Source organism: Kribbella sp. NPDC049584 (assembly GCF_040675555.1).
Lineage (GTDB): Bacteria > Actinomycetota > Actinomycetes > Propionibacteriales > Kribbellaceae > Kribbella.
The window spans coordinates 1-225679 of the sequence record NZ_JBFAPF010000003.1 but is presented as its reverse complement, the minus strand read 5'-3'; the positions used below and the strand labels follow the sequence as shown (position 1 = coordinate 225679).

Annotated in this window: 227 protein-coding genes and 1 pseudogene; 124 read left to right on the top strand and 104 right to left on the bottom strand. The window is 68.2% G+C overall.

All coding sequences use genetic code 11. The features are described from left to right. Positions 1 to 31 precede the first annotated feature (31 nt). Positions 32 to 604, top strand: a complete 573-nt coding sequence (locus AB0J62_RS12860; protein ID WP_363868450.1) for a Rieske (2Fe-2S) protein — start codon at positions 32 to 34, stop codon at positions 602 to 604. A gap of 44 nt (positions 605 to 648) precedes the next feature. On the opposite strand, the gene AB0J62_RS12855 is transcribed toward AB0J62_RS12860, so the two are convergent. Continuing rightward, a complete protein-coding gene (locus tag AB0J62_RS12855; RefSeq protein WP_363868447.1) occupies positions 649 to 1875 on the bottom strand; it encodes a S8 family peptidase in 1227 nt (408 codons plus the stop codon). 149 nt (positions 1876 to 2024) lie between these two features. After that, complete coding sequence (locus AB0J62_RS12850; protein WP_363868444.1) at positions 2025 to 2480, bottom strand: DUF6194 family protein; 456 nt, start codon at positions 2478 to 2480, stop codon at positions 2025 to 2027. A gap of 81 nt (positions 2481 to 2561) precedes the next feature. Here AB0J62_RS12850 and uvrC point away from each other — a divergent pair, with 81 nt between their 5' ends. Genes uvrC through yvcK form a run of 3 tightly spaced genes read left to right on the top strand, consistent with a single transcriptional unit; the run spans position 2562 to position 6411 of the window. After that, complete coding sequence (gene uvrC, locus AB0J62_RS12845) at positions 2562 to 4607, top strand: excinuclease ABC subunit UvrC (protein WP_363868441.1); 2046 nt, start codon at positions 2562 to 2564, stop codon at positions 4605 to 4607. Then, entirely contained in the window at positions 4607 to 5473 is an 867-nt protein-coding gene (rapZ, locus tag AB0J62_RS12840) for an RNase adapter RapZ (RefSeq protein WP_130448361.1), read from the top strand. The genes uvrC and rapZ overlap by 1 nt, the downstream gene beginning before the upstream one ends. Then, positions 5470 to 6411: a uridine diphosphate-N-acetylglucosamine-binding protein YvcK gene (gene yvcK, locus AB0J62_RS12835; RefSeq protein ID WP_363868436.1), complete on the top strand. Its 942-nt coding sequence runs from the start codon at positions 5470 to 5472 to the stop codon at positions 6409 to 6411. Before rapZ ends, yvcK begins: the two co-directional genes overlap by 4 nt. Here the strand turns inward: yvcK and AB0J62_RS12830 are convergent. Further along, positions 6408 to 7847 carry a hypothetical protein gene (locus AB0J62_RS12830; protein WP_363868433.1) on the bottom strand — a complete coding sequence of 480 codons (1440 nt, stop codon included), beginning with the start codon at positions 7845 to 7847 and terminating at the stop codon, positions 6408 to 6410. The two genes, yvcK and AB0J62_RS12830, sit on opposite strands and share 4 nt — an antisense overlap. Then, positions 7844 to 8350 carry a SigE family RNA polymerase sigma factor gene (locus AB0J62_RS12825; RefSeq protein ID WP_363868430.1) on the bottom strand — a complete coding sequence of 169 codons (507 nt, stop codon included), beginning with the start codon at positions 8348 to 8350 and terminating at the stop codon, positions 7844 to 7846. The genes AB0J62_RS12830 and AB0J62_RS12825 overlap by 4 nt, the downstream gene beginning before the upstream one ends. Positions 8351 to 8488: 138 nt before the next feature. On the opposite strand from AB0J62_RS12825, the gene whiA reads away from it, so the two are divergent. The 9 genes from whiA (at position 8489) to AB0J62_RS12780 (ending at position 15849) form a co-directional block, all read left to right on the top strand. After that, on the top strand, positions 8489 to 9472 hold the full coding sequence (whiA, locus tag AB0J62_RS12820) for a DNA-binding protein WhiA (RefSeq protein WP_134100772.1): 984 nt from the start codon (positions 8489 to 8491) through the stop codon (positions 9470 to 9472). A gap of 77 nt (positions 9473 to 9549) precedes the next feature. After that, complete coding sequence (locus AB0J62_RS12815; RefSeq protein WP_363868426.1) at positions 9550 to 9939, top strand: hypothetical protein; 390 nt, start codon at positions 9550 to 9552, stop codon at positions 9937 to 9939. Positions 9940 to 10143: 204 nt separating this feature from the next. Beyond that, entirely contained in the window at positions 10144 to 11151 is a 1008-nt protein-coding gene (gap, locus tag AB0J62_RS12810) for a type I glyceraldehyde-3-phosphate dehydrogenase (protein ID WP_134100766.1), read from the top strand. 94 nt (positions 11152 to 11245) lie between these two features. After that, positions 11246 to 12439, top strand: coding sequence for a phosphoglycerate kinase (locus AB0J62_RS12805; RefSeq protein ID WP_363868421.1), 1194 nt, complete (start codon positions 11246 to 11248; stop codon positions 12437 to 12439). A gap of 6 nt (positions 12440 to 12445) precedes the next feature. Continuing rightward, the gene (gene tpiA / locus AB0J62_RS12800; RefSeq protein ID WP_363868417.1) at positions 12446 to 13252 is read left to right on the top strand and encodes a triose-phosphate isomerase; all 807 of its coding nucleotides are present in this window, start codon (positions 12446 to 12448) and stop codon (positions 13250 to 13252) included. Then, positions 13249 to 13482, top strand: coding sequence for a preprotein translocase subunit SecG (gene secG / locus AB0J62_RS12795; protein WP_130448352.1), 234 nt, complete (start codon positions 13249 to 13251; stop codon positions 13480 to 13482). Before tpiA ends, secG begins: the two co-directional genes overlap by 4 nt. A 13-nt stretch (positions 13483 to 13495) precedes the next feature. Beyond that, entirely contained in the window at positions 13496 to 13855 is a 360-nt protein-coding gene (locus AB0J62_RS12790; protein ID WP_130385522.1) for an RNA polymerase-binding protein RbpA, read from the top strand. A 157-nt stretch (positions 13856 to 14012) separates the two neighbouring features. Further along, entirely contained in the window at positions 14013 to 14984 is a 972-nt protein-coding gene (locus AB0J62_RS12785) for an SMP-30/gluconolactonase/LRE family protein (RefSeq protein ID WP_363868412.1), read from the top strand. 10 nt (positions 14985 to 14994) lie between these two features. Further along, complete coding sequence (locus tag AB0J62_RS12780) at positions 14995 to 15849, top strand: LLM class flavin-dependent oxidoreductase (RefSeq protein WP_363868409.1); 855 nt, start codon at positions 14995 to 14997, stop codon at positions 15847 to 15849. On the opposite strand, the gene AB0J62_RS12775 is transcribed toward AB0J62_RS12780, so the two are convergent. Next, a complete protein-coding gene (locus AB0J62_RS12775; protein ID WP_363868406.1) occupies positions 15830 to 16339 on the bottom strand; it encodes a DUF6328 family protein in 510 nt (169 codons plus the stop codon). The two genes, AB0J62_RS12780 and AB0J62_RS12775, sit on opposite strands and share 20 nt — an antisense overlap. 88 nt (positions 16340 to 16427) lie before the next feature. Next, positions 16428 to 16631, bottom strand: a complete 204-nt coding sequence (locus AB0J62_RS12770; protein WP_134100749.1) for a cold-shock protein — start codon at positions 16629 to 16631, stop codon at positions 16428 to 16430. A gap of 412 nt (positions 16632 to 17043) precedes the next feature. On the opposite strand from AB0J62_RS12770, the gene AB0J62_RS12765 reads away from it, so the two are divergent. Continuing rightward, positions 17044 to 17328: a protealysin inhibitor emfourin gene (locus tag AB0J62_RS12765; RefSeq protein WP_363868403.1), complete on the top strand. Its 285-nt coding sequence runs from the start codon at positions 17044 to 17046 to the stop codon at positions 17326 to 17328. Here the strand turns inward: AB0J62_RS12765 and AB0J62_RS12760 are convergent. From AB0J62_RS12760 to AB0J62_RS12750, 3 genes are read right to left on the bottom strand one after another with little or no spacing between them, the layout of a single operon-like run. Then, positions 17325 to 18779, bottom strand: coding sequence for a beta-N-acetylhexosaminidase (locus tag AB0J62_RS12760; protein WP_363868400.1), 1455 nt, complete (start codon positions 18777 to 18779; stop codon positions 17325 to 17327). The two genes, AB0J62_RS12765 and AB0J62_RS12760, sit on opposite strands and share 4 nt — an antisense overlap. A 42-nt stretch (positions 18780 to 18821) precedes the next feature. Beyond that, positions 18822 to 19562: a fructosamine kinase family protein gene (locus tag AB0J62_RS12755; protein ID WP_363868397.1), complete on the bottom strand. Its 741-nt coding sequence runs from the start codon at positions 19560 to 19562 to the stop codon at positions 18822 to 18824. Beyond that, positions 19531 to 20739, bottom strand: coding sequence for an MFS transporter (locus AB0J62_RS12750; RefSeq protein WP_363868394.1), 1209 nt, complete (start codon positions 20737 to 20739; stop codon positions 19531 to 19533). Before AB0J62_RS12750 ends, AB0J62_RS12755 begins: the two co-directional genes overlap by 32 nt. Before the next feature lie 49 nt (positions 20740 to 20788). Between AB0J62_RS12750 and AB0J62_RS12745 the strand changes: the two genes are divergently transcribed. Continuing rightward, the gene (locus tag AB0J62_RS12745) at positions 20789 to 21463 is read left to right on the top strand and encodes a CGNR zinc finger domain-containing protein (RefSeq protein ID WP_363868391.1); all 675 of its coding nucleotides are present in this window, start codon (positions 20789 to 20791) and stop codon (positions 21461 to 21463) included. Between the two features lie 181 nt (positions 21464 to 21644). Then, entirely contained in the window at positions 21645 to 22061 is a 417-nt protein-coding gene (locus AB0J62_RS12740) for a VOC family protein (protein ID WP_134100734.1), read from the top strand. Between the two features lie 42 nt (positions 22062 to 22103). On the opposite strand, the gene AB0J62_RS12735 is transcribed toward AB0J62_RS12740, so the two are convergent. Next, entirely contained in the window at positions 22104 to 22850 is a 747-nt protein-coding gene (locus tag AB0J62_RS12735; RefSeq protein ID WP_363868387.1) for a phytanoyl-CoA dioxygenase family protein, read from the bottom strand. Positions 22851 to 22919: 69 nt separating this feature from the next. Between AB0J62_RS12735 and AB0J62_RS12730 the strand changes: the two genes are divergently transcribed. After that, positions 22920 to 23738, top strand: coding sequence for an AraC family transcriptional regulator (locus tag AB0J62_RS12730; protein WP_363868384.1), 819 nt, complete (start codon positions 22920 to 22922; stop codon positions 23736 to 23738). Here the strand turns inward: AB0J62_RS12730 and AB0J62_RS12725 are convergent. Then, complete coding sequence (locus AB0J62_RS12725) at positions 23735 to 24580, bottom strand: DinB family protein (protein ID WP_363868381.1); 846 nt, start codon at positions 24578 to 24580, stop codon at positions 23735 to 23737. The two genes, AB0J62_RS12730 and AB0J62_RS12725, sit on opposite strands and share 4 nt — an antisense overlap. A gap of 58 nt (positions 24581 to 24638) precedes the next feature. Here AB0J62_RS12725 and AB0J62_RS12720 point away from each other — a divergent pair, with 58 nt between their 5' ends. Next, positions 24639 to 25586 carry a WYL domain-containing protein gene (locus AB0J62_RS12720; protein WP_363868378.1) on the top strand — a complete coding sequence of 316 codons (948 nt, stop codon included), beginning with the start codon at positions 24639 to 24641 and terminating at the stop codon, positions 25584 to 25586. On the opposite strand, the gene hrpA is transcribed toward AB0J62_RS12720, so the two are convergent. From hrpA to AB0J62_RS12690, 6 genes are all read right to left on the bottom strand, one after another. Continuing rightward, positions 25583 to 29467 (bottom strand): ATP-dependent RNA helicase HrpA, encoded by a 3885-nt coding sequence (hrpA, locus tag AB0J62_RS12715; RefSeq protein WP_363868375.1) that lies wholly within the window; start codon positions 29465 to 29467, stop codon positions 25583 to 25585. The two genes, AB0J62_RS12720 and hrpA, sit on opposite strands and share 4 nt — an antisense overlap. Before the next feature lie 220 nt (positions 29468 to 29687). After that, positions 29688 to 30554, bottom strand: a complete 867-nt coding sequence (locus tag AB0J62_RS12710) for a TIGR03619 family F420-dependent LLM class oxidoreductase (protein ID WP_363868372.1) — start codon at positions 30552 to 30554, stop codon at positions 29688 to 29690. 78 nt (positions 30555 to 30632) lie between these two features. Next, complete coding sequence (locus tag AB0J62_RS12705) at positions 30633 to 31037, bottom strand: universal stress protein (protein ID WP_363868369.1); 405 nt, start codon at positions 31035 to 31037, stop codon at positions 30633 to 30635. Between the two features lie 85 nt (positions 31038 to 31122). Continuing rightward, on the bottom strand, positions 31123 to 32736 hold the full coding sequence (locus tag AB0J62_RS12700) for an AMP-binding protein (RefSeq protein ID WP_363868365.1): 1614 nt from the start codon (positions 32734 to 32736) through the stop codon (positions 31123 to 31125). After that, positions 32733 to 33611, bottom strand: a complete 879-nt coding sequence (locus AB0J62_RS12695; RefSeq protein ID WP_363868362.1) for an SDR family NAD(P)-dependent oxidoreductase — start codon at positions 33609 to 33611, stop codon at positions 32733 to 32735. The genes AB0J62_RS12700 and AB0J62_RS12695 overlap by 4 nt, the downstream gene beginning before the upstream one ends. 39 nt (positions 33612 to 33650) lie before the next feature. Then, positions 33651 to 34427 (bottom strand): alpha/beta hydrolase, encoded by a 777-nt coding sequence (locus tag AB0J62_RS12690; RefSeq protein WP_363868359.1) that lies wholly within the window; start codon positions 34425 to 34427, stop codon positions 33651 to 33653. 46 nt (positions 34428 to 34473) lie between these two features. Between AB0J62_RS12690 and AB0J62_RS12685 the strand changes: the two genes are divergently transcribed. After that, entirely contained in the window at positions 34474 to 35595 is a 1122-nt protein-coding gene (locus tag AB0J62_RS12685; protein WP_363868355.1) for a Xaa-Pro peptidase family protein, read from the top strand. Positions 35596 to 35598: 3 nt separating this feature from the next. Here AB0J62_RS12685 and AB0J62_RS12680 read toward each other — a convergent pair whose 3' ends face one another. After that, entirely contained in the window at positions 35599 to 36591 is a 993-nt protein-coding gene (locus tag AB0J62_RS12680) for a helix-turn-helix domain-containing protein (RefSeq protein WP_363868352.1), read from the bottom strand. Positions 36592 to 36662: 71 nt separating this feature from the next. Between AB0J62_RS12680 and AB0J62_RS12675 the strand changes: the two genes are divergently transcribed. The 3 genes from AB0J62_RS12675 (at position 36663) to AB0J62_RS12665 (ending at position 40680) form a co-directional block, all read left to right on the top strand. After that, on the top strand, positions 36663 to 37937 hold the full coding sequence (locus tag AB0J62_RS12675) for an MFS transporter (protein WP_363868349.1): 1275 nt from the start codon (positions 36663 to 36665) through the stop codon (positions 37935 to 37937). A gap of 45 nt (positions 37938 to 37982) precedes the next feature. Continuing rightward, the gene (gene soxR, locus AB0J62_RS12670) at positions 37983 to 38477 is read left to right on the top strand and encodes a redox-sensitive transcriptional activator SoxR (RefSeq protein WP_363868346.1); all 495 of its coding nucleotides are present in this window, start codon (positions 37983 to 37985) and stop codon (positions 38475 to 38477) included. A gap of 64 nt (positions 38478 to 38541) precedes the next feature. Further along, positions 38542 to 40680 (top strand): DEAD/DEAH box helicase, encoded by a 2139-nt coding sequence (locus AB0J62_RS12665; RefSeq protein ID WP_363868343.1) that lies wholly within the window; start codon positions 38542 to 38544, stop codon positions 40678 to 40680. Positions 40681 to 40685: 5 nt separating this feature from the next. Here AB0J62_RS12665 and AB0J62_RS12660 read toward each other — a convergent pair whose 3' ends face one another. Beyond that, positions 40686 to 41489, bottom strand: coding sequence for a metalloregulator ArsR/SmtB family transcription factor (locus AB0J62_RS12660; protein ID WP_363868340.1), 804 nt, complete (start codon positions 41487 to 41489; stop codon positions 40686 to 40688). Positions 41490 to 41577: 88 nt separating this feature from the next. Here AB0J62_RS12660 and AB0J62_RS12655 point away from each other — a divergent pair, with 88 nt between their 5' ends. The 3 genes from AB0J62_RS12655 to AB0J62_RS12645 are packed head-to-tail and all read left to right on the top strand — an operon-like array spanning position 41578 to position 43868. Continuing rightward, positions 41578 to 42369, top strand: coding sequence for a GNAT family N-acetyltransferase (locus AB0J62_RS12655; protein ID WP_363868337.1), 792 nt, complete (start codon positions 41578 to 41580; stop codon positions 42367 to 42369). A gap of 23 nt (positions 42370 to 42392) precedes the next feature. Continuing rightward, positions 42393 to 43136 carry an SDR family oxidoreductase gene (locus tag AB0J62_RS12650; protein WP_363868334.1) on the top strand — a complete coding sequence of 248 codons (744 nt, stop codon included), beginning with the start codon at positions 42393 to 42395 and terminating at the stop codon, positions 43134 to 43136. 3 nt (positions 43137 to 43139) lie between these two features. Further along, positions 43140 to 43868, top strand: a complete 729-nt coding sequence (locus AB0J62_RS12645; protein WP_363868331.1) for a MerR family transcriptional regulator — start codon at positions 43140 to 43142, stop codon at positions 43866 to 43868. On the opposite strand, the gene AB0J62_RS12640 is transcribed toward AB0J62_RS12645, so the two are convergent. Beyond that, the gene (locus AB0J62_RS12640; RefSeq protein WP_363868328.1) at positions 43819 to 45375 is read right to left on the bottom strand and encodes an adenylate/guanylate cyclase domain-containing protein; all 1557 of its coding nucleotides are present in this window, start codon (positions 45373 to 45375) and stop codon (positions 43819 to 43821) included. The genes AB0J62_RS12645 and AB0J62_RS12640 overlap by 50 nt on opposite strands. Positions 45376 to 45528: 153 nt before the next feature. Between AB0J62_RS12640 and AB0J62_RS12635 the strand changes: the two genes are divergently transcribed. After that, a complete protein-coding gene (locus AB0J62_RS12635) occupies positions 45529 to 47319 on the top strand; it encodes a M1 family metallopeptidase (RefSeq protein ID WP_363868325.1) in 1791 nt (596 codons plus the stop codon). On the opposite strand, the gene AB0J62_RS12630 is transcribed toward AB0J62_RS12635, so the two are convergent. After that, positions 47320 to 48180 (bottom strand): GNAT family N-acetyltransferase, encoded by an 861-nt coding sequence (locus AB0J62_RS12630; RefSeq protein ID WP_363868322.1) that lies wholly within the window; start codon positions 48178 to 48180, stop codon positions 47320 to 47322. It lies immediately after the preceding gene. 106 nt (positions 48181 to 48286) lie between these two features. Between AB0J62_RS12630 and AB0J62_RS12625 the strand changes: the two genes are divergently transcribed. Beyond that, the gene (locus AB0J62_RS12625) at positions 48287 to 48979 is read left to right on the top strand and encodes a GntR family transcriptional regulator (protein WP_363868319.1); all 693 of its coding nucleotides are present in this window, start codon (positions 48287 to 48289) and stop codon (positions 48977 to 48979) included. Here the strand turns inward: AB0J62_RS12625 and AB0J62_RS12620 are convergent. From AB0J62_RS12620 to AB0J62_RS12575, 10 genes are all read right to left on the bottom strand, one after another. Continuing rightward, complete coding sequence (locus AB0J62_RS12620; RefSeq protein WP_363868316.1) at positions 48961 to 50730, bottom strand: gamma-glutamyltransferase; 1770 nt, start codon at positions 50728 to 50730, stop codon at positions 48961 to 48963. The two genes, AB0J62_RS12625 and AB0J62_RS12620, sit on opposite strands and share 19 nt — an antisense overlap. After that, the gene (locus AB0J62_RS12615) at positions 50727 to 51710 is read right to left on the bottom strand and encodes an oligopeptide/dipeptide ABC transporter ATP-binding protein (RefSeq protein ID WP_363868313.1); all 984 of its coding nucleotides are present in this window, start codon (positions 51708 to 51710) and stop codon (positions 50727 to 50729) included. Before AB0J62_RS12615 ends, AB0J62_RS12620 begins: the two co-directional genes overlap by 4 nt. Beyond that, positions 51710 to 52702: an ABC transporter ATP-binding protein gene (locus AB0J62_RS12610; RefSeq protein ID WP_363868310.1), complete on the bottom strand. Its 993-nt coding sequence runs from the start codon at positions 52700 to 52702 to the stop codon at positions 51710 to 51712. Before AB0J62_RS12610 ends, AB0J62_RS12615 begins: the two co-directional genes overlap by 1 nt. Beyond that, the gene (locus AB0J62_RS12605) at positions 52699 to 53571 is read right to left on the bottom strand and encodes an ABC transporter permease (RefSeq protein ID WP_363868307.1); all 873 of its coding nucleotides are present in this window, start codon (positions 53569 to 53571) and stop codon (positions 52699 to 52701) included. The genes AB0J62_RS12610 and AB0J62_RS12605 overlap by 4 nt, the downstream gene beginning before the upstream one ends. Next, positions 53571 to 54524: an ABC transporter permease gene (locus AB0J62_RS12600; protein ID WP_363868304.1), complete on the bottom strand. Its 954-nt coding sequence runs from the start codon at positions 54522 to 54524 to the stop codon at positions 53571 to 53573. The genes AB0J62_RS12605 and AB0J62_RS12600 overlap by 1 nt, the downstream gene beginning before the upstream one ends. Then, the gene (locus AB0J62_RS12595) at positions 54521 to 56212 is read right to left on the bottom strand and encodes an ABC transporter substrate-binding protein (RefSeq protein ID WP_363868301.1); all 1692 of its coding nucleotides are present in this window, start codon (positions 56210 to 56212) and stop codon (positions 54521 to 54523) included. The genes AB0J62_RS12600 and AB0J62_RS12595 overlap by 4 nt, the downstream gene beginning before the upstream one ends. A gap of 180 nt (positions 56213 to 56392) precedes the next feature. Beyond that, positions 56393 to 56893, bottom strand: a complete 501-nt coding sequence (locus AB0J62_RS12590) for an N-acetyltransferase (RefSeq protein ID WP_363868297.1) — start codon at positions 56891 to 56893, stop codon at positions 56393 to 56395. A gap of 139 nt (positions 56894 to 57032) precedes the next feature. Continuing rightward, the gene (locus AB0J62_RS12585; protein WP_363868294.1) at positions 57033 to 58187 is read right to left on the bottom strand and encodes an SWIM zinc finger family protein; all 1155 of its coding nucleotides are present in this window, start codon (positions 58185 to 58187) and stop codon (positions 57033 to 57035) included. Next, positions 58184 to 61171, bottom strand: a complete 2988-nt coding sequence (locus AB0J62_RS12580) for an SNF2-related protein (RefSeq protein ID WP_363868290.1) — start codon at positions 61169 to 61171, stop codon at positions 58184 to 58186. Before AB0J62_RS12580 ends, AB0J62_RS12585 begins: the two co-directional genes overlap by 4 nt. Positions 61172 to 61303: 132 nt before the next feature. Continuing rightward, positions 61304 to 63181 (bottom strand): ABC transporter ATP-binding protein, encoded by a 1878-nt coding sequence (locus AB0J62_RS12575; RefSeq protein WP_363870436.1) that lies wholly within the window; start codon positions 63179 to 63181, stop codon positions 61304 to 61306. 163 nt (positions 63182 to 63344) lie between these two features. Here AB0J62_RS12575 and AB0J62_RS12570 point away from each other — a divergent pair, with 163 nt between their 5' ends. The 5 genes from AB0J62_RS12570 to AB0J62_RS12550 all read left to right on the top strand — a co-directional run bounded on the left by AB0J62_RS12570 (position 63345) and on the right by AB0J62_RS12550 (position 69716). Beyond that, positions 63345 to 64115, top strand: coding sequence for a TetR/AcrR family transcriptional regulator (locus AB0J62_RS12570; protein ID WP_363868287.1), 771 nt, complete (start codon positions 63345 to 63347; stop codon positions 64113 to 64115). Between the two features lie 41 nt (positions 64116 to 64156). Then, positions 64157 to 64828, top strand: a complete 672-nt coding sequence (locus AB0J62_RS12565) for a TetR/AcrR family transcriptional regulator (protein WP_363868284.1) — start codon at positions 64157 to 64159, stop codon at positions 64826 to 64828. Then, positions 64828 to 66561 carry an ABC transporter ATP-binding protein gene (locus AB0J62_RS12560; protein WP_363868281.1) on the top strand — a complete coding sequence of 578 codons (1734 nt, stop codon included), beginning with the start codon at positions 64828 to 64830 and terminating at the stop codon, positions 66559 to 66561. Before AB0J62_RS12565 ends, AB0J62_RS12560 begins: the two co-directional genes overlap by 1 nt. 152 nt (positions 66562 to 66713) lie before the next feature. Then, a complete protein-coding gene (locus tag AB0J62_RS12555; protein WP_363870433.1) occupies positions 66714 to 68645 on the top strand; it encodes an ABC transporter ATP-binding protein in 1932 nt (643 codons plus the stop codon). 81 nt (positions 68646 to 68726) lie between these two features. Beyond that, a complete protein-coding gene (locus AB0J62_RS12550; RefSeq protein ID WP_363868278.1) occupies positions 68727 to 69716 on the top strand; it encodes a nucleoside hydrolase in 990 nt (329 codons plus the stop codon). Here AB0J62_RS12550 and AB0J62_RS12545 read toward each other — a convergent pair. Genes AB0J62_RS12545 through AB0J62_RS12530 form a run of 4 tightly spaced genes read right to left on the bottom strand, consistent with a single transcriptional unit; the run spans position 69685 to position 73208 of the window. Continuing rightward, the gene (locus AB0J62_RS12545; protein WP_363868275.1) at positions 69685 to 70512 is read right to left on the bottom strand and encodes an alpha/beta hydrolase; all 828 of its coding nucleotides are present in this window, start codon (positions 70510 to 70512) and stop codon (positions 69685 to 69687) included. The genes AB0J62_RS12550 and AB0J62_RS12545 overlap by 32 nt on opposite strands. 49 nt (positions 70513 to 70561) lie before the next feature. Beyond that, positions 70562 to 71095 (bottom strand): HEAT repeat domain-containing protein, encoded by a 534-nt coding sequence (locus AB0J62_RS12540; protein ID WP_363868271.1) that lies wholly within the window; start codon positions 71093 to 71095, stop codon positions 70562 to 70564. Beyond that, on the bottom strand, positions 71092 to 72291 hold the full coding sequence (locus AB0J62_RS12535) for a M20 family metallopeptidase (protein ID WP_363868268.1): 1200 nt from the start codon (positions 72289 to 72291) through the stop codon (positions 71092 to 71094). Before AB0J62_RS12535 ends, AB0J62_RS12540 begins: the two co-directional genes overlap by 4 nt. Next, a complete protein-coding gene (locus tag AB0J62_RS12530; protein ID WP_363870430.1) occupies positions 72288 to 73208 on the bottom strand; it encodes a 5'-3' exonuclease in 921 nt (306 codons plus the stop codon). Before AB0J62_RS12530 ends, AB0J62_RS12535 begins: the two co-directional genes overlap by 4 nt. Before the next feature lie 88 nt (positions 73209 to 73296). On the opposite strand from AB0J62_RS12530, the gene AB0J62_RS12525 reads away from it, so the two are divergent. After that, on the top strand, positions 73297 to 74709 hold the full coding sequence (locus AB0J62_RS12525; RefSeq protein ID WP_363868265.1) for an ATP-binding protein: 1413 nt from the start codon (positions 73297 to 73299) through the stop codon (positions 74707 to 74709). Here AB0J62_RS12525 and AB0J62_RS12520 read toward each other — a convergent pair. Beyond that, entirely contained in the window at positions 74706 to 76247 is a 1542-nt protein-coding gene (locus tag AB0J62_RS12520) for a hypothetical protein (protein ID WP_363868262.1), read from the bottom strand. The genes AB0J62_RS12525 and AB0J62_RS12520 overlap by 4 nt on opposite strands. Before the next feature lie 162 nt (positions 76248 to 76409). Between AB0J62_RS12520 and AB0J62_RS12515 the strand changes: the two genes are divergently transcribed. The 4 genes from AB0J62_RS12515 (at position 76410) to AB0J62_RS12500 (ending at position 79930) form a co-directional block, all read left to right on the top strand. Further along, positions 76410 to 78134: a histidine kinase gene (locus AB0J62_RS12515; RefSeq protein ID WP_363868259.1), complete on the top strand. Its 1725-nt coding sequence runs from the start codon at positions 76410 to 76412 to the stop codon at positions 78132 to 78134. Beyond that, positions 78119 to 78763 carry a response regulator transcription factor gene (locus AB0J62_RS12510; RefSeq protein ID WP_363868256.1) on the top strand — a complete coding sequence of 215 codons (645 nt, stop codon included), beginning with the start codon at positions 78119 to 78121 and terminating at the stop codon, positions 78761 to 78763. The genes AB0J62_RS12515 and AB0J62_RS12510 overlap by 16 nt, the downstream gene beginning before the upstream one ends. 64 nt (positions 78764 to 78827) lie before the next feature. Beyond that, positions 78828 to 79268 (top strand): Lrp/AsnC family transcriptional regulator, encoded by a 441-nt coding sequence (locus AB0J62_RS12505; RefSeq protein ID WP_363868253.1) that lies wholly within the window; start codon positions 78828 to 78830, stop codon positions 79266 to 79268. Beyond that, positions 79265 to 79930, top strand: a complete 666-nt coding sequence (locus tag AB0J62_RS12500; protein WP_363868250.1) for an HAD family hydrolase — start codon at positions 79265 to 79267, stop codon at positions 79928 to 79930. The genes AB0J62_RS12505 and AB0J62_RS12500 overlap by 4 nt, the downstream gene beginning before the upstream one ends. A gap of 64 nt (positions 79931 to 79994) precedes the next feature. Here the strand turns inward: AB0J62_RS12500 and AB0J62_RS12495 are convergent, their stop codons facing one another. After that, positions 79995 to 81458 carry a lysine 2,3-aminomutase gene (locus AB0J62_RS12495; RefSeq protein ID WP_363868247.1) on the bottom strand — a complete coding sequence of 488 codons (1464 nt, stop codon included), beginning with the start codon at positions 81456 to 81458 and terminating at the stop codon, positions 79995 to 79997. Between the two features lie 145 nt (positions 81459 to 81603). On the opposite strand from AB0J62_RS12495, the gene AB0J62_RS12490 reads away from it, so the two are divergent. From AB0J62_RS12490 to AB0J62_RS12455, 8 genes are all read left to right on the top strand, one after another. Next, a complete protein-coding gene (locus AB0J62_RS12490; protein ID WP_363868244.1) occupies positions 81604 to 82647 on the top strand; it encodes an L-erythro-3,5-diaminohexanoate dehydrogenase in 1044 nt (347 codons plus the stop codon). Between the two features lie 3 nt (positions 82648 to 82650). Next, positions 82651 to 84234: an amidohydrolase family protein gene (locus tag AB0J62_RS12485; RefSeq protein WP_363868241.1), complete on the top strand. Its 1584-nt coding sequence runs from the start codon at positions 82651 to 82653 to the stop codon at positions 84232 to 84234. Next, complete coding sequence (locus AB0J62_RS12480) at positions 84231 to 85790, top strand: lysine 5,6-aminomutase subunit alpha (protein ID WP_363868238.1); 1560 nt, start codon at positions 84231 to 84233, stop codon at positions 85788 to 85790. Before AB0J62_RS12485 ends, AB0J62_RS12480 begins: the two co-directional genes overlap by 4 nt. Beyond that, positions 85787 to 86539 (top strand): OAM dimerization domain-containing protein, encoded by a 753-nt coding sequence (locus AB0J62_RS12475; protein ID WP_134100610.1) that lies wholly within the window; start codon positions 85787 to 85789, stop codon positions 86537 to 86539. The genes AB0J62_RS12480 and AB0J62_RS12475 overlap by 4 nt, the downstream gene beginning before the upstream one ends. Next, on the top strand, positions 86540 to 86929 hold the full coding sequence (locus tag AB0J62_RS12470) for a hotdog domain-containing protein (protein WP_363868233.1): 390 nt from the start codon (positions 86540 to 86542) through the stop codon (positions 86927 to 86929). Between the two features lie 582 nt (positions 86930 to 87511). Then, on the top strand, positions 87512 to 89083 hold the full coding sequence (lnt, locus tag AB0J62_RS12465; RefSeq protein WP_363868230.1) for an apolipoprotein N-acyltransferase: 1572 nt from the start codon (positions 87512 to 87514) through the stop codon (positions 89081 to 89083). 93 nt (positions 89084 to 89176) lie between these two features. Beyond that, positions 89177 to 89665 (top strand): FxsA family protein, encoded by a 489-nt coding sequence (locus AB0J62_RS12460; RefSeq protein ID WP_363868226.1) that lies wholly within the window; start codon positions 89177 to 89179, stop codon positions 89663 to 89665. A 79-nt stretch (positions 89666 to 89744) separates the two neighbouring features. Next, positions 89745 to 91994 (top strand): FUSC family protein, encoded by a 2250-nt coding sequence (locus tag AB0J62_RS12455; RefSeq protein WP_363868223.1) that lies wholly within the window; start codon positions 89745 to 89747, stop codon positions 91992 to 91994. Here the strand turns inward: AB0J62_RS12455 and AB0J62_RS12450 are convergent. After that, positions 91984 to 92628 (bottom strand): TetR/AcrR family transcriptional regulator, encoded by a 645-nt coding sequence (locus AB0J62_RS12450; RefSeq protein ID WP_363868220.1) that lies wholly within the window; start codon positions 92626 to 92628, stop codon positions 91984 to 91986. The genes AB0J62_RS12455 and AB0J62_RS12450 overlap by 11 nt on opposite strands. A 77-nt stretch (positions 92629 to 92705) precedes the next feature. Between AB0J62_RS12450 and AB0J62_RS12445 the strand changes: the two genes are divergently transcribed. Continuing rightward, positions 92706 to 93770, top strand: coding sequence for an alpha/beta hydrolase (locus AB0J62_RS12445; protein WP_363868217.1), 1065 nt, complete (start codon positions 92706 to 92708; stop codon positions 93768 to 93770). A 54-nt stretch (positions 93771 to 93824) separates the two neighbouring features. Then, positions 93825 to 94637 carry a class I SAM-dependent methyltransferase gene (locus tag AB0J62_RS12440; protein WP_363868214.1) on the top strand — a complete coding sequence of 271 codons (813 nt, stop codon included), beginning with the start codon at positions 93825 to 93827 and terminating at the stop codon, positions 94635 to 94637. Positions 94638 to 94643: 6 nt separating this feature from the next. Here AB0J62_RS12440 and AB0J62_RS12435 read toward each other — a convergent pair whose 3' ends face one another. The 3 genes from AB0J62_RS12435 to AB0J62_RS12425 all read right to left on the bottom strand — a co-directional run bounded on the left by AB0J62_RS12435 (position 94644) and on the right by AB0J62_RS12425 (position 96824). After that, entirely contained in the window at positions 94644 to 95792 is a 1149-nt protein-coding gene (locus AB0J62_RS12435; protein ID WP_363868211.1) for a GDSL-type esterase/lipase family protein, read from the bottom strand. Positions 95793 to 95794: 2 nt separating this feature from the next. After that, complete coding sequence (locus AB0J62_RS12430) at positions 95795 to 96361, bottom strand: WHG domain-containing protein (RefSeq protein WP_363868208.1); 567 nt, start codon at positions 96359 to 96361, stop codon at positions 95795 to 95797. A gap of 91 nt (positions 96362 to 96452) precedes the next feature. Then, entirely contained in the window at positions 96453 to 96824 is a 372-nt protein-coding gene (locus tag AB0J62_RS12425) for an RNA polymerase-binding protein RbpA (RefSeq protein ID WP_130448290.1), read from the bottom strand. 256 nt (positions 96825 to 97080) lie between these two features. Between AB0J62_RS12425 and AB0J62_RS12420 the strand changes: the two genes are divergently transcribed. Genes AB0J62_RS12420 through AB0J62_RS12405 form a run of 4 tightly spaced genes read left to right on the top strand, consistent with a single transcriptional unit; the run spans position 97081 to position 100966 of the window. Further along, a complete protein-coding gene (locus tag AB0J62_RS12420) occupies positions 97081 to 98466 on the top strand; it encodes an HlyD family efflux transporter periplasmic adaptor subunit (RefSeq protein ID WP_363868205.1) in 1386 nt (461 codons plus the stop codon). After that, the gene (locus AB0J62_RS12415; RefSeq protein ID WP_134100589.1) at positions 98456 to 99148 is read left to right on the top strand and encodes an ABC transporter ATP-binding protein; all 693 of its coding nucleotides are present in this window, start codon (positions 98456 to 98458) and stop codon (positions 99146 to 99148) included. Before AB0J62_RS12420 ends, AB0J62_RS12415 begins: the two co-directional genes overlap by 11 nt. Then, entirely contained in the window at positions 99148 to 100380 is a 1233-nt protein-coding gene (locus AB0J62_RS12410; protein WP_363868201.1) for an ABC transporter permease, read from the top strand. Before AB0J62_RS12415 ends, AB0J62_RS12410 begins: the two co-directional genes overlap by 1 nt. Positions 100381 to 100390: 10 nt before the next feature. Next, positions 100391 to 100966, top strand: coding sequence for a hypothetical protein (locus tag AB0J62_RS12405; RefSeq protein ID WP_363868198.1), 576 nt, complete (start codon positions 100391 to 100393; stop codon positions 100964 to 100966). Between the two features lie 52 nt (positions 100967 to 101018). Here the strand turns inward: AB0J62_RS12405 and AB0J62_RS12400 are convergent, their stop codons facing one another. Then, positions 101019 to 101876 (bottom strand): class I SAM-dependent methyltransferase, encoded by an 858-nt coding sequence (locus AB0J62_RS12400; protein ID WP_363868195.1) that lies wholly within the window; start codon positions 101874 to 101876, stop codon positions 101019 to 101021. A gap of 20 nt (positions 101877 to 101896) precedes the next feature. Here AB0J62_RS12400 and AB0J62_RS12395 point away from each other — a divergent pair, with 20 nt between their 5' ends. Further along, positions 101897 to 102496: a TetR family transcriptional regulator gene (locus AB0J62_RS12395; protein ID WP_363868192.1), complete on the top strand. Its 600-nt coding sequence runs from the start codon at positions 101897 to 101899 to the stop codon at positions 102494 to 102496. Here the strand turns inward: AB0J62_RS12395 and AB0J62_RS12390 are convergent. Then, on the bottom strand, positions 102493 to 103866 hold the full coding sequence (locus AB0J62_RS12390) for an MFS transporter (protein WP_363868189.1): 1374 nt from the start codon (positions 103864 to 103866) through the stop codon (positions 102493 to 102495). The genes AB0J62_RS12395 and AB0J62_RS12390 overlap by 4 nt on opposite strands. Before the next feature lie 64 nt (positions 103867 to 103930). Further along, positions 103931 to 104683, bottom strand: a complete 753-nt coding sequence (locus AB0J62_RS12385) for a glycerophosphodiester phosphodiesterase (RefSeq protein ID WP_363868185.1) — start codon at positions 104681 to 104683, stop codon at positions 103931 to 103933. Positions 104684 to 104709: 26 nt separating this feature from the next. Here AB0J62_RS12385 and AB0J62_RS12380 point away from each other — a divergent pair, with 26 nt between their 5' ends. Further along, a complete protein-coding gene (locus AB0J62_RS12380) occupies positions 104710 to 105843 on the top strand; it encodes an aminotransferase class V-fold PLP-dependent enzyme (RefSeq protein ID WP_363868182.1) in 1134 nt (377 codons plus the stop codon). Then, positions 105840 to 106469 (top strand): class I SAM-dependent methyltransferase, encoded by a 630-nt coding sequence (locus AB0J62_RS12375; protein WP_363868179.1) that lies wholly within the window; start codon positions 105840 to 105842, stop codon positions 106467 to 106469. The genes AB0J62_RS12380 and AB0J62_RS12375 overlap by 4 nt, the downstream gene beginning before the upstream one ends. Here AB0J62_RS12375 and AB0J62_RS12370 read toward each other — a convergent pair. From AB0J62_RS12370 to AB0J62_RS12355, 4 genes are all read right to left on the bottom strand, one after another. After that, positions 106459 to 107310, bottom strand: coding sequence for a carbohydrate ABC transporter permease (locus tag AB0J62_RS12370; RefSeq protein ID WP_363868176.1), 852 nt, complete (start codon positions 107308 to 107310; stop codon positions 106459 to 106461). The genes AB0J62_RS12375 and AB0J62_RS12370 overlap by 11 nt on opposite strands. Next, positions 107307 to 108221 (bottom strand): sugar ABC transporter permease, encoded by a 915-nt coding sequence (locus AB0J62_RS12365; RefSeq protein ID WP_363868173.1) that lies wholly within the window; start codon positions 108219 to 108221, stop codon positions 107307 to 107309. Before AB0J62_RS12365 ends, AB0J62_RS12370 begins: the two co-directional genes overlap by 4 nt. An 11-nt stretch (positions 108222 to 108232) precedes the next feature. Beyond that, positions 108233 to 109564 carry an extracellular solute-binding protein gene (locus tag AB0J62_RS12360; RefSeq protein WP_363868170.1) on the bottom strand — a complete coding sequence of 444 codons (1332 nt, stop codon included), beginning with the start codon at positions 109562 to 109564 and terminating at the stop codon, positions 108233 to 108235. A gap of 67 nt (positions 109565 to 109631) precedes the next feature. After that, positions 109632 to 112415, bottom strand: a complete 2784-nt coding sequence (locus tag AB0J62_RS12355) for a family 78 glycoside hydrolase catalytic domain (RefSeq protein ID WP_363868167.1) — start codon at positions 112413 to 112415, stop codon at positions 109632 to 109634. A 181-nt stretch (positions 112416 to 112596) separates the two neighbouring features. On the opposite strand from AB0J62_RS12355, the gene AB0J62_RS12350 reads away from it, so the two are divergent. Beyond that, the gene (locus AB0J62_RS12350) at positions 112597 to 113502 is read left to right on the top strand and encodes an AraC family transcriptional regulator (protein ID WP_363868164.1); all 906 of its coding nucleotides are present in this window, start codon (positions 112597 to 112599) and stop codon (positions 113500 to 113502) included. Here AB0J62_RS12350 and AB0J62_RS12345 read toward each other — a convergent pair. Next, positions 113468 to 114172: a TetR/AcrR family transcriptional regulator gene (locus tag AB0J62_RS12345; RefSeq protein WP_363868161.1), complete on the bottom strand. Its 705-nt coding sequence runs from the start codon at positions 114170 to 114172 to the stop codon at positions 113468 to 113470. The two genes, AB0J62_RS12350 and AB0J62_RS12345, sit on opposite strands and share 35 nt — an antisense overlap. A gap of 105 nt (positions 114173 to 114277) precedes the next feature. On the opposite strand from AB0J62_RS12345, the gene AB0J62_RS12340 reads away from it, so the two are divergent. Next, entirely contained in the window at positions 114278 to 115480 is a 1203-nt protein-coding gene (locus tag AB0J62_RS12340; RefSeq protein WP_363868158.1) for an FAD-dependent monooxygenase, read from the top strand. Here the strand turns inward: AB0J62_RS12340 and AB0J62_RS12335 are convergent. Continuing rightward, complete coding sequence (locus tag AB0J62_RS12335) at positions 115448 to 115906, bottom strand: PGPGW domain-containing protein (RefSeq protein ID WP_363868155.1); 459 nt, start codon at positions 115904 to 115906, stop codon at positions 115448 to 115450. The two genes, AB0J62_RS12340 and AB0J62_RS12335, sit on opposite strands and share 33 nt — an antisense overlap. Positions 115907 to 115926: 20 nt before the next feature. Further along, on the bottom strand, positions 115927 to 118050 hold the full coding sequence (locus AB0J62_RS12330; RefSeq protein ID WP_363868152.1) for a peptidoglycan DD-metalloendopeptidase family protein: 2124 nt from the start codon (positions 118048 to 118050) through the stop codon (positions 115927 to 115929). Between the two features lie 151 nt (positions 118051 to 118201). Between AB0J62_RS12330 and lpdA the strand changes: the two genes are divergently transcribed. Then, entirely contained in the window at positions 118202 to 119599 is a 1398-nt protein-coding gene (gene lpdA / locus AB0J62_RS12325; RefSeq protein WP_363868149.1) for a dihydrolipoyl dehydrogenase, read from the top strand. 55 nt (positions 119600 to 119654) lie between these two features. Here lpdA and AB0J62_RS12320 read toward each other — a convergent pair whose 3' ends face one another. The 5 genes from AB0J62_RS12320 to AB0J62_RS12300 all read right to left on the bottom strand — a co-directional run bounded on the left by AB0J62_RS12320 (position 119655) and on the right by AB0J62_RS12300 (position 123546). After that, positions 119655 to 119996 carry a cupin domain-containing protein gene (locus tag AB0J62_RS12320; RefSeq protein WP_363868146.1) on the bottom strand — a complete coding sequence of 114 codons (342 nt, stop codon included), beginning with the start codon at positions 119994 to 119996 and terminating at the stop codon, positions 119655 to 119657. A gap of 61 nt (positions 119997 to 120057) precedes the next feature. Then, a complete protein-coding gene (gene tsaA, locus AB0J62_RS12315; protein WP_363868143.1) occupies positions 120058 to 120465 on the bottom strand; it encodes a tRNA (N6-threonylcarbamoyladenosine(37)-N6)-methyltransferase TrmO in 408 nt (135 codons plus the stop codon). Further along, positions 120462 to 121214: a metallophosphoesterase gene (locus AB0J62_RS12310; protein WP_363868140.1), complete on the bottom strand. Its 753-nt coding sequence runs from the start codon at positions 121212 to 121214 to the stop codon at positions 120462 to 120464. Before AB0J62_RS12310 ends, tsaA begins: the two co-directional genes overlap by 4 nt. 16 nt (positions 121215 to 121230) lie before the next feature. Beyond that, positions 121231 to 121989 (bottom strand): metallophosphoesterase, encoded by a 759-nt coding sequence (locus AB0J62_RS12305; RefSeq protein WP_363868137.1) that lies wholly within the window; start codon positions 121987 to 121989, stop codon positions 121231 to 121233. Positions 121990 to 122028: 39 nt separating this feature from the next. Then, positions 122029 to 123546: a substrate-binding domain-containing protein gene (locus AB0J62_RS12300; protein ID WP_363868134.1), complete on the bottom strand. Its 1518-nt coding sequence runs from the start codon at positions 123544 to 123546 to the stop codon at positions 122029 to 122031. Positions 123547 to 123654: 108 nt separating this feature from the next. On the opposite strand from AB0J62_RS12300, the gene AB0J62_RS12295 reads away from it, so the two are divergent. From AB0J62_RS12295 to AB0J62_RS12280, 4 genes are all read left to right on the top strand, one after another. Beyond that, positions 123655 to 125013 carry an NAD(P)/FAD-dependent oxidoreductase gene (locus AB0J62_RS12295; RefSeq protein WP_363868131.1) on the top strand — a complete coding sequence of 453 codons (1359 nt, stop codon included), beginning with the start codon at positions 123655 to 123657 and terminating at the stop codon, positions 125011 to 125013. 45 nt (positions 125014 to 125058) lie between these two features. Continuing rightward, positions 125059 to 126078, top strand: coding sequence for an energy-coupling factor ABC transporter permease (locus tag AB0J62_RS12290; protein WP_363868128.1), 1020 nt, complete (start codon positions 125059 to 125061; stop codon positions 126076 to 126078). Positions 126079 to 126175: 97 nt separating this feature from the next. Beyond that, complete coding sequence (gene cbiQ / locus AB0J62_RS12285) at positions 126176 to 126934, top strand: cobalt ECF transporter T component CbiQ (RefSeq protein WP_363868125.1); 759 nt, start codon at positions 126176 to 126178, stop codon at positions 126932 to 126934. Next, the gene (locus AB0J62_RS12280) at positions 126931 to 127707 is read left to right on the top strand and encodes an ABC transporter ATP-binding protein (RefSeq protein ID WP_363868122.1); all 777 of its coding nucleotides are present in this window, start codon (positions 126931 to 126933) and stop codon (positions 127705 to 127707) included. The genes cbiQ and AB0J62_RS12280 overlap by 4 nt, the downstream gene beginning before the upstream one ends. 95 nt (positions 127708 to 127802) lie before the next feature. On the opposite strand, the gene AB0J62_RS12275 is transcribed toward AB0J62_RS12280, so the two are convergent. Next, positions 127803 to 128513 carry a GntR family transcriptional regulator gene (locus tag AB0J62_RS12275; RefSeq protein ID WP_363868119.1) on the bottom strand — a complete coding sequence of 237 codons (711 nt, stop codon included), beginning with the start codon at positions 128511 to 128513 and terminating at the stop codon, positions 127803 to 127805. Between the two features lie 134 nt (positions 128514 to 128647). On the opposite strand from AB0J62_RS12275, the gene AB0J62_RS12270 reads away from it, so the two are divergent. From AB0J62_RS12270 to AB0J62_RS12220, 11 genes are all read left to right on the top strand, one after another. Further along, complete coding sequence (locus tag AB0J62_RS12270) at positions 128648 to 129676, top strand: Ldh family oxidoreductase (RefSeq protein ID WP_363868116.1); 1029 nt, start codon at positions 128648 to 128650, stop codon at positions 129674 to 129676. A 31-nt stretch (positions 129677 to 129707) separates the two neighbouring features. Continuing rightward, positions 129708 to 130937 (top strand): iron-containing alcohol dehydrogenase, encoded by a 1230-nt coding sequence (locus AB0J62_RS12265; protein WP_363868113.1) that lies wholly within the window; start codon positions 129708 to 129710, stop codon positions 130935 to 130937. Between the two features lie 26 nt (positions 130938 to 130963). Continuing rightward, the gene (locus AB0J62_RS12260; protein WP_363868110.1) at positions 130964 to 132391 is read left to right on the top strand and encodes an NAD-dependent succinate-semialdehyde dehydrogenase; all 1428 of its coding nucleotides are present in this window, start codon (positions 130964 to 130966) and stop codon (positions 132389 to 132391) included. Between the two features lie 4 nt (positions 132392 to 132395). Continuing rightward, entirely contained in the window at positions 132396 to 133349 is a 954-nt protein-coding gene (locus AB0J62_RS12255; RefSeq protein ID WP_363868106.1) for a sugar ABC transporter permease, read from the top strand. Then, positions 133339 to 134217, top strand: coding sequence for a carbohydrate ABC transporter permease (locus AB0J62_RS12250; RefSeq protein WP_363868103.1), 879 nt, complete (start codon positions 133339 to 133341; stop codon positions 134215 to 134217). The genes AB0J62_RS12255 and AB0J62_RS12250 overlap by 11 nt, the downstream gene beginning before the upstream one ends. A 2-nt stretch (positions 134218 to 134219) precedes the next feature. Next, positions 134220 to 135302, top strand: coding sequence for a mandelate racemase/muconate lactonizing enzyme family protein (locus AB0J62_RS12245; protein ID WP_130448255.1), 1083 nt, complete (start codon positions 134220 to 134222; stop codon positions 135300 to 135302). Between the two features lie 21 nt (positions 135303 to 135323). Further along, positions 135324 to 136646, top strand: coding sequence for a sugar ABC transporter substrate-binding protein (locus AB0J62_RS12240; RefSeq protein WP_363868099.1), 1323 nt, complete (start codon positions 135324 to 135326; stop codon positions 136644 to 136646). A gap of 4 nt (positions 136647 to 136650) precedes the next feature. Then, the gene (locus AB0J62_RS12235) at positions 136651 to 137691 is read left to right on the top strand and encodes a mandelate racemase/muconate lactonizing enzyme family protein (RefSeq protein WP_363868096.1); all 1041 of its coding nucleotides are present in this window, start codon (positions 136651 to 136653) and stop codon (positions 137689 to 137691) included. A 125-nt stretch (positions 137692 to 137816) separates the two neighbouring features. Beyond that, positions 137817 to 138602 carry an SGNH/GDSL hydrolase family protein gene (locus tag AB0J62_RS12230; protein WP_363868093.1) on the top strand — a complete coding sequence of 262 codons (786 nt, stop codon included), beginning with the start codon at positions 137817 to 137819 and terminating at the stop codon, positions 138600 to 138602. A 105-nt stretch (positions 138603 to 138707) separates the two neighbouring features. Next, complete coding sequence (locus AB0J62_RS12225; protein WP_363868090.1) at positions 138708 to 139697, top strand: winged helix DNA-binding domain-containing protein; 990 nt, start codon at positions 138708 to 138710, stop codon at positions 139695 to 139697. A gap of 32 nt (positions 139698 to 139729) precedes the next feature. Further along, entirely contained in the window at positions 139730 to 140545 is an 816-nt protein-coding gene (locus AB0J62_RS12220; protein WP_363868087.1) for an SRPBCC family protein, read from the top strand. 14 nt (positions 140546 to 140559) lie between these two features. Here AB0J62_RS12220 and AB0J62_RS12215 read toward each other — a convergent pair whose 3' ends face one another. Next, positions 140560 to 141096, bottom strand: coding sequence for a MarR family transcriptional regulator (locus AB0J62_RS12215; protein WP_363868084.1), 537 nt, complete (start codon positions 141094 to 141096; stop codon positions 140560 to 140562). A gap of 45 nt (positions 141097 to 141141) precedes the next feature. Here AB0J62_RS12215 and AB0J62_RS12210 point away from each other — a divergent pair, with 45 nt between their 5' ends. The 5 genes from AB0J62_RS12210 to AB0J62_RS12190 all read left to right on the top strand — a co-directional run bounded on the left by AB0J62_RS12210 (position 141142) and on the right by AB0J62_RS12190 (position 146159). Next, complete coding sequence (locus AB0J62_RS12210; protein WP_363868081.1) at positions 141142 to 141849, top strand: SDR family oxidoreductase; 708 nt, start codon at positions 141142 to 141144, stop codon at positions 141847 to 141849. Positions 141850 to 141886: 37 nt separating this feature from the next. Then, the gene (locus tag AB0J62_RS12205) at positions 141887 to 142936 is read left to right on the top strand and encodes a LacI family DNA-binding transcriptional regulator (protein WP_363868078.1); all 1050 of its coding nucleotides are present in this window, start codon (positions 141887 to 141889) and stop codon (positions 142934 to 142936) included. 91 nt (positions 142937 to 143027) lie between these two features. Continuing rightward, entirely contained in the window at positions 143028 to 144317 is a 1290-nt protein-coding gene (locus AB0J62_RS12200; protein ID WP_363868075.1) for an extracellular solute-binding protein, read from the top strand. A gap of 13 nt (positions 144318 to 144330) precedes the next feature. Beyond that, positions 144331 to 145269, top strand: a complete 939-nt coding sequence (locus AB0J62_RS12195; RefSeq protein WP_363868072.1) for a sugar ABC transporter permease — start codon at positions 144331 to 144333, stop codon at positions 145267 to 145269. Beyond that, positions 145266 to 146159, top strand: a complete 894-nt coding sequence (locus tag AB0J62_RS12190; protein WP_363868069.1) for a carbohydrate ABC transporter permease — start codon at positions 145266 to 145268, stop codon at positions 146157 to 146159. The genes AB0J62_RS12195 and AB0J62_RS12190 overlap by 4 nt, the downstream gene beginning before the upstream one ends. A gap of 259 nt (positions 146160 to 146418) precedes the next feature. Here AB0J62_RS12190 and AB0J62_RS12185 read toward each other — a convergent pair whose 3' ends face one another. The 9 genes from AB0J62_RS12185 to AB0J62_RS12145 all read right to left on the bottom strand — a co-directional run bounded on the left by AB0J62_RS12185 (position 146419) and on the right by AB0J62_RS12145 (position 153822). Next, positions 146419 to 146556, bottom strand: coding sequence for a hypothetical protein (locus AB0J62_RS12185; protein WP_166679329.1), 138 nt, complete (start codon positions 146554 to 146556; stop codon positions 146419 to 146421). A gap of 246 nt (positions 146557 to 146802) precedes the next feature. Further along, positions 146803 to 147156: a YciI family protein gene (locus AB0J62_RS12180; RefSeq protein ID WP_363868065.1), complete on the bottom strand. Its 354-nt coding sequence runs from the start codon at positions 147154 to 147156 to the stop codon at positions 146803 to 146805. A gap of 70 nt (positions 147157 to 147226) precedes the next feature. Continuing rightward, a complete protein-coding gene (locus tag AB0J62_RS12175; RefSeq protein ID WP_363868062.1) occupies positions 147227 to 147682 on the bottom strand; it encodes a carboxymuconolactone decarboxylase family protein in 456 nt (151 codons plus the stop codon). 34 nt (positions 147683 to 147716) lie between these two features. Further along, entirely contained in the window at positions 147717 to 148499 is a 783-nt protein-coding gene (locus tag AB0J62_RS12170; protein WP_363868059.1) for a sugar phosphate isomerase/epimerase family protein, read from the bottom strand. Between the two features lie 3 nt (positions 148500 to 148502). Then, positions 148503 to 149366 carry a carbohydrate ABC transporter permease gene (locus AB0J62_RS12165; RefSeq protein WP_363868056.1) on the bottom strand — a complete coding sequence of 288 codons (864 nt, stop codon included), beginning with the start codon at positions 149364 to 149366 and terminating at the stop codon, positions 148503 to 148505. Continuing rightward, complete coding sequence (locus AB0J62_RS12160) at positions 149356 to 150306, bottom strand: sugar ABC transporter permease (RefSeq protein ID WP_363868053.1); 951 nt, start codon at positions 150304 to 150306, stop codon at positions 149356 to 149358. Before AB0J62_RS12160 ends, AB0J62_RS12165 begins: the two co-directional genes overlap by 11 nt. Before the next feature lie 5 nt (positions 150307 to 150311). Further along, positions 150312 to 151634, bottom strand: a complete 1323-nt coding sequence (locus AB0J62_RS12155; RefSeq protein ID WP_363868050.1) for a sugar ABC transporter substrate-binding protein — start codon at positions 151632 to 151634, stop codon at positions 150312 to 150314. Between the two features lie 8 nt (positions 151635 to 151642). After that, positions 151643 to 152785, bottom strand: a complete 1143-nt coding sequence (locus AB0J62_RS12150; protein ID WP_363868047.1) for an enolase C-terminal domain-like protein — start codon at positions 152783 to 152785, stop codon at positions 151643 to 151645. An 11-nt stretch (positions 152786 to 152796) separates the two neighbouring features. Continuing rightward, positions 152797 to 153822 carry a hydroxyacid dehydrogenase gene (locus AB0J62_RS12145; protein ID WP_363868044.1) on the bottom strand — a complete coding sequence of 342 codons (1026 nt, stop codon included), beginning with the start codon at positions 153820 to 153822 and terminating at the stop codon, positions 152797 to 152799. Between the two features lie 70 nt (positions 153823 to 153892). Here AB0J62_RS12145 and AB0J62_RS12140 point away from each other — a divergent pair, with 70 nt between their 5' ends. Genes AB0J62_RS12140 through AB0J62_RS12130 form a run of 3 tightly spaced genes read left to right on the top strand, consistent with a single transcriptional unit; the run spans position 153893 to position 156538 of the window. Next, a complete protein-coding gene (locus tag AB0J62_RS12140) occupies positions 153893 to 154783 on the top strand; it encodes a LysR substrate-binding domain-containing protein (protein WP_363868039.1) in 891 nt (296 codons plus the stop codon). Between the two features lie 34 nt (positions 154784 to 154817). Further along, positions 154818 to 155765 (top strand): SDR family NAD(P)-dependent oxidoreductase, encoded by a 948-nt coding sequence (locus AB0J62_RS12135; protein WP_363868036.1) that lies wholly within the window; start codon positions 154818 to 154820, stop codon positions 155763 to 155765. Positions 155766 to 155773: 8 nt separating this feature from the next. Continuing rightward, entirely contained in the window at positions 155774 to 156538 is a 765-nt protein-coding gene (locus AB0J62_RS12130; protein ID WP_363868033.1) for a putative protein N(5)-glutamine methyltransferase, read from the top strand. Here AB0J62_RS12130 and AB0J62_RS12125 read toward each other — a convergent pair. Both AB0J62_RS12125 and pyrH read right to left on the bottom strand, forming a co-directional pair. Continuing rightward, positions 156523 to 158475 (bottom strand): translation factor GTPase family protein, encoded by a 1953-nt coding sequence (locus AB0J62_RS12125; RefSeq protein ID WP_363868030.1) that lies wholly within the window; start codon positions 158473 to 158475, stop codon positions 156523 to 156525. The two genes, AB0J62_RS12130 and AB0J62_RS12125, sit on opposite strands and share 16 nt — an antisense overlap. A 162-nt stretch (positions 158476 to 158637) precedes the next feature. Next, positions 158638 to 159345: a UMP kinase gene (pyrH, locus tag AB0J62_RS12120; RefSeq protein ID WP_363868027.1), complete on the bottom strand. Its 708-nt coding sequence runs from the start codon at positions 159343 to 159345 to the stop codon at positions 158638 to 158640. Between the two features lie 117 nt (positions 159346 to 159462). On the opposite strand from pyrH, the gene AB0J62_RS12115 reads away from it, so the two are divergent. The 3 genes from AB0J62_RS12115 to AB0J62_RS12105 all read left to right on the top strand — a co-directional run bounded on the left by AB0J62_RS12115 (position 159463) and on the right by AB0J62_RS12105 (position 161903). Next, the gene (locus AB0J62_RS12115) at positions 159463 to 160038 is read left to right on the top strand and encodes a DinB family protein (protein ID WP_363868024.1); all 576 of its coding nucleotides are present in this window, start codon (positions 159463 to 159465) and stop codon (positions 160036 to 160038) included. A 67-nt stretch (positions 160039 to 160105) separates the two neighbouring features. Further along, complete coding sequence (locus AB0J62_RS12110) at positions 160106 to 160690, top strand: VOC family protein (RefSeq protein ID WP_363868021.1); 585 nt, start codon at positions 160106 to 160108, stop codon at positions 160688 to 160690. A gap of 244 nt (positions 160691 to 160934) precedes the next feature. Then, positions 160935 to 161903, top strand: coding sequence for a small ribosomal subunit Rsm22 family protein (locus AB0J62_RS12105; protein WP_363868018.1), 969 nt, complete (start codon positions 160935 to 160937; stop codon positions 161901 to 161903). On the opposite strand, the gene AB0J62_RS12100 is transcribed toward AB0J62_RS12105, so the two are convergent. The 4 genes from AB0J62_RS12100 to AB0J62_RS12085 form a co-directional block, all read right to left on the bottom strand. Next, positions 161891 to 162652 carry an SDR family oxidoreductase gene (locus tag AB0J62_RS12100; protein WP_363868015.1) on the bottom strand — a complete coding sequence of 254 codons (762 nt, stop codon included), beginning with the start codon at positions 162650 to 162652 and terminating at the stop codon, positions 161891 to 161893. The genes AB0J62_RS12105 and AB0J62_RS12100 overlap by 13 nt on opposite strands. 70 nt (positions 162653 to 162722) lie before the next feature. Beyond that, the gene (locus AB0J62_RS12095) at positions 162723 to 163601 is read right to left on the bottom strand and encodes an AraC family transcriptional regulator (protein WP_363868012.1); all 879 of its coding nucleotides are present in this window, start codon (positions 163599 to 163601) and stop codon (positions 162723 to 162725) included. 6 nt (positions 163602 to 163607) lie between these two features. After that, complete coding sequence (locus AB0J62_RS12090) at positions 163608 to 164027, bottom strand: VOC family protein (RefSeq protein ID WP_363868009.1); 420 nt, start codon at positions 164025 to 164027, stop codon at positions 163608 to 163610. A 10-nt stretch (positions 164028 to 164037) separates the two neighbouring features. Then, positions 164038 to 164973, bottom strand: a complete 936-nt coding sequence (locus tag AB0J62_RS12085) for a helix-turn-helix domain-containing protein (protein WP_363868006.1) — start codon at positions 164971 to 164973, stop codon at positions 164038 to 164040. A gap of 71 nt (positions 164974 to 165044) precedes the next feature. Here AB0J62_RS12085 and AB0J62_RS12080 point away from each other — a divergent pair, with 71 nt between their 5' ends. From AB0J62_RS12080 to AB0J62_RS12035, 10 genes are all read left to right on the top strand, one after another. Continuing rightward, positions 165045 to 166028: an NAD(P)H-binding protein gene (locus tag AB0J62_RS12080; protein WP_363868002.1), complete on the top strand. Its 984-nt coding sequence runs from the start codon at positions 165045 to 165047 to the stop codon at positions 166026 to 166028. A 128-nt stretch (positions 166029 to 166156) separates the two neighbouring features. Continuing rightward, complete coding sequence (locus AB0J62_RS12075) at positions 166157 to 167071, top strand: endonuclease/exonuclease/phosphatase family protein (protein ID WP_363867999.1); 915 nt, start codon at positions 166157 to 166159, stop codon at positions 167069 to 167071. Further along, on the top strand, positions 167068 to 167514 hold the full coding sequence (locus AB0J62_RS12070) for a DinB family protein (protein ID WP_363867996.1): 447 nt from the start codon (positions 167068 to 167070) through the stop codon (positions 167512 to 167514). Before AB0J62_RS12075 ends, AB0J62_RS12070 begins: the two co-directional genes overlap by 4 nt. A 55-nt stretch (positions 167515 to 167569) precedes the next feature. Beyond that, complete coding sequence (locus AB0J62_RS12065) at positions 167570 to 168013, top strand: AraC family transcriptional regulator (protein ID WP_363867993.1); 444 nt, start codon at positions 167570 to 167572, stop codon at positions 168011 to 168013. Positions 168014 to 168022: 9 nt separating this feature from the next. Then, positions 168023 to 168433, top strand: a complete 411-nt coding sequence (locus tag AB0J62_RS12060) for a VOC family protein (protein ID WP_363867990.1) — start codon at positions 168023 to 168025, stop codon at positions 168431 to 168433. 24 nt (positions 168434 to 168457) lie between these two features. Beyond that, positions 168458 to 170818, top strand: a complete 2361-nt coding sequence (locus AB0J62_RS12055) for an excinuclease ABC subunit UvrA (RefSeq protein WP_363867987.1) — start codon at positions 168458 to 168460, stop codon at positions 170816 to 170818. A gap of 85 nt (positions 170819 to 170903) precedes the next feature. Continuing rightward, a complete protein-coding gene (locus tag AB0J62_RS12050) occupies positions 170904 to 171248 on the top strand; it encodes a VOC family protein (protein ID WP_363867984.1) in 345 nt (114 codons plus the stop codon). Continuing rightward, a complete protein-coding gene (locus AB0J62_RS12045) occupies positions 171248 to 171391 on the top strand; it encodes a hypothetical protein (RefSeq protein ID WP_363867981.1) in 144 nt (47 codons plus the stop codon). The genes AB0J62_RS12050 and AB0J62_RS12045 overlap by 1 nt, the downstream gene beginning before the upstream one ends. After that, positions 171388 to 171783 (top strand): VOC family protein, encoded by a 396-nt coding sequence (locus AB0J62_RS12040; protein WP_363867978.1) that lies wholly within the window; start codon positions 171388 to 171390, stop codon positions 171781 to 171783. The genes AB0J62_RS12045 and AB0J62_RS12040 overlap by 4 nt, the downstream gene beginning before the upstream one ends. Further along, entirely contained in the window at positions 171776 to 172393 is a 618-nt protein-coding gene (locus AB0J62_RS12035) for an HAD-IA family hydrolase (RefSeq protein ID WP_363867975.1), read from the top strand. Before AB0J62_RS12040 ends, AB0J62_RS12035 begins: the two co-directional genes overlap by 8 nt. On the opposite strand, the gene AB0J62_RS12030 is transcribed toward AB0J62_RS12035, so the two are convergent. Further along, entirely contained in the window at positions 172383 to 172793 is a 411-nt protein-coding gene (locus AB0J62_RS12030) for an Ohr family peroxiredoxin (protein WP_363867972.1), read from the bottom strand. The two genes, AB0J62_RS12035 and AB0J62_RS12030, sit on opposite strands and share 11 nt — an antisense overlap. A 108-nt stretch (positions 172794 to 172901) precedes the next feature. Here AB0J62_RS12030 and AB0J62_RS12025 point away from each other — a divergent pair, with 108 nt between their 5' ends. The 5 genes and pseudogenes from AB0J62_RS12025 (at position 172902) to AB0J62_RS12005 (ending at position 175803) form a co-directional block, all read left to right on the top strand. After that, complete coding sequence (locus AB0J62_RS12025) at positions 172902 to 173687, top strand: helix-turn-helix domain-containing protein (protein WP_363867969.1); 786 nt, start codon at positions 172902 to 172904, stop codon at positions 173685 to 173687. Between the two features lie 79 nt (positions 173688 to 173766). Next, positions 173767 to 174192 (top strand): GNAT family N-acetyltransferase, encoded by a 426-nt coding sequence (locus tag AB0J62_RS12020; RefSeq protein WP_363867966.1) that lies wholly within the window; start codon positions 173767 to 173769, stop codon positions 174190 to 174192. Between the two features lie 122 nt (positions 174193 to 174314). Then, a pseudogene (locus AB0J62_RS12015) lies at positions 174315 to 174818 on the top strand (DinB family protein). 44 nt (positions 174819 to 174862) lie between these two features. Continuing rightward, positions 174863 to 175309, top strand: a complete 447-nt coding sequence (locus AB0J62_RS12010; RefSeq protein WP_363867963.1) for a hypothetical protein — start codon at positions 174863 to 174865, stop codon at positions 175307 to 175309. After that, complete coding sequence (locus AB0J62_RS12005; protein WP_363867960.1) at positions 175306 to 175803, top strand: GNAT family N-acetyltransferase; 498 nt, start codon at positions 175306 to 175308, stop codon at positions 175801 to 175803. The genes AB0J62_RS12010 and AB0J62_RS12005 overlap by 4 nt, the downstream gene beginning before the upstream one ends. A 72-nt stretch (positions 175804 to 175875) precedes the next feature. Here AB0J62_RS12005 and AB0J62_RS12000 read toward each other — a convergent pair whose 3' ends face one another. From AB0J62_RS12000 to AB0J62_RS11990, 3 genes are all read right to left on the bottom strand, one after another. Then, on the bottom strand, positions 175876 to 176118 hold the full coding sequence (locus AB0J62_RS12000) for a hypothetical protein (protein WP_363867957.1): 243 nt from the start codon (positions 176116 to 176118) through the stop codon (positions 175876 to 175878). Between the two features lie 54 nt (positions 176119 to 176172). Beyond that, entirely contained in the window at positions 176173 to 176562 is a 390-nt protein-coding gene (locus AB0J62_RS11995) for an ankyrin repeat domain-containing protein (RefSeq protein ID WP_363867954.1), read from the bottom strand. A gap of 74 nt (positions 176563 to 176636) precedes the next feature. After that, on the bottom strand, positions 176637 to 177131 hold the full coding sequence (locus tag AB0J62_RS11990) for a GNAT family N-acetyltransferase (protein ID WP_363867951.1): 495 nt from the start codon (positions 177129 to 177131) through the stop codon (positions 176637 to 176639). Positions 177132 to 177457: 326 nt separating this feature from the next. Here AB0J62_RS11990 and AB0J62_RS11985 point away from each other — a divergent pair, with 326 nt between their 5' ends. Beyond that, positions 177458 to 178246 (top strand): phosphotransferase, encoded by a 789-nt coding sequence (locus AB0J62_RS11985; RefSeq protein ID WP_363867948.1) that lies wholly within the window; start codon positions 177458 to 177460, stop codon positions 178244 to 178246. A gap of 415 nt (positions 178247 to 178661) precedes the next feature. Continuing rightward, positions 178662 to 179402, top strand: coding sequence for a class I SAM-dependent methyltransferase (locus tag AB0J62_RS11980; protein ID WP_363867945.1), 741 nt, complete (start codon positions 178662 to 178664; stop codon positions 179400 to 179402). A gap of 200 nt (positions 179403 to 179602) precedes the next feature. On the opposite strand, the gene AB0J62_RS11975 is transcribed toward AB0J62_RS11980, so the two are convergent. The 4 genes from AB0J62_RS11975 to AB0J62_RS11960 form a co-directional block, all read right to left on the bottom strand. Next, a complete protein-coding gene (locus tag AB0J62_RS11975) occupies positions 179603 to 180337 on the bottom strand; it encodes a class I SAM-dependent methyltransferase (protein ID WP_363867942.1) in 735 nt (244 codons plus the stop codon). A gap of 94 nt (positions 180338 to 180431) precedes the next feature. Then, a complete protein-coding gene (locus AB0J62_RS11970) occupies positions 180432 to 181385 on the bottom strand; it encodes a phosphotransferase (protein WP_363867939.1) in 954 nt (317 codons plus the stop codon). A 149-nt stretch (positions 181386 to 181534) separates the two neighbouring features. Beyond that, a complete protein-coding gene (locus AB0J62_RS11965; RefSeq protein ID WP_363867936.1) occupies positions 181535 to 182329 on the bottom strand; it encodes a GNAT family N-acetyltransferase in 795 nt (264 codons plus the stop codon). A 41-nt stretch (positions 182330 to 182370) separates the two neighbouring features. Then, complete coding sequence (locus AB0J62_RS11960) at positions 182371 to 183195, bottom strand: GNAT family N-acetyltransferase (protein WP_363867933.1); 825 nt, start codon at positions 183193 to 183195, stop codon at positions 182371 to 182373. Positions 183196 to 183335: 140 nt separating this feature from the next. On the opposite strand from AB0J62_RS11960, the gene AB0J62_RS11955 reads away from it, so the two are divergent. Genes AB0J62_RS11955 through AB0J62_RS11945 form a run of 3 tightly spaced genes read left to right on the top strand, consistent with a single transcriptional unit; the run spans position 183336 to position 185282 of the window. Further along, complete coding sequence (locus tag AB0J62_RS11955) at positions 183336 to 183665, top strand: YciI family protein (protein ID WP_363867930.1); 330 nt, start codon at positions 183336 to 183338, stop codon at positions 183663 to 183665. Between the two features lie 52 nt (positions 183666 to 183717). Beyond that, a complete protein-coding gene (locus AB0J62_RS11950) occupies positions 183718 to 184041 on the top strand; it encodes a YciI family protein (protein ID WP_363867927.1) in 324 nt (107 codons plus the stop codon). Beyond that, a complete protein-coding gene (locus tag AB0J62_RS11945) occupies positions 184038 to 185282 on the top strand; it encodes an RNA polymerase sigma factor (RefSeq protein ID WP_363867924.1) in 1245 nt (414 codons plus the stop codon). Before AB0J62_RS11950 ends, AB0J62_RS11945 begins: the two co-directional genes overlap by 4 nt. On the opposite strand, the gene AB0J62_RS11940 is transcribed toward AB0J62_RS11945, so the two are convergent. From AB0J62_RS11940 to AB0J62_RS11930, 3 genes are read right to left on the bottom strand one after another with little or no spacing between them, the layout of a single operon-like run. Next, positions 185253 to 185987, bottom strand: coding sequence for a DUF3626 domain-containing protein (locus AB0J62_RS11940; RefSeq protein WP_363867921.1), 735 nt, complete (start codon positions 185985 to 185987; stop codon positions 185253 to 185255). The two genes, AB0J62_RS11945 and AB0J62_RS11940, sit on opposite strands and share 30 nt — an antisense overlap. After that, entirely contained in the window at positions 185987 to 186472 is a 486-nt protein-coding gene (locus AB0J62_RS11935) for an NUDIX domain-containing protein (RefSeq protein ID WP_363867918.1), read from the bottom strand. Before AB0J62_RS11935 ends, AB0J62_RS11940 begins: the two co-directional genes overlap by 1 nt. Before the next feature lie 5 nt (positions 186473 to 186477). Further along, positions 186478 to 186873 carry a tautomerase family protein gene (locus AB0J62_RS11930; RefSeq protein WP_363867915.1) on the bottom strand — a complete coding sequence of 132 codons (396 nt, stop codon included), beginning with the start codon at positions 186871 to 186873 and terminating at the stop codon, positions 186478 to 186480. Between the two features lie 58 nt (positions 186874 to 186931). On the opposite strand from AB0J62_RS11930, the gene AB0J62_RS11925 reads away from it, so the two are divergent. Beyond that, positions 186932 to 187411 (top strand): NUDIX domain-containing protein, encoded by a 480-nt coding sequence (locus AB0J62_RS11925; RefSeq protein WP_363867912.1) that lies wholly within the window; start codon positions 186932 to 186934, stop codon positions 187409 to 187411. Here the strand turns inward: AB0J62_RS11925 and AB0J62_RS11920 are convergent. Then, positions 187373 to 188119 carry a methyltransferase domain-containing protein gene (locus tag AB0J62_RS11920; protein WP_363867909.1) on the bottom strand — a complete coding sequence of 249 codons (747 nt, stop codon included), beginning with the start codon at positions 188117 to 188119 and terminating at the stop codon, positions 187373 to 187375. The genes AB0J62_RS11925 and AB0J62_RS11920 overlap by 39 nt on opposite strands. 90 nt (positions 188120 to 188209) lie before the next feature. On the opposite strand from AB0J62_RS11920, the gene AB0J62_RS11915 reads away from it, so the two are divergent. Next, the gene (locus AB0J62_RS11915) at positions 188210 to 188641 is read left to right on the top strand and encodes a MarR family transcriptional regulator (protein WP_363867904.1); all 432 of its coding nucleotides are present in this window, start codon (positions 188210 to 188212) and stop codon (positions 188639 to 188641) included. 85 nt (positions 188642 to 188726) lie between these two features. Then, the gene (locus AB0J62_RS11910) at positions 188727 to 189287 is read left to right on the top strand and encodes an isochorismatase family cysteine hydrolase (protein ID WP_363867901.1); all 561 of its coding nucleotides are present in this window, start codon (positions 188727 to 188729) and stop codon (positions 189285 to 189287) included. On the opposite strand, the gene AB0J62_RS11905 is transcribed toward AB0J62_RS11910, so the two are convergent. Continuing rightward, positions 189280 to 190107 (bottom strand): phosphotransferase, encoded by an 828-nt coding sequence (locus tag AB0J62_RS11905; RefSeq protein WP_363867898.1) that lies wholly within the window; start codon positions 190105 to 190107, stop codon positions 189280 to 189282. The two genes, AB0J62_RS11910 and AB0J62_RS11905, sit on opposite strands and share 8 nt — an antisense overlap. Positions 190108 to 190177: 70 nt before the next feature. On the opposite strand from AB0J62_RS11905, the gene AB0J62_RS11900 reads away from it, so the two are divergent. Next, positions 190178 to 191110 carry an aldo/keto reductase gene (locus AB0J62_RS11900; protein ID WP_363867895.1) on the top strand — a complete coding sequence of 311 codons (933 nt, stop codon included), beginning with the start codon at positions 190178 to 190180 and terminating at the stop codon, positions 191108 to 191110. Positions 191111 to 191151: 41 nt separating this feature from the next. On the opposite strand, the gene AB0J62_RS11895 is transcribed toward AB0J62_RS11900, so the two are convergent. From AB0J62_RS11895 to AB0J62_RS11880, 4 genes are read right to left on the bottom strand one after another with little or no spacing between them, the layout of a single operon-like run. Further along, positions 191152 to 191700: an isochorismatase family protein gene (locus AB0J62_RS11895; protein WP_363867892.1), complete on the bottom strand. Its 549-nt coding sequence runs from the start codon at positions 191698 to 191700 to the stop codon at positions 191152 to 191154. Positions 191701 to 191760: 60 nt separating this feature from the next. After that, positions 191761 to 192051, bottom strand: a complete 291-nt coding sequence (locus AB0J62_RS11890) for a DUF1905 domain-containing protein (protein ID WP_134100295.1) — start codon at positions 192049 to 192051, stop codon at positions 191761 to 191763. Then, the gene (locus tag AB0J62_RS11885) at positions 192051 to 192596 is read right to left on the bottom strand and encodes an alpha/beta fold hydrolase (RefSeq protein WP_363867887.1); all 546 of its coding nucleotides are present in this window, start codon (positions 192594 to 192596) and stop codon (positions 192051 to 192053) included. The genes AB0J62_RS11890 and AB0J62_RS11885 overlap by 1 nt, the downstream gene beginning before the upstream one ends. Then, on the bottom strand, positions 192596 to 193546 hold the full coding sequence (locus AB0J62_RS11880) for a WYL domain-containing protein (protein WP_363867884.1): 951 nt from the start codon (positions 193544 to 193546) through the stop codon (positions 192596 to 192598). The genes AB0J62_RS11885 and AB0J62_RS11880 overlap by 1 nt, the downstream gene beginning before the upstream one ends. Before the next feature lie 108 nt (positions 193547 to 193654). Between AB0J62_RS11880 and AB0J62_RS11875 the strand changes: the two genes are divergently transcribed. Then, entirely contained in the window at positions 193655 to 194602 is a 948-nt protein-coding gene (locus AB0J62_RS11875) for a WYL domain-containing protein (protein WP_363867881.1), read from the top strand. Here the strand turns inward: AB0J62_RS11875 and AB0J62_RS11870 are convergent. Further along, positions 194584 to 195018: a GNAT family N-acetyltransferase gene (locus AB0J62_RS11870; protein ID WP_363867878.1), complete on the bottom strand. Its 435-nt coding sequence runs from the start codon at positions 195016 to 195018 to the stop codon at positions 194584 to 194586. The two genes, AB0J62_RS11875 and AB0J62_RS11870, sit on opposite strands and share 19 nt — an antisense overlap. A 95-nt stretch (positions 195019 to 195113) precedes the next feature. Between AB0J62_RS11870 and AB0J62_RS11865 the strand changes: the two genes are divergently transcribed. Then, a complete protein-coding gene (locus tag AB0J62_RS11865) occupies positions 195114 to 196019 on the top strand; it encodes a toxin-antitoxin system, toxin component (protein ID WP_363867875.1) in 906 nt (301 codons plus the stop codon). A 4-nt stretch (positions 196020 to 196023) separates the two neighbouring features. Here AB0J62_RS11865 and AB0J62_RS11860 read toward each other — a convergent pair whose 3' ends face one another. Next, the gene (locus AB0J62_RS11860; RefSeq protein WP_363867872.1) at positions 196024 to 196449 is read right to left on the bottom strand and encodes a nucleoside deaminase; all 426 of its coding nucleotides are present in this window, start codon (positions 196447 to 196449) and stop codon (positions 196024 to 196026) included. Then, the gene (locus AB0J62_RS11855) at positions 196439 to 197287 is read right to left on the bottom strand and encodes a TIGR03619 family F420-dependent LLM class oxidoreductase (RefSeq protein ID WP_363867869.1); all 849 of its coding nucleotides are present in this window, start codon (positions 197285 to 197287) and stop codon (positions 196439 to 196441) included. Before AB0J62_RS11855 ends, AB0J62_RS11860 begins: the two co-directional genes overlap by 11 nt. 93 nt (positions 197288 to 197380) lie before the next feature. Between AB0J62_RS11855 and AB0J62_RS11850 the strand changes: the two genes are divergently transcribed. The 3 genes from AB0J62_RS11850 to AB0J62_RS11840 are packed head-to-tail and all read left to right on the top strand — an operon-like array spanning position 197381 to position 199482. Further along, the gene (locus AB0J62_RS11850) at positions 197381 to 197848 is read left to right on the top strand and encodes an Lrp/AsnC family transcriptional regulator (protein WP_363867866.1); all 468 of its coding nucleotides are present in this window, start codon (positions 197381 to 197383) and stop codon (positions 197846 to 197848) included. Between the two features lie 12 nt (positions 197849 to 197860). Next, positions 197861 to 198700: a hypothetical protein gene (locus tag AB0J62_RS11845; RefSeq protein ID WP_363867863.1), complete on the top strand. Its 840-nt coding sequence runs from the start codon at positions 197861 to 197863 to the stop codon at positions 198698 to 198700. Continuing rightward, a complete protein-coding gene (locus AB0J62_RS11840) occupies positions 198697 to 199482 on the top strand; it encodes a sugar nucleotide-binding protein (RefSeq protein WP_363867860.1) in 786 nt (261 codons plus the stop codon). Before AB0J62_RS11845 ends, AB0J62_RS11840 begins: the two co-directional genes overlap by 4 nt. Here the strand turns inward: AB0J62_RS11840 and AB0J62_RS11835 are convergent. The 3 genes from AB0J62_RS11835 to AB0J62_RS11825 all read right to left on the bottom strand — a co-directional run bounded on the left by AB0J62_RS11835 (position 199471) and on the right by AB0J62_RS11825 (position 201119). Continuing rightward, positions 199471 to 199920: a helix-turn-helix domain-containing protein gene (locus AB0J62_RS11835; RefSeq protein WP_363867857.1), complete on the bottom strand. Its 450-nt coding sequence runs from the start codon at positions 199918 to 199920 to the stop codon at positions 199471 to 199473. The genes AB0J62_RS11840 and AB0J62_RS11835 overlap by 12 nt on opposite strands. A gap of 81 nt (positions 199921 to 200001) precedes the next feature. Then, positions 200002 to 200430: an OsmC family protein gene (locus AB0J62_RS11830; RefSeq protein WP_363867854.1), complete on the bottom strand. Its 429-nt coding sequence runs from the start codon at positions 200428 to 200430 to the stop codon at positions 200002 to 200004. A gap of 38 nt (positions 200431 to 200468) precedes the next feature. Then, entirely contained in the window at positions 200469 to 201119 is a 651-nt protein-coding gene (locus tag AB0J62_RS11825) for an SDR family oxidoreductase (protein WP_363867851.1), read from the bottom strand. Positions 201120 to 201136: 17 nt separating this feature from the next. Here AB0J62_RS11825 and AB0J62_RS11820 point away from each other — a divergent pair, with 17 nt between their 5' ends. After that, a complete protein-coding gene (locus AB0J62_RS11820; RefSeq protein WP_363867848.1) occupies positions 201137 to 201928 on the top strand; it encodes an alpha/beta fold hydrolase in 792 nt (263 codons plus the stop codon). Here AB0J62_RS11820 and AB0J62_RS11815 read toward each other — a convergent pair. After that, on the bottom strand, positions 201884 to 203779 hold the full coding sequence (locus tag AB0J62_RS11815; protein ID WP_363867845.1) for a propionyl-CoA synthetase: 1896 nt from the start codon (positions 203777 to 203779) through the stop codon (positions 201884 to 201886). The two genes, AB0J62_RS11820 and AB0J62_RS11815, sit on opposite strands and share 45 nt — an antisense overlap. Positions 203780 to 203828: 49 nt before the next feature. On the opposite strand from AB0J62_RS11815, the gene AB0J62_RS11810 reads away from it, so the two are divergent. After that, the gene (locus AB0J62_RS11810) at positions 203829 to 204749 is read left to right on the top strand and encodes a threonine/serine dehydratase (protein WP_363867842.1); all 921 of its coding nucleotides are present in this window, start codon (positions 203829 to 203831) and stop codon (positions 204747 to 204749) included. On the opposite strand, the gene AB0J62_RS11805 is transcribed toward AB0J62_RS11810, so the two are convergent. Further along, entirely contained in the window at positions 204742 to 205347 is a 606-nt protein-coding gene (locus AB0J62_RS11805) for a rhomboid family intramembrane serine protease (protein ID WP_363867839.1), read from the bottom strand. The two genes, AB0J62_RS11810 and AB0J62_RS11805, sit on opposite strands and share 8 nt — an antisense overlap. Before the next feature lie 109 nt (positions 205348 to 205456). Here AB0J62_RS11805 and AB0J62_RS11800 point away from each other — a divergent pair, with 109 nt between their 5' ends. Beyond that, the gene (locus AB0J62_RS11800) at positions 205457 to 206656 is read left to right on the top strand and encodes a Cmx/CmrA family chloramphenicol efflux MFS transporter (RefSeq protein WP_363867836.1); all 1200 of its coding nucleotides are present in this window, start codon (positions 205457 to 205459) and stop codon (positions 206654 to 206656) included. Here AB0J62_RS11800 and AB0J62_RS11795 read toward each other — a convergent pair. Then, positions 206598 to 208013 (bottom strand): APC family permease, encoded by a 1416-nt coding sequence (locus AB0J62_RS11795; RefSeq protein WP_363867833.1) that lies wholly within the window; start codon positions 208011 to 208013, stop codon positions 206598 to 206600. The genes AB0J62_RS11800 and AB0J62_RS11795 overlap by 59 nt on opposite strands. A 121-nt stretch (positions 208014 to 208134) precedes the next feature. On the opposite strand from AB0J62_RS11795, the gene AB0J62_RS11790 reads away from it, so the two are divergent. Together AB0J62_RS11790 and AB0J62_RS11785 are read left to right on the top strand one after the other, a co-directional pair. Continuing rightward, the gene (locus AB0J62_RS11790) at positions 208135 to 209088 is read left to right on the top strand and encodes a DUF389 domain-containing protein (protein ID WP_363870427.1); all 954 of its coding nucleotides are present in this window, start codon (positions 208135 to 208137) and stop codon (positions 209086 to 209088) included. A gap of 155 nt (positions 209089 to 209243) precedes the next feature. Beyond that, positions 209244 to 210191 carry a LuxR C-terminal-related transcriptional regulator gene (locus tag AB0J62_RS11785; protein ID WP_363867830.1) on the top strand — a complete coding sequence of 316 codons (948 nt, stop codon included), beginning with the start codon at positions 209244 to 209246 and terminating at the stop codon, positions 210189 to 210191. Here the strand turns inward: AB0J62_RS11785 and AB0J62_RS11780 are convergent. From AB0J62_RS11780 to AB0J62_RS11770, 3 genes are all read right to left on the bottom strand, one after another. Then, positions 210188 to 210817 carry an HNH endonuclease family protein gene (locus tag AB0J62_RS11780; protein WP_363867827.1) on the bottom strand — a complete coding sequence of 210 codons (630 nt, stop codon included), beginning with the start codon at positions 210815 to 210817 and terminating at the stop codon, positions 210188 to 210190. The two genes, AB0J62_RS11785 and AB0J62_RS11780, sit on opposite strands and share 4 nt — an antisense overlap. A gap of 105 nt (positions 210818 to 210922) precedes the next feature. Next, the gene (locus tag AB0J62_RS11775) at positions 210923 to 211687 is read right to left on the bottom strand and encodes a peroxide stress protein YaaA (protein ID WP_363867824.1); all 765 of its coding nucleotides are present in this window, start codon (positions 211685 to 211687) and stop codon (positions 210923 to 210925) included. Further along, complete coding sequence (locus tag AB0J62_RS11770; RefSeq protein WP_363867821.1) at positions 211684 to 212628, bottom strand: aldo/keto reductase; 945 nt, start codon at positions 212626 to 212628, stop codon at positions 211684 to 211686. The genes AB0J62_RS11775 and AB0J62_RS11770 overlap by 4 nt, the downstream gene beginning before the upstream one ends. Positions 212629 to 212741: 113 nt before the next feature. Between AB0J62_RS11770 and pepN the strand changes: the two genes are divergently transcribed. From pepN to AB0J62_RS11755, 3 genes are all read left to right on the top strand, one after another. Next, on the top strand, positions 212742 to 215198 hold the full coding sequence (gene pepN / locus AB0J62_RS11765) for an aminopeptidase N (protein ID WP_363867818.1): 2457 nt from the start codon (positions 212742 to 212744) through the stop codon (positions 215196 to 215198). Between the two features lie 187 nt (positions 215199 to 215385). Further along, a complete protein-coding gene (sepH, locus tag AB0J62_RS11760; protein WP_363867815.1) occupies positions 215386 to 216741 on the top strand; it encodes a septation protein SepH in 1356 nt (451 codons plus the stop codon). Positions 216742 to 216935: 194 nt separating this feature from the next. Beyond that, entirely contained in the window at positions 216936 to 217343 is a 408-nt protein-coding gene (locus AB0J62_RS11755) for a hypothetical protein (RefSeq protein ID WP_363867812.1), read from the top strand. A 3-nt stretch (positions 217344 to 217346) separates the two neighbouring features. Here the strand turns inward: AB0J62_RS11755 and AB0J62_RS11750 are convergent, their stop codons facing one another. Continuing rightward, a complete protein-coding gene (locus AB0J62_RS11750; protein ID WP_363867809.1) occupies positions 217347 to 217730 on the bottom strand; it encodes a helix-turn-helix domain-containing protein in 384 nt (127 codons plus the stop codon). Positions 217731 to 217797: 67 nt separating this feature from the next. Here AB0J62_RS11750 and AB0J62_RS11745 point away from each other — a divergent pair, with 67 nt between their 5' ends. Beyond that, positions 217798 to 218595 carry an NAD(P)H-binding protein gene (locus tag AB0J62_RS11745; RefSeq protein ID WP_363867806.1) on the top strand — a complete coding sequence of 266 codons (798 nt, stop codon included), beginning with the start codon at positions 217798 to 217800 and terminating at the stop codon, positions 218593 to 218595. On the opposite strand, the gene AB0J62_RS11740 is transcribed toward AB0J62_RS11745, so the two are convergent. Further along, a complete protein-coding gene (locus AB0J62_RS11740; protein ID WP_363867803.1) occupies positions 218567 to 219133 on the bottom strand; it encodes a TetR/AcrR family transcriptional regulator in 567 nt (188 codons plus the stop codon). The two genes, AB0J62_RS11745 and AB0J62_RS11740, sit on opposite strands and share 29 nt — an antisense overlap. A 95-nt stretch (positions 219134 to 219228) precedes the next feature. On the opposite strand from AB0J62_RS11740, the gene AB0J62_RS11735 reads away from it, so the two are divergent. The 3 genes from AB0J62_RS11735 (at position 219229) to AB0J62_RS11725 (ending at position 225576) form a co-directional block, all read left to right on the top strand. Continuing rightward, positions 219229 to 220602, top strand: a complete 1374-nt coding sequence (locus AB0J62_RS11735; protein WP_363867800.1) for an MDR family MFS transporter — start codon at positions 219229 to 219231, stop codon at positions 220600 to 220602. A gap of 71 nt (positions 220603 to 220673) precedes the next feature. Next, positions 220674 to 224480 (top strand): glycosyl hydrolase family 28-related protein, encoded by a 3807-nt coding sequence (locus AB0J62_RS11730; RefSeq protein WP_363867797.1) that lies wholly within the window; start codon positions 220674 to 220676, stop codon positions 224478 to 224480. Between the two features lie 7 nt (positions 224481 to 224487). Next, a complete protein-coding gene (locus AB0J62_RS11725; RefSeq protein WP_363867794.1) occupies positions 224488 to 225576 on the top strand; it encodes a Gfo/Idh/MocA family oxidoreductase in 1089 nt (362 codons plus the stop codon). Positions 225577 to 225679 lie beyond the last annotated feature (103 nt).

The window sequence follows — 225679 nt, the reverse complement described above, 5'->3', positions numbered from 1 at the left end:
TCGACCAGCAGGCTCCTGGAGGTCCAGATTCATGAGCGATGACACGATGGCACCAGCCACCCCGCAGCAGACCGAGGCCGTGCCCAGCGCAGCGGCGGACGGTCGGCGCGACCGGAGGACGGTGCTCCGCTGCGCGGCCATGGCCGCGCTGGTGGGTGCCAGCGCCCCGATCCTCGCGGCCTGCGGCGGCAGCGACAACGCCTCCGGCGGTGGCGCCTCGACGCCGTCGGCCACCGGCTCGAGTTCCGCGCCCACGGCGAGCACCCCTAGCGCGTCGTCGAGTGCACCGTCGTCGAGCGCCCCGGCCGGCGGCGGGACGGTCCTCGGCCCGGTGTCCGACGTACCGGTCGGCGGCGGGAAGGTGTTCACCGACGCCAAGGTCGTGGTGACCCAGCCGACCGCGGGTCAGTACAAGGGCTTCTCCGCGGTCTGCACGCACCAGGGCAACATCGTCGGCTCGGTCGAAGACGGACAGATCGTCTGCCCGTTCCACAACAGCCACTTCAAGATCACCGACGGCAGCGTGGCCAGCGGTCCGGCGCAGTCGCCGCTGCCCGCGGTGAACGTCGCCGTCGAGGGCATCAACATCGTTCAGTCCGCCTGACCTGCGAAAGGGCCCGGCCGACCGGCCGGGCCCTTTGCGTCAGGTCAGGACGGGTCGGCCTTCCCGACGTACAGCAGCTTGTTCGGCGAGGCGTCGCCCGGGTCGCCGACCTTGTCCGGCGTCGAGTTGCCGACCAGCGCCGTCGCGACGTCGGCCGGTGTGGCGTCCGGGTGACCGGCCAGGTAGAGCGCGATCCCGCCGGTCACGTGTGGCGTCGCCATCGACGTACCGCTCATCTTCGCGGTCGCGTCCGGGTCGGTGATGCCGACCGAGGTGATGTCGACCCCCGGCGCGAACAGGTCGACGCACTTGCCGAAGTTCGAGAACGACGCGCGCTTGTCCTGGTCGTCGGTCGCGCCGACGGTGATCGCCGAAGGCTCCCGGGCCGGCGAGCTCAGGCAGGCGTCCGCGCTGTCGTTGCCAGCGGCAACGGCATAGGTGATGCCGGCGCCGACCGAGGCCTTGACCGCCGCGTCCAGCGCATCGTCCGCGCCACCGCCCAGGCTCATGTTCGCGACCGCGGGCTTCTTGGCGTTCTTGGTCACCCAGTCGATCCCGGCCACCACGGACTCGGTCGAGCCGGATCCCTTGCAGTCCAGAACGCGGACCGCGATCACCTTCGCGCCCTTGGCCAGGCCGTACGTCGTACCCGCGATCGTGCCTGCCACATGGCTGCCGTGGCCCATGCAGTCGACGCCGTTCTGGCCGTCGCCGACGGTGTCGGTGCCGACCGACGCGCGGTCACCGAAGTCCTTGTGCTTGGCGTAGATTCCGGTGTCGATCACGTAGACGTTCACGTTGTCGGCGGTGGTCGAGGCCTCGTACTTCTTGTCCAGCGGCAGGTCGCGCTGGTCGACCCTGTCCAGGCCCCACGGCGGGTCGTCCTGGCTGACGGTGATCTTCTGGTTCTGCTGCACGAACGCGACCCGCGAATCACCGGCGAGCTTCTTCGCCTGGTCCGCACTCATATTCGCGGAGAAGCCCTTGATCGAGGCGTCGTACTGGTCCTTGACCTCGACGTCGTAGCTCGTCGCCAGGCTCTGCGTGGTGACCCGGGTCTGCGCCTGCGACCGCTGACCGCTGAGGACGACGATGTAGCTGCCGGGGATCGCGTTCGAACTGCCGGCGCCGCGGACGGTCACCGGCGCCTGTCCGGACGCGTTGCTGTCGGCCGCCGACGCGACGATGCCGGTCACCGCGAGCGCTGACGCCGCGAGTGTCGCGAAGAAACGACGCAGTGGGACGCGCGGCCTGCTCAGGGATGGGGACATGGGCGGAACTCCCTCGAGTCAGCGCAAGGCCTTGTTGCCTCACGCAAAGGTCCTGCACATCTACCCTGGGTCACACGCTAGAGACGTCGCTCATCCCAACCGGGGGTCAAACCGGGCTTATGGGCCAAGCCGCAACACGACTGCAAAGTTCACTGGGTTTGGCGGGATTGATGGTTGGCGTACTTACGAGCCGCGAACTCGTACGCCTCCTGCACCAACGGGACGAGCGGCGCCGCCTCGACCGGACTCACCACGGCAACCCAGTACTGAGCGGCGTAGAACGGGTGCGGCATCAGCGTGTTGCGTGCGGTGTAGTCATGCCCCGAGTCGAGCACCCAGTCCGCGTCCCGCTCGGTCGGCACCGGACCGAAGAGCGAGGTGTACGTCGCCTTGGTGAGGCCGAGGTTCAGCCGCCAGGCGCCGGGCTCGTCCAGCCGGGACACCTTCTCGTAGTGGTCGCCGGTGACAATGGTGGCGAACGGCTGCTGTCGCTCCGGCGGGAGGTCGGCGGCCGGGTCGTAGAGGTAGAAGAGGTCGTCCTGGGCCTCGAGCACCCGGACACCGTCGTACGCGCGGATCATCCGATCCAGTTCGTCGATCGTCATACCTTCAAGTCTGTCATTGAACCAGCAGTGGAGACTTTGCCGGAATTCCGGATTGTCGGCGACCCGAACTAGGGTGGTTGGGTGGCTGATCCGTCCTCGTACCGTCCCGCTCCGGGATCGATCCCCGACTCACCCGGCGTCTACCGTTTCAGCGACTCCGCCGGGCGGGTCATCTACGTCGGCAAGGCGAAGAACCTGCGGGCCCGGTTGTCGTCGTACTTCCAGGATCTGGTGAACCTGCACCCGCGGACGCAGGCGATGGTGACGACGGCCTCGAAGGTCGAGTGGACCGTGGTCGCCAGCGAGGTCGAATCGCTGCAGCTGGAGTACTCCTGGATCAAGGAGTACGACCCGCGCTTCAACGTGAAGTACCGCGACGACAAGTCGTACCCGTGGCTCGCCATCACCCTCAACGAGGACTACCCGCGGGTGATGGTCGGCCGGGGTCAGAAGAAGAAGGGCGTGAAGTACTTCGGTCCGTACAGCCACGCCTGGGCCATCCGCGAGACCGTCGACCTGCTGCTGCGGGTGTTCCCGATGCGCTCGTGCAGCAAGGGCGTCTTCAACCGGCACCGCCAGATCGGCCGGCCCTGCCTGCTCGGGTACATCGGCAAGTGTGCCGCGCCCTGCACCGGACAGGTGAGCCAGGAGGAGCACCGCCAGATCGTCGACGACTTCGCCGCGTTCCTGTCCGGCCAGACCGCGACGTACGTGCGCCGGCTGGAGAAGGAGATGAAAGCCGCGGCGGCCGAGCTGGAGTACGAGCGGGCCGCGAAGATCCGCGACGACCTAGCGGCGCTGGAGAAGGCGCTGGCCAAGAACGCAGTGGTTCTCGGCGACGGCACCGACACCGATGTGATCGCGCTGAGCGAGGACCCGCTCGAGGTCGCCGTGCAGATCTTCTATGTCCGCGGCGGCCGGATCCGCGGTGAGCGCGGCTGGATCGCCGACAAGGCCGACGGCACGGCAACCGCCGGCGACCTCGTCTCGCGCTTCATCCAGCAGATGTACGCCGACGACTCGGTCGATGCGATCCCGCGCGAGATCCTGGTCCCGACGATGCCGGAGGACGCCGACGCGCTGACCGAGTGGCTGGAGGGGATCCGCGGTGCGCGGGTGTCGATCCGGGTCCCGCAGCGCGGCGACAAGAAGGCGCTGATGGAGACCGTCGAGCGGAACGCGCTGCAGACGCTGACCATGCACAAGACCAAGCGGGCCAGCGATCTGACCACCCGCAACCAGGCGCTCGAGGAGATCCAGGCCGGGCTCGACCTGCCCGAGGCGCCGCTGCGGCTGGAGTGCTACGACGTGTCGAACCTGCAAGGCACCGAGGTGGTCGCCTCGATGGTCGTCTTCGAGGACGGCCTGCCCCGCAAGAGCGAGTACCGGCGGTTCGTGATCAAGGGCGTCGACGGCCAGAACGACGTCGCCTCGATCGCCGAGGTCCTGACCCGCCGCTTCAAGCGCCTCCTCGACGAGCGCGCCACGATGACCGCGGACGAAGACCCGAGCGGCGCGCTGATCGATCCCGAGACCGGGCGGGCGAAGAAGTTCTCCTATGCGCCAGGGCTCGTCGTGGTCGACGGTGGTCCGCCTCAGGTTGCCGCGGCCCGCCAGGCGATGGACGAGCTGGGGCTCGGCGACATCCCGGTCTGCGGTCTCGCCAAGCGGCTGGAGGAGGTCTGGCTCCCCGACGAGGAGGATCCGGTCATCTTCTCCCGTACGTCGGAAGGCCTGTACCTCCTGCAGCGACTGCGGGACGAGGCGCACCGGTTCGCGATCACGCACCACCGCAGCCGGCGATCGAAGTCGATGGTCGAGAGCACGCTCGACGACGTCCCCGGTCTGGGCGAGGTGCGGCGCAAGACGCTGCTTCGCCATTTCGGCTCGCTGAAGAAGTTGCGTCAGGCCACCGTCGACGAAGTGGCGAATCTCCCCGGATTCGGGCCCCGGCTGGCCGAGTCCGTCGTACTTGCGGTGAACGCTGCCGCAACGAAGGCGGAAACCGGCCGGGCACCGTCGGTCAACACGGCCACGGGCGAGATACTGGGCGACGACGTGCCGGCGCCGGCCGGACTGCAGTCGACGGACGTGGCTGACGGGGACCCAGGGAGAACTGAGAACTGATGGACGACACGGGCGGCAACCTCATCATCGTGTCCGGCATGTCCGGCGCGGGACGAAGCTCCGTCGCCGACGTACTGGAGGACCTCGGCTGGTTCGTCGTGGACAACCTGCCGCCGATGTTCCTCACCACGCTCGTCGAGCAGGTCATCGGCACCGGTGCGGCACCGCGGCTCGCGGTCGTGGTCGACGTCCGGACCGGCCTGTTCTTCGAGGAGCTGAGCTCGGCCATCCACGACTTGCGGCTGAAGGGCTACCGCCCGCTGACGCTGTTCCTGGAGGCGTCCGACGATGTGATCGTGCGCCGGCAGGAGAGTGTCCGGCGGCCGCATCCCTTGCAGGGCGAGGGCCGGCTGCTCGACGGCATCCAGCGCGAGCGCGAGCTGCTCGGCGACATCCGGGCCGGCGCGGATCTGGTCATCGACACGTCGAGCCTCAACATCCACCAGCTCGCCGCGAAGATCGTGAACGCGTTCGGCGACGAGGAGAACGCCGAGCTGCGCGCGACCGTGGTGTCGTTCGGGTTCAAGTACGGCATCCCGGTCGACGCCGACGTGGTCGCGGACATGCGCTTCATCCCGAACCCGTACTGGCAGCCGGACCTGCGCCCGATGACCGGGCAGGACAAGCCTGTGTCAGACTTCGTGCTCGGCCATCCGCTGGCCCAGCAGTTCCTGCAGAACTATGTGGACGTGCTGGACACCTTGCGGAGCGGCTACCTGAACGAGGGCAAGCGCTTCGTCACCGTCGCGATCGGCTGCACCGGGGGAAAGCACCGCAGCGTCGCGATGGCCGAGGAGATCGCCCGCAGGCTGCGCGAGAAGGGCTCACCGACGTTGGTGGTACATCGTGATCTGGGGCGTGAGTGACGAGGTCCCCAAAGGTCGTAGCACTAGGTGGGGGACACGGCTTGGCTGCCTCTCTCTCCGCGCTTCGTCACGTCACCGACCAGCTGACCGCGGTCGTCACGGTCGCCGACAACGGCGGCTCGTCCGGGCGGTTGCGCCAGGAGCTCGGCGTACTGCCTCCGGGTGATCTGCGGATGGCGCTGGCCGCGTTGTGCCGCGACGACGAGTGGGGGCGCACGTGGGCCGACGTACTGCAGCATCGCTTCCGCAGCAACGGTGAGCTGCACGACCATGCCGTCGGCAACCTGCTGATCGTTGCGTTGTGGGAGCTGCTCGGCGAGGCTGTCGACGGACTCGACTGGGTCGCGCGACTGCTCGGTGCCCAAGGGCGGGTCCTGCCGATGTCCTCGGTCCCGCTGGATATCACCGCGCGGGTGCTCGGGCTCGATCCGGCCCATCCCGAGGCGATCACCGAGATCCGCGGTCAGGCCGAGGTGGCGACGACTGACGGACACGTGGTCGACGTCGCGCTCGACCCGGCCGACCCGCCCGCGTGTCCGGAGGCACTCGTCGCCATCGCGGAGGCCGACTGGGTCGTGGTCGGCCCGGGCTCGTGGTTCACGTCCGTCATCCCGAATCTGCTGGTCCCCGAGCTCTGCCGCGGTCTCGAGCTGACCAGTGCCCGCCGCCTTCTCACGCTCAACCTGGGAGAGCAGAAGGGGGAGACCGACGGCTTCTCACCCGAGACTCACCTCGAGGTGCTGGCCGCCCACGCCCCGGACCTGCGGATCGACGTCGTCCTCGCCGACACCGGCCACGTGCCCGACCCCGAGTCACTCCGCCGTACGGCGGAATCCCTCGGGGCCGAGCTGGTGATCGCCGATATCGCCGACGACGATCAGGAGCTGCACCACGCCCCGGACAAGCTGGCGAAGGTCTACCGCGAGATCTTCAGCTAGTCGAAGTCGACGTCCAGGTCCATCGGCTGGTTGTAGATCTGCTTGCCCTGGGCGTCGTACCCACGCACCTGGACACTCTTGACGTCGGAGTTCCCGCCGGTCAGGCCCCAGATGAAGAAGCCGTTCGACATCAGTGCCCGCGTCGGGCCCGTCGGCAGGTCGACGACGATCTGCGCGACCCCGTCGGGCACCATCGCGAAGTCGGGCGACTTCGCGAACTTCCCGTCGGCCTGGACCGCGCCGCGGGTGTAGTCGTACGCACCCTTGGCCGTCGGCGTCAGCATGTGGCACCACGCGAACACGCGCTTGTCCGGCGAGATCAGCAAGGCCGTCAGCTTGTCCCCGGTGCCGGTCTTGAGCGCCACCTGCCACGCCCGCGAGATGGGTCCGGCGGCCTTGATCACTGCGTCGTCGGTGTTCACGCCGCCCTTGTCGAGATCCTTGAAGTAGATCTCGTCGACGCCTTCGCATCGAGTGGTGACCTGTTCGTCGGTGAGCGGACTGACGGGCGGCGCGGCGATGAGCGGCCTCCCGGTCCCGGGCTCCTTGGTGAGCACGACCACCGGCGTGATCGCTTGCGCGGTCTTGACGGTCACCGCCGGATCGACGGTCCGGGCCGGGGCAGCGAACGGCTTGGGCGTCTCGTCGTACACCTTCTTGCCGGTGGCGTCGTAGCCGCGGATCCGATCCAGCGTGATCAGCGTGTGCTCCTTGGCGGGACGGCCGAGGGTGACGAATCCGTCGGTACCGACGAGGGCCTCACGCGGGTTGCTTTCTCCGGCGACGTCCAGCAGCACCCGCGCCACCCCGGGCACCGGGATCCGGAACCCATCCTGCCCGGACAGCGGTGCCCGGTATTGACTCCTTGCAGCGACATCCGCTGTGGCGGAGCGCGCCATGCTGTCCGGCTTGGTCGGCGAGCTCATGGTGCACGTCGCAACGATCGACTCGTCCGGTGACAGGAGCAGGGCGTTCAGCACGGACTGATCGCCGCTCTTCACGACGACCTTCCACCGTGCGTTGATCGGACCGGCCTTGTCGGCGGTCTTGCGCCCGCTCTGGGCGAGACGTCGGTAGGCCAGGTCGTACTGCGAGCAGCGACCAAGCACCTCGGCATCGGACAGCGGGCTGACGGGCGGTGCCGGTACGACCGTCTTGCCGGTCTCGTTGTCGATGATGCGGCCGGTCTTGACGTCGATCGTGATGGTCTGACCCGGCGTACCGGCCGGGCCGGCGCTCTCGTCGCGGGTCGCGGACCAGGTGGCGATGCCGCCGATGATCGCCGCCGTCGTGAGGACCGCGGTGGAGGCGGTCGCAATCCTGGTACGGCGGACCGAACGCCGGGCCCGGATCAGCAGGTCGTCGATGTCGGTGTTCAGCGGCCGGTCGGTGTCGTCGGCGGCGGTCGCCAGCAGGTGTTCGATCTCGTTGTTCACGGGGCGCTCCTTTCGGTCTGGTCGAGAAGTTCGCGGAGGCGGGTGAGGGCCCGGGAGGTCTGGCTCTTCACGCCGCCGACGCCGATCCCGAGGACGGCGGCGGTCTGTTCGATGCTGAGATCGCCGTAGTGACGCAGTACGACGCACGCGCGTTGGCTCGGCGGCAGCGCGGCCAGGGCCTCGACGACGAGCATCCGGTCGTCGACGGCGCCGGCCGCGTCGGGCAGGATCCGGTCCAGGTCGTCCGCGTCGACGAACCGCTCGCGCCGCCACGGCTTGCGGGACTGGTCGAAGACCGACGTGACCAAGCACTGGTGGGCGTAGCTGTTGATGCCGTGCGTGCGGTCGATCCGGTTCCAGCGGCGGTACACCTTGACCAGGGCGTCCTGCGCGGCGTCCTCGGCGCGGTGCCAGTCGCCGCACATCAGGTACGCCGTACGCCGCAGCCGCCGGATCATGGCGGCCGCGAAATCGGTGAACTCGGCTTCATCCGATGCCTTCATGCGCCTCCTCTCACACTGTCGCCGGGGTAACGCGATCACGGTGCCGGAAGGTTGCAGCGCCCCGGATGCCCGTAACCGCAACGGCTCGGGGCCGTTGGTGGTCCAAGGGTCTTTGACATGGGTGGGAGGATGGCCTTCATGGCGATGACAGCACAGGTGAAGTCCGAGCTGACCAGTATTCAGGTGACGAAACCGTGTTGCCGCAAGGCCGAGGTCTCGTCGATCCTGCGGTTCGCGGGCGGGCTGCACCTGGTGTCCGGACGGATCGTCGTGGAGGCCGAGCTCGACAGCGGCGCCGCGGCCCGGCGGCTGCGCAAGGACATCGCGGAGATCTTCGGTCACCCGTCGGACGTCGTGGTCATTTCCCCGTCCGGCATCCGCAAGCAGACGAAGTACGTCGTCCGGGTGGTCCGCGACGGCGACGCGCTCGCGCGGCAGACCGGGCTGGTGGACAACCGTGGCCGGCCGGTGCGGGGTCTTCCGCCGGCAGTCGTGTCCGGCGCTTCGTGTGATGCCGTCGCGGCTTGGCGGGGTGCGTTCCTCGCGCATGGCTCGCTGACCGAGCCCGGCCGGTCGTCGTCGCTCGAGGTGACGTGCCCCGGTCCGGAGGCGGCGCTGGCTCTGGTCGGTGCGGCGCGGCGGCTCGGCATCGGCTCGAAGGCCCGCGAGGTGCGGAACGTCGACCGCGTCGTGATCCGCGACGGTGACGCGATCGGTGCCCTGCTGACCCGGCTGGGTGCGCACGAGTCGGTGCTGGCGTGGGAGGAGCGTCGGATGCGGCGCGAGGTCCGCGCGACGGCGAACCGGCTGGCGAACTTCGACGACGCGAACCTGCGTCGCTCCGCCCGGGCTGCGGTCGCGGCCGGAGCGCGGGTCGAGCGGGCGCTGGAGATCCTCGGCGACGACGTACCCGATCACCTGCAGATCGCGGGCAAGCTGCGCCTGGAGCACAAGCAGGCGAGCCTCGAGGAGCTCGGCCAGCTGCACGAGCCGGCTCTCACCAAGGACGCGGTCGCCGGCCGCATCCGCCGCCTGCTCGCCATGGCCGACAAGCGCGCCGCCGACCTCGGCATCCCCAACACCGAGGCCAACCTGACGCCGGAAATGCTCGACCCGGCCTGACCGGATCGTTATCTGAAACGGCTCATCCGGCTCCCACACGTCTGGTTGCATCGTCGCACCACGACGATCGGAGACCGATGGGTACGGCAGAGGACGAGGCAAGGGCGCGCGACGAGTTGGAGCGCGTCCGGACCGAGAACGCCATCAAGGAGATGGAACGGCAGCGGGCTCTGGAGGAGTACCGCAAGCAGCAAGAGCAACAGAACAAGATGGTCGCCGATCCGGAGCCGGTCGTCGCGAGCTGGCCGGATGACGGGTTCCAGGCCGACCAGCCCGGTCGGCTGGATGCGGTCAAAGGCGCGCTCGGCATCGGGGCGCCCGGTGATGCGGCGTTGGCCGCGAAGCTGCTGAACACCGGGCACGCACCGGCCGGGAGCGCGGCGCCGGCAGCGAGCGCGGACGGTGCGAAGGAACAGACCGGCGGTGCCTCGCCGGCGCGCGCGACGGGTGCTGCGCTCGGGTATTGAGGTCACCAGCTGGTCAACTGGTATTCAACCGGCTGCCCCGGGAGGTTTCCGGGGCAGTTGTGCGTCCGGGTGGTCTGCTCGGACGGCTACCCGCGGGTCATGGTGGTCTGATGTGGACGCTACCAGTTGGCCAGGTGGGCTGTTGGGCTAGTGTTCGGACTGTAGGGCAGTGCTCGAACGCCAGATCTGAGGAGACGCAGTCCCGTGACCGTACGCGTAGGTATCAACGGCTTCGGCCGGATCGGCCGTAACTTCTTCCGCGCCGTGCAGGCGTCCGGTGCCGACATCGAGGTCGTCGCCGTCAACGACTTGACCGACAATCAGACCCTCGCTCACCTGCTGAAGTACGACTCGATCCTGGGCCGCTTCCCGGGCGAGGTCTCCGCGACCGACGACGACATCACCGTCGGCGGCAAGAGCTTCAAGGCGTTCGCCGAGCGCGACCCGGCCAACCTGAAGTGGTCCGACGTCGGCGCCGACGTGGTGATCGAGTCGACCGGCTTCTTCACCGACGCCACCAAGGCGAAGACCCACGCCGACAACGGCGCCAAGAAGGTCATCATCTCCGCCCCGGCGAAGAACGAGGACCTGACCGTGGTGATGGGCGTGAACCACGAGCTGTACGACGCCGAGAAGCACACCGTGATCTCGAACGCGTCCTGCACCACGAACTGCATCGCCCCGCTGGCCAAGGTCCTCAACGACGCGTTCACGATCGAGAAGGGTCTGATGACCACGATCCACGCGTACACCCAGGACCAGAACCTGCAGGACGGCCCGCACAAGGACCTGCGTCGCGCCCGCGCCGCCGCGCTGAACATCGTGCCGACCTCGACCGGCGCCGCGAAGGCGATCGGCCTGGTGCTGCCGGAGCTCAAGGGCAAGCTGGACGGCTACGCGCTGCGCGTGCCGGTGCCGACCGGCTCGGCCACCGACCTGACCGTCACCGTCGGCCGTGAGGTCACCGTCGACGAGGTCAAGGAGGCCTACAAGGCCGCCGCGGCCGAGGGCTCGCTGAAGGGCTACCTGACCTACACCGAGGACGAGATCGTCTCCACCGACATCGTCACCGACCCGGCCTCCTGCATCTTCGACGCCGGTCTGACCAAGGTGATCGGCAACCAGGTCAAGGTCGTCGGCTGGTACGACAACGAGTGGGGCTACTCCAACCGCCTCGTCGACCTGGTGAAGCACGTCGGGGCCTCGCTCTGACCCAGCTGAGACAGCTCTGATGTTCCCCCGCTTGCGTCCGGAGAGCCCTGGTGCTTCTTCGGGCGCAAGCTCGTTCACCCGAGAAAGCTGAACTGTGAAGACCATCGAAGATCTCGGCGACCTGGCGGGCCAGCGGGTACTGGTCCGGTCCGACCTGAACGTGCCGATCAAGGACGAGGTGATCGGCGACGACGGCCGCATCCGGGCCTCGCTGCCGACCCTGATCAAGCTCGCCAAGGCCGGCGCGAAGGTGATCGTCACCGCGCACCTCGGCCGTCCGAAGGGCGAGCCGAACCCGGCGTACACGCTGGCGCCGGTGGCCAAGCGGCTCGGCGAGCTGCTGCAGCCCGAGGGCATCACCGTGCACTTCGCGACCGACGTCACCGGCGAGAGCGCCCAGGAGGCGGTCCAGGAGCTCGACGAGGGCGAGGTCCTGCTGCTCGAGAACGTGCGGTACGACCCGCGCGAGGAGAGCAAGGACGAGGCCGAGCGCGGCGCGCTGGCCGATGAGCTCGCGGCGCTGGCCGACGTCTTCGTCAGCGACGGCTTCGGCGTCGTGCACCGCAAGCAGGCCAGCGTGTACGACGTGGCCCGCAAGCTCCCGCACGCGGCCGGCGGCCTGGTGCTCGCCGAGGTCGAGGTGCTGAAGAAGCTGACCGAGGACCCCGCCCGTCCGTATGTCGTCGTGCTCGGCGGCGCGAAGGTGTCGGACAAGCTCGCGGTGATCGACAACCTGCTGGCCAAGGCCGACAGGCTGCTGATCGGCGGCGGCATGGTCTTCACGTTCCTGAAGGCACAGGGCCACGAGGTCGGCAAGAGCCTGCTCGAGGAAGACCAGCTGGACGTCGTCCGCGGGTACCTGAAGGACGCCGGCGACAAGATCGTGCTGCCGACCGACATCGTGGTCGCGCCCGAGTTCAAGGGTGACTCGCCGGCCACCGTCGTCGCGGCCGACGCGATCCCGGCCGACCAGCTCGGCCTCGACATCGGTCCGGACTCCGGCAAGGCGTTCGCGGCCGAGATCGCCGGCGCGAAGACCGTGTTCTGGAACGGCCCGATGGGTGTCTTCGAGATGGCCGCGTTCGCCGGCGGAACCAAGGCCGTCGCGCAGGCGTTGACCGAGGTGGACGGGCTGAGTGTCGTCGGTGGCGGTGACTCCGCGGCCGCCGTACGGCAGCTAGGCTTCGCGGACGACGCGTTCGGGCACATCTCCACCGGCGGTGGCGCCTCGCTCGAATACCTGGAGGGCAAGGAGCTCCCGGGTCTCGCCGTACTGGAAGAGGACTGAGCAACCATGGCAGACGCTGCCCGTACGCCACTCATGGCGGGCAACTGGAAGATGAACCTCAACCACGTCGAGGCCGTGCACCTGCTGCAGAAGCTGTCGTGGACGCTGCAGGACAAGAAGCACGACTTCGAGCGGGTCGAGGTGGCCGTGCTGCCGCCGTTCACCGACCTCCGCAGCGTGCAGACGCTGGTCGACGGTGACCGGATGAAGATCAAGTACGGCGCCCAGGACGTGTCCACGCACGACCCCGGCGCGTACACCGGCGAGATCGCCGCGTCGATGCTCTCCAAGCTCGGCTGCACGTACGTGCTGACCGGCCACTCCGAGCGCCGGCAGTACCACCACGAGACCAACGAGGTGGTCAACGCCAAGACCGCGAAGGCGCTCGAGTCCGGACTGATCCCGATCGTGTGCGTCGGCGAGGGCCTGGAGGTCCGCCAGGCCGACGGCCACGTGGCGCACTGCGTGGAGCAGATCGACGCCGCGCTCGCCGGGATCAAGGCGGACGACGTCCGCAAGCTCGTCATCGCCTACGAGCCGGTCTGGGCGATCGGCACCGGCGAGGTGGCGACCCCGGAGGACGCGCAGGAGGTCATCGCCGCGATCCGTGGCCGGCTGGAGGAGACGATCTCACCCTCGGTCGCCGACTCGGTACGGATTCTTTACGGTGGATCGGTGAAGATGGCCAGTGCAGGTGGCATCATGGCCCAACCGGATGTCGACGGCTGCCTGGTCGGAGGCGCGAGCCTTCAGGTGGACGAGTTCGCCGGCATCTGCCGTTACCTGGACCTTCAGTTAGGCTACTCCTCGTGATTCTCGCTTTCTCGATCGTCGTGATCGTCTGCAGCCTGTTCCTGACGCTGCTCGTACTGCTGCACAAAGGCCGCGGTGGCGGCCTCTCGGACCTGTTCGGTGGCGGTGTGTCGTCCAGCCTGGGCGGCTCGTCGGTCGCGGAGCGGAACCTGGACCGGATCACGATCGGTGTCGGTCTGATCTGGTTCGCCAGCATCGTCGCGGTCGGCCTGCTCTACAAGCTCGGCTGAGGGGTCGGTTCCCGTGGCTGGTGGAGGCAGTGCGATTCGTGGCAGCCGGGTCGGTGCCGGGCCGATGGGCGAGGCGGAGCGCGGCGACACCGCGCCCCGGCAGCGCATCGTGTTCTTCTGTGCGAACGGGCACGAGACCGCGACCTGGTTCGCGGTCGAGGCGTCGATCCCGGAGGAGTGGGACTGTCCGCGGTGCGGTCTTCCGACCAGCACCGATGTGAACAACCCGCCCCCGCCGCCGAAGATCGAGCCGTACAAGACGCACCTGGCCTATGTGAAGGAGCGCCGCTCCGAGCAGGAGGCCCAGGAGATCCTCGACGAAGCGCTCGAGAAGCTCCGCGCCCGCCGCGCCCGCGGCGAAGTCATCTTCTGAGCTGTACCTCGAGCACCGCGAGCACCGCGCCCAGCCCGGATCGACCTGGTCGGTCCGGGCTGCGGCGTTGGGCGGCGTTGGGCGGCGTTGGGTCGCGTTGGGTGGCGTTGGGTGGCGCAGTGTGAGTGCACCGGCGCAGCGCGCTAGGGTCTGCGGCATGACGTCGATCGCGCCCGTTCGCTGGACCCCGCCGCCCGCTCCGCCGGTGCGGCACCCGAAGAACGTCGACGTGGACGTGGTCGCGCTGCCCGGCGCGGGTCCCGAGGACACGCTGATCGACGACGACGGCAGCGTCCTCACCGGCCTGTACGACGGCCGCATCCTGCGCGTCAGCGCGGACGGCAAGACCATCAGCACGCTCGCCGACACCGGCGGCCGGCCGCTCGGCCTGGAGTGGCTGCCCGACGGCAAGGTGTTGATCTGCGACGCGAACCGCGGCCTGCTGACCCTCGACAAGAACAACCGGATCGCGACGCTGCTGTCCGAGATAGACGGCCGTCCGATGCGGTTCTGCAACAACGCCGACGTCACCGAGGACGGCACGATCTACTTCACCGACTCGTCGACCCGGTTCGGCATCGACGAGTGGATGGCCGACCTGCTCGAACACTCCACCACCGGCAGCATCTACCGCCGTACGCCGGACGGCGAGGTCACCCGGCTGGCGACCGGACGCGCGTTCCCGAACGGCGTGGCGCTCAGCCACGATCGCCGTACGCTCTTCTGGGCCGAGACGGCGACGTACGGGCTGTACAAGCTGGACCTGACGACCGAGGGCGCCGAGCCGGTGCAGATCGCGTCGATCCCGGGGCTGCCGGACAACATCGCGCGGGGGTCGGACGGGCTGATCTGGGTCGCGGTCGGTTCGCCGCGCAACGCCGTACTCGACTTCCTGCTGCCCAAGTCGCCGGTTTTCCGCAAGATCGTCTGGGCGCTCCCGGACGCCCTGAAGCCGAAGGCCGCCGACATCATCGAGATCCAGGCGTACGACGAGGACGGCGAGCTGGTGCACGACCTGCGCGCGCAGCACCCGGGGTTCCACATGCCGACCGGCGTCCGCGAACGTGACGGCAAGGTCTGGCTGGGCAGCATCGGCACCAGTTCTCTGGCGACGTTCCCGACGCCTTAGTGTGGCGGTCATGCGTTTCGGGATTGCGATCCTGCCGGAGTACCGCTGGCAGGACGCCGCACGGCGGTGGCGGCAGGCGGAAGAGTACGGGTTCGACCATGCGTGGACCTATGACCACCTGACCTGGAGCGGTCTGCAGGACTCACCGTGGTTCGGGACCACGCCGACCCTGACGGCGGCCGCGACGGTCACCTCGAGGATCAAGCTCGGCACGTTCGTCACGTCGCCGAACTTCCGGCACCCGTTGGCGTTGACCCGCGACATCCTCGCCATCGACGACGTCTCCGGCGGCCGCTTCCTGTGCGGGATCGGGGCCGGCGGCAGCCTGGATGCGACCATCCAGGGCGGCCCGGACCTCACCCCGCGGCAGCGGCAGGACCGGTACGAGGAGTTCGTGACGCTGCTGGACACCCTGCTGACAACCGATCGCGTCGACTTCAAGGGCGAGTACTACGAGACCCGCAACGGCCGCACGCTGCCCGGCTGCGTCCAGCAACCGAGAGTCCCGCTCATCCTGGCCGGAAACGGCCCGCGCTCGGTCCGCTTCGCCGCCGAACGCGGCGACGGCTGGATGACGACCGGTGGCGACAAGACGAGCCTCGACACCTGGTTCGCCTCCCTCGCCGACCTCAGCCATCGCCTCGATGACGCGCTGGACGGTCGCCACCTCGACCGCTACCTGTCGATGGACAACGCGCAGTACGCACTCTCGAGCCCCACGGCCTTCGAGGAGATCACCGCCCGCGCAGCCGCCCTCGGCTTCACCGACCTCATCACCCACTGGCCGCGCGCGGAAGGCGTGTACGGCGGCTCCGAGGACGTCCTGGAACAGGTTGCGACCGAAGTCATTCCTCGTCTGCGTTAGCACGCCGGACCCAGGCGGGGACGACGTACCAGAAGAGGGCGAACAGGAGCAGGACGACGGCGACGACGATGATCGCGACCGGGCGGGAGAGTACGACGTCCGCGGCGAGCAGGACACCGCCGGCGATGGCGACGATCAGCAGGAGCATGCCGCCGATCGTCATCCGATTGGCGATCGGGAGCATGCGGTCGCGGAGCTTCTGGCGGTAGATGATCCGGTGGAACGACACCGGTGCGAGGAACAGGCCGACGGCCAGTGCGGACGCGATCAGCGTGACGGCGTACACGTCGTGGGTGAAGCTGTCCGCGTCCTGGAAACGGGTCTGGAACGCGATGCTGAGCAGGAACGCGAACAGGATCTGCGTGCCGGTCTGGGCCAGCCGGAGTTCCTGGAGCAGTTCGTTCCATTGCCGGTCGAGCCGCTCCCCGGCGTCTTCGTCGGGCCGGCCGTACCGCGGGCTACGGGGGCTGCTACGGGGGCTGTTGGTCACGGTCCTATTAGACCGGGAACGGCGGAGGGGCCGCACACCTGATGGTGTGCGGCCCCTCTACTGGTTCAAGAAAGGGTGATCCGAAGCCTCAGATCGCGCGGATGTTCTCCGCCTGCAGCCCCTTCTGGCCCTGGGTGATCTCGAACTCGACCCGCTGGTTCTCGTCCAGCGAGCGGAAGCCCGACATCTGGATGGCCGAGTAGTGCGCGAACACGTCCGCGCCACCGTCATCCGGGGTGATGAAGCCGAAGCCCTTGTCAGCGTTGAACCACTTGACAGTACCGACAGCCATTTGTCTATCTCCTCGATGGCTTATAACAATCCGTGAACCACACCTCATGGATCACGCGTCGCCGAAAGGCCCCAGACGACAGACCGGCCATGCAGCACAGCAAAGTCAGGGAGTCCAAAACTGCAACGCCATAACTGTAGCCGTTCTGCGGCCTGATGGTAGGGGTGACCACAAACACGTGTCGCTGATTGTCAGGGGCCGTTACGCTCTGTGGTCGCGTCGATGCGGCCTCCGGAGGATCGGTGCGAAGCCCGAAATCCGGCGTCTACCTGCTGATTCGCGGCCGCGGACGGGTGCGGCACGATGGCAACGAAGGACAATTGACCGGTACGCCGGGTAGCGGGCGCATTTTTCTGATCATTCGTCCCGGCGTGTCGCGCGGGCATGAACAAGCACTCCGAGGGAGGCAAGCGTGATCGTGACAGTGACCCGCAGCGGGGGTTTCGCCGGGCTGACCAAGCACGCTGAGTTGGACACCAGCGACCAGCCCGACGCGGCCAAGCTCGAGGACGCGGTTCGGGCGCTCGGCGCGAAGGACCTGGGCTCCGGCCGCCCGCAGCCCGACCGGTACGTGTATCGGCTGGAGGTGCGCGACGCCCAGGACGACGACGCCGCGCACCGCGCCACTCACACGGTGGCCGAGCAGGACGTGGACGCCACCACGGCGTGGCTGCTCGACCGGATCCTCAGCAGTTAACGCCAGTCGATCTCCGGCGCCCGGTAGAAATTGACCCCGAGCGCCTCCCAGCGCGGACCCTGTTCGGCCAGACGCTCGCGGTACGCCGTCCAGTCGAGCGCGGACTCCCGCGACCAGCCGAGCTCGGCGATACCCGGCAACCGCGGGAACACCATGAACTCGACCTTCTCCAGGTCGTCCAGCGTCTCCGTCCACAGCGGCGCCTCGACGCCGATGATGGCGCTCGCGGGTATGCCCGGGACCAGTGTGGCCGGGTTCCAGCTGTAGGACTGCTCCACGCTGACCAGACCGGCCCAGTCGAGGCCGAGAGGCGTCTCGGCGTCGTACTTCATGTCCAGATACGCCCGGTTGGCGGGGGAGAGCACCAGCGTGGCGCCCTGCTCGACCGCCTTCTGCGCCAGCACCTGAGCCTTCGGGTCCTCGGTGCCCCAGTACTGCACGACGGTTCCGGCAGGCAGCGGCCCGTCGGCGATCTCGTGCCACCCCATCACCCGCTTGCCGTGCTTCAGCACCAGCTCGGCGGCCTTGGGCACGAAGTCGAGGTACTCCGAGTGCGGTGTCGAGTGGGCCTCGTCCCCGCCGAGGTGCAGGAGTTCACCGGGAGTCTGCTCGGCCACCTCCCGGAACACGTCGTCGAGGAACTCGTACGTGACGTCCTTGTCGATGGCGAACGAGCTGAAACCGACCTCGGTCTCGGTGTAGAGGTCCGGGGCCTGGTCGCCCTTGTTCAGCTCGGCGTACGACGCGAGCGCCGCGTTGGTGTGACCAGGGGTGTCGATCTCCGGTACGACGGTGATGTAGTGCTCCGCGGCGTACTGGACGAGGTCGGCGTACTCCGCCTTCGTGTAGTAACCGCCGGCGCCGCCGCCCACCTGCAGGCTGCCGCCGTGCTCGGTGAGCCGCGGCCAGGAGTCCACTTGGATGCGCCAGCCCTGGTCGTCGGACAGGTGCAGGTGCAGCCGGTTGAGCTTGTACTGCGACACCAGGTCGATGAACCTCTTCACCTGGTCGACCGTGAAGAAGTGTCGGGTGACGTCGAGCATGACCCCGCGGTACTCGTACCGCGGGGAGTCGGAGATCGTCGTACCCGCGATCTCCCACGGGCCGTCCTGTGCGGCGTCGGCTTCGGCCTTGGCTGGCAGGAGCTGGCGGAGCGTGGTGACGCCGCGGAAGAGGCCCTCGGCGGTGGTTGCGGTGACAGTGACACCGGACGCGTCCGCGCGGAGCTCGTAGCCTTCGGCGCCCAGGGACTCCGGGCCACTGGTGGACAGCGTGATCGTGCCGGTCCCGCCCTGCACCGGCAGGGCGTATCCGGTGGAGCGACGGAGCTGCGCTGCGAACCGGTCAGCGATCAGCTGGGCGGAGGGGTCGTCGAGGCCGATCGTGGCGTCGGCCTCCAGCAAGAACGTCTCATCGGCCAGCGCCTGCTGCGCCGTGGGCTGCGGAATCATGATCGAAAGTGTTCGCGCCCCCTCATAATTCGTCAAGTCCCTTCAAAACTTCTGGGCGAGAGCCGTCGCCTGCGCGAGATAGGACCCGCCGAACAGGACCGCGTGCACCAGCAACGGATGCAGTTGATGGAGCCCGATCCGCTCGCGCCAACCGTCCGTGAGCGGGTGTACTTCGTCGTACGCCCGCAGCACCCGCTCGAGCCTGGGCAGTCCGAAGAGGCCGAGCATCGCGAGGTCCGTCTCGCGGTGGCCGCCGTGCGCGGCGGGGTCGATCAGATGTACGCCGTCCGCGGTCCAGAGCACATTGCCCGACCACAGGTCGCCGTGGATCCGCGACGGTACGTCGGACGTGTCGTCGTACACGCCTGCTTCCAGACGGCTGCACAGCCGCTCGAAGACATCGAGCTTGCTGTCCGCCGCCCGCAAATACGGCCGGAGGCGCAAGTTGGCGTAGAACTCGCCCCACGACGTCACCGGGTCGAGTGCGTGCGGCAGTGCGATCGCGCCGATGTAGCCGTCGCCGTCCCAACCATCCGGCGGTACGCCGTAGTGCCGGGCGCCGGCATCGTGAGTGACGGCCAGCCGCCGGCCGAAGTCCTCTGCCAAGGCATCGGTCGGCGGCACCGCGTCGAGCATTCTGGTCGTCAGCTGGGTGGGGGAGACGTCCAGCGGCTCGGCCACCGGCACACCACCCGGTACGGCGAGCCAGCGCAGACCGGCAGCCTCGACGGGGAAGAAGTCTGGTGGCGCGTCAGGCCGCCTCTTCACAAACCTGGCGGTCATGGTCGTACTCTTCCACCCGCTGCCGGCGACGGGCCAGCCACGGCTCGCACAGCATCACCAGCGCCGCGATCGCGGTTAGCAGCCCACCGGCGAGCGCGACGCTGCGGACCGTCGTGTGGTCGATCAGTGCGCCACCGACGAACGCACCGGCGGCGATGCCGACGTTGAACGCCGAACTCGCGCCGGCCGACGCGATGTCGGTGTTGCCAGGAGCGACCTGCAGCGTGCGGCTCTGCGCCGCGACCGCGAGCGCACTGAAGGACAGCCCGATCAACGCGACCAGGATGATCGTCGCCACCTTGTGCTCTCCGAGGGCGAACAGGCCCAGCAAGCCGACGGTGATGAGCCCGAACGGGAAGACGACCGAACCCCACGGATACCGATCGAGGACCCGGCCGACGATCAGCGTGCCTGCGAACCCGCCCGCTCCGCTGGCCAGCAGCATCGGACCGAGCGCGTCGGAGGAGAAGCCAGTGATGTCCAGCAGGAACGGCGTGACGTAGGTGTTGAACGTCAGGAAGCCGGTGACCCCGATCGAGGCGGCCACCAGCAGCACGACATACCCACGCAGGTCCGGAGCGCTGCCCCGACGCGACGGACTGTCCTGGACCTCGGTGCGCGGCAGCAGCGTCACGATGCCGGTGAAGGCGGCCGCTCCGAGCACGGCCATCACCACGAACGGGACCCGCCAGCCGGCCTGCTCGCCGAGCCACGTGCCGAACGGGATCCCGAGGATCGGCGCCAGCGCCGTGCCGATCGCGAGCCGCGCGACCACCCGGCCGCGGAGCTCCGGCGGGAACAGGCTCGTCGCGATCGGCGGCGCGATCGACCAGAACAGCGCCTGCGAGATCGCGATCACCAGCCGCCCGGCGAACAGCACCTCGTACGTCGGGGCGGCGGCGGAGAGCGCGGTCGCCACGGTGAGGACGGCGAGCGTGCCGCCGAGCACCAGGCGGCGCGGGAGATGCGTGGTGAGCCGCGCCAGTGGGATGGAGGCGAGCACGACGACGACGGCGTACCCGGTGACGAGGAGGCCGATCTGGGACCGCGACCGGCCGAGATCGTCGGCCATCACGGTGAGCAGCCCGATCGGCAGCACCTCGATGGTGACGAAGGAGAACGTCGAGACGCCGAGGAACACCAGCGCGGCGGCGGCTCGGCGGGACGAGAGGGTCATGAGGTCACCTGATCCCGGTAAAAGAAGTGATGCTGGTAGCATCTCACCTATGACCGACAGTTCTCACACCAGATTTCGCATCGTGGGCGGACATCCTGCCCTCGACCTGGTGAACACGGTCACCCCGCGCGTCCGAGGCGCCTCGATCGAGCACGACTACCTCACCTCGCCGGGCGCGCTGCTGGACTGGAGCCGCCGGATCGAGCTGATCGATCTGCGTGACTACAGCGCCGTCGAGGGCACCTGGCGTTCGGCACCGGAGCTGGCCGTCAAGGCGCTCGGAGCGACGGTGGAGATTCGCGAGGCGACGTACGACGTGCTTGCGCCACGGGCGGCCGGCGCTGTCGTGGCGACGGACGGAGTCAAGCGCAGCGAGGGATCTGCCTTCGAGCGCTTGATGTTGCGCTGGTCCGCCGCGGCCGCGCGTTCGATGCTGATCCCCGGCGAGCGACGAGACCGAGGCATCGCGGAGCTGGTCGTCGGTACCTCGCCCGCGCAGCTCATCCCGGACCGGCTGGTCATGGCGGCGGTCGAGTTGATCCGGACGGTCGAGCTGCGGCAGCTGCGGGCCTGCCCGGTCGACGACGGCGGCTGCGGCTGGCTGTTCCTGGACCGTAGCCGGAACGGTTCCCGCCGCTGGTGCGCGATGGAGGACTGCGGGACGCGGGCCAAGATCCGCAAGCTCGGAGAGCGCCGGCGCGCTACCGGCGTACCGCAGACTTAGTGGTAGCGAGACCGAACCTTCACTGTCAGCGATCGGCTCACTGGTCGAGAACGCGTGTCGAAAGGTGCGAATTGTCCCCCCGACCTGTCATCGTAGGCGGCCGGGCCTTCCGAGAAGAGGGACCTGGCCGGGCCTGCCCCGGACGAGGACGCAGGCTGACGCAACAGAATGTGGAGGACAGATGACGCAGGTGGCAGAGCAGCCGGGCAGTACTGCCGGGCGGCTCGGCTCGGTGGTGCTGGAATGCCCGGACCCACTCGAGCTCGCCCAGTTCTACTCAGCGCTGCTGGGGCTGGACATCGACGAGAACGGTGACGACGACTGGCGGAGCCTGACCGGCCCCGGCTCCTCGCTCGGGTTCTCGACGCTGGCCTTCCGGCGCTCGGAGCAGTACGTGCCGGCCACCTGGCCCGGCACCGACGCGCAGGATCTCCATCTCGACCTGATCGTCGAGGACCTCTCGAGCGGTCACGCGACCGTGGTCGCCCTCGGCGCCGAACCGCTCGACCCACTGGACCCGCCGCCCGCGGAGAACGCGCGCGGCTGGCGGATCTACGCCGACCCGGCGGGCCACCCGTTCCGGATCTGCCTCGAGTAACCCGTCGAAGGCCCGCCCCACCCGGGGCGGGCCTTCGCATGTTCAGACCCAGGCGCTGCTGCCCGTGAACGGGAAGTGCCGCCCCTCGACGTACGCCGGCCGCGGCTGGTAGCTGTTCACCCCCGGTGCACCGCGCAGGTGGAACGCACTCGGGTACGGCGTCTCCGGGTCGGTGATCCGCGTCGACGTCGGGATGTAGCGGATCGTCAGCCCGCAGCGCCGGTTCGGCGACGTGTTCGCGTTGCTGCCGTGGACGATGTTCGGGTGATGGACCTCGACGTCGCCGGGCGCCAGCACCATGTCGACCGCCTCGTTCTCGTCGACCTCGACCGCGATCTCCTTGCCGAGCACGCTCTCGACCTCGGTGTTGTCGCGCATCCCCGCCACCCCGGACAGGTGGCTGCCCGGGACGACGCGCACGCATCCGTTCTCCGGTGTCGAGTGGTCGACGGCCAGCCACAGCGTCACCACCTCCATCGGGTCGAGCGGCCAGAAGGCGGCGTCCTGATGCCACAGCACCGGCTGTCCGGAGTACGGCGGCTTGGAGATGTAGTGGGAGGCGAACAGCGCGATGTCCGGTCCGACGAACCGCTGGGCGATGTCGACGAGCCGGTCGTCGCTCACCAGCCGCACCCAGAACGGGTCGTCGCGCAGGTACACATGCCCGAGTTGCTCGGGCCGTACGTCGGGATGCCGGGCCTGTAGCCATTCGACATGATCGTTCACTTCCTTGATCAGCTCGTGGTCGATGACATCGCGGAAGATGACGTAGCCGTCTGTTTCGAACATGCTTCCAGCGTGCGGTTCGGGGTCCCGGCATACTAGCAATGGGCTGACGGGAATTTGTACTGTGTTGACGTGACTCACGTGCTGCGGTTCGAGGCGCACGCGTTCGGCCGGCCGTACCACGCGGCGCGGGTGCGGATCCCGGCCCGCTCCCGCGACACCGAGCTGCACACCCACGCGGACTTCCACGAGTTCATGGGCATCGTGTCCGGCAGCGGCGAGCACCTGCTGACGACCGGCGTCGAACAGCTCCGCCCGGGGGATGTGGTCCTGGTCCGCCCGAGCGACCGGCATGCGGTCCGCGGCTCGATGCCGGACGGCCTCGAGTTCGTCAACGTCGCCTTCCCGAGCTCGATCTGGCAAGGCTTCCTCGACCTGACCCGCACCGCGAGCTGGTCGTCCCGCGGCCCGGTCACCTTCCACCAGCCGCTGGCGATCCCCGTCTTCGAGCAGGCCCTGGCCCGCTTCCAGGACAGCCCGAGCTCGTACGACCTGCTGCGCTTCTGGATCGAGCTGCTGGAACGGCTCGTGCCGACCGGCACCACGGCTCCCGGCGTACCCGACTGGCTGGCCAGGGCGTGTACTGCGATGCGTGCCGAGCAGAACCTGCGCGGCGGCGTACCCCGGCTGCTCGAGCTCGCCGGCGTCAGTCCCGCCCACCTGTCCCGCTCGATGCGCACCGCGTACGGTGTCACGCCGACGGCCTTCGTCACCGATCTGCGCCTCGAACACGCCGCATCCTTGCTAGCGGCAACCAACACCCCGATCGCCGCCATCGCCGCTCGCTGCGGATTCACCAGCCAGTCGTACTTCACCCGCACCTTCACCGCGGCCCACGAGCTCCCACCCCGCGACTTCCGCCGCCGCTCGCAGCGCGCCTTCGTGCCCTAGAGCGATTCGAGGTATGCGATCGCGTCCGACTGCTTGAACCATTTCGCCCACCCGAGCACGTCGGCGTTGAAGCGCGGATCGGTCGACGACAGGTCGGCGCCGCGCTCGACCAGGAACTTGAGTGTGTCCAGCGTGCCGGTTCCGGCCGCAAGGTGCGCTGCGGTGAAGCCGTCCGGCGTGCGCTCGTCGACGCCGAAGCCCAGGTCGGCGAGTTTCGGGATGACCTCCCATCGCTGCGCTGCGGCGGCCTCCGCGAGAAGCGCCGGTCGCGCGGCCGCTGTGACCTCACCTGCGAGGGCGGCCGCGAACGGGTCCTCGGGGTGCACTCCCCGATAGAAGTCGCGAACGGTGCCGACCTCCGCGCCGTGATGGATCAGTTCGTCCAGGATGTGCAGCGCGAAGGATGTGCCATCGTGCTCGGCGTACAGCCCCGCGGGCTCGCCCATCGGGCGGTCGAGGACGTCCTGGCTGAGCGCGGCGAGACGGCGCCGCCAGACGTCGTACGCATGATCCAGCGCGGTCAGAGCATCCGACGCGGAGCCCGGCACGGGCGGCTGGCCGTCCTCCGGGTCGGGCTGGTTACCGAACCAGGTGGCCGTGCGGTCCTCCTGCAGGATGTCGACGATGTGAGTGATCCGCCACGCCAGTGTGGTGAACGGCGCCGGCTCCGGCGGGATCAGGCTGCCGTCGGGGACATACCCGTCCGCGGTCTCGCGCACCGACCAGCAGCCGTCGAACGGTTCCCAGAAGTACTCATCGTCGGTGAGACCCTGCACCCGGTCCCGCAGGCGCTGCCAGGCGAAGTCGGACAGGTCCAGGAGATTCTGCGAGAGCGTCGTCATGGAGCCACCGTAGGACGACCTGCGGACAGGATCGGTCCGCAGGTCGAGGCATAATCGCATGACCATGGATACCGCGGCCAGATTGCTCCGCTTGCTCTCCTTGCTGCACTCGCGCCCCCAGTGGGACGGCGCCGAGCTGGCATCGAGGCTGGACGTCACGCCGCGGACCGTACGGCGGGACGTGACGCGCCTGCGCTCGCTGGGCTACCCGGTCGACGCCGAGGCCGGGATCGGCGGCGGCTACCGCCTCGGCCCGGGCGGACGGCTTCCACCGCTGCTGCTCGAGGACGAGGAGGCTGTCGCGATCGCGGTCGGCCTGCGCGTCGCGACGACCACGACCGTGTCGGGCGTCGAGGAAGCCGCGATCTCGGCGCTGGCCAAACTTCATCAGGTCCTGCCCACCCGGTTGCAGGAGCGGGTCGCGGCCATCGGCGCGCACACCACGCAACTGCCGCAGGGAGAGTTGCCCCAGGTCGACGGCGAGGTGCTGGTAACTCTGGCCGCCGGTTGCCGTCATATCGAAGGGATCCGGTTCCGCTATCGGACGCACGACGGCAGTGAGTCCGAGCGCAGCGTCGAGCCGCTGCAGATCGTGCATACCGGCCGCCGCTGGTACCTCGTAGCCCGTGACCGCGATCGCCAGGCCTGGCGCACGTTCCGCGTCGACCGCATCAGCGAGCCTGTGCTGACCGGATCGCGCTACCGGTTCGAGGACCCGCCCGACCCGGTCGCGCTAGTTGCCGAGGGCACCGGAGTGGCGCCGTGGGACATCGTCGCCCGGGTCCGCGTACACACCGACGCGGCGACCGTCGCCCGGCTCATTCCGCCGAGCCAGGGCGTGGTCGACCCCATCGACGCGAACACCTGCGAGGTCCGTTTAGCCGCGAACGACCTGGGCCCCCTCGTCTCAGGGGTCATCCGCATCCACTGGCCGTTCGAGATCCTCGAACCACCCGAACTCCGCGCCGCCGTCCACGAACACGCCCGCCGCCTGCTCGAGAGCTAGGCGTCTGCCAACGCCTTCCGGATCCGCTTCTCCGAGATCGGGTACGGCGTACCGAGCGTCTGCGCGAACAGGCTGATCCGCAGCTCCTCGAGCATCCACCGGACCTCGAGCAGCTCGGGGCTCGGGTACTTGCCGGTCGGCACGGCGCGCAAACGCTTCTCGTACTCGTCGGTGAGCGTCTGGACGATGGCCATGCCGGAGCGGTCGCGCGCCGCGTTCTCGCCGAGCTTGTCGAGCCGTTGCTCCATACCGCGCAGGTAACGCACCAGGTCCGGGAGCCGCTTGGCGCCGGTCTCGGTGATGAAGCCCGGGTGGACCAGCCGTTCGAGCTGACCGCGGACGTCGGACAACGCTACGATCAGCGCCGGGCTCGACGCGCGCGAGATCTGCTTGTCGACGGTCCGGGCATGCCCGAGCACCTGCTCCACCTGCTGCAGGATCGTCAGCACGGTGTCGGCAAGGTCCGACCGTACGGCGTCACGCAGGATCGCGAACGCCGTGAGGTTCCACGCCGGACCACCCGCGGCCGTCATCAACTGATCGACGGCCGCGCCGATCGCGTCGTCCAGCAACTCGCCGACATTGCGATGCGGACCCGCCATCAGCGTCATCTTCTGCTGGTTGCTCAGCTGCCGCTGCACGACGTCGATCACCGAGGGCATCGTCAGCAGCAAGAGCCGGCGCGTGCCCGCCCACATCGCGGCGGCCTGATCGCGCTCGGTCTCCTGCAGCCGGATCGCGACTGTCTTGCCCTCGTCGACGAGTGCCGGGTAGCCGGCCACCGTCAGGCCGTTGCGGCGTTCGGAGAAGCTGCGCGGCAGGTCACCGAACGTCCAGTCGGTCAGCCCGGACTTCTCCAGCCCACTGACCGCCTTCGACGCGACCTGCGAGATCGCCGCCGTGGTCTTCGGCTTCAGCTTCTCCTTCAGCTTCGCGAGGTCCTTGCTCTCAGCAACAGTCTTGTGCTTGTCGTCCTCGACCCGGAACGTCATCCGCAGATGCTCCGGCACCCGGCTCCAGTCCCAGTCGCCCGGCTCGATCACGACACCGCGCAGCTCCCGCAGCGCGCGAGCCATCGCATCGGTGAGCGGCCCGGAGGCCGGGTCCAGCTCGGGCAGGATCTGGCGGGCGTGATCCGGCGCCGGCACGATGTTGCGCCGGATGGTCTTCGGCAAGGACTTGATCAGGGTGGTGACCAGTTCCTCGCGGAAGCCCGGCACGCTCCACTCGAATCCGTCCGCGGTGACCTGGTTGAGCACGAGCAGCGGGATGTGGACCGTCACACCGTCCGCGTCCGTACCCGGCTCGAACGCATACGTCAGGTCGAAGGTCATCCCGTTCTGCACCCAATGCAGCGGGAACTCCTCCTCCTTGACCTCCGCGCCCTCGCGAACCACGAGCGACCGCTCGAAGTCGAGCAGGTCGTGATCGCGTTGCCGCGCGGTCTTCCACCAGGTGTCGAAGTGCCGTCCGGTGACGACCTCGGGGCCGATCCGCTCGTCGTAGAACGCGAACAGCGTCTCGTCGTCGACGAGCAGGTCACGGCGCCGGGTGCGCTCCTCGAGCTCCTCGACTTCCTCGATCAGCTTGCGGTTCTCGTGGAAGAACTTGTGGTGCGTGTCCCAGTCACCCTCGACCAGCGCGTGCCGGATGAACAGCTCGCGCGATACCTCCGGGTCGACCTTGCCGTAGTTCACCTTGCGTCTGGCAACGATCGGTACGCCGTACAGCGTGACCTTCTCGTACGCCATCACGGCGCCGGCTTTGCGTTCCCAGTGCGGTTCGGAGTACGACCGTTTGATCAGGTGCGGTGCGAGGTCCTCGGCCCACTCGGGCTCGATCTTCGCGTTCACCCGCGCCCACAACCGCGAAGTCTCGACCAGCTCGGCGGCCATCACGAACTGCGGCGGCTTCTTGAACAGGCCGGAGCCGGGAAAGATCGCGAACTTGGTGCCGCGGGCGCCGATGTACTGATGCTGGTTGGCGGGGTCCTTCATTCCGAGATGCGACAGCAGGCCCGACATCAGCGAGATGTGCACGCTCTGCGGGTCGGCGGGCTCGCCGCTGTTGAGCTTGACGCCGATCTGGGACGCGACCTGACGGAGCTGGGCGTAGATGTCCTGCCACTCGCGGACGCGCAAGTAGTTGAGGTACTCGCTGCGGCACATCCGGCGGAACTGGTTGCCGGACAGCTCCTTCTGCTGCTTCTTCAGGTAGCTCCAGAGGTTCAGATAGCCGAGGAAGTCGCTGTTCGGATCGCGGAACCGGGCGTGTGCCTGCTGGGCCTGCGCCTCGGCGTCCGTCGGTCGCTCGCGCGGGTCCTGGATGGACAGCGCCGCGGCGATGACCATGACCTCGCGGACGCACGCGTGCTTGTCGGCCTCGACGATCATCCGGGCCAGCCGCGGATCCAGCGGGATCTGGGCGAGCTGGCGGCCGATCGGGGTCAGCCGGCCGCCCTTCGGGGTGTCGATCGCGCCGAGTTCGGTGAGCAGTTGCAGGCCGTCGGTGATACTGCGTTTGTCGGGCTCGTCGATGAACGGGAAGGCCGCGATGTCGCCGAGCCCGATCGCGGTCATCTGCAGGATGACCGAGGCCAGGTTCGTGCGCAGGATCTCCGGGTCGGTGAACTCGGGGCGGTTCTCGAAGTCCTCTTCGGAGTACAGCCGGATGCAGATGCCGTCGCTGGTCCGGCCGCTGCGGCCCTTGCGCTGGTTGGCGCTCGCCTGCGAGACCGGCTCGATCGGCAGGTGCTGAACCTTGGTGCGGTGGCTGTAGCGCGAGATGCGCGCCGTACCGGGATCGATGACGTACTTGATGCCGGGGACGGTCAGCGAGGTCTCGGCGACGTTGGTCGCGAGCACGATCCGACGGCTCGAGTGCGATTGGAAGACCCGGTGCTGCTCGGCGTTCGAGAGCCGGGCGTAGAGCGGCAGGATCTCCGTCGTACGCCGTTCGCCGCGGAACTTGTCGTTCAGCGCGTCGGCGGTGTCGCGGATCTCCCGCTCACCGCTGAGGAACACCAGGATGTCGCCGTCGGCCTCGTACTCGAGCTCGTCGACCGCGTCCAGGATCGCCTGGGTCTGGTCGCGGTCGATCGTCGCCGGGTCCTCCGGGTCGTTGACCGGCCGGTACCGCACCTCGACCGGATAGGTCCGGCCGGACACCTCGACGATCGGGGCCGGGTTGCCCTGCGCGTCGGCGAAGTGCGCGGCGAAGCGCTCCGGGTCGATGGTCGCCGAGGTGATGATGACCTTGAGGTCGGGGCGGCGGGGGAGGAGGCGCTTGAGGTAGCCGAGGATGAAATCGATGTTCAGGCTGCGCTCGTGTGCCTCGTCGATGATGAGGGTGTCGTAGCGGGTGAGGTCGCGGTCGCGCTGGAGCTCGTTCAGCAGGATGCCGTCGGTCATCAGTTTCACCAGCGACCGCTCGCTGACCTTGTCGGTGAACCGGACGGCGAAACCGATCGTCTCGCCGAGCTCGGTGCCGAGCTCTTCGGCGATCCGCTCGGCGACCGTCCGCGCGGCGAGCCGGCGGGGCTGGGTATGTCCGATCATGCCGCGGATGCCGCGCCCGAGCTCGAGACAGATCTTGGGGATCTGGGTCGTCTTGCCCGAACCGGTCTCACCGGCGACCACCACTACCTGGTTGTCGCGGATCGCCGCCGCGATCTCGTCCTTCAGCTGGCTGACCGGCAGCTCTTCCGGATAGGTGATCTCCGGTACGGCGTTCCGCCGGAGCTCGACCCTGCGCTCGGCCTGCTCGATCGCGCCGAGCACTCCGTGCAGCGCCTGCTCACGCTTCCGGGCTTCCTTGGTGGTCCGGACGCGCTCCAGCCGCTTCCCCAACTGCTCCCGGTCGTACGCCGTGAGCTCGTCCAACCGAGCAACCGCATCCGCCAGACTCACTCCGTCGCTGGAGGAGCCGTCGCCGGTGGGCGCGGGAGTGGGGGTCTTGGCCGCCGACCTCGGCCTGCGGCGACGGGGTCGCCGAGTGGCGACTGGGTCCTTGGAAGGAACTGGGGATGGACTCGGGGACTCGGTCCGGGCATCAGGCATAACCAGTCCAGTTTAGGCGGCCACGCCCAGCCACTCACCCGGATTACCGCAGGTGGCCCGCCAGCGCCTTCAACGCCGCGATCTGCTCCGGGATCGGCGTGCCGACGAGGTTGAGGTCCCAGTCCACCCGAGCGATCCCTTCGGCGGCCGCCCGCTGCAGGTCGTCGAGGATCGCCTCGGGTGTGAAACCCACCGGCCCCTGCAGCATCGGATGCGGTTTCATCGGCCCCGCCCGGAGGATGATCGGCCCCGAACCGCCCGCCTCGTGATACCAGCTGATCGCCGCACACGTGGACTCCCAGTCGCGATGCGCAAGCGTCAGCCCGTCCGCGATCCGGGCAGCACGTTCGATCGCCGGCCGCGCGACCCCACCGCCGTACAGCGTCAGCGGCGCCACCGGCTTCGGCCCGAGCGTCGCCATCGGCACGGTGTAATGCTCGCCGCTGAACTCGACCGGATCAGGCCCCCAGCAAGCCCGCAGTACGGCGACCGACTCCTCGAAGGCCGCCACCCGCCCGCGCGCCGGCACGCCGGCGGCGACGAACTCCTCCGGCAGCCAACCGAGCGCGATGCCCAGGTCCATCCGGCCGCCGGAGAGCTGATCGATGGTCGCAACCCGCCGCGCCAGCACGACCGGCTGCTGGAACAGCGGCACGAGTACGGCGGTGTGCAACCGCACCCGCTCGGTCCGCGCCGCGACGTACGTCAGCGTCTCCAAGGCGTCGTACGCCGACTCCCTCGGCAACCCGGCGTGGTTCACCCAATCCGGCGCCGCCGGCACCAGCAGCCGCTCGAAGACCGACACCGCCGCGAATCCGAGCTCCTCGGCGGCCGTCGCGACCTCGACGACCGCATCCGGCCCGCGCAGCCCGACCACCGGCAGCCCGACGCCAACCTCGGGATATGACATCGGCAGTTCCTTCCGCTCCGGGGCACCCCGAAGGCGCCCGTTCACCCGAGGGTCGGAGCGGGTTCCGCGTTCTTGCGCTCAGTCGTGCGGCGACGGGACCTTGACGGCGAGAACCGGGACGGGCGACTCGAGCAGAACGCGCTGAGCGGTGCTGCCGAGGATCAGCTTGCCGACGGGGGAGCGGCGACGGAGACCGAGCACGATCAGGCCGACGTCCTCCGCAGCGGCCGCCTTGAGCAGCGCGCCGGCCACATCACCTTCGGTGACCGCCTGCTGGATCGTCACCTCGACGCCCTGCTCGCGCAGCTTGGCCTCGGCGGCAGCCATCTCGTCGGCGTTGGCGTAGCGGGCGTCGATGTAGGAGTCGCCACGGCTGGTGTTCAGCAGCAGGACCGAGGCGCCGCGCAGCTCGGCCTCGGTCGCCGCAGCGGCCAGCGCCGCCTCACCTTCGGGCGTTGGTACGTATCCGACGAGAATCTTCACAGCACCCACTCTCCCATCAATCGCCGCCACCGCAGGACAAGTGTCGTGCGGAGATGAGAAAGAAGGACGCGGTTCTACGGTCTGTTCACGGCGGGGTGAGTTGGCTGCGCAGGACCTTGCCGGTGGCGTTGCGCGGGAACTCGTCGAGGATGATGATCTGGCGCGGGGTCTTGTAGCGGGCAAGGCTCGCTTTCACATGCGCGATCAGTTCGTCCTCGGTCGCCGGCCCGCGCAGTACGACGTACGCCACGAGACGTTGACCGAAATCCTCGTCCGGTACGCCGGTGACGACCGCCTCGGCGACCGCGGGGTACGCCGCGAGGCACTCCTCGACCTCGACCGGGTACACGTTCTCGCCGCCGGAGACGATCATGTCGTCCTCGCGACCGTCGACGAACAACCGGCCGGCCTTGTCGAGATGGCCGAGATCGCCGGTGCTCATCCGGCCGTCGACCACGGTCTTGCTCGATCCGTCGGAGTACCCACCGAACACCAGCCCGCCACCTGCGAAGATTCGCCCGGTCGTGCCGGTCGGCACCTCGCGGTCCTGGTCGTCGAGGATCCGGATCGAGCTCCCGAGGCATGGGCGACCGACCGTGCCGGGCGCGTCGAGCAGGTCCGCGGAGTTGGCGATCGTGGCGATGCCGACCTCGCTCGACCCGTACGCGTCACAGAGCACCGGACCGAACCGCTCGATGAACCGCTCGGCCAGTGGCACACCAAGCTGCGATGCCCCGGAGATCACGGCCCGCAACGAACGCAGGTCGTACTCCGCGATCGCCTCCGGCCCCAACTCGAGCAACCGCCGCAACATCACCGGCACGGCGACCACCGCACCCGCTCGAGTCGTTTGCACATCCTCGAGCAAGGTCGCGGCGTCGAACCGCGGCCGCAACACCAACGGCGCCCCGAGAAACAACGCCAGCATCGACGTCAACAACCCGAGGCCGTGAAACAGCGGCGGCCCGATAACCACCGGCTCACCGGACCGCACCCCGAACCGACTGAGCGCACTGGCCGTCAACCCCGCCAATCCCAGCGCGGTCGGCACCCGCGGCGCCGCCTTCGGCGTGCCCGTCGTCCCGGACGTGAGAATGGTGATGTGCCCGGGCGTCGGAGGAGCTGGCGCACTCGGGGCTCGGCTGTCCGCGAGCTCGTCCAGGCCGGCAGGGCTTGCCAGGACGGCCGGGAGCTCGGCCGGAGCGGCGAACTCCGGATCGTGGACGAGGAGGTGCGGGTGGTGGCGTCCCAGGACCGACTTGAGTTGCGGCGGGGCGAACTCGGTGTTGACGAAGAGGACGTCGGCACCGATCCGGGACGCAGCTAGCGTCGCCTCCAGGAAGCCGATGTGGTTTCGGCAGAGCACGGCGACCTTGCTCCCGGCAACGATGTCGTATTGCGCGTGGAGGCCGGCCGCGATCCGCTCGCACCGGCGGTCCAGCTCGGCGTACGTGAGCCGGCGGTCACCCGAGATCACCGCCGCGCGATCGGGATACCGGATCGCCGCGATCACCCCGAGCGCGGCCATCGACTGCCCCCAGGTCCGCAGCGCGCGCTCGATCCGCACGAGCTGCGCCGGCCCGGCCGATCGCCAGACCCCGGACCGGATCAGCGCGACCGACAGCTCGCCGACCTCGGCCGCCCCCTGGATCAGCCACTCCGGTGGACGCATCGGCCCGATCGGGCGGATCGCTCTCATCGCTTCTTCCCGCCTCCGGTACGCCGGAAGTACTGCTCGAGGAGCCGGTCCGTCGGCACCCGCAACAAGTTGCCCACGGCATCGGCCGGCCGGACGAACGGTGGGGTGATGTTGTGCGGCCGCTCCGCCACCGCCGTACACACCTGATCGGCGGCCTGCTCGGGCGTGAGGCCCGGCATCTTGTTGAGCAGGGGCGTCGGCTCACTCATCCGGGTGTGCACGAGCCCCATGTACACGGTCGACGTCGTCACCCCGTCCCCGCGCACCTCTTGCGCCACGCAGCGCAGCCACACGTCAAAGGCACTCTTCGAGGCCAGGTACGCCGACCACCGCGCCATCGGCGGAGTCCGCACCCCGGCCGTCGACACGTTCACGATGTGACCCGACCGGCGCTCACGCATCGACGGGAGCAACTCGAGCACGAGCTTCGCCGGGCCGAGGTAGTTGATCGCGTTGGTCCGCTCGATGTCGTGGAACCGCTGATACGTATCCGCGACCGACCGCCTGATCGACTTGCCCGCGTTGCTTACCAGTACGTCGACCCGCTCGTGCTCGGCCAGTACCGTCCGCACGAGCTCCTCGACCGCCGCAGGGTCGGCAAGGTTCGCCGGATAGACGTACGCCGACCCGCCCGCGGCCCGGATCTCGTCGGCCACGACCTGCAACTGTTCCCTGGTCCGCGCCACGAGCAACACCGTCGCTCCGGCCGCAGCCAACCGTCGTGCGGTCGCCTCGCCGATGCCGTACGACGAGCCGGTCACCAGGATCACCTTGTCCCGCACGGCAGCGGCCAACCGTTCGTCGGAGATCCCGGTCCGCCCGTTGGTCAGCGCGACAAGCAACGGCCAGCCGAACGGACGCTTCCCAGTCACCATGCGGCCGACATTACCCGCTGGTAGCCACGCGCGGGAGGCCTAACCGATTCTTTGCAACCACTCCCGTACCAGTGCGCCGAGCAACTCAGGCTGCTCGATCTGCAAGTTGTGCCCGGCCACATCGAGGACGGCGAACGTCGCGCGCGGGTAGTGGGGGAGCAGTTCGTACCAGTCCTCGTACCCGGTGACCGCATCCTGCCGCCCGCACAGCACCAACGTCGGCCGGGTGTAGACCGGCCCGCTCTCCGGAGCTGTCGACAGCGCCCAGTTCTCCTGGATCCGGTCCATGGCAGCCAGGTCCGCGATCGCGACACCGGGTGCGACATCGGCGCGATAGGCGGCCAGCGCGGCCGCGGTCTGGACCACCGCCAGCTCGGTGAAGTCTTCGCCCTCGGTCAGCGATTCGAGCACACCCGGCTCGGTCCGCAGTACGACGTGTTCGGGCACCTTCCGGTCCTTGTGCCAGAGCGTGCCGGTCGGGCAGATCAAGCCCATGCCCAGGATCTGCTCGGGGCGCTCGGCGACCAGCCCGCGGGACAGGTATCCGCCGTACGACTCGCCCATGAGCAGGAACGGCTCGTCACCGATCTGCTCGTCGATGAACTCCCGGACCGCGGCCATGATCCCGTCGGAGCTGTCGATGTCTCCGGCCGGGCTCTGGCCCATCGCGGGCAGGTCGGGGTAGAGCCGCCGGTATCCGGTCAGTTGGCTGAAGATCGGTTCGAGGCAGCCGGTCATCAGCCGGTGGTCGGGAGTCCAGCCGTGCAACGCAAGAACCGGAACGCCCTCACCGAAGGCCACATGGTGCAGAGTCATGCAGGAGGTTTTAGCAATCGCTCCGGACGGTTTTAGAGTCGACCCCATGGCCCGTCGCTCAGCATTGCCCCCGATTCCCGACTTCGCCGTCCTTCGTTCCCGTCTCGATCGCGCCCGCGAGGCCGCGGCGGGCACCGGTCTGGTGATCGCGCCGGGCTCGGATCTGCGCTACTTGATCGGTCAGCCGGGGGGTTCGTTCGAGCGGCTCACCGCGCTGCTGATCCCTGCGGACGGTTCCCCGGCGCTCGTCGTGCCGAAGCTCGAGGCGCCGGGGTTCACCGGCTTGGAAGAGCTCGGGGTCGACGTCATCACTTGGGTGGACGGTGTGGATCCGTACAACCTGGCGGCCGAGCGGCTCGGTGGTGTTGACCGGGTCGCGGTCAGCGACTTCACGCCGGCGCTGCATGTGCTGGCGATCCGCGACGCATTGCCGAAGGCCGAGCAGGTGCTGGCCGGGCCGATCGTCCGGGAGTTGCGGATGCGCAAGGACGCGGCCGAGATCGAGGCCTTGCGGAAGGCGGGCGCGGCGATCGACCGGGTTCATGCCCGCGTCGGCGAGTGGCTGCGGCCGGGGCGGACGGAGGCGGAGGTCGGCGCCGACATCGCCGCTGCGATCGTCGAGGAGGGCCACACCGAGGCGGACTTCGTGATCGTCGCGAGCGGTCCGAACGGCGCCAGCCCGCACCATGCGCTGTCCGAGCGGGTCATCGAGTCCGGGGACGTGGTGGTCGTCGACATCGGCGGACCAGTTGCCGAGGGCTACAACTCCGACTCGACCCGCACGTACGCCGTCGGCGCACCGCGGGACGCCGACGTGACCGCGACGTACGCCGTACTGCAGCAGGCTCAGCAGGCCGCGGTGGACGCCGTTCGGCCTGGTGCGACCGCGGAGTCGATCGACGCGGCCGCGCGGGACGTGATCGCGGCGGCGGGCTTCGGTGAGTACTTCATCCACCGGACCGGGCACGGGATCGGGCTGGACGTGCACGAGGAGCCGTACATCGTGGCGGGTAACGACCTGCCGCTCGAGGCGGGGATGGCGTTCAGTGTCGAGCCGGGCATCTATCAGCCGGGCCGCTGGGGTGCGCGGATCGAGGACATCGTCGTGGTCACCGCGGACGGTGGCGAGTCGATGAACAACCAGCCGCACGACCTCGTGGTGCTCTGAGGTTCAGCCGGCGCGGAAGGTCTTGCGGTAGGCGAGCGGCGAGACTCCGAGCTCCGAGCGAAGGTGGTGGCGCAGCGACGCGGCGGTCCCGAGACCTGCTTCGTGGGCGACACGGTCGACCGACAGGTCGGTCGTCTCCAGCAGGTTGCAGGCGTGCCGCACGCGCTGCTGCAGCAGCCAGGTGCCGGGTGACTGTCCGGTCTCGGCCTTGAAGCGCCGGCTGAACGTGCGCACGCTCATCTGCGCGTACGCCGCCATCGCGGCCAGGCTGATCTCCTCGCCGAGTCGTGCGAGCGCCCACGCCCGCGTCGGCGACGTACCCTCGCTGCCCTCCTGTGGAATGGCCCGCTCGATGTACTGCGACTGTCCGCCGTCCCGCCACGGCGGCACGACACAGTGCCGGGCAGCCCGATTCGCGACCTCGCTGCCGAAGTCCCGGCGGATCAGGTGCAGGCAGAGGTCGACGCCCGCGGCCAGACCGGCCGACGTGAGGATGTCGCCGTCGTCGATGAACAGCTTGTCCTCGTCGAGCTTCACCTGCGGGTAGACGCTGCGGAACAACTCGGCCCGCTCCCAGTGCGTGGTCGCGGGCCGGCCGTCCAGGTAGCCGGCCGCGCCGAGGACGAAGGCTCCGGTGCAGATCGAGGCGATCCGGGTCCCCGGGCGGATCGTCGCGAGCGCGGCGGCGAGGTCGTCGGGTAGCGTGCCGTCGTACCGCGGCTGGTGGATGTAGGTGCCGGGCACGATCACGGTGTCGGCCTCGGCCAGCGCTTCGGGTCCGTGGTCCGGGACGAGATTGAAGCCCGCTCCCGCCCGGACCGGGCCGCCGAGGCCGCAGATGCGGACGTCGTACAGCTTCGTGCCGTCGGCCTTGGTCGCCGCGCCCAGGACGGTCGGCGGGATGGTCAGGTCGAACCCGACGACCGGCTCGAGGGCGAGGACGGCGACCACGTGCGGACCCACGGAGGTCAGGTGACGAGGGCTCCGTTTGGACATGGCCATATTTTGACACATGTTGTCCATCTGGCCACTAGTTCGATCGCGGTCGAACCCGCACCCTTGATCGGGTGACGCAGATTCTCGAGACGAAGAAGGCTCCCCGGGTGCACCTCGCCTGGGCGGTCGCCGTAGTGGGGTTCGTGACCCTGATCGGTGCGGCCGGGTTCCGTTCGGTGCCCAGTGTGCTGCTCGATCCGCTGCACGAGGAGTTCGGGTGGTCGCACGCGACCATCTCGTCGGCGGTCTCGATCAACCTGCTGCTGTACGGCGGCATCTCGCCGTTCGCTGCGGCGCTGATGGACCGGCTCGGGCTGCGCAAGGTCGTCAGCGGCGCGCTGGTGCTGATCGCGCTGGGCAGCGGGCTGACCGTCTTCATGACGTCTGCGTGGCAGTTGCTGCTCTGCTGGGGACTGCTGGTCGGTGTAGGCACCGGATCGATGTCGATGACGTTCGTGGCGACGATCACCGGGCGCTGGTTCGTCCAGCGCCGCGGTCTGGTCACCGGGATCCTCACGGCGGCCGGGGCGACCGGCCAGCTGGTCTTCCTGCCACTGATCGCGTCCCTGGCGTCGCACCACGGTTGGCGCGTGCCTGCGCTGGTGGCCGGTGGCGCTGCGCTGGCCGTCGTACCGCTGGTGCTGCTGTTCCTCCGTGACTACCCGAGCGACGTCGGGCTGAGGGCGTACGGCGCTCCGGAGGGGAGTACTGCGGGCCAGCGGGTCGAGACGACGGGCAGCAGCGCAGTACGAGCAGTGCGTGCGCTGGGGATGGCCGTACGGCGGCCTGCGTTCTGGCTGCTCGCGGGTGGATTCGCGATCTGTGGCGCGTCGACGAACGGTCTGGTCGGCACGCACTTCGTCACGGCAGCGCACGACCACGGCATGCCCGCGACGACCGCTGCGTCGTTGTTGGCGCTGGTGGGTCTGTTCGATGTCGGCGGGACGATCTTCTCGGGCTATCTGACCGACCGGTGGGATCCACGGTTCCTGCTGATCGCCTACTACTCGCTGCGGGGACTCTCGCTGCTCGTACTGCCGTCGCTGCTTGGACCGACCGCTGCGCCGAGCACGTGGGTGTTCATCATCTTCTACGGGCTGGACTGGGTGGCCACTGTGCCGCCGACCGTCGCGCTGTGCCGTGAGTGGTTCGGGCAGGACGGGCCGATCGTGTTCGGCTGGGTGTTCGCGTCGCACCAGGTCGGCGCCGCGCTGGCGGCGACCGGCGCCGGTGCGATCCGGGACGCGCAGGGCAGCTACAACCTGGCCTGGTACCTGGCCGGCGGGCTCTGCGCGGCGGCCGCGCTGATGTCCGCGAGCATCGGACGCCGGCTCGTGACCGCCTGACCCTGTCCGCTAGCCTCGATATAAGTTGAGGTTGGAAGGATGGCGATGGATATCGAGCCTGGTGAGCTGACGGTCGGGCAGCTGTCGCGACGCAGTGGCGTGGCGATCTCCGCACTGCACTTCTACGAACGCCAGGGCTTGATCCTGAGCCGCCGTACGTCGGGGAACCAGCGCCGGTACAAGCGGGACACCTTGCGCCGGGTGGCGTTGGTGCGGATCGCCCAGCGGGTCGGCGTACCGCTGGCCGAGGTCGCCGCGATCTTGAAGCTGCTGCCGGAGAACCGGACGCCGACGCGGGCCGACTGGGAGCGCATCTCGGAGTGCTGGCAGGCCGAGCTCGACCGCCGGATCCTGCATCTCGAGCAGCTCCGCGACGACTTCAAGGACTGTGTCGGCTGCGGCTGCCTGTCCCTCGACCGCTGTGCGCTGGCAAACCCGTACGACGCCTTGGCCGCGAAGGGGCCGGGACCGCGTCGGCTGATGGACAACGACGGCGAGCCGTGTCATCCGGGGTCGTGTAATCCAGACAAGTGCGCCTGAGGTTATCCACAGCTCCGGGGCCGCGGCCAGCGGACTGGGGGTGCGGGCGTCTAGGGTTTCCGGCATGGCTGAGACCAACGCGAACCCCGACTCCAGTGCGAGCCTGACCGAGGCGCGGGCGAAGGTCGCCGGTGACGTGATCCGGGCGATCGCCGGTGACGACGCGCGCCTGCGTGCCGATCAGGAGACGGCGGTCGCAGCGCTGTGCGAGCCGGCGGCGCGGGTGCTCGTCGTGCAGGCGACCGGCTGGGGCAAGTCAGCTGTGTACTGGGCTGCGACCGCGATCAGACGGTCGGAGGGCGCTGGGCCGACGCTGGTGGTTTCACCGCTGCTGTCGCTGATGCGCGATCAGGTCGCGGCCGCGAGCCGGGCCGGATTGCGCGCCGCGACGCTGAACTCGAACAACATCGACGCCTGGTCAGGCATCGAGCACGACCTGCGGTCGGGCGCGATCGACGTCCTGCTGGTGTCGCCGGAGCGGTTGGCCAACCCGGGGTTCGGGCGGCGGGTGCTCGACGGGCTGGCCGGGCAGGTCGGGCTGCTGGTCATCGACGAGGCGCATGCGGTGTCGGACTGGGGGCATGACTTCCGGCCGGACTATCGCCGGGTGTCCGACGTGCTGCAGCAGCTCAACCCCAAGACGCCGGTGCTTGCGACGACAGCCACGGCCAACTCGCGGGTGACCGAGGATGTGGCGAAGCAGCTGGGCGAGTCGACCCTCGTACTGCGTGGGCCGCTCGCGCGGGCGAGTCTGCAGCTTGCCGTCGTGGACAAGCTCTCTCCGCTCGATCGATTCGCGTGGGTTGTCGATCAGCTCCCGAAGCTTCCGGGGTCCGGGATTGTCTACGCGTTGACCGTCGCGGATGCGCAGCGGCTGGCCTCGGTGATTCAAGAGGTCCACGGGCGGGACGTGCCGGTCGCGGCGTATACGGGTCAGCTGGAGGCCGGGGAGCGGGAGAGCCTCGAGGACGCGCTGCGGGCGAATCAGTTGAAGGCGCTGATCGCGACGTCCGCGTTGGGGATGGGGTACGACAAGCCCGACCTCGGGTTCGTGGTGCATGTGGGATCACCGCCGTCGCCGGTGTCGTACTACCAGCAGGTCGGTCGTGCCGGGCGCGGGATCGATCATGCGGTGGTGGCGTTGCTGCCGTCGGACGCTGACTCGGGCGTGTGGGACTACTTCGCGACGGCGACGATCCCGGTTCCGGAGAACGTGCAGCGCCTGCTGCGGGCGTTGGAGGGCTACGGTCCGGACGAGCCGGCGACCGCGCCGGCGCTGGAGGCGGAGACCGGTCTGCGTCGGACGCGGGTCGAGTTGATGTTGAAGCAGCTTGCCGTGGACGGAGCGGTCGACCGGGTCGAGCGAGGCTGGGTGCGGACCGGGGCAGACTGGAGCTTCGACGCGGAGCACTACGACGGGATCGTGTCGGTGCGCCGGCGCGAGGCCGACATCATGCGCGCGTACACCCGCGGTGATCGTTGCTTGATGCAACTTCTCCAGGAGTCGCTGGACGACCCGTCGGCGGAGCCGTGCGGGCGCTGCTCGGTCTGTCTGGGGGAGTTGCCGGCGCCGCTGGAGTCGCGACCCGACCCGGAGACGGTGGCGACCATCGTCGGCTTGCTCCGCGGCGAGGTCCACGTGCTCGAGCCGCGCAAGATGTGGCCCGGCGGTGCGTTCGGCGCCCGCGGGAAGATCCCGCCCGGCCTGTCGGCCGAGCCCGGCCGCATCATCGTGTACGCCGACGCCCCCGAGTGGCGCGAGGTTCTGCAGGGAGCATTCGGCGGTTCGCCGGAGCCCGACGCGTTGGAGGCCCTGAAGTCCGGTGCAGTGGCCGCGCTGTCGCGGTGGCGCGGTTCGTGGTCGGGACGCCCGGAGGTCGTCGTACCACTGGCCGCCGGCGGTCATCCGGAGCTCACCTCGGCCATCGCCGACCACGTGGCCACCGTCGGCCGCCTCGACCGGGCCGAGCTGACCGTCGATCGCACCGGCTACACCGACGACCTCTCCTCAGCCGAAGAGGCAAGAGTCTGGCGAGACGGCCTCCAGGTCGACGACGTCACAGCCCAGGCAATCGCCGGCCGCATGATCCTCCTGCTCGTCGACGCCACGTCGTCCCAGTGGCCCGTCACGGTGGCCACGGCCAAACTCCGAGAAGCCGGTGCCACCGCCGTCCTACCCCTGGTCATTCACAAGCGCCCGTAGCGCTCCTAGTGCACAGGGGACAGTTCCAGAAGGGATTTCAGGTCGGACAGCAGCGCCGGCCATCCTTCTTGGATCATGGTTCGCAGAACACTGTCCGGCCCGAAGCCGCTGTGGATCACGGTCAGCTTCACCTTGTCATCCACCGGCTCCAGCTCGAACGTCGCCGTGGACAGCGGCTCGCGGCTGGTCTTCTCGTACACGTCGGCCGGTAGATCGACGGCCTTCGCGAAGTCCGGCGTGATGTGGTGCCAGGCGTACGACAACCGTGTGTACGGCGTGTGCTCGAGCACGACCTGCCCCGGGCCGGCCATCGACACGTCGCCCATGTGCCAGACCATCTCCGAGCCGGGTTTCCAATCGGTCTCGTGGGACAGGTTCCAGTACTGCTCGGTGAACTTCGGCTCGGTGAGCGCCTGCCAGAGCCGCTCCGGCGTGGTCTTGATGTAGGTCGTGTAGACGAAGTCGTTGTCGCTCATGGTGGGTTCGGCCTCCAAAGCCGTCTTGAGATCGGCGAACAGCTGCGCCCGCCTACGGTCGTACTGCGTGATCCAGCGGTCGGCGATCGCGTTGATCGGCTCGGCGTTGAGGTAGTGCAGCTTCTCGCGTCCACGCCACACGGTGGTGACGAGATTCGCGGTCTCGAGGATCGTGAGGTGCTTGCTCACCGACTGCCGCGCCATGTCCAGCCCGGCGCAGAGCTCGCGCAGCGTCTGGCCGTTGCGGGCGTTCAGCATGTCGAGCAGCTGCCGCCGGCTCGGGTCGGCCAGCGCACGGAACACCTCGTCGTCCATCACGCCTCCGATAGTCATGCAGCCGTTCGGCTGCATGACAAACATAGGCAGCCGGATGGCTGCATGTCAAGGAGAACTCGATTGACGCGACGGTGAGGATGGAAGTGTGGAGATCACTAGCCTCGGTTACCGCACCGACCTGTTGCTGCTGGAGCTAGGCGGAAGCACGTTCCGCGACACCGGTGAGTACGTGGTCGTGCGTACGCCGGCCAACCCCGGCTTCTGGTGGGGCAACTTCCTGCTGTACCGCACACCGTTCGCGCCGGACGACGCGAAGATCCGCCTGGACGACTTCCGCCGCGAGTTCCCGGCCGCGGAACACGTTGCCCTCGGCATCGATAGTGTGGACGGCGAGATCGGCGCGGAGGACGAGGTGACCGCCGCCGGCCTCAAGGTCGACCGGAGCGTCGTGATGACGGCCGACCGGGTCGTCCCGCCGCCCCGGCCGAACACCGAGTCGACGTACCGCTTCCTGGACAGCGACGATGACTGGGCGCAGCTGTTCGATCAGAGCCTCGCCACCGCGAGCATGACGGTCGACGCCGCGTACGAGGACTTCACCCGGCGCAAGGTGGCCACGGAGCGAGAGCTGGTCGATGCCGGCCACGGCAAGTGGTTCGGCGCGTTCGAAGGCGATCGGCTGCAGAGTTCGCTCGGGTTGATGTTCGACGGCAAGGGCGTCGCGCGTTTCCAGAACGTGCAGACGTCGCCCGAGGATCGCGGTCGCGGTCTGGCCAGCACCCTCGTCCACCACGCGTCGACGTACGGGCTGACCGAGGCCGGCGCCCGGACGCTGGTGATGGTCGCGGATCCGGACTACCTCGCGATCCGGATCTACCGCTCGGTCGGATTCAACGACACCGAGACCCAGCTGGGGTTCGCAATTCCGCCTGCGTGACCCTGCGTGACAGAGTAGGCCGCATGATTGTCGGAAGTGGGGTAGTGCTGGTCACGGGTGGGAGTCGCGGGATCGGCGCGGCCGCTTCGATCGCGCTCGCAAAGGACGGCTGGGACGTCGGCGTCAACTACCGGACGCGGGCCGACGAGGCGGCCCGCGTGGTGAAGGCGTGCGAGGAGCTCGGCCGGCGCGCGATCGCCGTACAGGCTGATGTCGTCGAGCCGGACCAGATCGAGCGCCTGTTCGACACCGTGACCGCCGAGCTCGGTCCGATCGGTGCCGTGATCAACAATGCCGGTGTCGTCTCGCCCGGCGGCCGCGTCGCGGAGTACGACGTCGACCGGCTCGACCGGGTGTTCCGGATCAACTCGATCAGCGCATTCCTCGTGGCCGGTGCGGCGGTACGTCGGATGTCCACGGCGTACGGCGGCGCCGGGGGAGTGATCGTCAACGTCTCGTCTCGCGCGGCGGTCCTCGGATCGGCCGGCGAGTACGTCGACTACGCCGCGAGCAAGGCTGCCGTCGACGCGCTGACCACGGGCCTGGGCAACGAGGTCGCGAAGGAAGGGATCCGGGTGCTGGGTGTGCGCCCCGGACTGATCGAGACCGACATTCACGAGGCGGGCAGGCTGGATCGCCTCGGTGCGACGCCTCCGCTGGCCCGTCCCGGCAAGGCCGAGGAGGTCGCGGAGGTGATCGCGTTCCTCGCCTCGGATCGCGCGTCGTACATGACCGGGACGACGGTCGACGTCTCCGGCGGCCGGTGACAGATGGGGCTCCGGCCGGTTGACCTGGCGCGCCGGGCCGGGGTCTCGACCCAGCTCGTTCGCAACTACGAAGCGGCCGGCATCCTGCCGCCGGCGCCGCGGTCCGACACCGGATACCGGCAGTACGGCCCGGAGCACGTCTCGGCGCTGTTGACGTACCGCGCGCTCGCGCCGGGCTTCGGCGCGGAGACCGCCACCGAGATCATGCGCGCCGTCCACGCCGGAGACGAAGGCCTCGCCTACCGCCTCGTCGATGCAGCCCACGCCGCACTCCACGAGCAACGCCTCGCAACCGACGCCGCAAGTGAAGCCCTCGCCGCACTCGCCGCCGAGAACGTCGACGAACTCACCGGGCCGTCCCTGCTCGTCGGAGAGTTGGCGCACCGCCTCGGCATTCGCACCTCGGCGCTACGAGTCTGGGAAGCCGCGGGCCTGCTCGCGCCAACCCGAGAGCCGGGAACGAAGTACCGCCGCTATGGCCCCGAACAGGTCCGGGACGCACGGATCATTCACATGCTCCGACAAGGCCGCTACTACTTCGAGCAGATCAGGCCCGTCCTCGACGGCCTCCGAAGGACTGGCAGCACGGAGGCTCTGCGTACTGCGATCGCCGAGCGCCGCGCAGCGCACGACCGCCAGACCAAGGCGATGCTGTACGGCTCCGCGCTGCTGCATCAGCTGATCAACCAGGAACAGCCAACCGGGTCGGAGCCGACCGTCCGCGCACGGTGATCTGCTCGGTCGTCCGCCACTGATCAGCCTCGACCGGCGCCGACTGCTCGACCGCGGCCATCGAGGCGATCAACCGACCCGGTGCAGCCTTCGCCAGCTCGCTCAGCCGCGCCGCCTCGTTCACCGGATCGCCGATCACGGTGTATTCGTGCCGCCGTACGTCGCCGACCGTACCGGCCACCACGATCCCGGCCGTCACGCCGATCCCGGCGGTTGCCTCCGGCAACTCTTCGTCGAGCCGGCGCGCCAGCTCCCGTCCGGCGCACAACGCGCTCCCGGCCGGATCCGCGAGCTCGGCCGGCGCCCCGAAGATCGCCAGCGCCGCATCACCGGCGAACTTGTTCACGAACCCGCCCTGCCGATCCACCTCGTCGACCACGATCGCGAAGAACCGGTTGAGCAGCTGCACGACCTCGGTCGGCGGCCGGTTCATCGCGAGTTCGGTCGAGCCGACCAGATCGACGAACAGCACCGCGACGTACCGCTCCTCGCCGCCGAGCCGGTCGCTGCTCAGCGCTTCCTGCACGACACCGGGACCGACGTACCGGCCGAAGACATCCCGGATCCGCTCGCGGTCGCGCAGTCCTTCGGCCATCCGGTTGAACCCGGCCTGCAGCGAACCCAGCTCGGTGCCGTCGAAGACCGGGATGCTCACATCGAGCCGGCCCTCGCCGATCAGACTCAGCGCGTCCCGCACCGACCGGACCGGCGCCACCACGGACCGCGCCGACAGCATCGTCAGCAGCCAACCGTTGCCGAGCGCCACGATGCCCAAGGCAAGGATCACGACCGAGAGTCGCGTCGGGGTGACATCGCCCTCGATCAACGCGAGGACGGCGGCCAGCATCAGCCCGGCCACCGGTACGCCGGAACCCACCGCCCAGAAGAAGACCGTCCGCGCCTTCAACCCCGCCGCGAGCAGCCGTCGCGGCGGCGACGAGTCGGCCAGCGCCCGCGCAGCGACCGGCCGGAGCGCGAACTCGGTGAGCAGATACGAGACCGAACAGGTGATGATCGCGCCGTCGATGACCGTGAGGGCGACGCGCAGCGCGTTCTCCGGCTGCAGGAGCACAGTCATCACGGTGAAGATCACGGCGGCGACCAGCCAGAGCAGCACCTGGATGAGCGTGAGTCGCAGCGGCAACTGCAGCGTGGCGATCTGCTCCCGGCGGGTGGCCGGTCGCTCGAGCTCCACCCAGCGCGTCACCCGACGGGTCAGCCGCGTGCTCCAGACGCAGCCGACGGCGATCGCGAGCACGAAGTACGCCGGGATGATGATCGCGTCGGCGAGCTGCAGCTGATCGATCAGCGACGGGCCCGGGAGCACGTAGACCGCGAGGACGAACACCACCAGCGCGCCGATCAGGTTGGTGCCGATCGAGAACGTCGTCATCAGGACCTGCAGGCGCAAACGCAGCCGCCGCGCGCTCTGGTCGGCCGGACCGAGCAGCCAGGATCCGAACGGCCGCCTTTTCAGCACCAGCTCCGGATTCCCCTGGGTCATCATGGTCACAGTCTGCTAGGTCGCACCCCCATTTCCGCAACCTGTGTCAGGACCGAAGCAGGGTTTTGGCACGGTGGTGCGGCTGGCTCAGATCGGACGACCGATCGGGCTGGGACCTGGGTACTGTTCCCCGGACGCCTCACTCGGGGAGCTTCCGTGACGCACGATCGCCACTCCTACGCCGAGCCTGCCCTGGTTCGGACCACCCATCTCGAGCTGGATCTTGTGCTCGACTTCGACGAGAAGGTGCTGGCCGGGAGTGCCACGCACACCCTCGCCTGGACCGGCACAGAGTCAAACAGCGGTGACCGCCTCGTCCTGGACACCCGCGACCTCACCGTGCTGGGGGTCGAGGGGCAGGTCGAGGGTCCGTCAGGCGACGACTGGGAGCCGCTCGAGTACAGCCTGGCCGTTCCGGACACGGAGCTCGGCGCCGCGCTGACGATCCGTACGTCGAGGCATCCGCGGGTCAAGGTGAGCTACCGGACGGCTCCGACCGCGACCGGTCTGCAGTGGCTGGAGCCCGCGATGACGGCCGGCGGCGTGATGCCGTTCATGTTCAGTCAGTCGCAGGCGATCCATGCCCGCAGCTGGGTCCCGGTCCAGGACACCCCGAGCGTGCGGTTCAGCTACGCCGCCCACGTGACCGCGCCGCCGGAGCTGATGGTGCTGATGAGTGCCGACAACGGTACGACGTCGCGCCGGACCGGCTCGTACGACGTGGTGATGCCCGAGCCGATTCCGTCGTACCTGCTGGCGATCGCGGCGGGCGACCTGGTGTTCGAGCCGCTCGGCGAGCGGTCCGGCGTCTGGGCGGAGCCCGCGACGGTGCGGCAGGCGGCGACCGAGTTCTCCGACACCGAAGAGATGATGCGGGTCACCGAGGAGCTGTTCGGCCCGTATCGCTGGGGCCGGTACGACCTGCTCGTGCTTCCGCCGTCGTTCCCGTACGGCGGCATGGAGAACCCGCGGATGACGTTCGCGACGCCGACCGTGGTGATCGGGGACAAGTCGCTGGTCAGCGTGATCGCGCACGAGCTCGCGCACAGCTGGTCGGGCAACCTCGTCACGCAGGACAGCTGGGACGATATCTGGCTGAACGAGGGCTTCACGTCGTACGTCGAGAACCGGATCGTCGAGGCTGTCTACGGGACCGAGTTCGCGCTGATGGAGACCGCGATCAAGCAGCACGCGACGGTCGTTAAGCTCGACCCGCTGACGCCGGCCGAGCTGGCGGTCGAGCTGCCCGGCCTGCACCACCGCTCGGAGTACCACGGCAAGACGTCGACCGGCCCGCTGAAGGGGTCGTGGTTCCTGTCGTGGCTGGAGGAGCGGTTCTCGCGCGAGGTGTTCGATCCGTTCCTGCGCGGGTACTTCGACCGGTTCGCGTTCCGGAGCATCAACACCGACAACTTCGTCGAGCACCTGCAGGAGCACCTGCTCTCGGAGCACCCGGACGTGGTGACGGCCGAGGAACTGGCGGCCTGGTTGTACGAGCCGGGCATCCCGGCGTTCGCGGCGCGTGCGGTGTCGCAGCGGTTCCAGGTGGTCGACGAGGCGCGCGATCTCTGGCTGAAGACGGGCGAGCTACCGCAGGGCGCGGGGCAGTGGACGACGCAGGAGTGGCTGCGCTTCCTCGACGCGGCCCCCGACGTACTGAGCCCGCTTCTCCTGCAGCAGCTGGATCGCGCGTTCGGTCTCACCGGAACTGCGAACGGCGAGATCGCCCGCCGCTGGTACCAGATCGTCGCCGCCAGCAGCTACGAGGCGGCGTACGCCGAGATGGCCGAGTTCCTCACCAAGGTCGGTCGGATGAAACTGGTCCTGCCCGTCTACCAGGCCCTGGCCGGCACCGATCGAGCCTTCGCCGCCGAGGTCTTCGCCAAAGCCCGTCCGGGCTACCACCCGATCACGACCGCGGCCGTACAGCGCATCCTCGGCCAGTAGTCAGACGTCCAGCTTGCGGCGGTTGACCTCGTAGCCCGGGCGGTAGCCGAGTCGGTCGTTGATTCGCCGCATGGGCGTGTTGGTGTCGACGGTGTCGGTGAGCAGGCCGTCGAGGTCGGGGAAGCGGTGGCGGGTCGTGTGGATCTGGGCGGCCTTCATCCAGAGGGCGAGGCCGCGGCCGCGGTGGGCGGGGAGTACGGCGGTGCCGTAGTGCTGCCCGTCGCCCTTCCCATCGCCTGGCACGACGACCTCGGTGAAGCCAACGATCTGCCCGGTCTCGTCGAGGGCTGCAACGACGGAAAGGTGATCGCCGCGTTGGGCAATGACCTGCGCGGCGTGCCGCGTCCGCTCGACGTCCCAGACGTCCGCGCCGACTGAGATCGTCCCCGTCGGTGCGTCGTCCATCCCGGTGCGGGCATCGGTGAACGACTGCACCAGCTCATCCGGTACGACGCCCTCCCACGAGATCAAGCGATACCCAGGCACTTCCGGTACGTCGGGAACCGCGTCGGACAGATCGAGCCGCGTGTAGATCAGTGTCAGCCCGATCTCGAAGCCGTGATGCTCGAGGAACTGGTCGCCGACAGACTCGACGTTCACATCGGCGAGTAGCGCCTGCACCCCGTTGTCGCGCGCACCGGCGACCACCGCATCGAGCAACTGCGACCCGATACCGCGGCGCCGCTCGGCCGGATGCACGGTGAGCTCGAACTCACCCAGATGCGCGTGGCTGGGCCGGCTGTCGAGCCGGAGGAACGCGGACCCCACCGGCGTGCCGTCGTCCTCGGCGGCGAGCCACGCGATGCGGCGGCTGGACGGCCGGCAGTCGGGATCCGTCAGCGGAATCAGTCGGACGCTCAAGCCGCCAATTTAACCCGATCGCGGGATCACGTGCCGCCGGTCGGTCGATCGGCTACCGTGGCGCGCAGGTCACACGGGGAGAGGCGACGGGGAGAGGAGCTAACGGGTGGAGCAACTGGATGGGGAGGCCACGCGGGACCCGGCGATCCGCACGATCGGTGCCGATCATGTCGCGCTGCGCGAGCAGGTGCTCGCGGAGCTGCGCCGGCGGATCATCGACGGCGATTACCGCCAGGGGGAGCGGCTGACCGAGACCCGGCTCGCGGACGACTTCGGTGTCTCGCGGAACCCGGTGCGTGAGGCGCTCCGAGTGGTCGAGGCCGAGGGGTTCGTCCAGATCCTCCCGCGCCGTGGCGCCGTCGTCGCGACGCTCGACGAGACCGCGGTCCGCGACCTGTTCGCCGTGCGTGAGCAGCTCGAAACGCTGGCCGCGGGTCTCGCGGCAGAACGTGCGACGTCCGAGGGGATCGCCACCTTGCGCAGGCTGATCGACGACGCGAGCAAAGCCACCGAGGTCGAGGACTTCGACCGCGTCGCCGAGCTCAACAGTGCGTTCCACCGGGCCGTGATCGAGGTCAGCGAGAACCGCTGGCTGCACTCGATCTCATCGGCGATGTACTACCACGTCCACTGGGTGTTCCGCGTCGGCGCCGCCCAGCGCGCGCCGCACTCGTCCGAGGAACATGTCCGCCTTGTCGACGCCATCGAGGCACGCGACGCGGCAGCCGCCACCACGGCCGCCCGTCTGCACGTGGAGGCGGCCGCGAAGGCGGCGTTCGGTCAGCGCCCGACCGCGTAGCCCTGCATCCCACGCGGGTTGGCCGCCGCGGCGAGCACACCGTCGGCTTCCTTCCGTACGGCACACAGCCGGCCGAGGCTCCACGCATCCGAATCGGTGACGACGTGCCCGCGCCGTACCAGCTCGTCGCGGATGTCCTTGCCGACCCGGGTCTCCATCACCAGGCCGCCGGGCTCGGTCGTGCGCGGGTAGAACGACGACGGGAAACCGGTCGTGTGCCAGGCCGGGGCGTCGATCGCCTCCTGCAGATCCATCCCGGCGCCGAGGTGCCGGAGCAGGAACAGCAACTGCCACTGGTCCTGCTGGTCGCCACCGGGCGATCCACACGCCATCAGCGGTTCGCCGTCGCGGAGTACGAGGGTCGGCGTCAACGTGGTGCGCGGCCGCTTGCCGGGCGCGAGCGAGGCCGGCAGTCCTTCCTCGAGCCAGAACATCTGCGCCCGGCTGCCGAGGCAGAACCCGAGCTCCGGGATCGTCGGCGAGGACTGCAGCCAACCACCGCTCGGCGTCGCGGAGATCAGGTTGCCCCACTTGTCGATCACGTCGACGTGGCAGGTGTCGCCGCGGGTCACGCCACCGGACGACACCGTCGGCTCGCCGGTGGTGGCGTCGCCGGTTTCGGTGCCGATGCTGTTGCCGGTGGCAACGGACGCGAGCCGCGGCTCGCGCCCGTCCGGACTGCCGGGTCGAAGGTCGAGCGATGCGTTCCGACCGATCAGCTTCGCCCGGTCGGCGGCGTACCCGGGCGACAGGAGCGTGTCGAGCGGTACGTCGGCGCCGTCGCCGTACCAGGCCTCGCGGTCGGCGTACGACAGCTTCATGACCTCGACCGTCGTGTGCACACCCTCGGCGCTGTTCAGGTCGACGTCGCCGAGCGCCGAGAGTACGGCGAGGGACTGCAGCAGTCCCGGCCCCTGGCCCCAAGGCCCGGTCTTGGCGACCGTGTACCCGTTCCAGTCGTACGTCGCGGGGTCCTCCCAGGTCGCCTCGAAGGCGGCCATGTCATCGCCCGTGATCAGCCCAACGTGGTCCTCGCCGCTGGAGTCGCGGTGTGGCAGCCGCGCGAACTTGTCGACCGCCTCGGCGACGAACCCTTCCCGCCAGCTCTTCCGCGCCTGCTCGATCTGGGACTGCCGGTCTGCCCCGGCCGCCTCGCCTTCGACGACGAGCTTCTCGAGCGTCGCGGCGTACGCCTCGTTGCTGAACCGTCCAGTCACCGGCCGGCCGTCCTTGAGCCAGAGTGCGGCCGACGTCTGCCAGTGGTTCTCGAACAACTCCTGCACGGTGCTGATCGTGTCGGCGACCCGCGGCACCAGCGGATGGCCGTCGCGCGCGTACTCGATCGCCGGCTCCAGTACGACGCGCAGCGGCAGCGTGCCGTGATCACGCAGCAGCAGCAGCCAGGCGTCGACGGCACCCGGGACCGTCGCCGCCAGCGGGCCTGAGCCGGGCACCAGCGTGAGGCCGAGCGAGCGGTAGTACTCGATCGTCGCGCCGGCCGGGGCGACACCTTGGCCGCACAGCACGCGCGGCGCGGGGTCGTCGGCGGTCGCGATGATCGCCGGCACCTCACCACCGGGCCCGTTGAGGTGCGGTTCGACCACGTGCAGCACGAATCCGGCCGCGGCGCCCGCGTCGAACGCGTTCCCACCGAGCTCGAGGATCCGCATGGCCGACTGCGACGCCAGCCAATGCGTGGACGAAACCATCCCGAACGTGCCGCGCAGCGTGGGCCGGGTGGTGAACGTCATCGGGCAACTCCTTTAGTAGGTCGTACGTCGGGTCCGGTGCCGTCGTCGTTGACGAGGTGGCAGGCCACCTGGTGTCCAGCCTCGCCGATCGTGCGGGTCTCCGGCACGACTGTCCGGCATTTGTCCACGGCAACCGGGCATCTGGTGTGGAAGCGGCACCCGGGCGGCGGATCGAGCGCCGACGGCAGGTCGTCGCCCAGTAGGACGGGCCGTCGGGCACGCTGCTCGGCTGGATCGGGTACGGGCGCCGCGGACAGCAGCGCTTGCGTGTACGGATGGGACGGGCTCCCGAAGATGCGGGCCCGCGGACCCTGCTCGACCAACTGGCCGAGGTACATCACCGCGACCTCGTCCGCGAGGTACTCGACCGCGGACAGGTCGTGCGTGATGAAGAGACAGGCAAACCCGAGGTCCCGCTGGAGGTCGGCGAGCAGATTGAGGACGGAGGCCTGCACCGACACGTCCAGCGCACTGGTCGGCTCGTCTGCGACCAGTAACCGAGGCTCGGAGATCAATGCGCGCGCAATGCTCACCCGCTGGCGCTGACCGCCCGACAGCTCATGTGGGGCGCGCTGCGCGACCTCAGGGCGCAGACCGACGCGGCGCAGTGCCTCACGACCTTTGGCCGGGATGTCCTTGCGTCGCATCAGCCGCAGCGGCTCGCCCACGATGTCGCCGACGGTAAACCGGGGGTCGAGCGAGCCGGCCGGGTCCTGGAAGACGATCGACACGTCGCGGCGATGCGGCCGGAGTTGACGACGGGACAGATGCGTCACGTCGACTCCCGCCAGCCGGACCGTTCCATCGGTGGGCTCCAGCAGCCGGACTATGCAACGGCCAACGGTCGATTTCCCGCTGCCGCTCTCGCCGACCAACGCGACCACAGAGCCTTGCTTGATCCGGAGCGTAACGCCGTCGACGGCGCGCACCGGGCCGAAGTGCATGACGAGGTCCTCCACCTCGAGGGCGAGGGATTCCATCAGACCTCCACGGCTTCTCGGACCGGGTGCCAGCACGCGACCCGATGTACGCCGTCCGTGAGCTCGGGCTGCGACGTCGTACAGGTCTCGCTCGCCCGGGAGCAGCGGTCGGCGAACGTACACGCGTCCGGCTGCTCGGACAGGACCGGCACCAGGCCGGGGATCTCGCTCAGTCGATCAGTCTCCGCATGCCGTCCGGCGGCCGGCGACGCACCGAGCAGTCCGACCGTGTACGGGTGCTGGGGCTTGGCGAAGATCTCGTGCACCTCCGCGGTCTCGACCACGCGCCCGGCGTACATCACCGCGACCCGGTCGGCGAGGTCCGCGACGACGCCGAGGTCGTGCGTGATCAGGACGATGCTCGTGCCGAGGCGTTCGCGCAGTCCTCGCAGCACGTCGAGGATGCCGGCCTGGATCGTGACGTCGAGCGCTGTGGTGGGCTCGTCGGCGATCAGGACCTTCGGATCGCAGGCAACTGCCATCGCGATCATCACCCGCTGGCGCATCCCGCCGGAGAGCTGGTGTGGATAGTCGCTGATACGACGCTCCGCGGACGGGATGCCGACGAGCTTCAGCAGCTCGATCGCGCGGGCCTCTGCTGCCTGACGGTTCAGGCCGATGTGCGTTCGCAGTACTTCGCTGATCTGGTGGCCGACGGTGAAGACCGGGTTCAGCGAGGTCATCGGCTCCTGGAAGATGTACGCGACCTCGCGGCCACGGATCGAGCGGAGCGTGCGCTTGTCGGCGCCGATCAGCTCGGTGCCGTCGAGCCGGACCGAACCGTCGACGGTCGCGGTGCGGGGGAGCAGACCGGCGATGCTCATCGCGGTGACGCTCTTGCCGCAGCCGGATTCGCCGACGACCGCGAGCACTTCGCCGTCCGCGACCTCGAAGCTGACGTTGTCGACCGCCGACACCCGGCCGTCCTCGGTCCGGAACGTGACGGACAGGTCTTTGACTGCCAGGACTTGCCCATTAGTAGCTACGGTCATCGACGGCTCGCCTTCGGATCGAGGGCGTCGCGGAGGCTGTCGCCGACGATGTTGAACGCCAGCGTCAGCAGCATGATCGCGACACCTGGCATGACGGCGGCCCAAGGCGCTCGGGACGCGAACTGCTGGGCGTCGGCCAGCATTGTGCCGAGGCTCGGCGCCGGCGGCTGGATGCCGAGGCCGAGAAAGGACAGCACGGCCTCGCCGAGGATCGCGGCCGGGATGCCGACGGTCGCCTGGACGATGACGGCCGAGCCGGCGTTCGGCAGGATGTGCCGGCCGAGCACCCACGCATCGCTGGCGCCCTCGACGATCGCGGCTGAGACGAAGTCGAGCGACTTGAGCCGCAGCGTCTCCGAGCGGACGATCCGGATCATGCCGGGGATCTGCGCGATGCCGATCGCGATCGCCGCGTTGCCGAGGCTCGCGCCGCGGATCGCGGCCAGTCCGACCGCGAGGATCAGGAACGGGAACGCCAGGACCAGGTCGGTGAGCCGCGAGATCAGCGCGTCGACCGTGCGGAAGTATCCCGCGATCAGCCCGAGCGGTACGCCGATCACCAGCGAGAACGCGACCGCGAGAATGCCGACGTGCAACGACGCACGCAGCCCGAACATGATGCGCGACAGAACATCCCGGCCGAGGTCGTCGGTGCCCAGCAGGTACCCGGCCGTCCCTGGCGGGGCGAACGCGTTGCCGAGGTTCGTCTGGGTGGGTTCGTGCGGCGCCAGCCAGTTCGCGAACACCGCCAGGATGACCGCGATCGCGAGTACTGCGAGGCCGGTCAGTGCGAGCGGGTTGCGGAACACCCGGCGTACCACTCGGCGGCTGTTGCTCCGCGGCGGCGCGATCGCTTCGGCGACTGCCATCATGCCTCACCTCGCACGCGGATCCGCGGGTCGATGACCGAGTACAGGAGATCGACTAGCAGGTTGATCACGATGTACGCCGTCGCCGTGACGAGCACGACCGCCTGGATGACCGGGTAGTCGCGCTGGAAGACGGCGTCGACGGTGAGCTTGCCGAACCCGGGCAGCGCGAAGATCCGCTCGGTGACGACGGCGCCCGAGATCAGCGCGCCCAGCTGGAGCCCGACGATCGTGACGACGACGATGAGACTGTTGCGCAGGGCATGCTTTCCGATCACTGCCTTGGGCGGGAGGCCTTTGGCTTCGGCCGTCCGGATGTAGTCGGCACCGAGTGCGTCGAGCATCGAGGATCTGGTCTGGCGCATGATCACCGCGGCCAGGCCGGTGCCGAGGATCAGCGCGGGCAGGATGAGGTGGTGGAGGTTGTCCACCGGGTTGGTGAAGAACGGGACGAAGCCGGACGCGGGAAAGAGGCCGAGGGCAACGGACAGGTACAGGATCGCCATCAGCCCGAGCCAGAAATGCGGCACCGACAATCCCAGCAGCGCAAGGGCGTTCGCGGCCCATTCGGCCGGCCCACCCCGGCGTACCGCGGCCACGACTCCTGCGCCGACGCCGATGACGCCGGCGATCAGGATCGCGAGCACCGACAATTCGATCGTCACCGGCAACGCGCTGAAGATCATCGACCGCACCGGGGCGCCGGTCCGGATCGACTGGCCCAGATCGCCCCGCGCGGCGTGACTGACGAACTGCCAGAACTGCACCAGCCACGACTGATCCAGCCCGTACTGCTGCCGGATCGCCCGCAGCGACTCCGGATCCCGATCCTCACCGGCCAGCGCCAACGCCGGATCGCCCGGCAACGCCCGGACTCCGACGAACACCACGATCGTCGCGAGCACGAGCGTCACCACGCTCTGCCACAGCCGGTTGAGCAGGTACCGCCTCACTTGGCGAATCCCGCGAAGGCTGTGCGGATCACGCCGTCCGGGTAGACCTGGATGCCGAGCAGCTTCTTGGAGACGCCGGTCAGGTTGCGCTGCCGGTACATGTAGATGATCGGGTCGTCCTGCTGGAGCTTGGTGACCACGTCGCCGTACAGCTTGACGCGCTGCGCCTGGTCGGTGGACTGACGCGCGTCGGTGAGGAGCTTGTCGAGGTCCGGGCTGCTGTAGCCGGAGACGTTCTGGCTGCCGGTGGTGCCGACGAAGTTGAAGATGTTGGCGTCGGGGTCGACCCGGCCGGACCATCCGAGCTGGAGCAGTTCGAAGTCACCACGGTCCTGCTGGTCGAGCAGCGCGGCGTACTCGACCGGCTTGATCACCAGGTCGAATCCGCCCTCCTTCACCATCCCCTGCAACGCCTGGGCGAGCCGCAGGCTGTCCGGGTTGTTCGACGTCACCATCTCGACCTTGTACGGCGTACTCACGCCGGCGTCGGCGAGCAACTTCTTCGCCTTCGCCGGATCGTGCGCCGGGCAGACCTGCGCCGCATCCGAGGTGAACTCGCTCTTCGGGGAGATCGGGGAGCAGGCAACGGTGTTGAGGCCGCCGAAGAGCGACTTCACCAACGCGTCGCGGTCGATCGACAACGCCAGCGCCTGCCGCACCCGCGGGTCCTTGGCGAGCGGAGTACCGAGCGACTTGAGCGGGTTCCCGATGCCGTTCGAGTTGCCGATGTTGATCGTCAGACCTTGGTACCCGAGCGACTGCGACTGCAGCACCGTCACACTGTCGTCCTTCTGCAGCGCCGGGGTGTCCTGCGTCGACAACGAGTCGGCCACCTGCGCGTCCCCGGACTTCAGGTTCGCCGAGCGGATGCTCGAGTCGGTGATGATCCGGTACTCGATCGCGTCGAGGTGCACCTTCGCGGCGTCGTAGTACATCGGGTCCTTCACGACCTTGATCGAGTTCTGCGCGACACGGCTGGCGAACTTGAACGGGCCGACGCAGACCGGCGCATTGGAGAAGTTCGCACCGAGCTTCGCGACGGCGGCCGGGCTGAGCACCATGCCGGCCCGGTCGGCCAGCGCGGCGGTCAGTGGGGCGAACGGCTTGGACAGCTTGATCACGACCGTCTTCGGGTCCGGCGTCTCGATCGAGGTGATCGGACCGAGCTCGCTCTTGCGGGCGGAGCCGGCGAGTGTGAGGTCGCGGTTCAGCGAGATCTTCACCGCGTTCGAGTCGAAGGTCCCGCCGTCGGCGAACTTCACGCCCTGCTTCAACGGGATCGTCAGGCTCAGACCGTCGGAGGAGATCGTCGGCAGCGCGGTGGCGAGCTGCGGCACGATCTTCGCGTCCGATCCGAGGTCGTAGAGCTTCTCGCACATCGTGTGGAAGACGTAGCGCGAGTAGAGGCTGCGCGACAGCGTCGGGTCGAGTTTGTCCGGGTCGGCGGACAAGGCAACGGTCAGCGTCCCGCCCTGCTTGACCTGCGATGCATCGGCAGGCTCGCCGAACACGTCCTGCCCGGCCGGTGACTGCGTGCCGCTGCTGGCGTCGTTCCCGGCCGGCTCAACGGGGGAGCAGGCTGTGCCGACCAGCGCCAGCGCGATGACGGCGGCGCCGACACCGGCCGCTTTCCGGCGGCGGTTACTCACGGTGAAACGGGTCAGGGACAGCGGAAGTCGACGAGTCATCGCGGGCTCCTGAGTAGGCGGTTCCGTCGACTGTTTCATGTATACAAGGTGGGTGCGCAAGTGATTCGGCGAGTTTGGCTGAACCTTTTACGACCGCTCGCCGTACTCGGAGTGGAACGTTCAACGCCGACGACCGTTGGGGTCGCCGGAGGCTGCAGCACGGCCTCCGGCGACCCGATGTCAGACGGTGACGGGGTACGTGAGCTCCCCGGCCGGTACGGCGCGGTCGTCCAGCGCGAGCGCCATCAGATTCGGTCCGTCGTACTGCGGGTGATGGACGCCGAACTCGGTCGCCTGCCGGAATCCGAACCGCGGGTAGTACGTGTCGTGACCGAGCACGACAACCGTTCCTTCGCCACCATCACGCGCCGTGGCCAGTGCGGCCCGCACGGCCGCACTGCCGGCACCTTGCTTCTGGTACGCCGGAAGCACGGCGACCGGCCCGAGCGAGAGGACGGGCTTGTCGCCGATGTGGCAGCGGGTGAGGGCTGCGTAGGCGACCGGCTGATCGTCGGGCGTGGTCGCGACGATCATGAAACCGGGGAGCCAGGCGACCGGGTCGGCCCGATGGGCGTCGAGGAAGTCGACCTCGTACTGGCGGCCGAACGCCTGCCGGGTGATATCGCGGATCAGTTCGACGTCGGGCGGTGTCTCGACGCGGGTGTTCCAGGTGATGGACAACGGTGGTCCCTTTCGAAGGTTGGTGGATGAGGTTGAGTGACCGGGCGTGCGGCAGCCCGGAACGTCGCGGTCATCAACCCACCTCCTCCTTCGAAGTCGCGGCCACCCTAACCGGGCGGACGATGTGGATGCACCGGATTTACCAGTCGGCGACGAACGGATCTATGGATGGCGGAGCGGCCGGCGTCCAGACGCCGTCGACGAGCCGGTACGGGTGCCATCGGCCGTTGCGATCGAGCCTGACCTGGGCGTCGGTGCCGATGGTCAGTCGGTTGTCCGAGGCGGTGACGTCCGCCGCTTGGAGCCCGGTCCGGGCCCGGTTGAGGTCGGCGGGGTTGGGCGTCCAGGTGTGTTCGAGTACGTCGAGGCCGGGCGCGCCGCCGTACCGCCAGGCTTGGATGCCGAGGGCAAGGTCCTGGCCGGTTGCCTCGGTCAACGGTGTGGTGAGCTCGAGGAAGTCGGCGGCGAGGCGGATCGTGTCCTGCCACTCGTCCAACGGTTGTGGCTCCGGGATCGCGTGGAGGAGAGCGTTGAGGATGGCTCTGGCCCGGCGGGCCGCGTCGAGGACGAGGAGTTGGAGGACGGCCGGCCCGATGCCTTCCGGTGGTTCGACAGCCGTTACCGCCAGGTCGTCGAGGCCGACCTTCTTCGGTAGGTCGGGCACGTCCGGCAATTCTGCGGAGGCGGCCGCGAGGACCTCAGCCACTGAGATCCCGGGCTCGGTCAGTTCCGAGGCTTGTTCCGAGGCTTGGAGTCCGTCGAGGAGGCTCTCGCGCGTGCGGCCGCGAAGCAGTAGCAGGACGAACGGGTCGGCGTCGAGGAGCCACGCGACCTGATAGCAGAGAGCGGCCGCGTGCTGGCAGGGCAGCTCCCATGCGTCGCACGTGCAGCTCGGGTCGAGGTCGCCGATGCCTGGCAAGAGCGTGACTCCTGCGTCGGCCGCGGCCTCGACCAGGTCATGCGGCATCTCGCCGTCCAGCAACGCCGCGATGTGGCCGGACCGCGCCGCGACCTGCTCACTGAACCGTCGCCAGTCCTCGGCGCTCAACTCGTCGACATGGACGACCGACTCGTACGTGTCTTCGGGGGAGTAGACCGTGGCGGCGATCCGGCCCGGGCTGATCGTGATGGTCCCAACCTGTCCCGAGTTCGCATACCGGCGGCCCTTGCGCAGCTGGTCGGAGTCGAGCGACGTGTCCTCCATCGCCTGCACCCACGCCCGTGCCCACCACGACCGCCCCCGCGTACTCCGCTGTTGCCGCGCGAACGCCGGGAATCCCTGTGCGTCGTTCATCGCCGACCTCCCCGCAGCTCGACGAGATCGGCAAGCTCCGCGTCCGACAGCTCGGTCAACGCGGCCTCGCCGCCGCTGAGAACGGCTTCGGCCAGCTCGCGTTTGGCGGCGAGCATCGCGGCGATCCGGTCCTCGATGGTGCCTTCGGCAATCAATCGGTGAACCTGCACCGGACGCGTCTGCCCGATCCGGTACGCACGGTCGGTCGCCTGATCCTCGACGGCCGGATTCCACCAGCGGTCGTAGTGCACGACGTGATCGGCGCGGGTCAGGTTGAGACCGGTGCCGGCAGCCTTGAGCGACAGGAGGAAGACGGTCACCTCGCCTGCCTGGAACCGGTCGACCATCGCTTCGCGCTGTGGGACGGGCGTGCCGCCGTGGAGGAGCTGGGTCTGGATGCCGCGTCCGTCGAGGTGCCGCTCGAGCAGTCGGGCCATGGCGACGTACTGCGTGAAGACGAGGACAGCGCCGTCCTCGGCGACGATGGTCTCGAGCAGCTCGTCGAGTAGTTCCAGCTTGCCGGAGCGACCGGTGAGGCGAGCGTTGTCGCCTTCCTTCAGGTACTGCGCCGGGTGGTTGCAGATCTGCTTGAGACCGGTGAGCAGCTTGACGATCAGGCCGCGTCGCGCCATCTGGTTGCTTGCCCGGACCTCGGCCATCAGCTCGCGGACTGTTGCCTCGTACAACACGACCTGCTCGCGGGTGAGCGAGACCGGCTGATCGGTCTCGGTCTTCGGCGGTAGCTCCGGTGCGATGCCCGGGTCGGACTTCTTGCGTCTCAGCAGGAACGGGCGGACCAGCTTCGCGAGGCGTGCGGCGACTTCCTCGTCCTTGTCGGCCTCGATCGGCGCGGCCCACTGGTTGCGGAACGTCCCGAGTCGGCCGAGCAGTCCAGGTGTGGTCCAGTCGAGGATCGCCCACAACTCGGACAGATTGTTCTCGACTGGCGTGCCGGTCAGCGCGACCCGCGCTTGTCCCGGCACGGTCCGTAGCGCCTTCGCCGTACCGGATGACGGGTTCTTCACGTGTTGCGCCTCGTCGGCGACGACCAGGCCCCACCGATGGCCGGCCAGTCGTGCGGCGTCGCGGCGCAGGGTCCCGTACGTCGTCAGCACGAAACCGTCCTGTGCGTCGTCGAGTGAGCGAGCGGTGCCGTGGAACCGGCGTACCGGGGTGCCGGGGGCGAACCGCTGGACCTCGCGCTCCCAGTTGCCGAGGAGTGACGCGGGGCAGACGACGAGGGTCGGGCCGGTGGTGTCCGTGGACTGTTGGCGGTGGAGGTGGAGTGCGATGAGCGTGATCGTCTTGCCAAGACCCATGTCGTCGGCGAGGCAACCGCCGAGGCCGAGCGAGGTCATCCTTGCGAGCCAACGCAGACCGCGCAGCTGGTAGTCGCGCAGTGTTGCCTGCAGCGCGACGGGTGCTTCTATGGGCTCGTCGGCCCGGTCGTGGGCGTCGGGGTCGGCGATGCGGGCGCGGAGGTCGTCGAGCCACTTGGTCGGGGTGACGGTGATCTGGCGGCCGTCGATCTCGGTGGTGCCGGTGAGTGCCGCGCCGAGGGCGTCGATCGGGGTGACTGGTTTGAGGATGCGCTCGCGAGCTTTGCGGGCGAGCTCGGGATCGATCAGCATCCACTGGTCGCGCAGGCGAACGACCGGGCGGGTGGCTTCGGCGAGCTGGTCGAGCTCGGTCTCGGTCAGGGGGTCGTCGCCGACCGCGACCTGCCAGCTGAAGTCGAGCGTCTTGTCGCCGCCGAAGAATCCGGGGAGGTCGCTCGGCGGTCCGTCCGCGGAGGTGATCGCGGCGCGGGCCGTGAGCGCTCGGCCGAGGCTACGTGGCCAGTGCAGATCGACCCCGGCGGCCGTCAACCGCCGCGCCGACCCGGCGAGCAGCTCGGCGACCTCTTCGTCGGACAGTTCCATACGGTTTGGTATGGCGGAATCGAGCAACCGCTGGAGCGCCGGCCAGACCCGCGCGGCACGACGGATCGCGAGCGTCGCGTCGATCCGGGCCCGTGGCCCGAAGCCGGGAACATCCTCGGCCCAGACGTCGTCCGCGTCCCGCACAAGCGTCGGGTCCTTCAGGCTGTGCAGCTGCACGACCGCGCTGAACACCAATGAGTCAGCCAACTCGATCCGCAACGAGATCCGGACCCCGCTGTCGAGCCCCGCCGAAACCTCATCCGCCCAACTCCGCAACCGCCCGGCCCGCTGCGGCGTCGCGCTGGTGAACAGATTCGTCCGGTGCGCCTTCCCCGCAGCAGGCGATCGAGGCATGCCATCAGCAACCGCATCCAGAAACTCCCGCACCAACTCCTCCGCCACTGGCAACCGCACCCCACCGCCCACGGCCGGCGAAGCAGACGCGCCTCCCACCGCGCCGGAGCCGGACGCACCCGCGAGTGCGCGAGGTGAGCCGGTCCCGGCCGAGCCGGATGCACCCGCGAGTGCGCGAGGTGAGCCGGCGCCGGCCGAGCCGGCCGCGGGCTCCGGCGCAGCCGGGCGGGAGACGGTTGCGGGCGGGGAAGCGGATCCGGCTGGACCGGAAGCGGTTGGTAGTGGGAGGGCTCGGGCTGAGGGGGGCATGGATTCGGCGAGGGTGAGGATTCGGGTGACGTCGTCGGTGTCGAGGGGGCCGACGCGCCAGGCGTCGTAGCCGCCGGGGGAGACGCCTGGAAGAAGCTTGCCGCGAGCAACTAGCTGCAAGGCGACGAGCGAGGCTCCACCCCAGAACGCCGCCGACTCGTGAGCCCCCGCCGCTCGCCGCATCCGTCCGAGCACCGGAACCGCGTCCGCGACCGGCAACTCGATCGCCCGCACCGACTGAAGCCGGGAATTGAGGACCAACTGCAGCTCGACCTGCTCACCGACGCCCAGTGGAAGCTCACCGCCGGCAGGGTCCCAGAAGGCTATTCGGCTTGTCCGTGGTGGATCCGCCGGCCGGAAGACCACCGCGCATCCAGCCAGCTCCTGCCCCGTTCCCACCAACCCGACAACCTCCTGCTCAACCGTTCGTACGCCGACGTGACCCCGGCCCGCTGGCGGGATGTTTGCCCATTGGCGTGCTATATGCCGCTATTCATCGAACAACCCGCTACCGATGCCTCAAGCAACCATCTAGACAGCTACCACCGCCGTGTCCGCACCAGGCTGCTCGAACTGGGTCCGGTAGAGCTCCTCGTACCGCCCGCCGGCCGCCAGCAGCTCCGCATGCCGGCCGCGCTCCACGATCCGCCCGGCCTCGATCACGAGGATCTGGTCCGCGGCCCGGATCGTCGACAGCCGGTGCGCGATCACCACCGCCGTACGGCCGGCAAGCGCTTCCGTCAGCGCCGCCTGCACCGCGGCCTCGTTCGTCGAGTCCAGCGCGGCGGTCGCCTCGTCGAGGATCACGACCCGGGGCTGTGCGAGCAGCAACCGCGCGATCGTCAACCGCTGCCGCTCACCACCCGACAGCCGGTACCCACGCTCACCGACGACCGTGTCGAGCTGATCGGGCAACGACCGGATCAGCTCACCCAGCCGGGCCCGCTCCAGCGAATCCCACAGGTCCTCCTCGGAGGCCTCCGGCCGCGCGAGCAGCAGGTTCTCCCGGATCGAATCGTGAAAGAGATGACCGTCCTGCGTCACCATGCCGAGCGTCTCCCGCAACGACTCCGCCGACACATCCCGCACGTCGGCCCCGGCAAGCTTCACCGCCCCCGAGTCCACGTCGTACAACCGCGGAATCAGCTGGGCGATCGTCGACTTCCCCGCGCCGGACGACCCGACGAGCGCCACCATCTGCCCGGGCTCCGCCCGGAACGAGACGTCGTGCAACACCTCGACCCCGCCCCGGGTATCCAGCTTCGCGACCTCTTCGAGCGAAGCCAGCGAGACCTTGTCCGCCGACGGATACGCAAAGCTCACATTCGCGAACTCCACCGCCACCGGCCCCTCAGGCACCCGCTTCGCGTCCGGCTTGTCCTTGATGAGCGGCTCGAGATCCAGTACTTCGAAGACCCGCTCGAAGCTCACCAGCGCCGTCATCACCTCGAGCCGCGCACTCGCCAGCGCAGTCAGCGGCGCGTACAACCGTGTCAGCAAGAGCGCCATCGACACGACTGCGCCCGCATCGAGCTGGTCCCGCAACGCGTAGAACCCGCCGAGGCCATAGACAACAGCCAGCGCAAGCGCCGACACCAACGTCAACGCCGTCACGAAGATCCACTGCACCATCGCCGTCCGTACGCCGATGTCCCGCACGCGTCGCGCGCGAATCGCGAACTCCAGCGACTCCCGCGCCGGCCGCCCGAACAGCTTCACCAACGTCGCACCCGGCGCCGAGAACCGCTCGGTCATCTGCGTGCTCATCGTGGCGTTGTAGTTCGCCGCCTCCCGCTCGAGCGACGCCAGCCGTTGTCCGACCCGCCGGGCCGGAATGACGAAGACCGGCAGGATCACCAGCGCGAGCAGAGTGATCTGCCACGACTCCCGCAGCATCACCACCAGCGTCAGCACGAGCATCACCAGGTTGCCGACCACACCGGACAACGTGTCGCTGAAGGCCCGCTGCGCCCCGATCACGTCGTTGTTCAGCCGGGAGACCAGCGCGCCGGTCCGGGTGCGGGTGAAGAACGCGATCGGCATCCGCTGGATGTGGTCGAAGACCGCCGTCCGCAGGTCGAGGATCAGTCCCTCACCGATCTGCGCCGACAGCCACCGCGTCAGCATGCTCAGCCCGGCCTCCGCGATCGCGATCACCGCGATCAGCACCGCGAAGCGCAGCACGACGCTGAAGGCCTTCCCGCCGACGATCGCGTTGACCACCTCGCCGGCCAGCACCGGAGTCGCCACCGCGAGCACGGCGGCCCCGACGCTCATCACGAGGAACCAGACCAGCTGGGTGCGGTGCGGGCGCGCGAACGCGAGGATCCGCCGCAACGTCGCCTTCGAGAACGGACGTTTCTCGTCCTGCGCGTGCATCGCGTGGTACAGCGAGTTCCACGCGGTCATCTCCATACTCACAGCTGTGTCTCCAGGCTCCGCCGAACCGATCGATCGTGGACCGTCGATGATTCCGTGCCCCACCGACAAAACCCGACGCTAGAACCTCGACAAAGATTGAGGTCAACTGCGTACACTGTACGAAGTATAGCCGACGAGAAGAACGACGCGCATGAATCAGGAGTACAGCGGTAGCGGCGATCCCGCGAGAAGCCTCGAGCTGCTCTGGCGACGCCGCCCGAAGCCGACGCGCGGACCGAAGCCGGCACTGACCGTCGACCAGATCGTCACGGCGGCGCTGAGGGTCGCGGACACCGACGGTCTCGCCGCGATGTCGATGCGCCGGGTCGCCGACGACCTCGGTGTCGGCGCCATGACGCTGTACCGCTACTTCCCGGGCAAGGGTGAGTTGCTCGACGTCATGCTCGACACCGTGTATGGCGAGCTGCCGCGCCGCGACGTACCGGGGGAGTGGCGGGCCAAGCTCGACGAGGTCGCCCGCGAGAACCGCGAGCTGTACCTGCGGCATCCGTGGATGCTCCAGGTCGCGATCAGCCGCCCGCCGCTCGGTCCCAACGTGATGGCGAAGTACGAGTGGGAGCTGGGCGCGGTCGAGGGGATCGGTCTCAGTGATGTGGAGATGGACGCGACTGTCGCGCTCGTCAACGGTTACGTGCACGGCGCTGTACGAACGGCCGTCGAGGCGCACAAGGTGATCCTCCGATCAGGTATGACGGACAAGGAGTGGTGGCTGGCGCACGTCCCGCACCTGGATCAGATCAGTGACCTCGCGAAGTTCCCGCTGGCGGCACGGGTCGGCACTGCGGTCGGGAGTGAGTTCGATGCCCCATACGATGTCGATCATGCGTTCGAATATGGTCTGGGACGCCTGCTGGACGGCGTTTCCGCGCTGGTGGTGAACCGGTCTGCACCGGAGGGATAAATGCAGTTGTGAGTGAGTACTCACTCAGTTACCTTTGATCCGTGACACCACGAGCGACCCCACTGCCACCTGACGAGCGACGCGCGGCCATCGTCGAGGCCGCGCTGCCGTTGCTGGAGGAGTTCGGGGCCGACGTCAGCACCAAGCAGATCGCCGAGGCGGCCGGGATCGCCGAGGGGACGATCTTCCGTGCGTTCGGCAGCAAGGACGCGCTGATCGAGGCCGCGATGGCGACCGTGTTCGACACCTCGGACCTGGTCCGGGCGATCCAGCGGGTCGACCCCTCACTGCCGCTGCGCGAGCGGACCATCGCCGCGGTAGAGATCGGTCAGAAGCGGTTGCGCGGGGTGTTCAAGCTGATGTTCGCGTTGCGGATCCGCCGGCCACCGGAGTTCCGGCACGCGACCCCGATGGACGAGGCGCGCCGCCAGCGGCACTCGGACCTGGCGAACCTGGCGTTCGCGGACCTGATCCGGCCGGACGCGGACCAGTTGCGACTGCCGCCCGAAGACGTGGTCCGCCATCTCGGACTGCTGACCTTCTCGGCCACCCACCCACTGATTTCCGGCGGCCACGCGCTGACCGCCGAGGAGATCGTCGACTTCGCGTTCGACGGCCTCCGCAAGCACCACACCGGTCAGCCACCGGCCACCGAGGACATCGTCGAGTACGCGCTCGGCGGTGCCCGCCATCACGACTCTGGGGATGATTGATGTTACTTCGTGTCTTGCGTACGCACCTGCGTCCGTACGCGGGAAACCTGTCCTTGGTGGTGGTCCTGCAGCTGGTCGGGACGATCGCCTCTCTCTACCTGCCCAGCCTCAACGCCGACATCATCGACAACGGTGTGGCCAAGGGCGACACCGCTTACATCATGCGCACCGGCGGCTGGATGCTCGCCGTCAGCCTGGTGCAGATCCTCTGCACGATCACGGCGGTGTACTTCGGTGCGAAGACGGCCGCCCTGTTCGGGCGGGACGTCCGCGCCGCGGTCTTCCACCGGGTCGGTGAGTTCTCCGCCCGCGAGGTGAACCAGTTCGGCGCGCCGACGCTGATCTCGCGGAGCACCAACGACGTACAGCAGATCCAGATGCTGGTCGTGATGACCACGACGATGCTGGTCGCGGCGCCGATCACGATGGTCGGTGGCGTGATCATGGCGGTCCGCGAGGACGTCGGGCTGTCCTGGCTGGTCGCGGTCGCCGTGCCGCTGCTGGCCGCGTGTGTCGGCTTCATCGCGAGCCGGATGGTCCCGCAGTTCCGGAAGATGCAGAAGAACATCGACGGGGTGAACCGGGTACTGCGCGAGCAGATCTCCGGCATCCGGGTGGTCCGCGCGTTCGTCCGCGAGCCGCACGAGGTCGAGCGCTTCGGCGAGGCCAACCAGAACCTGACCGACACCGCGATCAAGGCCGGCCGGTTGATGGCACTGATCTTCCCGACCGTGATGCTGATCCTGAACCTGTCGAGCGTGGCGGTGCTGTGGTTCGGCGCCTCCCGGATCGAGAACGGGACGATGGAGGTCGGCGCGCTGACCGCCTTCCTGAGCTACCTGATCCAGATCCTGTTCTCGGTGATGATGGGCGTGTTCGTGATGATCATGGTCCCGCGAGCGTCGGTCTGCGCGGATCGGATCTCCGAAGTACTCGACACGGATTCGTCGGTGCGGCCGCCGGTCACGCCGATCAGGACCTTCACCGGTCGCGGGCAGCTCGTCTTCGAGCACGCCTCGTTCAAGTACCCGGGCGCGGCCGAGCCGGTGCTGCACGACATCAACCTCGTCGCCTCGCCGGGCCAGACGACCGCGATCATCGGCAGCACGGGTGCTGGTAAGACGACGCTGCTCTCGCTGGTGCCGCGGTTGTTCGACGCGACCGAGGGACGGGTTCTGGTCGACGGCATCGACGTACGCGAGATCGAGCCCGAGGCGCTGTGGGAGCGGATCGGCCTGGTGCCGCAACGTCCCTACCTGTTCTCCGGGACGGTCGCCAGCAACCTGCGGTACGGCAACCCGGACGCCACCGACGAGGAGCTCTGGGCGGCCCTGGAGATTGCCCAGGGCAAGGACTTCGTCGAGGCGATGGCCGAAGGGCTGGACGCGCCGATCGCGCAGGGCGGCACGAACGTGTCCGGCGGTCAGCGGCAGCGGCTCGCGATCGCGCGGGCGCTGGTCCGCAAGCCGGAGATCTACCTGTTCGACGACTCGTTCTCGGCGCTGGACCTGTCGACCGACGCCCGATTGCGGGCGGCGCTGCGGCCGGTGACCCGGGAGGCCTGTGTGGTGGTCGTCGCGCAGCGCGTGTCGACGATCATCGACGCCGACCAGATCGTCGTGATCGAGGACGGTGCGATCGTCGGCAAGGGCACGCACGACGAGTTGCTCGAGACGTGTCCGACGTACGTCGAGATCGTCGAGTCCCAGCGTTCCGCGGAGGAGGCGGCATGAGCGAGGAGAACACGCCGTCCCCGAACGGGCAGGCGCCCAAGGCTGTGAAGGCACCCAAGGCTGTGAAGGCACCCAAGGCTGTGAAGGCGACCGAGCGGCCGACCACCGGTCGTGGGTTCGGGCCGCCGGGAGGTATTCCCGGCGACAAGTCCATGAACTTCCTGCCGTCGGCGAAGCGGTTGCTCGGGCGGCTGCGCCCGCACCGGCTGCAGGTGTCCGGCGTCATCCTGCTGGCGGTCTGCAGCGTCGGTCTGTCCGTGCTCGGCCCGAAGATCCTCGGCCGTGCGACCGACATCATCTTCGCCGGCGCGATCGGCAAGCATCTGCCGAGCGGGCTGACCAAGGCGCAGGTGATCGAGCAGACCCGGGCCTCCGGCAACGGCCGGCTGGCCGACCTGCTGCAGGGGATCGACCTGGTCCCAGGCGTGGGCATCGACTTCGATGCTCTACGCAACGTTCTGCTGCTGGTCCTGGCGCTGTACGCCGGTGCGTTCTTCCTCTCCTGGGCGCAGGGCTACATCCTGAACGGCGTCGTACAGCGGACGATCCTGTCGCTGCGCGCCGACGTCGAGGCGAAGCTGAACCGGCTGCCGCTGAGCTACTTCGACGGTGCGCCACGCGGTGAGCTGCTCAGCCGGGTGACGAACGACATCGACAACATCTCGACCAGCCTGCAGCAGACGCTGAGCCAGCTGCTCACCTCGCTGCTGACGGTCATCGGCGTGATCACGCTGATGTTCGTGATCTCCCCGGTGCTGGCGCTGATCGCGCTGGTCACGATCCCGATCACGATGATCCTGACTGCGACGATCGCCAAGCGCTCGCAGGTCCGGTTCATCGCCCAGTGGCGTCACACCGGAGCGCTGAACGGGCAGATCGAGGAGGCGTTCACCGGTCACGAGCTGGTGAAGGTCTTCGGCCGGCAGAAGGAGATCGAGGCCGAGTTCGCGAAGAAGAACGACGACCTGTTCCAGGCCGCGTTCGGGGCGCAGTTCATCTCCGGGCTGATCATGCCGGTGATGATGTTCGTCGGGAACCTGAACTACGTGGTCATCGCGGTCCTCGGCGGTCTGCGGGTCGCGTCCGGCACGATGTCGCTGGGCGACGTGCAGGCGTTCATCCAGTACTCGCGGCAGTTCACCCAGCCGCTGACCCAGGTCGCCTCGATGGCGAACCTGTTGCAGTCGGGTGTCGCGTCCGCTGAGCGCGTGTTCGAAGTACTCGACGCGGAGGAGCAGATCCCGGACGACGCGACGCCGGAGAAGGTCACCGACGCGCGCGGACGGGTCGAGTTCGAGCACGTCTCGTTCTCGTACGACCCGGAGAAGCCGCTGATCACCGACCTGAGCCTGGTCGCGGAGCCGGGGCAGACGGTCGCGATCGTCGGCCCGACCGGTGCCGGCAAGACGACGCTGGTCAACCTGATCATGCGGTTCTACGAGCTCAACGGCGGCAGGATCACGCTCGACGGTGTCGACATCACCGAGCTGACGCGGCACGACCTGCGCTCGCGGATCGGCATGGTGCTGCAGGACACCTGGCTGTTCGGCGGCACGATCCGCGACAACATCCTCTACGGCAACCTGGACGCCACCGAGGAGGACATGCTGGCCGCCGCGAAGGCGACGTACGTCGACCGCTTCGTGCACAGCCTGCCGGACGGGTACGACACGGTGATCGACGAGGAAGGCAGCAACGTCAGCGCCGGTGAGAAGCAGCTGCTCACCATCGCGCGAGCGTTCCTGGCCGACCCGCAGTTGCTCATCCTCGACGAGGCCACCAGCTCGGTCGACACCCGCACGGAGGTCCTGGTCCAACGCGCCATGGCCGCCCTGCGCTCGGACCGAACCAGCTTCGTCATCGCGCACCGCCTCTCCACCATCCGCGACGCCGACCTCATCCTGGTCATGGAGAACGGCGCGATCGTCGAACAGGGCAACCACAACGAACTCCTCGCCGTCGACGGCGCCTACGCCCGCCTCTACAACGCCCAGTTCAGCGGCGCCGTAGTAGACATAGACGAAGAAGCCGCCGCCATGGCAGCACCGATAGCAACCCCAGCCGGCCGCCCCATGGCCCGCTGACAACAAGCACCACACGGAGGGGACGCCGAACGGCGTCCCCTCCATCCATGTTCAATTCCATGCGGAGCAGCGGAGGTGGCGATGGGTGGCGGCGAGGGCAAGCCCGGGGACGAGTGGGCGGCGTTGGCCGGGACGAGCGCGAGCTTTGAGGAGTTCGAGGAGCTTGCCGGTCCGCTGATTCGGGGTGGGCCGCCCCCGGCCGTCGGTGTGCCGGCGATCGCCCATGCGCCGATGATCATCGATACCGATGTTGGTGGGGATCCGGATGACACGGTCGCGCTGGTCGTTGCTGCTCGGTTGGTGCCTGAGCTGCGGTTGGTGATTACCGGTGACGAGTACGGCGGGGAGCGGGCTCGGTTTGCGCGGTACTTGCTGGATCTGGTGGGGCGGACGGATGTTCGGGTGGTGGCAGGGGCCGACCTCGGGAACAGCCGGATGTGGGTGATCGACGGATTGTGTCCGGCGGAGGTCCCGCGGCAGGGGACCGACGTGGTTGGGGCGGTGAGTGAGCTTTGTACGGCGACGGCCGGGCGGATTCGCTGGGTGGGGATGGGGCCGTTGTCCAACCTCGCCAGGCTGCAGGCCGAGCGGCCTGAGCTGGTGTCGCAGTTGGTCGTGACGCAGATGGGCGGTGCGATCAACTACCGGGATCCCGCGCGGGCGGAGCACAACTTCCGGGTGGACCCGGAGGCTGCGATCCGGATGCTGCCGGCGCTGGAGCCGTGGCTGCCGACGTTCGTGGTGTCCGACGTGACGTTCACCCCGGCGATGGAGATCACCAAGGACTCTCCGCTGTACCAGCGATGGGCTCAGCCGGACGCGCGCCCGTTCGAGCGCGTGCTCCGCGAACACTGCGATCGCTGGATGGCGAAGTACCCGGGCACCATGCAGCACGACGCGCTGACGCTGGCGGCGGCGATGTTGTGGCCGGGTGTCCGCTTCGTGCGGGAGCGGGTTGTGCTCGACGAGATCGCGCGGATGAGCAGACACGACGACGGGGCCGAGATCGTCATGTCGGTGTCGGCGGACTACGGCGCGTTCATGTCGTGGCTGGAGCGGGCGCTGGATTAGTGCCGGCGAGGGCGTCGAGGACAAACGTCCGGAAGTCGTCGGGTGCGGAGAGCATAGGCATGTGGTCCGCGTTCGGGAGGACGGTCAGGGTGGTGTTCGGGGCTTCGGATGCCAGGCGGTGGGCCCAGAGTTGGGTGCCTTGGAAGTCGTGTTCGCCGACCAGGACGGAGACCGGTACTGCGAGTTCGGCGAAGCGGTGTTTGATCGGGGGATCGAGCTCGCGGGCATTGTCCTCGGGCATGAGCATGATCCGGGAGTTCGCGATCGCGAGGCCGACCAGGAGGCGGTGAGCGTCGAGGTCGACCGCGGGGCACCAGGCGGTGACGTCGTTCGCCGCGGCTGTCGGGATGTCGCCGGCCTCGAGGATCTTCGCCTGCTGGGCGAAGTGAGCCCGCATCACCACCCGCGCCGCCGCCTCGGCCGCCGTCGGCGACGGGAACTCGCCGAACGACCCGGCAACCGCGCAGACCCGAGCCACCCGCGCCGGATACCGATGGGCGAACGCCAACGCCTGCCGCGCCCCGTCGGACACCCCGAGCAGCGTCGCCCGCGAGACCCCGGCGACATCCAGGACCGCGGCCAGGTCGGCGAGCTCCTCGTACTCGGACAAAGACACGGACGACAGGCCGCGGTCCCGGCAGTCCCACACCGTCACGCGAGCTACGTCCGCCAGCCACGCGACCGTGGAACTCCACATCCGCGTGTCGGTGAGACCGCCGTTCAGCAGGACGACATCCGGGCCGGCGCCGTGCTGCTCGTAGTACAGGTATCCGCCGGGCACATCAACAAAGGGCATGACCGCGATTCTGCTGGCCCCCGACCGCCCGCGACATCGGGAATTCTCCCTAGTCGAACGACTCCAGGATCAGGTCGGCGTCCTCCTGGCGGTCCGGGTCCGGGTCCGTCTGGGCGACCTCGACCAGGTGATCGTGATACTGCGGGTACGCCGAGTACGCCGTCGCGTACAGCGCCGCCTCGCGAACTGCCGTGTCCGGGTCCTTCATCGCGGCGGTGATGCAGGCGAAGAATCGTGCGTCGTACTCGTCCGGCGCCCCCACGCCGGCTCGGGCAACCGCCGCCGGCCCCGGGCTGGCAGACACGTCGACGAGCAGCTCGTCCAAAGTCCAGACCGGCCCTTGGTCGGCGACGACGCGCGTCACCTCCGAGACTGCGGACTGCTCGGCGCCCGACACCACGACGTACGGGGTGAGCGACAACGGGTCGACCGTGTACTCCAGGGAGACGCCATCGTCGGCTCTCCAGGAGAGCTCGCCAGGGTCCGAGCCGTCGACCAGCGGCCATCCTTGCTGATCGGCGAACGCCCGGACCGCGGCCTCGTTGCCCTTCACCACCATCCGGCGCGACCGGAAGTCCGTCATACGCCGCGTGCCAACCGGCGTATCGCGAGCTCGGCGAGGAGGGCGGCTCCGTCCGGGAGGATGGAGTCGTCGAAGTCGGCCAAGGGGGAGTGGTTGTCGGGGGCGGCGTCTGGGTCGGCGGAGCGGCAGGCGCTGAGGTTGAGGTACACGCCCGGGATCTCCTCCAGGATGTAGGAGAAGTCCTCGGCGCCGCAGCGCGGGTTGGGGCGTTCGCGGAAGCGGTCGTCGCCGAAAAGGTCGACTATCGTGTCGCGGGCGAACTCGTACTCCGCGGTGTCGTTGACCGTCACCGGATAGCCGATCTGGTACTCGACCTCGGCCTTCAACCCGTGGGCCGCGGCCATCGACTCGACCAGTTGGGTTGACGCCAGCTCCACTTTCGCGCGGGTCTCCGCGGAGAACGTCCGGACCGTCGCGTCGAACATCGCGTCGTCCGGGATGATGTTCTCCTTCGTCCCACCGGCGATCCGTCCGACCGTGAGCACGACCGGGTCGAACACGTCGAACTGCCGCGTGATCATCGTCTGCAGCGCCCCGACGATCTCGCACAGCACCGGGATCGGGTCCTTCCCGCGGTACGGCGTCGACCCGTGCGTCCCCGAACCGACCACCCGCACATGCAACTGGTCTGCCGCGGCCATGAACGACCCCGGCTTGCTGCTCCACATCCCCAACGGCTGCGACGCCGACCCGACGTGCAGCCCGTACGCCGCATCGGCCCGCCGGCCCGCCGCGTTCAGCACACCCTCGCGGATCATGATCGGCGCCCCGCCCGACGTCTCCTCGCCGGGCTGGAACATGAACACCACATCACCGGGCAACTCCGCCTGCAGAGCAGACAGCACCTTCGCCGCGCCGACCAGCCCCGCGACATGCAGGTCATGACCACACGCATGCATCATCCCAGGGTGCTGCGAGACGTAGGGCACGTCGGTCCGCTCGGTCACCGGCAGCGCATCCATGTCTCCGCGCAACAAGACAACCGGACCGGGCCCACCGCCACCTCGCAGTACGGCGGTCACCGAGGACAGCTCCTTGCCGAGCGTGATCTCCAACGGCAGGCCGGCCAACGCTTCCAGGATCAACTGCTGCGACTTCGGCAGATCCAGGTCGTACTCCGGGACCTGATGCAACGCCCGCCGCAGCGCGACGATCTCGTCCCGGAACCCCTCCGCCAGCTCACGCGTGCGGCTCATGCTTTCGGTCCCAGGTTCAGCGCCGACATCACCCGTTGCGCGCTGCTGCCGAGCTCGAGCAGTTCGACGAGGTCGAGCCACCGCTCCGGATCCCTGATCTCCTGCGGGATGCGCGCGTCGTACTTCCCGACCGGCGCGTCCTTCGCGACGGCGACGACCTTCGGCGCGACGTCCAGGTAGTCGCTGTCCGCGAGGATCTTCTTCTTCACCCCGGGCGACATCGGCGTACTCGGGTCGGCCGCGGCGGCGCGGATCGCATCCAGATCGCCGTACGCCGTGACGAGCGCGGCGGCCGTCTTCTCGCCGATGCCCTTCACGCCGGGCAGCCCGTCGGAGGCGTCCCCGCGCAGCGTCGCGAAATCGGCGTACCGCTGAGCCGGGATCTCGTACTTCGCCAGCAGCGCCTTCTCGTCGTACACCTCGGCCCGGCCGACGCCGCGTGCCGCCGTGTACACGATCCGGATGCCGCGGCTGTCGTCGATCAGCTGGAACAGGTCCCGGTCGCCGGTGACCACGTCGACCGGCATCGTCGCCTGGTGCGAGAGCGTGCCGATCACGTCGTCCGCCTCGTGGTCTGGGGCGCCCACGATCGCGATCCCGATCGCCTCGAGGCAGGCGCGGATGTACGGCACCTGGACCTCGAGCCGGTCCGGTACGTCCTCGACCTGCTCGCCCTTCGGCGTCACGAATTCGACCCGCTGCGCCTTGTACGACGGAATCAGCGCGACCCGCCAGGACGGCCGCCAGTTGTCGTCCCAGCAGGCGACCAGATGGGTCGGCCGGTGGTTCTCGGCGAGGCGCGCGATGAAGTCGAGCAGCCCGCGGATCGCGTTGGTCGGCGTACCGTCGGCGGCCTTCATCGTGTCCGGCACGCCGAAGAACGCACGGAAGTACAGCGACGCGGTGTCGAGCAGCATCAAGCGCTGGGGTCTGTCAGCCATGAGGAGATGCTTTCACAACCGCCCGACAGTTGCCGATCACCGCTCCGCGCCTACACCCTGAGGCATGATCGAGGCGCAGGTGATGGATCTCGCCGTCGGCGTGAGCTTCCTGGCAGCCGCCGCGGTGCCGGTCGGTGCCGGCCGCCAACGTGTCGTGGTCGCCGCGGTCGGCGTGACCTGGCTGCTCGAGTCGGTGGTACCCGGGGTCTTGTCCGTTCACCATGGTCTGCTCCTTCTCGCGCTGGCGAGCTTTCCGACGGGCAAGGTTCGGGGTCGCCTCAGCTGGCTCGTGGTCGCGCTCGCCGTGCCGGCCGCCGTCGGCCTGGTCTCGCAGCTGGGGCTTGCGGTGCTGTACGCGATCGCGGCCCTGGTGATGCTGGTCCGCCCGGCGACGCATTGGTATCCGGTCGCATCGGCTGCGGCCGTCGCGGCGGTACTCGGGACGGCCTGGACCTGGTCCCGACAGGACGGGCCGTTCGATCCTGCGTTGGCGCTGCTGAGCTACGAGGTTGTGCTGCTCGTGATCGCGATCGCCTACCCCGTTGCGGCGTGGACGGTGGAACAGGTCCGGCGAAGGCTCGCCGACGAGGCGCTGGCGGGTACGCCGGCAGCCGGGCTGCCAGGTTTCGCGGCGATTCTCGCGGATACGCTGGACGATCGCACCCTACGGGTCCATCGTCGGGTCGGCCAGGGTTACGCAACCTCCGACGGAGAAGCGATCGAGCCTGAGCCAGGTTGGCTGGTCGTCGCCGGCGACGACGGTCCGCTGGCCGTCGTCGAGCACAGTTCGCCCGCACTCGCCGACGCAGTCACCGCGCAGGCGGTCTCATCTGCCGTCCGGCTGGCGGTGACGAACGCACGTCTGCACGACGAGCAGTTGGTCCGCCTGGCCGAGCTGGAGGCAGCGCGAGCGCGGGTCGTCGCTGCGACCGATGCACAACGGATCGCGATGGCCGAAGAGCTTCGGGACAACGTGCTGAGCCTTCTGATCGAGGCGCGAAGTGAGCTGGAGCGGACCCGGATCTCTTCGCTGCGATCGGTGGCGGAGTCACTCGCGACCGCGATCACCGAGATCGAGGATCTGGTGACCGGAGTCCCGCCCGCCGGACTGGGCAACGGCCTCCTCCGGGCGGCGCTGGAGACGCTGGCACGGAGCGCTCCGGCCGACGTCAAGGTCACCTGTGCCCCGGACGCGGCGGCAGGAACGGGGGTCGAGTCTGCGCTGTACTTCGTCTGCTCCGAGGCGCTGACCAACGCGATCAAGCATGCCGGAGCCACCCGGATCAGGATCGAACTCAGCGGATCGAGCCGAGACCTTCGACTCGTTGTCACCGACAACGGACGAGGTGGGGCAGATCCTTCCGGCTCAGGGCTGACCGGTCTGGCCGACAGACTGGCGGCGTACAGCGGCCGGCTCCAAGTGGTGAGTCCACCCGGAGCCGGTACGACAGTGAGCGCGACCGTCCCGGTGCGCTAGACGATCTTCTGCCAAGGCTTGATCAGGTACTGCAAGTTCGTCCAGTCACTCACGTAGTCCCCGAGGATGAGCGTCCGGCCTTCCAGCTTCCAGCTCATCCGGATCGGCCCACCGCCCGGGAAGCAGTGGTTCGGCACCGTGTCGGACACCGGCAGCAGACATCCGGTCAGCTTGGCCAGGAGTGCGGGCCGATAGCTGAAGTAGACGGTGTTTCCCATGCCCCGGACCTCACCGGCGTCGAGCGGTCCGTCGTATGTCGACGCCGCGCACTCCACACCTGGCTCGCTGATCGGCCGGCAGCTGAGCCGATACTCGCCCTGCCGGATCGCCAGGGTCCAGGTCCCACGGAGCCCAGGATCCTGGCTCTGACCTGCCGCGGCGAGGTCCGCCGACGTGATGCCCACCCGGTAGACGCCGGGAGGCAGTTTGGACAGTGTCGCCGGTGGCTTTCCTGCCTGGAAGTTCTGCGAATTATCCTTGCACACGATCGGCACGGTCGGGACCTCGACTTCCGGGTTGCGCTGTGCGATCGCCTCGATCTCGTGGAACAAGGGGTCCGTTGCCAGGCCGGCGAGCACCGGACGGAGCGTTCGGCGCAGCTCCGCGAGCTGGTCGGGTGCCGCGTCGAGGAACTTGATGCCCTGCCCGCACAGTCGCGTGGCCGGCGTGCTCTCGTCGTACACCGCGTCGACGGAGGCGGCGGTCGCCTTCTTGGCCGCTTCACGAATCCAGGTGCGCTGCTGCTCGGTGAGTGCGTCGAAGCGCTGCCGGCTGAAGCTGAGCACGAACACCTTCGGCCAGAGCACCACGTTCCCGGTGCCGAAGGTGGTAGGGCCGGGGCCGTTCGCCACGTACTGGGCGATGTCGAGCTCGACCCCGGTGAGCTTGCCCTCCCGGGCCTGGTCGACCCAGTCGAACCCGGCACTCACCGGCGTACCGCCGAGCGCGCGGACGGTCGCCTCCTGGGTCGGCGAGTTGAAGCTCCGGAACCGTACTCCGGCCCACGCGGACGGCGAGACCAGCGCCGCCTTGGTGGCGAACGGCCGGCGAAGCGGGCCGACGGCCAGCCCGAGTCCGATCACTCCGGTGTGCTCCAACCGGTCGAGCAGGTGGCCGGCGACCGGCGAGGTGACGAGGGCCTTCTCGGCTGTGTAGTTGGTGATCGTCATCGGGGCTTCGACCGCTCCGAAGCCGCCGATACCGGCGCTCGCGAAGGCGCGGGTGGACGGCCAGCCGCCGTCGACCGCACCGGTGGCAATCGCCTTGACCACTTTCGTCTCGGCGTCGGCCCCTTTGCCGCCGTACTCCTTCTTCACATCCACCCGGAGGCGACCGCCGGAGACAGCGACGAGACTGTCGACGAACGCCTGCGGCCCGTAGGACTGGCCGTTGTCGTTCACGTCGTCGAGGGTGGCCAGCGTGAGGACCGCGGTGTCTCCGCCCGCCTTGTCGAGACTGCCGGCCGTGCTGCAGGCGGTGATTGTGGCCGCCGCGAGTGTGACCGCGACCAGCGCGGCCGTGACGCGTTGCCTGTTCATGGGTACCTCCCGCTGAGATTCCCGGCGCCTGAGCCCCGCTTGGACGACATCCGGTACTCCGACGTTAGGCAGATGCCTGCGCGGTGCCGACCGTGTTGGCACGGCAGCCAATGTGGATAACACTGCACCCTCGGGGCGTGTGACGGGCCCACAATGGCCGATATGACCACTCCTGTCGGTGCGGCCCGGCTCGGCACAGCAGTGACTGCGACCGTGGTTGGATCGGCCGCGGTGGTCTCCGTCGTACTGCCCCGTGTCTTGGAGGATTCCGGGTCGGCTCAGGCCGCGAGTCTGCCGGCCTGGTTCTTGGTGACCATCGCTGTGTCAGTTGCGGTGGTCGTTGCGGCTATCTGGCTGAGCGCCGCTGCGGCTCGAGGTACGTCGGTCGGCCTTGCGCTGGCGCTGCTCGCGGCTGTCGCACCATTGCTGGCCGGTGAGCCGTGGCTACCGGACCGGCTGAGGGTGGCGGCATTGAGCGCGGCGCCGCTCACCGTGGCGGCATTGGCGGGCGTGGCCGGGCACGTACGTTGGCGCGTACCTGTGGTTGGACTGGCGGCTGGGGCGACGGTGGTCCTGCTCCTCGGTTACGACCCGTTCGAACACCCGGCTTGCCGGCAGATCTGTGCGGAGGTGCCGTCGGTCCTCGCACCGGTCGCCGGAACTCGGACCGCAGTGCTCGCCGCCGCCTGCCTGACCGTAGCCGCGGCGGCGGTGGTTGCCGCGCTCGCCCGGCGGTCGGCGGTCCGGGTCGGGGTGCGGCTCGCGGTGGTGATCCTGGCGGCGACGGTGATTCTGCGCTGGTTCGCCTTCGATCGCGCCGGCGGTGGCTCGGTGAACCTTCCGCTGGAGGTGGTAGTCGTAGGCGTCGTCGGTGCCGTCGTGTGCTTCGTCCGGATCCGGCTGCTGCAGCTCCGCGCCGAGATTGCCGCGCTGGTCGCGGGGATGCGACCGGAGACCTTCATCGGCGGCGCGGTTGTTGCCGTACAGTTCGCCTTTCCAGGCGAGGATCGGTGGCTCGACCCGGCCGGCGCCGAGGTGGATGGCGGACCGCCCACTGAGCGGTGTGTCCTGCTGACCGACAGTTCAGGGCCGGTTGCGCGGCTGGTGCTGGGTCGCCGGATCAATCCGGTGGACGTCGCGGCCGGCCTGAGCCCGGCGACCAGACTCGCGCTGCGGAATGCGCAGTTGTCCGCCGTCGCGCTGGCCCGGCAGGTGCAGGTGCGAGCGTCGCGGCGGCGGGTTGTCAGCGCGTCCGATGCCGAACGTCGCCGGATCGAACGAGATCTGCACGACGGTGCGCAGCAACGCCTGATCGGTGCGGCACTTCAGCTACGGGTCGCCTCGTCCGAGCTGCAGGCGGCCGGTAGTCCCGACGGCGGTCCCGACGGCATGGATGCTGTCGGCAACAAGGTTGCGACCACCGACCGCGACGCAACGGCCGCGCGGATCGCGCGGGCCGAGGGGAACGTGCTGGATTCGCTGGCGCGGTTGCGGCGCCTGGCGCACGGGCTCTTTCCGAGCGTGCTCGAGGACGAAGGTCTCGGCGCAGCTCTCGAGGAACTCGTGATGGCATCCGACGTACCGGCGACGCTGGACGTAAGCGTCGATCGCGAACTCCCACTCGAGACGGCGACGGCGGCGTATGCGACCGTCGCGGCGGTGCTGGGATCCGTCGGCGCTCCGACGGCGACGACGCACTGCGCCATCGCCGTACGGCTGGAGGACGGCCGGCTCATCGCCCGTGCCACGCTGGAACCGGGGGGTGCGGTGGTTCGCCGCGCCGACCTGACCGCTCTCGAGGACCGGATCGGCGCGAGCGAGGGAGAGTTGGTGGTGTCGCAGGACGGTCGGCAACTGGAGGCGGTGATGCCGTGCGAGTCGTCGTAGCCGATGACATGATGCTGGTGCGGTCGGGTCTGGCCCGGCTGCTGTCCGACGCGGGAATCGAAGTCGCCGGTGAGGCAGGCGATGCCGACGAACTCCTGCGGCTGGTCGCGCTGGAGGAACCGGACGTTGCGATCGTCGACATCCGGATGCCGCCGGGTCACAAGGACGAGGGCCTGGTCGCCGCGCGGCAGATCCGCGACCGGTATCCAGCGACCGCGGTCGTGCTGCTGAGCCAGCATCTGGAGGCCCGGTACGCCCAGCGCTTGCTGGCCGACCAGCCGGCCGGTCTGGGGTATCTGCTCAAGGAACGGGTCTCGGACATCGCCGTACTGGTGGACGCCCTGCGACGAGTGGCCGAGCGGGAATGCGTCCTCGATCCGACGATCGTGGCGCGGTTGATGGAGCGCCGGCGGCCGGGTTCGCCGCTGACCGGTTTGACGCCGCGAGAGCGCGAGATCCTGGCCCTGATGGCCGAGGGCAGGTCGAATTCGGCGATTGCGGCCGAATTGGCGATCAGCGAACGGACCGTCGAGGCGGCCAGCGCGCAGCTGTTCCGCAAGCTCGGTCTGGAGCCGTCGGTGGATGTGAACCGCCGGGTGCTGGCAGTGCTGACCGCCTTGCGTGGCTGATCGGGCGTCTGATCCGCGAACACAATGGCTGCTCGCGACGGACAGTTCGCGTAATGTCTGCGAGATGGAGGACCTGGACCGCAAGATCGTCGGGCTGCTCGCGACCGACGGCAGGATGAGCTTCACCGACCTGGGCAAGGCGACCGGCCTGTCCACGTCGGCCGTGCACCAACGGGTCAAGCGCCTCGAGCAGCGCGGCATCATCCAGGGGTACGCCGCCAGCGTCGACCACACCGCGCTGGGTCTGCCGCTGACCGCGCTGATCTCGATCCGGCCGATCGATCCGTCCCAGCCGGACGACTCGCCCGAGCGGCTCCGCGACGTACCGGAGATCGAGTCCTGTTACTCGGTCGCGGGCGACTCCAGCTACATCCTCGTCGTCCGGGTCGCCTCGCCGGCCGCGCTGGAGAACCTGCTGGCCGTGATCCGGGCCCGGGCCAACGTCTCCACCACGACGACGATCGTCCTGAGCACGCCGTACGAGCGCCGGCCGCCCGCCCTGTGAGGGCGCTGCTGTCGGACCTGTTCAGCACGCTGATCCCCGGCGGTGAGGCCGAGCGTGCCCTGGTCAACGAGCGGATGGGCGCCGCGCTCGGTGTCGACGCCCTCGCCTTCCAGCAGGCGTTCGACGCGGCGTCGTACGAGCGCTTCATCGGGGCGTACGGCGATCTGCCGAACACGCTCCGGCTGATCGCGGAACGCTGCGGCGGCACCCCGACCGACGAACAGGTGCAGGAGGCAACGAGTCTTCGTCGTACGCTCGCCCAGCGCCTGCTCGGTGCCGCTCCCGCGACGACGTTGAGCACACTCGCCGCGTTCAAGGCCGCGGGCTGGCGGATCGGGCTGGTCAGCAACATCACTGCCGAGACCCAACTCCAGTGGCCCGCGAGCCCGCTCGCGCCGTACTTCGACGCGACCGCGTTCTCCGCCGAGGTGGGTGCCGCGAAACCCGAGCCGGCGATCTACCTCACGGCATGCAATGCCCTGGGTGTGGACCCGACCGAGTGCATCTTCGTTGGCGACGGCAACGACAACGAACTGCCCGCCGCTGCATCCCTGGGCATGCACGCCATCCGCACGCTCGAGCACGCCAACACAGCCCCACACTGGCCCGGCCCCACCATCAAAACCTTCGCCGAGCTGAAAGGTTTGGCGGTCGCTCAGTAGGCCACCAATTCAAGGGGTGTCGCCTCCGGTGCCACCCCCTGCATTGGTGGCACCGAAGACGGATTCAGGAGAGGTCCAGCGACTTCTGGGCCTCGGCGGCCGCGCGGGAGGCGGCGGCTCGTTGTTCGGCTTCGGCGAGGGTGGTGCCGGCGTGCTGGGTCCACCACTGCTGGCCCTCGACCGGGAGGGTGTCGATCGGGTCGTAGTACTCGTAGGTGCGGTTCAGCGCCTCGGGATCCTGCTGCTCGATGCCGGTGCGGTAGTTCTTCTTCCAGTACGAGATGCCGCGGACCTCGTCGTACTCCGAAAGTTGGTGCACCCAGCGCTTGCCGACGTACGGGACGTCGCAGACGATGCGCGGCGTCGCGAAGCCGGGGAGGTATCCGAGGATGCCGTGCTGCAGGTGCTGCGCGTCGCGCACCGACACTCGCCAGTGCTCGGAGAACGGGATCATGTCGCACATGTAGAAGTAGTACGGCGTGATGTTCGCGCCGTCGAGCAGCGCGAAGCACAGGTCGAGCAGCTGGTGCACCGAGTCGTTGACGCCGCGCATCAGCACGCCCTGGTTACGGACGTCGCGCAGGCCGGCCTCCAGCATCGCCTTCGACGCCTCGGCGACCAGCGGCGTCACGGACTGGGCCGCGTTCACATGCGTGTGCATCGCGATCATCACGCCCCGGTTGCGCGCCACCGACGCGACGCGCTCCACGCCGGCCAGGACGTCGGACGACAGCCAGTGCTGCGGCATCCCCATCAGCGCCTTGGTCGCGAGCCGGATGTCGCGGATGTTCTCGATCTCCAGCAGGCTCATCAGGAACGACTCGAGCCGCGGCCACGGCATGTTCGCCACGTCGCCGCCGGAAACGACCACGTCGCGGACACCCGGCGTACGGCGCAGGTAGTCGAGCATGTTGTCGAGCCGGGTCTGCGGCTTGGCGACGAACTTGAGCTTGTCGATGACCGGCGTCGAGTTCCCGACCAGGTCCATGCGGGTGCAGTGGCCGCAGTACTGCGGACACGTGGGCAGGATCTCCGCAAGGACCTTGGTCGGGTATCGGTGGGTCAACCCCTCCGTGGCCCACATCTCGTGCTCGTGCAACGAGTCCCGGGTTGCGTGCGGGTGCGACGGCCAGTCGGAACGACGGTCGCTGAACACCGGCAGCATGTAGCGGCGGACCGGGTCCGCGTAGAACGCCTCCGTGTAGTCGGCGGCACCGGACGGCACGATCGTGTTGAGCATCTGCGGCGGCAGCAGCATCGACATCGTCGCGCGCTCGGCCTGGTCGCGGGTCAGGTCGTCGTAGAACCGGTCCTCGAGCAGGTCGCCCATCACCTCACGCAACTGCTTCACGTTCTTCACGCAGTGCGACCGCTGCCACTGCACCGAGCGCCATTCCTCGGCCGTGACGTCCTTCCAGCCGCGCAGCCGGGTCCAGTCCGGCTCGACCAGCTCGGCCCGCCGGTACGCGTACGGCTGGCCGTCGCCAGGCTCCGAACGAGCCAGCTCCGGGGTGATCAGATCGGTCACGGGTCCCTCCGCAGGACTTCGGTGGTGATGCGGTCTCATGTGAGGATAGCGATAGAACTTCCCTCAGATCCAACAGTACGCCGCAAGAATTCTCGTCAAGGCGTGGTCTGAGTAGTATTTTGCCTGACCGCTACGAGGAGGACATGTGTCATCGAGTCCGGTAGGACTGCATCGCGTACTCGCGCCGTCCGGCGTGTTGCCGCAAGCGGCGGACAGCCTCGACGCACGTCCGGAGATCTGGCCCGACGAGGTCCGGATCGCGGTCGAGCGGCTCAACCTCGACGCCGCGTCGTACCGCCAGCTGGCCGAGGCGCACGGCGGCGACGGTGCGGCGATCCGCGCCGCGGTCCTGGACATCGTCAAGGCTCGCGGCAAGATGCAGAACCCGGTCACCGGCTCCGGCGGCATGCTCGTCGGCGTGGTCGACGAGGCCGGCCCGGACTCGCCGCTCGGCGTACAGAAGGGCGACCGCGTCGCGACGCTGGTCTCGCTGACGCTGACCCCGCTGCAGATCACCGACGAGCTGAAGGACTGGGACGGCAAGAGCGAGCAGGTTCCGGCGCAGGGTCACGCGATCCTGTTCGCCCGGTCGATCGTCGCGAAGCTGCCCGACGACCTCAAGCCTGAGCTCTCGCTGGCGGTCATGGACGTCTGCGGCGCACCCGCGCTGACCGCTCGCGTGGTCCGTTCGTATGTCGACAAAGGCATAAAGCCTGTCGTGTCAGTTATTGGCGGCGCAGGCAAATCCGGGTCGTTGTCGCTGGCCGCGGCCCGCTCGGCCGGAGCGGCCCGGACGATCGGGATCGTGCCGTTCCAGACCGAGCAGGACAAGCTGACGCAGGCCGGGATCGCCGATGTCGTCGCCTTGGCCGATGCCCGCGATCCGGTGGCGCTCGCGAATGCGGTCGGGGAGGCCGGGGGACCCGCGGACATCACCGTTGTCTGCGTCGACGTTCCCGGGTGTGAGCACGGCGCCGTCCTGTCGACCGCCGCCGGCGGCACGGTGATCTTCTTCTCGATGGCGACGTCGTTCTCGGCCGCGGCGCTCGGCGCGGAGGGGCTGGCGGCGGACGTGACGATGCTGGTCGGCAACGGCTACGTGCCCGGGCACGCGGACTTCGCGTTGGAGCTGTTGCGTGCCGAGCCGGGTGTCCGTGGTCTGTTCGAGAGCAGGCTGGCGGAGGATTAGTTCGTGCGCACACTTCTGACGAACGGTTCCGTCTACTCGCCTGCCGACCCTCACGCCACCGCGATCGCCTTCGATGACGGAGTGGTGACGTGGCTGGGCGACGATACCGGCGCGAGCTCGTACGCCGAGGGCGCGGACGAGGTGATCGACCTCGACGGCAAGCTGGTCACGCCTGCTTTCGTCGACGCCCACGTGCATGCCGCGGGCACCGGAGCCGTGCTGACCGGTCTCGACCTGGCCGGTACGACGTCGTTGGGCAACGCCCTCGACAAGCTGGCAGCCTTCGCGGCGAACCTGCCGGAGGACGCAGTCATCGACAGCGCCGGCTGGGACGAGACGGTGTGGCCGGAGGGCCGTCCGCCGACGGCAGCGGAGCTGGACCGTGCCGGCGGCGGTCGGCGCGTGTACCTGTCCCGCATCGACGGGCACTCCGGCGTGGTCTCGTCGGGCCTGTTCGACGTGGCGCGGGGTGAGGGCTTCGACGAGAGCGGACGTGTCGAGCGGCACGCCAACCACGCGGTCCGCGACGCGTTGAGCGAGTTGGTCGGCCCCGACCAGCGTCGGCAGGAGATCCGAGCTGCTCTGAACGCCATGGCCGCGAAGGGCATCGGCGCCTTTCACGAGATGGCTGCGCCGCACATCGGGCCGTTGTGGGAGCTGCCGATCGTTCGTGAGGTCGCCGACGAGCTCGGCCTGTCGGCGACGCTGTACTGGGGTGAACCCGGCGTGTTCGAGCACATCGACACGTACGGCCTGGCCGGACTAGCGGGCGACCTGAACGCAGACGGTGCGCTGGGCTCGCGCACAGCGGCACTGAGGACGCCGTACGCCGACCGCGCGGATCACCGCGGCCACGCCTACCTCACGGCCGAGCAGATCGCCGATCACGTGATCGCCTGCACCGAGCGCAACGTCCAGGCAGGCTTCCACTGCATCGGTGACCAGGCGCTCGACAACATCGCCCGCGGCTTCGCGCTCGCCGCCGAGAAGGTCGGCATCCAAGCCCTCGTCGCGGCCCGGCACCGGCTCGAGCACGTCGAAATGGTCGACGAGGCAACGATCGCCACCGTGGCCCGCTGCGGCGTCGTGGCCAGTGTGCAACCGATGTTCGACGGCCTGTGGGGCGGCCCGGACGGCATGTACGCCGAGCGCGTGGGCGATCGCTGGCAGGGTATGAACCCGTTCGGCTCGCTGGCCCGCGCAGGCGTCGTACTGGCGTTCGGATCGGATGCGCCCGTGACGGAGCTCGGCGGATGGGAGGCGGTCCGTGCGGCCGCGTTCCACCACGAGAAGTCCGAGCGGATCACCGTGCGCGCCGCGTTCCAGGCGCACACACGCGGCGGCTGGCGGGCCGCCGGCATCGACGATGCCGGAGTACTCGCGCCGGGCACAGCAGCGACGTACGCGATCTGGCAGACCGATGCGGACCTGGTCGTACAGACCCCGGACGAGCGGGTCGCCGCCTGGTCGACCGACCCGCGCGCCGGTGTGCCGGTGCTGCCGGATCTGAGCGAGGGAACTCCTACCTGCCTGCGGACGGCCGTGGGCGGTCGCGTCATCTACGAAGTCGAGGGATGGTCCCAGTGAAGAAGCTCGACCTTGATCCGGTCACCGTCCGGAAGGCGCGCAGTCTGGCCCGCAAGGCCGGGAAGCCGATCGTCAAGCTGGCCCAGCAGCACACCACCGTCTCCGTCGAACGAGCGGTACTGCGGCTTGCCGGGCTGACCGGCGCGGACACCGAGGGCATCCCGTGGGTGAACCGGCTCGCCGACACCGTCCGCGCTGACGTCGGGCTCGAGCACGGGCTCGCGTTGCCGGTGTGGGATGCGCTGATCCGCGGTGAGGCCGAGGACCTGGCCGTGCTGGCGCAGAAGGCGGCGTCCGGTTCGGTCACGTTTCGGATGCCCGAGGGCCGGGATCTGGCGCGGGCTCGATCGGCGGCCCGCAAAGCTGCTACCGCTGGGATGAAGCGGATCGACGGCCGACGGCGCGAACGCGACCGGCTGATCAAGCGGCACGGCGACCCGAAGCAGCGGCCGTGGATCTACCTGATCGTTGCCACCGGCGACATCTACGAGGACATCCCGCAGGCGCAGGCGGCCGCGCGGGAAGGCGCCGACATCATCGCGGTGATCCGGTCGACCGGACAGTCGCTGCTGGACTACGTCCCGGAGGGCGCGACCCGCGAAGGCTTCGCCGGCACCTACGCGACCCAGGAGAACTTCCGCCTGATGCGTGCGGCCCTCGACGACTCCTCGCGTGAGTTGGGCCGCTACGTCCGGCTGACGAACTACGCGTCGGGGCTGTGCATGCCGGAGATCGCGACGCTGGCCGGGCTCGAGCGGCTCGACATGATGCTGAACGACTCGATGTACGGGATCCTGTTCCGCGACATCAACCCGATCCGGACGTTCGTCGACCAGCGGTTCAGCCGGCAGATCCACGCCCGGGCCGGGATCATCATCAACACCGGCGAGGACAACTACCTGACCACCGCCGACGCCGTCGAGGCCGCACACACTGTCACGGTGTCGCAGCTCCTGAACGAGTACTTCGCCAAGGAGGCCGGCCTCGAGGACTGGCAGCTCGGTCTCGGGCACGCGTTCGAGATCAACCCGGATCTGCCGGACTCGTTCCGGATGGAGCTGGCGCACGCGATGCTGGCCCGGCAGCTGTTCCCGAACGCGCCGCTGAAATGGATGCCGCCGACGCGGCACATGACCGGCGACGTCTTCCGCGGGTACCTGCTGGACGGGTTCTTCAACCTGGTCGGCGCGATGACCGGCCAGGGCATCCTGCTGGTCGGGATGATGACCGAGGCGGTCGTGACGCCGTGGATCTCCGACCGCGACCTGGCGCTGCAGAACGTCCGCTACGTGTTGGGTGCCGCAGGCAACCTTCACGAGGACTTCCGGCCGGAGCCGAACGGGTTCATCGCCCAGCGTGCGCGGCAGGTGCTGGGAGAGTCGGTGGAGCTGCTGGAAGAGATCGTCGACGACGGTCTGCTGAACGCGATCGGCGACGGCACGTTCGGCCTGATGAAACGTCCGCAGGACGCGGGCCGTGGTCTGGACGGTGTCGCGAAGAAGTCCTCCGAGTACTACAACCCCGCGATCGAGCTGCTGGAAGAGGGCACCCGATGAGCATCGTCCGGCCCTATGGGGACACGACCGGTGACGGGATGGTGCAGCTGTCGTTCACGCTGCCGGTTCCGCACGACAAGCGGGCCGAGGGCGCCGCGGTGCAACTGGCCAACAAGATGGGCATGGATCCCGCCCTGGTCGTGCACTCGAAGCCGATCGGCCCGGACTTCACGTTCTTCGTCGTCTACGGTCCGGTGAACCACCTGGTCGACACCTCGAAGGTCGAGGTGATCGAGCGCGACTACCCACTGCTGTCGCCGAAGGAGGTCAACCTCGCGATCCGCAAGGGCCTGCGCCGCCGGCTGACGGTGGTCGGCGCCTGCATCGGCACCGACGCGCACACGGTCGGCATCGACGCGATCCTCAACATCAAGGGCTTCGCCGGCGAGAAGGGCCTGGAGTACTACCGCGAGCTGAAGGTCGTGAACCTCGGCGCCCAGGTCGCCGTACCAGAGCTGGTCCGCCGCGCGAAGGCCGACAAGGCCGACGCGATCCTCGTGTCCCAGGTGGTGACGCAGCGCGAGGCGCACGTACTCAACACCAAGGAGATGTCCGCGGCCTTCCGGGAGGCGTACGCCGAGGACGCCCGGCCCGTACTAGTTGCCGGCGGCCCCCGTTTCACCGAGCAGATGGCCGGCGAGCTCGGCGTCGACCGGGTGTTCGGCCGCGGCACCACCCCGGGTGAGGTGGCCAGCTACCTGGTCGACGCCCTGGTGACCAAGAAGATCCCCGCGAAGAGGAGCGCATAGGTGTCGAAGGCAACCATCGGGCTGACCGCCACGCATCGGCGGTACGTCCCCTACAGCCACGCCCACTACGCCGGGAACCTGGTCGACGGCGCGTACGTGCTGGCGCTGTTCGGAGATGTCGCGACCGAGGTGTGCATCCGGTCCGACGGCGATGAAGGCCTGTTCGCGTCGTACTCCGACGTGCAGTTCCTGCAGCCGCTTCGGGCCGGCGACGTTGTGGAGGTGAAGGCAACGATCACCCGGGTCGGCAACCGCAGCCGCGACCTCGAGTTCAGCGCGTACGTCGTCTGCCGCGGCCGCCCCGACAAGTCCGCGTCGGCCGCCGAAGAACTGGACGAACCGCTTGTGATCACACGCGCAAAGGGAACCGTCGTCGTACCGGTTCAGTGACGATTGGTTGCCCTGGGTAACGATCACGTGGAGTGCCGAGACGGCTCTGTAACGTGACCCGGGTGAGAGTTGCTCGTTTTCCCTTGCGGGGCAGGCGATAGTGTTACAACGGGCTCAAGGAGCCGGGGGAGAGGTTGACACCGTCGCCGCCAGCGAGCATCGTTTTGGGAGTCGTCATATCCCGTTTGTTCAACGGTCACACGAAGTTCGGCCACCGATGATCCCGCGACGCTGACCAGGTCAGAGCCAGGCTTGAGTCGACGGGGGCTGAGATCGCCGGTGGTTAGCCCCCCGCGGGGCAGAGGTGGAAGAGGCTCGGCGGCCAGTAGACAACAGCCGGACGGTTCGCAGCCAGCGCATCGGCGGTTGGTCCGAAGGCACGCTGAGCCTCTTTCCTCTATTCACGGACCGTGACACCGCGCCGGAACCGAGGCCTTCTCACTTCGTCGCGCTGTGCTGACACCCCTTCACTTTCCGCATTCGGTGCCCATTGGCTACTGACCGGATACATTCACGTGCCCCGAACGTTGTACGGTCGTGCGACCGGTATCGGCCGGGATGTGAGGACAAAGGGGTTACGGCGTGGACCGATTGAAGGCTGTGGGGCGGGTCCTGCCGAGAGTGGTGGTGGCGGTCGCCGCCGGCGCACTGCTCGGCTTCGCGTTCGAACCGCACGACCACCCCTGGCTGACGATCGTCGCCGTACCGCTGCTGCTGGCCGCGCTGGACGGGATCTCGATGAAGGCCGGCTTCCTCGTCGGCGCCGGGTTCGGCATCACGTACTACGCGGTCCTGGTCCCGTGGCTGAGTGTGATCGGCGGCGACGCGGCGATCGCCCTCGCAGTACTCGAGGGACTGTTCTATGCCGTCTTCGGGTTGTTCGCGACGCAGGTGCTGAAGCTGAAGCTGTGGATGCTGTGGATCCCGGCGCTGTGGGTGGCGACCGAGTTCGCGACCGCGTCGGTGCCGTTCGGCGGGTTCCCGTGGGGACGGCTCGCGTGGGCCTTCTCCGATGCGTCGCTGGGCAAACTGGCGGCGTACGTCGGCATCCCGGGGCTGAGCTTCGTCGTCGCGTTCGTCGGCGTCCTCGTGTACGCCGGACTCCGCCGGGCCAGCGGGCTGCGCCTGCGGGCCGTGGCGTTGGTTGCCGGTCTGGCGATCGTGTTCGGCAGCTCGCTGATCCACCTGTCGATCCAGGGCGACGGGAAGACCGTGAAGGCCGCGATGGTGCAGGGCAACGTCCCCGGCAAGGGGCTGGAGTTCCTTGGGCGGGCTCGGACGGTCACCAAGAACCACATGAACGCGACCCTCGACCTGGAGAAGCGCGTCCAGGCCGGGACGGAGATGAAGCCGGACCTCGTGATCTGGCCGGAGAACTCGACCGACATCGACCCGTACAAGGACGACGAGACCCGGGCCGACATCGAGGAGGCCGTGCGCGCGGTCGACGTACCGATCCTCGTCGGCGCCGTCACCGAAGGACCCGGTCCGAACGAGCGGCAGACCACGGGCATCGTCTGGGATCCGGTCACCGGGCCCGGGCAGCGATACGCGAAGCGGCACCCGGTGCCGTTCGGTGAGTACATCCCGTTCCGCAACCAGCTGCTGCCGTACATCAAGCGGCTGGAGATGATCGGCGCGCAGACCGTGCCGGGCGTCGGTCCCGGGGTCATGCCGATCAAGGGTGTCACGTACGGCGACGTGATCTGCTTCGAGCTCGCGTACGACAACGTCATCCAGGATGTGGTGAAGGGCGGCGCACAGGTCCTGATCGTGCAGACCAACAACGCGACGTACGGCGGGACCGGTCAGCCCGAGCAGCAGTTCGCGATCACCCGGATGCGCGCGATCGAGACCGGCCGGACCGTGCTGATCGCGTCGACGAGCGGCATCTCCGGCGTGATCCGTCCGGACGGGACGGTCGAGCACAAGTCGGGCCAGTTCGTGTCCGACGTGTACGTCGCGACCGTGCCGGTCCGCGACGGGCACACGCTGGCGACCACGCTCGGCAGCTGGCCGGAGTGGATCCTGACCGGCCTCGGTCTCGTCGGCCTGGTCCTCGCGCTGATCGCCAGGCGTCGCCGCCGTGGTGCCGACCCGGAACCCCCACCCGCCCCTGATTCCACCCGGACTCGCGAGAAGGTCCCGGCCTGACCTGTAACACTGGGGTGACTGTGCTCTTGGCGGTGTCGCTCAGAGATGTTGCTCAAAGGTGTCGCTCAAAGGTGTCGGTCGAAGGGGTAGAACATGCCGTGGTTCATCGCGCTGGCGCTGCTGGTGGTGCCGATCCTGGAGATCTACGTGATCATCCAGATCGGTCAGGTCATCGGCGGCTGGCCGACGGTCGCCCTGCTCCTCGTCGAGAGCGCGCTCGGAGCCTGGATCATCAAGCGTGAGGGCCGACGCGCCTGGAACGCTCTCCAGGCCGCCTTCAAGACCGGCAGGATGCCCGGCCGCGAGCTCTCCGACGCCGCCCTCACCCTCGTCGGCGGCACCCTCCTGCTGACCCCCGGCTTCGTCACCGACATCTTCGGCTTCTTCTTCGTACTCCCGTTCACCCGACCGCTCGCTCGACGGGCCATGTCGTCGTTCTTCACCCGCCGCCTCAACACACAACTCGGTACTGCGGGCCTCGGCGGCTTCATCCCTGGCCCCGGCGGGGGTCCGACTCCACCACGTCAGTCCTCCTCCGACGACGTGATCCAGGGCGAGGTCATCGACCCGGACAAGAAGTAGGCCCGACCTCGCGGGGTTCCTCCACGGGTCTCTCGCGAGATGCCTACCAGGCCGGGCGCGGGTGGGGGAGACTGTCGGGGTGACGACGGTCGGGCGGGTGGTGGCGTGGTTGCGCCGGCGGGATACCGGGCTGGCCGCTACTCGGCGGGCGGGGCGGACGGCGTTGGTGATGCCTACGCTGTTCGCGTTCTGCGCTGAGGTTCTTCGGGCGCCTGTCGTGGCGACGTTCGCTGCGTTCGGGGCGTTCGCGATGTTGTTGCTCGTCGACTTCACGGGCAGCACCATCCAGCGCTTGCGCGCACAGGTCCAGCTCGCGATCGCCTGGCTCGTGCTCGTCTCGTTGGGTACGTTGGCCGGCCAGTCAACCTGGTCAGCGATCGCGGGCACAGTCGTCGTAGCTTTCGCCGTACTGTTCGCCGGTGTCGTCAGCTCGGTGCTGGCCGGCGCGAGCACTTCGTTGCTGCTGGCGTTCATCCTCTCGGTGGCAACACCGACGCCGGTGTCGATGCTGCCGGACCGACTCGCCGGCGTTGCGATCGCAGGACTGGCGTCAGTCCTTGCCGTCTCGCTGCTGTGGCCCCGAGCCGCAGTCGATCCGCTGAGCCTGCCGGCGGCGCGAGTATGCCGAGCCGCTGCGATGCAGCTGCGTGCCGAGGCCAGTGACACCGTCGAGGTCTGCACGCTGCGGACCGAGCAGACGACCACCCTCATCCATGAGCTCCGCCGTACGTTCACCGCGACGCCCTACCGGCCGACCGGCCTCTCCACCGGCTCCAGAGCACTCGTCCGCCTCGTCGACGAGCTCACCTGGCTGACCACGATCCTCAACGAGTCCGGCCCCGCCGCGAACCGTGGAGCCGGCGAGGACCCGGAATCGTCGGCAGTGCACTTCGCCGCGGCGACCGTACTCGAGCTCAGCGCCGAGCTATTGGAAGACCTGACCCTCGCACCGGACAAACTGACCGCCGCGACCGCAGAGCTCCGCGATGCCGTCACCGCGCTCGAAAAGGGCGCGGTCGCCCGGCTGCCGGTTGGGCCGGCGACGGGGATGGCGAGCTTCTTCGGCGCCCTGAACGTGTCCTTCCGAGCACAGGAGCTGGCGTTCGGCGTCCTGCTGATCGGGCAGAACGTCGAGACCGCTCGCGTCGCGGACCAGCGTGGCTGGACGGACCGTCTGCTCGGCCGCGAGCCGAAATCGCTGACAGCGCCCTTCGCCAGCGCCGCCGAACGCGCCGCCGCGCACCTCGAGCCGCACTCGGTCTGGCTGCACAACAGCATCCGCGGCGCGGTCGGACTGGCGATCGCAGTCGGCGTCGCCAACTTCACCGGCGTGGCCCACGGCTTCTGGGTCATCCTCGGAGCGCTGTCGGTACTTCGCTCGAACGCGCTGAACACCGGCCAGAACGCCTACCGCGCGATCGGCGGCACAGTCGTCGGCTCGGTGCTGGGGGCGGGCCTCCTGGCCCTGATCGGCGAGAACCGGATCGCGTTGTGGATCCTGCTGCCGATCGCGGTGCTGTTCGCAGGCATCGTCCCGGCCGCGGTCTCGTTCGCAGCCGGTCAGGCAGCGTTCACCGTCACGCTGGTGATCCTGTTCAACATCGCCGCGCCGGAAGGCTGGTCGCTGATCCTGTTCCGCATCGAGGACATCGCACTCGGCTGCGCCGTCAGCGTCCTCGTCGGGCTGTTGTTCTGGCCACGAGGAGCATCCGCCGCTGTCGGCAAGGCTTTATCGGAGGCGTACGTCGACAGCGTGAACTACCTCGTCGGAGCCGTCGGCTACGCCGTGTCCTGCTGCGTACCCGGGTCACGTCCAAGCACACCGCAAGACAGTCGCCGAGCCGCCGCAGCAGCCCGTCGACTCGATGATGCCTTCCGCACGTACCTCGCCGAACGCGGCCCGAAGCCGATCCCGCTGAGCGAGATGACAGCGCTCGTCACTGGCGTCGTCGCTGTCCGGCTGGCAGCGGACGCCGTACTGGAGTTGTGGGAGCGGTCCGCCGACGGCCAGCCGCCGTCCGAGGACCGTGCTGCCGCCCAGTCGGCCCTGCTCGCGTTGGCGGACCGCCTGCTCGACTGGTACACGACCCTGGCAGCGGCGCTCGACGTACAAGGCCGGATCCCTGAGCCGCTCGCGTACGACCACGAGACGAAGCACCGCCTGGTCGAGGCGGTTCGCCGCGACCTGTACGACGCGGACGGCCGTGCAACGCCGACGGCGATCCGCATGCTGTGGACCGCCGACCACCTCGAAGTCGTACGACGCCTCCAGCCGGGGCTGACGACCGCGGCCGACCAGACAGCTGCTGACCAGACCGCTACTGCGTGAGGCTGTCGCCGATGAAGGCCAGGGTCTGCGCCTCGACCTGACGGAGCTGCGACTCGGTGAGGTCGCGGAGCGGCCCGTGGGTCGTGAGAGTCGCTGTGCCGTGGACCGTGGCCCAGATCGGGTACTCGATGCCCGCGCGGCGTTCCGGCGCTAGGACGCCGGCTTCGACCAACTCGTCCAGGGCAGCCCGCAGGAGGCTCAGTGGAGTGCGGTCGGGCACTTCCGCGGCGCCGTACGGATGCTGCTCAGGAAGGGCGTAAGCGGCCGCGAACAGGCCGGGCTCCTCGTGGGCGAACCGCATGTACGCCGTACCGATCGCGCCGAGGCGACGCTGGGCGGCCTCGGGGTTGCCGCGCTTGCCACGGACGCGGGCGATCTCGGCAGTCATCCGGTCGGCCAGCTCGAGCATGGCGGCCGAGCAGACCTCGGCGAGCAACTCGTCGCGGTCGGCGAAATGCCGGTAGGCCGCGTTCGGTACGACGCCGACGGCGCGGGTCGCCTCCCGCAGTACGACGGCGTCCGGACCGCCGGCGCGGGCCAGTTCGACCCCGGCCGCGACCAGGCCGGCGCGGACATCGCCGCGGGGGCGCCGGCGTCGGGGCGGAGCTTGCGGTGCTGGATCGGCCGTCGTCACGCGGTCAGGATAGCAATGTGGACACCGTCCACCAAGAACGCTAATGTGGACAGTGTCCACGAAAGAGGAGGCGTCCGATGGACGGGAACACAGTCGCGGAACCAGGGCGGCAACTGGACAAGGACAAGGGCGGGGCCAAGGGCGAGAACAAGGGCAAGGACAAGGACTCGGCGTTGGTGACGGCGGAGGAATGGTTCGGCGGGGGTGAGCGCCGCTGGTACGACGCGGCCGCGGCTCGTCTCCTGACCCACGCGGAGGGTGAGGCGCGGACCGGGCTGATCAGGGTCTTCGGCCGAACTACCGGCGCGGTGAGTCCGGATGCGGTCTGGCTGACGATGCTGCCCGGATTCCCCGAAGGCTCGTACGGCTGGGCGCAGGTCGACCGGCTCTTGCCGGCCGGTCTCGGTCCGCGGCTGTACGTCGAACCTGTGGGACAGGGCGACTCCGACAAGCCGCGGGGCTATGCGTATTCGACCGTGGAGCGTGCCGATCTGATCGGAGCATGGTGGCGGCACCACGGGGTACGTCGTACCGTCGTCGTGACGTTCGACTACACCTCGCTGGCGTTGCTCGAGTTGTTGCGCCGGCAGCTGGAACGGCCGGGCGGACCGGTCATCACTGCAGTGTTCATGATCAACGGCGGTCTGTACGCCGACGCTCACTCCCATCCCTGGCGGAGCACGCCGCTCCTGAGGTCGCCGATCGGGGCGTTTCTGGCCAAGCGCTCGCAGAAGTCGCCGACCGTGCTCGCCCAGGGTTTCAAGCAGGCGCGGCTGTACTCGCAGGGGAACGAGCCGGATGAGGCTGAAATGGCCGAGGTGTGGTCGGCGCTCGCACGGCGCGACGGTGCGAGGTTCCTGCACGAGGGCGCGGGCTTCGTCAAGGAACACCGTCACAATGCGGGTCGCTGGGACTTCGCCGCGATTGCCCGCGAGCTGAAGGGCTCCGTTGCCCTCGCGGTCGGTGGCAGCGTTGAAGACCCGTACGAGCACCGCCAGGTCGACGCCACGCGCGAGCGCGTCCCCGAAGCCGAGATCATCACGTTCCCCGGCGGCCATCTGACCACCAGCGAACAGCCGCGGCTTCTCGCCGACGCGATCGCCCGCTTCGCCGGCCGGCACGGCGTCGAGGAGGCGTCCTGATATGCGCACCACTGTGCCGCCGGATCGCCGTACATCACTCAAGGAGGCATTGATATGAACGACTCAACCGTTCCCGCGCAGTATGCGACCGGCAGAGTGCGCGACGGCATCACCGCAGCGCTGGTTGCTGCGGGCAAGGATCTGGACGGGCTGAAGCCCGCCGATCTCGCGCTGGTCGAGGACTACCACACCGGCGGTCGGCTGGCGACGGTCCAGTTGGTGGATCTGCTCGAGCTGACGCCCGAGAGCGAGCTGCTCGACGACGGCTCGGGTATCGGCGGTACGGCGCGATACCTGGCGGACCGCTTCGGGTGCGCGGTGACCGCAGTGGACCTGTCCGACGAGTACTGCGAGACCGCGCACTGGCTCAACCGGCTCGTCGGCCTCGATGACAAGATCGTCGTACGGCAGGGAGACGTGACCTCGCTGCCGCTGGACGACGGGTCCGTCGACGTCGTGTTCAGCCAGCATGTGCAGATGAATGTCGCGCGGAAGGACCTGCTCTACCAAGAGGCCAGGCGAGTACTGCGGGACGGCGGGCGGCTCGCGCTGTGGGACATCATGGCCGGCGACGGCCGTGAGCTCGACTATCCGCTGCCCTGGGCGGACGGCACGGATCACAGCTTCCTCGTCCCGCCGAGCGTCGTACGCACCGAGATCGAGGCCGCCGGCTTCACCGTCACGCACTGGGCGGATCTCACCGACCAGGTCGGCTCCATGATGCGGATGATCCAGTCACAACCACCGAGCCCGCTCGGGCTGCACGCGTTCGTTCCGACCTTCCGCGAGCGCGTGGCGCACCTGACCGAGGCGCTGACCGACGGACGCGTCCGCGCCGTCCAGGCGATCGCTACGGTCAGTCGCTGAACACGCTCAGTCGCTGAACACGTCCTTGAAGACGTGCTCGGTGAAGCGAGCAGCCATACTCTCGTGGGTCTCGGGGCCGGGATGCAGATCGTCGGAGAGCGGGTGCTTGGCGTTGTCTGCCTCGCCGTACAGCGTGCGGCCGTCCAGGTAGTGGAGGTTGGGGTCTGAGGCGGCGCGCTGGGCGGTGATGCGGGCGAGCTCGGCGCGGATGACCGACAGGGTCAGTTTGCCGGCCGGGATCTCGTCAGGGTTGCCGGTGGCAACGAAGCGGAGTTCGCCGGCGGCCAGCGCGGACAGATCCCAACCGGTCGGACCCGGAGTGTCCTCGTGGATCGGGCAGAGGATGGGGGAGACGACCAGGAGCGGTGTGTCGGGGTGGCCGTCGCGGATGGTGTCGAGGAAGCCGTGGACGGCGGGTGTGAACGAGCGGAGGCGGAGGCTGTCCGAGTTCACGATGTTGATGCCGAGCTTGACGCTGACCAGGTCGGCGGGGGTGTCGCGGATCGTCCGGGCGATGAACGGCTGCAGGAACGCGCTGCCGCCGAAGCCCAGGTTGACCAGCTCCACCCCGGCCTGAGCCGCGGCGAGGGCCGGCCAGGTGCCGGTCGGATGAGTCGCGTTCGAGCCGTGGCTGATTGAGCTGCCGTGGTGCAGCCAGACGCGGCCCGCGGCCGGGAACGGCTCGACCGGCGCGTCGGTGCGCAGGGCAACGAGTTCGGTGGTCTCGTCGTGCGGCAGCCAGATCTCGACGGTCTTCGCCGCTGCGGACAGTCCCGCTATGTGCAGGGTCTGCGGCTCGCCCTCGCGGGTCTCGGTGGCGCCCGTGGTCAGGTCGATCGTGATGACGTCGCCGCCCGTTGCGGTCAGCTGGGTGACGAGTCGGCCGTCGACGAGTACGTCGTACACGCCGTCCGGGCGCGGGGGAGCGCCGGTGTAGTCGCGCTTGGTCGGCAGCGTGTCGAGCTCGATGACGGTCGCTCGGGTGGAGAAGACGAGGCGGACGCCGGAGGGCTGGGCCTCGACCATCGTCATCTGGGCGTCGTCGTACTGCTCCCGCGCCCAGGCGGGGAGGCGGTGGGGGAGGACGCCGCGACCGGTCGTTTCGAGCTCGAGCGCGCCGGGGAGCAGCTCGATGGTGATGGGGGTGGTGATCAAGGTCAGCTCCAGCTGCGAAGGAGGGTGTCGAGGGCGTCGATGATGCGTGGCCAACTGTCGTCGGAGCTCGGCTCGGTGAAGGCGAACGTGCCGGCTGACTCGAGTTGGATATAGCCGTGGATGGTGCTGCCGAGCAGACGTACTGCGTCTGTCTGGGCGGGCTCGTCGAGGTCGTATCCGCGCAGGACGGCCCGGACGAGCTCCGAGTGCCTTCGTCCAGCTTCGACCTGTTCGGGAGTCGGGCTACCGGGCACGAAGCGGGTTGCGGTGTAGCGGCCCGGGTGTTTGCGGGCGTAGTCGCGATAGACGTCGGCCAGGGCGGACAGTGCATCGCGACCGGCTCGGCCGGCTAGGGCGGCGGCGGCCTGGTCGGCCAGCTCGGTGAGGGCGACGGTGGCGATGCGCACCTTGAGGTCCGCGGAGCTGCGGACGTGCGAGTAGAGGCTGGCGACCTGGACGCCGAACTGCCGCGCGAGCGCGGACACGGTGACCTGGTCGAAGCCGACCTCGTCGGCCAGCTCGGCGCCCGCTTGTGCGAGCCGCTCGCCGGTCAACCCTGCTCTTGCCATAACTCATTATGGAATTACCTAAAGGCTTTAGGCAAATCGGAGCAGAAAGAAACCCTCACCGCGCCGTTGCGGTGAGGGTTCTCACGTGGGGTCAGGCCGTGCGCTTGGTCCGGTGCAGGTGCGCCGGGCCGATCTCGCCCTTGCGGAGCAACTCGACCCGCTCGGCCAGCAGCTCCTCGAGTTCCGAGATGCTCCGGCGCTCGCGCAGCATGTCCCAGTGCGTACGGGCCGGCTTCTCCTGCTTCGGCTCCGGCTTCTCACCGGTCGACCGGGCGGCCTCGCTGCCGCAGTGGGGGCACTCCCAGACCGCGGGCACCTCGGCGTCGTGCGCCATGGTGACCTCGACCACGTGACCGCGGGGGCAGTCGTACGTGATCATCTGGCGGGGAGCGAACTCAACACCACGGTCATCCTCGAAGCTGACCCCACCCAGCCCCGAACCACGCAGTACGCGATTAGACATGTCAAACCTCCGAGATCGTCATCCGTGCCAACGGTCGGCCGGCCCGGATCATTCCCATTTTGGCATGTCCGAGCCGTATGTACGCACCTGACGGCCCGTGATAGTGCCGTTGTGACCGGCTGTCGTCAGGTGTTCACAGATCACGGTGTGTCGCGAACCGCCCGACGTACGACGCACCAAATCGATATCCGGTTCACAGCCGGTTGCCAGGAATCGAGGATCTCCTCCTCAGCATCTGTCCTTAACGTCTGCATCCATGGTGCTACCCCGCCACAAGCTCCGTGGCCTCAGTTTCGTGAACGTGGCGCTGGTCGCCATCGTGCTCGTCATCGCCATCACCGCCTACTTCCTGTTCTTCAAGAAGGATCCGCCGGCCGCCAGCGCGACCCGGCCCACGGTGGCGGTCCAACGCGGAGACGTCACCGCGAGCGTCAGCTCCAGTGGCACCTTGCAGAGCTCGCAGACGGCGTCGCCGCAGTTCGAGACCTCGGGCACGGTCACCCAGGTCCTGGTCAAGGTCGGTCAGGTGGTGGCCAAGGGCGCCGCGATCGCGAAGATCGACCCGTCGGACGCCAATCGCCAGCTCGTGATCGCCCAGCAGAACCAGATCGCCGCGGAGAACTCGGTCAGCGCAGCCGACGAGACACTCAGCGACGCCCAGGACGCCCTCGAAGCAGCCGACGAGGCCTCCGCCTCCCCGTCGCCGACGCCGACGAACGGTCAACAGCAGCAGCAATCCCAGTCTCAAGGTCAAGGTCAGAGTCAGGGTCAGAGTCCGCAAGTTGCCGTCAGCAACGCCGAGGCGAACCTGGCGAAGGCCAAGGCGGACAAGGAACAGGCCGACCAGAACGTCGACGCCGCCCGGGCCGCGGTCGACGCGACCACGCTGAAGGCGCCGATCGCCGGCACCATCACAGCCATCAACGGCGCGGTCGGCTCGGTCACCGGCGGGTCGAGCTCGGGTTCAGGCGGGGCCTCGGGGAGCGGTAGCAACGGCGGTCAAGGCTCAACCTCAGGTACAGGGTCAAGCTCGAGCGCCTCGTCCACCTCCGGCACCGGCTTCGTCGACATCGCCGACCTGAAGGCCCTCCAGGTCATCGCCGCGTTCGCCGAGGCCGACGCGGTCAAGATCAAGGCCGGCCAGTCCGCGACCGTGACCCTGAACGCCGAGCCCGGTACGACGCTCACCGCGTCGCTGGCATCGGTCTCGCCGACCCCGACCACGACCAACGGCGTCGTGTCGTACTCGGCCACCTTCAGCCTCGCCAAGCTGCCCGCGAACGCCCGGATCGGCCAGACCGCGAACGTCACCGTCCAGACCGCGAAGGCCGCCAACGCGCTCTACGTCCCGAGTACGGCGATCGCCACGAGCGGTACGACGTACACCGTGACGATGGCTGACGGCAGCGGGACGCGGGAGGTGAAGGTCGGCGTACGCGGTGGCAGCTTCACGCAGATCACGTCCGGCCTGAACGAGGGCGACCAGATCGAGTTGCTGCAGGGTGCGATCGGCAACACCGGCACCCAGAACGGCCAGGGGCGACAGGGGCTAGGCGGTACCGGACAGTTCCCGGCCGGCTTCGGCGGCGGTGGCGGTGGCGGTGCTGGTAACGGCGGCGGCGGTGGCTTCCGTGGCCGCTGACGCCCTGATCGACATCCGGGACGTCACCAAGACCTACGGCCACGGTGAGACCGCAGTACACGCTCTCCAGGGAGTGTCGCTGCGCGTCCATGCCGGGGAGTACGTCGCGGTGATGGGCTCGTCCGGATCCGGCAAGTCCACGTTGATGAACATCCTCGGCTGCCTCGACGTGCCGTCGCGCGGCGAGTACTGGCTGGACGGCAGCGACGTCGCCCGGCTGAGCGAGGACCAGCAGGCGCTGGTCCGCGGCCGCAAGATCGGGTTCATCTTCCAGTCGTTCAACCTGATCCCGCGGACCAGCGCTCTGGCGAACGTCGAACTGCCGCTGACCTACGCACATCTGCGCAGGGCCGAGCGCCGGCGGCGCGCCAACCGCGCGCTGGAGCTCGTCGGTCTCGCGGACCGCACCGGGCACCGGCCGAACCAGCTGTCCGGCGGTCAGCAGCAGCGGGTCGCGATCGCCCGTGCGCTCGCGACGGGTCCGCGGATCCTGCTCGCCGACGAGCCGACCGGCAACCTGGACGCGCACTCGACCGACGAGGTGCTGGGCATGTTCGACGGACTGCACGCCGACGGCCGGACGATCATCGTGATCACCCACGAGCACGACGTCGCCGCTCGGGCCCGGCGGTTGGTGCAGGTCGCCGACGGCCGGATCGTCTCCGACGAGGTGACGCGCTGATGTCACCCCGCGACCTGATGGGCGCCGCGCTCCGCGGCCTCACCGCGAACAAACTCAGATCCCTGCTCACCGTCCTCGGCGTGTCGATCGGGGTCGGCGCGGTCATCGTTCTCGTTGCTGTCGGCAACGGGTCGGGCAAGGCAGTCCAGGCGCGACTGGAGGCGATGGGTACCAACCTGCTCACGGTGTCCACCACCGGTGGCGGTGGCGGCTTCCAGCGTGGCCAGGCAGGACCGGCGGCCCAGCAGTACAGCCTGACCCTCGACGATGCGGCCGCGTTGGCCGACGCGCGGCTCGCGCCGGACGTCTCCTCGGTCGCCCCGGTGATGACGAGCAGCGGGAGTACGGCGACCAACGGCGACACCAGCTACACCGTCAACCAGGTGATCGGTACGACCCCGGCGTACCTGCCGGCCACCAACACGCCGGTCGGAATCGGGACGTCTTTCACCCAGGAGGACGTCGACACGTCGCAGCGGGTCATCCTGCTCGGGCAGACGACCGCGACCGAATTGTTCACCCGGCCGGCGAGCGCCGTCGGTCAGACGATCAAGCTCGGTGCCGTGGACTTCGTCGTCCGCGGGGTGCTGGCCAGCAAGGACAGCACCGGCTTCAACGACCCGAACGCGACCGCGATCGTGCCGATCAGCACGCTCCGCGCGACCCAGGCGGGGTACGGCGCACTCAGCCAGATCGTCGTGCAGGCCAAGGCCACCGATCGGGTCGACACCGCACAGGCCGAGGTCACGCAGTTGCTGACCGCTCGCCACCAGGTGCCGGCGGATCAGGCGTCGCCGTTCCGTATCACGAACTCCGCGCAGATCCTGCAAACCAGCCAGGACACCGCCGCGACGTTCACCGCGCTGCTGGCGACGGTCGCCGCGATCAGCCTGGTCGTCGGCGGGATCGGCGTCACGAACATCATGCTGGTCACGGTCACCGAGCGGACCCGCGAGATCGGGATCCGGAAGGCGCTCGGTGCCCGGCGGCGCACGATCCTCGGGCAGTTCCTGATCGAGGCGACGCTGCTCAGCCTGCTCGGCGGCGCCGTCGGTGTCGGAGTCGCGCTGATCGTCACCCGCTTCCAGTTGGCCGGTGTGCAGCCGGCGCTGGTGCCGTCGTCGATCGGACTCGCGCTCGGCGTGTCCGCGGCGGTCGGCCTGTTCTTCGGCAGCATGCCGGCGCACCGAGCCGCCGGACTCCGTCCCATCGACGCACTACGACACGAATGAGGGTCTTTGCATGAGTAACCAGACGCCCGATGAGTTCGCCCAGATCGGGTCCGATGAGGAGGTCGACGCGGCGCTCAAGCCGAAGAAGACGCTCGCCCTGCCGCTGGCGACGGCGATCCTGGCCGGCGTCGTCGTACTCGCCGTCGGTCTCGCCGGTGGGGCCGGGCTGCATGCGGCGTTCGCTTCCGACAGCTCGTCGAACCAGCCGCAGGCCGGGCGTGGTGCCGGTGGGTACGGCGGCTTCCGCGGGCAGAACGGCGGGGGAGGCGCCGGTCAGAACGGACAGGGGCAGGGGCAGCGGCAGTTCCCGGGTGGCGGCGGCACCGTCGGCACCGTCGTCTCGGCGAACAGTTCCGAGCTGGTCGTGAAGACGCAGAGCGGCAACGTGACCGTGAAGCTCAACGGCGACACGACCTACGAGATCACCTCCAAGGGGACCGCTGCCGATCTCAAGACCGGCGAGCAGGTCGTCGTCACCGGCCAGAACGCGAACGGAACCATCACCGCGAACTCCGTCCGCCAAGGCGGCTTCGGCGGGTTCGGCGGCGGCTTCCGCAACCCGAGCGCGACGCCCTCGTCGCGCTGATCCACCCCACCACAGACCGTGCGCCCGGCCAGCACCCCGGCCGGGCGCACGTTTATCCGCGGGTGGCGGTGAGGGCTACGGCGGTGGAGTCGAGCGTGAAGCTGCCGCCCGCTGCGTCGATGGCGGCTCCGGTCCGCTCGAGCATCTCGTCGAGCTTGCCGGCGTCGGCGAGGGGTTTGGCGATTCCGCTCGTACGAAGTTGGTCGAGCCACTCGTCGCGGGTGTAGACGCGACTCCAGGGGTACGTCGGCCGCTCGAGGTCGGTGAAGCCGCCGGTCGCGGTCAGGCTGTCGGCGGCGCGGTCGAGGAAATGCTCGTAGGCGCCGAGCGGAGAGGCGGCGACCCGCGAGTTGACCGGACTGTCCGGAAGCACGTCGCGGTGTACTGCGGCGAACGCGGCACCCAGCTCGGGCGGCGGCTGCAGCACGTACCAGAAGACCGCGAACCGGCCGCCTGGCTTGAGGACCTCGGCGGCCTTCGCGGAACCCGCACCCGGATCGATCCAATGCCAGGTCATACCGGCGACGAGCGCGTCGAACGTGCGACCGGCCGGATCCCAGCTCTCGAACGACGACACCTCGACCTCGACACCGGTACCGCGGGCGAACGCGGCCATGCGCTCGTCCACCTCGACGCCGAGCACTTGGCAACCGGCAGCCTGGAACTGCCGCGCGGCGATCCCCGTGCCGCACCCGACGTCGAGCAGCGCGGGCCCGGACGAGGAAGCAACAACCGCCTCGATCAGAGCGTCGGGGTAGCGAGGCCGGGCTCGGTCGTACCGCCCCGGATCGGCCCCGAACGACTCAGCCATCTCCCGGTGCCGATGCGGGTCGCGCCCGTCGGGTCCGGCGGGCGCCGCCGGCGGCTCCTGCGATCGCTCCTGCGATGGTTCTGACGGTAGAGTGGGCATGTGCCCACGGTAGTGGGCGCATGCCCACTTATGTCAAGGGAGACGAGTTGCCGACCGGCGTGGCGATGCGGGATGCGCGGGAGCAGTTGTTCGACGCCGCGGAGCGGGTGTTGCTGCGGGACGGGCCCGAGGCGCTCACCAGCCGAGCGGTGACGACCGAGGCCGGGTGCGCGAAGGGCGTCCTGCACAAGCACTTCACCGACTTCGACGGTTTCCTCGCCGAGCTCGTCCTGGACCGGATCCGCCGCCTCGACGACCAGGCACAGGTACTGCGGAACGCCGTCGGGCAGGGGATTGTCGTCGACAACCTGACGACGATGCTGACCGACCTGTTCGGCTCGGTCGCGGTGGCGATCGTGAGTCTGACGATCTCGCGCGACGGCCTGCGGGCCCGGCTCCGGGAAGCGGTGCCGACCGGCGTACCGATCCTCACCGACGCCGGGCGCATCATCCTCGACTACCTGACCGCAGAGCAGGAGCTCGGCCGGATCCGCGCCGACGCCGACCTGAACTCCCTAGGCCTCACATTGATCGGCTCCGCCCACCTGCTCTTCGCGGATCGGACAGGCGTCCGTCCGACGACGGACGAAGTACGAGCCTTCGTGGCCTCGGTGGTCTAGACGATGCTCGGCTGAGCGTTGCCCGCCTCGGTGATGCCGCGACGCATGTCGACGCGGACCAGCAGCACCAGCCCGACCACGAAGAACAGGCCGAGCGCCACGATCGCTGGGCGATAGGACCCCGTGATCTGGTGGACCAGCCCGAAGACCAGCGTGCCCAGCCACGACGTACCGCGCTCGCCCGCCTGATAGAGCGAGAAGTACTCCGCCTCGCGCCCCTTCGGGATCAGCTGGCTGAACGCGGACCGCGACAGCGCCTGCGTCCCGCCCAGCACGATCCCGATCGCCGCCCCCATCGCGAGGAACGGCACGATCTGGTGCGCCGGCAACAGGAACCCGGCGATCACGATCAGCATCCAGATCACCAGACCGCCGGTGATCGTGCGATGAGCGCCGTACCGCGCCGCCACCCGCCCGAACACGATCGCGCCGAAGAACGCCACGAACTGCACCATCAGGATCGTCGCGATCAGCACCTGCGTCTCGAACCCGAGCTGCTTCTCGCCGTACGTCGAGGAGACCGAGATGACCGTCTGGATGCCGTCGTTGAAGAACAGGTACGCGATCAGGAACAGCATCGTCATCGGGTAGCTGCGCAGGTGCTTCAGCGTCGCCGCCAGCTGACCGAAGCTCTGCCGTACCAGGCTGCCGCTGCGGACCTGCACGACGCTGGTCGGTGGACGATCCCGTAGCCGCAGGAACGGGAAGAACGTGAACAGGCCCCACCACAGCCCGGCGCTGAGGAGACTCAGGCGTACCGCAGTGCCCTGGCTCATCCCGAGTGCGTCGTGCGCCGTGACCACGGCCAGGTTGATCAGGAGCAGGATGAACCCGCCGGCGTACCCGAAGGCCCAGGCACGGGACGAAACCGCGTCGCGCTGATCCGGTGGTGCGATGTCGATCAGGATCGAGTCGTACACGACCAGCGACGAGCCCAGGCACAGATTGCCGATGAACAGCAGCAGCGCACCGAGTTCCCAGCGGCCGCCGCCGACGAACACCATGCAGCAGGCCGCCAGCGCACCGGTCCACGCGAACCCGCACATCAGCAGCTTCTTGCGGGCCATCCGGTCCGCGATCGCGCCGACCACCGGCAGGAACAGCGCCGACACCAGTGTCGCCACGGTCACGACGTAGAACGCGAGCGATCCGGGGGAGATGCCGAGCCCGAGTACGTCGAGGTTGGTGCGGCACGGGTGGTCCGTCGTTCCGGAGTACCCGCAGGCGGCGGTCTCCGCGACCGAGGTCAGGTACGGCGCGAACAGGACGGTGCCAACCGTGGTGACATAACCGGAGTTCGCCCAGTCGTAGAGGCTGAACCCCCAGTACTCACGCTTGTCCACCGCGGCCGGGGCGGAGAGAAGTCCCATGCGCGGAAGTGTGTCAGGTCCGCGGGACGATCCGGGGTACCCGCGGATAACACTTCAGTGCCCGTTATGGCCACTGGCCCCGTTCGACCAGGACGTCCTTCAGCAGGTCGGTGCGGTCGGTGATGATGCCGTCGACCCCGGCATCGAGCATTCGCCGCATCTCCGCCGGGTCGTCGACGGTCCAGACGTGCACTTGCTTGCCCCTGGCATGCGCTCGGCGGATCAACCCCGGTGTGAGGACCCGCAGCGGTCCGTACGCCTGCGGGATCTGCAGGCAGGCACCGGCCGACGGCAGCGCGAACGGCAGGAACCGGATCAGCACGATCTCGAACTCGCCGTACCCGGTGCACAGCCGCGGGCCGAGCAGCTTGCGTATCCGGCGTACCCGGGACTGGGAGAACGACGAGACGCAGACCCGCTCGACCGCGTTCGCGGCCTTGAGCACGCGGGCCGCCGGCTCGAGACCACCCTCCGCCTTGATGTCGAGGTTGAAGCGGATGTCCGGGAAGTGCTCGAGCAGTTCGTCCAGGCGCGGGATCGGCTCGTGACCGTTGATCTTGGCCTTGCTGACCTCTGACCACGGCAGGTCGGCAACCACGCCGGTCCGGTCGGTGACCCGGTCGAGCTTGTCGTCGTGGAACGCGATCACGACGCCGTCACTGGTCGCGTGCAGGTCGGTCTCGAGGTAGGTGTACCCGAGGTCGACCGCGTTCTGGAACGCGTGCAACGAGTTCTCGTAGCCGATGTTGTCGGGGTGTTTCGCGCCGCCTCGATGAGCCATCGCGATCGGGCCGTCATGGACGAGGTAGGGATGCACGCCTGGAAGTATGTACCGTTTGCGTGGTGACGGTACTCAGCCCCCGCCCCGACCTGTGGACCCTCGATCCAGGCGTCCTCCACCTCAACCACGGTTCGTACGGCGCTGTGCCGCGCCGGACCCAGGACCTGATGGCCGCCCTCCGGGTGGAGATGGACGCCAACCCTATGGTCTGGTTCCGCACGGTCGCCGACCGGCTCACCACGAGCCGGCTGGCGCTGGCGGCGTTCCTGGAGACAGACCCGGCCGGATTCGCGCTCGTCCCGAACGCGAGCGCCGGCGTCACCGTCGCGCTCGCCACGCTGCCGATCCCGGCAGGCAGCCGGATCGTGCTGACCGACCACACCTACGGCGCGGTCCGGTACGCCGCCGAGCGGTTCGCGAAGGCACGCCAGGCCGAGATCGTCATCGTGCATATCCCGCTCGAGGCCGACGACGACACCGTGGTCTCGCTGATCGCCGAACACCTCGACAACGCCTCCGCGCTGATCGTCGACCAGATCACCTCCGGTACGGCGAAGGTCCTGCCGGTCGACGCGTTGGTCGAGGCGGCGCACGCGCACGGCGTACCGATCGTGGTCGACGGCGCGCACGCCCCGGCGTTGATCGACGCCCCGGCCGCCGCGGGCGCCGACTTCTGGACCGGCAACTTTCACAAGTGGCCGGCCGCGCCGCGCGCGACCGCCGGGCTGGTGGTCGCGGAACGGTGGCGCACGGCAACGATGCCGCTGATCGTCTCCTGGTCGGAGTACGACGAGCGGATGCCGGAGCGCTTCGACATGCAGGGCACGTACGACTACGTGCCGTGGATCGCGGCGCCCGAGTCGCTGCGTGTCCTGGCCGACCTGGACTGGCCGACCCGGCGTCCCCAGCTGACCGCGTTGGTCGAGGAGGGCGCACGGATCGTGGCGAAGTCGCTGGGCACCGGCGTCGCGGAGGTCGTCCACCCGCCGACGACGATGCGCCTGGTCGAGCTGCCTTCCTCGGTCGACCTGTCCGGCGGCGACGCGCTCAAGATGCGGATCTCACGCGAACTCAAGGCCGAGATCACGTTCACCGGCTTCGAGGACCGCAAGTTCATCCGCTTGTCGGCGCACGCCTACAACTCGGTCGCGGACTACCAGAAACTGTCCGAAGGGCTCTCTAGAGTCCTCGCGTGAACGACATTCGAGGGTCATACAACGCTGCCGCCGTCGACTATCACGCGATTCTGCGGGACTACCACCGCGAGGATCCGTTCGAGCAGGGTGCGCTCGACTATTTCGCCCAGTTGGTCGAGAGCGGGCCGGTCGGCGACCTGGGGTGTGGGACCGGGCGGATCACGTCGTACCTGGCGGGGCGTGGCCTGGACGTGTTCGGGGTCGACCTGACCCCTGGGATGATCGAGGTCGCCCGCCGCGAGTACCCGGAGCTGCGGTTCGAGGTCGGGTCGCTGTTCGAGCTGGACATCAAGGACGGTGAGCTCGCCGGCGCCCTCGCGTGGTACTCGCTCGTTCACACTCCACGCGAGGACCTGACGGCGGTGTTCGCGGAGCTGTACCGCGTGCTGCGGCCCGGCGGCTACCTCGTCCACGGCTTCAAGGTCGGCGGCGGCAGTCGTCACCTGAGCAACGCCTACGGCCACGACCTGGACCTCGAGGTCTACAGCTACGACCTCGCGGACGTCGCCGGGCTGCTCGCCGGCGCCGGGTTCGCCGAGGTGGCGACCCTGACGCGCGCGGCGATGCCCGGCGAGAAGGACAAGGCGCAGGCGGCGCACATCGTCCGCAAACCGGCTACCCCTTGACCGCTCCAGACGTCAGGCCGGCCACGATCTGCCGGTTGAAGAACAGGAACATGATCAGCGGCGGGATCGTGATGAGCAGGATGTCCATGAACAGCAGGTTGTACTGCGTCGTGAACTGACTGGAGAAGTTGTAGAGGGTCAGCTGCACGGTGGCGTTGTTGTCACCGGGCAGGAAGTACAACGGGTTCACGAAGTCGTTGAACACGTTGACCGACTGCACCACGACCACCGTCACGATGACCGATCTGAGCAACGGGAACACGACCCGGAAGAACAACTTCAACGGTCCCGCGCCGTCGATGATCGCGGCCTCGTCGAGCTCCCGCGGGATCGTCGCCACGAACGCCCGGAACAACAGGATGCAGAACGACAACCCGTAGGCGATCTCGATCAGGATCAGTCCGGGCATGGTCTTGAACAGCCCGAGCTTCTGCAGCACCCAGATCGTCGGTACGACGGCCGGCGGGATGATCAGCCCGGCCAGCACCAGGAAGTTGATGAACCCGTTCCAGCGGCTCTTGCGCCGCTGCAGCACGAACCCGGCCATGGCCGCGAGCACCACCATCCCGGTGACGCTGGCCACGGTCAGGATCGTGCTGTTGATGAAGGCGATCACCAGCATGAAGTCGCGGGCCTTGATCACCTCGACGAAGTTCTGCACGAACCGGAACTGGTGCGGCCACGAGAAGCTCAGGTCCGCGGACTGGGTCCGGTCCTTCACCGCGGTGAGCACGATGAACGCGAACGGGATGACGAACACCACGATCGAGACCAGGATCGCGACCGTGCTGAGGATCCACTTGCGCGCCGGCCGGTGGTTGACGAGCTCTGCGGTGCTCACAGATCCACCTCCTTGCGGTTGAGGAACCACGACAACGGCAGGATGATCGCGGTGACGGTGACGAACAGCACCACGTTGCCCGCGGTCGACAGGCCGTAGAACCCGGCCTGGTACTGCTTGTAGATCACCGACGCGATCACATCCGAGGTGAACCCCGGCCCGCCGCGGGTCATCGCCCAGATCAGGTCGAAGGACCGCAGCCCGCCGATCAGCGACAAGATGATGACGGTGACGGTCGCCGGCCGGGACAGCGGCAGCACGATCCGCCAGAACTGCTGCCACGACGTGGCGCCGTCGACCCGGGCGGCTTCCATGTACTCACGCGGGATCGAGACGATGCCGGCGATGTAGATGAGGGTGGCGAGACCGACGCCCTTCCACACGTCGACGGCGGCGACCGAGAGCAGCGCCCATTTCGGATCGGTCAGCCAGCCGGGACCGCTGATCCCGAGCAGTCCGAGCGACTCGTTGATCAGGCCCTTCTCCGGGTTCATCAGCACGGTGAAGGTCAGGCCGACGCCGATGGTGGAGACCAGCACCGGGAAGAACACCACCGACCGGAGGTAGCCCCGGGCAACGATCTGCGACGTCAGCAGCACCGCGAGCAGCAGCCCGAGCACCACCTTCGACCCGGACGTGACGACGGCGTAGATCAGGGTGTTGGTGAAGCCTTTGACCAGCGCGGGTTCCTGGAAGAACAGCTTGAAGTTGTCCAGCCCGATGAACTTCGACTCGAACAGACTCCACCGGGTCAGGCTGAAGTAGAGCGAGGCGAACGTCGGGACGAGGAACAGCACGCCGTAGATGATCGCGGTCGGCAGGTAGAACCAGTTCGAATAGGGCCGGTAGACCTTGGCCCCGGTCGTCGAGGTGACCGGGGCGGTCTTGGTGCGCTCCTGTGTGATCGACACAGTCACGGACCTCACCAACCTGCCAGACCGAGTTGTTGCGCCTGCTTCTTGACGTCCTCGTCGTACCGGGCGGCGCCGTCCTTCGCCTTGCGGATGCCGGAGCCGACCTCGACGGTGATCTGCTCGAGCGACGGGCCCTTGACCGGCGACAGGAACTCCAGCGCCAGGCTCGACGACCCCGGCTTGTCCAGGTACGGCTGCATGTCCTTGATCGCCTGCGGTACGTCGTTGCCGAGCGTGCAGCCCTTGACGGCGTACGGACCGGTCGGTGCGCCGGCTTTGGTCTGCGAGGCGCAGCCGTCCGGGCTGGCGACGAAGGCGAGGAACTTCTTCGCGGCGTCCAGCTTGTCGCCGGTCGTGGTCTTCGGGATGTACAGCCCGCCCGGCGTCCACAGCGTCAGGCCGTTCTTGCTCGCGTCGTCACCAGGCAGCGCGAACAGGCCGACTGTCTTGGCCGCGTCCGGGTAGGTGGCGACCATGTTCGCGACCACCCCGGACAGGTTCGGGTAGTGCGCACCCTTGCCGGTGGCAAGCATCTTCAGCCCGTCCGGCAGCTTGGCCGAGGCGAAGTCCTTGTTCTCGTAGCCGGCATCGTGGACCGCCTCGGTGTGCTCGAAGCCCTTCAGCGCGGCCGGGTTGGTCGCGTACTTCGCCTTGTTCGCGGTGTAGTCGTCCGCGAACGACGGGTCGACAGCGGAGACGTTGTGGAAGTCGCCGAGGACGAACAGCTGCGAGGTCCAGGTCTCGCCGTACGTCTGGATCACCGGAGCGACCCCGGGGTCCTGGGCCTTGATCTTGGCGTTGTTGGCCATGAACTCGGCCCAGGTCTTCGGCACCTTCAGGCCCAGCTTCTGGTACACCGGGATGTTGTAGAGCACGGCGCCACCCATGAAGCCGCCGACGGGCACGCCGTAGACCTGCCCGTCGGCGGTCACGGTCTTCTTGAAGTTGTCGTCCAGGTTGCCGATGTACGGCTGGTCGCTGATCGACACCAGATTCTTCTGTGGTGCGATCGCCTGGAACAGGGACCCGGTGTTGTAGCCGAAGACATCGGGCATGTCACCGGTCGACAGCCGGGTCTTGACGATGTTGTCGCCCTCCGTGCCGGCCGGCCGGGTCTCGGTCTTGATCGTGATACCGGGGTTCTTCGCGGTGAAGTCCTTGATCAGCTGATTGGCCTCTTTGATGTCCTGATCCTGGTTGCCGATCAGGTACGTGATCTCGACCGAGCCCTTGCTGCCCGAGTCACTACTCGATCCGAGACTGCCCGCGCTGCACGCGGTGAGTACCAGCGAACCGGCGGCGAGAAGCGCCAGTCCACTAGTTCCTGGGCGGAACCTCATCTTGACCTCCAAAGGATGTTGTTCAAAGCAGCGGGGCGGTAAGCCGGGATTGGTCGGGTGATCGGGATCAGTGGTTGAGCAGGGCTTCGAGCTTGGCCTTCAGTGCCTCGGCGCTCGGGGTGAATCCACGGGGGCTGATCGCCTCGACCAGTCCGGCGGCCGGCTGGTCGAGGTACCGCTCGAGGCGGGCGGCCAGTTCGGCGTCGTCGGTGACGACCCCGTTCTCGGCGGCCGCCGCCGCGAGCGCGGTCCAGGTCGGTTCGTGGTCCATCAGTTGCCGGATGGTGGCATCCGCAGGCAGTGTGGGCAGTTCGGCGAACGGGTCGTCAGCGGTCCACTCGTGCGTACCGTGCCCGACCTCGACGAGACCCTGCCCCGGTACGTCGACCTTGGCGCGGGACCCGACCGGCACGGTGACCGACAGCGTGACGTGGCCGTCGGAGCGGGTCCACGCGACCGACGCCTCGCCGTACGGCGTGAGGTGCTTGGCGGATGCGTTCGTGAGCTGCTCGGTGAACAGCGGCCGGACGTCGATCGTGCGGTAACCGGGCTCGGCCGCCGCGAGGCCGGCGACCCGGCGGTGCATCCAGTCGGCGACCGCACCGAGCGCGTAGTGGTTGAACGACGTCATCTCACCGGGGTTGATGCTGCCGTCGGGCAGCATGCTGTCCCAGCGCTCCCAGACCGTCGTGGCTCCCATCGTCACTGCGTACAGCCAAGAGGGGCAGCCTGTCTGTAGCAGAAGGCGGTAGGCCAGGTCAGGATGTCCGGAATCGGCCAGTGCGTCGGCCATCAGCGGCGTTCCGACGAATCCGGTACTGATCCGGAAACCCGACGTACGGACCAGGTCGGCGAGTCGTTCGCCGGCCCGCTGCCGCTGGGTCTCGGTCGGCAGCAGCGCCCACTGCAGCGCGAGCGCGTAAGTGGTTGCCGCGTCGCTCAATACGCGGCCGCCCTCGGTCGTGTACTCGGTCGCGAACGCCTGCCGCACGCGCGCAGCCAGGTCGGTGTACTCGCGGGCCAGATCGTCATGGCCGAGGAGCTCCGCCGTCTTGCCGACCACCTCCGCCGAGCGGGCCAGGTGCGCGGTCGCCACCACGTCCGGGTCCGCCTTGGCGGCGAAGGCGTTCTCCGGGGGAGCGGTCGGGTCGAGCCAGTCGCCGAACTGGAACCCGCCCGACCAGAGCAGGTCGCTGCCGGCCAGGTCGGCAACCTTGTCGACCCAGGCCCGCATGCTCGGCAGTTGCCGGGCAAGCAATCCCGCGTCACCGCTGCGCTCGTAGATCACCCAGGGCACGATCGTTGCCGCGTCACCCCATGCGGCCGTGGCCGGACCCTCGTGCCGCAGGACGTCCGGTACGACGTACGGCACCGAGCCGTCCTTCTGCTGCTCGGCCGACAGGTCGGCGAGCCAGTTCGTGAGGAAGCCGGCCGTGTCGAACAGGAAGCTCGCACTCGGGGAGAAGACCTGGATGTCGCCGGTCCACCCGAGCCGCTCGTCGCGCTGCGGGCAGTCGGTCGGTACGTCGACGAAGTTGCCGCGCATGCCCCACACGACGTTCTGGTGGAACTTGTTGAGCAGCTCGTTCGACGACTCGAACCAGCCGGTCCGCTGCAGGTCGGACCCGATGACGATCGCCTCGAGGTCTTCCTTCGCGAGAGCGTTTACGCCGGTGACTTCGGCGTACCGGAAGCCGTGGAAGGTGAGCGGAGAGTCGAGGACGATCTCGTCCGGCCCCGCGAGGAAGTAGGTGTCGGTCGCCTTGGCGGAGCGCAGCGGACGGACACCGAGCTCGCCGTTCTCCAGGACCTCTGCGTGGCGTACGACGATCTCGTCGCCCTCGGCGCCCCCGCGGACCTTGAGCCGGACGCGGCCGACGAGGTTCTGCCCGAAGTCGACGAGCGTCTTGCCGGCCGGCGAGGTGGTGATCTCGATCGCGGGCAGGACGTCGGTGATCCGCACGGGCGGCCCGTCAGGAGCGACGAGCAGGTTCAGATCCGCGTCGAGTACGTCGACCGGTGCCGGTTCGCCGGGCTGCTTGCGCAGATCGGTGGTCTGGCCGTCGTACAGGTCGTCGGCGAGAACATTGCTCTCGCGAGATGTCCAGGAGCCGTCGCTGCCGAACGTGTGGACCTGGCCGTCCTCGGTGGTGACCTCGAGCTGGGCGAGGACGGCGAGACGCTCGCCGTACAGCTGCTTCTGGTGCATGAAGCCGATGCGTCCGCGGTACCAGGCGTTGCCGACGAGGAACTCGAGCTTGTTCTCACCAGGTTGGACAAGCTCGGTCACGTCGTACGTCTGGTAGCGCAGCCGGTACTGGTACGCCGTCCAGCCGGGGGCGAGCTCCTCGGTGCCGACGCGCTGCCCGTTGAGCTCGGGGATGTAGATCCCGTACGCCGTCGCGTAGAGGCGAGCCCTGACGATGCCTTCCGGGAGGGTCGAGACGCCGGCGATCAGCGGAGCAGGGGAGCCGTGCGGGTTCTCCCGCGGGCTGACGAACCGGGCGGTCCAGTCGTCGGCGGACAGCAGACCGGCCTCGACGGTCGCGGGCTCGCTCCACTCACTCCAATCATCCGCGTCATCCCCGCCGCGCACACGGACGCGGACCTGCGCAGACTGACGCGAACCGAGCGGTTCGCCCGGCCAGGGCACCAGGATCTGGTCGGGCGACTGGACCGTGAACGCCTGGGTCGTGCCGGTGCTGATCTCGAGCTCGTACGCCGTCTGCGCGTAGCCGGCGTCGGCCGCCGGGACCTGCCAGGAGATCCGGGGCGTCGCGGTACCGATGCCGACGACGGGGGCGGGTCGATGCTCGAAGCGGAGGGCGGTGGGTGCGGCGAGGTTCGACATGAGGCTCCAAGTCGCGAGTGAAACGATTCATTGGGTGCGCTGACACAGCGGGGTCATTCTTGGTTGATTGTCGGCGGGACGTTTCGCCTGTTCCCCGATCCTGTGCCCGGCAGTCGCCCGCGAGTAGCCCGAAGTGCACTCGGTCTAGCACGATCTGCACCTTGGCTCGTATCGTGAACCCATGTCGGACACAGCCGACGAACCGGTGAGGACCCGTGGCACGGTGCTGCACTTCGTCGAAGGGACGATCGTGCACGCCGGTCCACACCTGCACGAAAAATCCCACCCGTTGCATACGCACAGTTTCTTTGAGCTGCTGCTGGTCACGGGTGGTGAGGGCGTCCACCACAGCCTCGCCGGCCGGCAGAAACTCCAGGCCGGCGACGCGATCCTGCTGCGTCCGGGCGTCTGGCACGAGTACGTCGACTGCGACGCGCTCGAGGTCTACAACTGCTGCTTCTCGGCCGATCTGGTCCGTCGCGAGCTGGCCTGGGCGCGGGAAGATCCCTTACTGGGTTACCTGTTGTGGACCGGGCCGTTCTCCGCGCAGCGGCGCGGGATGATCGCCACGCACCTCGATCCGGACACGGTCCAGGAGGCCGTCGGACACCTCGAAGGATTGCGCCGGCTGCGTGATCAGCCGCTCAGCCGCAACCGCGGCCAGATCATCGGCTGGCTGTCGTTGTACCTGAGTTGCGTCGCGCGGACCGTGACGGAGCGTGACGACCGGCGCGAGCACACGCATCCGGCCGTCCTGGACGCGATGCGGTTGATGGAGGCCGATCCGGCGCGGCACTGGACGCTGACCGACCTGGCCGGCGAACTGCACCTCGCGCCCGGATATCTGGTCCGATTGTTCAAGTCGGTGACCGGGCTGCCGCCGATGGCGTACCTGTCACGTCATCGGGTCGAGCTCGCGGCCGATCGGCTGCTGCACACCGACCTGCCGATCAGCCGGATCGGGGAGTCGGTCGGCTGGCCGGACCAGAACTACTTCGCCCGTCGATTCAAGTCGCACTACGGGTTGTCCGCATCGGTCTATCGGCAACGTTTCAATGCGGTGAAGTCGCCGCTTTCCTACCGCTGATCAGGAGCTCGAGACCGTCCAGGATCCGCTGTAGTCCGAACTCCAGTCCCTGGTTCTCGCTGCCGGCCGTCGTACGCAGTGCGGTCGCGAGGTGGGGGAAACGCTCGGCCTCGGTGGTGAGGATCTGGGTCAGCGACTCCTGCATGTCCTCTTCGGTCAGTCCGGTCGTGTGGCCGGGGAACGTCGTGGACTGCTGGGCGATGTTCCGGACGTGACTCGTGACGACCAGGATCGAGTCCAACTGCTCGCCGCCGGTCAGGCCGGTGCCGGTCAGCGCCGTCAGGCCGCGCTCGATCCAGGTGAGCTCGTTCGGTCCGAGCAGGCGACGGCCGACGGTCGACAACAGCAGCCAGGGGTGGCGCGTGAACCCGTCGTACAGGTCCATGGACCAGGTGTGGAGGGCCTCTCGCCACGGTAGGTCGGGGCGGTTGGGCGGGTCTCCCATGGCTAGGTCGCTCATGACCGCGATCAGCTCGGTCTTGCCGGGGACGTAGCGGTAGAGCGCCATCTTCGTCACCGGCAGTTCGTCGGCGATGCGCTGCATCGAGACCGCGTCGAGGCCCTCCGCGTCGGCGATCCGGATGCCTGCCTCGGCGATCCCCGCCAGCGTCACCGCCGGCTTCGGGCCGCGGCTCGGCAGCGAGGGTTTGCCCCAGAGGAGGTCAGACATCCTTCGATCCCTTTCCAGCTGAAACCGACGTGAAACGACTTGAACTGTGTCTACCATACACTTTACTGTGTCCAGCAGACACAATTACTGTTCAGGAGGATGGCGATGAAGGTTCTGGTATCGGGTGCGAGCGTGGCGGGGCCGGCGGTGGCGCTCTGGCTCGGGCGGGCCGGGCACGACGTGACGGTCGTCGAGATCGCCCCGACGCTGCGGCAGGGCGGGTACGCCGTGGACTTCCGCGGCGAGGTGTTCACGACGGTTCTGGACCGCATGGGGGTGCTGCCGGACCTGCGGTCGCTGCAGACCGGTGGCAACGCGATGCGGTTCGTCGACGCGTCGGGCCGCCAGCTCATGCGGCTGCCGGCCGAGTTCGCCGGCGGAGAGCTCGAGGTCCTGCGGGCAGACCTGTCGCGGGTGCTCTACGAGCACAGCCGGGCGCAGGCGGCGTACCGCTTCGGGGACTCGATCGCGACTCTGACGGAGCACGCGGACGGCGTGGATGTGCGGTTCGACAGCGGGCTGGAGGACACCTACGACCTAGTCATCGGCGCAGACGGCATGCACTCCGTCGTACGGCGGCTGGCGTGGCCGAAGGAGCGGGTCGTCGAGCGCCACCTGAACTACTACGTGGGCGGCTGGGAGGTCCCGAACACGCTGGGGATCAGCGGGGACACGCTGATGTACAACGTGCCGGGGAAGCTGGCGAGCGTCGGCGCGGACCGTCGCGACCCGGGGCTGGCGCAGACGCTGTTCGTGTTCAAGTCGAAGGAGCTGACCTACGACCGGCGCGATCTGGACCAGCAGAAGGCGATCCTGCGCGCGCAGTACACCGGTCTGGGCTGGCACGTGCCGGAGCTGCTAAAGGGGTTGCCGTCGGCAACGGAGTTGTACTTCGACTCGATCAGCCGGGTGAGCGTGGATCGTTGGTCCACCGACCGGATCGTGCTGCTCGGCGACGCCGGGTACGGCGCGACGTTCGGAGCACTCGGGACGGGTACGGCGGTCGTCGGCGCCTATGTGCTCGCGGGGGAGCTGGCGCAGGCAGGCGATGACTTCCGTACTGCGTTCGACCGGTACGAGGCGCGGCTGCGGAAGTCGGTGTCGACGACCCAGGACGGTAGCCGGGCGGGGTCGTTCATGGCGCCGGCCACCCGGTTCGGGCTGACGGCGCGGAACCGGATCCTGGACATCCCGTTCTTCACCAACCAGATGATCAAGATGGCGCAGAAGATGAGCGAGCTCATCGACCTTCCCACCTACTCGATCGGCACAGACTCAATCAAGGAGGGGAAGCTGGTGCAGGAATGACTCCCAGGAGTCCGGGAACCAGCCCGGAACTCCCAGCACGGCCAGGTAGAGCCAGATCGCGACGAGCACGCAGAGGAACAGCGCGAGGGTCCCGAGGGCCTTCAGCCAGGCGGGCTGCTTGCCGGTCCAGGCGGTGAGTGCCTTCACCCAGTCCCTGACCCGGTACAGCAGCCGCTGGGCCCACTCGAACTCGCTGGCCAGCACGGCAAGACCGGCGATGAACAGCGGGATCCCGCCCGGACCCGGCAGCCAGCCGGTCAGCGGTGCGGCGATGATCAGCAGGCCGCCCAGGACGCCCACACCGATCCGGTAGAACATCAGCTTGCGCGGATTCTCGCGAATCTTCCGGCGCCACTCCCACCGGTCGTCCGCAGCATCCAACGTGATGTTGTGATCGGTGCGGTCGGGACTCTCATGCTCGGCCACGCCTTCAGCCTACCGGTCAGCTACGAACTGGCTGGGTTGCCGAACTCCCAGTGCCACGGTTCTTCGCGGTTGCTGCCCTGCTCGGCCCAGGCCGGGTGGAGCCAGCCGTACTTCGGGGCGTGCGCCTTCATCCACTGGTATTGGGCGGTGTTGTACTTGTCGATCCCGCCGCACAGGTCGACGGCCACGCCCCAGCCGTGGTTGGACGTGCCGGGGAGGGCGGCCAGAGACGGCTTGCGCGCGTACAGGTCCACCTGGGAGGCGTACGAGCGGTAGGAGTCGGTGATGCACAGCGACTTGCCGAACTGCGCGCGGTAGGCGCTGGACAGTTGCAGGTACGCCGCGGCCGCGTCGCAGCGGAGCATGTGCCCGCCGCCGATCCCGCACAGCTTGCTGGCCGGGATCATGCCGTTGCTGTAACCACCCCAGCCGGTGCTGGCGGAACCGGTCGCCAGGAACGGCATCGGGTTGACCGGATCGCCGCCGAGCCGGACCTCGAAGTGCAGGTGGGGGCCGGTCGTGTTGCCCAGCGCCCCGACAGCACCGATCTGCTGACCCGCCCGTACTTGCTGCCCGTCGGTCACGTCGACGCGACTCAGGTGCGCGTACAGCGTCTCCAGCCCGTTGCCGTGGTCGATGCGGACCAGGTTGCCGGCCCAGGCGGGGTGCTCCACCCGGACAACGCCTGACGTCACCGCGCGAACCGGCGTACCGACCGGAGCGGGGAAGTCCTGGCCGGTGTGCATCCCGCTCGACCACTCCGAGCCGGACTGACCGAACGGCGTACCGATCTCGTAGGTTCCGTCCGGCAGCGGCCACGTCCAGGCGCCCGAGCCGACGTTGTACGACGTTGCGGTGTTGCCGCAGCGGAACGCGTACGCGTCGGATGTCGCGACCGGGGCGACCTGAGGCTTCGCCGGCGCACCGAGGGTCGGACGGAGCGCGGCGTACAGGTTGTCGGGGACGGTGGTGACGACGACCGAGCCCTTGGCCTCGTCCGCGGCGATCATCTCGCCGTTGTCCAGCGCGATGCCGATGTGGACCAGGCCGAGCGACTTGCTGCCCATCACGAGCAGGTCGCCCGGCTGGATCTGGGCGTTCGGCACGGCCTGATAGTCGGGGTACACCTTGCCGACCAGGTTCGGGAGCGTCGTGTACGGCTGCCACGCGACCCGGGCCGCGCCGAGGCATCCGTACTTGTCCGGTCCGGTCGCTGCCACGCCGTACGGCTTGCCGACGAGGCTGAAGGCCTGGTTGACCGCACGGATCGTCTCGGCGGACATCACCCGTACGGTCCGGCCGGCGACCGCAGCGGACGCGACACCCGGGATCGGCGTACCCCGGCGGGTCAGTGGCGCGAGCCCGGTCGGGAGCTTGGCAGGGTTCTTGAGTGCGGCGGCCGCCGGGGGAGTGATCTTGGCGGTCGTCAGCTCGGCCAGGTACGCCTGCCAGCGCGCGAGCGCCTGCTGGTTGCGGGCCAGTTGCAACTGCTTGGACAGCGCGGAGGCGACGTCGAGGTCGGCAGTCTGGTCGGCCATCGCCGCCGATGCGTCCGCTGCCTTCTGCTGCACCTGCTTGCTGAGGTCCTGGGCCTTACCGGCGGCGTCGTTCGCGGCCTGCCGTTTGGTGGCCGCTTCCGACCTGAGCCGGATCGACTCGGACTCGGCTTCCATCGCCGTCCGGTACTGCGAGACCTGGGTGCTGCCGAGCTGGGTGATCGCGGTCTGCCGGTCGGCGATCTCCTGGAGGTTCTCCGCGACCGGGGCGAGCGACCAGAGCATGGACTCGGTTCCCATCACGGTCGGGATGCCCAACTGGTAGGCCTGCGCGGTCAGGAGGCCGAGCTGGCGGCGCTCCTCGTCGGCTTTGCCCTTGGAAACGGCGGCGGTGGCCTCCGCCTTCTTCGCGGCCGCTTCGGCGCTCTGCGCGTCCTTCAGCGCCTTCGTGTAGGCGATGGTCGCCTTGGCGAAGTCGGCCTGGACGGCGGCGGCCTCGGCCTGGAGCTGCTCGAGCGACCGGTTGACGTCGGTCACCGAGGCGGGCGGCGGGGGTGTCGGGTCGTCGGCGTACGCCGGCAGTGCGACCACTGCCAGCAGTGTGCCGAAAGCCGCGAATCGCAGCCCCCGACGTCTCCCCAGATCCATCGGTCCCCCATGACATAGCCTCACGCGCCTGCCCAGCGTAGGCGTCGTACGGTCCTTACGGAACCCCGGTACACGCAGCGTGACCATGAGTCAGGCCACAGTGCCGACCTTCGTGTCGGATCCGCTGGGGTGACCTATTAAAGTTCACTGCATGGCCTCGCACTTTGACGTTGTTGTCCTCGGCGCGGGTCCGGGTGGGTACGTCGCGGCGATCCGCGCAGCCCAGCTCGGCCTCAAGACCGCAATCATCGAGAAGAAGTACTGGGGCGGTGTCTGCCTGAACGTCGGCTGTATCCCGTCCAAGGCGCTGCTGCGGAACGCCGAGCTGTCGCACATCTTCCGGACGGAGGCGAAGACCTTCGGCATCAGCGGCGAGGTGACCTTCGACTTCCCGACCGCGGTCCAGCGCAGCCGCAAGGTCGCGGACGGCCGGGTCAAGGGCGTCCACTTCCTGATGAAGAAGAACAACATCACCGAGTTCGACGGCTGGGGCTCGTTCACCGACGCCAACACCCTGGACGTGACGCTGAACGACGGCTCGTCGGAGACCGTCACGTTCGACAACTGCATCGTGGCCACCGGCGCGACGACGAAGCTGCTGCCGGGCACGCAGCTCAGCGAGCGCGTGGTGACGTACGAGGAGCAGATCCTCACCGAGGAGCTGCCCGGCTCGATCGTGATCGCCGGCGCCGGCGCGATCGGTGTCGAGTTCGCCTACGTGCTGGCGAACTACGGCGTGAAGGTGACGATCGTCGAGTTCCTCGACCGGGTGATGCCGCTGGAGGACATCGAGGTCTCCAAGGAGCTCGCCAAGGCGTACAAGAAGCTCGGCGTCGAGGTACTGACCGGCACCCGGGTCGACTCGATCGACGACTCCGGCGCTTCGGTGAAGGTGACGGTGACGGGCAAGGACGGCGCCCAGAAGACGATCGAGGCGGACAAGGTCCTGCAGGCGATCGGGTTCCAGCCGCGGGTCGACGGCTACGGCCTGGACAAGATCGGCGTCCAGCTGACCGAGCGCGGCGCGATCGGCATCGACGGCTTCTGCCGGACCAACGTGCCGAACATCTTCGCCATCGGCGACGTGACCGCGAAGCTGATGCTCGCGCACGCGGCCGAGGCGATGGGTGTGATCGCGGCCGAGACCATCGCCGGGCACGAGACGATGGAGCTCGACTACAAGATGATCCCGCGGGCGACGTTCTGCCAGCCGCAGATCGCCAGCTTCGGGTGGACCGAGGAAGAGGCGCGGCTGGAGGGCTTCCAGGTCAAGGTCGCCAAGTTCCCGTTCACCGCGAACGGCAAGGCACACGGCCTCGGCGACCCGACCGGCTTCGTCAAGGTCATCAGCGATGCCAAGTACGGCGAGCTCCTCGGCGCGCACCTGATCGGCCCCGAGGTCACCGAGCTCCTGCCGGAGTTGACCCTGGCCCAGAAGTGGGACCTCACCACCAAGGAACTGGCGCGCAACGTCCACGCCCATCCCACCCTGAGCGAAGCCCTCCAAGAGGCCTTCCACGGCCTCGAGGGGCACATGATCAACTTCTGATCAGCACCCTTTGATCGGATCGGGCGTCGGCGGGGTTCCCGCCGGCGCCCGATGTCTATGCACCGACGATGTCGACCGAGATCTCCACCGCCGGCACGGTTCCTCTGTTCTCCAGCCAGTGGAGGGTCTTCCGGTCCTCCGGCCAGCCCGGTCCCGGCCCGTACTCCGTCGACACACCGTCGCGATGGTCCGTGATCGTTCCCTCGAGTACGTAAACGGTCCCCGGCCTGCCCACGTGATCGTGAACCGGCCCGAACACCCCTCCTGGCGCGATCGTCACCATCCGCATCCGAAGCCGCCGCCCCTCCATCCCCGGCAGCTCCGGCCCCAGCTCAACCGTGGCCAGCTCCTGCACCGCCACACCCTGACTTTCGGGCGCCACCTCTCGACCACGCATCCTGCCGTCCTTCCCCTAGGACCGTCCCCGCTGACCCGATTGTCCACCCGCCCCCGCCGTTTCAGCGGTCGGTGATGTCGCCGATGACTGGTTTGACGTCGACGACGGGTGTGCCGTCGAGGGCTTCGAGGTTGTTGACGTGGAGGCGGAGGTCGTCGACGGCGAGGACGGTGACGCGGTGGAGGCCGAGGGGGTTCGGGCGGTCGGGGGAGCGGGTGCTGAAGACGCCTGTCGGCGGGCGGGTGGTGTCACTGCGCGGGTGGACCTTTTGTACGTCGCGGTCTGCGCGGTCGAACCAGGTGATGAGGATGAGCTCGTCGCCGGTCGTGACGTCGGCGAGCGCGTCCCGGACCGATGCGTCGAAGACGATCCACGCGTCCGGAGCGCCTTCGTCGCCCTGACGTGGAGCGTCTGCGAGATCGCGGAGGCTCGACTCGACGCGGGCGACCTGCTGCAGTTCGAAAGTCATCGCGGATACCTGTAGACGGTTTGGAGGGATTCGCTGTTCACGTGGACGTGGAAGGCCAGTCCCGGGTGAGCAGTGGGGTCTACGACGCTGCCGGTGGGCGCCGTCGAGGGTTCGAAGGGGAGGGGGATGGTGGAGCGGATGCCGGGGGCGCCGCGGACGGTGTGGCCGGCGAAGGACGTGACGATCGCGTTGTGGACGTGGCCCGTGAGGATTGCCGTGATGGGCTTGCCGGTCAGTACTTCGGCCAGCGCGTCCTGCTCTTCCAGCATCCACTGGTCCATCACCGGGTGATGCAGCGCGAGCGGTGGATGGTGCATCGCAACGAAGACCGGCCCGTCGAACGGCTCCCGCAGTACGCCGTCGAGCCAGGCGAGTGACTCGTCGGACAGCAGGCCATGGCCCGCGCCCGGCACTGTGCTGTCGACTAGGACGAAGCGGGCGATGCCGACCTCGCGCACCTGGTGGATCGGGTGGTCGTCGCCGGGAGAGTCGACCAGAGCTGCGAGCCCGGACCGCAGTGGCCCACTGACGTCGTGGTTGCCGGGCAGGACCAGCACGGGTACGTCGAAGGCCAGCTCACCGGCGAGCTCGGCGTACTCCGCCTCGAGCCCGTGATCGGCAAGATCCCCGCTGACCAGCACGACGTCCACCGACGAAGAACGGACGTAAGACGTGATCCGCCGGAGCCGTGATCGCGCCTTCTCCGAACCGTCGAGATGCGGGTCACTGAGGTGCGCGATCACGTACATGTCAGCACAGTACTGGTCAGGCCGGGTGGCGGAAGAGAGTCTGGAGCGGGGCGCCCGGCGTGTAGATGTGGAGGGCCAGACCGGGATGAGCGGTGGTGTCGTCGACCAGTCCGCCGCCGGGAGCCGGGGGCTCGAACGGGAGCGGCGGGGTCGAGCGGACGCCTGGTGCGACGAGGAACGGCAGTCCGGCGAACGTGGTCGCGAGACCGTTGTGCACATGCCCGGCGAGGATGGCGGTGATCGGCTTGCCGCGGAGCACGGCCTCGAGCTCGGGACCGGATCGGAGCAGCCACTGATCGAGGACGGGATGGTTCAGCTCGAACGGCGGATGGTGGAACGCCACGAACAACGGGCCGTCGACCGGTTGAGCCAGTACGCCGTCGAGCCAGGCGAGTGATTCCGCGGACAGGAGCCCGTGGTCCTCACCCGGCACGGACGTGTCGAGCAGGACGAATCGTGCGCCGCCGACGTCGTGTAACTGGTGCACCGGATGCCCTTCGCCGGCCGCGTCGACGAAGTCCGCGAGACCAGCACGCAAAGGCGCGCTGACGTCGTGGTTGCCCGGCAACACCAGCACGGGCACGTCCAGCTTCAACTCCGCGGCGAGCTCGGCGTACTCAGACTCCAGCCCGTGATCCGCGAGGTCGCCGCTGACGAGCACGACGTCGACCGGCCGTCGGAATTCGCGCAGGTACGACGTGAGCTTGCGCAACCGCGACCGCGCCTCCTCGGAGCCGTCGAGATGGGGGTCACTGAGGTGCGCGATGACGTACATGGCTGGAATTATCTGCCGGATCGTCCCGTCCCGCTGGGATTATCCACAGAAGCCGGCCGGGAGATCGCTGCACGGAACCAGGTCGCCGCGATCGAGCACCGGACGCGCCTGCGTCGAGCGCAGGTAGTCGAGGAACGCGGCGGTCAGCGACTTCGCCGCCGGTGCCTTGTACGTGTAGGCGTGCTCGACTTCCCAGAACTTGTACGAGCGGTCGGCCACCTTGGACGTGTCCGGTACGACGCCGTCGATCGTGACCGGCGTCAGCTGCGGGTACTTGCGGGCGCTGCCGAGCTCGGCGTACCCGATCGCGCCGTCGATCTCGTTGACCCGGGTGAGCAGCTCCTCCGTCGTACCGACCTCACAGCGGTGGTACTTCGTGGTTGCCGCGTCGTCGTCGCGCCGGCAGTCGTCCGAGGTGATCCCGAGCTCCTGGTCGCCGCCGAGCACCTTCTCGCGGAACACCAGCCGTGAGCCGGACGCCGGGCCGACGCGGCTGACCATCCGGATCGGCAGGTTCCGGCCGCCGACCTGCGACCAGTTGGTGACCTTGCCGTTGTAGATGTCGCGCAGCTGGGCCGTGGTCAGGCCGGTCACGTCCGCGGCCCGGTTGACGACGACGGCGAACACGACGACCGCGACCGCCTCACCGCTCAGTCCGGGCGCGTCGACGGCCGGCCCGTCGGACATTGCGATCACCTTGCTCGCCGCGCTCCCGTCCTTGGCGCCCAGCGCGCTCAGGTCGCTGACACCGCTGCGACTGCCGTTGGCCGCGAGCGTGATATCGGCGTTCGAGCACTCGGCGACGTACGCGCTGCGCAGCTCGGTCATGGTCGGTTCGACGGCCGTGGATCCGATCACCCGCAGCTCGCCCGACGCGCAGTTCCGCGGCGGCTGCAGGACGTCGACGAGGAAGAACGCGACGAGAGCGCCGACCAGCACCAGCGTCGTCGCGCCGAAGATCAACGTACGCCGGCCCGGGCCGCGCGGTCGCGGTTCGTGGTAGACGCCGCCGTTGGCCCCGCCGGCCAGGTATCCGGAGTGGGTGACGTCCTTGCCCTTGCCCGACAGCACGAGCAGGAACTTGAAGTGGTCGCCGCGGTTGATCGCCAGCTTCGGCACCGTGATCGCATCAGTGTCGACGTAATCGGCCGGCTTCATGCCGGCCTCGAGCAGCTCACCGATGTCCGGCGGATGTGACTCGACCACCTTCATCCGGACGATCTTGCGGCCCGGGAAGGTGAACTTCACCGCGCCCTGCATGTCCTTCGCCTCGATGTCGGTGCCGGTGTTGTCCACCCGCAGCAGCACGATGCTCGGATCGTGGACCGCATTGCCCTGGTGGACGACCTCGATGTCGACCATTTCCTTGGCGCGGTTCTGCCGGGGGTGCACCCCGATCTGCGCGTCCACCTGGACCCGGTAGACGAGCCGTTTGCGGCGCCACACGTACCGGTCGAGCAGCCACACGATCGCAGTACCGATCAGCGTGACGAGGGCGATCACGGTCTCGATGTTGATGCTGCCGAAACCAGAGAAATCGAACAACCTTGTCCTCACTTCTACGAGTACAGGACGCTAGTGCCCGGCGGTGAACGGCCGCTTACGCAGCGATGACGCGCCGGGGCGAGAGTTGGCCCGGTCCGGTCGTTCTGCAAGATTGTCCGCATGGGTGAACAGGTTGACGTGATCGTGGTGGGGCTCGGGGTCGGCGGAGAGGAGACGGCCGGACGCTTGGCGCAGGCAGGCCTGTCGGTGGTCGGCATCGAGTCGCGGCTGGTGGGCGGCGAATGCCCGTACTACGGGTGCATCCCGAGCAAGATGATGATCCGGGCCGCGAACCTGATCGCCGAGACCCGTCGCGTCGACGGCATGGCCGGTACGGCGACCGTGCAGCCGGACTGGACCCCGGTCGCCAAGCGCATCCGCGAAGAGGCGACCGACACCTGGAACGACCAGGTCGCGATCGATCGGCTGGTGAACAAGGGCGCCACCGTGATCAAGGACCGCGCGACGATCACCGGACCGAGCACGGTCAAGGCCGGCGACCGTGAGTTCGAGGCGGCCCGCGGCATCGTGATCGCGACCGGGACGGTCCCGTCCGTCCCGCCGATCGAGGGCCTCGCCGGTACGCCGTACTGGACGAACCGGGAGGCGATCGAGGTCGAGGTGCTGCCCGCTTCGCTGATCGTCCTCGGCGGCGGCGCGATCGGGATGGAGCTGGCGCAGGTGTTCGCCCGCTTCGGGGTGAAGGTGACCGTGGTCGAAGGCGCCGACGAGGTGCTGTCGATGGAGGAGCCCGAGTCCGGCGTGCTCGCGCGTGAGGCGCTGCAGCGCGACGGCGTGAAGTTCCTGCTCGGCGCCCACGCCACGCAGGTCGGGTACGCCGGGGACAACTTCACCGTCACGCTCGACAACGGCGCGTCGGCCACCGGCGAGAAGTTGCTGGTGGCAACGGGTCGTCGGATCGCGACGGCGGATCTCGGGCTGGAGAAGGTAGGCCTCGACCCCAAGGCCCGCCGGATCGAGGTCGACGAGCACGTCCGGGCCGCCGACAGGGTGTGGGCGATCGGCGACGTCACCGGCGTCGGCGTGTTCACTCACAACGCGATGTACCAGGCCGATATCGCGGTCCGCGACATCCTGCGGGAGCCGGACGCGCCGACCGCGAGCTACCACGCGATGCCGCGGGTGACGTTCACCGACCCGGAGATCGGCGCGGTCGGGCTGACCGAGCAGCAGGCCCGGGACGCGGGGCTGAACGTGCGGACCGGCTCGACGCCGATCCCGGCGTCGACGCGCGGCTGGATCCACAAGGCCGGCAACGAAGGATTCATCAAGGTCGTGATGGACGCCGACCGCAAGGTGCTCGTCGGTGCGACCAGTGCGGGGCCGACCGGTGGCGAGGTGCTCAGCGCGCTCGCGGTCGCGGTGCATGCCGCCGTCCCCGTGCATACGCTGCGGCAGATGATCCTCGCCTACCCCACGTTCCACCGTGCGATCGGGGAAGCGCTCAAGGCGCTGTGAGACAGCTTGTTGCGAATCAGTCGCAACTAGATCAAGAATGTGCGTGTGCATGTTCCTGACGGCTTCTTCGACGCGCCCACGTCCGTCGCCACCGGCCTGATCGCGGCCGGGGCGGTCGGCTTCAGCCTGCAGCGGGCGAACCGGGAGCTTCGTGAGACCGGTCCGGCGCTGGCCGGTCTGACGGCGGCGTTCGTGTTCGCGGTGCAGATGGTGAACTTCCCGGTCGGCGCCGGGACGAGCGGTCACCTGCTCGGTGGAGCGCTCGCCGCCGCGCTGGTCGGGCCGTGGACCGCCGTGCTGGTGATGTCGACGGTGCTGCTGGTGCAGGGGTTGCTGTTCGCCGACGGCGGTCTGACCGCGCTGGGCACGAACATCACGTTGATGGGGCTGATCACGGTCCTGGTCGGGTACTTCCTGACGCGGGCGCTGCTGAAGGTGCTGCCGCGGTGGGCGGGCAGCGTCGTGCCGGCGGCGACTGTCGGCGCTCTTGTGTCGGTGCCGGCCGCGGCGCTGGCGTTCACCGGGCTGTACTCGATCGGTGGCGCGGTGGACATCCCGCTCGCGAAGCTCGCGTCGGCGATGGTCGGTTGGCACGTCCTCGTCGGCATCGGCGAGGCGGTGATCACCGCGGCCGTGCTGAGTGCTGTCGTCGCGACCCGGCCGGACCTGGTGTACGCCGCTCGGCACCTGCAGCAGGATCTCGTCCTGGTCGATGCCGACGGCAACACCTCGACGGTGTCCCCGGACAAGCCGATCGCCGCCAAGCCGGCCGGACGGTCGCTGGGGATCGGTATCGCGGTCACCCTCGTCGTCGCGGGCGGGCTGAGCCTGTTCGCGAGTGCGCATCCGGACGGGCTGGAGTTCGTGGGCGCCAAGCTCGGGTTCGATGGTGCCGCGAAGGACTCGGCCGTCGCGGGCAGTCCGCTCGCCGACTACGGCGTCCACGGGGTCGGCAACGCGCAGGTGTCCGGCGCGCTGGCAGGGATCATCGGCGTACTGGTGACGATCGTCGTCGGTCTGGCGATCGCGAAGTTCGCGTCGTTGCGCGCGAACAAGGCATCGTGACGGTACTGATGCCGCGACTCCGTCGCGGCGGGTCACGGGGCTGTTGCTCCCGGGCTTCCCTCGTCGCTCCGGTCCTCAGTCCAGACCGGGAAGCCCCGTGACAGGGGACGGTCTGCTGGTCGCGGTGGACAGTCCGGTCCACCGGATCCCGGCGCAGGTGAAGCTGGTCGCCCTGTTGGTGTTCGTACTGGCCGTGGTGTCGACACCGGCCGCCGTCTTCTGGGCTTTCGCGGTGTACGCCGGGATGCTCGTGGCAGCTGTCGTCGTCGCCAAGGTGCCGGTGCCTGTGGTCTCGAGGCGGCTCGCGGTGGAGACGCCGTTCATCGTCTTCGCGTTGCTGCTGCCGTTCGTGGCCACCGGTCCGCAGGTGTCCGTGCTGGGACTGGAATTGTCGCAGTCAGGTGTACTCGGCGCCTGGAACGTGCTGGCGAAAGGGACGCTCGGGGTGGTCGCCGCGATCTTGCTGTCGGCAACGACCGCGCCGCGGGACCTGCTGGCCGGGCTGGAACGGCTGCGATTGCCGGCGACGCTCGTGGCGATCCTGTCGTTCATGGTCCGCTACCTGAGCGTCGTGTCCGATGATCTGCACCGGATGCGGGTCGCTCGGGAGTCCCGTGGATATACGGGCGGCCGGGTCGGTCATCTGAAGGCGGTGGCCGGGGGAGTGGGGGCGTTGTTCGTGCGGAGCTTCGAGCGCGGGGAGCGGGTGCATCTGGCCATGCGGTCGCGTGGCTACACGGGACGGATGCCGCTGCTGAGTGTGCAGGGTGCGTCGCGCGGACAGTGGCTGGAAGGGGTCGCGATCTCGATGGTCGCGGTCGTGGTTGCGGTAGCGGCGAGGGTGGTCGGATTGTGAAGGGTCCTGCGATTCAGGTCGAGCGGCTGGTGTTCGCCTACCCGGACGGGCGGCAGGCGCTCTTCGGCGTCGACTTCACGGTCGAGCGCGGGGAACGGGTCGCGCTGCTCGGCCCCAACGGCGCCGGCAAGACGACCCTCGTCCTGCACCTGAACGGCATCCTCGGCTCAGTTGCCGGCGGCACCGGCAGCGGCCGCATCCAGATCGGTGGGACCGGCCTGCACCGTGAGCACCTTGGCGAGATCCGCCGCAAGGTCGGTCTGGTCTTCCAGGACCCGGACGATCAGCTCTTCATGCCGACCGTCCGCGACGACGTCGCCTTCGGTCCCGCGAACCTCGGCCTCCGCGGTTCCGAGCTCGACGACCGGGTGCACGAGGCTCTGGTCCAGGTCGGGATGCAGGACCACGCGGACCTCGCCCCGCATCACCTGTCCTTCGGCCAACGCCGCCGCGTGGCTGTCGCCACGGTGCTGGCGATGCGTCCCGAGGTCCTGGTCCTCGACGAACCGTCCAGCAACCTCGACCCGGCCGCCCGCCGCGAACTCGCGGACATCCTCGCCGGGCTGGACGTCACGCTGCTGATGATCACGCACGACCTTCCGTACGCGCTGCAGCTCTGCGAGCGCAGTCTGCTGATGGACGGTGGCCGCATCGTCGCCGACGGCAAGACCCGCGACCTGCTGGGCGACGCCGAGCTGATGCGTGCCCACCGCCTGGAACTCCCGTACGGCTTCGACCCGCTCTCCGTCCCCGGCCCCGAATCGAGACCGTGAACAGTCCATGGTGACTGGGCACAGGCAATAGCCTGTCCACGGTCCCCGGGAGGTGTGCCCAGTTCCCGGGAGGGCCCGGGGAGGGGCGCCGGGGGTCAGGGTTGCGGGGTGGGGGCGGCTGGGTCGGGGGTTGACTCGAAGGCGGTGCGGAGGCGGCCGCGGGAGGCAGCCAGGTGGTCGTGCATGGCGGCGTCGGCAGCCTGCGTGTCGCGCCGACGGATGGCCGTCACGATCAGGTCGTGCTCGTCCAGCGCGTCCTCGGTGACGCTCGAGTCGCGGAGCAGGCGGAACAGCTGCAGGTGGCAGTGGAGCTTGGCGAAGATCTCGCCGAAGTAGCTGTTGCCGGTCGCCGCGATCACGGCTTCGTGGAACTCGGCGTCGGCGCGAGCGAAGGCGCCGTACGACATCGTGCCGGCCTGGTAGCGGGCGCGCATCTCGGCGGCGATCCGCGCGAGTTGCTCGACCTCGTCGCCGCGGTGCCGGCCGGCCGCGAGGCCTGAACAGTACGGCTCGATCAGGAACCGGGCCTCGAACAGATCCTCGAACCGCTCCGCCGTCAGCTTCGGCGTGGCGGAATATCCGATCAGATGTGTTTTCGTGACCAGGTCCTCGGCCTCGAGCCGGTTCAGCGACTCCCGGACCGGGGTCTGGGAGACCCCGAGCCGGCGGCTCAACTCGTCGACGCGGATCCGTTCACCCGGCTGGATCTGGCCATCCAGCAGGAACTCCTGCAGTCGCTCGTAGACGACGTCGCTCATCCGGGGCCGGCCGGGACGCCCGTTGGTCACTGCGGTGCGCTGGCTCATCTGTTGTCCATCCGTCGGCAGAAATCATGGATTCGTATTCACAGACCATTGCGAATCGTATCCGATCTGATCTAGCCTCCCAAGAAATCGGGCGATGAATACGAATGCAGCGACTCCACCCTGGGACGGTCGACATGCACACAGATCTGCTCACGGCCCAAGCACTGGCCGAACGACTCCTGATCACCGCCGGTGTGCCGGACCTCGCCGCGGCCCAGCAGGCCGAACTCCTGGTCGTCGCCGAGGCGAAGGGGATGCCGTCGCACGGTCTGCTGCGCCTGCCGAGGCTGCTGAGGCGGCTGGGGAACGGCACCGCGAGCCCGACCAGCACCGGCTGCCACACCTGGATGAGCCCCTGCTTCCTGTCCGTCGACGGTCAGCAAGGACTCGGCCCAGTGGTCGCGGTCCGCGCATTGGAAGCGATCGTCCCGGCAGCCGAGCAGTACGGCGTCGCGGTCTGCTCGATCACCAACAACAACCACCTCGGCATGCTCGGGTACTACGCCGGCCGCATGGCCGACCGTGGCCTGGTCTGCCTCGGCATCACGACCAGCGAGGCGCTGGTGCACCCGTGGGGCGGCACCGAGGCGATGCTCGGCACCAACCCGCTGGCGCTCGCAGTACCGGCGCGGCCGCCGCTGGTGCTGGACATGGCCACCTCGCAGATCTCGATGGGCAAGGTGCATGACCACGCATTGCGCGGCGTACCGCTGGAGCCGGGCTGGGCTTTGGATGCCGGCGGCAACGAGACCGTCGACCCGGTGGCGGCCAAGGACGGATCGATCGCGCCGTTCGGGGGAGCGAAGGGGTACGGCCTCGGGCTCGGTCTGGGGGCGATGGTCACCTTCCTCACCGGAGCCGCGTACGGCACCGATGTCGGCGGCACGCTCGACGACGACCGCCTGAGCAACAAGGGCGACCTGTTCATCCTGCTGAGCGGCGGCCGTCACTCCGCGACCGAGTACCTCGACCAGGTACGCCGCAGCCGCCGCGCCGACCCGGCCAGGCCGGTGGCGGTTCCCGGTGACGGCGCCCGCGCGCGGTACCAGGATTCGGTTGCCGATGGCATCGAGATCGCCGACGACCTGTGGCGTGAGCTGACCCGCCTGGACACAGCACGCGACACAGCACGGACCCGCCGCGAAGCCGTTCTGGCCGACTGATCCCGCCCCACGACCGGACAAGGACACGAATATGACGATCACCGCCCCCTCCTTCGGCGTGCAACGAGCACCGCGCACGGTTGTCTTCGGCGCCGGCCAGCGCGCTCTGCTCGGACGCCACGCCGCGGAGTACGGCAGCTCAGCGCTCGTCTGCACCGATCAACGGCTGGCCGCGTCGCCCGAGTTCGCGCAGCTGCTCGCGGATCTCGAGGACAACGGCCTCGGGGTCCACGTCTGGAGCGACACGTCTCCGGAGCTGCCGATGTCCGACATCGACGCGTGCTTCGACGCGATGGAGTACGCCGGTATCGACGTCGTCATCGGGATCGGCGGCGGCAGTTGCTTGGATCTTGCCAAGGCGGTCGCGCTGATGCTCACGCACGGCGGCCCGATCGATCAGTACTACGGGGAGAACGCCGTCCCGAGCCCGGTGCTCCCGATCATCGCCGTACCGACCACCGGAGGCACCGGCTCCGAGGTCACCCCGGTGTGCGTCCTCAGCGACAGCCGTCGTGAACTCAAGGCCGGCATCTCCTCGCCGTACCTGATTCCGTCGGTCGCGATCTGCGACCCCGAGCTGACCTACTCCTGCCCGCCCAGCCTCACGGCCAGCGCCGGAGCGGACGCGGTCTCGCACCTGGTCGAGTCGTTCACCGCCATCCAGCGCCCGCAGGCGGCACTCGCCGAAGGTCGTGTGTTCATCGGCAAGAACGTCATCAGCGACTCCTACGCTCGCTGGGGTCTCGGGCTCCTCGCGACCGCACTCCCGATCGCCTTCGAGCACCCGGACGACCAGGAGGCGCGAGCCGCGGTCATGCTCGCCGCGAATGCCGGCGGCTACGCGCTAGGAGTCGCCGGCACCGCGGCCGCACACGCGCTGCAGTACCCGCTCGGCGCCCTGACCCATACCCCGCACGGCGTCGGGGTCGGCGTTCTCCTGCCGTACGTCATGCGCTACAACGCTCCCGCCCGCGTCCAGGAGTTCGCCGAGATCGCCAAGCTCTTCGGCGTACCGAAAGCAGGTAACACCCAACAGCAGGCGCTGGCCGGGATCGAGGCCGTCGACGCGCTGCTGGACCGCATCGGCATCCCGCCGACCTTGAAGGAGCTCGGCCTCGCCGAGGACCAGCTCGACTACGTCGCCGAACTGGGCCTGCAGTCGGCCCGGCTGATCGACAACAACCCCCGCCCGCTCGATGTCGACGCGCTGCTCGAGATCACTCGCGCCGCCTACGCCGGCGACCGAACCGACCCGTTCTGACCAGTTCTGATACCCGGAGCCACCTGATGACTTCTCCGCACGATCTGTTCATCGACGGACAGTGGCGCCCGGCCGCCGACGGCCGGCGCTTCCCAGTCCACGATCCCGCCGACGGGTCCGAGCTGGCCCAGTTCGCCGCGGCCACCGAGGCGGACTGCCTCGCGGCTGTCGACGCGGCCGCCGACGCCCTCGCGGCCTGGTCGGCCACCCCGCCGCGGCAACGCTCCGAGCTGCTCCGCGCAACCTTCGACGTACTGACCGAGGAACGCGAGCAGCTCGCCGCACTCATCACCGCCGAGAACGGCAAGGCGTACGCCGACGCGATCGGCGAGGCGGCGTACGCGACCGAGTTCTTCCGCTGGTTCGCCGAGGAGGCGGTCCGGATCGGCGGCGATTTCCGCCTCTCACCCTCCGGCGACAAGACGATCGTCGTACGCCGGGATCCGATCGGCGTCGCGATCCTCGTCACTCCGTGGAACTTCCCGGCCGCGATGGCCACCCGCAAGATCGCGCCCGCTCTGGCGGCCGGCTGCTCCGTAGTACTGAAGCCGGCCAGCCAGACCCCACTCACCGCGGCGTACGTCGTGGACGTCCTGCGACGCGTCGGCGTACCGGCCGGTGTCGTCAACCTGGTGACGCCGGTGCCGGCAGGCCCCGCGGTGAGCGCGATGTTGCACCATCCCGCCGTCCGCAAGCTGTCGTTCACCGGCTCGACCGAGGTCGGACGGGTGCTCCTGCACGAGGCGGCCGACCAGGTCGTCAGCTCGTCGATGGAGCTCGGCGGGAACGCGCCGTTCGTCGTCCTGCCCGGCGCCGACGTCGACGCCGCGGTGGAGGGCGCGATGGTCGCGAAGATGCGCAACGGCGGATCGGCCTGTACGGCGGCCAATCGGTTCTACGTCCACGACTCGCTGGTGGACGAGTTCAGCACCCGCATCACCGCGGCGATGAAGGCCGTCACGATGGGACCGGGCGCCGACCGGTCGAACGACCTCGGTGCCCTGGTGTCACCGGAGGAGCGCGACAAGGTCGCCGGACTGGTGGACCGAGCCGTTGCCGAAGGCGCCAACCTCGCGCTGGGCGGTGAGACGCCCGAAGGCGGCGCGTTCTACCCGCCGACAGTGCTCACCGACGTCAAGCACGGCAGCGAGATCAACCAGACCGAGATCTTCGGGCCGGTCACCGCGATCGTCGGTTTCAGCGACGTCGACGAGGCCGTCGCGATGGCCAACGACACGATCTACGGCCTGATCTCCTACGTGTACGGCGATCCCGCGCAGGCGCTCGCAGTGGCGCAGCGGATCGACTCGGGGATGGTCGCAGTCAACCGGGGCGTGCTCAGCGACCCGGCAGCGCCCTTCGGCGGGACCAAGCAGTCCGGTCTCGGCCGCGAAGGCAGCTCCGAGGGGATCCTCGAATTCCTCGAGGAGAAGTACATCGGAATCGAGGTGTGAGGCGATGGCGAACGCCGTACTCCCCACCGTGTCGCCACCGACGGTCGACGGTCCGTCCGCGACGCGCAAACGCATGAAGGTCAAGCCCAAACGGCAGAACCTGGCCGGCTGGCTGTTCGTCGGCCCGGTGATCTTCGGGGTCCTGTTCTTCCAGCTCGCGCCGGTGGCAGCCTCCCTGGTGGTGTCGCTGACCAACTGGACCGGGCTGAACTCGCCGAAGTTCCTCGGCCTGGGCAACTACAAGGAGCTGTTCACCGCCGACGACACGTTCTGGCCGTCGCTCAAGAACACCGTGATCTTCACCCTGGTCGTCGTCGTCCTGACCATCTTCATCGGGCTCGGACTCGCCGTCCTGTGCAACCAGAAGATCAAAGGCATCGGAATCTTCCGGACGCTGTACTACTCGCCCGCGGTCACCAACGTCGTCGCGATCGGCTTCGTCTGGTTCTGGCTGTACAACCCGGACAACGGCCTGTTCAACTCCACGCTGAAGACGGTCGGCATCCACGGACCGGCCTGGCTGTCCGACACGAAGACCGCGCTGATCGCGGTGATGATCGTCGCGCTCTGGCAGGGCGTCGGCTACCCGATGGTGATCCTGCTGGCCGGGCTGCAGAGCATCGACCAGTCGCTGATCGAAGCGGCGACCATGGACGGGGCGTCGGCCTGGCGGCGGTTCTGGTCGGTCGTCTTCCCGCTGCTGACCCCGAGCCTGTTCTTCCTCACGATCACGCAGTTCATCACCTCGTTCCAGGTGTTCGGGATCATCTACGTGATGACGTCCGGCGGCCCGAACAACGCCACCTCGGTGTTCATCTTCCAGATCTACGAGGCCGCCTTCGGGCACGGCCGGCTGGGCTATGCCTCCGCGATGGGCTGGGTGCTGTTCGTCATCGTCGGCGTCGTCACCGCGATCCAGTGGCGGATGGAGAAACGGTGGGTGCACTATGACAACTGAGGCGACAACTGAGGCGACAACTGGGGCCGTCCGAGTCTTCAACCGACCACCCCGGCATATCCCGCGCCGCGTCGTGCTGATCGTCGTCCTGCTGTTCTTCGCCGTGGTGTTCGCGATGCCGCTGCTCTGGATGATCAGCGCATCGCTCAAGCCCGAGAACGAAGTACTGCAGTCGCCGCCGACGTTCCTCCCGTCGGAGTTCCAATGGGGCAACTATTCGCAAGCCGGCCACGGCCTGCTGCCGTTCTTCCTGAACAGCTGCAAGCTCGCCGCACTCAACGTCGGCTTCCTGCTGCTGTTCGCGTCGCTGGCCGGGTACGGGTTCGCCCGGCTGAACTTCGCCTTCAAGAACCTCGCCTTCGCGCTGTTGTTGTCGACGGCAATGATCCCGGGCATCGTCTACCTGGTTCCGCAGTACATGCTGTTCCGGCAGATGGGCTGGATCGACACCCACTACCCGCTCTGGGTTCCGAACGTGCTGACGCCGGTCTTCGGCACGTTCCTGCTCCGGCAGGCGTTCCGCGGCGTACCGATCGAGTTGGAGGAGGCCGCCAAGCTCGACGGCGCGTCGATCTTCGGCACCTTCTGGCGGATCATGCTCCCGCAGGTCAAGCCGGCCCTGGCCGCGGTCGGCGCACTGACCTTCATGGGCTCGTGGAACGACCTCTTCGGCCCGCTGATCTTCCTGAACTCGACGCGGCTGCAGACGATGCCGATCGCGCTCGCGCTGTTCAAGGGTGAGTACTTCACCCAGACCAATCTCATGATGGCCGCCGCGACGCTGACGATCCTGCCGCCGCTGCTGCTGTTCCTGCTGGCCCAGAAGTACTTCGTCCAGGGCATCACGATGTCCGGCCTGAAAGGATAAGTATGCGGATCACGAACATCGAGTCGATCATCCTGCTCGACAAGCTGCACATCGTGAAGGTGCACACCGACGAGGGCCTGGTCGGTGTCGGCGAGGTCAGCCCGATGAACGCCCACGTCTCGCACAGCGTCGTGGAGCAGGCGCTGGCGCCGCTGCTCATCGGCGAGGAGGCGACCGACATCGAGCGGCTCTGGCGCCGGCTCTACACCAAGCCGTACAAGCTGGGCCCCGGCGGCGCTCAGCTGAACGCGATCGCGGGCATCGACATCGCCCTGTGGGACCTGCTCGGCAAGGCGGCAGGGCTGCCGACGTACCAGCTCCTCGGGGGCAAGTACCGGCAGAGCGCGAAGGTCTACGCGAGCTCGATGTCGCGCAGCATGACACCGGACCAGGAGGCCGAGCGCGCGCAATCCTTCCAGGAGAAGGGATTCCACGGCTACAAGATCCACTCGTCGACGCCGTGGATGCACGACGACGGCTTCGACCAGACCATCGCGACCGTGACCGCGGTGCGCAAGCTCGTCGGGGACGACTTCCCGATCCTGGTCGACGTCAACAACGCGTACTACGAACACACCGCGATCAAGCTGGCCCACGCGCTGGAGGACCTCGGCGTGTGGCACTTCGAGGAACCGCTCGCCGCCCACGACTATGCGGCGTACGGACGGCTGGCCGACGCGGTCGACATCCCGATCGCGGCGGGGGAGCAGGAGTACACCACCTGGCAGTTCCGGGACCTGATCCTGGACGGCAAGGTCGACATCCTGCAGCCCGACGTCATCAAGTGCGGCGGCATCACCGAGTTCAAGAAGATCGCGGTGCTCGCCGACACCTTCACCAAGCCGATCACCGTGCACAACACGCAACAGACGATCGGTACGTCGGCACACGCGCACCTGTGGGTCAGTACGCCGTCGTGCGTCTACCCGCAGGAGTACAACATCGAGCACAACCCGATCCTCGACGACGTACCGATCTGGAAGAACCCGCTCGTCCCGGTGAACGGCGAGATCACGCCGTGGGACCTGCCCGGTCTGGGCATCGAGCTGGACGACGACGCGGTCGCCAAACTGCGGACCAATTAACTTCAGAGAACAGGAACGACCATGCCCGCATCAGAGATCTCCCGTCGGTCGGTACTCCGGGCCCTCGGCATCGGCGGCGGCGCGCTCGCCGCCGGACTACCACTCGCCGCCTGCGGCAGCAACGGCAGCGGAGGAGGTGGAGGCGGCGGCGGTAATGCCTCCTGGATGACCTGGGACACCGAGAGCGGTACCCCGATGTACACGATGGCGCAGAACTGGGCCAAGCAGGCCGGCAAAACGCTCGACATCCAGTCGATCCCCGGTGACGACTACGACACCAAGCTCCGGACCGTGCTGTCGTCGGGCGCGGCGCCGACCGCGATCCGGATCAACGACGACTACGTCCGCGGGTACTACGCAGAGGGCTCGCTGCTCGACCTGCGTCCGTACCTGGAGAAGGACGGGATCAAGCCGGACGACTACTTCCCGGTCGCCTACAACTTCGCCAAGCAGCCCGATGGCGCGCACGCCGCCTGGCCGATCATGACCAACCCCGGTGTGCTGTACTGCAACACCGACGCGTTCGCGGAGGCCGGGGTCGAGCTGCCGCCGAAGGACTGGGCGAAGAGCGGCTGGACCTGGGACGACTTCGTCGACGCGGCGAAGAAGCTGACCAAGCCGAACGGCGAGCGCTGGGGTGCGCTGGTCTTCCCGGACACCTCGCTCGAGACCGTCTTCCCGGTCAGCAACGGCGGCGACGGCATCTACTCGAAGGACGCGACCCGGTTCACGCTGGCCGAGCCGCAGGGCGCCGAGGCGATCCAGTGGGTTGCCGACCTGTCCCTCGTCCACAAGGTGCACCCGGACTTCGCGACCGTCACGGCCGGCCGTCAGACCCCGAACTGGGCGCTGGCCCAGCTCGGCACCGGCAAGGTCGCGATGCTGCTCGCGCTGACCAGCGGCATCCCGTACCTGCGCAAGAACGCGAAGGTGAAGTGGGACATCTTCCCGACGCCGATGAAGGTCCGCCGGACCACGGTCAACACGCTGACCGTGCTCGCGGTTCCGAAGGCCTCGAAGGATCCCGACACCGCGTGGAGCTTCCTGAAGTACGCCGCCGGCGCGGAGGCCGCGAAGCTGCTCGCACAGTCGCGCGGGTTCATGCCGGTGGCGAAGAGCTCGTCGGCGTTGTTCGTGCCCGACGACCAGGCGCCGTCGAACCTTGCGCTGGTGACGCAGGCGCTCGGCAACGCGGTCAACGAGAACTTCAGCCGCTACATCGAACGTGCCAGGACCATCTACCGGCCGGTGCTCGACGACGTCTGGAGCGGTAAGAAGACCGCCGAAGCGGCGCTGGGCAGCGTCAAGCAGAAGGTCGAAGACGTCCTCGCAGGCAAGGGATGACCGGATGAAGATCACCGATATCAGCGTCGAAGTCACCTCCGAACCGAAGGCACACGCGGTCCGCGACGCGATCCAGTTGCTCGACCGCAACGGCCACACCCGTGTGCAGATCGACACCGACGAGGGCGTGAGCGGCGTCAGTACGACGTACTTCGGCCGGGTCGAGAGCTCGCCCGCGGTGCTGGCCCACCTGATCACCGACCAGCTGGCGCCGGCGATCGTGGGGGAGGATCCCGCGTTGATCCGCGGGATCCGGCAGAAGCTCCAGACGCTGACCGATTACCAGGGGACCGCCGGGCTGTCGTCGTACGGCATCTCGGCGATCGATCTGGCGTTGTGGGACCTGCTCGGCAAGTCGCTCGACGTCCCGGTGTGGAAGCTGCTCGGAGCGCAGCGGTCCGCGATTCCGACGTACGCGATGGTCGGCTGGCTGGAGCTGGACGTCGCGGGGCTGGAGAGCGTGTCGGCGAAGGCCATGGAGCAGGGCTTCCGTGGCGTCAAGATGAAGGTCGGCAGCGGTCCGCTCACCGAGGACGTCCAGCGGATCAAGGCGGTCCGCAACATCATCGGGCCGGACGCGCCGTTGATGGTCGACGCGAACCAGGCCTTCGGGTACTCCGAGGCGCTGCGACGCGGCCGGGTGTACGAGGAGCTCGACTGCCGGTGGTTCGAGGAGCCGCTGCCGGCAGGGGACACCGATGCTCATGTGCGGCTGGCCGAGAAGCTGGACATCCCGATCGCAACGGGGGAGAACCGGTACGGGCAGGCAGCCTTCCGGGACTTGATCGCGCGGGGTGGCGTCGGTGTCGTACAACCCGATCTGCGGCGGGCCGGTGGTTTGACGGACTGTCTGGAGATCGGGTTGATGGCGGCCGGGTTCGGAGTGCCGTACGCGTCGCACGGCGGTGGGGCACACATCCACGTGCTGGCGGCACTGCCGAACACGATCTACGTGGAGAGTGGACTGCTGCCTTCCGGCGTTCAGCTGGAAGACGGGTGTTATCCGTTGCCGACCGGACCCGGGTTGTCCTCCTGGAACGGCTAGAAGGTGACCGGCACCGGGAATCCACGGTGAATTTGTTACCAGGACCTTGTGTGTTACTCGCCGGTCAGCGAAGGTGACGTTGAGTACTTCAATCGCCACCCCTCGCGTCCAAAGGCGGTCCGCCCATGAAGTCCATCGCCAGTCTGCTGTCCGCTGCGGCCCTCGGCGCAGCGATGCTCCTCAGCCCGGGAGTCGCGCACGCGGCGGCTCCGAACTACGTCTCACTCGGTGACTCCTACGCCTCCGGTGTCGGGACCCGCACCTACATCTCCAGCAGCGGGTCCTGCCAGCGGTCCACCAAGGCCTACTCGTACATCGATGCGGCCCGGATCGGCGCCAACCTGACGTTCGTGGCCTGCTCCGGCGCGAAGGTCGCCGACGTCACTGCGAACCAGCTGCCGTCGGTGACCAGCTCGACCAACATCGTCTCGGTGCAGGTCGGCGGCAACGACGCCGGCTTCTCGTCGGTCATCACCGAGTGCGCGAAGCCGTCGTGGCTGGGCGACTGCACCAGCGCGGTCGCAGGCGCCCAGACGATCATCAACAACACGCTGCCCGGCCGGCTGAACACGCTGTACTCCTCGATCCGGAGCCGCGCCGCGTCGGCGCACGTCGTGGTCGTCGGGTACCCGCGACTGTTCAACGGCACCGACTGCAACGCCGGCACGTTCTTCAGCCCCGACGAGATGACCCGGCTGAACGCGACCGCCGACCTGCTCAACTCCAAGATCCAGGCCTCGGCGAGCGCGGCCGGTTTCACGTTCGTCAACCCGACGAGCAAGTTCATCGGTCACTCCGTGTGCGGCAGCCCCGAGTGGATCAACGGCCTGTCGAACCCGGTCAGTGAGTCGTACCACCCGAACGTCACCGGCCAGGCGGCGTTCGCCGATCTGGTCCAGCCCGCCCTCTGACGCGCGATTTTGCGAAACCGCCCCGGTGCGAACCGGGGCGGTTTCGTATTTCGGGATGCGGACTCGTCCGGTTCGTGGTGTCATGCTGGAGTGGCGCGGAGGTCTGTGGACTGGTTGCTGGCGGCCAGGATGCAGGCGAACTGTTTGGCGCGTCCGGTGAACGAGGCCGGCCCCGGAGGGGTGGCCGACGTCGTACGCCGGACGGGGGGCCTCCAGGCGCAGACGTGGCGCGGCGCCGCGTACGCCGTACGCGCCCGATCCACCGCGACCACGCTCGCCGACGTCACACACGCCCAGGAGACCGACCGCTCGGTCGTCCGCGGCTGGTTCATGCGCGGCACGCTGCAACTGGTCGCTGTCGAGGACGCCGGTCCGCTGCTGGGCCTGCTCGGCCCGAAGCTGATCAAGGACACGGAACGCCGGTACGGCGAACTCGGGCTGCCTGCACCCGTCCGTGCTCGCGCGGCCGACGTACTCGAAGAGCATCTGCTGGCGAACGGTCCGTCCAACCGCGCCGAGCTGGCCGACGTACTGGTTGCGGCCGGACTGATCGCGGAGCCGAAGGGGCAGGCTGTCTACGCGCTGATCCGGTATGCCGGGCTGCTCGGCCGGTTGTGTTATGGGCCAGGAGAGACCTGGGTCGCCGTGCGGGACTGGCTCGGAAAGCCTTTTGACCTGGCGGGAGACGTGGAGGATCTGGCCCGCCGCTACTTGAACGCCTACGGCCCCGCGACGGCGCGTGACTTCGCGACGTGGTCCGGCCTTCCCGTGCCGACCGCCCGGCGTGCCGTGGAGGCGGTCGCCACGAAGTCCTTCGAAGTCGAGTCCGGGGAGTTGGCTGCGCTCGATGATCTACCTGGATGTCGGGACGTCCGGATGCTGGGGGAGTTCGACGCCTATCTCCTCGGCTACCAGAACCGCTTCCAGCAACTGCCCACCGCGATCTTCCCCGGCGGCGGCATGCTCCGCCCGGCCATCATCGAGGCCGGCCGAGCCATCGGCTCGTGGACGCACTCCGACCTGTCGGTGGAGATGTTCGACGGCCGGCCCGACCTCTCCGCCGAATTGAAGGACCTGGCTCGCTTCGCCGGTTGATCGTATATGCCGGACCGGGTATATATAGATCCATGACCGAGACGCTGAGCTCTGAGAACGGCCGGACCGTCCTGCGGATGCAGCGGGACCTGCGGCATCCGGCAGAGAAGGTCTGGCGAGCAATCACCGACCCGACTCAGCTGGCTGGGTGGTTCCCGGCGGCCGTCGAGCTGGACCTCAGGCTCGACGGCCCGGTCAAGTTCACCTTCGAACAGGACCCGGGAGCGCCCGTCGACGAGCAGAGCGGCGGCGTCATCCGCGCGTACGATCCGCCCCACCTGATCGAGTACACGTGGGGCGACGAGGTCCTGCGCTGGGAGCTCCAGCCCACCGCAGCCGGCTGCACCCTCCACCTGACGGCGACGTACGACGACCGCGCCGGCTCGGCCAGCTTCTCCGGCGGCTGGACGCTCTGCTTCGACGCTCTCGAGCGTGTCCTGGGCGACACCGTCCCGGAACGCGACTACCGCGAGCTCCACGAACACTTCGTCAAAGCCTTCGGCCTGGACCAAGGCGCCGTGTCGGACGACGGCACCCTCCACTTCGAACGCCAGTTGGTCCAGCCGAAGGAAAAGGTCTGGCACCTTCTGACCGGACCGCAGACCGCCAGCCCTGGTAAGCCACCCCCACCCAGCTTCGTTGCCAAGGGCATCAACCCCGGCCAGGTGACCGAGGTCGAGGAACCGACCCGCCTCACCTACACCACCGCTGACGGAGAGGTCACCTGGACCCTCCGGGACGGCAACGGCGGGGCCCGCCTGCATCTGACCCACACGGGCTCCACGGCAGACCACCAAGCCGCCTGGCACGACCACATCGAGGCGCTGGCCGCCGAGCTGTCCAACTGAAGGCGGCCTACGGGCTAGCTGGTCGCTTTGGTGACTTCGTCCAGGAGCTTCTGGAGCTGGGCGGCTAGTTGGGTGCGGGCCGTGGGGGAGAGGGAGGCGACGAGCTCGGATTCGCGGGTGAGGACCTGGTCGACGGTTCGTTCGATGAGGTCGTGGCCGGCGGGGGTGAGCGCGACAACGACCGCTCGAGTCCCGTCGTCGGCTCCACGGCGCGTGACGAGTCCGCTGTCCTCGGCGCGTGTGACCCGCTGGGAGATGGCGCCGGCGGTGACCAGCGTGCGGCGGGACAGTTCGCGGGTGGTCAGCTCGTACGGCGAACCCGCGCGCCGCAGCACGCTCAGCAGATCCAGCGTCGCCGGGTCGACCCCGGCATCCGCGAGCACCCGCCGCCGATCGTCCGCGAACAGCTTGGCCAGCCGCCACAGCGGAGTGACGATCTCGATCGAGTCGGTCGGCGTACCGGGGCGTTCTCGTTGCCAGGCGCGGGCGATCTCCGCCGCGGGGTACGGACTCGGGGAATCGAGCGGGTAGTTGTCGGTCACAGGGATCATGGTACGTTTAGACCTAAACATTTAGAGCTAAACGTGAGGTGTGCGATGAGGACGATCGTGGTGACCGGCGGTGCGACCGGGATCGGGCGGGCGACCGCGGAACGATTCCGCGCGGACGGCGACGAGGTGGTGATCACCGGCCGCCGCGCCGACGTACTCGCCAAGACGGCTGCCGACCTGGGGGCCAGGGGAGTGGTCTGCGACGCGACGGACCCGGCGCAGATCGAGCGACTGATCCACGAGTTGCCCGAGCAGGTCGACGTGCTCGTGAACAACGCCGGCGGCAACACCGACTTCGGCCGGCCGGACGGGGATCTCGGGCAACTGAAGGCCAACTGGCTCGCCAACCTGGAGGCGAACCTGATCAGCGCCGTCCTCACCACCACCGCGCTCGCCCCGCGACTCACCACGGCGGTCGTCCACCTCGGCTCGATCGCCGGAGCCCGCGGACCCGGTTCGTACGGCGCTTCCAAGGCCGCGCTCGCGCTGTGGAACGCCGACATGGCCGCCGAGCTCGGCCCGCGCGGGATCACCTCGAACGTCGTCGCGCCCGGCTTCACCGCCGACACCGAATTCTTCCGCGGACGCCTCACCGACGAGCGCCGCCAGACGTTGCTGCAGGCAACGTTGACCAAGCGCGAGGGCCAGGCGGAGGACATCGCCGGCACGATCCACTTCCTCGCGTCACCGGCGGCCCGGCACCTCACCGGTCAGGTGCTGCACGTGAACGGCGGCGCCCTGATTACGCGCTGATACGTGACAACGTCGGCCAGGTGTGACAATTGCCGACATGCGTCCCACCGTCAAAGATGTCGCCAAGCTGGCCGGGGTGTCGCCGAAGACGGTGTCGAACGTGATCAACGGCGTCGTGTTCGTGCGCCCCGAGACCCGCGCCCGGGTGGAGAGCGCCCTGGCCGAGCTCGACTACGTGCCGAACATGAGCGCCCGCGGCCTACGCAACGGCCGCTCCGGCATGATCGCCCTCGCGCTGCCCGACCTGCTCCGGCCGTACTCCGCGGAGATCGTCCACCTGGTCGTCGAGCTGGCCCACGAGCGGGGCTGGGGTGTGCAGATCGAGCAGACCGCGGCCGAGCCCAAGCGCGAGTTCGAGCTGCTCTCGAAGGCCCGGGCGTACCTCGTCGACGGCCTGATCCTGAACCCGGTCAACCTGGACGACAGCGCGGTCATGTCGGCCGGTCCGCTGCCGCCGGTCGTGCTGATCGGTGACGTCGACCAGGACGTCGTGAGCCAGGTCGCGATCGATAACGTCGCCGCCGCGCGTGACATGACCAGACACCTGCTGTCCCGCGGCTGCCGCCGGATCGCAGCCGTCGGTACGCCGGAGATCCCGCGCGGATCGTCAGGCGCCGGCGTGCTCGCAGGCTCGGCCGAAGGCCCCGGTACGGCGGCATCGCGGCTCCGGACGACGGGCTACCGCCAGGCGCTCGAGGAGGCCGGCGTACCGATCGATCCGTCGCTCGAGATCAGCCTCGACCGTTGGCGGCCGGAGGGTGCGGCGACCGTGGTCGGGAAGTACCTGGCCGACCACGAACTGCCCGACGCGTTCTTCTGTTTCACCGACTCGCTCGCCTCGGGCGCGCTGGCCGCGCTGTGGGGCGCGGGCATCGGCGTACCGCAGCAGACGCTGGTCGCCGGGTTCGACAACATTCTCGAGAGCCAGTTCATGATCCCGCCGCTGACCACGATCGATTTCGACCGGCGGGCGTTCGTCGCGGCCGCGCTCGATCTGCTCGCCGACCGGATGGCCGACAAGGATGCGCCGCCACGCAGGGTGATGATCCCGCACCGCATCGTCGAGCGCGCCAGCACCGAACGCTAACGGATACGTTTCCACAAAAACCCACATCGGAGTCTTGTCTTCGGCCATTCTAACGATGTAATTTTCGGTTCGCCTCTCGTAAGGAGACCGAATGACTGACCTCTCCCGGCGCGGCCTGCTGAAGACAGCGGCTGCGCTCGCCGGTGCCGGGTTGCTCGTCGGCTGCGCGCCCGGAGCGTCGCGGAAGACGACCGACCTGAGTTACTGGCACCTTCTGACCGGCGGTGACGGCACCGTGATGGCAGGCCTGGTGGACGCCGTCAACGGCGCGAACCTCGGCTTTCACACGACCCAGACCGTGCTCGCCTGGGGACCGCCGTACTACACCAAACTCGCGATGGCCTCGGCCGGCGGCCGGGCTCCGGATGTCGCGATCATGCACGCGTCCCGGATCGCCGGCTACGCACCCGGCGGTCTGCTCGAGCCGTGGGACCTCGACCTGCTTGCCGAGGTCGGCCTGCACGAGAGTGACTTCCCGGCCCGCGTCTGGGAGAAGTGCCAGTACGACGGAAAGCTCTACGCGATCGCGCTCGATACCCACCCGTTCGTGCTGTACTACAACACCGACCACGCCTCGAAGGCCGGCGTCACCGACGCCCTGCGGAGCATGAAGAGCCCGGAGGAGTTCACCGAGGTCGCGACCAAGCTGCAGAAGGTGACCGGTAAGCACGGCCTGTCGTACGGCTATCTGGGTGACGGTTCGCAGATGTGGCGGCTGTTCTACACGCTCTATCGGCAGACCGGCGCCGACATGAAGCTCGTGCCGGGCCAGCAGGCGCAGGTCGACAAGGACGCCGCGGTCAAGACCCTGACCTTCATCCAGTCGTTGCTCAACGACACGATCGCCTCGCGCAGCGGCGACGGCGGTACGGCGACCAGCGAGTTCCTGCACGGTGAGAGCGGGATGTTCTTCGGCGGCGTGTGGGAACTGCCGGTGCTCAAGGACGCCAAGCTGCCCGTCGACGCGCTACCGATTCCGACGTTGTTCGGCACGCAGGCGGCGTACGCGGACTCGCACACGTTCGTGCTGCCGCGGCAGTCGAAGGTGTCGCCGGAGCGCCGCAAGCACGTGTACACGATGGTCGCGGAGATCCTGAAGCGGTCGGTGCAGTGGGCCGGCGGCGGTCACATCCCGGCGTACCAGCCGGTCGCGAGGAGTGCGGAGTACCAAGCGCTGAAGCCGCAGTCGAACTACGCGGGTATTCCGGCGTACGTGAACTACGACCCGGACGCCTGGTTCACCGGCGCCGGTAGCGACTTCCAGAACTACTTCGCCGAGAACGTGCAGAACGTGTTCCTCGGCAGTGGTGACCCGGCGGCCGGGTTCGACGGGTTCGTCGCCCGGCTGAACAAGCTGCTCGACCGTCCGCAGCCGGTGTGAGAGGAGAGACAAGATGACGACTGCCATCGACACTCCGGCCACGGCAGCGGAGAAAGAAGTCAGTGCTCAAGGCAAGGCGCGGGCCAAGCGTGGGGAGAACCTCACCGGTTGGGCCTTCGCGGCGCCGTTCGCCGTACTGTTCGGGCTCTTCCTCGTCGTGCCCGCGCTGTACGGCCTCTATCTGAGCTTCACCGGTGAGACATTGACGGGTTCGGGCAGCGGACTGGTCGGCTTCGCCAACTACGCCGACGCGTTGCGCGACCCGGACATGTGGAAGTCGCTGGGCAACACGTTGTGGTTCACGGCGCTGAGCACGATCCCGCTCGTCGTGCTGTCGCTCGCTCTCGCGTTGCTCGTGAACCTGGGCCTCCCGGGCCGCTGGTTGTGGCGCCTGTCGTTCTTCCTGCCGTACCTGCTCGCCTCGACCGTCGTCGTGATGTTCTGGAGCTGGATGTACAACCCGACGCTCGGGTTGATCAACGGCGTCCTGGCGAAGTTCGGCGCGGCGCCGGTGGCGTGGCTGCAGGATCCGAAGGTGGCGATGATCTCGGTCGTGATCACCACGCTGTGGTGGACGATCGGGTTCAACTTCCTGCTCTACCTGGCGGCGTTGCAGAACATTCCAGAGCAGCAGTTCGAGGCGGCCGCACTCGACGGCGCCGGCAAGTGGCGGCAATTGTTCTCGATCGTGATCCCGCAGCTGACGCCGACCACGGCGCTGATCGTGACGCTGCAGATCCTCGCGTCGCTGAAGGTCTTCGACCAGATCTACATGCTCACCAACGGCGGACCGGCCGGGAAGACGCGCTCGATCGTGCAGTACATCTACGAGTCCGGCTTCACCGGTTACCGGTTCGGCTACTCCTCAGCCATCTCGTACCTGTTCTTCGCGCTGATCGTCCTGGTGTCGCTGGCGCAGTACAAGTTGATCAACCGCAGGAGCGCCGCATGAGCACCTTCACTTTGGCCCGCAACGTCCGAGGCACTGTCAAACAAACGCACAAACCAGGCGAGAACCCCTGGAGCGTGTCCAGGATCGCCGCACTGCTGGTTCTTGCGGTCCTGGCCGCAACCTGGCTGGTGCCATTCGCGTGGGCCGTCGTGACGTCGCTGAAGAGTGAGGCCGACGCCGGCGCGTCGCAGCTCACGCTGAACCCGCCGGACGGGTTCAGCTTCGATGCCTACCGCAAGGTGTTGTCAGCAGGTGACATCCCTTCGTGGGCCTGGAACAGCCTGATCACGTCAGTCGCGATCACGCTGATCACGGTCGCGACCTCGGCCCTGGCCGGATACGCGTTCTCGCGGGTGAACTTCAAGGGCAAACGTTGGTTGTACGCCGCGATCATCGCGGCGATCATCATCCCGCCACAGCTGCTGATCGTGCCGTTGTTCCGCCAGATGCTGGCGTTCAACCTGGTCGACACGTACTGGGGGATCATCCTGCCGCAGTCGTTCGCACCCGCAATGGTGCTGATTCTCAAGCGTTTCTTCGACCAGATCCCGGTCGAACTCGAGGAGGCGGCGCGGGTCGACGGTGCGGGCCGGCTGCGGGTGTTCTGGTCGATCGTGCTGCCGCTGTCCCGGCCGATCCTTGCCGCGGTAGGGATCTTCGTGTTCATCGGTGCGTGGAACAACTTCCTGTGGCCGTTCATCGTCACGACCGACGCGCGCCTGATGACGCTGCCCGTCGGGCTGCAGACCGTCAAGAGTGCCTACGGATTGCAGTACGCGCAGAACATGGCGTCCGCGATCCTCGCCGCGTTACCGCTGGTCGTGGTGTTCCTGTTCTTCCAGCGACAGATCATCAAAGGCATTGCTACCACTGGCTTCGGTGGTCAGTAGGTGGTTGGTCGTTCCCCTTGCAGAACAAGGCGTGGACAAAAGTTCCGGTAATCGGGATTCCGATCACCATCCCTTGAAAACGTCGTCACTCTCAGCGAGGGTTGCCTGATCACTTCCGCGTCGTTTCCGGGTGCGGGGAGGACGGGGAAGTGTGCGGTCGTTCGACCGCGTCCACCGCCACTCGGGGACGTTCACGATGAGAAGGGGGAAGTGTGTCAGCGATGAGAAGGCTCGCCGAGCAGTGCCGTGATGTGAGGAGTCACGGCAACGCGGGGCTCGGACGAGCTGCGATCCAACCGGCGGTCTGCACCGGCATCCACGAGGTGAGCTCGTCGATCAGCCCGGTGCGACCGCGACGCGTGGCGATGCTCAGGTTGAGCAACGGAATGACGACCACGCTGCGACTCGGCGAGGGTGTCACACTGCCTGCGCCTGGTAGCACTGTTTTCGTCCAAGGTGGCCGGGGCATGGGTGACCAGCCTGCCTCAGGTGGGGTCATCCTCGCGTCCAGCGGGCTTGTCCGGACGTCAACAGTCTGAGTCAGCGACTCGCCGGTCTCAGGTGTCAACGCCCAGCTGAGGCCGGCAAGTTGTTCGACCCGCCCGCACGATCGAATCCTGCCGACCGCACCCGGCAGCGCGATCTAGCCGGGCATCGGCTCCATGAGTTCCCGGATCTCGATCGGCGAGTACGGCGCCTCCGGCAGCCGCGCGGCGATCTCTGCCGCCCGCTCGAGCCCGGCGCAGTCGACGACGTAGTAGCCGGCCAGCACCTCTTTGGCCTCGGTGAACGGTCCGTCCGTGACCGCCGGCACCCCGTCGACCACCCTGACCACGCGCGCGTTCGTGGTGGTGAGGCCGAGGCCGTCGATGAACTCGCCGCTCGCCTCCAGCTCCGCGGTCAGCTTGCGGTGCTGGTCCATCACCTCGTCGATGCCGTTGGCATGCAGGGTGTTCCACGTCTCGTCGTTCCCGTAGATCAGCAGCATGTATTTCATACCAGCCTCCATTCACCCGGAACGTCGGAGCCCCGGATGTCTTCTCGACATCCGGGGCTCACGTTAGCCGTTACCAGGTGGCGCCGGCGGGCTGGCGCACGGTGGTGTTGATCCGGTTGAACATGTTGGTGAGCGCGATCATCAGCACGATCGCGGACAGTTCCTTCTCGCCGAACTGTTCGCTCGCCGCCGCCCAGATCTCGTCACTGACCGAGGTCGGGTTGTCGGCCAGCCGGGTCGCGGCCTCCGCCAGCTCGAGCGCGGCCCGCTCGGCGCCGGTGAACAGATCGGAGTCCCGCCAGGCGGCGACCTGGTGCAGCCGCTCGTCGGTCTCACCGTTCTTCAGCGCCGACTTGATCCCGCCGAACACGCACGGGGAGCAGCCGTTGATCTGGCTGGCGCGCAGGTGCACGAGTTCCAGGATCTTGCCGTCCGTTCCGGACTGGCCGATCGCCTTGTAGATGTTCTGGATCCCTTTGGTGGCGTCCGGCAGGATCTCTGCGGGGTTGGTCATCCGTGCTTGCATGGGAGGTTCTCCATCAGGTTCGTGAGTGTTGACTTCACTGACCTGACGGATGCTGCGCAGCAGATGTGACAGCGAAGCGAAGATCTCTTTCGAGCCGCTCCTCGACCGGTACGGCGGGATCGGAGTACTGACCTGTCAGGCAGATCGGGCCGGTGTAGTTGATCTTCTGCAGTGCTGCGAACACGGCCGGCCAGTCGGCGAGACCGTCCTCGGCCTCGACGAAGTTCGTCTTCCAGCCGCCGTCCGTGCCGACGTAATGGACGTTCTTCAGGTTGACGATCCCGAGTCGGTCCGCGCCGAGCTCGAGTGTCACCGCAGGGTGGTCACCGGCGAGTGCATCATGCGCGGCGTCCCACACGAGCTTGTACCGATCGGGCAGTCCTTCGAGCAGTTGCAGCACGCCGAGCGTCGACGACACGAACCGCCCATGATGGGGCTGTACGCCGACCTGCACGTCGTACCGCTCCATGAGTACGGCGGCCTGCTCGAGCATCACGCGGTTGCGCTGCACGGATGCGGCGTACCCGTCGGGGCCGAGCTCGGCCATGATGCGGATCATCGGCACACCGGCCTCGGCGCAGGCGGCGAACACCTGCTCCGACAGGTCGCTGGCGACGCTGATCGGTTCGATGCCTTCGGCCCGCAACTGTGCGGTGAACTTCGGCAACTCGGCAGCCGCGTTCGCCGGGGTGACGTACGCCGTGTCGCGGACCGGGATCTCGGCGCCGCCGAATCCGATCCCGGCGACGAGCCGGCCGAGGTCGTCGCCGGCAAGGCCGGCCCAGGGCTTGGTGAAGACGGACCAGAGATAGGTCATTGTTCAGCGGCCTCCCAGCCCGCTCATGGTGATGCCTCGGACGAACCAGCGTTGGGTGAGGAAGAACAGCACGATCAACGGGATCGTGGTGACGGTCGCTGCCATCAGCAACAAGTTCCACTGGGTGCCGTTGGTGTCCTGGCAGACCTGCAGACCCACCGACGCGGTCCGCGTCGCGTCGCTGTTGGAGATGACGAGCGGCCAGAGCAGGTTGTTCCACTGGCCGATGAACTTGAACACGGCCAGCGTCGCGATCGCCGGGACCGCGAGTGGCACGATCACCCGGACGAAGGCCTGCCAGCGGTTCGCGCCGTCCAGCCGGGCGGCCTCCTCGTAGTCGCGCGGGATGCCGAGGAAGAACTGCCGCAGCAGGAACACCCCGATCGCGGTGAACGCATGCGGCAGGATCATCCCGGGCCAGGTGTCGATGCCGTGCAGCTTCGCCACCAGCACGAACTGCGGGATCAGCGTCACCTGCGACGGGATCATCAGCGTGGCCAGGTAGATCCCGAACAGCCAGCTCCGGCCCGGGAAGCTCAGCCGCGCGAACGCGTACGCCGCGAGCGCGGCGGTGACCGTTTCGAGGATCGTCGTACCGGCGGCGAAGTAGATCGTGTTCAGCAGGTACTTCCCGAGCGGGACCAGTTCGAAGGCGCGGGTCAGGTTCTCCGGATGCCAGCTGCCCGGCCAGAACGACGGCTTCGCGGCCATCGACTCGGCGTCGGACTGGAACGCGACCAGGATCATCATCACGACCGGGATCAGCGTGAGCGCCGTGACCAGGAAGCACGCGAAGACAATGAGCTTCCGCTGCAGGGCCTTGTTAGAGGCCAGTGGTATGGCTTCAGTTGTCAGCTCAGTTGTCATAGTGCACCAGCCTCCGCTGGAAGAGGAACTGACCGGCGGTGATCACCACGATGAACGCGAACAGCACCAGCGACTGCGCCGCGGCGTACCCCTGGTCGTAGTTCTCGAAGCCGGTCCGGTAGATGTACATGACCAGCGTGGTGGTGCGCGTGCCCGGACCGCCGTTCGTCATGATCAGTGCCTGGTCGAACACCTGGAACGATCCGATCACCGAGGTGACGATGACGAAGAACAGTGCGGGGGACAGCATCGGCAACGTGATGTGGCGGAAGCTGTTCCACGGCGACGTACCGTCCACGCGGCCGGCTTCGTAGAGCTGTTGCGGGATCGCCTGGAGACCGGCGAGGAAGACGACCATGCCGAAGCCGAAGCTCTTCCAGACGCTCATCAGGATCAGCGCGGGCATCGCCCAGCTGTCCGAGATCAGCCAGGCCGGTCCGTTGATGCCGAACCAGCCGAGCACGGCGTTCACCAGGCCGTCGTGCGGGATGTAGAGCCAGATCCAGACGAACGCCACCGCGACCGTGATGGTTGCATATGGCAACAACAGCAGCGACCGGAACACGGCGACCCGGCGTACGCCCTGGTTGAGCAGCAGCGCCAGGGCGAGGCTGACGACGATCGTCAGCGGCACGCTGACCAGAGTGAAGTAGGCCGTGTTGCCGAGCGCGGACCAGAACGTCGGGTCGGGCCCGAGGCGGGCGAAGTTGTGCAGGCCGGCCCAGGTCGGTGCGCTGAACAGGTTCCAGTTCAGCAGCGAGATGACGCCTGCGGCAACGACCGGTCCGGTGGTGAAGATCAGGAAGCCGATCAGGCTGGGCAGGATGAACAGCCAGGCAGTGAGGGCCTCGCGACTGCGCCAGCGCGGCGTCGCTTTGGACGTCGGTCGGGTTGGGGTGGGAGTGACCGCTGGTGCGGTGTCTGCTGTTGAAAGAGCCATGGTGTTCACCCCTTCCTGGCGGTGGCTTGGCGGACGGTGTCGAGGTGCTGGCGCATCAGGATGTCGAGGCGCGGGGTGAGGCCGTTGATCGCGTCCGGGACGCTCACCTGGCCGAGGAACGTGCGTGGCAGGTCCTGGCCGAGCAGCTGCTTGACCTGGTTCCAGTTCGTGGTGACGTCGAAGGCGTGACCGCCGGCGAGCTTGCCGGCCAGGATCTCCTGGACGATGCCGAGGTTGTCGGGCGGCGGCTGGAACGCGCTGCCGGCGCTGAGCCGGGCCGGGTTGTTGCGGCCGGCCTTGGCGTAGATGTCGAGTGCGCCGGTGCTGGTCAGGGTCTTCATCAGCTTCCACGCGAGGTCGAGCTCGGCTCCCTCGCGCACCCCCGATGGAATCGCGAAGCTGGAGCCTGACACGCGCGGTTTGCTCCCGGCCGCACCCGCAGGGAACGGGATGATGTCCCAGTCGAACTTCGCCTTGCGCGCGTTGACGACCTGCCACGGGCCGTTCTGCATGAACGCGACATTGCCTTGCAGGAAGTTCGACAGCGAGCTCTCGGTGACCAGGTTCTTGATCGGCGGGGTGACCTGGTCCTTGACGAACAGGTCGATGACGTACTGCAGGGCCTCCATCGCTTCCGGATCACCGAGCGTGCTGCGGCTGGCGTCGGCGCTCATCACGTTGCCCCCGGCGCAGTAGATCCACGACACCAGGTCGTCGATGGCCGGCGCGCAGGTGAAGCCGTACTGCTGCCCTGGCTTGGTGAGCTGCTTGCACAGCTCGCGGAACGTTGCCCAGGACATCGGTTCGGTCCGGGACGGCAGTGGGATGCCTTGCTTGTTCAACAGGTCCTTGTTGTAGTACATGACCGTTGGCGCGACGTCGAAGCCGATCGCGTAGGTCTTGCCGTTGAAGCTCCCGATCCGCCGGCTGGTCTCGTAGAAGTCGTCGAGCGAGAAGTCCGGGTCGGCGGCGATCAGGTCGTCGAGCGGCCGGTGCGCGCCGCGGGCGGCGTACGTCGGGATCAGGGTGCCGTTGAGCGCGGTCACCAGGCTCGCCGTACCGCTGACCAGCTGGAGATCGAGCTTGGTCGGGTAGCCGGTCGACGGTGTCAGGGTGGCGATGGACCTGACCTTGAGCTGCTGCTCGACGTACTTGCCGAAGTCGTCCCAGACCTTCTTCTCGGCGGCGCTGCTGGACCACATGGACCAGGTGGCGGCGCCGGCCGGCGGGCCGGACGAGCAGCCCGCCAGGGTTCCGGCCGCGGCCACCCCGAGCCCGGCGAAGCCGGTCATCCCGAGGAAGCCCCGGCGGGACATCGATACAGACATGGTTCTCCTCACCGGTAGAGCAGGTCGATCGACTCGGCGCGGATTCGCTCCTCGTCGACCTCAACGCCCAGTCCAGGGGCGGTGGGGACCGTTGCGACGGCCTTGGTGATGCTCAGCCCCTCGACGTACAGATCGGTCAGCAGCTCCGGCCCGTTGAGCTCGGCGGGCAGTGCGAGCTCGAGCTGACTGAACACGTGCAGCGCGGCGGCGAACGCGACTCCGCAGTCGGTCAGGCCACTGGCCAGAATCTCGAGCCCGCCCGCGAGTGCGGTCTGGGCGGACTTGAGCGCGTTGCGTAGTCCCCCCGACTTGCAGACCTTGACCACGACCAGGTCGGCGGCGTCCAGGCGGATCGCCCGAGCCAGGTCCTGCGCCGAGAAGCTGCCTTCGTCGATCGCGATCGGAAGGTCGATCAGCTGGTGCAGCCGTGCCATCGCCAGCGTGTCCGTGCTCGGCACCGGTTGCTCGATGCAATGAATCGTGTGGATACCGGCCGTCCGATCGCGCAGTTGTCTGAGTGCACTCGGCCGGTAGGACTGGTTCGCGTCGAGCCACAGCGGCTTGCCGTCGGCAACCTCTGCGACCGTTTCGATGGCAGCGGTGTCCGCGTCCAGGTCCCCGCCGATCTTGACCTTGTACGCCGCGTAGTCCGCCGACTGGATCGCATGTTCGCGTACGGCGTCCTGGTCGCCGACCCCGATCGCCGAGCAGAGCGGGATCTCGTCGTGGATCTTCCCGCCGAGGAGCGCATGCACGGGTACGCCGGCCAGCTTGCCGGCCGCGTCGTGCATCGCGACGTCGATCGCGGCGCGGGCGAACGGGAACCCGTTCGACACCGCCGGACTGAGTCGCTTGGCGGCGCGCTGGTGGAACAGCTCGACATCGAACGGCGTGAGCTCGAGCAGGATCGGTGTGAGATGCCGCCGGATCACGACCGCCATCGTCTCGGCGGTCTCGTAGCTCCAACTCGGCAGCGCGCGCTGCTCGCCCCAGCCCACGACGCCGTCCTCGGTCGTGAGCTTCACGAAGATCACCGCACCGGCCTGGTCGGGCGCCGTGTCGGGGGAGCCGACGGCGCCGCTGCCGAGCACGAACCGGCGTGCGAACGGTACTGCGACCGGGAAGACCTCAACCTGAGTTATGCGAGACATGGCCGTTCCTCTCAAGCAGCGATCGACCAAGCGGCGGGATCGACGAAGCTCGGTCCCCGGGTCCCGTCGTCGAGCCATCGGAGTGCGTCCTTGAGCACGTAGCCAGCCAGCGCGAGGTGGCCCTCGGCCGTGTCTCCGGCGATGTGCGGTGTCAGCAACAGGTTCGGGGCGTTCAGCACGTTCTCGTCGAACTGCGGCGGTTCGGGATCGTAGACGTCGAGCGCCGCGTAGATCCGCCCGTTCAGCGCATGCTCGAGCAGTGCTTGCTGGTCGACGGCCGGTCCCCGGGAAGAGTTCACGACGACCGCGCCGTCGGGCAGGCCTTCGATCAGCGCGCGGGTGATCATGCCCTTCGTCTCGGGAACGTTCGGCACATGGATGCTGAGGAACCGTGCGGTGGCCGCGTCCTCGAGGCTGGTGCTCCGGACGCCGAGTTCAGCGGCGCGCTCGGCGCTGAGGTACGGATCGTAGACAGCGAGGTCGCAGCCGAACGGCTTCAGCAGGGTGATCAACGCCCGTGCAGTGCTGCTGGCGCCGATGATGCCGACCTTCGCGCCGGCCAGCTCGTGACCGCGGTACTCCGTCTGCTTCCACCCGCCCGCTCGGACGGCACCGTCGAAGCGAGGGAGGCGGCGCGCCAGCGTCAGCATCGACGCGAGGCAGTACTCGCCGACCGACCAGGCGATCCGCGGACCGGCCGAGAACACCGCGACGCCCTGGTCCAGGATGACCGGGTCGATCAGGTTCTTGACTGTGCCGGCCGCGTGCGCGACGACCTTCGGGCCGTTCCCGTCGGACCACAGCTCCTTGCCGAGATGCGGCGTACCCCAACTGGTGAGGAGGACGTCGGCGCCTTTGACCAGCTCGGGTACGGCGGCGGGGTCGAGCGCCGGCGGTTTCGCAGCGGATCCGGAGCCGGCTGTGTGCTCCGACGTTGCCCAGACCACCTCGAAACGGTCCTCCAGCAGCTGGCGGGTGGCGGCGTCGACGACATCGGCGGCACGTTCGGGCGAGAAGAGCGCGGCGAGTTTCGGCATAAGCCGACGGTAAGCGCATTCCGTTATGCAGGTCCAAGCCCATTTCTGTATGAACCGATACCGTGTGGGCATGGATCTGTCGCTCCAGCAGCTCCGCGGGTTCGTCGCGGTGGCCGAGGAACTGCACTACGGCCGGGCTGCCCAGCGGCTCAACCTGACCCAGCCGCCGTTGACCCGCCAGATCCAGGGTCTCGAGCGCACCCTGGACGTCCGGTTGTTCGATCGCACCGGCCGCGGCGTCCGGCTGACGGCGGCCGGCGACGTGTTCCTCGAGCACGCCCGCCGCGTCCTCGCGCTCCTCGACGTCGCGCCGGTCGCGACTCGCCGCGCGGCCGACGGGACGACCGGGACGCTGCGCCTCGCGTTCACGGCGATCGGCGCGTACGCCGTACTCGCGGACTTCCTGACCATGGTCGGCAAACGCACGCCCGGGGTGACCGCCGAGCTGACCGAGCTCGTCAGCCCGGCGCAGTTCGAGGCGCTGGCGAATCTGGAGATCGATCTCGGGCTGGTGCGGCCGCCGATTCCGGAGCGGTTCGAGTCGATGCTGGTGCACTCCGAGGACCTGGTGCTCGCCGTACCGGCGTCCCATCCGCTGGCCGACGGGGACGGGCCGGTCGCGCTGGTGGATGCGACCGACGACTACATCGGGTACAGCCCGGAGGGTTCGCAGTACCTGCATGACATCTGTGCCGCGATGATCGGGATGGACCGGTACGCCGTGAGCCAGCTCGCCTCGCAGGTGCCGACGATGCTCGCGCTGGTCCGGGCCGGACTCGGATGCGCACTGATCCCGCGGTCGATCATGGCGATGCAGGTCGAGGGCGTCCGGTACCGCGAGCTGGATGCGGCTGATGCGCATTCGGTGACGCTGCACGCGTGCTGGAGCCCGGACAATCCCAACCCGGCGCTGCAGCGGTTGGCGGAGTCGTTGCGGCAGGATCCGCACCTCGGGGCTTGACTTTGAGCGCACTCCAATTCATAGGCTGCTGAGCATGGGTGAACAGCACAAGATCGGCTCGGGTTTCGGGCACGACACCACTGCGGACGAGGTCCTGGCGGGGATCGACCTGACCGGCAAACTCGCGATCGTCACCGGTGGGTATTCCGGTCTCGGTCTGGCGACGACGAAGGCGCTGACCCGCGCGGGCGCGACGGTGGTCGTGCCGGCCAGGCGGGCGGACGCGGCGCGGGAGGCGCTGGCCGGCGTCGACGGTGTGGAGATCGACGAGCTGGATCTGGGGGATCTGGAAAGCGTCAAGGCGTTCGCCGACCGGTTCCTCGCGTCTGGCCGGTCGATCGACATCATGATCGACAACGCGGCGATCATGGCCTCGCCGGAGACGCGGGTCGGGCCGGGCTGGGAGGCCCAGTTCGCCACCAATCACCTCGGGCACTTCGCGCTGGTGAACCGGCTGTGGCCCGCGCTCGTGGCCGACGGCGGCGCGCGGGTCGTGTCGGTGTCGTCGACCGGGCACCGGCGGTCGGACATCCGGTGGGACGACCTGGAGTTCCGGAACGGGTACGACAAGTGGCAGGCGTACGGACAGGCGAAGACCGCGAACGTGCTGTTCGCGGTCCAGCTCGATGCCCTCGGCAAGGATTCCGGCGTACGGGCGTTCGCGCTGCACCCTGGCGGCATCATGACTCCGCTGCAGCGGCACCTGACGCGCGAGGAGATGGCCGGCTACGGCTGGCTCGACGAGGACGGCAATCCGGTCGTCGGTTTCAAGACGCCTGAGCAGGGTGCCGCGACGCAGGTGTGGGCCGCGACGTCGCCGCAGCTCGACGGTATCGGCGGAGTGTTCTGCGAGGACTGCGAGATCGCGGAGGTGTCGACCGACGACGCCCCCGGCGTACGGCCGTATGCGATCGACCCGGCCTCGGCAGCGCGGTTGTGGACGGTGTCGGCGGAGCTCACCGGAGTGAATGCTTTCGGATAATCTGTCTTGTGATCACTGTTGTCGAGCGGCTGCGTGCGTCCGGGTCTGTGTTCGCCGAAGACGAGGCGGCGCTGATCGCCGAATCCGCGCGGGACGAGGCCGAACTGGCGGCCATGGTCGACCAGCGGGTCGCCGGGTTGCCGTTGGAGTACGTCGTGGGCTGGGCGTCGTTCTGCGGGCTGCGGATCGCCGTCGACAGCGGGGTATTCATTCCACGTCGCCGTACCGAGTTCCTGGTGGCGGAGGCGTTGCGGGTCACCGCCGCGGGGGCGGTCGTGGTCGACCTCGCCTGCGGCACGGGCGCTCTCGGCGCGGCTGTCGCAGCCCAGCGCGAGGTGACCTTGTACGCCGCCGACATCGAGCCTGCCGCGGTCGAGTGCGCGCGCCGCAACCTGCTCGCGTGGGGCGGCACGGTGTACGAGGGCGATCTGTTCACGGCGTTGCCGGACCGCTTGCGTGGGCAGGTCGACGTACTGCTGTCGAACGTTCCGTATGTGCCGACGGACGAGATCCGCCTGCTGCCGGCCGAGGCACGGCTGTACGAACCGCACGTCACCTTGGACGGCGGCGCGGACGGTCTGGCTGTGTTCCGGCGGGTGTCTGCCGAGGCAGCGGATTGGCTGGCACCCGGCGGTCACTTCTTCGTCGAGCTGAGTGAACGCCAGGCGCCGGTCGCTTGTGCGGTGATGGTCGAGCATGGGCTGGCCGCCGAGATCGTCGAGGACGACGACCTCGGCGCGACCGTTGTGCACGGCACCTATACCCGCCGCTGAATGTGCAGCAGGTACTCGCGGCGGTTGCGTGGGTCGTGGTCGGTGCGAGGCCGTTCCGGAATCGGGCCGGTGACGGGGTGGTAGCGCTCGAACGCGGACTCCAGGACTCCTTCGCCGCGGGTGAGGGCGGGGAGTTGCTGTTCGAGTTCGTAGACAGCGGCCGCGGGGATTTCTCCTTCCAGGGTTGAGGTTTCGGCGGCGAGTGCGGGTACCTGCGGGATCGCGCGGAGGCGGGCGAGGGTCGCGAGGACAGCGCGCGTGGTGTCGGTCGGAATGTCCAGCTGGAAGTGGTGCATCGGCTCGTGCACCGTCGTACCTGCCTGTCGGAGGGCCGTCATCAGGACGAGCGGGGTGAGGTTGCGGAAGTCGCCGGCTGTGCTGGACATGCTCTTGTCGAACACCGCGTGGGCATGGCTCTGGCGAGCGGAGTAGCCGGAGTGCGTCATCACGACGTGTGCGTCGGGGATCTGCCAGCCGTGGATGCCTTGGTGCAGCGTTTCGCGGACGGTCTCCTCGACGGCCTTGATGAACGCGTACGGCATCGAGCCGAGCTCGACCTCGAGTTCGAAACTCACGCCGGCGTTCACCGGCGCGGGCTCGACGCGCAGGCCGATGGTGGCCAGGAACGGGTTCAGGTCCTTCTTCTTGAACTCGACCGCCGCACCGATGCCGACGAGCCGTTCGATGCAGATCGTGGTCGTCTCACGGAAGTCGACCACGATCCCGAACTCGGTCGCCAGCGTCGTCTCGATGACCTCCTTCTGCACCTCGCCGTACAGCGACACGTAGGTCTCCTGGCGGAGGTCGTCCTGGCGCAGGTTGATCAACGGGTCCTGCTCGGCGAGCTGGGTCAACGCGACGCGTAGGTTGCCCTTGTCGGACGGCTTCCGCGCGGAGATCACCGTCTCGAGCGTGGGTGGCGCGAAGAAGGCCGTTGTCTGCCGGAGCTCGGGGTCGTCGGTCGCGGTGATGCGGTCACCGATCTGGACATCGGCCAGGCCCCAGAACTTGCCGATCCGGCCGGCCTGTACGGCGTTCGCCGGGCCTTCACCGATCACGTGCAGGGCGGTGATCTTCGCGTCGTTCGCGCGGAAGCGGACTCGGTCGCGGACGTGCGCAGTACCGGAGAACATGCGGACGTACGCGATCTTCTCGCCGGCTGGGCCGCGTTCGACCTTGAAGACGGAGCCGTCGAGCTGGGTGCCGTCGGAGCGGGCGCGGGGGAGTAGGTCGCGGATGCCGTCGGTCAGGGCCTCCGTGCCGGCGCCCGTGATCGCGGATCCGAAGTACACCGGGTGGACCCTCGCCTGGTGGGTCTGAGCGCGGAGCGCCTCGTCGAGTGCGAGCGGTTCGCCGTCGACGTACCGCTTGAGGAGGTCGTCGTCGCGCTCGGTCAGGACATCGACGAGAGTGGTCTCCTGGAGGATCGGCTTGAACGTCGCCTCGGGCGTGCCGAGGTGGCTCGCCTCGCCCATCGGGACGATCGCCGGGGTCAGCTTGGTCGCGAGCTGACGGAGCACACCGTCGTACTGCGCACCCGGTCGGTCGAGCTTGTTGACGAAGATCAGGGTGGGGATGCGGAGGCGTTGCAGCGTCCGCATCAGCACGCGGGTCTGCGCCTGGACACCCTCGACCGCGGAGATCACCAGCACCGCGCCGTCCAGCACGCTGAGCGCACGCTCGACCTCGGCGATGAAGTCCGGGTGGCCCGGGGTGTCGATCAGGTTGACCGTCAGGTCGCCGATCGCGAACGAGACGACCGCGGATTTGATCGTGATCCCGCGCTGCCGCTCGAGCGCCAGCGAGTCGGTCTGGGTGCTGCCGTCGTCGACGCTACCGACCTCGTCGATGACTCCCGCGGTGTACAGCAGCCGCTCGGTCAGGCTGGTCTTTCCGGCGTCAACATGCGCCAGGATCCCAAGATTCAGTACTTCCACGCAGCTTCATGTCCTTTGAACAGGTGACAGTCCGATCAGCAACAGACATGAAGCGAGATCGCATGACGGACTCCTTTACTGAACACCTGCTCGTACGCTCTCGAGTACACCAACTCGGCCCGAGCCGCGCCAAACCATTTAGCGCATCCCTACAACTTCCACTTACGTGATGGTCGTGCCGACCTGGGTGCCGTTGACGATGGCGGAGGCGGCGCCGGTGCGGTCGATGTCGAAGACGTGGAGGGGGAGGTGGTGGTCGCGGGCCAGGATGAAGGCGGACTGGTCCATCACGCCGAGGCCGCGGTCGATGACTTCGGTGTAGCTGAGGTGGTCGAAGCGCTTGGCATCGGCGTGCTTGTTCGGATCGGCGTCGTACACGCCGTCGGTGCCGTTCTTCGCGACGAGCAGGGCGTCGGCCTCGAGTTCGACGGCCCGCTGGACCGACGGGTAGTCGGTTGTGGTGAACGGCTGCCCGTTGCCGCACGCAAGGAGGACGATCGAGCCCTTCTCCAGATGCCGCAGCGCCCGCAACCGGATGTACGGCTCGGCCAGGTTGTCGATCGGGATCGCGGTCATCAGCCGTACGCCGTGGGCCCCGAGCGCGGCCAGCCGGCCGCGGAGCAGGACCGCGTTGATGACCGTGCCGAGCATGCCGATGTTGTCCGCCTCGACCCGATCGATGCCCCAGTCGTCGGCGCGGTTCCCGCGGAACACGTTCCCGCCGCCCACCACCACCGCAACCTGTACGCCGGTCGCACGCAACGCGATCACCTCGTTGGCGAGGTGCGTGAGCCGATCGCTGTTGAAACCGAACTCGTCCGGGCCGGCGATCGCCTGCCCGGACAGCTTGAGCACGAGCCTGCGGTACATGCCGCTCCGTTCCGATCAGAAGGTGTCGTCGTACCGACAACCGCCAGCAGGTCTATCACGGACCCAGTCACACCGGACGTCTTGTAACCCCGGGCGGGCGCGCGCGAAGGTGGTCCGGTGACCGAGTTCAAGGAGCAGACGGACGCCGAGCAGAACCGCCGGCAGGCCGATCTGGCGAATATGAGCCCGACCGACGCGGACGGTTACCGCGAGGCATGGGAGTTGCTCGAGCGGTTGTGGGCCGAGACCGTCGAGCGTGCCCGGGCGCTGCCGGAGGATTTGCTGCACGAGTCGGTCGACGGCGAGTGGTCGTTCATCGAGACCCAGCGGCACCTCGTCTTCGCGACGGACGCCTGGGTACGCCGTGCCGTACTGGGCGATCCGGCACCGTGGGACCCGCTCGATCTGCCCCACGACGAGATGCCCGACATACCCGGCGTGCCCCGTGATCGCGCCGTACGGCCGTCGCTCGATGAGGTGCTCGCGTTGCGCGCCGATCGGATGGCGACCGTGCGGGAGGTGTTCGCCGAGTTGACCGATGAGCGGCTGGGCGAGATGACTGTGCCCGTGATGGAGCCGGGGTATCCGGAGTCGGAGAGCTTCACGGTGAGCCGGTGCCTCGGCTGCATCCTGAGCGAGGAGTGGCAGCACCGGATCTACGCCGAGCGCGATCTCGCCGTACTGCGTGGGTAGACGTGGGTAGACGTGGTTAGAACTGTCGGAGCGGTGTTCTAGCCTCGTTCGGGATGGGAGGTTCGGCATGGTGCTCGCGGACTGGCGGAAGATGGTTCAGGCGCAACAGACGAGGTTCGTGACCGCCTCGCTGGCCGAAGGAGCGCGGTTCGTGCAAGCGGTCGGCGAGGCCTGCTCGGACGCCGACCAGGTGCCTGAGCTGCGGCTCGGTGCGACGTTCGTCGACGTCTCCAGCCGGGATGAAGCTGTAGCGGAGCAGATCAGCGCCATCGCGGCGGACCACGGTCTGACCGCCGATCCGACGGCTGTGGCGCAGCTGGAGGTCGCACTGGACACGGCTGACCTCCCAGAGATCGGACCGTTCTGGGCGGCAGTGCTGACGGGGACCACGGATTCGTTCAAGGGAAACGACATCCTCGACCCGTCGGGCCGCATCCCGAACCTCTGGTTCCAGGGCACCTCTCCGCATTCGACACCACGACAACGGTTCCATCTGGATCTCTGGCTGCCACTGGAAGTCGTCCCGGATCGCATCAAGGCCGGACTCGCCGCGGGCGGCACGATCGCGTACGACGACGAGGCGCCGGCGTTCACCGTGCTCGCGGACCCGCAGGGCAACAAGGTCTGCCTGTGCTCGGCTGAAGGCCGATGAATAGGCCGATAAATAGGCCGCGCGACGAGAGCGGCTCTGCTACGGTCGGCTCAATCCGAGGAGGTGCGTGATGACTTGCAAGGTGATCCGGTTCCGCGCCAATCCCTCCTCCGCTGTCTGCTGATAGGTCGCTGACAGCTTCTCTCCGGACCTGGTTGGTGCGTCGCGGCGTCAGGCCGCGGATCACGTGTGCGCTGAGTCCACCCCGGCGCGCACTCCGTGCCGACCGAACCGGAGCTTCCGCATGTCCTCCGTGGACACCCGACTTCATGCTGCCCTCGCACGCGCCGTCGACGGCGTCCCGCACCACGAACTACGCCGCCGGGTCGACGCGCTCTCACACCGCTACCGCACCGAGCAGGTCGACGACACCGCTCCCGGAATGCGCGACCACCTCGACGCCCTCGCGTACGCCGTGATCCGCATGCCGGCGACCTTCCGCGCCCTGTACGCCGCACTCTCGGCGGCTGAGCGTCACGTCGACGCGTCGTTCACCACCCACCTCGACCTCGGCGGCGGAACCGGCGCCGCGGCCTGGGCAGCTGCATCCCTGTGGCCGCACATCACCACCGAGATCATCGAACGCCAGCCGGCCGCCATCAGCCTGGGTCAACAGCTTGCCGAAGGCAACAGTTGGCGCTGGACGACCGAGGACCTCCGCCGCTGGAGCAAGCCTCGCGACCCGAGCGCGCCAGCCGGCTCGGTGGACCTGATCACGATCGGCTACGTGTTGAACGAGCTCACCGACAGTCTCCGCCGCGCCCTGATCCAGGCCGCCGGTCGGTTCGCCACCACGATCGTCCTCGTCGAACCAGGCACGCCGCACGGGCACCGCCGTACGCTCGATGCCCGTGAGCAGCTGATCGACCACGGCTTCACGATCGCGGCTCCCTGTCCACATCAAGGCGAGTGCCCAACCGACTGGTGCCACTTCGCAGCCCGCCTGCCCCGCACCGAACTGCACCGCGTCCTCAAGGACGGCACCCGCAACTACGAGGAAGAGCGATTCAGCTACGTCGTCGCCACGCTCCACCCGGTCCGGCCTGCTCCGGCGCGGGTGATCCGCAGGCCGGGCAGACCGAAAGGCCGGGTCGTGCTCGAGCTCTGTACGTCGGCCGGCGCCGCGCAACAGCTCATCGTGCCCAAGTCGGATGACGCCTACCGAGCCGCCCGCGGCACCAACTGGGGAGACGCCTGGAGTCAGAGCTCGTAGCCGCCCGAAGCCTCCACGGTCTGAGCGGTGATCCAGCCCGAGTCGGGGGAGCCGAGGAACGCGATGACCTTGCCGAGGTCGTCGGACTCACCGATCCGGCCGAGCGCGGTCCGTTCCGCGATCGGGGGAATCCACTCGGGATGCTCGGAGAACGCGTCGCCACCGAGGCGGGTCCGGGTCACGCCGGGAGCAACGGCGTTGACCCGGATCCCGCGGACACTCAGCTCCTTGGCGAGGTACCGGGTGAGCACGATCTGCGCGCCCTTCACGCTCGCGTAGACCGAGTACCCGGGCGACGGCCGCGCCGACTGGAGCGCGGACGTGCTGGTCGTGTAGACGATCGAACCGTTGTCGGCGATCAACGGAAGGAGAGTCTGCGTGAGGAAGTACGGACCTTTCAGGTGGACGTTGACCATCTGATCGAACAGGTCCTCGGTCGTCTCCTCGAACATCACCGGCGGTTGCCCGACGCCGGCGTTGCTGACGAGGAAGTCGAACGTCGTCCGATCCCAGTGCGTCAGTACGTCGGTCAGTGCGGCCCGGAACTCCGTGAACGTCTCCGGCCGTGAGACGTCCAGCGGCAGCGCAACTGCAGTACCGCCGTCCTTCTCGATCCGCTCGACCGTGTCGAGGCCGCGTTCGCGGCTGCCGTGGTACGTGACGACGACAGCCGTACCGCGCTTCGCAATCTCGAACGCGGCGCCCTGGCCGATGCCGGAACTTCCGCCGGTGATCACAGCTACTTGCATAATCGTGCACAACTCCTACTGGGTCAGGAACAGGTACCACACCAGTAGATGCGCTGAGACGGTGATTTCGTTAGATCAATTCTGCCGCCAGCTTGCCTGATCCTGCTCGATCGCGGCTCGGCGGCGTACCGAACTCGCGGCGGTACTCGCGGCTGAACTGGGACGGGCTGTCGTAGCCCACGGCGTACCCGGCGCTCGTCACATCCTCGCCGAGGCCGACCACGCGGAGCCGGGCTTCGTGCAGCCGGATCTTCTTCTGGAACTGGATCGGGGTGAGCTCGGTGACGGTGCGGAAGTGGCGGTGGAACGCCGACGTGCTCATGCCCGCCATCGCGGCCAGGTCCTCGACCCGGAACGGCTCGGTGTAGTGCTTGCGGATCCAGCCGATGACACGCGCGACGTGCGACAGGCTGCTGTCGGCGAGCCCGATCTCGCGGACCGCGGCGCCTTGCGGGCTGCGCAGTAGGCGCCAGAGGATCTCGCGCTGCACGAGTGGCGCCAGCACGGGGGCGTCGTCGGGTTGGTGGACCAGTCGGAGCAGGCGGATCATCGCGTCGACCAGTTCGGCCGGAGCGTGGTCGACGGTGAGACCGCGGACCGCGCCGCCGGGCTTCTCGCTCGCGTCGAGGAGCAGCGAGGCGATCGACTCCGGTCGTAATTCGAGCCCGACGCCAAGACATGGCGCGTCCTTCGATGCCTCGACGAAATGCCCCGTCACCGGTAGATCCACGGACACGATCACGTAGTCGCCGGCGCCGTACTCAAACACCTGCTCGCCGAGCGCCAGCCGCTTGCGTCCCTGCGCCACCAACGCGAACGTGGGCGACGCGAGCCCGGCCGTCGGGGGCGTGGGTGCGTCGACGACCGACAGCAACAACCCGTCGATCGCGCGCTCACGCCCGAGCGCGCCGAGAATCAGCTCGCGCAGCTCCGCCAATGCCTCGTTCATGACGAGTCAGACGTGTCCGACCAGCAGGCAGAACGGATGTCCCGCCGGATCGGCGAGGACGTAGAGCGGTTCGTCCTCCTCCGTCTCGCGGTCATACAGCAAGCGCGCACCGAGCTGCTCGGCCCGCTCGCGATGGCGGTGAAGCTCCTCGAGCGACGGCACGGCGTAGTCGATGTGCAGCTGCATCGGCACCTCGGCCGACGGCCACGTGGACGGCGCCAATTCGTCGACCTGCTGTACGGCGAGCTGCCGGTTCCCGTCCTCGTCGACGAGCACGAGCCAGCTGGCGTCGTCCTCGGATCCGTCCACCGGCGCCTCGTCCCCGGGCCGGTACCGCAGCCCGAGGAACACCCGGTAGAACTCTGCCAAGCCTCGCGAATCCACCGCATCCAACGCGGTGTGCATCCGCTGCGGATAGCTGTCCATGCCGGTCACCTTACGGGCTGCGGAACGAGGTTCTGTAGGTGTTGGGCGGAATGCCCACTACCCGTTTGAACTGACGCCGGAGCGTGGTGGCGGTGCCCAGGCCGGTGGCCGTGGCGACTGCTTCGATGCTGTGATTGGTGGCCTCGAGCAACTGCTGGGCGCGGCGGACGCGTTGGGTCAGGAGCCATTGGAGTGGCGTCTGGCCGGTCACCGCGCGGAACTGCCGACCGAGGTGGCGCGGGCTGGTATTCGCACGACGCGCCAGGTCGGTGACGGTCAAGGGCTGGTCCAGCCGCTCCTGCGCCCACGCGAGCAGCTCCGCGAGCGTGTGGTCGCCGCTCACCGGGACCGGCGTCGAGACGAACTGCGCTTGGCCGCCGGCGCGATGCGGCGGTACGACGAGACGCCGGGCGACCGTGTTCGCGACCGTCGCGCCGTGGTCGAGGTGGATCAGGTGGAGACAGAGGTCGACCGCGGCTGCTTTGCCGGCCGCGGTGAGGACGTTGCCGTTGTCGGTGTAGAGGACGTCGGGGTCGACGGTCGCCGCTGGATACCTGGCGGCGAGGGCGTCGGCGTGTCCCCAATGCGTCGTTGCCAGGCGACCATCGAGCAATCCGGCTGCACCGAGGACGAAGGCGCCGGTGCAGAGTGACGCGATTCTGGCCCCCGACTCGTAGGCGGACCGGACGGCATCGACGAGCTCAGGCGATGGCGGCTCGTCGACGTCGGCCAGGGCGGGGACGATGACGGTGTCTGCTTGCGCGAGGAAACCCAGGTTGTCGTCGGGCTCCACGGTGAACGGGCCGACGCGGACGGATCCCGGCCCGCACAGGCGTACGTCGTACCACTCGTCTATCCCGAGTGGTGGATTGCCGAAGATCTCGTACGCGATACCGAGCTCGAAGTGCAGCAGGTGCCCGGCGGTCGCCAGTGCGACGGTGTGCATGTCCGAAAGTGTACGAACAGTGTCGTTCCGGACTCTCACGATGTCTCATCCGGTACGGCGAGACTCGACGTATGAACGCTGTCGTGGTCTATGGAGCAACCGGTCACACCGGCCGTTTCGTCGTCGAGGAACTGCTGCGCCAAGGTCTGCCGGTCATCGCCTCTGGCCGGAACTCCGGCGCACTCGAGGCCCTCTGGGACTTGGAGATCCGCCCTGCGGCGGTCGACGACCCGCACGCACTCGACCAGGCGCTGAAGAACGCCGCCGCGGTGATCAACTGCGCGGGCCCGTTCGCCGCGACCGCGAACCCGGTGATCGACGCGGCCATCCGCGCCGGGATCCCGTACGTCGACGTGGCCGCGGAGATCGAGGCCAACGTGTCGACGTACGCCAGGCACAGCGGCACCCCGGTCGTGCCGGCGATGGCGTTCTTCGGCGGTCTCGGCGACTTGCTGACGACCGCGGCGCTGGTGGACCGGACGAGCGCCGACGAGGTGCACGTCGCTTACGGACTGACCAGTTGGCACCCCACGCCCGGTACGCGCGCCGCCGGCCAGGTGTCGCACGACCGGCGCAACGGCCGCCGGCTCCGCTTCACCGATGGCGCCCTGCAGTACCACGACGACAAGCCGACCCGGCAGGACTGGACGTTCCCTGAGCCGCTCGGCCGGCGTCAGGTGATCCCGGAGTTCACGATGGCCGATGTCGTCACGATCCCGAGCCACCTCGCCGTACCCGAGGTCCGCACCTATATGACGGTCGAGGCGGCCGGCGACCTTGCGGACACAGACACCCCGGCGCCGGTCGCTGTCGACGCCGCGGGCCGATCGGACCAGGCGTTCATCGTCGACGTCCGGGTCAGGAGCGGCGGCGAGGAGCGACGGGCGACAGCCGGCGGGCAGGACATCTATGCGATCTCGGCTCCGCTCGCGGTCGGCGCCGTACGCCGGATCCTCGCGGGTGAGACGCGCTGGACCGGGGTGGCGTCCGCCGGTGCGATGTTCGACGCGGTCGGCTTCCTCAACGATTTACCACTCACGCTCGACCTGCCGTAAATCAATTCCCCACGGGAGAACCTCAGCTGGGCGCGTTGGTTTCTGGTGTGGCATAGCCTGGTGGGGTGGAGGGGACTGAGGTAGGGGTGGGGGGCGCTCCGTCTCGAACGGGGCGGTACGCCGGGATCGTGATCGCCGGATTGTTGCCGTGGGCATGGTTCTTGCTCCGGGACCGGCTCGGTGTGGTGACGGATGTGCTGGCGATCCTGTTGCCTTTGCTGGCGTTGATCGTGGCGTTGGTGGTGGGTGTGCTCGGGCGCCGTCGGCGTGCTGCGATGGCGTTCGCGGTGTCGACGCTGCTGGTCGGGATCGTCGGTACGGTCGGGCCGTGGATCCCGCACGGGTCAGGGACGGTCGACCCGGGGCGCGGCGTGCGGTTCGCGGCAGCGAATATCGGCGCCGGCGAACTCGAAGGCGCCGACAGCCTGATCGCGCAGAAGGCAGACGTACTCGTGATCTCCGAGATCGGGCAGCCGCTGACCGAACGGTTGTCCGAGGCCTACCCGGAGCACGTCGCCTACTGGAACGGGCCGGCCGTCGGGGTCTTCAGCCGTTGGCCGATGACCGTGCTCGAACAGCCCGGGCCTGATCTCCCGGGGTACATGCTCCGGGTCCACGCGCCGTCCGGTGACTTCGATCTGCTCGCCGTCCATGTGCCGAAGGCGTGGTACAAGTCCGGCGGGTCGTCGTACAACACGCCGGCCGACACGATTCCGTACGAGACCACCGTCGCGAACCATCATCGGCTCATCGAGCAGATCGCACTGCGAGCAGCCCGCGACGAACACCCAGTCGTAATCTCCGGCGACATGAACACGACTGACCGCGGCCGGGACTACCGGGTGCTGGCCGGCCCACTGAAGGACGCGATGCTGAACGGGTGGGGCCGGCCGTCCCAGATCGGCAGATGGGCGGCGCTGTTCGTCCGGATCGACCACCTCTTCGTGAAACCCAGTTGGTGCTCGGACGACACCGGTTGGTTCCAGGTGCCGAAGTCCGATCACCACGGTCTCGTCGCCACGATCGGCCCGTGCAAGACATGACCGAACTCGAACAGCTCGTAGAGACCCTCGACAGGCTGCGCGCCGGCGTACTGAAGAAGCTGGCCGGCCTGAGCGAGGCGGACGCCCGCCGCAGTACGGTCGAGTCCGGGACGAACGTGGCCGGCCTGATCCAGCACCTGACCTTCGTCGAGTCCCTGTGGATCGAGGACGTGGTGGCGGGCGGCAAGGCCTCACGGGGCAAGCGCTCCATGCAGGTCGACCCCGGCGTTTCCCTCACAACCCTCCGAGCCGATTACAAGGCCGCCTGCGCCGCCTCCAACGAGATCATCGCCAAGCTCGGCGACCCCGAATCTCCGGTGACCCGCAACGGCAAGACCCACAACCTTCGCTGGGCCGTCCTGGCCGTCATCGACGAGACCGCCCGCCACGCGGGCCACGCCGACATCATCCGCGAACAACTCGACGGCACCACCGGCCGCTAGGCCGTCGTGAACCCGGCGGGTGACTTCGGGTGGTTGAGCTGGCAGGATCTATACCGTGAGTAGCGGAACGACGGATGAGCAGCGCCTGGCGGATCTGGCGCGGCTGCGGCGGGTGAAGGACCGGATCGACCGGGAGTACGCGCAGCCGCTGGACGTCGACGCGCTCGCCCGTGGTGCGCACATGTCGTCGGGGCATCTGAGCCGCGAGTTCAAGCGTGCTTACGGAGAGTCGCCGTACGGGTATCTGATGACTCGGCGGATCGAGCGGGCGATGATGCTGCTGCGGCGCGGCGGGATGAGTGTCACCGACGTGTGCTTCGCGGTCGGCTGTCAGTCGCTGGGCACGTTCAGCACCCGCTTCACCGAGCTCGTCGGCATGCCACCGAGCGTCTACAAGGAGCGCGCGGGCGACGCCACGTTCGGCATCCCGTCGTGTGTCGCGAAACAGGTAACGCGACCGATCAGGAATCGAGAAGCATCTCCCTCGTCCGGCACGTAGTTTGACGCCATGACGATCAAGATTCATGCCAGCTTCCTGCCACACACCGATCCAGAGGCGTCCGTAGCCTTCTACCGCGACCTCCTCGGCTTCGAGATCCGCCTCGACGTCGGGTACGAGGGCATGCGCTGGATCACGGTCGGGCCGCCCGGGCAGCCGGACACCTCGATCGTCCTGACGCCGCCGGCCGTCGATCCCGGGCTCACCGAGGACGAGCGCCGTACCATCGGCGAGATGATGGCCAAGGGCACGTACGCCACCCTGGTGCTGCAGACCGACGACCTCGACGGTCTGTTCGAGCGCCTGCAGGCGACCGACGCCGAGGTCATCCAGGAGCCAATGGATCAGCCGTACGGCGTCCGCGACTGCGCGTTCCGCGACCCGGCCGGGAACCACATCCGGATCAACCAAGCTTCCTAACCGACCCCTGGGGGAGATACCGACATGAGCCGCGACGAACACGTTGCCGACAGCCACGACATGATCCGGGTCACCGGCGCGCGGGTGAACAACCTCAAGGACGTCAGCGTCGAGATCCCGAAGCGCCGGCTGACCGCGTTCACCGGCGTGTCCGGCTCGGGCAAGAGCTCGCTGGTCTTCGGCACGATCGCGGCCGAGTCGCAGCGGCTGATCAACGAGACGTACAGCGCGTTCGTGCAGGGCTTCATGCCGACGCTGGCCCGCCCCGAGGTCGACGTACTCGACGGTCTGACCACCGCGATCCTCGTCGACCAGGAGCGGATGGGCGCCAACCCACGCTCCACGGTCGGTACGGCGACCGACGCGAACGCGATGCTCCGGATCCTGTTCAGCCGGATCGCGGAACCGCACGTCGGCCCGCCCACGGCGTACTCGTTCAACGTGCCGAAGCGGACCGCGACCGGTTCGATGACCGCGGACAAGGGCGCCGGCGAGAAGAAGGTCGTCCGCGAGCAGGTGTACGCCGGCGGCATGTGCCCGCGGTGCGAGGGCATGGGCTCGGTCACCGACTTCGACCTGACCGCGCTGTACGACGAGAACAAGTCGCTGAACGAGGGCGCGCTCACCATCCCCGGCTACAGCATGGACGGCTGGTACGGGCGGATCTTCCGCGGCTCCGGGTTCTTCAACCCGGACAAGCCGATCAAGAAGTACACCAAGAAGGAACTGCACGACCTGCTGTACCGCGAGCCGACCAAGATCAAGGTCGAGGGCATCAACCTCACCTACAACGGCATCATCCCGGCGATCCAGCGGTCGTTCCTGTCCAAGGACGTCGACGCGATGCAGCCGCACATCCGCGCGTTCGTGGAGCGTGCGGTGACGTTCACGACCTGCCCCGACTGCAATGGGACCCGGCTCGGCGCCGAGGCCAGGTCCTCGAAGATCAAGGGCAAGAACATCGCGGACCTGTGCGCGATGCAGATCACCGACCTGGCCACCTGGATCCGCTCGTTGAAGGAGCCCTCGGTGGCGCCGCTGCTGAAGGCGCTCGGCGAGGTGCTCGACTCGTTCGTCGACATCGGCCTCGGGTATCTGTCGCTGGAGCGGCCCGCGGGCACGCTGTCCGGCGGTGAGGCGCAGCGCACCAAGATGATCCGCCATCTCGGGTCGTCGCTGACCGACGTGACGTATGTCTTCGACGAGCCGACGATCGGTCTGCACCCGCACGACATCCAGCGGATGAACGACCTGCTGCTGCAGCTGCGCGACAAGGGCAACACCGTGCTGGTCGTCGAGCACAAGCCGGAGACGATCGCGATCGCCGACCACGTCATCGACCTCGGCCCGGGCGCCGGGGCCGGCGGTGGCGAGGTGGTGTTCGAGGGGACGCTCGACAAGCTTCGTACCAGCGGGACGTTGACCGGGCGACACCTGGACGACAGGGCTTCTGTGAAGCCGTCGGTGCGTTCGGCTTCGGGCGCGTTGGAGGTGCGCGGCGCTTCCTTGAACAACCTGCAGGACGTGGACGTCGACGTACCGCTCGGTGTGCTGGTCGTGGTGACCGGCGTGGCCGGCTCCGGGAAGAGCTCGCTGATCCGTGGGTCGATCGCTGATCGTGAAGGTGTCGTGGCGATCGATCAGGGCGGGATCCGCGGCTCCCGGCGGAGCAACCCGGCGACGTACACCGGACTTCTCGAGCCGATCCGGAAGGCGTTCGCGAAGGCGAACGGGGTGAAGCCGGCGCTGTTCAGCGCGAACTCCGAGGGTGCGTGCCCGGCCTGTAAGGGCGCTGGGGTCATCTACACCGAACTCGGCGTGATGGCGACGGTCGAGTCGCCGTGCGAGGAGTGCGAGGGTCGTCGCTTCCAGGCCGCGGTGCTGGAGTACACGTTCGGCGGGAAGAACATCGCGGAGGTGCTGGCGATGCCGGTGTCGGAGGCCTTGGGGTACTTCGCCGACGGTGGGGCACGGACTCCGGCCGCGGAGAAGATCCTCGAGCGGCTGGCCGATGTCGGGCTCGGATACCTGTCGCTCGGGCAGCCGTTGACCACGCTGTCCGGCGGCGAGCGGCAGCGGCTCAAGCTGGCGACGCACATGGGTGAGAAGGGCGGGATCTACGTCCTGGACGAGCCGACCACCGGCCTGCACCTCGCGGACGTCGAGCAGCTCCTCGGCCTGCTGGACCGCCTCGTCGACGGCGGCAAGTCCGTCATCGTCATCGAACATCACCAAGCCGTGATGGCTCACGCCGACTGGATCATCGACCTCGGCCCGGGCGCCGGCCACGACGGCGGCAAGATCGTCTTCGAGGGCACTCCGGCGGAGCTCATCAAGAAGCCGAAGACGCTGACCGGGAAGCATCTCGCGGAGTACGTCGGCTAACCGGTCAGGAATCAAGAAGCACCGGGGACGTCGGCGCGACTAACGTGACAGTCAGTAAGCGAAACCCGAGTTTGGAGATGCTGAAATGACTTCCACGCAAGGCGTCAAGACGATCCTGCACCCGGTCACCGACCTCGAGAAGGCCAAGCCGGTGTATGCCGCACTGCTCGGTGTCGAGCCGATGGCCGACTCGCCGTACTACGTCGGATTCGAGGCCGAGGGTCAGCAGATCGGCCTGGTGCCGAACAGCGACATGACCTCGCCGACGGCGTACTGGCACGTCACCGACATCGAGGCGAAGATCGCCGAGGTCACCGCTGCCGGCGGCACCCTGAAGGACGCACCGAAGGACGTCGGCGGCGGCCGCCTGGTGGCCACGCTGACCGACCCCGACGGCAACGTGCTCGGCATCCTGCAAGACCCGTCCTGATGTGCCTGATCCCGAAGCTGTACGTCGCCGCGATCTACGGCGACGTACAGCAACAGGACCCGGCCGAGCCAGAGGCTCTGGCTGAGGAGATCCCGGCCGACGAAACCGTCGAACCCGACCTGGTCCTAAGCTCGCTCGTGTGATCGCCCAACTCCAGGTCAACCTGTTCTGCGCCGACGTGGACGCCTGCCTGGCCTTCTACACCCGTCTCGGCCTGACCGAGGCCTTCCGCGCACCGGCGACCGGTCCGATCCAGCACGTCGAGGTCGAGGCCGCCGGTGTCCGGATCGGCCTCACCTCAGCTGAGGTTGCGAACAACCTCGTCGAGCTGGGTGTCGCTCCGTCCGGCACTCCGTCCACGGAGGTCGTGTTCTGGTGTGAGGACGTCGACGAGTTCTACGAGCGCGCAATGGCTGCCGGCGCGACTCCCGTCGTACCGCCGGTTGATTCTCCGGACAATCGGCTCCGGTTCGCGTGGTTTCGGGACCCTGACGCTCACCAGCTGAAACTCGTGCAGAATCGCTCGCATGGCTGATTCGCGGATCCAGCACGTGTTGTTCGACGCGGACGGCGTACTGCAGGACCTGCCGGGTGGTTGGTATGCGGCGATGGAGCCATATCTGGGGGACCGGGCGCGGGACTTTCTGCATGAGACCTGGTCCGACGAGCTGCCGATGCTCGCGGGGGAGGGCGACTACCTGCCGGTGCTGGAGGCTTCGTTGGTGCGGTACGGCGTGAGCATCCCGGTGATCGAGGTGTACGACGCCGTGTGGAAGAACATCGTGCTCATCGAGGAGTCGCTCGACCTCGTGCGAGCGCTGAAGCGCAGCGGGTACGGCGTACATCTCGGCACCAACCAGGAGTGCTACCGCGGCGCGCACATGCGGACGGCACTCGGGTACGACGATCTGTTCGACGTGAGCTGTTATTCGTACGACCTCGGCGTCGCCAAGCCTGACCCGGCCTTCTTCACCCGGGCCGCGGACCGCATCGGCGCCGACCCGTCGACGATCCTGTTCATCGACGACACCGCCCGCAACATCACCGGCGCCCGCACCGCCGGCCTCCACGCCGAGCTATGGGATTTCACGCGGGGCCACGACGTGCTGGAGGCGCTCCTCGCCGACCACGGCGTCATTCGGTGACGATCCCGACCGAGATGTTGCCCTGCACGGCGCGGGAGTAGGGGCAGACGGCTTCTGTTGCTTCGAGCAACTTCTTGCCGGAGTCGCCGTGGAGATGGTCGGGGAGTTCGACCCGCAGTACGGCGGCGAGCACGAACCTCCCGTCAGCGGGTACGAGGCTGACCTCGGCGGTGACGGCGACGTCCGAGGCGTCGATGCCGCGGGCCTGGGCGACGCGGTCGAGGCTGGTGGAGAAGCAGGCGGCCCAACCGACGGCAAAGAGCTGTTCGGGGTTGATGCCATCGCCGGTTCCGCCCATCTCCTTGGGGAAAGCCAGCTGAATGTCGAGCTGTCCGTCCGCGGTGACGGCGCGGGACTCGCGGCCTGACGCGGTGGCAACTGCTGTGTAGGTGGGGTTCATGGCGTCAACGATCCGGGGCGCCGGGGGAGCGGTTCAATTACCTCCTTGGTGCAGTTACCTCGCGGGTAATGGCTGGCCGGCCGCGGTCCGCCGTACCCTTCAGTTGTTATGACCGTCCTGGAGGAGCCACAGACCGCCGGTGAACTGCTACGGTTCTGGCGGACGCACCGGCGGCTGAGTCAGCTGGAACTGGCGCTCGAGGCCGAGGTGTCGACGAAGCATCTGAGCTTCGTCGAGACGGGCCGTGCGCAGCCGAGCCGTCAGCTGTTGGTCCATCTCTCGAACCATCTCGACCTGCCGATCGCCGAACGCAACCGGTTGCTGCTCGCGGCCGGGTTCGCGCCGATCTACCTCGACCAGCCGTACAACTCCGAGGCCATGCAGCCACTGCGCGAATCCCTCGGTCGGCTGCTCGACGCCCACCTGCCCAACCCGGCGCTGATCGTCGACGGTCTATGGAACCTGATCGACGCGAATGCCGCGGCGGCGCTGCTGTGGGCCGGCGTGGATCCCGAACTCCTGAAGCCACCGATGAACATGCTGCGTCTGTCGGTGCATCCGGGCGGTCTGCCGAGCATCTCGTCGATGACGGCCGCCTGCAGTCTCCCGCTCATTCATCAACTGAAACGCAGGAGCCGCGAGACGGCCGACCATGCGCTGGCTGAACTGCTCGACGAGGTCGAGCCCTATCTACCTGACGCTCCGCCGACGGCCGCTGCCCAGCAGCCGATGGTCACCCTTGACCTCAAGACCCGCCTGGGACCGGTCCGTCTCTTCACTTTGATCGCCACCATTGGGGCTCCGCTGGAAGTAACGGCCGCGAGCTTAGCCATCGAGACGTTCCTGCCGGCCGACACGACCAGCGCCGAGCGGCTGCAGAAGCTCATGAGCTAGGCAGGAAATGGTTTTCCAGTGCCGGGGGAGCTGGGGGAGTATTGGCCAGGTGGATATTTGCCTCGCAGGTCGGACGGATGTGGCACAACTGGCTCGGTTGCTCTGGCTGAACGCCGCACCTGAGCAGCGCGACGGGCAGTCCATCGAGGCGTTCGCCGTCGATCTTGCTGCCTGGTGGGCCGAGAACGACTCGCATTTCGCGTTCGTCGCTCGGTTGGACGAGTCCGAACTTGTCGGTATGGCGTGGCTTGCGATCGTTTCGCGGGTTCCCAGGCCGGGTGCGACCTCACGACGTTCGGCTGACATCCAGAGCGTGTACGTCGTACCGGAGTACCGCGGCAATCGGGTCGGATCGGCGCTGGTACAGGCCGCGGCGGATCACGCGTTGGCGCTCGGAGCCGGCCGGGTGACGGTCCACTCCGGCCGCAAAGCTGTGCCGGTGTACGAGCGGCTCGGCTTCGCGTCGTCCCGTCAGCTTCTGCAGAAAGAACGCATGCCCTCCTGAACTCGTAGGGTCTGGTGCATGGCGACGATGGAGGACGACGACTTCGAGGAGGCGTACGCCGCCGACAACGGCCCAGATCACCTGAAGGACGTCACCAGGTTCATCTTCTTCGTCCTCGAGGCGTGCTGAGCGTGGAGCGCGTCTTTCCTGACGGGGCTGCCGACGAGCGTGGGGTTCTGACCGGGTTCCTGGATTGGCAGCGGGCAACAGTCCATCGCAAGGTGGACGGCCTGCCGAGCGAACTGGCCGATCGGGCCTTGCTGGAGACGTCTCCGCGTATGACGGTTGCCGGTGTCGTCTCGCATCTCCGTCAGATCGAGCACGACTAGTTCGCCGGGAGTTTTCCTTCTCTTGCTGACGAACCCTTCGAGCGTGACGAGCACGGAGGTTGGTCCACCGGCGGTCGTGCGATCGGCGACCTACTGAGCGACTACGAAGCAGCGTGTGCGCAGTCCAGACGCATAGTCGCTCGTTTGTCCCTCAACACGATGCAGGACTTCACGCCTCCGCAGTACACCCCGGTGTCGCTGCGGTGGATCCTGACCCACCTGATCGAGGAAACAGCCCGCCACCTCGGCCACCTGGATCTCCTCCGCGAACAACTCGACGGCACCCGCGGGTATTAGTTGGTGGCCGGGAGCCGGGGAGAAGGCCGGAGTACCGTCCTCGTATGCGATGGGAAGGCGACGAAATCGGACGCGGCGTCGGGGACGCCGAACGGTTCGTCCCCGGCGTCAGTGATCTCCTTGCGGCGTTCCAGGAGCCGCTCTGGGTCACTGAGGAACCAGAGGTTCATCTTCTTCCGCATGTCGAACGATGGTGTCAGAACGACGGGCGACTTGCTGTACGAACTTCCTCGACCGACGACCAACACACCTTCGTCCTCGACCTCGAATGGCGCGGCGAGCCGACAAGCGTGGGACATGCACGAGCGGCCGTGTTCTCGCTCATCGGCTCGTTCGCCGAGACCGCCACATACATCCGCCAACGCCGGATCCTGAGTGACGGATCGCTGGCAGGCCTCCAGTTCGAGATCGGAACCGGTGAGCTGGCCCCCGACGCGAGGTTCCGGCCCCACGGCCACGCCGTACTCATCAACGTGGCCGGCATCAGATGATCCGCATCCGAGACGCCGCGCCGGGCGACGAAGATGTGCTTGCGGAGTTGCATGCGCGATCGCGGGCTGTGTACTACGGCGCCGGCGGCCACGAGGTGGCGGCCGTTCCCGACGAGAGATACCGCGAATCGTGGCGCAAGATGGTGGCCGACGATCGACTCACCGTCCTGGTGGCTGTCTCGCCCGATGACATCGCCGGTGTAATCACCCTGGACGCCAACGGCGTGTTCCCGACCAATGCACCTGACGAGAAACGCGTCCGACTCGTAGGAATCTTCGTCGAGCCCAGCCAATGGTCGACCGGCGTCGGCAGCACGCTGATGACACGCTTCATCTCCATCACCCGCCAGTCCAACGCTGTAGGCGAAGTGGATGTCTGGGAGCGGAACTCTCGCGCCATCCGCTTCTACGAGCGACACGGCTGGACCCGCGATGGAACTTCGCGCCCGGGGCCAGCCGGGGCAGACTACGTCGGCTTCGTACACAAGCCGTAGCAACTCGCGTGGGACAACTGACACCGCGACGACCAGGGGAGCGGGAGTCGACCGCGGCCGCGGACCGTCGAATCAGGTTCGCATCTCGAACCGCAGGGTGGTGCCAGCAAGTTCCTCGACCTCGGCCAGCAACCCTGGCGCGATGGTCACGGGCTGTCCGTCCGCGCAAACCCTGATCCGAGTCGGTGGCTCGCCTTCCAAGGTCACACGTGACGCCGGCTGGAACTCCGACAAAAGGAACCGAACCCTCTCGAACCCGCGTTCGACGAACCGGAGCTCACCACCTTCCGCGACAAGATCGAACTCGTACGTCACGAGGCAACCTTCGCCAGCGCGCTCATGGGAGGGGACTGTGCGGACTGTGGCATGTCAGCGCGCCTCCGCGAACAGCGCAGCAACCTCTTCAGCTCCGATTCTCTTTGCCAGCTCACGCGGGGTTGCTCCGGCTTGGTTGACGATGTCCGGATCAGCACCAGCCCTGACGAGCGCTTCGACGGTTGCATCCTTCCCACCCGAGTTGAACACCGCCCGCCACAGCGGCGTGTTCCCAAACCGATCTCGCGCGTCCACCGACGCTCCAGCTTCCACAAGCACCCTGACGGCCTCCGTCTGCGATTCCTGCGCAGCAAAGTGCAGAGCCGTGAACCCCTGCCTGTCAGCCAGCCCAATCTCGTCACCCGCGGCCAGGCGCTCTCGGATGCCCGCGACATCACCTTCAAGCGCCCGATAGTGAAGCTCCTGACGCCCCTCACGATCCATCCCGACAGTCTGTCCCATCGTTGGTTGACCCAGGCGTTGGTTCCTGCGGAAGCTCGCAGATCGCGAGAGCCTCGTTATGGCGTGATGTCTTTGCGCATCTCGACCTGGACCGGCCGGAAGCCCTGCTGCTGGTAGAAGCTTCCAGCGGTTTCGTTCTGGCTGTGCACGTGCAGTGTGATCGCAACGGCCCCATCCTGGTGGGCCAGCTGCTCCAACTGTTTAATGAGCATCGCGCCGATCCCTCGCCGACGATAGGACGCGCTGACAACGAGGTCATTGACGTGCATCACGGGACCGTCGTACGGGGCGATGGCCTGTGTGGGCCGCGGCCGGATAGAGCCGGTAACTAGTCCAGCCAGCCTGCCTCCGTCGGCCTCGGCAACGAGTAGGTGCAGCCCGCTGTTTCCGTCGGCGTGAGATAGGTCTTCGCGCACCGACCCTCGAACGTCGACCTTCCTGAAGTCGGCCGGCCAATTCTCGGCGTGCCAGTCGACCGTCTCGGCATACAAGTCGCAGATCTGGTCAAGATCGTCCGGCAGCTTGGCTGGCCGAATCGTCACCTCATCCATGCGAAGCACTGTAGTTGCCAGGGCAGATCGTCCCGCCGGATTCGTCGCGATCACACCCTGAGTCAGGTTGACGAGAATTGACTCCCGACGAACGCCACGAGACTCGGCAGACGACGCCAGAGTGCTGATCATGGCTGTCAGGGTCGAGCTCTCGCAGCTGGACGAAACTCTCACCTGCAAACTGGCAGGCACGGGAGTTGGTACCGGGAGTAGCAGGAGCGCGCGCCCGCATTGCGGCATGAACGGCCAGGTATGCGTCCTCACTTGCAGGCGCGATCGGACGACGACGAGACTGGCGGCTGCACTCCGGCTGTCAAACTTGCGTCATGGCTGAGCAGCAGCTGGATGGCGGGATCGCGAACGCAGGCCGGGTTGTCCGTGTCGGTCCGCATGTTCTTCGTCCTTCGAGTCCGCACTCGGGTTCGATTCACGCCTTCCTGCGGGCGGTGAAAGACGCCGGATTCGAGGGGGCCCCGATACCGGTCGGTATCGAGGAGGATGGACGCGAGCGCCTCGTCTTCATCGAGGGCGACGTCCCCGTAGCGCCCTATCCGGACTGGAGCCAGTCCGACACCGCGCTTGCCTCCATCGCCAGGCTCCTCCACGGATTGCACGAAGCTGCTCGCGGGTTCGACCCTCAGACTCTCGCTTGGAACGACGGTCTCGCTGACCCCGCGGGCGGGACGCTGGTGTGCCACAACGACGTGGAGCTCTCGAACGTGGTCTTCCGTGACGGGATCGCCGTGGCCCTGCTCGACTTCGAGTTCGCCGCCCCTGGCCGCCCTGTCTACGACGTAGCCCAGCTCGCCCGCCTCTGCGTGCCGATCGAGGACGACTTCGACCAGGAGCGGATGGGCTGGCTGCCCGCCGACCGGCCGGCGCGGCTCCGACTCGTCGCCGACACCTACGGACTCGACCGGGGCGGCCGAGTGGAACTGCTTGCCGCGATGAACGATGCCCTCGCACGGATCGAAGCGGCCGCCCGGCGCATCATCGCCGCGGGTGGCCCGGACACACTCGCGATGCTCAACCGGCGGGGAGGCATCGAGAAGTTCGACCGCCGGCGCCGCTGGTGGACCACCCACTACGACGAATTCGCCGCTGCCCTTCTCTGACCAGGCCGTCATCCGTTGACGTGTGCGCCTGAGACGGGAGTGTCTGCATCTACTCAGCTCTCGTACTACAACTGGCAGGGACGGGAATTGAGCAGCCGGGAGTAGCGCCCGGTTCGCGGCAGGACAGAGTGCTCGACCTCGATTCGAGCGGTCAGTTGTTCCCGTCGTCGTCGGGGGATCAACAGAGTGCTCGACCTCGATTCGAGCGGTCAGTTGTTCCCGTCGTCGTCGGGGGATCAGGGCATCGTCCGCGGCTGCGAAACAAGGTAGTTGGCCGACAACCTCTCCAGGCTCCGAATCGCGTCCGCCGCACGCTCCACGGTGAGACGGCGGCGCGATGCTCGTTGACGGCAAAGCGGACTTTCCCGGCGCCGCGGACACCCGCAGGGCATCGGACCTGGCAGACTGGCTCGGCATGACCTCTGAGGCGCAGATCAGCGAGCAGCAACCGGACCACTACGACGGCTTCGCCGAGGCGTATGCGCGCGCGAATGAGAACGGCCTGTTCAACCGGTGGTATGCCCGGCCGGCGGTGCTCGACCTGCTGGGTGACGTCGCCGGGCGCCGGATCTTGGATGCCGGCTGCGGTTCAGGGCCGCTCGTCGCCGACGTGAAGGAGCGAGGAGCGAGCGTGGCAGGGTTCGATGCGAGCCCCGCGATGCTCCGGCTCGCCCGCGAGCGGCTCGGGGACGACGCCGACCTGAAGGTTGCCGACCTGACCCGGCCGCTTCCGTACGACGACGAGTCCTTCGACGACGCGTTGGCCGTACTCGTGCTGCACTACCTCGAGGACTGGTCGGGCCCGCTGGCCGAGCTGCGCCGGGTGCTGAGGCCCGGCGGGCGGTTGGTCGTGGTGGTCAACCACCCGGTTATCCCGCCGGTGCTGTACCCCGACGTCGACTACTTCGCGACCGTGGCGAACACGGAGGAGTACGACTTCGACGGCGTCTCCGCAACCCTCACGATCTGGTACCGCTCGCTGAGCGCAATGTCGGAGTCGTTCACCGCTGCGGGCTTCAGAATTTCCGCGATCAGCGAGCCGCCAGTGTCACCGGACACGCCACCCGACCTGCTACCCCCGAGCGACTCCGACCCCACCCGCTTCATCGGCTTCATCTTCTTCGTCCTTGGAGCGTCTCCTACTGTCGCACCGTGAATCTGCTCGCGCTGGCGTGGGAGTACTTGCATCCACTTCCACTCCCGTTAGCTAAGCGCCGATAATGAACATTATGTCAACTACTGGTTGGCGTACTGCATTCGATGGATCAGATGCGTCGCCACGGAACCACTACCCCGCACAACGCTGGACGACTTCTTGCCCCGCGGTGGTCAGACAGCGGCGGGGGCGATCGGCGCTCATCTGTCGCGTTCGGCGCTGATGATCAGGAAGTTCGGCAGGGCGACGTAGGACTCGAGCGCGTCGATTCCGCTGTCTCGGGCGACCTGTGGATCCAGTCTCGGTTCGCACACTTCAGTCACTCGACAACCGAGACTGATGACCTCGTTGATGTAGGCCGACAGCGGGCGGTGGAAGTCGGGTGCATAGCCCCCTGTTATCTCGTACTCATCGAGGTACCGATCAAGTTGGTAATGACCGTGATCCCGCCACGTTGGGTAGAGATTCTCAAACGCCGGATGAGTGATCGAGAACACGAATCGGCCGCCCGGCTTCAGCGCGCCGACGCACGCCGCCATCGCCGACTGCCAGGCGGGTATGGCGAGCAGCACCATGCTGCAGACCACCGCATCGAACGGCTGACCGACGTCCGGCAACGTCGAGAGATCAGCCTGCACGAACCTGATCCCCTGTCGCCGCTCCTGCTCGATCTTCTGAGCGCGCGCAAGCAGCGCGGCCGCCGGCTCCACACCAACCACCTCAGCTCCGCCTTCGGCCAGCAGCCGGCTCAGATAGCCTTCGCCACTTCCTGCATCGAGGATTTTCCGACCGCCGAGAGGGCCCAGCATTCGGAGCAGGTTCCCATTCATCAGATGGCGCTTGGAAAAGTCGCCCTGATCGTCGTACGCCTCAATCGCGTCAATCGGCATAGCCGACCATGCTGCGATCGCCTCTGAGTTACTGATCCTGGACATGCGATCACACCTCTCGGACGACAGATAGGTAGGGACAGCCGTTTAACCTACCGCGGGCGCAGCTCACGATGTCCTGTGTAGGTGCGAAGGCCACCTACCAAACGAGTTCGTCGAGATGGTTATGGCCGGAAAGCAGACGAGCGATGCGGTCCTGCGCCGCCGTGCGTTCGTCTGGATGGGGGTGGTGTGCGTAGAGCGTGAGCTCCCCGTACATGTCGTAGAAGTTCAACCGTTCGCGCAGATGTTCGCGCTCGAACAGCTCCGGATACGCGCCGTGCAGCCATCCGGGAACCTCGGTGAGTGTGGTCTCATCGAGCCCTTGTTCGTCGGGTGTCGGTGGGAACTCTCGTGCCTTCGCGCACCAGCGCAAAATGGTGTCGAGCTCGACATCGGCTGGCTGAGCCAACGCCTCGGCGAAGTCGATCAGACCGGTGACGCGTCCTTGGTCGACGATCAGATTGGACCCATGTAGATCACCATGGACGAGGGCGGGTCGGTCGGTGGCGAACAATGCCAGCCGCTCCTGGACCCATTCGGCAACATCGGCGAGCAGGCGCGAGTCAGGACCGCGCACACGCTGGGCAGCCTCGACCTGCTGGAGCGCCGCACCCACTACGGGTGGATGGAACGCAGACCATGGCTTGCCGGCGAGGGCGCTGGCCAGCCAGGGCGGCAGCAGATCTGCCGGAGCAGGAACCCGGTGCAGAGCCCGCAACGCAGCACCCAGGCTCTCGATGATTGCCTGGCGCGTGGACGAATCCGCCGCCGGCCACGCTTCGTACAGGGTTCGGCCGGGCAACCGTTCGGAGACGTACCACGGCCCGTCCGGGCCGTCGCCATGGGCGACGTGCCGTGCGTGTGGGACCTCGCTACCGGCGAGCAGGTCGACGACTGCAGCCTCGTGCCGATACGCGTCGCTGAATCGTCGGTCGTTGTTCAGTCGTACGACGTACTCGTCACCCACCCACGCCCGGCTGACCCAGCCCGCCTTTGGTACGAAACGCCCAGTTGCCGGCAGATCAGCGGCCGCCAGGATCCTCAGCAGCACCGGATCGCTATCCGGCTCGACAAACGATGTTGATCGGGTGATCGCGGTGCTCCTCGGGACGGTCGACCAAGAACATCAACGTATTCAGGGTTTGCGGCGGAAGTCTGTGGTGGGTGGGAGTTCTTTGAAGCTGGCTGAGGCGTACGCCGCTAGCCGGTATTGGTGGTTGGGGTGCAGACGGTGGCGCTGGAGGCGCCTAGGGCTTGTAGTGCGGCGGCTGCGGCGAGTGAGATGGCTTTGCCGTAGCCGTGGCCGCGGTGATCTTGGTGGACGCCTAATGGTTCGAGCAGGCCGGGGCGTCCGGGACCGGCTGACCAGACTGTCGCAGCAGCTACTGCGACGTCGTCGGCGTCGTAGCCGAGCAGGCAGCGTGCTCTCCGGTACGGCGGGGACGCGGCGACTGCCCGCCAGCGCTCGAGAGTGAGGGTTGAGTTGGGGAACGAGGCACGGTGTACGGCGACCCGCTCCGGAGCATTGTTCTCGTCGACGACCTCGATTCGGAGGCCGCAACCCTCCACCTTCTCGCTGAGATCGCGGCGCAGTGGCGTCCACGACTCGTCCGCGACCCAACCGTTCTCGTGCAGCAACGCACGGAACGCAGCGCCGTACCGAGCTTCGACGCTCGCGCTGCCGGCTGGCAGCACCCCACGCTCCGGATCGGACAGATCGGCCAGCAACTCGACGGCGAAGGATTCGTCCCGGTCGACAGCCGGCGCGAGCGCCATACGGATCAGTCCGTCCTCGACCATCCCGGCGGCCAGGATCAAGCCATCACGGCGCCACACCCGCAAGGACCTCGCCAGCGCGTCCGCACCGAAGCTCGAGTTCCACCCCAGGTCCCCCGGATGGAGCTGAACCGACCCGCCATCCTGCTGCCACGACGCAACGGCCTCAACAACCTGGTCCAGCGAATCAACAGTCGCGGTCTCCAACGTGATCGACACGCATCGATCCAACACCACGGACCGGCAACCACGCACGCAGTTTATCGGCGCGCCCCGCTGTGTACGTGAATGTGCAGGTGCTTCGAATCCTGGTACTCACCGAGATTCGTCAACACCGCGGCCGCCCCGGTCGTCCTCTCCGTCTCCCCCGCGATCGATTGAACGACCTCGAACAACCGGCGCATCACCTGCTCGTCGGACGAATGCACCGTGGTCAATGACGCAATATGCCGCTTCGGCACGATGACGATATGCGTTTCCCAGAACGGCCGCGTGTGATGAAACGCCAGAACCAATTCGTCCTCGTGTACGACGTTGAGCCGGCTCGGATCCGGGATCGCGATATCGCAGTAGAAGTCATCACCGCTGTAATGAGGGGCCGACCACACCCCCAGCCATTGTTCGGCGTCGTATTCGTGGAAGCGGGATACCTCGGTGAAGCCGAGTTTCTCGGCGAGACGCAGCGACCGGGTGTTGGCGGTTTGGGTAGTCAGCGCTACGGAGTCGCCGGGACGCGCGGTGGCGTACCAATTCAGCGCGGCGGCGCAGGCCTCAGCGGCGTACCCGTGGCCCCAGGAGGTGGGCAGGAACATGTAGCCGAGCTCCGTGGACGCCGCGCCCGGTCGGCTCGGGTCACGAGGGTCCAGCGTGACCATGCCGATCATCTGCCCGTCGAGGTCGACGACGAACAGACCGGGGCGCTTCTCCGGCGACTCCGGGACGACGCGTTCGAGCTCGTCGCGGTCTCTTGGGCCGCCGATATACGTGCCGACGTCCGGCGACGTGAAGAGTTCGATGACCGCCGTACGATCCCGGGCCTCGGGTTCACGCAGTACGAGCCGCTCGGTCCTGATGGGGTCGGTCATGGCGGGCAACGTACCAAGGATGCGGCTCTCCCCCGGCGCGGAAACTTTCTTCGAAGAAGATTGTCGGATCGGTGTGCAGGCGTTCGTGGAAGGGGTGAGCGGGCCACCGAGGAGCGCTACGGCTGAGGAGCTGATGCGGGATGCAGTACCTGATTTCTGTGATCGACGACGAGAGTACTGCGAACGCGGCGCACGGTTCGGACGACGTCGACGCGTTCAACGAGCGGCTCAGGACCGACGGGTACCTGGTGTTCGTCGGCGGACTCGACTCCCCCACGACAGCCGCCGTCGTCGACAACCGCGCCGGCGAGGCGATTTTCACCGACGGGCCCTATCTGGAGTCGAAGGAGTACCTCGGCGGCGTCTGGATCGTCGAGGCGCCGGACCTCGACGTCGCGCTCAAGCTCGCCGCGCAAGGTTCACGGGTCTGCGATCGCAAGCTCGAAGTACGCCCGTTCGCGGACGAATGAATCGCCGACCGGATACCGTTTCCGAAGAATTCACCACGGGAGATGATGTGTGATGCAGTTTCTGGTTTCTGTGCTCGACGACAAGACCAATTCGGCCACTCCGGAAGAGATGGCCGCCATCACGGCGTTCAACGAACGGATCATCGCTGACGGCAACTGGGTCTTCGCGGGTGGTCTCGCGGCGCCGAGCGCGGCCACCGTGGTCGACAACCGCGGCGGCGACGCGATCTTCACCGACGGGCCTTATCTGGAGTCCAAGGAGTACGTCGCCGGCCTGTGGATCATGGAGGCCGCTGACCTCGACGCGGCGCGCGAGCTCGTGACCGAGGCGTCGAAGGCGTGCAACCGCAGGCTCGAGGTGCGGCCGTTCCTGTGAGCGATGTCGAGGAGACGATCACGCGGGTCCACCACGAGGAGTGGGCGCGGGTGGTCGCGTCCCTGACCAAGCGTTTCGGTGACCTCGACATTGCCGAGGAGGCCGCCGCCGAAGCGTTCGCGACCGCCGTCGAACGGTGGCCGGACATCGGCGTACCCCCGAACCCCGGCGCGTGGCTGACCACCACCGCCAACCGCAAGGCCATCGACCGGCTCCGGCGCGAGAACAAGCGCGACGACAAACACAAGGAGGCTCAGATGGCGTACGACGACCCGCCCGAGCCTCTCGGCGTGATCGACGACGAACGGCTCCGGCTGATCTTCACCTGCTGCCATCCGGCACTTTCGATGGAGACCCGGGTCGCGCTGACGCTGCGCATGGTCGGCGGTCTGACCGTGCCCGAGATCGCGCGTGCGTTTCTCGTGCAGGAGACCGCGATGGGACAGCGGATCACCCGTGCGAAGGCCAAGATCAAGGCGGCACGAATCCCCTATCGGGTGCCCGATGCGGAGGACCTCCCCCAGCGCGTGTCCGGCGTACTCACTGTGCTGTTCATCGTGTTCAACGAGGGCTATCTGGCGACCGGTCCGGATACGGATCCGGTGCGGCACGAGCTGACGTCGGAGGCGATCCGGCTGACGCGGCTTATTCGTGCTCTGATGCCGAACGACGGTGAGGTGGCCGGGTTGCTGGCGTTGATGCTGCTGACCGAGGCTCGTCGTACGGCGCGGGTGTCGGCGAGCGGCGAGCTGGTGCCGCTGGATCAGCAGGATCGTGGCTCGTGGGACGCCGCGATGGTGGCCGAGGGGCATCGGCTGGTGCGCGAACGGCTGGCGGCCGGGGTCGCTCCGGGGCGGTACCAGATCCTCGCGGCGATCAACGCCGTACACACGTCTGCACGGGATGTGCGTGACACGGACTGGTCGCAGGTGGTCGCGCTGTACGGTCAGTTGGTCCGCGTGGATCCGTCACCGATCGTCGAGCTCAATCGGGCGATCGCGGTCGCTGAGCTGGACGGGCCGGAGGTGGCGTTGGCGACGGTGGATCGGCTCTCGGAGAAGCTGGACGGGTACCACGCGTACCACGCGACGCGTGCCGATCTGCTGCGGCGGATGGGTCAGAGCCAGCAGGCGCGGGCGGCGTACGACAAGGCGATCGAGCTGGCCGGCAACACTGCCGAGACGGCGTACCTCATCCGCCGCCGCGACCAGCTAGCCGCCGGCCCTTCCGAAGCGAGCTAGGCAATGCCAGACCTGCTTGATCGATTGCCGCTCGGGGTGCTTGGCGCGACCGAGTAACTCAGGGGTCAACTCTGGGCCGAGCGTCCGCGCCAGGTCGACGATGTGCTGTCCGCGGTACGCCGGGTCGAATTCGTCGGCTGTAGCCCGAAATCCCGGGTGATACTCGACCGCACAACCGAGCCTTTGTGCGGCCTGCTCGACCCGTGTGCCGATGAACGACGGGTCGAGCACCAGTGCGTCCACATGGGTGTCGAAGCGTACGCCGCCATGGACGTGCGCTTCGACGTACTCGTCAAGATCGTCGTCGCCGGACTCGTCTGCCAGCCGGCACAAATGCTCCAGCAGACTCTTGTCGCCGAAGTGCTTCGGATCCCGCGCAGAATCCGGAAAGCAGAACGTCGCGCGCTCTACCGCCTCAGGCTTCAACCGAAAATACGACGACCCGAACCGGATGCCACCGCCGTAGACATCCTCCCGCCGATTCCACACCCCATAAACGGGCCGAGCCGCCGCCGGTCGCGCATCGTACTCGCGGGCAAACAACCGGCTTTCCCATCGCCACCGATCACCACCTTCAAAAGCCGTCAATCCCCCGTTGGAAATCCCGGTGACAAACTGCGACCGATAAGACCCATCCCTCACCATCGACTCAATCACCATCCGATCCCCATGCGGCCAATTGGGATGGAAATGCAGGGTGATCATCAGCCTGGTCCCGTCACATGTCCGTCGGCGTCGAGCACGATGAACCGGAGTTGTTCATCGTGCCGACCCTCGCCCAACCAGTGCGCGAACGCGACCGCAGCCGTCGGCGGCATCTCGAGCGTCGACGGGTCCGTCGTGAGCTCGAACCATCGGAGATCGCCCTCGGTGCATTCGGTCGGGATCGGTGAGCCGGTGCGGAGGTCGGCGGTGAAGTAGTACGTCGTGCGTACTTCGGTGCCGGTGTCTCGCATCGCGACGTACCGGAGGCTGAAGTTGTCGAGGTGGTCGGCGGCAACCCCGACCTCCTCGTGGAGCTCCCGCAACGCGGCACCAGTGGGGTTGTCGAGCTCACCTGCTTCCACGTGCCCGCCGATGCCGACCCACGAGTCGGCGATCGCGCGGGATCCGCGGCGGTAAAGGAGGAGCACACTCCCCTGATGAAGCAGGAAGACCGACGTCAGGTGGCGCGTCGTGCGCAGCGTCATCCTGGTCAGACGTTGATGTTGAAGCCGAGGTCCAGGTCGGAGGCGGGGTGGCCGCCGCGGAGGCCCCAGTTGTGGGTGGGGTGGTCTCGGATGAGGATCGTGACGTGGTCCGCGGGGATGTTGAAGGGCTTCAGGTTGGCGATCAGCTGGGTGTAGAGCGTGCGCTTGGCGTCGATCGAGCGCCCGGCGAAGCAGTCGATGGTGACGAGAGTGAAGTACTCCGGCTGGTTCAACCGCGGCGAGCAGGCGAACCGGTGCGGCGCGTGGACGACGAGCCGTACGTCCTTGTCCTGCGGCGGGATCTGAAACCCGGCGACCACCGCATCGTGCACGGCGTCGATCAGCGCAACCTCCTCCGCCTCGGAGTACTCCCGACGGACTTCGATCATCGTGCTCGGCATGCAACGGATCCTTTCACTAGCGCGAATATGTCGGTGGCTGCGACCACACTGCTCCCTCATGAAGATCCCACGAGGCGCCGCGATCGTCGTCGAAGCCGGCAAGGTCCTGGTCGTGAAGCGCTATCTGCGGCTCGGCAGCTCCGCCGAGTGCGTGATGTGCGAGTACGCCGCTGCCCCCGGACCGCGGTGCGACGGCCACCGGTACGCCGTACTCCCCGGCGGTCACGTGGAACCGGGTGAGTCGGCCGCGGCGGCCGCAATCCGCGAACTCCAGGAGGAGACAACTCTCACCGCGACCGCGGCCCGGTTGCTGTGGACGGGCACGCACAACGGCCGGCCGGCGTACTACTTCCTTACGGCCGACGTGAGCGGCGTACCGCGACTTTCCGGCGATGAGGCTGTCGAGCATTGTCCGATCAATCATTTCGAGTTGCGCTGGGCCGACGCGCAGGAACTGGACGACATTTATCCAGCCGATCTGCAAAGCCGTCTCGTTAGACTAATTGAGGCTGGCAACCAATCGGGTGAGGCCGAGTAGGTCGCCCTGGTCGGCTTCTAGCATTTGTTCGTCAGGTTTGTAGCCGCGGCCTACTTCGGCGCAGGTTTTCAACCAGAGAAGCCAGTCGGACCAGCTATTGGGGAGGAAGTCGGCGGTTTCGACGCTGACCAGGTTGGTGCGTTGCCAGAGTTGTTGCCACCAATCGGGTGGGAGCCAGGTGCAAAGGTCGGAGCCCCAGCGGGATTCCAGGTACGGCGGGAGGGTGAGGGCGGGCGCCGTACGGATGCCGGGCGTGATGACGCCGAGCGTGCCGCCGGGACGGAGAAATTGGGTGACGTTGGCGAGGTAGTCGGCACCCGTGCCGAAGTAGTTGAAGGCGCCGATGCTGACGATCGCGTCGAAGAAGTCATGGGCGAACGGGAGCTTGTGCGCGTCGGACCGGATCGGGTGGACGCGGTCGCCTGCGCCGGCGTCCTGGATTCGTCGCCAGTTCTCGGTCGGGTCGACCCAGAGATCGGTGGCCCACACCTCCACGTCGTATTCGCGGGCGAAGAAGATCGACGTCAGCGCCGTACCGCAACCGAGGTCGAGGACCCGCATGCCCGGCTCCAGCGTCATCGCCTCCATCAGGCCTTCCGCGCTCCAGAGCGGATGCGGACCCATGAGGTTGTCCACGATCCACTGCTGGTCATAGGCGTTCGACCGCGGATACCGGTCGACGATGAGCGCATCGAGTGCTGAGGACATGGGGCGACCATGCCAGCGTCGCGGAGCGCCGACAACGGAGTTTCGAGGCCAAGTAGTTACGGTGAATTAATTAATGTACCGTTAGCATCTGTGACGACACCTGCTGAGGACGCGGCCGCGCTCCGGCTGATCGTGGGCCGCATCGCCCGCAAGCTCCGCGCCGCGAAGAACGTCGTGGGCGACCTGGCTCTCTCCGAGTCCTCGGTGCTGGCCCGGCTGGAGAGCGACGGCCCCGCCTCCCCCAGCGCCCTGGCCGAGCAAGAGGGCGTACGCCCGCAGGCCATGGCAGTCACCCTCGCCGCCCTCGAGGAACGCGGACTGGTGAGCCGCGAGCCGCATGCCGCCGATCGCCGTCGCGCGGTGATCGCGATGACGGCCGTGGGTCGCAAGATGGCCGCGGATCGCCGTTCGTTCTCCGGGCAACGCCTCGCGACGGCCATCGAGGAAGAGTTCAGCCCCGCGGAGCGACGCGAGCTGCAGCAATTGCTAACCCTGCTCGACCGGCTGTCGGAGCGTCTCTGACCCAGCAGCAGAACAGACGCGCGCCAGCCGCAACCGCCTCCGCGTTGCGCGGCCGCGCACCACAATGCCTGAAAGGACCATCGATATGGCGAACACAGCTCTTCTCGTGATGGACGTACAGCAAATGATCGTGGGGCGTATCGCGGGTGAGACCGACTATCTGGTCGGCCTGCGTCGCGCGATCGACGCCGCGCACGCAGCGCGGATCCCGGTGATCTACGTGGTCGTCGGCTTCCGCGCCGGCCATCCGGAGATCAGCCCGCGGAACAAGTCGTTCAGCGCGATCTCCAGCGGCCCCGGCATGGCCGAGGGCGACCCGAACGTCGCGATCCACCCGGACGTCGCGCCACTGCCCGGCGACATCGTGATCACGAAGAAGCGCGTCAGCGCGTTCGCCGGCAGCGACCTCGACGTGGTGCTCAGGTCGGGCGACATCGACAGCCTCGTCCTCACCGGCTTGGCCACGAGCGGCGTAGTACTGTCGACGTTGCGCCAGGCGGCGGACCTCGACTTCCGTCTGACGGTCCTTGAGGACGGCTGTCGTGACTCCGATCCTGAGGTCCATCGCGTGCTGACCGAGAAGGTGTTCCCGCGGCAGGCCGATGTCGTGTCGATCGACGAGTGGGTCGCGGCTGTCGCTAGCTGATGGCCTCCGAGATCATGCGGTGGCCCTGTCGCTCGAAGGCTTCGTCGCCGACCTCGTAGGCCCAGATGCAGGTGTTGACGGCCTCGCGGAGCTGGGCCCGGTGCCATGCGTCCGGTTCGCGTGGGTCTGAGCCGTAGCCCCTCAGAAAGGCCGCCTCCAGTTCCGGGTTCGAGCGGAACTGCTGAGCCGCGAGGCGGGCGAAGTCGGTGTACGCCGGGCGGAGGTCGGCTCGGCCGAAGTCGATGATGCGGATCGTGCCGTGGTCGGTCAGCCAGTTGCGCGGCTGCCAGTCGCCGTGGGTCGGCACGAGAATCGCCGGCGCCGTCGGCCAGCCAGCGATCTCTGCTTGCAGACGTTCAGTCAGGTCGGGCGCGATTCGGTGCGTCTTGCCGAGGTTGGCGAGCGTCCGCCGGTTCTCTCGGGATTCGTAGGCATCGTCCGGTACGGCGGATTGCTCGTGGAACTGAGCCAGCAGCCCACCAGCCTCGTCGTACGTCGCGGGGGCCCATTCGGCAGGCGTGCCCTCGACCAATTCCCCGGGCAGGAACCGTGTCAGCAGGAGCTTGGCGTCGTCGTCGGCGCGGACCAACTGGGGTGCTCTCCCCTGCGAGGCCCACGGGGTCAGCCAGTTGCGGTGGGCCCGTATCTCGCGCGCGAGGTGGTGATCGGCCGCGTCGCCGGCCTTCGCGATGTAGCGCTCACCGTCGTGCATGAGCTCGAGCACGAGGGTGCCGATCAGACCCCAGCTGTGGTCCTTGACGAGCTCGGCCGACGGCAGCCAGGCGTCGAGGAGGGCTTGTTGTCTGTCAGTGAGTCCCACGCGCGCAGAATAACGCAGAAAATGTGCGGGAAAGGTGGACGAATGTCCATCGAGGATTTATCCTGGCCGAATGCAGAATTCACAGGTAAATACGTCTCTACCATTAAACCTATCATCAGGAATTGCGGAAAGCAAGTCCGGCGAATTCTGGCAACTCGGGGACATTGCGGTACGGCGGATCGGGTTCGGCACCAAGCGTCTTGCCGGAGCCGGCCCTGACGGGGCGGACCTGCAGGAGCGAGCAGTCGCGCTGCTGCGGCACGCGGTCGAGCTGGGCGTGAACCACATCGACACCGCGGCTTTCTATCCGAGTCACGGCGGCGCTGGACAGACGTCGTTCGAGAGCCTCGACTGGGCGAACGAGGTGGTCCGCCGCGCGCTCGCGCCGTACCCGGACGAGTTTGTGGTCGCGACGAAGGTGGGGCCGACGAGGGACGGGCTGGCGCGGCCGGATGAGTTGCCGGCACTGGTGGAGCGTGATCTGCGGGCGCTCGGGGTGGACGTGCTGGAGCTGGTCAATCTGCGGCTTCACGGGATGAAGTCGATCGCGGAGCATTTCGGCGTACTGGCCGAACTGCAGGCGAAGGGCATGATTCGGCACCTCGGTGTGTCGAATGTGCGGGTCGAGCATCTTCACGAGGCGCGGGAGATTGCACCGGTGGTGGCGGTGCAGAATCGGTACAGCGTGGGATTCGGGCGGGTGAATGACGAGATCCTGGGCGTGTGCGGCGAACTGGGGATCGCATTCGTGCCGTTCTTCACGCTGACCGCGGAGTCGCGCGAGGCCGGCGGGGTGCCGGAGTCCGCGGCCGTGCAGGAGGTCGCGGATCGCCATGGCGCGACGCCCGCGCAGATCCGGTTGGCGTGGACGCTGAGCCGGGGCGCGCACGTCCTCGCGATTCCAGGCACGTCGAGCCGGCAGCACTTGGAGGAGAACCTGATGGCGGCAGACATCACCCTCTCCCCCGAGGACCTCGCCGTACTCGACGCCGTCTCGGGCTGAATCAGTTGCGCCGGGGTGGCAGTCGTCGCCCCGGCGGTCGCCTAGAAGGTGACCTCCTCGGTCTGCTGTACGGCGGCGGTGCGGCCCGGCGCCCGATGGTATTGCCAGTACAGGTTGGTGTGGGCAATCACCTTGTCGGGCGTCGGAGCGCCGTACTCCGAGAGGTTCTCGGTCGTGTGCGCGTCGCCGACCAGCGTGACGTCGTACCCGCGGACGAAGGCGCCGTGGATCGTGGAGCGGATGCACTCGTCGGTCTGGGCGCCGCTCACGATCAGGTGGCCGATGCCGGCGCGGGCGAGGACGTCCTCGAGGTCGGTCGCTTCGAAGGAGTCGGGGAACGTCTTGTGGACGAGAGCCTCGGAGCCGTCCCGGGACAGCTCAGGAACTAGCTGCCACTCGTCGCTGTCCTTCACGAGGTTGTCGCTCGAGTGCTGCACCCACACGACCGGGACGCCGCCGGCGCGGGCCTTGCCGACCAGCGTGCTGATGTTGGCCACGACCTGATCGCGCTCGTGCGCCTCGGCCACGACACCGTTCTGTACGTCGACCACCAACAAGGCCGTGTTCGGCCGATCAGCCAGCGTTGACATCTCCGCTACCTCCCCATCGCTCAGGTACCGCAGAACGCTAGACCCGACCGCCGACAGTTTTCAGGCCCGCAGCCGCAACCGCACGGTCGGCACGTCACCGTCGTCGAGATCCTCGGCCCGCCGCACCGATGCCTTCACCGGCAGCAGGTACCGCCCGTCCTTCGGAAACATCGACGTGTCCCACGCCGTCCCACCGATCTCCGCGACGACGGGGATCATCCCCCACCCGTAACTGACAAAGCTCGACTCAGCCTCGAAGTACGCACACTCCTCCTCCGGCACCGTAATGAAGTACCAAGGCGCCGGTCCCCGCCAATACCAAATCTCCCCAGCAAACTCGACCCCATCCATCACGCCTCCCACGCGTCCAGCGTTGCCATGAAGTCATCGAGGAACCCGTACCAGACACAATGCCCCGCACCACGGACAGAGCGGACCGAGAATCCCAGCCGGCAGTCATCAGCGGACCAGCCTGGGTGCCTGGTGCGCAGATGCTGCTCGGTACGGGCGGCCCGAGCTGCGGTGAATCGTTCCCGAAGATCGACGGACGGCGGATCTCCCGACGGGCTGTCGAACGGTACGTCGACGTAGACGACTCGCGCCGGACGCAGCCGAGGTAGTGCATGGGACAGAACGACGGCGCCGAGCGAGTGGCCGATGGCGAGCGACGGCCTGTGGTCGACAGACTCGAGCACGGCGTCCACGAAGAGGTCCATCGTGGCGTCCGGCGCTGCTGGAGAGTCGCCGTGACCAGGCAAGTCGACCGCGATCGCCCGATAGCCACGCTCAGCGAGTGCGGGACCGACTTGGTGGTACTGCGCGGCGCTGCCGAGCATCCCGTGGACGAGGAGCGCGACGCGATCGCCGGAGCCCCACCTCACGGTGTTGAGCCGCATCAGCCAAGGGTGCTTGCTGTGATGAGGCGTTGGCCCAGGGCTTGGGAGGCGGCCTGGATTTCAGGGCTGCCGAGGATCCTGTAAGGGGCTCGGATGGCGGTTAGTTGGGCGGCGTACCAGTCGGGTTCGTCGGTGCTGGCGAGGAGGCGGGTGTGAGTTTCGTCGATGGCTTCGAGGCGGCCCATGGAGCGTGGGATCCAGCAGGCTGCGTCGGCGCGGGGGGCGTCGATCAGGACCTCGATGGGGTATTTCCAGCCGAGGGCCAGGTGCTCTTCGACGGCGGCCAGTGGGTCCAGGTCGGGTGGTGGGGTGAAGTCCTGGGTGAGGGGCTCGACCTTGGTGACCTTGTCGACGCGGAGGACGCGTTGGGAGTCCTTGGCGTGGGACCAGCACAGGAGATACCAACGGCCTCGGCGTACGACGACTGCCCAGGGGTCGACCTCCATCGCCCACTCGTTGTCGTGGTGGCGGCGGTAGTGGATGCGGACCTGCCGGCACTCGGTGCTGTACGACACCAGCGCGGCCGTGATCTCGGGCTCCGGCGTGCGGGCGCCCGGGTCGGGGCCGCGGGCGCTCACCCGGCGGACCGCGTCGGTCGAGCGGGCGATCTGCTCGGGCAGCACGCGGATGATCTTGCCGAGCGCGTTCTCGACCGGGTCCGCGGCGCCGCGCGGTCCTTCCAGCACCGCCATCACCAGGCCGAGCGCCTCGGTCGTGCTGAACATCAGCGGTGGCAGCCGCAGTCCGCGGCCGACGCGGTACCCGCCGTACGGGCCGCGGACGGACTCGATCGGGATGTCGGCCTCGCGCAGGATCGCGACGTACCGGCGGGCCGCTCGTTCGGAGACGCCGAGCTTGTCCCCTAATTGGTCGGCGGTGATGCCGGGGCTGTTCTGGATCAGCTCGAGGACCATCAAGGTCCGGGCTGTCGGGCTCACGTCGTACGCCATTGCTCACCATTCCGGAAGGTGTCCGTCCGGAACCGAGGCTAGCGTGCACGTCCGACAGAAAGACAGTAGTGCTCACGAGACGAGCAGTTTGTCTGCGACGATCGGAGCGTGCGGGCAGATCGATTGGTGGCGGTGTTGTTGCTGATGCAGGCCCGCGGCCGCGTGACCGCGGCCGACGTCGCGCAGGAGCTGGAGATCTCGGTCGCGACCGCGCGCCGCGATCTCGAGGCGCTGTCGGCGGCCGGCATCCCGGTTTATCCACAGCCCGGCCGCAACGGCGGCTGGCAACTGGTCGGCGGTGCACGCACGGACCTGAGCGGGCTCACGGCAACAGAAGCGCAGGCGTTGTTCCTCCTCGTCGGCCCCGCGGCGTCGATCGCACCCGAGGCGAAGACGGCGCTCCGCAAACTCGTACGCGCGCTGCCCAACACTTTCCGCGAGCACGCCCAGGCTGCGGCCGAGGCTGTCGTGATCGATCCGGCCAGCTGGGGCGCCCACGTGAAGGAGCGCCCGGAGTTGGTACGCAGCCTGCAAGACGCCGTCGTACGCCGGAACCGGGTGCGACTGGTCTACTCGGGCCGTGGGCACCAGCCTTCGGAGCGGATGGTCGATCCGCTCGGACTCGTCGACAAGGACGACATCTGGTACCTGATCGCCTGGACCGACCGGGGCCAACGTACGTTCCGGATCGATCGTGTGGTGGCGGCTCAGGCGACGGACGAGACGTTCGAGCGACCGGAAGGTTTCGACCTGTCCACCGCCTGGGGTGAGATCGTCGAGCGGATGGAGGAACGGCGATCGGGGCTGACGGCAACGGTCCTGATGGACCAACGGAACGTCTGGGTGATGCAGGACCGCCTCGGCCGCAACTGCGAGGTCGACGGGGAGGACGGCGATCGGGTCCGGCTGAAGATCACGGCGCCCACTCCCCTGATGATCGCCCAGGAGCTGGCCGGCTGGGGCGGGTCGATCGAGGTGCTCGACCCGCCGGAGGTGCAGGCCGAACTGGCTCGTCTCGGCCGCGAGCTCACGGACCGCTACAGCGGGATCGTGTAGAGGATGAAGCCGCGGTTCTCGGCGACCTGGTCGTAGAGCCGGCGGGCGGTCGTGTTGCTCTCGTGCGTCGCCCAGTAGACCCGGCCGCAGCCTTGCTCGCGCGCCCAGTCGGTGACCGCGGCGATCAGCGCTCGGGCCGCACCCTGGCCGCGTGCCTCGGGGGCGGTGAACAGGTCCTGCAGGTAGCAGGAGTCCGGCGCGGTCGTGCTCGCATGCGTCAGGAAGTGCGTGATGCCGACCAAGTGACCTTCCAACCGTGCACCGAGGGCGTGTACTTCGACGTCCTGCTGGAATCTGGTCCACGCCTGGTCGAAGAACTCGTCCGGCATCGTGCGTCCGTAGAACTCGTTGTAGCCGGCGAAGAGTCGTTGCCAGGTGTCACGGTCGGTAGACGTCAGAGGGCCGATGGTCAGCATGCGGCGAACTGTGGCATATCAACGGCCGAATGGACCATTGAGGTGAGTAAGGTGCGATGGTTCAGCGTGTCCCGACGAAGCCTCAGGAACCATTCGTGACCACATCCCCTCCCCAGCCGCCGCAGAACCCGTACCAAGGTCAGCCGGCCGGCTACGGTCCGCCGCCGCAGCAGTTCCCGCAGTACACCCAGCCTGAGCAGCAGCAGCCGGGCCAGTACCCCAGCCAGCAACCCGGCCAGTACCCCGGTCAGCAGCAGTACCACGGCCAGCCGTATCAGCAGGCGCCCCAGCAGCAGGCTCAGTTCCCGCCGGGGCAGTACCCGACCCAGCCGCAGTTCGGCCAGTCGTTCCCGCAGCAGGGCGCCCAGCAGTCGTTCGCGCCGCAGGGCCAGCTGACCTGCCGGTTCTGTGGTGGCTACCCGGCGGCCGAGGCGACCGTGCGCGGTCACCAGGGCCTGATCATCCTGATGCGGTTCCTGAAGTTGCAGGGCCCGTTCTGCCGCACCTGCGGGATCGCGTCGGTCCGCGACATGACCTCGAAGAGCCTGTGGCAGGGCTGGTGGGGTGTCGGCTCGTCGATCATCAACCCGATCACGATGCTGATGAACATCGGCCCGATGCAGAAGTTCAAGAACCTGCCGGAGCCGCAGCCGGGCCCGGGTCGGCCGATGGATCCGGGCAAGCCGCTGTTCCAGCGTCCGGCGATCCTGATGCTGTTGGTGCCGATCGCTGTGATCGCGCTGATCGTGTTCACCAACCTGAACTCGACCGAGGCGAACGACGCCACCGTCGGCGCGTGCGTGGTGAACAAGGGCACCTCGCCGAACCCGGACGTGAAGGTGGTCGACTGCACGTCGTCCGACGCCGAGTACAAGATCGTCGGCAAGATCGACGATTCGACCGACGACAGCCAATGCGACCAGTTCGAAGGTGCCGAGGCGTCGTACGTCTACCAGCATCGCTCGACCAAGTACACGCTCTGCCTGACCCCGGTGAAGTAGCAGCTCAGACGTAGTACCCGTCCACCGGCACGCGCGCCTCGTCGTACAGCGCAGGTCCTTCCTGCGGTACGGCGGGGAAGCTGCCGGTGGACTTCAATCCGTCGAGCTGCTCGCCGGACAACGCGTAGACCACCCGGCCGAGCCCGGAACGGGCGAGCGCGCCGGTGCACATGCCGCACGGCTGGCAGCTGGTGTACATAGTCGTGCCGGCCGCGTCCTCGGGCGACAGGTGCTGTGCGGCCCAGACGGCGAGCTTCAGCTCCGGATGGAAGCTGATGTTGCCTTCGCTGATGGTGGTGTTGTGGTCCTCGGCCAGCACGTTCCCGTCCGGACCGACCAGCAGCGAGCCGAACGGTGGGTCGCCTGCTTCGCGCGCCGCCGCTGCCAGTGCGATCGCGCGGCGCAGGAATTCTTCGGCTTCAGGTGTCACGTCGTCTCCAAAACTCTCTAGTTGTCGCGAGCATCCGCCAGGCCGTCTCGGGCCGTTCCGTCTCGTCGGGGTCGCCCTGATAGGGATCGAGTACGACGCTCTGCGCGCCGAGCTCCCGCAGTACGTCGAGGTCCTCGATGACCTGCTCTACCGTGCCTTCGCCGGCGACTCGGTCGTCGTCAGGCAGTGGCTTGTCCGTCAGCCGCAGCAGGATGCGCGGCGCGAACCCGGGAACCGGCCGATCGAGCGATGCGGCGATGGTCCGCAGTTGATCCAGCCCCGAGCGCATCTGGTCGAGGCGCTGACGCAGCGGATGCCACGCCGTACCAAACCGTATGGTACGGCGGAGCGCTGCCGGACTGCTGCCGCCGACCCAGATCGGGATGTTGCTGACGCCGTAGTCGGCTGTGTCGGCCCACGCGCGCCGGAGTTCGGCCAGCAGTTCGTCGGTGTCGCGTCCGCGCCGGGCATGCTCGGCGCCCAGCGCTTCGAACTCCTGCTGCGCCCAGCCGGCACCGACGCCGAGCACGAGCCGGCCGCCGCTGAGCTGGTCGAGGTTCGCCGCCATCCTTGCCACGAGCAACGGATGCCGGTACGGCGCGATGAGCACGGTCGTCCCGAGCCGGACCCGCTCGGTGATGCCGGCCAGCCAGCTCAGCGTGGTGAACGGTTCGTAGAACGGTGCCGGGTATTGCTCGGCCACGTCCGGCGTGATGACGACGTGGTCGGACATCATCAGCAGGTCGTACCCGAGGCCCTCGACCACACGCGCCCAGTCGCGCAGCCGGGCCGGATTCGTTCCAGGGCCGAAGTTCGGCACGTTCACGCCAAGTTCCACGCCCTCAGGCTATCCAGGCAGCCACCGCGTTCTGAAGAGATTCCTCCCGGCGTACGGCGCCTCGCGCCGGGGAATCGCCGGTAGATTGGCGAGGTGACCGAGATTCTCGATTCGACCGACTGGGCGATCCTCAGCGAACTGCAGGAGGACGCCCGGATCTCGCTGACCGAGCTCGGTCGACGAGTCAGCCTCAGCGCATCGGCCACCACCGAGCGGGTACGCCGTCTCGAGTCGATCGGTGTCATCACCGGGTATCGCGCCGAGGTCGATCTGACCAAGGTCGGCTACCCGGTGCTGGCCGTCGTACGGCTGAAGTATCCGGGCAACAAGCACGAACCGCTGCATCGGCTGCTCGCCGAACGGCGCGAGATCCTCGAGTGCCTGCGGACCACCGGCGACGACTGCTACACGCTCAAGGTCGCGGCGGCGTCGATGCCGCACCTGGAGGAGCTCGTCAACGAGCTGACCGACTTCGGGAGTACGACGACCAACCTGGTCTACTCGCAGACCCAGCGGTACCGCGGACCGGAAAAGCCGGTGACCCAGTCCGTCCGGGAATGAGAGCGTTGCCGGGTGCCGACTGTCCTGGGGATCGACGTCTCGCCTGACCTGCTGGACCGATGGGTGGATTGGCTGGCACCGGACGAGCAGCCGTTCTTCGTCACTAAGAAGCAGACGACCGACTGGAAACTCGAGCCTGACGACCGCGAGCCGACACCGGAGGATCGTGACACCTACCGGACCTACAACATCGACCGGCGCGCTGCGCGGACCGTCTGGTTGAGCGAGGCGGCGTACGGCGAGCTGCCGAAGGCGACCCGTGCCGCGCTGGTGCGTGCGCAGGTCGGCTACGGGCGTGGCTCGGTACCGACGGTCCGGAAGTGGGCGGGTGTTCTCGGGCCAGGCATGCGGCAGCAGGCGGACGGGCATCGGTTCGTCTGGTGGAAGTCGCTGTTGACCGAGCCCGGCAACGTGCTGCCCGAGATCGTCAGTGAGGACCTTGGGCCTAGCAGGCACGCGGAGGTTCGCACGTGGCCAAAGCAGCTCGAGCGGGTGCGAGAGTTGGCGGGGACGTTTGCGGAAGGGAGTGGGCCGAACTGCTTCGGGACTGTCATGGCGGCCTGTGGAGTCGAGGGCGCGGACAGCGTGTGGATGCTGCGCGAGCCGTTCGAGCAGTGGCTCGCGGACCACACGGAGCGCGGCGGGCGGGACGACGTACCGGGCACTGTCTTCGTCTGGCGCGACACCGCATCGCGGGTCCAGCACGCGGCGTTGACCATCGGCGACGGGTGGATGTTGCACAAGCCGTCGCAGTCGTGGATGACGCCGCGGAAGGTCCGAACGGTCGGCGAGGTCAAACGCGCCACGCGGACTGCCGGGTGGCGGCTGGAACGTCATAGAGTTGTGGGGTGAGGTTGCTCGTCACTGGGGCCACCGGTCTCCTGGGGCGTGAACTCCTGCTCTGCGCCGGAAAACAAGCGATTGACGTTGTACCGGCGTACCACTCCCAAGCTCTGCCGGGCGGAGTGCAGCTTGACGTACGACGGCGCGACCAGGTGCGGGACGTGATCCGCAGCGTCCGTCCGGACGGCATCATCCACACCGCCTACCGGCAGGACGACTGGGCGACGACTGCGCACGGCGCGGTCAATGTCGCGTTGGCTGCGGACACCGCCAGGCTCGTGTTCGTCTCGACCGATGTCGTGTTCGGCCCGCGCAAAACGGCGTACCACGAGCACGAGGCGCCGTGCCCGATCACGCCATACGGCGCCGCGAAGGCTGCCGCGGAGACAGCGGTCCACGCGATCGCCCCGGATGCGGTCATCGCGCGTACGTCGCTCATCGTCGGGTCCGACGGCCGCTCGGTAGAGGAGCAGCGCGTACGACGGCTGGCCGCCGGCGAACCCGGGGCGTTCTACACCGGCAACATCCGCTGCCCCATCTACGTCACGGACCTGGCGTCGGCGCTGCTGGAACTGGTGAGGTCCGACGTCAACGGCATCACGCATGTCGCCGGACCCGAGGCCTTGAGCCGCCTCGAGCTAGGCCGGCTCATCGCGATCCGCGACGGGCTCAACCCGGAGGCGCTCCCCTCGATCCCCGGTGAACCGTCGGAGATCCAGCTCGACAGCAGGCGGACTCAGGCGGTACTGCGGACCCGCCTCCGTGCGGCCAGCGAGTTCCTAGCCGCCTGACCGGTTCGGCAGCAGGTCGCGCGCGAGCTGCTCCAACGCGTTCGAGACCTCGGCGAGCCGGGCCGGGTCGTCGGTGCCGAGAGCCTTGGCGAGTGCGGGTTCGATCGTGGTGGCGCGGACCTGGGCCAGCCGGTCCGAGACATCGGGAGCCTGGCTGACCAGGGCGCGCCGCCGGTCGGCCGGATCGGTGGTCGTGATGACAGAGCCGGCCTCCTTCAGCCGGGCGATCGCGGTCGACACCTGGCTCTGCGGCAGACCGGTCCGCGCGGCGATCTCCCCCACCGCGCTCTCCGGGTGCCCGGCGATATCGCTCGCGACGATCAGCACCATCCGCGCGCTGCCGGCGTACTTCCCCGCTCCGTCCGGCGGCTCCGGCAACGCGTCCTCGCCGATCTTCATCAGCGCCCGTCCGAGCAGGAAGAGCTCCACACCGTTCACAACCCGGAATCTACATCAGTTCAGATACATCGCTACAGATGCATCCGAGCGACGCCAAAGCGCCGCGCGGCCACGAGGTCGTCAGTCGTTGACGGTCGTCGTCACCGGACTGCCGAGCTCGACCGTCCGGCTGACCGTGCAGAGCCGGTCGTGCGACATCTTCACCGCCCGCGGCAGCGCCTCGCGGGCCTTGTCGCCGTCCTCACCCTCGGGGAAGTGCACGACGAACTCGACCGCGAGGTTCTCCATCCGGTTGCCCTCGTCGGCATCCCGCACCTTGTCCCCGCGCACGACAGCCCGGAACTCGGTCGGCTCCGCGCGCCGGCTCACGACGACGTCGACATCGATCGCCGAGCAGGTCCCGATCGCGGCCAGCAGCAGCTCGACCGGGGTGAAGTCGGTGTCCGCACCGCCGGAGCCGACCCGGATCGTGCCGCCGCGGACGTTGCGCACCTCGTAGCTGCTGTTCGTCACGCGCTCGAAGGTCACCTGGCGCAGTGTGTCTGCCATCTTCCCGGAACCGTCACATTCTGTTGCTTGTGGCAACGTTAGAGGGACTCGAGGGCCTCGTTCACCGGCGTGTCACCGGCGATGAGCTCGAGCGTCCGGCCGATCGAGGCCGGGGTGTCACAGAGTCCGGCCAGCACCAGCGCGACGTCGTCGCGGCTGACGCGGCCGTTGCCGGTCTTGTCGGCGAGATAGACCTTCCCGGTGCCGGGGTCGTTGGTCAGACTGCCCGGCCGCAGGATGGTCCAGTCGAGATCCCGCGACCGCAGGTCCTGCTCGGCCGCCCACTTGGCCTTCAGATAGATCGTGAAGGTCTCGTCGTCGGTCAGCGAGTCGGCACGGTCCGCGCCCATCGAGCTGACCTGGAGGTGACGCCGTACGCCGGCCTGCTCGGCAGCGTCCGCGAACAGGACGGCCGCACCCCGGTCGACCGTGTCCTTGCGCGCGTTCCCGCTGCCCGGACCGGCGCCGGCCGAGAAGACCGCGACGTCCGCGCCGGCCAGGACCTTGGCGACCGCGCTCGTGTCCGCCTGCTCAAGGTCGAGCACGGCGGCCTGTCCGCCGGCGGCGGCGATGTCGGCCTCGTGGTCCGGGTTGCGTACGAGCCCGACCACCTCGTGATCGTCACCGCTCAGCAGCTTCGTCAGCCGCAGCGCGATCTGTCCGTGTCCACCTGCAATGACGACTCGCATACCTGCACACTATCTCTGTGCCGCACGCAGCAACCATCGACGGGACACGGATCGCTTATCAGGTTCGGGGTGAGGGGCAACCACTTGTGTTGCTGGCGGGGCAGTCGAACAACCACACCTGGTGGGATCCGATCCGCTCCGACTTCCAGGGATACCGGACAGTCACTCTGGACTGGCGCGGAACAGGCGCCAGCGACAAGCCGGACGAGGTGTACAGCACCCGCGGATTCGCGCAGGACGTCGTGGCTGTGCTGGACGACCTCGGACTGAACAGCGCGAACATTTACGGCACCTCGATGGGTGGACGGGTTGCGCAGTGGCTCGCGATCGACCATCCGGAGCGGGTCGACGCGCTCGTCCTCGGCTGCACATCACCCGGCGCGGCCCGCGGGTACGAGCGCAGCCAGGAGATCCGGAAGGCGCTGGCCGATCCGGCGAGGACCGATCGGGTGCTGCTCGAGCTGATGTACACGCCCGATTGGCTCGCGCGGAACCCCGGTCCGTATTACGTGCTCGGTGACACGTCCATGCCGTCGTACGCCAAGGGACGGCATCTGGTCGCCAGCAACAAGCACGACGCGTGGGACGGCCTCCCGAGCATCACCGCGCCGACCCTCATCCTGCACGGGTCCGACGACATCTTCAGTCCGGCCGCCAACGCGCAACTGCTCGCCGACCGCATCCCGGGAGCGCGCGCCGAGCTGATCGAAGGCGCTCGGCACGCCTACTTCCACGAGTTCCGGTCGGTCGCGAGTCCGGCCGTCCTAGCCTTCCTGGCCGCCCAAGACCGGACGCAGCACCGGGCGTAGGGCGTCGAGTACGGCGGGATCCTCGATCGTCGACGGCACCGCCTCGTCGCGCCCGTCGGCGATCCCGCGCATCGTCCGGCGCAGGATCTTGCCCGAGCGGGTCTTCGGCAACGCGTCCACGATCGACACATCCCGGAACGCCGCCACCGGCCCGATCTCGCGGCGTACCGCGGCCACCAGCTCGTCGCGCAGCGTCTCCTCGCTCACCGAGGCGCCGGCCTTCAGCACGACGAGCGCCCGCGGCAACTGCCCCTTCAACGGATCGTGTACGCCGATCACCGCGCACTCCGCCACGGCAGCGTTCGCCGCGACGACCGCCTCGATCGAACCGGTCGACAACCGGTGACCGGCAACGTTGATCACGTCGTCGGTGCGGCCCATCACGAAGATGTACCCGTCCTCGTCGATGAACCCGCCGTCGCCGGTCAGGTAGTAACCGTCGTACTCCTTGAGGTAGCTGTCGATGTAGCGCTGATCATCACCCCACAGCGTCGGCAACGCGCCCGGCGGCAGCGGCAGCTTGATTGCGATCGCGCCCTCCTGCTGTGGTAGCAGTTCCTTGCCGTACGCATCGAGGATCTGCACGTTCCAGCCGGGCATCGGCACGGTCGCCGAGCCCGGCTTGGTCGGCAGCGGCTCGAGCCCGCGCGGGTTGGCCGCGATCGGCCAGCCGGTCTCGGTCTGCCACCAGTGGTCCACGACCGGTACGCCGAGATGCTCGTGCGCCCAGTGGTAGGTCTCCGGGTCGAGCCGCTCCCCTGCCAGGAACAACGTCCGGAAGCTGTCCATCGGGTACTTCGCCAGCTCGGCCGCCTCCGGGTCAACCTTCTTGATGGCGCGGATCGCGGTCGGGGCGGTGAACAGGGCCTTCACTCCGTGCTCGGAGATCACCCGCCAGAACGCGCCCGCGTCCGGAGTACCGACCGGCTTGCCCTCGTAGAGGACGGTGGTCGCTCCGACGAGGAGCGGAGCGTAGACGATGTACGAGTGGCCGACGACCCAGCCGACGTCCGAGGCGGTCCACCACACGTCGCCCGGGCCGATGTCGTACACGTTGCGCATCGTCCAGGCGAGTGCGACGGCATGGCCTCCGTTGTCGCGGACGACGCCTTTCGGCTTTCCCGTCGTACCGGAGGTGTAGAGGATGTAGAGCGGGTCGGTCGCGTCGACCTGGACCGGCTCGGCAGGCTCGGCCTTCGCGGTCAGGTCGGCCCAGTCAAGGTCGTGCTCGCCCAGCGTTGCCTCGGCCTGTGGGCGCTGGAGGACGACGGTGTGCTCGGGCTGGTGCTGCGAGATCTGTAGGGCCTCGTCGATGATCGGTTTGTACTCGACGACCCGGGTCGGCTCGATGCCGCAGGAGGCCGCGACGATGACCTTAGGGGTCGCGTCGTCGATGCGGGCGGCCAGCTCGCGCGGGGCGAAGCCGCCGAAGACCACCGAGTGGATCGCACCGAGCCGGGCGCAGGCGAGCATGGCCACGACGGCTTCCGGGACCATCGGCATGTAGACGATGACCCGGTCGCCTTTGCCGACCCCGAGAGATGCCAGCGCGCGGGCGAATCGAGCGACCTCGTCGCGCAGCTCGGCGTACGTGAAGGTCGCGCCGGTGCCGGTGACCGGGGAGTCGTAGATGAGGGCGGTCCGGTCGCCGTGGCCTGCTTCGACGTGGCGGTCCAGGGCGTTGTACGACGTGTTGAGCACGCCGTCGGGGTACCAGCGGTAGATCGGGGCATCGGTTGCGTCGATCGCGCGGGTCGGTGGACGCGTCCAGGAGATCGCCTCCGCCGCCTCCAGCCAGAACCCGTGCGGGTCCTCCAGGCTCCGCCGGTAGCTGTCGTCGTACGCGCCCATTCGATAGCCTCCGTCAGTCGACTTCCTCCCATCGTGGCAGGGTTGGGGCATGACGGTAAGTGTCGATGACGTGCGGCAGGCCGCGGAGCGGATCGCAGGACGGGTACGCCGTACGCCGGTGATCGAGGTCGCGCCCGGTCTCACGTTCAAGCTCGAACTGCTCCAGCACACCGGCTCGTTCAAGCCGCGCGGCGCGTTCAATCGGCTCCTGAGCGCCAAGGACAGCGGCGAGCTGACCGGTCAGGGCATCGTCGCCGCGTCGGGCGGCAACCACGGGCTCGCGGCGGCGTACGCGGCCCGGGAGCTCGGCGTACCGGCGCGGATCTTCGTCCCCGCGACCACCCCGGCCGCGAAGCTCGGCAAGCTGCGGACGCTCGACGCGGACGTCGTACAGGTCGGCAGCGAGTACGCCGAGGCGTACCAGGCAGCCCTTGCGGCACAGGAAGAGTCGGGCGCACTGCTTGTTCATGCCTACGACCAGCCGGAGGTCGTCGCCGGCCAGGGCACCGTCGGCCTCGAGCTCCTCGAACAGGCCGGCATGTTCGACACCGTGCTGGTCGCCGTAGGTGGTGGCGGCCTGATCGCCGGCATCGCGACCGCGATCGGCGACAACGCCCAGGTCGTCGGCGTAGAGCCTGTCCTGGCACCCACCATGCATCGTGCTCTCGAGGCGGGCGGGCCGACCGACGGCCCGGTCGCCGGCGTCGCGGCCGACTCGCTGGGTGCCCGCCGGCTGGGCGACCTCGCCTACGCCGCGGTCCAGGCCCATCACGTGCACTCCGTCCTGGTCGAGGACGATGCGATCGTTGCCGCCCGCAAACAGCTCTGGCACGAGTACCACCTCGCCACCGAGCACGGCGGAGCAGTTGCCTGGACCGCCTTGGCGTCCGGCGCCTACAAACCGGCAGCCGGCGAGCGGGTCGTGGTAGTCGTCTGCGGTTCGAACACGGATCCCGGCACGCTTATTTGACGCGGCGCTTGTCGTCGGCCAGCACCCACGCCGCGAGCAGACCGGCGATGGCGCCGCACAGGTGACCCTGCCAGGAGATCCCGTCCTGTGGCAGCAGGCTGGTCAGCAGAGCGCTGCCCCACACCATGATCACGAGGATCCCGATCACGACCTGGCCGAGCCGCCGGTTGAACAGCCCCCGCACGATCAGGTACGACGCGTACCCGAAGACCAGCCCGCTCGCGCCGATCGTGATCGTGTTCGGCGGTGAGATCAGCCAGGTGCCGAACCCGCCGAGCACCGTCACGATCGCGGTTACCTGGAAGAGCCGGGTCGCGCCGCTGATCGCGATGATCGCACCGAGCGTGACCAGCGGCAGCGTGTTCGAGATCAGATGGCCGAACCCGAGGTGCAGGAACGGCGCGGTCAGGATGCCGACCAGACCGCGCGGCTCGCGGGAAATGATCCCGTACTGATCGAGTGAGCCGTTGGTCGCGGTGTCGATGACCTCGCTCAGCCACATCAGACCGAGCAGCGCCGCGAGCAGCTTGAACCCGCCGCCGATCTTGGCGGTGTCCACCTTCCGCCCGGAGCGTTTCGCCGGTGTCTGCGAGCTCATATCTCAACCATGCCGTACTCCCTCAAGTCTCAGCCTATGACGGGCGCGGCGACAGCGGACAGTGATCTCTGAGATACTCCCAGTGGCACTCGTTGGGTGAGGGGGAACGATGCCAATTGCTGTATATGTCCTTGGTCTGAGCATCTTCGCGCAGGGCACGTCCGAACTGATGCTCGCCGGCCTGCTGCCGGAGCTGTCGGCCGATCTGCAGGTGACGATCCCCCAGGCCGGACTGCTGATCTCCGCGTTCGCGCTCGGCATGCTGGTCGGCGCACCGGTTCTCGCCGTCGTCACGCTTACCTGGTCCCGGCGTACGGCGTTGCTCGCGTTCCTTGCCGTGTTCGTCGTGTCCCATGTAGCCGGCGCCCTCACGCCGAGCTACACCGTCCTGCTCATCACTCGGATCGTCGGTGCCTTCGTGTACGCCGGGTTCTGGTCGGTTGCCGCTGTCACCGTGATGGCGCTGGTCGACACCGACCGCCGCGCCCGCGCGATGAGCATCGTGACCGGCGGCCTTACCGTCGCGATCATCGTCGGCCTCCCGCTCGGTACCGTCCTCGGTCAGCACCTCGGCTGGCGCTCGGCATTCTGGACCGTCGCCATCCTCTGCACCCTTGCCATGGCGGGCGTCCTGGCAACGGTCCCCGGCGATCGCCCCGACCCGGCAACCGCGCCACGACTCGGCGACGAGCTGCGAGTCCTCGTGAACGGCCGCTTGTGGCTTGCGTTCGCCACCACGGCGCTGGTCACCGCCACGATCCTTGTCGTCTTCAGCTACCTGGCCCCGCTGCTCATCCGGACGACCGGTCTGCCGCCGGGCGCCGTCCCCGGCGTGCTCGCTCTCTACGGGCTCGGGTCATTCATCGGGATCAACTGGGGCGGAAGATCCGCCGACGCCCTCCCGCTCCACACCTTGTTCATCAGCATCACCGGACTCGTGATCCTGTCCGGCGTCCTCGCGATCACCGCGTCCAACCCGGCCCCAGCCGTCGCGGTGATCGCCCTGCTCGGCGGCTTCGGCTTCGCCGCCAACCCAGCGCTGAACGCCCGCGTGTTCAGCCTCGCCGGCGACGCGCCGACCTTGGCCACCGCGACCAACTTCTCCGCGTTCAACGTCGGCATCACCGTCGGGCCGTGGCTCGGCGGCCTGGCGATCGACGCCGGCGCGGGCTACCCCACACTCGGCTGGATCGCCGTCGCCACCGGGCTCGCGGCCCTTGCGACGGTGCTGCTCGCGGCGGTCCTCCCGGTCAGTTCACCGGGCCTTGCGGGTCGAGATGCGACGGATCGAAATCGGCGTGCCGCTTGAACACGTACTTGTTGAGCAGCCACGTGATCGCCCACAGCCCGACCCCGACGAGCATCAGCCAGCCGGCGATCTTGTAGTCCGCCGAGTCCCGCCCGGACAGCGGGCTGGCCAGATAGACACACAGCACGACACCGAGCACCGGCAACGCGGTCGGCGCGTTGAAGTGCTGGTGCTCGACCTTGTCCCGCCGCAGCACCAGCACCGCGACGTTCACGATCGCGAACACGCACAGCAGCAGGAACGCCGTCGTACCTCCGAGCGCCGCCAGGTCGGCGTACCCGATCAGGACGAACGCGAGCAGCGTGGTGAACAGGATCGCGATGTACGGCGTACGCCGCTTGCGGAGGACGCGGCCGAGCGGACCGGGCAGCACCCGCTCGTGCGACATCCCGTAGAGCAGGCGGCTCGCCATCAGCATGTTGATCAGCGCGGAGTTCGCGACCGCGAACATCGTGATCCACGCGAACACCTCGAGCGGGAACCCGGGCGCACCAGCCTGGACGACCTTCAGCAGCGGCGTCGCACCCTTGTTCAGTTCGTCGGGCGAGACCAGGGCGACCGCGGAGATCGCGACCAGCACGTAGATGACGCCGGTGATGCTCAGGCCGATCAGCATCATCTTCGGGAAGATCTTGACCGGGTCCTTGGTCTCCTCGGCCATGTTCACCGAGTCCTCGAAGCCGACCATCGCGAAGAACGCCAGAGCCGTCGCCGCCGTCACGGCACCGAACGGTGACTCACCGTCCGGCACGTGGAAGTCGGTCAACCGCGACGTGTCGCCGTCGCCGCCGATCAGCGCCCACGCGCCGATCCCGATCACGATCAGCAGACCGCTCAGCTCTACGCAGGTGAGTACGACGTTCGCCTTCACGCTCTCGCCGACGCCGCGGAGGTTCACGAGCGCGATCAGCGTCATGAAGGCGAGCGCGGTGATCATCAGCACCGCACCGCGGTCAGGGTCAAGGTGCGCGGCCGAGAAGAAGTTCGCCGCGAACGCCTTCGACGCACTCGACGCCGAGGTCAGACCTGAGCACATCACCGCGAACGTCAGCAGGAACGTCAGGAAGTGAATCCCGAACGCCTTGTGCGTGTAGACCGCGGCGCCACCGGCCTTGGGGTACTTCGTGACGAGCTCGAGGTAACTGGTCGCGGTCAGCATCGCGACGACGAACGCGCACAGGAACGGCAGCCAGACCGCTCCGCCGACCTCGCCCGCCACCTTGCCGGTCAGCGCATAGACGCCGGTGCCGAGAATGTCGCCGACGACGAACAGCAGCAGAAGTCCGGGTCCCATCACCCGCTTCAGCTCCGGGCGCTCCCCTGTGCCCGGTGCGGCGGCGGCAGCACTTTCACTCATCGTGCCTCCCTCACATCAGTGCGTCACGAGGTTCCATGGTCGCATCTGAGAGCCAGCTGAGAGGTCAGGCGCGTGGCCTCGACCCCTGCCGTCCGTCAGGACTGGCACCATGTCGGAGGTGATGCACCTTCGTCTGATCGTCCCGACGAGCTGTACCGAGCGGGTTCTGAACACGCTCGTCGACGACCCACGCGTGACGAGCATCGTCCAGCTCCCCGGCGCCGCCCGCCGTCCTGAGGGCGACGTGATCGAGTGCGACGTGACCCGTGAGGCCACCTCGGACATCCTCACGTTCCTGAAGGCCGAGGGCCTGTACGACGACGGCGCGGTCGCGCTGACCTCGGTCGAGTCGGCCCCGTCCCGCAACGCCCGCGCCGCCGAGAAAGCAGCCCCCGGGGCGCCGGACGACGCGGTCATCTGGGACGCCGTGGTCGACCAGGCGTACAACGAGGCCGGCGGCTCATGGGTGTACTACGCGTTCCTGACGCTGGCGACCATGATCGCCTCGGTCGCGGTGATCACCGACTCGGCGATCCTGGTGGTGGGCGCCATGGTCGTCGGCCCGGAGTTCGGCGTCGTCGCCGCGCTCGCGGTCGGCCTGTTCCTTCGCAAGCCCGGCCTGATCGGGCGATCGGCGTCCCTGCTGGTGAAGGGCTTCGCGCTCGCAATCGCGCTGACCGTGGTGGCCGTCCTGCTGGCACGCGCCGTCGGCTGGGTGGACGTCGGCAACGTGACGGCGGCCCGGCCGCTGACCGGGTTCATCTGGCGGCCGGACAAGTGGTCGGCGGTGGTGGCCGTCCTCGCCGGATGCGCGGGTGTGCTGTCGCAGACCGCCGGGCGTGGGAACGCTCTGGTCGGCGTCTTCATCTCGGTGACGACAGTCCCCGCGGCCGGCGACCTCGCGCTGTCGATCGCCCTGTGGGCACCGCACCAGATCGGTGGATCGGCGGCCCAGTTGGGCATCAACCTGGCCGGGATGACCGTCGCCGGGGTCGTGACACTGCAGTTGCAGCGGACGATCTGGCGCGGCTACCTGAAGGTGAAGAGAAGGGCGGGCGCGCGCGTTGAGGCTTGACCGGACGTCCCCTGTCCGATCCGCGCGCGCCCAGCACGTCAGACATACCCCACCAAGGGGGTGTCCGCACCTCGGCGGGGGCTGACCTATCCCGGACATGTCGCGAAGTCGCCAAACCGGTCGAGCCGGTCCAGCAGACGAGATAGCCTGATCGGATGCTGGAGACGGTAGGGGTCGAGCCGCCCGACGAGGAGGCCTACCGCGCGCTGCTGTCGGCGCCCGGATGCGAGGTCCGCGACCTGGCCGAACAACTCGGCCGCGACGAGCACGACCTCACCGAGACAGTCGGCCGGCTCGAGAAACTCGGTCTGCTCACCACGACCTCCGACGACCCCGTCCGCCTGCTCCCGACCCGTCCCGACGTCGCGGTCGACGCGTTGGTCGCCGTACGACGCGCGGAGCTCGACCGGGTCCGGGCCGAGGCTCGGGTGATGATGACCGAGCTCCGTGCGCAGGAGCAGCATCGCCCGGAGAACCTCGTCGAGGTGATCGTCGGCCAGGAAGCGATCGCGGCCCGGTTCGCCCAACTGCTCAACGGCACAGGGCAGCAGCTCCTCGTCCTCGACCGGCCGCCGTACGCGTCGCAGCCCGGCGACTCGGATCCCAAGGTGCGCGGACTGCTCGGCGACGGAGTGGTCGTGCACGGCATCTACTCCCCCGACTCGCTCGACATCCCGGGCGGCGTCGACGAGGCGTACAGCGCGGCCGATGCGGGCGAGACGTCGCGGGTGCATCCGCAGGTGCCGATGAAGCTGGCCGTGTTCGACGGGAAGATCGCGCTGCTGCCGCTGGCTGTGGATCAGCTGGTCGACAGCGCGCTCGTCGTCCATCCGTGTGCATTGCTCGACGCGTTGATCGAGATGTTCTGGCTGTTGTGGGACCAGGCCGTGCCGGTTGTCCCGTCGGCGAAGGCGGACCCGACGGACGCGCGCCTGATGACGTTGCTGGCTGCCGGGTTCAAGGACGACGCGATCGCGCGGCAGCTCGCGCTGAGCAGCCGGACCGTCGGACGGCGCGTGGCCGAGCTGATGGAGACGCTGGGCGCCAGGACCCGGTTCCAGGCCGGCATTCACGCCCAGCGCCGCCATCTATTGGAGGACTAGCAGGTCGCGAGCATCTGCTGCAGAGCGGTCTTCTCGGCCGACTGCAGCGACAGCTTGTAGGTGTACTTCACCCAGATCCACTCGCGTGCGTAGATGCAGTGCACCGACGCGTTCGGCGGCTGCCACTCGGACGGGTCCTGGTCACCCTTCGACCGGTTGCTCGACGCCGAGACGGCAATCAGCTGGGCGATGGTGAGGTTGTTGGCGAACTCCTGGCGGCGTGCGGTCGTCCAGGTGTTCGCGCCGGACTTCCACGCCTCGGCGAGCGGCACGATGTGGTCGATGTCGACACCGGACGACGTTTCGACGTAGGTGGCGTCGTACACGCTGTACCAGCGGCCGGCGGTCGGCTGGCAACTGCTGTCGACGGTGACGCCGATCCCGTCGCGCTTCAGCACCTGTTCACGGGTGTCGCAGGTGCCGGACTGGTTGATCCAGTGCGGGAAGAGATCCCGGCTGTACCCGCTCGTCGAGCCCTCCGTCTTCACGGTGAGACTCGCCAGCTGGGTCGCCGCCGTACTGGCTGACGGCGGGGTAGGTGGGTAGGCGAGCGCCGGTCCGGCGGTGAGGGTAAAGGCTGCCGTCGCAGCTAGCGCGGTGACGGCAGCAGTGATCGAACGTCGCATCGGTCAGGCCTCCGAGGGTAGGGCGGATCCCCCTGACGTGCTGCCCTCAGCCTTCCCCGATCACGCGCCGCAGGAAACCACTCACCAGTTACAGTCCAGTGAACGTCAGTCGTGTTCGACGACGGTCAGCGTCCAGCCCGACGACGCGCGGTCCAGCTCGGCGTTCCACCGTTCGCTGATCAGCTTGTGCAGCGACTTCGGCGTACCCGGGTCCTTGCCGGACTCGAGCAGGTGCCGCGCGACCAGGCCGCGGGTGTGCTTCGCCATGTGCGAGACAACCGTGCGGACGCCGTCGCGTTCGCGGACCACGTTCACCGACACCCACTTGTCGGCCTGCTCGCCGGTCGGGCGCCACGCTGCAACGTACGTCGACGAGCGGCAGTCCACGATCACGCCGTCGACCTCTTTGAGGGCGGCGCTCAACGGATCACGCCATACCGATGCCAACGGTCCATGGCCCGGCAGCGTCGTACTCATCGAGAGCCGGTACGGCGGAACGCGGTCCGCCGGTCGTAATGCGCCCCACGCGGCCGAGATGACAAGCAGCCGGTTGGCGGCGCGGCGCTTGGTCCCCGAGGACAGGGTCGAGTAGCCGAGGGCGTCGTACAAGACACCGGAGTAGAGCTCGGACACCGGCACGGACGGCTCAGTGCGCCAGCGGGTGTTGCGGTCGACCTCGTGCCGCAGCGAGGCCCCGACGTCCAGTACGTCGAAAGCCTCCGCGGAGGCGGAGACCTTCGCCAGCGTCTCGAGCACCTGCTCGCGGACCGGGTTCAGCTCCGGAAAGGACAGCGTGCCGAAATCGACGGCACGGCCGCGCGACCGTCCGGTCTTGCCTTCGGACGGCGGCAGGAGGATGAGGAGGGTCACGTGAGCTCGTCCAGGGCGGCGAGGTCGGCGGCGGTCGGGTCCCAGCTGCCGGCCGCGACGTTCTGTGCGACCTGCTCGGGCGAGGTGGCGCCTGCGATCACCGACGCGACCGCCGGCTGCGCGGCCAGGCCGCCGATGGCGACGTCGATCATCGTCAGGTCGCGCTCGGCCGCGAACGTCTCGAGCGCCTCGATCTTGTTGAAATCCGCGTGCGCCAACCGCTCGGGCTGGGTCGCGAGGCGGCTCCCGTCCGGTGCCGTCGTACCGCGCTTGTACTTACCGGTGAGCAGACCGGAGGCCAGCGGGAAGAACGGCAGGATGCCGACGCCGACGTGCTCGCAGGCCGGCACCAGCTCGTCCTCGACGTCGCGCTCGAGCAGCGAGTACTGGTTCTGGGCGCTGATGAAATGCTCGAGACCGTTCGACCGTGCGGTCCAGTCCGCGTCGACGACCTGCCAGCCGGCGAACTGCGAGCTGCCGATGTAGCGGACCTTGCCCTCAGCAACTAGTTCGGACAGCGCCGTCAGGGTCTCCTCGATCGGCGTGACCGGGTCCGGGAAGTGCAGCTGGTAGAGATCGATCCAGTCGGTGCCGAGCCGCTGCAGGCTCGACTCGACCGCCTTGCGGATGTACCGGCGGGAGCCGCGGACACCCCAGTCCGGACCGTTCACCCCGCCCAGGTCGCCGCCGAACTTGGTCGCGATCACGACGTCGTCGCGGCGCGAACCGAGCGCCTTCCCGAGCAGCTCCTCGCTGAATCCGTGCTCGCCGCGGTAGATGTCCGCGGTGTCGAACAACGTGATTCCCGCGTCGACCGCGGCGTTCACAACAGCGTCCGTCCGGCCCGCATCGAGCCGCCTGCCGAAGTTGTTACAGCCCAGTCCCACTACGCTGACGGTGAGACCCGAGTCGCCCAGCTGCCGGTACTCCATGTCACTCATCCACGCCCTCCGCTCCGCTCCAGGCGCGGCTGAGCGCCTTCGCCGCTGTGTTGATAGATGAACTCGCTTCGCTCCTTCATTGCCCAGCCTAATCTCGGCATACAGTGGCCCTCATGCCGAGTCTCACCGTCGACGGCGCCCGCACTCGGGCCGCCGCGCTTTCCGTCCAGTCGTACGACGTCGATCTCGACCTCACCCAGGGCGATCGGACGTTCGGGTCCACCACCACGATCAGGTTCGCGGCGACCAGCCCGTCGACCTGGCTGGACGTGAAACCGGACGAGCTGATCTCGGTCACGCTCAACGGCACGGCCGTCGACGTGGCCGGCCTGAACGACGGACGACTCGAGCTGACCGGCCTGCAGCCGGACAACGAACTCGTCGTCGTCGCCTCGATGCTCTACTCGCACGACGGTGAGGGCTTGCACCGCGCGGTCGACGCCGCCGACGGTCTCGCCTACACGTACGCGATGTCGTTCCTCGACGCGGCGCCGCGGATCTTCGCGTGCTTCGACCAGCCCGACCTCAAGGCGCCGTACCGAATGACGGTGACCGCGCCCGAGGAGTGGCTCGTGCTCGGCAACGGCGCCGCGACCCAGGTGTCCCCGGGTCGCTGGGAGCTGGCCGAGACCAAGCCGCTGTCGACGTACTTCGTGACCGTGGTCGCCGGGCCGTACCACCAGATCACCGACTCTCACGACGGCATCGCGCTCAGCGTGGTCTCGCGGCAGTCGCTGAAGGAGGCGCTCGACCGCGAGGCTGCGGACATCTTCGAGGTCACCAAGCAGTCCTTCGACGAATACCACCGGATGTTCGGCTACCGGTACCCGTTCGGCGAGTACCACCAGGCGTTCGTGCCTGAGTTCAACGCCGGCGCGATGGAGAACCCGGGCTGCGTGACGTTCCGCGACTCGATGGTGTTCCGCTCCGCGGTGACCGATGGCGAACGCAGCCAGCGGGCCCGGACCATCGTGCACGAGATGGCGCACCAGTGGTTCGGCGACACCGTGACGATGAAGTGGTGGAACGACCTCTGGCTGAACGAGTCGTTCGCCGAGTACATGGCGCACCGGGTCTCGACCGCCGCCACCCGCTACACCGACAACTGGATCGACTTCGCCTACATCCGCAAGTGGTGGGGCCTGCAGGCCGACCAACGGTCGTCGACGCACCCGGTCGCGGCCGACGCGGTCAAGGACGCGGCCTCCTCGCTCGACGACTTCGACGGCATCTCGTACGCGAAGGGCGCCGCGGCCCTCAAGCAGCTCGCGGCGTACCTCGGTGACGACGTGTTCCTGGCCGGCGTCAACGCGCACATCGCGGCGCACGAGTTCGGCAACGCCACCTTCGCCGACCTGCTGGCGAAGTGGACCGAGGCCGGCGCGGTCGGCCTGGACGACTGGGCGCGGGCCTGGCTGCGGACTCCGGGCGTCGACACGATCACGGCGGCGCGGACCGCGACCGGCATCAAGCTGCAGCGCAAGGCACCCGAGGCCTACCCGGCTTCACGACCGCACAAGCTGACCGTCGGCGGGTACGACGCGGACGGCCGCGCTACCACGGTCGACGTACTGATCGACGGCGACGAGGTGGAGGCCGACCTCGACCCGTCGTTGCCGGTGATCATCCCGGATGCGGGTGACGACAGCTGGGCGAAGATCCGCCTCGACTCCGACAGCCTGGCCAACCTCGCGACAGTGCTGCCGAAGATCGAGAGCGGCGTGACGCGCGCCGTCGTCCTGAACAGCATCCGGGACGCGGTCGCCGACGCGGAGCTCGACCCGAGGACCGGGTTCGGCGTCGTGCTCGGCCTGCTGCCGACCGAGAACAGCGACATTGCCGTCGGCACGATGCTCAACTGGGCGAACTCGCAGGTGCTCGGCGTCTACCTGCCGTACGAGCCGTACCGCGGGCAGCTGGCCGAAGTACTGCGGGCGCGCTTGGAGACCGTCGAGGCCCGGAGCAGCGTGCAGCTGTCGGTGGCCCGCGGGTTCGCGCGCTTCACCGACGACGTCGACCGGCTCAAGGGCTGGCTGGCGGGTGACGGCGTACCGGACGGCGTGACGATGGACGCGGACCTGCGCTGGATCGTCATGCTCCAGCTCGCCCGCCTCGGTGCGATCGGCGAGGCGGAGATCGACGCTGAGCTCAAGCGCGACTCGTCGTCCGAAGGCGTCGTTCATGCGACCCGCTGCCGGGCCGCACTGCCGACGGCGGCCGCGAAGGAGCGGGCGTGGGCGCAGATCATGACCGACGCCGACCTTCCGAACTACGAGCTGTACGCCGCGTGCGAAGGGTTCTGGCACCCGACGCAGGCCGAGCTCACCGCGCCGTACGTCGACCGGTACTTCGCGGAGATCGCGGGCACTGAGAAGCTGCGCTCCGGCTGGGTCGTCGCGACCAGCGCGAAGCTGGCGTTCCCGCGGTACACCGTCGAGCAGCGCGTGGTCGACCGGGCCGCGGACCTGATTGCGGACGAGTCGGTCGCGGCCGGCATCCGGCGGTCCGTGGCCGACGGCGCGGACGACCTGAAGCGTGCGCTTGCGGTGCGTTCGGCCTTTGCCGGCTGACGTTTGGTTAGCAGTCACACCGTGTTGTGACTAATGTGACTGGTGTGACCAGGAGGACCCTGGTGACCAGGCAAGATGTGATTTCGTGACGTAACCTCCACAATGACCGCGCGGCACGGCGCGCCGGTCTTGGTCAGGTCCGGCGTCCGGGAGAGACTGTCTAGAACCGCACAGGAGAACAAGGTCAATGCGCGAGGCGAGGCTCGTCGGTCTGAGCCAGGATGGGAAACAGCTCATCCTGGCGATGGCAGAGACGGGTGAGGAGTTCGCCGTACCGGTCGACGACCGGTTGCGTGCGGCCCTCCGCGGAGACCGTGCCCGACTCGGCCAGCTGGAGATTCAAATGGAGAGCGCGCTGCGCCCACGAGACATCCAGGCTCGTATCCGCGCCGGCGAAAGTCCCGAAGCGGTCGCCGCCGTCGCCCAGATGCCGATGGAACGTGTGATGGCGTTCGCCGGCCCGGTCCTGGCCGAGCGCGACCACATCGCCAGCCTCGCCCAACGTGCATCGGTGCGCCGTCGCGGCGGCGGGGATGCGCCCACCCGCAATCTCGGTGCGTGGGTGACCGACCGGCTGCGGACCCGTCACGTCGACCCGGCCTCGGCCGAATGGGACGCGTGGCGGCGCGACGACGGTCGCTGGGCCGTTCGCGTCTCGTACTTCGTCGAGTCCGAGGACGAGGCGGAGAAGAAGGACGAGAAGATCGCGATGTTCGCGTACGACGCCCCCGGGCGTTACGCCGTACCGGACGACGACGAAGCGCGCTGGCTGGTCGGCGAGCAGGCCCAGGTGCTGGCCACGCCGGTCCAGCCGCAGCCCGGCGAGCGCCGGCTGGCCGCTGTCGCGGACATCGACCCGCTGATCGCACCGGACCATGGCGCCGACAGCTACGAAGCCGGCTTCGAAGACACCGTCGGCCTGCGTCGCCGAAACCACCCGGTTTCCCGCGAGAACGCGGAGCCGCCTCGCGAGACCCGCGACTTCGTGCGTGAAGCGCGTGAGCTCAACCGGGACTTGCCGCGGGAGACTGGACACCGTGAGCCGGAGCGTGGACCGCGCCGGGTGCACTCGGTGCCGAATCCGGACGAGGAGCCGACGCTGATCGACGTTCCTGTCGACCAGCCGCCCGCGCCTCGGCCTGCGGTCCGAGCAGTCGAGCGTCCCGCCGACCCGCCGGCCTTCGCGTCCCCCGCGGCCCCGGAGGAGACGGAGTCTCGCCAGGCACGTCCGCAGCAGCCTCGCCCGGCGGAGCCCCGTCGCGCCGAACCGGCTGCCGAGACATCCCGTCAGGCAGAGGTCCGTCGGCCGGAGCCTGCCCGCGAGCCGGTCGCCAAGCCCACAGCCGAGCCCACTGCCGAGCCGGCGCCGCACATCGAGCCCGACCCGGTCGTCCAGGCGCCGCAGTCTGCCGCGGCCGATGCAGCCGAGCCCGCCGCCGCGGAAGCGACTCCGGCCGAGCCGAAGAAGAAGGCAGCCCGCCGCGGCAAGCGCGCGAGCGTCCCGAGCTGGGACGAGATCATGTTCGGCAAGAAAGCCGACTGACACATCACGGACCGTCGTCCCAGATTGCGGACGGTGTTTGCCGGTGGACGGGCGGTACTGCCATGATCGTCCGCATGCAGATGCTGTGTTGTTGCTGTTGTCAGTGTTGTCACTGACGCGCGCCGAGTTCGGCGCGCGAGGCCCTGCCCCTTTCCGTGGCCCGCCCGCCGACACAGCACTCACAGGAACTTCGCATGAATCTCCCGGCTCTCGCCGACCTGCTCGCGTCTCGTGGTCTCCGGCTCCTTCCCGGTTCGTACGCCGTGCCGGTCGAGCTGCTCGTACAGTTGCCTGACGCAACGATCGCCCGGTTCACCGCCCGCGGTACGACGCTCCGTCTGCGCAGCTACTCCCCCGACGCGCTGACCACGATCACGATCCCGGCCGAGTGCGGCTGCGGTGACCACCACCCGCAGACGGGCCCCGCCCGCGTGACGCTCAGCCGGTACGCCGTACCGCTCGCGGAGGACGTCATCGACGGCGAGCTCGAGTTCGGCTGGCAGCATCACGAGGCCGGGCACCTCCGGCTGGCGGACGCGATCCCGCACTTCTTCACGCTCGTCGACGTACTTCGCAGCCGCGAGCTGATCGGCGTCGCCTGAGAATCAGGGCCGGCGGTTCGCCGGTTGGGTGGTGTCGAACCGCAGGCGTGCTGCTTCCACCTCGGCCAGATTCGGAGACCACTCGGCCAGCGATCGGAAGAGCGGAGCGAGACTGCGGCCGAGCGGGCTGATCTCGTACTCGACGCGCGGCGGGACCTCGGCGTGGTACTCGCGGATCACCAGGCCGTCGCGTTCCAGCTGCCGCAGGCGCTGGGTCAGGACCTTCGGGGTGATGACGCCGATCCGCCGTTCGAGCTCGACGAACCGCTGACGACCGTACTCGTTCAGCGTCCACAGGATCGGGGTGGTCCAGCGGCTGAAGACCAGGTCGACCACCGGCGCGATCGGACAGGCCTGCACCGGCTCAACTGCTGTGGTCTCGCTCACACATCCGCCTTCCGTCCAGTACTTTCCGCTAGGTACCTACTATCCCACGACAAGTAGCGTCCTCATCATGATCGTGATCACCGGAGCAACCGGCAACGTAGGCCGCCCACTCATCCAGTCCCTGATCGCCGCCGGCGAAGACGTCGTACCCGTCTCGCGGCGCGGCGAAGGGCACCAGGCCGACCTGACCAGACCCGAGACCCTCAAGCCTGTGCTCGACGGCGCGAAGGCCGTCTTCCTGCTCACCTCCGCCGACTTCCTGGCCGGCGGCAGCCTCGACGGCGTCATCGACGTACTGCGAGCAGCCGGCGTCCCGCGCGTAGTACTCCTGTCCTCGCAGGGCGTCACGACGAACCGCCACCCGGCCATCCACGAGGATGCGGTCACCGGGTCCGGCCTCGAATGGACGATCCTGCGACCAGGCAACTTCGCCAGCAACGCGTTCCAGTGGGCTGACTCCGTCCGCACCCGGCGTGCGATGGCGGCACCGTTCGCAGACGTCGCTCTGCCGACCGTCGACCCGGCTGACATCGCCGAGGTCGCTGCGGCCGCGCTTCGTGAACCGGGCCATACAGGAGCCATCTACACGCTGACCGGACCCGCCGCCATCTCACCGCGTGAGCAGGCCGAGGCGATCGGCGCGGTGATCGGCGAGCCGGTCCAGTTCACCGAGCTCAGCCGGGATCAGGCGCGGGCCGGGATGCTGGCCTTCATGCCCGAGCCCGTCGTCGAGGCCACGCTCGACGTCCTCGGTGCGCCGACCGCTGCCGAGCAGCAGGTCAGCCCTGACGTGGCAGCTGTCCTCGGCCGCCCGGCCCGGACCTTCGCCGACTGGGTCACGAGGAACGTCCAGGCCTTCCGCTGACCAACGGCAGGAAGATGTCGTCGACGAGCGACGTGAGCGCGGAAGCCGGCAGCGGATCGCGGGCGAACAGCATCTCGTGACGCAGCAAGTTGGTGGCCGCGGTGAGCACCCGATCCGGTACGTCCGCCGTCGGGATCTCACCGCGCTCCGCCGCGTGCTTCACGATGGTCGCCATCACGCCGCTCATCCGCGTGTGGACCTCCGGGTCGAGATCGGGCACCTCGGCCAGCAGCCCGTGGACGACATCGGGACCGAGCGTCGCGAACCGGTCGGCCATCCGCTGCAGCACGGCGAGTACGTCGTCGCGCAGGCTGCCGGTGTCCGGGATGTCGCCGATGATCGAGCCGGTGCGGTGCCGCATCGCGGCGACCACCAGCTCGGCCCGGTTGCGCCAGCGCCGGTACAGCACCTGCTTGCCGGTGTGCGCCCGGGCGGCGACGGCCTCCATCGTCAGCCGGGCGTATCCGGACTCCATCAGCTCGTCCCAGGCGGCATCGAGCAGGACGGCCTCGAGCTCCGCACCCCTCCGACGCTCCACGCAACCAACTCCTCAAGAAGAGACCTTGCGTCTCCTATCTGTCCGAGCCTACTCTCAATCCGTAAGAGACGCATCGTCTCTAAGGAGTCTCTCGGATGGCAACCACACCCACCACGGACCGCCTCGACCGGGCGGTCCTCAAACTCGCCGCCGTGCTCGTGCTCGGCGCTCTTGCCCCGCTGCTCGACAGCACGATCGTCACCGTCGCGATCCACACCCTGGGCATCGAGCTCCACACCTCGGTAGCAGAAGTCCAATGGGTCAGTACGGCGTACCTCCTGGCGCTCGCGATGGCCGTCCCGATCACCGGCTGGTCGGCGAACCGCTTCGGCGCCAAGCGCATGTGGATCATCGCGCTCGCGCTGTTCCTGATCGGATCGATGCTCTGCGGAGCCGCCTGGAACATCGGCTCGTTGATCGTGTTCCGCGTGATCCAGGGCATCGGCGGCGGGCTGATGCTGCCGATCCTGCAAACCCTGCTCCTGCGCGCCGCCGGCCGCGAACGCATCGGCCGCCTGATGGCTGTCGTCACGCTCCCCGCGTTGATCGGCCCGATCCTCGGTCCGGTGATCGGCGGCGTGCTCGTCGGCCACCTCGACTGGCGCTGGATCTTCTACGTCAATGTCCCGATCTGCATCGCCGCGATCATCCTCGCCGTACGCGAGCTCGCGCCGGACCCCGAACCCACCGCCGCGGCTCTCGACATACCCGGTCTGCTGCTTGTCTCTCCCGCGCTGGCCGGAATCATCTACGGACTCAGCCAGGTCGGCGATCACGGCTTCGGCGACGCTCGCGTCCTGGTCCCACTCGTTCTGGGAATCGCGCTGCTCGCAGTCTTCGCCCTGCGGCGGACCGAGGAGCCACTCATCGACCTGGCCCTCTTCCGCACGAAGTCGTTCACCGCGTCGACCGCACTACTCTTCCTCACCGGCTTCGGCCTGTACGGCGCGATGCTGCTCCTCCCGCTCTTCTACCAGCAGGCACGCGGCGAGACCGTCACGGCCGCCGGTCTGTTGCTCGTGCCGCAGGGGATCGGCAGCCTGATCGCCCGCACAGCCGGCGGACTGACCGATCGCTACGGTCCGCGCTCGGTCATCCTGGTCGGCATCGTCCTCACCACCCTCGGAACGATCCCGTTCGCCTTCACCGGTACGGCGTACTGGCTGCTGGCGATCGCCCTGGTCGTCCGGGGCGCCGGGCTCAGCGCGGTGATGCTCGCGGTGATGGTCGGCGCGTTCCGCGATCTCGAGCCGGCGCAGATCCCGCACGCGAGCAGTACGACGCGGATCATGCAGCAGCTGGGCGGTGCGTTCGGCGCCGCGACGCTGGCCGTGGTCCTCCAGAATCAGCTCACCGGGCACGCGGCGCCGACGGCGTACGCCCATAGCTTTGCCTGGGCGATCGGCTTCACCGTCATCGCTGCCGTTCCGGCCCTTTTCCTGCCGGGCGCCGGGCTCTTGAATAAGTAACACGCTTGGTTTAACTTATCCGCGCAGCTGCTCTCCCTGTGTACTCCGGTCCGCCACCTGGAGGTTTCCACATGCCCAGAAGCATGCTCAGACGCGTGTTCGCGCGGGTTCTTCCTGCCGTCCTGCTCGCTGGCGTGATCGCTGTCCCGGCAGCGCACGCAGCCACGATGTATCCCAGCGGGGTCGGCGCCGATCTCGGTCCGACCCCGACCACCCTCGGCGTGCAGCCCGCCGCCGGCGACGACCCGGCGGGGCTGCGTACCGGCACCGAACAGGGCCGCACGTACTGGCAGACGAACCGGGCCGCCGGCACCGGTTATCTGGAGTTCGACGTCGACCACGACTACGTGGACGAGATCGGCACCGACGACGTCCTGGTGACGGTGACCTATCTCGACAGCGGCTCGGGCACCCTCGACCTGCAGTACGACGCCAAGGCCGATCCGCAGCAGGACGCCACGGACATCCAGCTGACCAACACCGGCACCTGGAAGACCGGCGTCTTCTCGCTCACCGACATCGGATTCACCAACCGGCTCGGGGACGCAGACGTCCGCGTCTTCGGCGGCAGCGCCGACATCACGATCGCGAGCCTGCGGATCAGTACGGCGGGTGCCTCGGTCCAGCTCGGCGCGACGCCGGTGCAGAACGGCATCAGCCCGCGGGCCGGCGACGACGCGTCGCACCTGATCACCGGCGTGCAGGACGGTCGCGCGTACTGGCAGACCGACCACACCGCGCCGTCGCCGGGGACGAACTTCTTCTACATGAACGTCGCCGACACCTACCTGTACGACAATCGCAGCCTGGTGCTGGTCAGCATCGACTACTTCGACGAGGGCAACGGCCAGTTCGGCCTGCACTACGACTCCCCCGGCGACACGATTCCACAGAAGTTCAAGAACTCCGAAGTGATCCGGTACGGCGACACCAAGACCTGGAAGACGTACACGTTCGCGCTGCCCGACGCGGTGATGACCAACCGCTCGAACGGCGGCGACTTCCGGATCCACAACGGCGACGGATCGGTCGATCTGAAGGTCGCCGCGGTCCGCGTCGCCAAGGTCGCGACAACGCTCGACGTCACCGAAGGACTCGTGGACCTGATCGGTCAGGCGACGCGCACCGAGAAAGCGGCCCGCGAAGGTACGCGCGACGGTCAGTATCCGGTCGGCAGCCGCGCGACCCTGCAGGACGCGATCGACGACGCTCAGGCGGTCGCCTCCACTCCGGGCGTCACCGACGTGCAGGTCAAGGCTGCGCTCACGGCCTTGCAGGCCAAGCTCGACGCCTTCACCGCGTCGATCGTGGACACCAACTTCGCGCCGAGCGGAACCGCGACAGCCAGCAACGGAGCAGCCCCGACCGTCAACGATCGGGACGACAACACGACCTGGAGCGGTGGCGCCGACTCGTGGCTACAAATCGATCTGGGTAAGCCGCGGCCGGTCAACGACGTACGCGTCGAGTGGGCCGAGGCATACTCCCCCGACTACACCGTCCAGGTCTCGAACGACGGAAAGACGTTCACCTCCGTCGGCCGGATCGGATCGCCGGGCGGCAACCAGTTCAGCCGGACCCGCTTCGCCACCACGAACGCCCGGTACGTGCGGGTCGCGATGACCGGTGCCGACTCGTTCATCGTCAAGGAGCTCCAACTCCGGCTCACGCCGGTCGTCACCCCGAAGCCGAAGCTGGTGCAGACCAGCAACCCGACCGAGGACGGCGTCGTCGCCGACTTCGACGCGACGCAGTACGGCGCCGACCGCACCGGCCGACGCGACTCCACCAAAGCCATCCAGCAAGCGATCTACGCCTGTCAGGACGCGGGCGGCGGCACGGTCTGGCTGCCCGCCGGTCAGTACAAGGTCACCGACACGATCGAGGTCCACGCGTTCTGCAGCCTCCGTGGTGACCACGGTCAGAAGCTCGGCACCGGCACCGTGATCATCGCGGATCTGCCCTCCGGCGACGACGGACCGAGCCTGTTCCGGATCGGTGGCAGCGCGGGCGTCCTCGGCGTCACGACGTACTACCCGAACCAGAGCGCGACGAAGCCGGTCCCGTACGGCTACACGTTCGAGATCCCCGGCGGCGCCTGGATCGGCAACGAGAACTACATGATGTCGACGGTCTCCGACGTCACCATGCTCAACTCGTACCGCGGGATCGGCGTCAGCACGATGCCCAACGACCACGGCAACGCGCCGAGCTCCGGCCAGGTGCACGAGTCGACCACGATCCGCAACGTGAACGGCACGGCCCTGTTCGAGGGCGCCCGCGCCTACAACGGCGCCGACGTCGGCACCTGGGAGAACGTTGCCTTCAGCAACTCGTACTGGTCGTCGGCGCCCAAGGCCTTCAACCCGCCGGCACGGCAGGCACTGGACGCCTGGACCCGGGCGCACGGCACCGGTCTCGTCCTCGGCGACCTCGAGTGGGACCAGTTCTACCGGATCAGTGTTTCCGACTACCTGGTCGGCATCCACGTCGTCGCGGGTCAGCGGGCGCAGTTCACCGGCAGCTTCCTCCAGCCCGACGTACGCCGGACCGGGACCGGGCTGCTCGTCGACGTGATGGACGACCGGTGGGGCCTGACCCTGGCCGGCGGACATGTCGACGGAGGGATCACCAACAACTCGGCCGGCTACGTGAAGATCACCGGTACCGAGGTCAGCGGCGCGGTCTCCGGGATCGTCCACCGGATGTCCGGCGCGGCGCCGACGTACGACCAGAAGCCGCTGCCCAAGCCGGTGCAGAAGTTGTACGTCGTGGATGCGCCGCACGGGGTCGGCTATCTTCCCGCCGCCGACGCGACCCGTGACGTCCAGAAGGCGCTCGATCGCGCCGGGCGTGAGGGTGGCGGGATCGTCTACCTGCCGGCCGGGTGGTACCGGATCAGCACGCATCTGTCGGTTCCGGCGAAGGTCGAGCTGCGCGGCGCGTCCGCCGTACCGAACCGGGACCAGGGCGGCGCGAGCGGCGGGACCGTGCTGCAGGCGTTCGAGCGGAACACCGAGACCGCGCTGATCACGCTCAAGAGCCAGGCCGGAGTACGCGGGCTGCGGGTGTTCTACCCGGAGAACAATCCGGCCAACGGCGTCGTGCCGTATCCGTACGCGATCCGCGGTACGGCCGGTGGGAACTATGTGATCAACGCCGGCTTCCCGAACGCGTGGGACGGGATCGACCTCAGCGGCGACGACGTCGTCGTACGCAAGGTCGCCGGGGCGTTCTTCGACCACGCGATCTCGATCGGGGCCGGCCGCAGCGGCCGGGTGGAGGGCGTGCTCTCGAACGGGAACGCGGTCACCCGGGTCGGGTACCAGCAGCCGTACTGGATGAACGAGGGCAACATCTTCGAGCTCGTCATCGACAAGTACATGCGCAAGACGGCCAAGATCGTCACCGTCGACGGGGCTCGCGGGCTGACGCTGCTGGACGTGTTCGCGTACGGCTTCCACGACGGGCTGGTGGTGAACTCCGGCCAGGTCGACGCGTTCAACCTCGGCACCGACAACCTCGGGACCGACGGCCACACCATCCAGGTGGTCAGCGGCGACGTCGAGGCGACCAATCTCGCCCGCTACAACGGGGCTACCCTCAGCGGTACGGCGACCTTGCACAACGTGATGGTGATCAACGTCGTCCAGCGCAGCGTCTCGGTGCAGGCCGACGGGAACGGCACGGTGAAGATCGCCGGGAACGAGTCCGAGCCCGGGAAGTACGAGGTCGGCGCGCAGGTGACCGTGACGGCGACGCCATCATCGGATAGCGTTTTCCGGAGTTGGACCGTGAACGGGACCGTGGTGTCGACAGCGCCGTCGTACACCTTCACCGTCAGCACGGACCAGGTTCTGACCGCGAACTTCCAGTAGGAGCGAGATGGCTGACACACAACAGCAGGTCGCGATCGTGGGCTGCGGCATCATCGGCAAGCGTCACGCGGCGACCATCGCGGAACGGCCGGACGCGATCGTCACCGCGCTCGTCGACCCGGACGCCGCCGCCCGGGAGGCGGTGCTGGCGCAGCTGACCGAGGCCGGTCAGCCGGAGCCGAAGCAGTACGACGACCTGACCGCGGCGCTGAGTGGGTCGGACATCTCGCTCGTCGCGATCTGTACGCCGAGCGGCATGCACGCGGAGATGGCCGAGGAGGCGCTGAAGGAGCGCAAGCACGTCGTCGTCGAGAAGCCGATCGACGTCGACCTGGGCCGGGCGCGCCGCCTCGGTGCGGCGGCCGCCCGGGCCGCGGGCCAGGGCGTGCAGTTGTCGGTGATCAGCCAGCACCGGTTCGACGCGGGCAGCGCGGTGATCAAGGAGGCGATCGACGCCGGCCGGTTCGGCCAGCTGACGTCATGCGTCGCGACGGTCGCCTGGTGGCGGAGCGACGAGTACTACGCGTCCGCCGGCTGGCGCGGGACGTGGGCGCAGGACGGCGGTGGGGCACTGATGAACCAGGGTGTGCACACGGCCGACCTGGTGCTGTGGTTCATGGGCCGCCCGGTCAGCATCCAGGCACAGGCGCTGCGGGCGGCGCACCACGCGATCGAGGTCGAGGACACAGTGGTCGCCACGATCACCTTCGAGAACGGCGCGGTCGGCACGCTGCATGCGACGACCGCGGCGTTCCCGGGTGGGCGGACGCGGGTCTCGGTCCACGGCACCGAGGGCGGCGCCGAGGTCGAGGACGACCTCCTCAGCCGCTTGAACGTCGACGGCTCGACCGACGAGGCCTCGGTCGACGTAGGCGATCCCGGCGGCCACAAGGCGCAGTACGACGACATCCTCACGGCCATCGCCGCCGGCAACCAACCCGCCATCACCGTCCAGGACGGCATCAACGCCCTAGCCCTCGTGCGAGCCGTCTACATCGCCTCCACCCTCCAACGCCCGGTGAAGTTCGAGGATGTCCTCGAAGGCAAATACGACGACGTAGAAGTCTCACGAGGCATCGGCCTACCCCCCAACTAAAAACTCGCGCGCCGGGCCGCCGAAAGCGCCCCGCGGCGGGCTCTTGGATTGAAGGGGCCCCCACAAGCGGGGGGAGTTGCGGGAACATGCGCCCCCCGCCAAC

Coding starts and splice junctions, on each gene's coding strand:
- AB0J62_RS12570 (WP_363868287.1), top strand. CDS start 63,345: ATGAATCAGGAGTACAGCGGTAGCGGCGATCCCGCGAGAAGCCTCGAG.
- tsaA (WP_363868143.1), bottom strand. CDS start 120,465: ATGACTTTCGAACTGCAGCAGGTCGCCCGCGTCGAGTCGAGCCTCCGC.
- AB0J62_RS11800 (WP_363867836.1), top strand. CDS start 205,457: ATGCCAATTGCTGTATATGTCCTTGGTCTGAGCATCTTCGCGCAGGGC.
- AB0J62_RS12545 (WP_363868275.1), bottom strand. CDS start 70,512: ATGCCCTTTGTTGATGTGCCCGGCGGATACCTGTACTACGAGCAGCAC.
- AB0J62_RS12860 (WP_363868450.1), top strand. CDS start 32: ATGAGCGATGACACGATGGCACCAGCCACCCCGCAGCAGACCGAGGCC.
- AB0J62_RS12710 (WP_363868372.1), bottom strand. CDS start 30,554: ATGTCATATCCCGAGGTTGGCGTCGGGCTGCCGGTGGTCGGGCTGCGC.
- AB0J62_RS11735 (WP_363867800.1), top strand. CDS start 219,229: ATGGCAACCACACCCACCACGGACCGCCTCGACCGGGCGGTCCTCAAA.
- AB0J62_RS12080 (WP_363868002.1), top strand. CDS start 165,045: ATGAACGCTGTCGTGGTCTATGGAGCAACCGGTCACACCGGCCGTTTC.
- AB0J62_RS12265 (WP_363868113.1), top strand. CDS start 129,708: ATGACGATCACCGCCCCCTCCTTCGGCGTGCAACGAGCACCGCGCACG.
- AB0J62_RS12445 (WP_363868217.1), top strand. CDS start 92,706: ATGGACGGGAACACAGTCGCGGAACCAGGGCGGCAACTGGACAAGGAC.
- AB0J62_RS11730 (WP_363867797.1), top strand. CDS start 220,674: ATGCCCAGAAGCATGCTCAGACGCGTGTTCGCGCGGGTTCTTCCTGCC.
- AB0J62_RS12550 (WP_363868278.1), top strand. CDS start 68,727: ATGGGTGGCGGCGAGGGCAAGCCCGGGGACGAGTGGGCGGCGTTGGCC.
- AB0J62_RS12815 (WP_363868426.1), top strand. CDS start 9,550: ATGGGTACGGCAGAGGACGAGGCAAGGGCGCGCGACGAGTTGGAGCGC.
- pepN (WP_363867818.1), top strand. CDS start 212,742: ATGCCGAGTCTCACCGTCGACGGCGCCCGCACTCGGGCCGCCGCGCTT.
- AB0J62_RS12250 (WP_363868103.1), top strand. CDS start 133,339: ATGACAACTGAGGCGACAACTGAGGCGACAACTGGGGCCGTCCGAGTC.
- AB0J62_RS12700 (WP_363868365.1), bottom strand. CDS start 32,736: ATGAGAGCGATCCGCCCGATCGGGCCGATGCGTCCACCGGAGTGGCTG.
- AB0J62_RS12030 (WP_363867972.1), bottom strand. CDS start 172,793: ATGAACCCCACCTACACAGCAGTTGCCACCGCGTCAGGCCGCGAGTCC.
- AB0J62_RS12165 (WP_363868056.1), bottom strand. CDS start 149,366: ATGACAACTGAGCTGACAACTGAAGCCATACCACTGGCCTCTAACAAG.
- AB0J62_RS12595 (WP_363868301.1), bottom strand. CDS start 56,212: ATGACTCGTCGACTTCCGCTGTCCCTGACCCGTTTCACCGTGAGTAAC.
- lpdA (WP_363868149.1), top strand. CDS start 118,202: ATGGCCTCGCACTTTGACGTTGTTGTCCTCGGCGCGGGTCCGGGTGGG.
- AB0J62_RS11795 (WP_363867833.1), bottom strand. CDS start 208,013: ATGAGTGAAAGTGCTGCCGCCGCCGCACCGGGCACAGGGGAGCGCCCG.
- AB0J62_RS11825 (WP_363867851.1), bottom strand. CDS start 201,119: ATGCGAGTCGTCATTGCAGGTGGACACGGACAGATCGCGCTGCGGCTG.
- AB0J62_RS12050 (WP_363867984.1), top strand. CDS start 170,904: ATGACTTCCACGCAAGGCGTCAAGACGATCCTGCACCCGGTCACCGAC.
- AB0J62_RS12745 (WP_363868391.1), top strand. CDS start 20,789: ATGACCGACAGTTCTCACACCAGATTTCGCATCGTGGGCGGACATCCT.
- AB0J62_RS12190 (WP_363868069.1), top strand. CDS start 145,266: ATGAGCACCTTCACTTTGGCCCGCAACGTCCGAGGCACTGTCAAACAA.
- AB0J62_RS12355 (WP_363868167.1), bottom strand. CDS start 112,415: ATGTCGAACCTCGCCGCACCCACCGCCCTCCGCTTCGAGCATCGACCC.
- AB0J62_RS12850 (WP_363868444.1), bottom strand. CDS start 2,480: ATGACGATCGACGAACTGGATCGGATGATCCGCGCGTACGACGGTGTC.
- AB0J62_RS11995 (WP_363867954.1), bottom strand. CDS start 176,562: ATGGATCGTGAGGGGCGTCAGGAGCTTCACTATCGGGCGCTTGAAGGT.
- AB0J62_RS11935 (WP_363867918.1), bottom strand. CDS start 186,472: ATGACGCTGCGCACGACGCGCCACCTGACGTCGGTCTTCCTGCTTCAT.
- AB0J62_RS11885 (WP_363867887.1), bottom strand. CDS start 192,596: ATGCGGCTCAACACCGTGAGGTGGGGCTCCGGCGATCGCGTCGCGCTC.
- AB0J62_RS12060 (WP_363867990.1), top strand. CDS start 168,023: ATGACGATCAAGATTCATGCCAGCTTCCTGCCACACACCGATCCAGAG.
- AB0J62_RS12135 (WP_363868036.1), top strand. CDS start 154,818: ATGGGTGAACAGCACAAGATCGGCTCGGGTTTCGGGCACGACACCACT.
- AB0J62_RS12405 (WP_363868198.1), top strand. CDS start 100,391: ATGAGTAACCAGACGCCCGATGAGTTCGCCCAGATCGGGTCCGATGAG.
- AB0J62_RS12505 (WP_363868253.1), top strand. CDS start 78,828: ATGGAGGACCTGGACCGCAAGATCGTCGGGCTGCTCGCGACCGACGGC.
- soxR (WP_363868346.1), top strand. CDS start 37,983: ATGGATATCGAGCCTGGTGAGCTGACGGTCGGGCAGCTGTCGCGACGC.
- AB0J62_RS12680 (WP_363868352.1), bottom strand. CDS start 36,591: ATGTCCAAACGGAGCCCTCGTCACCTGACCTCCGTGGGTCCGCACGTG.
- AB0J62_RS12640 (WP_363868328.1), bottom strand. CDS start 45,375: ATGATGACCCAGGGGAATCCGGAGCTGGTGCTGAAAAGGCGGCCGTTC.
- AB0J62_RS12320 (WP_363868146.1), bottom strand. CDS start 119,996: ATGCGTGGTCGAGAGGTGGCGCCCGAAAGTCAGGGTGTGGCGGTGCAG.
- AB0J62_RS12420 (WP_363868205.1), top strand. CDS start 97,081: ATGGTGCTACCCCGCCACAAGCTCCGTGGCCTCAGTTTCGTGAACGTG.
- AB0J62_RS12760 (WP_363868400.1), bottom strand. CDS start 18,779: ATGATTCCGCAGCCCACGGCGCAGCAGGCGCTGGCCGATGAGACGTTC.
- AB0J62_RS11960 (WP_363867933.1), bottom strand. CDS start 183,195: ATGACCGACCCCATCAGGACCGAGCGGCTCGTACTGCGTGAACCCGAG.
- AB0J62_RS11880 (WP_363867884.1), bottom strand. CDS start 193,546: ATGGCGTACGACGTGAGCCCGACAGCCCGGACCTTGATGGTCCTCGAG.
- AB0J62_RS12750 (WP_363868394.1), bottom strand. CDS start 20,739: ATGACCCTCTCGTCCCGCCGAGCCGCCGCCGCGCTGGTGTTCCTCGGC.
- AB0J62_RS12260 (WP_363868110.1), top strand. CDS start 130,964: ATGACTTCTCCGCACGATCTGTTCATCGACGGACAGTGGCGCCCGGCC.
- AB0J62_RS12690 (WP_363868359.1), bottom strand. CDS start 34,427: ATGACTCTGCACCATGTGGCCTTCGGTGAGGGCGTTCCGGTTCTTGCG.
- AB0J62_RS12685 (WP_363868355.1), top strand. CDS start 34,474: ATGGCCCGTCGCTCAGCATTGCCCCCGATTCCCGACTTCGCCGTCCTT.
- AB0J62_RS12305 (WP_363868137.1), bottom strand. CDS start 121,989: ATGTACGTCATCGCGCACCTCAGTGACCCCCATCTCGACGGCTCCGAG.
- AB0J62_RS11975 (WP_363867942.1), bottom strand. CDS start 180,337: ATGTCCAGGATCAGTAACTCAGAGGCGATCGCAGCATGGTCGGCTATG.
- AB0J62_RS11990 (WP_363867951.1), bottom strand. CDS start 177,131: ATGGATGAGGTGACGATTCGGCCAGCCAAGCTGCCGGACGATCTTGAC.
- AB0J62_RS12430 (WP_363868208.1), bottom strand. CDS start 96,361: ATGGCAAGAGCAGGGTTGACCGGCGAGCGGCTCGCACAAGCGGGCGCC.
- AB0J62_RS12620 (WP_363868316.1), bottom strand. CDS start 50,730: ATGACGTTCACCACCCGGCCCACGCTGCGCGGCACGTTCGGGATGGTT.
- AB0J62_RS11920 (WP_363867909.1), bottom strand. CDS start 188,119: ATGTCCTCAGCACTCGATGCGCTCATCGTCGACCGGTATCCGCGGTCG.
- AB0J62_RS12150 (WP_363868047.1), bottom strand. CDS start 152,785: ATGTCTCGCATAACTCAGGTTGAGGTCTTCCCGGTCGCAGTACCGTTC.
- AB0J62_RS12575 (WP_363870436.1), bottom strand. CDS start 63,181: ATGACCGCGTGGAACTCGCTGTACCACGCGATGCACGCGCAGGACGAG.
- pyrH (WP_363868027.1), bottom strand. CDS start 159,345: ATGTACCGCAGGCTCGTGCTCAAGCTGTCCGGGCAGGCGATCGCCGGC.
- rapZ (WP_130448361.1), top strand. CDS start 4,607: ATGGACGACACGGGCGGCAACCTCATCATCGTGTCCGGCATGTCCGGC.
- AB0J62_RS12615 (WP_363868313.1), bottom strand. CDS start 51,710: ATGGAATCCCTCGCCCTCGAGGTGGAGGACCTCGTCATGCACTTCGGC.
- AB0J62_RS12055 (WP_363867987.1), top strand. CDS start 168,458: ATGAGCCGCGACGAACACGTTGCCGACAGCCACGACATGATCCGGGTC.
- AB0J62_RS11745 (WP_363867806.1), top strand. CDS start 217,798: ATGATCGTGATCACCGGAGCAACCGGCAACGTAGGCCGCCCACTCATC.
- AB0J62_RS12090 (WP_363868009.1), bottom strand. CDS start 164,027: ATGGACAGCTATCCGCAGCGGATGCACACCGCGTTGGATGCGGTGGAT.
- AB0J62_RS12530 (WP_363870430.1), bottom strand. CDS start 73,208: ATGCTGCTCGACACCGCGTCGCTGTACTTCCGTGCGTTCTTCGGCGTG.
- AB0J62_RS12240 (WP_363868099.1), top strand. CDS start 135,324: ATGCCCGCATCAGAGATCTCCCGTCGGTCGGTACTCCGGGCCCTCGGC.
- AB0J62_RS12215 (WP_363868084.1), bottom strand. CDS start 141,096: ATGATCCCTGTGACCGACAACTACCCGCTCGATTCCCCGAGTCCGTAC.
- AB0J62_RS12555 (WP_363870433.1), top strand. CDS start 66,714: ATGAACTTCCTGCCGTCGGCGAAGCGGTTGCTCGGGCGGCTGCGCCCG.
- AB0J62_RS12255 (WP_363868106.1), top strand. CDS start 132,396: ATGGCGAACGCCGTACTCCCCACCGTGTCGCCACCGACGGTCGACGGT.
- AB0J62_RS11805 (WP_363867839.1), bottom strand. CDS start 205,347: ATGAGCTCGCAGACACCGGCGAAACGCTCCGGGCGGAAGGTGGACACC.
- AB0J62_RS12310 (WP_363868140.1), bottom strand. CDS start 121,214: ATGTACGTGATCGCGCACCTCAGTGACCCGCATCTCGACGGTTCGGAG.
- AB0J62_RS12540 (WP_363868271.1), bottom strand. CDS start 71,095: ATGACGGACTTCCGGTCGCGCCGGATGGTGGTGAAGGGCAACGAGGCC.
- AB0J62_RS11930 (WP_363867915.1), bottom strand. CDS start 186,873: ATGCCGAGCACGATGATCGAAGTCCGTCGGGAGTACTCCGAGGCGGAG.
- AB0J62_RS12180 (WP_363868065.1), bottom strand. CDS start 147,156: ATGAAATACATGCTGCTGATCTACGGGAACGACGAGACGTGGAACACC.
- AB0J62_RS11925 (WP_363867912.1), top strand. CDS start 186,932: ATGAAGATCCCACGAGGCGCCGCGATCGTCGTCGAAGCCGGCAAGGTC.
- AB0J62_RS12460 (WP_363868226.1), top strand. CDS start 89,177: ATGCCGTGGTTCATCGCGCTGGCGCTGCTGGTGGTGCCGATCCTGGAG.
- AB0J62_RS12725 (WP_363868381.1), bottom strand. CDS start 24,580: ATGACGACGCTCTCGCAGAATCTCCTGGACCTGTCCGACTTCGCCTGG.
- AB0J62_RS11830 (WP_363867854.1), bottom strand. CDS start 200,430: ATGGCAGACACACTGCGCCAGGTGACCTTCGAGCGCGTGACGAACAGC.
- AB0J62_RS12610 (WP_363868310.1), bottom strand. CDS start 52,702: ATGACCGTAGCTACTAATGGGCAAGTCCTGGCAGTCAAAGACCTGTCC.
- AB0J62_RS11890 (WP_134100295.1), bottom strand. CDS start 192,051: ATGGATGGGGTCGAGTTTGCTGGGGAGATTTGGTATTGGCGGGGACCG.
- AB0J62_RS11985 (WP_363867948.1), top strand. CDS start 177,458: ATGGCTGAGCAGCAGCTGGATGGCGGGATCGCGAACGCAGGCCGGGTT.
- AB0J62_RS12645 (WP_363868331.1), top strand. CDS start 43,140: ATGGGGCTCCGGCCGGTTGACCTGGCGCGCCGGGCCGGGGTCTCGACC.
- AB0J62_RS12195 (WP_363868072.1), top strand. CDS start 144,331: ATGACGACTGCCATCGACACTCCGGCCACGGCAGCGGAGAAAGAAGTC.
- AB0J62_RS12175 (WP_363868062.1), bottom strand. CDS start 147,682: ATGCAAGCACGGATGACCAACCCCGCAGAGATCCTGCCGGACGCCACC.
- AB0J62_RS12200 (WP_363868075.1), top strand. CDS start 143,028: ATGACTGACCTCTCCCGGCGCGGCCTGCTGAAGACAGCGGCTGCGCTC.
- AB0J62_RS12585 (WP_363868294.1), bottom strand. CDS start 58,187: ATGAACGACGCACAGGGATTCCCGGCGTTCGCGCGGCAACAGCGGAGT.
- AB0J62_RS12155 (WP_363868050.1), bottom strand. CDS start 151,634: ATGTCTGTATCGATGTCCCGCCGGGGCTTCCTCGGGATGACCGGCTTC.
- AB0J62_RS11940 (WP_363867921.1), bottom strand. CDS start 185,987: ATGATCACCCTGCATTTCCATCCCAATTGGCCGCATGGGGATCGGATG.
- AB0J62_RS12350 (WP_363868164.1), top strand. CDS start 112,597: ATGTCGGACACAGCCGACGAACCGGTGAGGACCCGTGGCACGGTGCTG.
- AB0J62_RS12235 (WP_363868096.1), top strand. CDS start 136,651: ATGAAGATCACCGATATCAGCGTCGAAGTCACCTCCGAACCGAAGGCA.
- AB0J62_RS11755 (WP_363867812.1), top strand. CDS start 216,936: ATGAATCTCCCGGCTCTCGCCGACCTGCTCGCGTCTCGTGGTCTCCGG.
- AB0J62_RS11810 (WP_363867842.1), top strand. CDS start 203,829: ATGACGGTAAGTGTCGATGACGTGCGGCAGGCCGCGGAGCGGATCGCA.
- AB0J62_RS12025 (WP_363867969.1), top strand. CDS start 172,902: ATGACCGTCCTGGAGGAGCCACAGACCGCCGGTGAACTGCTACGGTTC.
- AB0J62_RS12560 (WP_363868281.1), top strand. CDS start 64,828: ATGTTACTTCGTGTCTTGCGTACGCACCTGCGTCCGTACGCGGGAAAC.
- AB0J62_RS12270 (WP_363868116.1), top strand. CDS start 128,648: ATGCACACAGATCTGCTCACGGCCCAAGCACTGGCCGAACGACTCCTG.
- sepH (WP_363867815.1), top strand. CDS start 215,386: ATGCGCGAGGCGAGGCTCGTCGGTCTGAGCCAGGATGGGAAACAGCTC.
- AB0J62_RS11815 (WP_363867845.1), bottom strand. CDS start 203,779: ATGGGCGCGTACGACGACAGCTACCGGCGGAGCCTGGAGGACCCGCAC.
- AB0J62_RS12720 (WP_363868378.1), top strand. CDS start 24,639: ATGACCATGGATACCGCGGCCAGATTGCTCCGCTTGCTCTCCTTGCTG.
- AB0J62_RS12085 (WP_363868006.1), bottom strand. CDS start 164,973: ATGCACACCGTCGCACTGGCGACCGCCGGGCACCTGCTGCACTTCGAG.
- AB0J62_RS12825 (WP_363868430.1), bottom strand. CDS start 8,350: ATGAAGGCATCGGATGAAGCCGAGTTCACCGATTTCGCGGCCGCCATG.
- AB0J62_RS12605 (WP_363868307.1), bottom strand. CDS start 53,571: ATGGCAGTCGCCGAAGCGATCGCGCCGCCGCGGAGCAACAGCCGCCGA.
- AB0J62_RS12095 (WP_363868012.1), bottom strand. CDS start 163,601: ATGAACGAGGCATTGGCGGAGCTGCGCGAGCTGATTCTCGGCGCGCTC.
- AB0J62_RS12140 (WP_363868039.1), top strand. CDS start 153,893: ATGGATCTGTCGCTCCAGCAGCTCCGCGGGTTCGTCGCGGTGGCCGAG.
- AB0J62_RS12425 (WP_130448290.1), bottom strand. CDS start 96,824: ATGTCTAATCGCGTACTGCGTGGTTCGGGGCTGGGTGGGGTCAGCTTC.
- AB0J62_RS12070 (WP_363867996.1), top strand. CDS start 167,068: ATGACCGAACTCGAACAGCTCGTAGAGACCCTCGACAGGCTGCGCGCC.
- AB0J62_RS11785 (WP_363867830.1), top strand. CDS start 209,244: ATGCTGGAGACGGTAGGGGTCGAGCCGCCCGACGAGGAGGCCTACCGC.
- AB0J62_RS11900 (WP_363867895.1), top strand. CDS start 190,178: ATGCAGAATTCACAGGTAAATACGTCTCTACCATTAAACCTATCATCA.
- AB0J62_RS12275 (WP_363868119.1), bottom strand. CDS start 128,513: ATGAGCCAGCGCACCGCAGTGACCAACGGGCGTCCCGGCCGGCCCCGG.
- whiA (WP_134100772.1), top strand. CDS start 8,489: ATGGCGATGACAGCACAGGTGAAGTCCGAGCTGACCAGTATTCAGGTG.
- AB0J62_RS11910 (WP_363867901.1), top strand. CDS start 188,727: ATGGCGAACACAGCTCTTCTCGTGATGGACGTACAGCAAATGATCGTG.
- AB0J62_RS12145 (WP_363868044.1), bottom strand. CDS start 153,822: ATGCCGAAACTCGCCGCGCTCTTCTCGCCCGAACGTGCCGCCGATGTC.
- AB0J62_RS11790 (WP_363870427.1), top strand. CDS start 208,135: ATGCACCTTCGTCTGATCGTCCCGACGAGCTGTACCGAGCGGGTTCTG.
- AB0J62_RS12295 (WP_363868131.1), top strand. CDS start 123,655: ATGGGTGAACAGGTTGACGTGATCGTGGTGGGGCTCGGGGTCGGCGGA.
- AB0J62_RS12105 (WP_363868018.1), top strand. CDS start 160,935: ATGTCCTCCGTGGACACCCGACTTCATGCTGCCCTCGCACGCGCCGTC.
- AB0J62_RS12535 (WP_363868268.1), bottom strand. CDS start 72,291: ATGAGCCGCACGCGTGAGCTGGCGGAGGGGTTCCGGGACGAGATCGTC.
- AB0J62_RS12780 (WP_363868409.1), top strand. CDS start 14,995: ATGCGTTTCGGGATTGCGATCCTGCCGGAGTACCGCTGGCAGGACGCC.
- AB0J62_RS12695 (WP_363868362.1), bottom strand. CDS start 33,611: ATGGTGACTGGGAAGCGTCCGTTCGGCTGGCCGTTGCTTGTCGCGCTG.
- AB0J62_RS12340 (WP_363868158.1), top strand. CDS start 114,278: ATGAAGGTTCTGGTATCGGGTGCGAGCGTGGCGGGGCCGGCGGTGGCG.
- AB0J62_RS11870 (WP_363867878.1), bottom strand. CDS start 195,018: ATGCTGACCATCGGCCCTCTGACGTCTACCGACCGTGACACCTGGCAA.
- AB0J62_RS11770 (WP_363867821.1), bottom strand. CDS start 212,628: ATGAGTGACATGGAGTACCGGCAGCTGGGCGACTCGGGTCTCACCGTC.
- AB0J62_RS12660 (WP_363868340.1), bottom strand. CDS start 41,489: ATGACTATCGGAGGCGTGATGGACGACGAGGTGTTCCGTGCGCTGGCC.
- AB0J62_RS12230 (WP_363868093.1), top strand. CDS start 137,817: ATGAAGTCCATCGCCAGTCTGCTGTCCGCTGCGGCCCTCGGCGCAGCG.
- AB0J62_RS12740 (WP_134100734.1), top strand. CDS start 21,645: ATGACGCAGGTGGCAGAGCAGCCGGGCAGTACTGCCGGGCGGCTCGGC.
- AB0J62_RS12160 (WP_363868053.1), bottom strand. CDS start 150,306: ATGGCTCTTTCAACAGCAGACACCGCACCAGCGGTCACTCCCACCCCA.
- AB0J62_RS12735 (WP_363868387.1), bottom strand. CDS start 22,850: ATGTTCGAAACAGACGGCTACGTCATCTTCCGCGATGTCATCGACCAC.
- AB0J62_RS12210 (WP_363868081.1), top strand. CDS start 141,142: ATGAGGACGATCGTGGTGACCGGCGGTGCGACCGGGATCGGGCGGGCG.
- AB0J62_RS12005 (WP_363867960.1), top strand. CDS start 175,306: ATGATCCGCATCCGAGACGCCGCGCCGGGCGACGAAGATGTGCTTGCG.
- AB0J62_RS12440 (WP_363868214.1), top strand. CDS start 93,825: ATGAACGACTCAACCGTTCCCGCGCAGTATGCGACCGGCAGAGTGCGC.
- AB0J62_RS12390 (WP_363868189.1), bottom strand. CDS start 103,866: ATGGGACTTCTCTCCGCCCCGGCCGCGGTGGACAAGCGTGAGTACTGG.
- AB0J62_RS12520 (WP_363868262.1), bottom strand. CDS start 76,247: ATGAACAGGCAACGCGTCACGGCCGCGCTGGTCGCGGTCACACTCGCG.
- AB0J62_RS11725 (WP_363867794.1), top strand. CDS start 224,488: ATGGCTGACACACAACAGCAGGTCGCGATCGTGGGCTGCGGCATCATC.
- AB0J62_RS12360 (WP_363868170.1), bottom strand. CDS start 109,564: ATGAGGTTCCGCCCAGGAACTAGTGGACTGGCGCTTCTCGCCGCCGGT.
- AB0J62_RS12395 (WP_363868192.1), top strand. CDS start 101,897: ATGCCCACTTATGTCAAGGGAGACGAGTTGCCGACCGGCGTGGCGATG.
- AB0J62_RS12855 (WP_363868447.1), bottom strand. CDS start 1,875: ATGTCCCCATCCCTGAGCAGGCCGCGCGTCCCACTGCGTCGTTTCTTC.
- AB0J62_RS12515 (WP_363868259.1), top strand. CDS start 76,410: ATGACCACTCCTGTCGGTGCGGCCCGGCTCGGCACAGCAGTGACTGCG.
- AB0J62_RS11895 (WP_363867892.1), bottom strand. CDS start 191,700: ATGTCAACGCTGGCTGATCGGCCGAACACGGCCTTGTTGGTGGTCGAC.
- AB0J62_RS12170 (WP_363868059.1), bottom strand. CDS start 148,499: ATGACCTATCTCTGGTCCGTCTTCACCAAGCCCTGGGCCGGCCTTGCC.
- AB0J62_RS12785 (WP_363868412.1), top strand. CDS start 14,013: ATGACGTCGATCGCGCCCGTTCGCTGGACCCCGCCGCCCGCTCCGCCG.
- AB0J62_RS12205 (WP_363868078.1), top strand. CDS start 141,887: ATGCGTCCCACCGTCAAAGATGTCGCCAAGCTGGCCGGGGTGTCGCCG.
- AB0J62_RS12330 (WP_363868152.1), bottom strand. CDS start 118,050: ATGGATCTGGGGAGACGTCGGGGGCTGCGATTCGCGGCTTTCGGCACA.
- AB0J62_RS12245 (WP_130448255.1), top strand. CDS start 134,220: ATGCGGATCACGAACATCGAGTCGATCATCCTGCTCGACAAGCTGCAC.
- AB0J62_RS12650 (WP_363868334.1), top strand. CDS start 42,393: ATGATTGTCGGAAGTGGGGTAGTGCTGGTCACGGGTGGGAGTCGCGGG.
- AB0J62_RS12100 (WP_363868015.1), bottom strand. CDS start 162,652: ATGCAAGTAGCTGTGATCACCGGCGGAAGTTCCGGCATCGGCCAGGGC.
- AB0J62_RS12475 (WP_134100610.1), top strand. CDS start 85,787: ATGAGCATCGTCCGGCCCTATGGGGACACGACCGGTGACGGGATGGTG.
- AB0J62_RS12410 (WP_363868201.1), top strand. CDS start 99,148: ATGTCACCCCGCGACCTGATGGGCGCCGCGCTCCGCGGCCTCACCGCG.
- AB0J62_RS12010 (WP_363867963.1), top strand. CDS start 174,863: ATGCGATGGGAAGGCGACGAAATCGGACGCGGCGTCGGGGACGCCGAA.
- AB0J62_RS12755 (WP_363868397.1), bottom strand. CDS start 19,562: ATGACCGCCAGGTTTGTGAAGAGGCGGCCTGACGCGCCACCAGACTTC.
- AB0J62_RS11955 (WP_363867930.1), top strand. CDS start 183,336: ATGCAGTACCTGATTTCTGTGATCGACGACGAGAGTACTGCGAACGCG.
- tpiA (WP_363868417.1), top strand. CDS start 12,446: ATGGCAGACGCTGCCCGTACGCCACTCATGGCGGGCAACTGGAAGATG.
- AB0J62_RS11950 (WP_363867927.1), top strand. CDS start 183,718: ATGCAGTTTCTGGTTTCTGTGCTCGACGACAAGACCAATTCGGCCACT.
- AB0J62_RS12035 (WP_363867975.1), top strand. CDS start 171,776: ATGGCTGATTCGCGGATCCAGCACGTGTTGTTCGACGCGGACGGCGTA.
- AB0J62_RS11980 (WP_363867945.1), top strand. CDS start 178,662: ATGACCTCTGAGGCGCAGATCAGCGAGCAGCAACCGGACCACTACGAC.
- AB0J62_RS12045 (WP_363867981.1), top strand. CDS start 171,248: ATGTGCCTGATCCCGAAGCTGTACGTCGCCGCGATCTACGGCGACGTA.
- AB0J62_RS12770 (WP_134100749.1), bottom strand. CDS start 16,631: ATGGCTGTCGGTACTGTCAAGTGGTTCAACGCTGACAAGGGCTTCGGC.
- AB0J62_RS11780 (WP_363867827.1), bottom strand. CDS start 210,817: ATGCGACGTTCGATCACTGCTGCCGTCACCGCGCTAGCTGCGACGGCA.
- AB0J62_RS12525 (WP_363868265.1), top strand. CDS start 73,297: ATGATCGAGGCGCAGGTGATGGATCTCGCCGTCGGCGTGAGCTTCCTG.
- AB0J62_RS12665 (WP_363868343.1), top strand. CDS start 38,542: ATGGCTGAGACCAACGCGAACCCCGACTCCAGTGCGAGCCTGACCGAG.
- AB0J62_RS12400 (WP_363868195.1), bottom strand. CDS start 101,876: ATGCCCACTCTACCGTCAGAACCATCGCAGGAGCGATCGCAGGAGCCG.
- AB0J62_RS12220 (WP_363868087.1), top strand. CDS start 139,730: ATGACCGAGACGCTGAGCTCTGAGAACGGCCGGACCGTCCTGCGGATG.
- AB0J62_RS12110 (WP_363868021.1), top strand. CDS start 160,106: ATGGTGCTCGCGGACTGGCGGAAGATGGTTCAGGCGCAACAGACGAGG.
- AB0J62_RS12345 (WP_363868161.1), bottom strand. CDS start 114,172: ATGTCTGACCTCCTCTGGGGCAAACCCTCGCTGCCGAGCCGCGGCCCG.